At 46.0% G+C, this 230,686-nt stretch carries 190 protein-coding genes, 2 tRNA genes, 1 pseudogene and 1 riboswitch (2 of these 194 cut by a window edge); of the genes and pseudogenes, 113 read left to right on the forward strand and 80 right to left on the reverse strand.

The window, feature by feature from the left end; genetic code table 11:
- On the forward strand, positions 1-985 hold the 3' portion of the coding sequence (gene lpdA, locus KJB05_RS03565) for a dihydrolipoyl dehydrogenase (RefSeq protein WP_005438019.1). Its footprint begins 446 nt before the window's first position; only the last 985 of its 1,431 coding nucleotides appear in the window; its start codon lies off the left edge, out of view; it ends in the stop codon at positions 983-985.
- A gap of 316 nt (positions 986-1,301) precedes the next feature.
- On the opposite strand, the gene opaR is transcribed toward lpdA, so the two are convergent.
- Entirely contained in the window at positions 1,302-1,919 is a 618-nt protein-coding gene (gene opaR / locus KJB05_RS03570) for a transcriptional regulator OpaR (RefSeq protein ID WP_009707563.1), read from the reverse strand.
- 320 nt (positions 1,920-2,239) lie between these two features.
- On the opposite strand from opaR, the gene hpt reads away from it, so the two are divergent.
- Complete coding sequence (gene hpt, locus KJB05_RS03575) at positions 2,240-2,770, forward strand: hypoxanthine phosphoribosyltransferase (RefSeq protein WP_005439354.1); 531 nt, start codon at positions 2,240-2,242, stop codon at positions 2,768-2,770.
- Positions 2,771-2,858: 88 nt separating this feature from the next.
- Here hpt and can read toward each other — a convergent pair whose 3' ends face one another.
- A complete protein-coding gene (gene can / locus KJB05_RS03580) occupies positions 2,859-3,527 on the reverse strand; it encodes a carbonate dehydratase (protein WP_005439355.1) in 669 nt (222 codons plus the stop codon).
- A 283-nt stretch (positions 3,528-3,810) separates the two neighbouring features.
- On the opposite strand from can, the gene KJB05_RS03585 reads away from it, so the two are divergent.
- The 4 genes from KJB05_RS03585 to KJB05_RS03600 all read left to right on the forward strand — a co-directional run bounded on the left by KJB05_RS03585 (position 3,811) and on the right by KJB05_RS03600 (position 8,477).
- A complete protein-coding gene (locus tag KJB05_RS03585; protein ID WP_020196604.1) occupies positions 3,811-5,481 on the forward strand; it encodes a SulP family inorganic anion transporter in 1,671 nt (556 codons plus the stop codon).
- Between the two features lie 236 nt (positions 5,482-5,717).
- Positions 5,718-6,635: an ABC transporter ATP-binding protein gene (locus KJB05_RS03590; protein ID WP_005439357.1), complete on the forward strand. Its 918-nt coding sequence runs from the start codon at positions 5,718-5,720 to the stop codon at positions 6,633-6,635.
- Positions 6,635-7,405 carry an ABC transporter permease gene (locus tag KJB05_RS03595; RefSeq protein WP_005439358.1) on the forward strand — a complete coding sequence of 257 codons (771 nt, stop codon included), beginning with the start codon at positions 6,635-6,637 and terminating at the stop codon, positions 7,403-7,405. Before KJB05_RS03590 ends, KJB05_RS03595 begins: the two co-directional genes overlap by 1 nt.
- Positions 7,406-7,547: 142 nt before the next feature.
- The gene (locus KJB05_RS03600) at positions 7,548-8,477 is read left to right on the forward strand and encodes a Kdo(2)-lipid IV(A) acyltransferase (protein WP_208445182.1); all 930 of its coding nucleotides are present in this window, start codon (positions 7,548-7,550) and stop codon (positions 8,475-8,477) included.
- Between the two features lie 62 nt (positions 8,478-8,539).
- Here KJB05_RS03600 and panC read toward each other — a convergent pair whose 3' ends face one another.
- The 7 genes from panC to sfsA form a co-directional block, all read right to left on the reverse strand.
- On the reverse strand, positions 8,540-9,442 hold the full coding sequence (gene panC / locus KJB05_RS03605) for a pantoate--beta-alanine ligase (RefSeq protein ID WP_009707558.1): 903 nt from the start codon (positions 9,440-9,442) through the stop codon (positions 8,540-8,542).
- A gap of 11 nt (positions 9,443-9,453) precedes the next feature.
- On the reverse strand, positions 9,454-10,248 hold the full coding sequence (gene panB, locus KJB05_RS03610; RefSeq protein WP_208445172.1) for a 3-methyl-2-oxobutanoate hydroxymethyltransferase: 795 nt from the start codon (positions 10,246-10,248) through the stop codon (positions 9,454-9,456).
- 24 nt (positions 10,249-10,272) lie between these two features.
- Positions 10,273-10,758, reverse strand: a complete 486-nt coding sequence (gene folK / locus KJB05_RS03615) for a 2-amino-4-hydroxy-6-hydroxymethyldihydropteridine diphosphokinase (protein WP_009707557.1) — start codon at positions 10,756-10,758, stop codon at positions 10,273-10,275.
- Positions 10,755-12,122: a polynucleotide adenylyltransferase PcnB gene (gene pcnB / locus KJB05_RS03620; protein ID WP_005439387.1), complete on the reverse strand. Its 1,368-nt coding sequence runs from the start codon at positions 12,120-12,122 to the stop codon at positions 10,755-10,757. The genes folK and pcnB overlap by 4 nt, the downstream gene beginning before the upstream one ends.
- Before the next feature lie 101 nt (positions 12,123-12,223).
- Positions 12,224-13,087: a tRNA glutamyl-Q(34) synthetase GluQRS gene (gene gluQRS, locus KJB05_RS03625; protein ID WP_208445173.1), complete on the reverse strand. Its 864-nt coding sequence runs from the start codon at positions 13,085-13,087 to the stop codon at positions 12,224-12,226.
- Between the two features lie 109 nt (positions 13,088-13,196).
- A complete protein-coding gene (gene dksA / locus KJB05_RS03630; RefSeq protein WP_005439389.1) occupies positions 13,197-13,643 on the reverse strand; it encodes an RNA polymerase-binding protein DksA in 447 nt (148 codons plus the stop codon).
- A gap of 136 nt (positions 13,644-13,779) precedes the next feature.
- Positions 13,780-14,496, reverse strand: coding sequence for a DNA/RNA nuclease SfsA (gene sfsA / locus KJB05_RS03635; RefSeq protein WP_020196598.1), 717 nt, complete (start codon positions 14,494-14,496; stop codon positions 13,780-13,782).
- A 66-nt stretch (positions 14,497-14,562) separates the two neighbouring features.
- Between sfsA and hrpB the strand changes: the two genes are divergently transcribed.
- From hrpB to KJB05_RS03685, 10 genes are all read left to right on the forward strand, one after another.
- Entirely contained in the window at positions 14,563-17,031 is a 2,469-nt protein-coding gene (gene hrpB, locus KJB05_RS03640; RefSeq protein ID WP_208445174.1) for an ATP-dependent helicase HrpB, read from the forward strand.
- On the forward strand, positions 17,024-19,414 hold the full coding sequence (gene mrcB, locus KJB05_RS03645) for a penicillin-binding protein 1B (RefSeq protein WP_045418557.1): 2,391 nt from the start codon (positions 17,024-17,026) through the stop codon (positions 19,412-19,414). Before hrpB ends, mrcB begins: the two co-directional genes overlap by 8 nt.
- Before the next feature lie 87 nt (positions 19,415-19,501).
- Complete coding sequence (locus KJB05_RS03650; protein WP_039840269.1) at positions 19,502-21,814, forward strand: patatin-like phospholipase family protein; 2,313 nt, start codon at positions 19,502-19,504, stop codon at positions 21,812-21,814.
- A 269-nt stretch (positions 21,815-22,083) separates the two neighbouring features.
- Positions 22,084-24,672 carry a bifunctional aconitate hydratase 2/2-methylisocitrate dehydratase gene (gene acnB / locus KJB05_RS03655; protein WP_039840268.1) on the forward strand — a complete coding sequence of 863 codons (2,589 nt, stop codon included), beginning with the start codon at positions 22,084-22,086 and terminating at the stop codon, positions 24,670-24,672.
- Between the two features lie 353 nt (positions 24,673-25,025).
- Positions 25,026-25,394, forward strand: coding sequence for a YacL family protein (locus tag KJB05_RS03660; protein WP_005439396.1), 369 nt, complete (start codon positions 25,026-25,028; stop codon positions 25,392-25,394).
- Positions 25,395-25,582: 188 nt separating this feature from the next.
- On the forward strand, positions 25,583-25,921 hold the full coding sequence (locus KJB05_RS03665) for a P-II family nitrogen regulator (protein ID WP_005439398.1): 339 nt from the start codon (positions 25,583-25,585) through the stop codon (positions 25,919-25,921).
- 25 nt (positions 25,922-25,946) lie between these two features.
- The gene (locus KJB05_RS03670) at positions 25,947-27,176 is read left to right on the forward strand and encodes an ammonium transporter (protein ID WP_005439399.1); all 1,230 of its coding nucleotides are present in this window, start codon (positions 25,947-25,949) and stop codon (positions 27,174-27,176) included.
- Between the two features lie 151 nt (positions 27,177-27,327).
- A complete protein-coding gene (locus tag KJB05_RS03675; protein WP_208445175.1) occupies positions 27,328-28,341 on the forward strand; it encodes a Fe(3+) ABC transporter substrate-binding protein in 1,014 nt (337 codons plus the stop codon).
- 99 nt (positions 28,342-28,440) lie between these two features.
- Positions 28,441-30,066: an iron ABC transporter permease gene (locus tag KJB05_RS03680; protein ID WP_208445176.1), complete on the forward strand. Its 1,626-nt coding sequence runs from the start codon at positions 28,441-28,443 to the stop codon at positions 30,064-30,066.
- A complete protein-coding gene (locus tag KJB05_RS03685; protein ID WP_009707545.1) occupies positions 30,066-31,097 on the forward strand; it encodes an ABC transporter ATP-binding protein in 1,032 nt (343 codons plus the stop codon). Before KJB05_RS03680 ends, KJB05_RS03685 begins: the two co-directional genes overlap by 1 nt.
- Before the next feature lie 94 nt (positions 31,098-31,191).
- Here KJB05_RS03685 and KJB05_RS03690 read toward each other — a convergent pair whose 3' ends face one another.
- From KJB05_RS03690 to hemL, 15 genes are all read right to left on the reverse strand, one after another.
- The gene (locus KJB05_RS03690; protein ID WP_208445177.1) at positions 31,192-32,604 is read right to left on the reverse strand and encodes a phosphoglucomutase/phosphomannomutase family protein; all 1,413 of its coding nucleotides are present in this window, start codon (positions 32,602-32,604) and stop codon (positions 31,192-31,194) included.
- A 124-nt stretch (positions 32,605-32,728) separates the two neighbouring features.
- A complete protein-coding gene (locus KJB05_RS03695) occupies positions 32,729-35,137 on the reverse strand; it encodes a N,N'-diacetylchitobiose phosphorylase (RefSeq protein ID WP_208445178.1) in 2,409 nt (802 codons plus the stop codon).
- 86 nt (positions 35,138-35,223) lie between these two features.
- Positions 35,224-37,143: a family 20 glycosylhydrolase gene (locus tag KJB05_RS03700; RefSeq protein WP_020196587.1), complete on the reverse strand. Its 1,920-nt coding sequence runs from the start codon at positions 37,141-37,143 to the stop codon at positions 35,224-35,226.
- Positions 37,144-37,151: 8 nt separating this feature from the next.
- Positions 37,152-38,042, reverse strand: coding sequence for an N-acetylglucosamine kinase (locus KJB05_RS03705; protein WP_208445179.1), 891 nt, complete (start codon positions 38,040-38,042; stop codon positions 37,152-37,154).
- Positions 38,043-38,044: 2 nt separating this feature from the next.
- Positions 38,045-39,784: a glycoside hydrolase family 9 protein gene (locus KJB05_RS03710; RefSeq protein ID WP_208445180.1), complete on the reverse strand. Its 1,740-nt coding sequence runs from the start codon at positions 39,782-39,784 to the stop codon at positions 38,045-38,047.
- A gap of 71 nt (positions 39,785-39,855) precedes the next feature.
- Positions 39,856-40,851, reverse strand: coding sequence for an ABC transporter ATP-binding protein (locus tag KJB05_RS03715; RefSeq protein ID WP_005439409.1), 996 nt, complete (start codon positions 40,849-40,851; stop codon positions 39,856-39,858).
- Between the two features lie 48 nt (positions 40,852-40,899).
- Positions 40,900-41,883, reverse strand: a complete 984-nt coding sequence (locus tag KJB05_RS03720) for an ABC transporter ATP-binding protein (protein ID WP_005439411.1) — start codon at positions 41,881-41,883, stop codon at positions 40,900-40,902.
- Positions 41,884-41,885: 2 nt separating this feature from the next.
- The gene (locus tag KJB05_RS03725; protein ID WP_005439412.1) at positions 41,886-42,911 is read right to left on the reverse strand and encodes an ABC transporter permease; all 1,026 of its coding nucleotides are present in this window, start codon (positions 42,909-42,911) and stop codon (positions 41,886-41,888) included.
- Positions 42,912-42,913: 2 nt separating this feature from the next.
- Entirely contained in the window at positions 42,914-43,900 is a 987-nt protein-coding gene (locus KJB05_RS03730) for an ABC transporter permease (protein WP_208445181.1), read from the reverse strand.
- A 170-nt stretch (positions 43,901-44,070) separates the two neighbouring features.
- Positions 44,071-45,753 (reverse strand): ABC transporter substrate-binding protein, encoded by a 1,683-nt coding sequence (locus tag KJB05_RS03735; RefSeq protein ID WP_020196582.1) that lies wholly within the window; start codon positions 45,751-45,753, stop codon positions 44,071-44,073.
- 1,032 nt (positions 45,754-46,785) lie between these two features.
- Positions 46,786-47,799 (reverse strand): IS110 family transposase, encoded by a 1,014-nt coding sequence (locus KJB05_RS03740; protein ID WP_213053086.1) that lies wholly within the window; start codon positions 47,797-47,799, stop codon positions 46,786-46,788.
- A 108-nt stretch (positions 47,800-47,907) separates the two neighbouring features.
- Positions 47,908-51,294 carry a response regulator gene (locus tag KJB05_RS03745; protein WP_005439415.1) on the reverse strand — a complete coding sequence of 1,129 codons (3,387 nt, stop codon included), beginning with the start codon at positions 51,292-51,294 and terminating at the stop codon, positions 47,908-47,910.
- A gap of 228 nt (positions 51,295-51,522) precedes the next feature.
- On the reverse strand, positions 51,523-52,548 hold the full coding sequence (rsmC, locus tag KJB05_RS03750) for a 16S rRNA (guanine(1207)-N(2))-methyltransferase RsmC (RefSeq protein WP_208445800.1): 1,026 nt from the start codon (positions 52,546-52,548) through the stop codon (positions 51,523-51,525).
- 76 nt (positions 52,549-52,624) lie between these two features.
- Entirely contained in the window at positions 52,625-53,710 is a 1,086-nt protein-coding gene (locus tag KJB05_RS03755) for an AI-2E family transporter (protein WP_009707537.1), read from the reverse strand.
- A 358-nt stretch (positions 53,711-54,068) separates the two neighbouring features.
- Positions 54,069-55,364: a glutamate-1-semialdehyde 2,1-aminomutase gene (gene hemL, locus KJB05_RS03760; RefSeq protein WP_009707535.1), complete on the reverse strand. Its 1,296-nt coding sequence runs from the start codon at positions 55,362-55,364 to the stop codon at positions 54,069-54,071.
- A gap of 246 nt (positions 55,365-55,610) precedes the next feature.
- Between hemL and erpA the strand changes: the two genes are divergently transcribed.
- From erpA to KJB05_RS03775, 3 genes are all read left to right on the forward strand, one after another.
- Positions 55,611-55,952, forward strand: coding sequence for an iron-sulfur cluster insertion protein ErpA (erpA, locus tag KJB05_RS03765; protein ID WP_005439421.1), 342 nt, complete (start codon positions 55,611-55,613; stop codon positions 55,950-55,952).
- 114 nt (positions 55,953-56,066) lie between these two features.
- Positions 56,067-57,182 carry an efflux RND transporter periplasmic adaptor subunit gene (locus KJB05_RS03770; RefSeq protein WP_208445801.1) on the forward strand — a complete coding sequence of 372 codons (1,116 nt, stop codon included), beginning with the start codon at positions 56,067-56,069 and terminating at the stop codon, positions 57,180-57,182.
- Positions 57,183-57,191: 9 nt separating this feature from the next.
- Positions 57,192-60,326 (forward strand): efflux RND transporter permease subunit, encoded by a 3,135-nt coding sequence (locus KJB05_RS03775; protein WP_208445802.1) that lies wholly within the window; start codon positions 57,192-57,194, stop codon positions 60,324-60,326.
- Between the two features lie 37 nt (positions 60,327-60,363).
- Here the strand turns inward: KJB05_RS03775 and KJB05_RS03780 are convergent, their stop codons facing one another.
- The gene (locus KJB05_RS03780) at positions 60,364-61,653 is read right to left on the reverse strand and encodes a peptidoglycan DD-metalloendopeptidase family protein (protein WP_005439427.1); all 1,290 of its coding nucleotides are present in this window, start codon (positions 61,651-61,653) and stop codon (positions 60,364-60,366) included.
- Positions 61,654-61,783: 130 nt separating this feature from the next.
- Between KJB05_RS03780 and tyrS the strand changes: the two genes are divergently transcribed.
- Both tyrS and KJB05_RS03790 read left to right on the forward strand, forming a co-directional pair.
- Positions 61,784-62,971, forward strand: a complete 1,188-nt coding sequence (gene tyrS / locus KJB05_RS03785; RefSeq protein ID WP_005439437.1) for a tyrosine--tRNA ligase — start codon at positions 61,784-61,786, stop codon at positions 62,969-62,971.
- A gap of 423 nt (positions 62,972-63,394) precedes the next feature.
- Positions 63,395-64,240 (forward strand): magnesium transporter, encoded by an 846-nt coding sequence (locus KJB05_RS03790; RefSeq protein ID WP_009707532.1) that lies wholly within the window; start codon positions 63,395-63,397, stop codon positions 64,238-64,240.
- Here KJB05_RS03790 and dacB read toward each other — a convergent pair.
- Together dacB and KJB05_RS03800 are read right to left on the reverse strand one after the other, a co-directional pair.
- A complete protein-coding gene (gene dacB, locus KJB05_RS03795; RefSeq protein WP_208445803.1) occupies positions 64,219-65,643 on the reverse strand; it encodes a serine-type D-Ala-D-Ala carboxypeptidase in 1,425 nt (474 codons plus the stop codon). The genes KJB05_RS03790 and dacB overlap by 22 nt on opposite strands.
- Before the next feature lie 117 nt (positions 65,644-65,760).
- The gene (locus tag KJB05_RS03800; RefSeq protein WP_009707530.1) at positions 65,761-66,765 is read right to left on the reverse strand and encodes a porin; all 1,005 of its coding nucleotides are present in this window, start codon (positions 66,763-66,765) and stop codon (positions 65,761-65,763) included.
- Positions 66,766-67,302: 537 nt separating this feature from the next.
- Between KJB05_RS03800 and greA the strand changes: the two genes are divergently transcribed.
- Positions 67,303-67,776 (forward strand): transcription elongation factor GreA, encoded by a 474-nt coding sequence (greA, locus tag KJB05_RS03805; protein ID WP_005439449.1) that lies wholly within the window; start codon positions 67,303-67,305, stop codon positions 67,774-67,776.
- Between the two features lie 92 nt (positions 67,777-67,868).
- Here greA and yhbY read toward each other — a convergent pair whose 3' ends face one another.
- Complete coding sequence (gene yhbY / locus KJB05_RS03810) at positions 67,869-68,165, reverse strand: ribosome assembly RNA-binding protein YhbY (protein ID WP_005425257.1); 297 nt, start codon at positions 68,163-68,165, stop codon at positions 67,869-67,871.
- A 138-nt stretch (positions 68,166-68,303) separates the two neighbouring features.
- On the opposite strand from yhbY, the gene rlmE reads away from it, so the two are divergent.
- From rlmE to vmrA, 17 genes are all read left to right on the forward strand, one after another.
- A complete protein-coding gene (rlmE, locus tag KJB05_RS03815; protein WP_005439450.1) occupies positions 68,304-68,933 on the forward strand; it encodes a 23S rRNA (uridine(2552)-2'-O)-methyltransferase RlmE in 630 nt (209 codons plus the stop codon).
- A 108-nt stretch (positions 68,934-69,041) separates the two neighbouring features.
- Entirely contained in the window at positions 69,042-71,021 is a 1,980-nt protein-coding gene (ftsH, locus tag KJB05_RS03820; protein ID WP_009707529.1) for an ATP-dependent zinc metalloprotease FtsH, read from the forward strand.
- 69 nt (positions 71,022-71,090) lie between these two features.
- Entirely contained in the window at positions 71,091-71,930 is an 840-nt protein-coding gene (gene folP, locus KJB05_RS03825; protein ID WP_171370519.1) for a dihydropteroate synthase, read from the forward strand.
- A 10-nt stretch (positions 71,931-71,940) separates the two neighbouring features.
- Positions 71,941-73,281: a phosphoglucosamine mutase gene (glmM, locus tag KJB05_RS03830; RefSeq protein WP_009707527.1), complete on the forward strand. Its 1,341-nt coding sequence runs from the start codon at positions 71,941-71,943 to the stop codon at positions 73,279-73,281.
- Positions 73,282-73,506: 225 nt separating this feature from the next.
- Complete coding sequence (gene secG / locus KJB05_RS03835) at positions 73,507-73,845, forward strand: preprotein translocase subunit SecG (protein WP_005439454.1); 339 nt, start codon at positions 73,507-73,509, stop codon at positions 73,843-73,845.
- 18 nt (positions 73,846-73,863) lie between these two features.
- Positions 73,864-73,947 (forward strand) — tRNA-Leu (locus KJB05_RS03840).
- Between the two features lie 56 nt (positions 73,948-74,003).
- Positions 74,004-74,080 (forward strand) — tRNA-Met (locus KJB05_RS03845).
- A gap of 232 nt (positions 74,081-74,312) precedes the next feature.
- Positions 74,313-74,768 carry a ribosome maturation factor RimP gene (gene rimP, locus KJB05_RS03850; RefSeq protein ID WP_005439455.1) on the forward strand — a complete coding sequence of 152 codons (456 nt, stop codon included), beginning with the start codon at positions 74,313-74,315 and terminating at the stop codon, positions 74,766-74,768.
- A gap of 36 nt (positions 74,769-74,804) precedes the next feature.
- A complete protein-coding gene (gene nusA / locus KJB05_RS03855) occupies positions 74,805-76,292 on the forward strand; it encodes a transcription termination factor NusA (RefSeq protein ID WP_005439457.1) in 1,488 nt (495 codons plus the stop codon).
- 21 nt (positions 76,293-76,313) lie between these two features.
- Positions 76,314-78,998 (forward strand): translation initiation factor IF-2, encoded by a 2,685-nt coding sequence (gene infB / locus KJB05_RS03860; protein ID WP_038894270.1) that lies wholly within the window; start codon positions 76,314-76,316, stop codon positions 78,996-78,998.
- Positions 78,999-79,107: 109 nt separating this feature from the next.
- Positions 79,108-79,515 carry a 30S ribosome-binding factor RbfA gene (gene rbfA / locus KJB05_RS03865; RefSeq protein WP_005431935.1) on the forward strand — a complete coding sequence of 136 codons (408 nt, stop codon included), beginning with the start codon at positions 79,108-79,110 and terminating at the stop codon, positions 79,513-79,515.
- Entirely contained in the window at positions 79,515-80,459 is a 945-nt protein-coding gene (gene truB, locus KJB05_RS03870) for a tRNA pseudouridine(55) synthase TruB (protein WP_020193888.1), read from the forward strand. Before rbfA ends, truB begins: the two co-directional genes overlap by 1 nt.
- Positions 80,460-80,609: 150 nt before the next feature.
- Positions 80,610-80,879, forward strand: coding sequence for a 30S ribosomal protein S15 (gene rpsO, locus KJB05_RS03875; RefSeq protein WP_005380094.1), 270 nt, complete (start codon positions 80,610-80,612; stop codon positions 80,877-80,879).
- A 314-nt stretch (positions 80,880-81,193) separates the two neighbouring features.
- Positions 81,194-83,326, forward strand: a complete 2,133-nt coding sequence (gene pnp, locus KJB05_RS03880; protein WP_009707524.1) for a polyribonucleotide nucleotidyltransferase — start codon at positions 81,194-81,196, stop codon at positions 83,324-83,326.
- 183 nt (positions 83,327-83,509) lie between these two features.
- The gene (gene nlpI, locus KJB05_RS03885; protein WP_005439469.1) at positions 83,510-84,433 is read left to right on the forward strand and encodes a lipoprotein NlpI; all 924 of its coding nucleotides are present in this window, start codon (positions 83,510-83,512) and stop codon (positions 84,431-84,433) included.
- 97 nt (positions 84,434-84,530) lie between these two features.
- A complete protein-coding gene (locus KJB05_RS03890; RefSeq protein WP_005439471.1) occupies positions 84,531-84,944 on the forward strand; it encodes a MarR family transcriptional regulator in 414 nt (137 codons plus the stop codon).
- Positions 84,945-85,001: 57 nt separating this feature from the next.
- On the forward strand, positions 85,002-86,348 hold the full coding sequence (vmrA, locus tag KJB05_RS03895) for an MATE family efflux transporter (protein ID WP_208445804.1): 1,347 nt from the start codon (positions 85,002-85,004) through the stop codon (positions 86,346-86,348).
- A gap of 50 nt (positions 86,349-86,398) precedes the next feature.
- On the opposite strand, the gene KJB05_RS03900 is transcribed toward vmrA, so the two are convergent.
- The 4 genes from KJB05_RS03900 to KJB05_RS03915 form a co-directional block, all read right to left on the reverse strand.
- A complete protein-coding gene (locus KJB05_RS03900; protein ID WP_213053102.1) occupies positions 86,399-87,592 on the reverse strand; it encodes an ISL3 family transposase in 1,194 nt (397 codons plus the stop codon).
- A gap of 124 nt (positions 87,593-87,716) precedes the next feature.
- Entirely contained in the window at positions 87,717-88,595 is an 879-nt protein-coding gene (locus KJB05_RS03905) for a U32 family peptidase (RefSeq protein ID WP_009707523.1), read from the reverse strand.
- A 20-nt stretch (positions 88,596-88,615) separates the two neighbouring features.
- Positions 88,616-89,629 (reverse strand): U32 family peptidase, encoded by a 1,014-nt coding sequence (locus KJB05_RS03910; protein ID WP_005431919.1) that lies wholly within the window; start codon positions 89,627-89,629, stop codon positions 88,616-88,618.
- 149 nt (positions 89,630-89,778) lie between these two features.
- Positions 89,779-91,818: an EAL domain-containing protein gene (locus KJB05_RS03915; RefSeq protein WP_208446465.1), complete on the reverse strand. Its 2,040-nt coding sequence runs from the start codon at positions 91,816-91,818 to the stop codon at positions 89,779-89,781.
- Positions 91,819-92,083: 265 nt separating this feature from the next.
- Between KJB05_RS03915 and KJB05_RS03920 the strand changes: the two genes are divergently transcribed.
- The 3 genes from KJB05_RS03920 to KJB05_RS03930 all read left to right on the forward strand — a co-directional run bounded on the left by KJB05_RS03920 (position 92,084) and on the right by KJB05_RS03930 (position 94,557).
- A complete protein-coding gene (locus tag KJB05_RS03920; protein ID WP_005431915.1) occupies positions 92,084-92,611 on the forward strand; it encodes an SCP2 domain-containing protein in 528 nt (175 codons plus the stop codon).
- Positions 92,595-93,098, forward strand: coding sequence for an N-acetyltransferase (locus KJB05_RS03925; RefSeq protein WP_009707522.1), 504 nt, complete (start codon positions 92,595-92,597; stop codon positions 93,096-93,098). Before KJB05_RS03920 ends, KJB05_RS03925 begins: the two co-directional genes overlap by 17 nt.
- 121 nt (positions 93,099-93,219) lie before the next feature.
- Entirely contained in the window at positions 93,220-94,557 is a 1,338-nt protein-coding gene (locus KJB05_RS03930; RefSeq protein WP_213053074.1) for an IS4 family transposase, read from the forward strand.
- A 69-nt stretch (positions 94,558-94,626) separates the two neighbouring features.
- Here KJB05_RS03930 and KJB05_RS03935 read toward each other — a convergent pair whose 3' ends face one another.
- Complete coding sequence (locus tag KJB05_RS03935) at positions 94,627-95,079, reverse strand: hypothetical protein (RefSeq protein ID WP_005439486.1); 453 nt, start codon at positions 95,077-95,079, stop codon at positions 94,627-94,629.
- Positions 95,080-95,142: 63 nt separating this feature from the next.
- Here KJB05_RS03935 and KJB05_RS03940 point away from each other — a divergent pair, with 63 nt between their 5' ends.
- From KJB05_RS03940 to deoD, 11 genes are all read left to right on the forward strand, one after another.
- On the forward strand, positions 95,143-95,541 hold the full coding sequence (locus tag KJB05_RS03940) for a DNA polymerase III subunit psi (protein ID WP_005431900.1): 399 nt from the start codon (positions 95,143-95,145) through the stop codon (positions 95,539-95,541).
- A 12-nt stretch (positions 95,542-95,553) separates the two neighbouring features.
- Complete coding sequence (rimI, locus tag KJB05_RS03945) at positions 95,554-96,012, forward strand: ribosomal protein S18-alanine N-acetyltransferase (protein WP_208444495.1); 459 nt, start codon at positions 95,554-95,556, stop codon at positions 96,010-96,012.
- Between the two features lie 231 nt (positions 96,013-96,243).
- Positions 96,244-97,311: a GGDEF domain-containing protein gene (locus KJB05_RS03950; protein ID WP_132697897.1), complete on the forward strand. Its 1,068-nt coding sequence runs from the start codon at positions 96,244-96,246 to the stop codon at positions 97,309-97,311.
- Between the two features lie 118 nt (positions 97,312-97,429).
- Positions 97,430-99,019: a peptide chain release factor 3 gene (gene prfC, locus KJB05_RS03955; RefSeq protein WP_005439503.1), complete on the forward strand. Its 1,590-nt coding sequence runs from the start codon at positions 97,430-97,432 to the stop codon at positions 99,017-99,019.
- A gap of 123 nt (positions 99,020-99,142) precedes the next feature.
- Entirely contained in the window at positions 99,143-99,310 is a 168-nt protein-coding gene (locus KJB05_RS03960; protein WP_020193895.1) for a DUF5363 family protein, read from the forward strand.
- On the forward strand, positions 99,297-100,070 hold the full coding sequence (locus KJB05_RS03965) for a TatD family hydrolase (RefSeq protein ID WP_208444496.1): 774 nt from the start codon (positions 99,297-99,299) through the stop codon (positions 100,068-100,070). The genes KJB05_RS03960 and KJB05_RS03965 overlap by 14 nt, the downstream gene beginning before the upstream one ends.
- Before the next feature lie 204 nt (positions 100,071-100,274).
- Entirely contained in the window at positions 100,275-101,558 is a 1,284-nt protein-coding gene (locus tag KJB05_RS03970; protein WP_005439507.1) for a NupC/NupG family nucleoside CNT transporter, read from the forward strand.
- A 580-nt stretch (positions 101,559-102,138) separates the two neighbouring features.
- Positions 102,139-102,915 (forward strand): deoxyribose-phosphate aldolase, encoded by a 777-nt coding sequence (gene deoC / locus KJB05_RS03975; RefSeq protein ID WP_038894261.1) that lies wholly within the window; start codon positions 102,139-102,141, stop codon positions 102,913-102,915.
- A 98-nt stretch (positions 102,916-103,013) separates the two neighbouring features.
- Positions 103,014-104,342 carry a thymidine phosphorylase gene (gene deoA, locus KJB05_RS03980; RefSeq protein ID WP_005449121.1) on the forward strand — a complete coding sequence of 443 codons (1,329 nt, stop codon included), beginning with the start codon at positions 103,014-103,016 and terminating at the stop codon, positions 104,340-104,342.
- Positions 104,343-104,410: 68 nt separating this feature from the next.
- Positions 104,411-105,631, forward strand: coding sequence for a phosphopentomutase (locus KJB05_RS03985; RefSeq protein WP_009707516.1), 1,221 nt, complete (start codon positions 104,411-104,413; stop codon positions 105,629-105,631).
- Positions 105,632-105,778: 147 nt separating this feature from the next.
- The gene (gene deoD, locus KJB05_RS03990) at positions 105,779-106,498 is read left to right on the forward strand and encodes a purine-nucleoside phosphorylase (protein ID WP_005439515.1); all 720 of its coding nucleotides are present in this window, start codon (positions 105,779-105,781) and stop codon (positions 106,496-106,498) included.
- A gap of 91 nt (positions 106,499-106,589) precedes the next feature.
- Here the strand turns inward: deoD and KJB05_RS03995 are convergent, their stop codons facing one another.
- On the reverse strand, positions 106,590-107,195 hold the full coding sequence (locus KJB05_RS03995; protein ID WP_027726522.1) for a YtjB family periplasmic protein: 606 nt from the start codon (positions 107,193-107,195) through the stop codon (positions 106,590-106,592).
- A 91-nt stretch (positions 107,196-107,286) separates the two neighbouring features.
- On the opposite strand from KJB05_RS03995, the gene serB reads away from it, so the two are divergent.
- A complete protein-coding gene (gene serB / locus KJB05_RS04000) occupies positions 107,287-108,267 on the forward strand; it encodes a phosphoserine phosphatase (RefSeq protein WP_208444497.1) in 981 nt (326 codons plus the stop codon).
- Positions 108,268-108,322: 55 nt separating this feature from the next.
- Here serB and KJB05_RS04005 read toward each other — a convergent pair whose 3' ends face one another.
- A complete protein-coding gene (locus KJB05_RS04005; RefSeq protein ID WP_061008921.1) occupies positions 108,323-110,671 on the reverse strand; it encodes a PilZ domain-containing protein in 2,349 nt (782 codons plus the stop codon).
- Between the two features lie 150 nt (positions 110,672-110,821).
- On the opposite strand from KJB05_RS04005, the gene radA reads away from it, so the two are divergent.
- Together radA and fusA are read left to right on the forward strand one after the other, a co-directional pair.
- Positions 110,822-112,201: a DNA repair protein RadA gene (gene radA / locus KJB05_RS04010; RefSeq protein ID WP_005439523.1), complete on the forward strand. Its 1,380-nt coding sequence runs from the start codon at positions 110,822-110,824 to the stop codon at positions 112,199-112,201.
- Positions 112,202-112,418: 217 nt separating this feature from the next.
- Positions 112,419-114,509, forward strand: coding sequence for an elongation factor G (fusA, locus tag KJB05_RS04015; RefSeq protein WP_005439525.1), 2,091 nt, complete (start codon positions 112,419-112,421; stop codon positions 114,507-114,509).
- Between the two features lie 105 nt (positions 114,510-114,614).
- Here fusA and KJB05_RS04020 read toward each other — a convergent pair.
- Positions 114,615-115,544, reverse strand: a pseudogene (locus tag KJB05_RS04020) (LysR substrate-binding domain-containing protein).
- 99 nt (positions 115,545-115,643) lie between these two features.
- Here KJB05_RS04020 and KJB05_RS04025 point away from each other — a divergent pair.
- Positions 115,644-115,853 carry a DUF1127 domain-containing protein gene (locus KJB05_RS04025; protein ID WP_005439528.1) on the forward strand — a complete coding sequence of 70 codons (210 nt, stop codon included), beginning with the start codon at positions 115,644-115,646 and terminating at the stop codon, positions 115,851-115,853.
- A gap of 71 nt (positions 115,854-115,924) precedes the next feature.
- Here the strand turns inward: KJB05_RS04025 and KJB05_RS04030 are convergent, their stop codons facing one another.
- Together KJB05_RS04030 and KJB05_RS04035 are read right to left on the reverse strand one after the other, a co-directional pair.
- Positions 115,925-117,616, reverse strand: a complete 1,692-nt coding sequence (locus KJB05_RS04030) for an AMP-binding protein (protein ID WP_009707510.1) — start codon at positions 117,614-117,616, stop codon at positions 115,925-115,927.
- A gap of 153 nt (positions 117,617-117,769) precedes the next feature.
- Positions 117,770-118,495, reverse strand: a complete 726-nt coding sequence (locus KJB05_RS04035) for an AraC family transcriptional regulator (RefSeq protein ID WP_009707509.1) — start codon at positions 118,493-118,495, stop codon at positions 117,770-117,772.
- Between the two features lie 331 nt (positions 118,496-118,826).
- Between KJB05_RS04035 and KJB05_RS04040 the strand changes: the two genes are divergently transcribed.
- From KJB05_RS04040 to KJB05_RS04105, 14 genes are all read left to right on the forward strand, one after another.
- A complete protein-coding gene (locus KJB05_RS04040; protein ID WP_009707508.1) occupies positions 118,827-119,000 on the forward strand; it encodes a hypothetical protein in 174 nt (57 codons plus the stop codon).
- Positions 119,000-119,488: an A24 family peptidase gene (locus tag KJB05_RS04045; protein WP_208444498.1), complete on the forward strand. Its 489-nt coding sequence runs from the start codon at positions 119,000-119,002 to the stop codon at positions 119,486-119,488. The genes KJB05_RS04040 and KJB05_RS04045 overlap by 1 nt, the downstream gene beginning before the upstream one ends.
- A 67-nt stretch (positions 119,489-119,555) precedes the next feature.
- Positions 119,556-120,869 carry an AAA family ATPase gene (locus tag KJB05_RS04050; RefSeq protein ID WP_208444499.1) on the forward strand — a complete coding sequence of 438 codons (1,314 nt, stop codon included), beginning with the start codon at positions 119,556-119,558 and terminating at the stop codon, positions 120,867-120,869.
- A 12-nt stretch (positions 120,870-120,881) separates the two neighbouring features.
- Entirely contained in the window at positions 120,882-121,637 is a 756-nt protein-coding gene (gene cpaB / locus KJB05_RS04055; protein ID WP_039840233.1) for a Flp pilus assembly protein CpaB, read from the forward strand.
- A 7-nt stretch (positions 121,638-121,644) separates the two neighbouring features.
- Positions 121,645-123,105, forward strand: coding sequence for a type II and III secretion system protein family protein (locus tag KJB05_RS04060; protein WP_009707504.1), 1,461 nt, complete (start codon positions 121,645-121,647; stop codon positions 123,103-123,105).
- Between the two features lie 12 nt (positions 123,106-123,117).
- Positions 123,118-123,342 (forward strand): hypothetical protein, encoded by a 225-nt coding sequence (locus KJB05_RS04065; protein WP_009707503.1) that lies wholly within the window; start codon positions 123,118-123,120, stop codon positions 123,340-123,342.
- A 25-nt stretch (positions 123,343-123,367) separates the two neighbouring features.
- Positions 123,368-124,639, forward strand: a complete 1,272-nt coding sequence (locus KJB05_RS04070; RefSeq protein WP_208444500.1) for a pilus assembly protein TadG-related protein — start codon at positions 123,368-123,370, stop codon at positions 124,637-124,639.
- Between the two features lies 1 nt (position 124,640).
- A complete protein-coding gene (locus KJB05_RS04075) occupies positions 124,641-125,090 on the forward strand; it encodes a TadE family protein (RefSeq protein WP_208444501.1) in 450 nt (149 codons plus the stop codon).
- A complete protein-coding gene (locus KJB05_RS04080; protein WP_208444502.1) occupies positions 125,087-125,611 on the forward strand; it encodes a TadE/TadG family type IV pilus assembly protein in 525 nt (174 codons plus the stop codon). The genes KJB05_RS04075 and KJB05_RS04080 overlap by 4 nt, the downstream gene beginning before the upstream one ends.
- Positions 125,612-125,623: 12 nt before the next feature.
- A complete protein-coding gene (locus KJB05_RS04085) occupies positions 125,624-126,832 on the forward strand; it encodes an AAA family ATPase (RefSeq protein WP_208444503.1) in 1,209 nt (402 codons plus the stop codon).
- Positions 126,833-126,844: 12 nt separating this feature from the next.
- Positions 126,845-128,362 carry a CpaF family protein gene (locus KJB05_RS04090; RefSeq protein WP_208444504.1) on the forward strand — a complete coding sequence of 506 codons (1,518 nt, stop codon included), beginning with the start codon at positions 126,845-126,847 and terminating at the stop codon, positions 128,360-128,362.
- Positions 128,304-129,272, forward strand: coding sequence for a type II secretion system F family protein (locus tag KJB05_RS04095; protein WP_009707496.1), 969 nt, complete (start codon positions 128,304-128,306; stop codon positions 129,270-129,272). Before KJB05_RS04090 ends, KJB05_RS04095 begins: the two co-directional genes overlap by 59 nt.
- Positions 129,273-129,274: 2 nt before the next feature.
- A complete protein-coding gene (locus tag KJB05_RS04100) occupies positions 129,275-130,219 on the forward strand; it encodes a type II secretion system F family protein (protein ID WP_039986176.1) in 945 nt (314 codons plus the stop codon).
- Positions 130,220-130,239: 20 nt separating this feature from the next.
- Entirely contained in the window at positions 130,240-131,253 is a 1,014-nt protein-coding gene (locus KJB05_RS04105; RefSeq protein WP_005436549.1) for a tetratricopeptide repeat protein, read from the forward strand.
- 72 nt (positions 131,254-131,325) lie between these two features.
- Here KJB05_RS04105 and KJB05_RS04110 read toward each other — a convergent pair whose 3' ends face one another.
- From KJB05_RS04110 to chrA, 3 genes are all read right to left on the reverse strand, one after another.
- Entirely contained in the window at positions 131,326-132,432 is a 1,107-nt protein-coding gene (locus tag KJB05_RS04110) for a phosphatase PAP2 family protein (protein ID WP_208444505.1), read from the reverse strand.
- A 65-nt stretch (positions 132,433-132,497) separates the two neighbouring features.
- Positions 132,498-133,604: a phosphatase PAP2 family protein gene (locus KJB05_RS04115; protein ID WP_208444506.1), complete on the reverse strand. Its 1,107-nt coding sequence runs from the start codon at positions 133,602-133,604 to the stop codon at positions 132,498-132,500.
- 134 nt (positions 133,605-133,738) lie between these two features.
- A complete protein-coding gene (gene chrA / locus KJB05_RS04120) occupies positions 133,739-134,878 on the reverse strand; it encodes a chromate efflux transporter (RefSeq protein ID WP_208444507.1) in 1,140 nt (379 codons plus the stop codon).
- Positions 134,879-134,968: 90 nt separating this feature from the next.
- On the opposite strand from chrA, the gene KJB05_RS04125 reads away from it, so the two are divergent.
- A complete protein-coding gene (locus KJB05_RS04125) occupies positions 134,969-135,925 on the forward strand; it encodes a LysR family transcriptional regulator (RefSeq protein ID WP_208444508.1) in 957 nt (318 codons plus the stop codon).
- 14 nt (positions 135,926-135,939) lie between these two features.
- Here the strand turns inward: KJB05_RS04125 and ygjK are convergent, their stop codons facing one another.
- From ygjK to mrdA, 7 genes are all read right to left on the reverse strand, one after another.
- Entirely contained in the window at positions 135,940-138,312 is a 2,373-nt protein-coding gene (gene ygjK / locus KJB05_RS04130) for an alpha-glucosidase (protein ID WP_208444509.1), read from the reverse strand.
- A gap of 15 nt (positions 138,313-138,327) precedes the next feature.
- Positions 138,328-139,383, reverse strand: a complete 1,056-nt coding sequence (gene ygjJ / locus KJB05_RS04135; protein ID WP_038894227.1) for a protein YgjJ — start codon at positions 139,381-139,383, stop codon at positions 138,328-138,330.
- Positions 139,384-139,738: 355 nt separating this feature from the next.
- Positions 139,739-141,181, reverse strand: a complete 1,443-nt coding sequence (locus KJB05_RS04140) for an amino acid permease (protein ID WP_208444510.1) — start codon at positions 141,179-141,181, stop codon at positions 139,739-139,741.
- Positions 141,182-141,384: 203 nt separating this feature from the next.
- Positions 141,385-141,834: a beta-galactosidase subunit beta gene (locus KJB05_RS04145; RefSeq protein ID WP_208444511.1), complete on the reverse strand. Its 450-nt coding sequence runs from the start codon at positions 141,832-141,834 to the stop codon at positions 141,385-141,387.
- A 3-nt stretch (positions 141,835-141,837) separates the two neighbouring features.
- Positions 141,838-144,936, reverse strand: a complete 3,099-nt coding sequence (gene ebgA, locus KJB05_RS04150) for a beta-galactosidase subunit alpha (protein WP_208444512.1) — start codon at positions 144,934-144,936, stop codon at positions 141,838-141,840.
- 340 nt (positions 144,937-145,276) lie between these two features.
- Positions 145,277-146,263, reverse strand: coding sequence for a transcriptional regulator EbgR (ebgR, locus tag KJB05_RS04155; protein ID WP_122019982.1), 987 nt, complete (start codon positions 146,261-146,263; stop codon positions 145,277-145,279).
- 241 nt (positions 146,264-146,504) lie between these two features.
- Positions 146,505-148,403, reverse strand: a complete 1,899-nt coding sequence (gene mrdA, locus KJB05_RS04160; RefSeq protein ID WP_051118162.1) for a penicillin-binding protein 2 — start codon at positions 148,401-148,403, stop codon at positions 146,505-146,507.
- 455 nt (positions 148,404-148,858) lie between these two features.
- On the opposite strand from mrdA, the gene galE reads away from it, so the two are divergent.
- From galE to galM, 4 genes are all read left to right on the forward strand, one after another.
- The gene (gene galE, locus KJB05_RS04165) at positions 148,859-149,878 is read left to right on the forward strand and encodes a UDP-glucose 4-epimerase GalE (protein WP_208444513.1); all 1,020 of its coding nucleotides are present in this window, start codon (positions 148,859-148,861) and stop codon (positions 149,876-149,878) included.
- A 150-nt stretch (positions 149,879-150,028) separates the two neighbouring features.
- Positions 150,029-151,081 carry a UDP-glucose--hexose-1-phosphate uridylyltransferase gene (locus KJB05_RS04170; RefSeq protein ID WP_208444514.1) on the forward strand — a complete coding sequence of 351 codons (1,053 nt, stop codon included), beginning with the start codon at positions 150,029-150,031 and terminating at the stop codon, positions 151,079-151,081.
- Between the two features lie 210 nt (positions 151,082-151,291).
- Positions 151,292-152,452: a galactokinase gene (galK, locus tag KJB05_RS04175; protein WP_208444515.1), complete on the forward strand. Its 1,161-nt coding sequence runs from the start codon at positions 151,292-151,294 to the stop codon at positions 152,450-152,452.
- A 52-nt stretch (positions 152,453-152,504) separates the two neighbouring features.
- Positions 152,505-153,563: a galactose-1-epimerase gene (gene galM / locus KJB05_RS04180; RefSeq protein WP_208444516.1), complete on the forward strand. Its 1,059-nt coding sequence runs from the start codon at positions 152,505-152,507 to the stop codon at positions 153,561-153,563.
- A gap of 182 nt (positions 153,564-153,745) precedes the next feature.
- Here galM and KJB05_RS04185 read toward each other — a convergent pair whose 3' ends face one another.
- Positions 153,746-154,744: a substrate-binding domain-containing protein gene (locus KJB05_RS04185; protein WP_005427398.1), complete on the reverse strand. Its 999-nt coding sequence runs from the start codon at positions 154,742-154,744 to the stop codon at positions 153,746-153,748.
- Between the two features lie 179 nt (positions 154,745-154,923).
- Here KJB05_RS04185 and KJB05_RS04190 point away from each other — a divergent pair, with 179 nt between their 5' ends.
- Both KJB05_RS04190 and KJB05_RS04195 read left to right on the forward strand, forming a co-directional pair.
- A complete protein-coding gene (locus KJB05_RS04190) occupies positions 154,924-155,256 on the forward strand; it encodes a tRNA-binding protein (RefSeq protein WP_005436572.1) in 333 nt (110 codons plus the stop codon).
- Between the two features lie 155 nt (positions 155,257-155,411).
- Positions 155,412-155,996: an outer membrane beta-barrel protein gene (locus KJB05_RS04195; RefSeq protein WP_208444517.1), complete on the forward strand. Its 585-nt coding sequence runs from the start codon at positions 155,412-155,414 to the stop codon at positions 155,994-155,996.
- A 38-nt stretch (positions 155,997-156,034) separates the two neighbouring features.
- Here the strand turns inward: KJB05_RS04195 and KJB05_RS04200 are convergent, their stop codons facing one another.
- Complete coding sequence (locus tag KJB05_RS04200) at positions 156,035-156,586, reverse strand: gamma-glutamylcyclotransferase family protein (RefSeq protein WP_009707476.1); 552 nt, start codon at positions 156,584-156,586, stop codon at positions 156,035-156,037.
- A 200-nt stretch (positions 156,587-156,786) separates the two neighbouring features.
- On the opposite strand from KJB05_RS04200, the gene KJB05_RS04205 reads away from it, so the two are divergent.
- Positions 156,787-157,971, forward strand: a complete 1,185-nt coding sequence (locus KJB05_RS04205) for an NnrS family protein (RefSeq protein WP_208444518.1) — start codon at positions 156,787-156,789, stop codon at positions 157,969-157,971.
- 320 nt (positions 157,972-158,291) lie between these two features.
- Here KJB05_RS04205 and mltC read toward each other — a convergent pair whose 3' ends face one another.
- The 5 genes from mltC to KJB05_RS04230 form a co-directional block, all read right to left on the reverse strand.
- The gene (gene mltC, locus KJB05_RS04210; RefSeq protein WP_017189193.1) at positions 158,292-159,404 is read right to left on the reverse strand and encodes a membrane-bound lytic murein transglycosylase MltC; all 1,113 of its coding nucleotides are present in this window, start codon (positions 159,402-159,404) and stop codon (positions 158,292-158,294) included.
- A gap of 175 nt (positions 159,405-159,579) precedes the next feature.
- The gene (glpD, locus tag KJB05_RS04215) at positions 159,580-161,139 is read right to left on the reverse strand and encodes a glycerol-3-phosphate dehydrogenase (protein ID WP_061065350.1); all 1,560 of its coding nucleotides are present in this window, start codon (positions 161,137-161,139) and stop codon (positions 159,580-159,582) included.
- A gap of 179 nt (positions 161,140-161,318) precedes the next feature.
- Positions 161,319-162,110: a DeoR/GlpR family transcriptional regulator gene (locus KJB05_RS04220; RefSeq protein ID WP_005450892.1), complete on the reverse strand. Its 792-nt coding sequence runs from the start codon at positions 162,108-162,110 to the stop codon at positions 161,319-161,321.
- A gap of 190 nt (positions 162,111-162,300) precedes the next feature.
- Entirely contained in the window at positions 162,301-163,818 is a 1,518-nt protein-coding gene (glpK, locus tag KJB05_RS04225; RefSeq protein ID WP_005450894.1) for a glycerol kinase GlpK, read from the reverse strand.
- Positions 163,819-163,876: 58 nt separating this feature from the next.
- Positions 163,877-164,731 (reverse strand): MIP/aquaporin family protein, encoded by an 855-nt coding sequence (locus tag KJB05_RS04230; protein WP_005450895.1) that lies wholly within the window; start codon positions 164,729-164,731, stop codon positions 163,877-163,879.
- 872 nt (positions 164,732-165,603) lie between these two features.
- Here KJB05_RS04230 and glpT point away from each other — a divergent pair.
- From glpT to KJB05_RS04250, 4 genes are all read left to right on the forward strand, one after another.
- The gene (gene glpT / locus KJB05_RS04235; protein WP_009698679.1) at positions 165,604-166,971 is read left to right on the forward strand and encodes a glycerol-3-phosphate transporter; all 1,368 of its coding nucleotides are present in this window, start codon (positions 165,604-165,606) and stop codon (positions 166,969-166,971) included.
- A gap of 53 nt (positions 166,972-167,024) precedes the next feature.
- Complete coding sequence (gene glpQ / locus KJB05_RS04240; RefSeq protein WP_208444519.1) at positions 167,025-168,080, forward strand: glycerophosphodiester phosphodiesterase; 1,056 nt, start codon at positions 167,025-167,027, stop codon at positions 168,078-168,080.
- Positions 168,081-168,564: 484 nt separating this feature from the next.
- Positions 168,565-168,831: a YqaE/Pmp3 family membrane protein gene (locus tag KJB05_RS04245; RefSeq protein ID WP_005436586.1), complete on the forward strand. Its 267-nt coding sequence runs from the start codon at positions 168,565-168,567 to the stop codon at positions 168,829-168,831.
- Positions 168,832-169,479: a hypothetical protein gene (locus KJB05_RS04250; RefSeq protein ID WP_208444520.1), complete on the forward strand. Its 648-nt coding sequence runs from the start codon at positions 168,832-168,834 to the stop codon at positions 169,477-169,479. It begins immediately after the preceding gene.
- A gap of 77 nt (positions 169,480-169,556) precedes the next feature.
- Here the strand turns inward: KJB05_RS04250 and dapD are convergent, their stop codons facing one another.
- From dapD to KJB05_RS04275, 5 genes are all read right to left on the reverse strand, one after another.
- Positions 169,557-170,588 carry a 2,3,4,5-tetrahydropyridine-2,6-dicarboxylate N-succinyltransferase gene (dapD, locus tag KJB05_RS04255; RefSeq protein ID WP_208444521.1) on the reverse strand — a complete coding sequence of 344 codons (1,032 nt, stop codon included), beginning with the start codon at positions 170,586-170,588 and terminating at the stop codon, positions 169,557-169,559.
- 325 nt (positions 170,589-170,913) lie between these two features.
- Positions 170,914-171,897, reverse strand: coding sequence for a GGGtGRT protein (locus KJB05_RS04260; RefSeq protein WP_122067103.1), 984 nt, complete (start codon positions 171,895-171,897; stop codon positions 170,914-170,916).
- A gap of 23 nt (positions 171,898-171,920) precedes the next feature.
- Positions 171,921-172,613, reverse strand: coding sequence for an iron-sulfur cluster assembly scaffold protein (locus tag KJB05_RS04265; protein WP_005386501.1), 693 nt, complete (start codon positions 172,611-172,613; stop codon positions 171,921-171,923).
- 132 nt (positions 172,614-172,745) lie between these two features.
- A riboswitch (Fluoride riboswitch) is annotated at positions 172,746-172,820 on the reverse strand.
- A gap of 156 nt (positions 172,821-172,976) precedes the next feature.
- On the reverse strand, positions 172,977-173,276 hold the full coding sequence (locus tag KJB05_RS04270) for a YebG family protein (RefSeq protein WP_005386503.1): 300 nt from the start codon (positions 173,274-173,276) through the stop codon (positions 172,977-172,979).
- 151 nt (positions 173,277-173,427) lie between these two features.
- On the reverse strand, positions 173,428-174,345 hold the full coding sequence (locus KJB05_RS04275; RefSeq protein ID WP_005427361.1) for a LysR family transcriptional regulator: 918 nt from the start codon (positions 174,343-174,345) through the stop codon (positions 173,428-173,430).
- A gap of 112 nt (positions 174,346-174,457) precedes the next feature.
- Between KJB05_RS04275 and KJB05_RS04280 the strand changes: the two genes are divergently transcribed.
- On the forward strand, positions 174,458-175,432 hold the full coding sequence (locus tag KJB05_RS04280) for a TDT family transporter (protein ID WP_009707465.1): 975 nt from the start codon (positions 174,458-174,460) through the stop codon (positions 175,430-175,432).
- A gap of 255 nt (positions 175,433-175,687) precedes the next feature.
- Here the strand turns inward: KJB05_RS04280 and KJB05_RS04285 are convergent, their stop codons facing one another.
- The gene (locus KJB05_RS04285; RefSeq protein ID WP_208444522.1) at positions 175,688-177,511 is read right to left on the reverse strand and encodes a DUF3413 domain-containing protein; all 1,824 of its coding nucleotides are present in this window, start codon (positions 177,509-177,511) and stop codon (positions 175,688-175,690) included.
- A 366-nt stretch (positions 177,512-177,877) separates the two neighbouring features.
- On the opposite strand from KJB05_RS04285, the gene recC reads away from it, so the two are divergent.
- The 4 genes from recC (at position 177,878) to KJB05_RS04305 (ending at position 187,980) form a co-directional block, all read left to right on the forward strand.
- Complete coding sequence (gene recC / locus KJB05_RS04290; RefSeq protein ID WP_208444527.1) at positions 177,878-181,351, forward strand: exodeoxyribonuclease V subunit gamma; 3,474 nt, start codon at positions 177,878-177,880, stop codon at positions 181,349-181,351.
- Between the two features lie 290 nt (positions 181,352-181,641).
- Positions 181,642-185,280: an exodeoxyribonuclease V subunit beta gene (recB, locus tag KJB05_RS04295; RefSeq protein ID WP_208444523.1), complete on the forward strand. Its 3,639-nt coding sequence runs from the start codon at positions 181,642-181,644 to the stop codon at positions 185,278-185,280.
- A complete protein-coding gene (gene recD / locus KJB05_RS04300; protein WP_208444524.1) occupies positions 185,280-187,439 on the forward strand; it encodes an exodeoxyribonuclease V subunit alpha in 2,160 nt (719 codons plus the stop codon). The genes recB and recD overlap by 1 nt, the downstream gene beginning before the upstream one ends.
- 160 nt (positions 187,440-187,599) lie before the next feature.
- Positions 187,600-187,980, forward strand: a complete 381-nt coding sequence (locus KJB05_RS04305; protein ID WP_180826069.1) for a hypothetical protein — start codon at positions 187,600-187,602, stop codon at positions 187,978-187,980.
- 40 nt (positions 187,981-188,020) lie between these two features.
- Here the strand turns inward: KJB05_RS04305 and KJB05_RS04310 are convergent, their stop codons facing one another.
- Positions 188,021-188,206 carry a hypothetical protein gene (locus KJB05_RS04310; RefSeq protein ID WP_009707458.1) on the reverse strand — a complete coding sequence of 62 codons (186 nt, stop codon included), beginning with the start codon at positions 188,204-188,206 and terminating at the stop codon, positions 188,021-188,023.
- A 253-nt stretch (positions 188,207-188,459) separates the two neighbouring features.
- Entirely contained in the window at positions 188,460-189,797 is a 1,338-nt protein-coding gene (gene argA / locus KJB05_RS04315) for an amino-acid N-acetyltransferase (protein WP_208444525.1), read from the reverse strand.
- Positions 189,798-189,961: 164 nt separating this feature from the next.
- On the opposite strand from argA, the gene KJB05_RS04320 reads away from it, so the two are divergent.
- The 4 genes from KJB05_RS04320 to csdE all read left to right on the forward strand — a co-directional run bounded on the left by KJB05_RS04320 (position 189,962) and on the right by csdE (position 193,175).
- The gene (locus KJB05_RS04320; protein ID WP_005436607.1) at positions 189,962-190,417 is read left to right on the forward strand and encodes a DUF2850 domain-containing protein; all 456 of its coding nucleotides are present in this window, start codon (positions 189,962-189,964) and stop codon (positions 190,415-190,417) included.
- A 281-nt stretch (positions 190,418-190,698) separates the two neighbouring features.
- Entirely contained in the window at positions 190,699-191,811 is a 1,113-nt protein-coding gene (gene mltA / locus KJB05_RS04325; RefSeq protein WP_078608275.1) for a murein transglycosylase A, read from the forward strand.
- 102 nt (positions 191,812-191,913) lie between these two features.
- Complete coding sequence (tcdA, locus tag KJB05_RS04330) at positions 191,914-192,723, forward strand: tRNA cyclic N6-threonylcarbamoyladenosine(37) synthase TcdA (RefSeq protein WP_005427322.1); 810 nt, start codon at positions 191,914-191,916, stop codon at positions 192,721-192,723.
- Positions 192,724-192,743: 20 nt separating this feature from the next.
- A complete protein-coding gene (csdE, locus tag KJB05_RS04335) occupies positions 192,744-193,175 on the forward strand; it encodes a cysteine desulfurase sulfur acceptor subunit CsdE (protein ID WP_208444526.1) in 432 nt (143 codons plus the stop codon).
- Between the two features lie 9 nt (positions 193,176-193,184).
- Here csdE and KJB05_RS04340 read toward each other — a convergent pair whose 3' ends face one another.
- The 5 genes from KJB05_RS04340 to KJB05_RS04360 form a co-directional block, all read right to left on the reverse strand.
- Positions 193,185-194,393: an IS4-like element ISVsa5 family transposase gene (locus tag KJB05_RS04340; protein WP_001352368.1), complete on the reverse strand. Its 1,209-nt coding sequence runs from the start codon at positions 194,391-194,393 to the stop codon at positions 193,185-193,187.
- A 219-nt stretch (positions 194,394-194,612) separates the two neighbouring features.
- The gene (gene csdA, locus KJB05_RS04345) at positions 194,613-195,824 is read right to left on the reverse strand and encodes a cysteine desulfurase CsdA (RefSeq protein WP_208446243.1); all 1,212 of its coding nucleotides are present in this window, start codon (positions 195,822-195,824) and stop codon (positions 194,613-194,615) included.
- A complete protein-coding gene (locus tag KJB05_RS04350) occupies positions 195,824-196,423 on the reverse strand; it encodes a DJ-1 family glyoxalase III (RefSeq protein ID WP_039986235.1) in 600 nt (199 codons plus the stop codon). Before KJB05_RS04350 ends, csdA begins: the two co-directional genes overlap by 1 nt.
- Positions 196,420-197,310 carry a 2-dehydropantoate 2-reductase gene (gene panE / locus KJB05_RS04355; RefSeq protein ID WP_208446242.1) on the reverse strand — a complete coding sequence of 297 codons (891 nt, stop codon included), beginning with the start codon at positions 197,308-197,310 and terminating at the stop codon, positions 196,420-196,422. Before panE ends, KJB05_RS04350 begins: the two co-directional genes overlap by 4 nt.
- Positions 197,311-197,417: 107 nt before the next feature.
- Positions 197,418-198,236, reverse strand: coding sequence for an outer membrane protein OmpK (locus tag KJB05_RS04360; protein WP_005436622.1), 819 nt, complete (start codon positions 198,234-198,236; stop codon positions 197,418-197,420).
- 323 nt (positions 198,237-198,559) lie between these two features.
- On the opposite strand from KJB05_RS04360, the gene KJB05_RS04365 reads away from it, so the two are divergent.
- Genes KJB05_RS04365 through KJB05_RS04380 form a run of 4 tightly spaced genes read left to right on the forward strand, consistent with a single transcriptional unit; the run spans position 198,560 to position 201,801 of the window.
- On the forward strand, positions 198,560-199,156 hold the full coding sequence (locus KJB05_RS04365; protein WP_208446241.1) for an LON peptidase substrate-binding domain-containing protein: 597 nt from the start codon (positions 198,560-198,562) through the stop codon (positions 199,154-199,156).
- Positions 199,153-200,511: a DUF4397 domain-containing protein gene (locus KJB05_RS04370; RefSeq protein ID WP_208446240.1), complete on the forward strand. Its 1,359-nt coding sequence runs from the start codon at positions 199,153-199,155 to the stop codon at positions 200,509-200,511. Before KJB05_RS04365 ends, KJB05_RS04370 begins: the two co-directional genes overlap by 4 nt.
- Before the next feature lie 46 nt (positions 200,512-200,557).
- Positions 200,558-201,142, forward strand: a complete 585-nt coding sequence (locus tag KJB05_RS04375; RefSeq protein ID WP_032803017.1) for an RNA polymerase sigma factor — start codon at positions 200,558-200,560, stop codon at positions 201,140-201,142.
- Complete coding sequence (locus KJB05_RS04380; protein ID WP_009707448.1) at positions 201,139-201,801, forward strand: ChrR family anti-sigma-E factor; 663 nt, start codon at positions 201,139-201,141, stop codon at positions 201,799-201,801. Before KJB05_RS04375 ends, KJB05_RS04380 begins: the two co-directional genes overlap by 4 nt.
- 55 nt (positions 201,802-201,856) lie before the next feature.
- On the opposite strand, the gene KJB05_RS04385 is transcribed toward KJB05_RS04380, so the two are convergent.
- The 4 genes from KJB05_RS04385 to KJB05_RS04400 all read right to left on the reverse strand — a co-directional run bounded on the left by KJB05_RS04385 (position 201,857) and on the right by KJB05_RS04400 (position 205,595).
- A complete protein-coding gene (locus KJB05_RS04385; protein WP_208446239.1) occupies positions 201,857-203,209 on the reverse strand; it encodes an MFS transporter in 1,353 nt (450 codons plus the stop codon).
- 71 nt (positions 203,210-203,280) lie between these two features.
- Positions 203,281-203,826: a peptidylprolyl isomerase gene (locus KJB05_RS04390; protein WP_009707446.1), complete on the reverse strand. Its 546-nt coding sequence runs from the start codon at positions 203,824-203,826 to the stop codon at positions 203,281-203,283.
- Positions 203,826-204,398 (reverse strand): YajG family lipoprotein, encoded by a 573-nt coding sequence (locus tag KJB05_RS04395; protein WP_061008880.1) that lies wholly within the window; start codon positions 204,396-204,398, stop codon positions 203,826-203,828. The genes KJB05_RS04390 and KJB05_RS04395 overlap by 1 nt, the downstream gene beginning before the upstream one ends.
- Positions 204,399-204,437: 39 nt before the next feature.
- Positions 204,438-205,595, reverse strand: coding sequence for a methyltransferase (locus KJB05_RS04400; protein WP_208446238.1), 1,158 nt, complete (start codon positions 205,593-205,595; stop codon positions 204,438-204,440).
- A 206-nt stretch (positions 205,596-205,801) separates the two neighbouring features.
- Between KJB05_RS04400 and bolA the strand changes: the two genes are divergently transcribed.
- From bolA to KJB05_RS04450, 10 genes are all read left to right on the forward strand, one after another.
- Entirely contained in the window at positions 205,802-206,110 is a 309-nt protein-coding gene (gene bolA, locus KJB05_RS04405; protein WP_005436644.1) for a transcriptional regulator BolA, read from the forward strand.
- Between the two features lie 472 nt (positions 206,111-206,582).
- Positions 206,583-207,923, forward strand: coding sequence for a Na(+)-translocating NADH-quinone reductase subunit A (locus KJB05_RS04410; protein WP_032803016.1), 1,341 nt, complete (start codon positions 206,583-206,585; stop codon positions 207,921-207,923).
- Between the two features lie 3 nt (positions 207,924-207,926).
- Complete coding sequence (locus KJB05_RS04415; protein WP_208446237.1) at positions 207,927-209,168, forward strand: NADH:ubiquinone reductase (Na(+)-transporting) subunit B; 1,242 nt, start codon at positions 207,927-207,929, stop codon at positions 209,166-209,168.
- Entirely contained in the window at positions 209,158-209,943 is a 786-nt protein-coding gene (locus KJB05_RS04420) for a Na(+)-translocating NADH-quinone reductase subunit C (RefSeq protein ID WP_009707443.1), read from the forward strand. Before KJB05_RS04415 ends, KJB05_RS04420 begins: the two co-directional genes overlap by 11 nt.
- A complete protein-coding gene (locus tag KJB05_RS04425; RefSeq protein ID WP_005436651.1) occupies positions 209,943-210,575 on the forward strand; it encodes an NADH:ubiquinone reductase (Na(+)-transporting) subunit D in 633 nt (210 codons plus the stop codon). The genes KJB05_RS04420 and KJB05_RS04425 overlap by 1 nt, the downstream gene beginning before the upstream one ends.
- Positions 210,576-210,582: 7 nt before the next feature.
- On the forward strand, positions 210,583-211,179 hold the full coding sequence (nqrE, locus tag KJB05_RS04430) for an NADH:ubiquinone reductase (Na(+)-transporting) subunit E (protein WP_005436652.1): 597 nt from the start codon (positions 210,583-210,585) through the stop codon (positions 211,177-211,179).
- A gap of 33 nt (positions 211,180-211,212) precedes the next feature.
- Positions 211,213-212,436 (forward strand): NADH:ubiquinone reductase (Na(+)-transporting) subunit F, encoded by a 1,224-nt coding sequence (gene nqrF, locus KJB05_RS04435; RefSeq protein WP_005436653.1) that lies wholly within the window; start codon positions 211,213-211,215, stop codon positions 212,434-212,436.
- A 155-nt stretch (positions 212,437-212,591) separates the two neighbouring features.
- Positions 212,592-213,596, forward strand: a complete 1,005-nt coding sequence (locus KJB05_RS04440) for an FAD:protein FMN transferase (protein ID WP_005436654.1) — start codon at positions 212,592-212,594, stop codon at positions 213,594-213,596.
- Between the two features lie 22 nt (positions 213,597-213,618).
- Positions 213,619-213,852, forward strand: coding sequence for a (Na+)-NQR maturation NqrM (gene nqrM, locus KJB05_RS04445; protein ID WP_005436655.1), 234 nt, complete (start codon positions 213,619-213,621; stop codon positions 213,850-213,852).
- A gap of 142 nt (positions 213,853-213,994) precedes the next feature.
- Positions 213,995-215,374 carry an IS4 family transposase gene (locus tag KJB05_RS04450; protein WP_213053075.1) on the forward strand — a complete coding sequence of 460 codons (1,380 nt, stop codon included), beginning with the start codon at positions 213,995-213,997 and terminating at the stop codon, positions 215,372-215,374.
- Positions 215,375-215,438: 64 nt separating this feature from the next.
- Here the strand turns inward: KJB05_RS04450 and KJB05_RS04455 are convergent, their stop codons facing one another.
- Positions 215,439-216,653, reverse strand: coding sequence for a diguanylate cyclase (locus KJB05_RS04455; RefSeq protein ID WP_208446291.1), 1,215 nt, complete (start codon positions 216,651-216,653; stop codon positions 215,439-215,441).
- Positions 216,654-216,825: 172 nt separating this feature from the next.
- Between KJB05_RS04455 and dinB the strand changes: the two genes are divergently transcribed.
- The gene (dinB, locus tag KJB05_RS04460) at positions 216,826-217,890 is read left to right on the forward strand and encodes a DNA polymerase IV (protein WP_005436657.1); all 1,065 of its coding nucleotides are present in this window, start codon (positions 216,826-216,828) and stop codon (positions 217,888-217,890) included.
- Here the strand turns inward: dinB and KJB05_RS04465 are convergent.
- Positions 217,887-219,812 (reverse strand): RecQ family ATP-dependent DNA helicase, encoded by a 1,926-nt coding sequence (locus tag KJB05_RS04465; protein WP_208446290.1) that lies wholly within the window; start codon positions 219,810-219,812, stop codon positions 217,887-217,889. The genes dinB and KJB05_RS04465 overlap by 4 nt on opposite strands.
- A 76-nt stretch (positions 219,813-219,888) precedes the next feature.
- On the opposite strand from KJB05_RS04465, the gene KJB05_RS04470 reads away from it, so the two are divergent.
- Entirely contained in the window at positions 219,889-220,368 is a 480-nt protein-coding gene (locus tag KJB05_RS04470) for a GreA/GreB family elongation factor (protein WP_005436729.1), read from the forward strand.
- A 59-nt stretch (positions 220,369-220,427) separates the two neighbouring features.
- Positions 220,428-221,171 (forward strand): YggN family protein, encoded by a 744-nt coding sequence (locus tag KJB05_RS04475; protein WP_005436731.1) that lies wholly within the window; start codon positions 220,428-220,430, stop codon positions 221,169-221,171.
- Positions 221,172-221,248: 77 nt separating this feature from the next.
- On the opposite strand, the gene KJB05_RS04480 is transcribed toward KJB05_RS04475, so the two are convergent.
- Entirely contained in the window at positions 221,249-223,789 is a 2,541-nt protein-coding gene (locus KJB05_RS04480; protein WP_208446289.1) for an Ig-like domain-containing protein, read from the reverse strand.
- A gap of 370 nt (positions 223,790-224,159) precedes the next feature.
- Between KJB05_RS04480 and KJB05_RS04485 the strand changes: the two genes are divergently transcribed.
- Positions 224,160-225,524 carry a sodium-dependent transporter gene (locus KJB05_RS04485; RefSeq protein ID WP_005436738.1) on the forward strand — a complete coding sequence of 455 codons (1,365 nt, stop codon included), beginning with the start codon at positions 224,160-224,162 and terminating at the stop codon, positions 225,522-225,524.
- Between the two features lie 93 nt (positions 225,525-225,617).
- On the opposite strand, the gene KJB05_RS04490 is transcribed toward KJB05_RS04485, so the two are convergent.
- From KJB05_RS04490 to tsaA, 5 genes are all read right to left on the reverse strand, one after another.
- Entirely contained in the window at positions 225,618-225,809 is a 192-nt protein-coding gene (locus KJB05_RS04490) for a DUF4250 domain-containing protein (protein ID WP_010449802.1), read from the reverse strand.
- Entirely contained in the window at positions 225,809-226,015 is a 207-nt protein-coding gene (locus KJB05_RS04495) for a YaeP family protein (protein WP_005529380.1), read from the reverse strand. Before KJB05_RS04495 ends, KJB05_RS04490 begins: the two co-directional genes overlap by 1 nt.
- Before the next feature lie 113 nt (positions 226,016-226,128).
- A complete protein-coding gene (locus tag KJB05_RS04500; RefSeq protein ID WP_208446288.1) occupies positions 226,129-226,797 on the reverse strand; it encodes a tellurite resistance TerB family protein in 669 nt (222 codons plus the stop codon).
- Positions 226,798-226,970: 173 nt separating this feature from the next.
- Positions 226,971-228,686 (reverse strand): proline--tRNA ligase, encoded by a 1,716-nt coding sequence (locus KJB05_RS04505; protein WP_005436740.1) that lies wholly within the window; start codon positions 228,684-228,686, stop codon positions 226,971-226,973.
- Between the two features lie 111 nt (positions 228,687-228,797).
- Complete coding sequence (gene tsaA / locus KJB05_RS04510; protein WP_208446287.1) at positions 228,798-229,493, reverse strand: tRNA (N6-threonylcarbamoyladenosine(37)-N6)-methyltransferase TrmO; 696 nt, start codon at positions 229,491-229,493, stop codon at positions 228,798-228,800.
- A gap of 125 nt (positions 229,494-229,618) precedes the next feature.
- Between tsaA and KJB05_RS04515 the strand changes: the two genes are divergently transcribed.
- The 3 genes from KJB05_RS04515 to KJB05_RS04525 form a co-directional block, all read left to right on the forward strand.
- Positions 229,619-229,879 carry a type B 50S ribosomal protein L31 gene (locus KJB05_RS04515; protein ID WP_009707432.1) on the forward strand — a complete coding sequence of 87 codons (261 nt, stop codon included), beginning with the start codon at positions 229,619-229,621 and terminating at the stop codon, positions 229,877-229,879.
- Between the two features lie 3 nt (positions 229,880-229,882).
- On the forward strand, positions 229,883-230,008 hold the full coding sequence (gene ykgO / locus KJB05_RS04520; protein ID WP_009847431.1) for a type B 50S ribosomal protein L36: 126 nt from the start codon (positions 229,883-229,885) through the stop codon (positions 230,006-230,008).
- 228 nt (positions 230,009-230,236) lie between these two features.
- Positions 230,237-230,686: the beginning of an AbgT family transporter gene (locus tag KJB05_RS04525; RefSeq protein ID WP_199458822.1), read on the forward strand. It continues 1,137 nt past the right edge of the window; 450 of the gene's 1,587 nt are visible here — the first part of the coding sequence; it begins with the start codon at positions 230,237-230,239; the stop codon falls past the right edge of the window.

Raw genomic sequence — 230,686 nt, forward strand, 5'->3', positions numbered from 1 at the left:
AATCAAACTGCCATTCATCCCGCATGAAGACCCACGCATTTGGGATTCAACGGATGCGCTAGAGCTGAAAGAAGTACCAGAAAAACTGCTTATCATGGGTGGTGGTATCATCGGTCTAGAAATGGGTACGGTTTACCACTCACTAGGTTCTAAAGTAGACGTAGTAGAGATGTTTGACCAAGTTATCCCAGCTGCGGATAAAGACATCGTTAAAGTCTTCACTAAGCGTATTAAAGACAAGTTCAAGCTAATGCTTGAGACTAAAGTAACTGCAGTTGAAGCGAAAGAAGACGGTATCTACGTTTCAATGGAAGGCAAAAAAGCGCCAGCAGAAGCTGAGCGTTACGATGCGGTTCTTGTTGCTATCGGTCGTGTACCAAACGGTGCGCTTATCGATGCTGAAAAAGCTGGTATTGAAGTGGACGAGCGCGGCTTTATCAACGTTGATAAGCAAATGCGTACTAACGTTCCTCACATCCACGCAATCGGCGACGTAGTTGGCCAACCAATGCTTGCTCACAAAGGTGTGCATGAAGGTCACGTTGCTGCAGAAGTTATCTCTGGTAAGAAGCACTACTTCGATCCTAAAGTTATTCCTTCAATCGCTTACACTGAGCCAGAAGTGGCATGGGTTGGTAAGACAGAGAAAGAAGCGAAAGCAGAAGGCATCAACTACGAAGTGGCAACATTCCCATGGGCAGCATCAGGTCGTGCAATCGCGTCTGACTGTGCAGACGGTATGACTAAGCTAATCTTCGATAAAGAAACTCACCGCGTAATCGGTGGTGCTATCGTTGGTACTAACGGTGGTGAACTACTTGGTGAAATCGGCCTAGCTATCGAGATGGGTTGTGATGCTGAAGATATTGCACTAACTATCCACGCTCACCCAACTCTACATGAGTCTGTGGGTCTAGCTGCTGAAGTATTTGAAGGTTCAATCACTGACCTTCCAAACAAAAAAGCAGTTAAAAAGAAAAAGTAATTTTTCTTGAACGTTGAATGATAAAAACCGCTGATTCGTCAGCGGTTTTTTATTGGAAGAAAAGAACGCTGCGCTTCGAGAATCGGGAACGCTTTGCTCTAGGAATCGAGAGGTATTCGTTAGAAGATAATTAGCTCTAAAAGGAGTTGACGGGATTTGTCCCTCGAAAGACAAAATAAGCTCGCTTCTCGCTTCTCGCTTCTCGCTTCTCGCTTCTCGCTTCTCGCTTCTCGCTTCTCGCTTCTCGCTTCTCGCTTCCCAAAAACAAAAAAGGCCGATACCTAAGTATCAGCCTTTGTTTTAAGCCTAATTATTTTTAGTGATGTTCACGGTTGTAGATGCACAGCATATCTAGGTAAGCGCTAACGAGCGTTGATAGCTCAGCTTCGCTCTTAGAGCGGTTCGCTTGTACGAAAATAGAGTAGCAAATACCGTGGAACAGATTCGCCAAGTGTTCCGGTTCATGTTGGTCACAAACTTCACCACGTTCGATCGCTTTTATGAACATGTTTTGCACCAATAGTTGGTTTGTGCGGTTTGTGGTCACGAACAACGGCCATACTTCATCACGTGTCGATGCGCTCCACTCAAACCAAACTTTCAGCCAATGGCAATCTTGGCTTACTAGCTCAATCATTGCATTAGTGATGTTGGCGATGTTCTCGCGTGCATGGATGTCTAAGTCGATGTTATCAGACAAGAAGTTCGAGAATTGACGAACAACGTGGTTCAGAACTTCATCCACTAAGTCTTCACGAGTAGGGAAGTAGTTAAATACTGTCGCAACAGAAACTTGAGCGATCTCTGCAATATCTGCGTGACCACCACGACCAATGCCGCGACGAGCAAATACTTCAAGAGCGATTTCCATCAGTTGCTGTTTACGTTTTAGAGGGGAAAGCCTAGTACGAGGTCTCTTTGCTATTGAGTCCATATCCATTTTCCTTGCCATTTGAGTTGATGTTTTGGGGATGATCCCCTAATTGATTATTTTAATAGTTGCTTAAAGCATTGATGAGTGTAATGGTGCATATGTGCAAGGTCAACATCTGATGCGTAATTTATAGACAGTAATGTCATTATTGATGTTTCATTCAACTAGATAAGTTCTAAAATTAAGACTTTCATCCAAGAATTCAATGGAATGGGAAGCGGCTTTTAACCCATGGTGCGGGGTGTTACACTACACGCCGCAAGATAAGGTGATCGTTTGCGTACGACCAACCTCAACCCACAAAGAAAATTGAGCACAGTATGAAACATACAATAGAAGTGATGATTTCTGAGCAAGAAGTTCAGGAACGTATTCGTGAATTAGGCAAACAAATTACTGAACGTTACCAAGGTAGCGAAGATCTGGTAATGGTTGGTTTGCTGCGTGGTTCATTTGTATTTATGGCAGATTTGGCTCGTGCAATCGAACTGACTCACCAAGTCGACTTTATGACCGCTTCTAGCTACGGCAACACAATGGAAAGCTCTCGTGACGTGCGTATCCTGAAAGACCTAGATGACGACATTAAAGGCAAAGACGTACTGATCGTAGAAGACATCATCGACACAGGTAACACACTGAATAAGATCCGTGAAATCCTATCTCTACGCGAGCCTAAATCTATTGCGATTTGTACACTGCTAGACAAGCCGTCACGTCGCGAAGTTGAAGTGCCAGTTGATTACGTTGGTTTTGCTATTCCTGATGAGTTCGTTGTTGGTGTGGGTATCGACTACGCTCAGAAATACCGTCACCTACCGTTCATCGGCAAAGTGGTACCTCAAGAGTAATCATTACTCTTTTGCAAAGAATACAAAAACGCCCGTTAATCATTTAACGGGCGTTTTCTTTTATTCAGTCTGACTGATACTTTTCAACTCATCGACACAGTAGTTTGTTATCTGTGTTAAGGATCGTCGAGAGTGCTTTTTGGTAAGACGCTTCCACCGTTTCTTTCGAATTTGAGCGAATGCCCAAGTACTCTAAGCGGCCATCTTCAATCCCATATACCACGCCATGAATCTCTACGTCTTGCCCACGTTCCCATGCGTTTTGCATGATGGTCGAGTTACCCAAGTTGTAAACTTGCTCTGCAACGTTGATTTCACCAAGTTTGTCAGCTCGGTCTTCAAGCGGCATTTGGTCTAGGTAAGGGCGGTGTTTAAAGTAAAGATCACGAATGTGAAGTAGCCAGTTGTTGATGAGGCCAAGTTGAGGATTATCGATTGCAGCGTTGACGCCGCCACAGCCATAGTGACCACAGACAATAATGTGCTTCACTTTTAATACGTCGACCGCGTATTGCACCACAGATAGGCAGTTTAGGTCGGTGTGGATGACCTGGTTTGCAACATTTCGGTGAACAAATAACTCGCCCGAGAACAGCCCTGTTAGTCGCTCTGCAGGAACGCGACTGTCTGAACAACCAATCCATAGAAAGTCGGGCTTTTGACCTTCCGCTAGTTTTGCGAAATATTCTGGGCGATCAGATTTGATTTCTTCTGACCACTTAGAGTTATTTTCGAATAATTGTTTAATTTCCGGCATCTGACATCTACTTCCCTAAAAATTAAAATAACCAACCACTCCCCAGTGCTTACAAAGCGATCAGCGCTGTAACTATACACAATGTTACAATTTCGATCCCGTTAAATATTCATTCAAGATGACTCATCTGACTAGTTCTCGCTGTGAAAATCATAAAATATGCAGACATCATTCAGTATGCGAATAAGCCTAGCGAATTCGTGGTTTTATTGTGTTTTTTTCTTTGACGAAATATTTGTTAGATTGATGGCATTTTGTCTTTTTAATGCAGGGAGCAAATTCAATGTTCGGTAGTCGCTTTAAGGATATCAACTTGAAAGGGGATCTGTTTGGTGGCGTCACCACGGCCATTATTTCACTTCCTCTTGCGTTAGCCTTTGGTGTCGCATCTGGTGCTGGCGCAGAAGCAGGCTTATGGGGCGCGATCATGGTGGGGCTTTTCGCTTCGCTGTTTGGTGGCTCAAACACCCTGATATCGGAACCAACCGGTCCTATGACCGTGATCATGACCGCCGTACTGACCAGCATGATGGCCAAGTACCCTGAAACGGGGATGGCAATGACCTTCACCGTTGTGATGATGGCGGGGGCATTCCAGATTGTGCTCGGCACATTAAAGCTAGGTAAGTACGTTACGCTGATGCCTTACAGTGTAATCTCCGGCTTTATGTCGGGTATCGGCGTCATTCTGATTATCTTGCAGCTCTCGCCACTGTTAGGTCATGCCGCGCCCTCTGGTGGGGTTATCGGGACGTTATCAGCATTACCAGACACCATTTCTAACCTGAAGTTTAGCGAGTTGTTTTTGGGCTTGCTGACGCTAGGAATCTTGTTCTTCTTCCCTAAGCAGTACCGTAAATACGTTCCAGCTCAGTTAGTTGCATTGGTTGCAGTCACCTTACTTTCGGTCATCCTATTTGATGCTGAAGATATTCGCCGAATTGGTGAAATCCCAGCAGGCTTGCCGTCTTTGGTTGTGCCGCACATTGATCCTGCGATGTTTACCGAAATGGTCATTGATGCCTTAGTACTGGGTACATTAGGTTGTATTGATACCTTGCTCACGGCTGTTATTGGTGACTCTTTGACGCGTAAAGAGCACGACTCAGACAAGGAACTGCGCGGTCAAGGTTTGGCAAACATGATCTCTGGTCTGTTTGGGGCTCTGCCTGGTGCTGGCGCGACAATGGGAACGGTAACCAACATTCAAGTTGGCGCTCGCTCGCCCTTATCTGGTGTGATTCGTGCTTTGATTCTGGCGCTGGTGGTATTAGTTGCAAGTGGATTAACCGAGCCGATTCCGATGGCGGTACTGGCGGGTATTGCGGTGTATGTTGGCTTCAACATTCTTGACTGGAGCTTTATTCAGCGCGCGCACAAGGTCAGTTTCCCGGGCATGGCTGTGATGTATGGCGTAATGCTATTGACGGTGTTTGTTGATTTGATTGTCGCTGTTGGCCTTGGTGTATTTATCTCTAACATCATCATCATTGAACGTTTGAGCCGTGAACAAGCACGCCAAGTTAAGGCGATCAGTGATGCGGATGAAGACGATGTACCGCTGACAGACAGCGAGCGAGGACTGTTAGACAGAGCCAACGGAAAAGTGTTGTTCTTCTATCTTTCTGGGCCAATGATCTTCAGCGTTTCGAAGGCGATTTCGCGTCAGCACTCCAGTATCTCGGATTACGAAGTGATGATCCTCGATCTAACAGATGTACCTATGATTGATGTGACCGTTGGGTTGGCGCTAGAGAACGCCATCAAAGATGCTTTGGATGCAGAGTGTGAAGTCTATTTACTGTGTCCAAACCAACGTACGCGTGAGCAGTTAGAGAAATTCCACGTGATTGATTTAGTACCTGATGAGAACACCTACAAGTTCCGCTACGAAGCATTGAATGCAGCGGTAAAACATGTAGAAACCGATGAACATCAAATGCTAACCATGTAGTTTAAGTGACTTATTTAAAAGCGCTACCAGAGAGATTTGGTGGCGCTTTTTAGTAAATGGAATCGAGGATTTATAGTTATTTCTAATTTTATAGAAAGGTTTATTTGTATTCATCGTTATTCAACGATAAACTAATTCAACTTCAGTGCAATACCGCTTTCGACTCTTGAGTCGCTATCAATGATCCCCACGGTATTGGCATTCACGATTCATCAACAGATGGCAATTATTACGCAATGTACGCATTAGAAATTGAACAGCTTCGCAAGACCTATGCGGGCGGATTTGAAGCGTTGAAGGGCATCAGCCTACAAGTCGAAAAAGGTGACTTCTACGCGCTTCTAGGGCCGAATGGTGCAGGTAAATCAACCACTATTGGCATTATCTCTTCTTTGGTAAACAAAACCTCCGGTACGACTAAGGTTTTTGGTTACGACATCGATACGCATCTTGAATTAGCGAAGCAGAACCTAGGCTTGGTGCCACAAGAATTCAACTTCAACCAATTTGAAACGGTTGAGCAAATTGTAATGCAGCAAGCGGGCTACTATGGCGTATCCAAAGAGCTTGCTAAAGTTCGTGCGGAAAAATACCTAACTAAGCTCGATTTGTGGGAAAAACGCAAAGAGCGCGCACGTAATTTATCAGGTGGTATGAAGCGTCGCTTGATGATTGCCCGTGCTTTGATGCATGAGCCTCAGCTGTTGATCCTTGATGAACCAACGGCGGGTGTGGATATCGAATTGCGCCGCTCTATGTGGGATTTCTTGAAAGAGATTAACCAAGAGCAGGGCATTACTATCATCCTAACAACCCACTACCTTGAAGAGGCAGAAATGCTGTGTCGCAACATCGGTATCATCAATAAAGGTGAGCTGATCGAGAACACGACGATGAAAGCGCTGCTAGGCAAACTTCGAGTTGAAACTTTTATTCTCGATGTCGAGTTTGAAGGTGAAATGCCGATGTTAGAAGGGGTAAATAGCCAGATGATGGTGAACGGCTCATTAGAAATTGAGTTGGATAAGAGCCAAGGTTTGAACTCGGTATTTAGTCAGCTTTCTGAGCATGATGTGAAAGTGCTTTCAATGCGTAACAAAGCCAACCGTTTGGAAGAGTTGTTTGTCAGCATTGTACGTGGAGGTAACCAATAATGTATAAGTTGTATTGGACAGCTTTCTGTAGCCTGTTGACCAAAGAGATCAACCGCTTTACTCGTATTTGGGTGCAAACCTTAGTTCCGCCAGCGATCACTATGACATTGTACTTCATCATCTTCGGTAGCTTGATTGGCTCTCGTATTGGTGAGATGAACGGCTTTAGCTACATGGAATACATCGTGCCGGGTTTGATCATGATGTCGGTGATCACCAACTCGTATTCTAACGTCGCATCGTCATTCTTTAGCTCCAAGTTCCAACGTAATATCGAAGAGCTGCTTGTTGCACCGGTACCAAACTACATCATCATTCTTGGTTTTGTTATGGGAGGCGTGGTTCGTGGCCTGCTGGTGGGCACCATCGTTACTTTCGTGTCGCTGTTCTTTGTTGATCTGCAAGTTGACCATTGGGGCATCATCATCGCAACGGTGTTTATGACATCTGTTGTGTTCTCACTAGGCGGTTTGATCAATGCGGTTTACGCAAGAACGTTTGATGATATCTCTATCATCCCTACGTTTGTTTTAACGCCGCTGACTTACCTTGGTGGTGTATTCTACTCAATTAGCTTATTGCCTGAATTCTGGCAAGGCGTGTCTAAGTTGAACCCAATCGTCTACATGGTGAATGCGTTCCGTTACGGTTTCTTAGGTGTGTCTGATGTAGGTATCGTCACCTCATTTAGTGTTCTGACCGTATTTGTTATCGCACTTTACGCTGTGGCGCATTACCTCGTGACTAAAGGCATTGGCTTAAGAAGTTAATCCGAACAAAGTTTGAAAGAGCAGCCATAAGAGCTGCTCTTTCTTTATGCACATCGATACATTCCCATACAAATTTTCGACTTCTAACATGCTAGGTTTCATTCAACTTTTGTAAATGCATTTGATGCAAATGAGTGAAGCCATGAATATTGTCCCCTCTCCATCTTTCTCCTTTAAATTGCTTCTTCCTAAATACTGGTCTGTTTGGTTTGCCTTTGGTCTTTTGGCGCTGATCGTCAATCTGCTCCCATACTCAGCCTTGCGTTTTCTGGGGCGAAGTATTGGCTTGCTTGCGATGCCGGCCATGAAACGTCGTAAAGGCATTGCTAAGCAAAACTTGAAACTCTGCTTTCCCGAATACAGCGCTCAAGAATGCGATGAGTTGGTAAAGACAAACTTTAAATACACGGGTATGGCGCTCATCGAGACGGGAATGGCTTGGTTTTGGCCTGATTGGCGCGTGAAGCGTTTAGCCAAGGTGGTCGGAAAAGAGCGTTTACTTGAGCAAGAGAGAAATGGACGAGGAGTGCTGGTGGTGTGTAGTCATCACCTTAACCTTGAAATGACGGCGCGTATTTTTAGCCAGTTTGCGAAAGGTTATGGGGTGTATCGGCCAAACTCGAACCCTGTTTATGAATTCGTCCAGCATCGTGGACGCACTCGCTGCGGGCACCAAATGATTGATCGAAAAGACGTGAAATCGATGCTCAAAGTTCTGAAAAATGGACAGCGACTGTGGTACTTACCGGATCATGATTATGGTGTGAATAACTCTGTTTTTGCGCCGTTTTTTGCGGTTGAACAAGCGGCAAGTACGGTGGGTTCGAGCGTGTTGATTGATGCGACTAAGTGCGCAGTGATGTCCGGAGTGACGGTCATGAGTGGAAACCAATATACGCTTTATATCGGTCATGACCTTAGTCAGCAGTTTGAGCGACGTAATCCTGTCAAAGCGGCCAGTATTTTGAATCAAGAATTAGAAGGAATGATCAGAAGAGATATTCCTGCATGGATGTGGCTACATAAGCGATTCAAAACGCGTCCTGAAGGTCTTGAATGCGTTTACTCATAAATCCATTCATGAGATACAAAAAAGGTCGGCGTAGTGCCGACCTTTTCGTTTATGCATTTCGCTTATTCAGCGCTTGCTGAATTCGCTTCGCTTGATTCTTCTTCTTTGGTTTCTACCACCATATCAACCGTTTGGTTGTCGATTAGGCGTGCTTTACCTAAGAATGCAGACATCAAGATCACCGCTTGAGTGGTCTCTGCAGTAATCGCTTGAAGTGTACGAGCATCACGAATGAAGATTTCATCAGGCTGTAGACCAGCTGCACGCAGTTGGTCGTTCGCATCTTCAATCACAGAAGCATAATCGTCACGGCCGCCGCGCATCGCACTGCTAATCCAACGCATAGTGCGAGCTAAAACTGGAGCACGTTGGCGCTCATCAATCGTCAACAGACCATTGCGAGAGCTCATCGCTAAGCCGTCCATTTCACGTACAGTTGGTACGCCAATGATTTCGATGTCCATTGCTAGGTCATCAACCATCTTACGAATCACAGCAAGCTGTTGGAAGTCTTTCTCACCAAAGCAAGCTACATCAGGCTGAACGATATTGAACAGCTTGTTTACGATGGTGGTAACACCACGGAAGTGACCTGGGCGAGAAGCGCCTTCAAGGATGGTTGATAAGCCCGGTACGTCAACAAACGTTTGTTTGTCTAAGCCTTCTGGGTAGATGATTTCTGGTGTTGGAGTGAACACCATTTCTACACCTTCGCCACCTAGTTTGCTTAAATCTTCTTCTAGAGTGCGAGGGTAGTTGTTTAAATCGTCTGCACGGTCAAACTGCATCGGGTTAACAAAGATGCTTACGACAACGACATCAGCGTATTCACGAGCTTTACGAACAAGCGTCAAGTGACCTTCGTGTAGATTGCCCATGGTTGGGACAAACGCCACTTTGCGACCTTCACGCTTAAAGGTTTTCACCTGTTCACGAATCGCTGAGATTTCCGCAAAAGTTTGCATGCATTTATCCTCTAGGCAATAGTGTGAGCTGCGTCTGGGAATGCACCGCTTTCGACATCAGCCATGTATTGAGCCACGGCTTTGCGCATATCGCCTGTTTCAGCAAGGAAGTTTTTCGAGAATTTTGGCATGTAGTTCGCCGAAATTCCAAACATATCGTGCATTACGAGAATTTGACCATCAGTCACGTTACCAGCACCGATACCAATCACAGGTACATCAAGTACTTGAGTAATGCGATCCGCTAATTCAGCTGGAACACACTCTAGCAAAACAATTTGAGCGCCAGCTTCTTGCAGAGCCAGTGCGTCTTTCACCATGCGATCCGCTTTTTCTTGGTCGCGGCCTTGTACTTTGTAACCACCAAAGATGTTTACAGATTGAGGTGTTAGGCCTAGGTGAGCACAAACAGGAACGGCACGTTCAGTTAGCATCTTAACCGTATCAGCTAACCAATCGCCGCCTTCGATTTTTACCATATTTGCACCAGCACGCATTAACGTTGCTGCGTTCTCACACGCTTGCTCAGGCGTTGCGTAGCTCATGAATGGCATATCAGCCATCAATAGGCAATTCGGGCTACCAGCGCGTACACAGCGCGTGTGATAAGCAATATCTTCAACGGTTACCGGTAATGTATCGTTTTTACCTTGCAGAACCATGCCTAGAGAGTCACCGATCAATAGAACTGGCATTTCTTGGCTTTCAAAAAGTTGGGCAAAGCTTGCATCGTATGCAGTTGAAGTAGCAAATTTACGACCTTCTTGCTTCCACTTAATCAGGTCGTTAATGGTCATTTTTTTCATTGTTTTATCCTCACTAGGAGTTGGCTATGACTGCCAAATATTGAGGCCGTTACGATCTACTTGTGCAAGTAGTGACGACACCTCGGTCCCGTCTGGGAGTTGTAAACTTGGTGCAATTTCCGCAAGAGGGTAGAGTACGAACTCGCGCTCTCTCATTCCATAGTGTGGAACTGTCAGTCTTTCGGAATCGATCACCTCATTGCCATAAAGAATCATGTCGAGATCCAAAGTTCGTGGACCCCAGCGTTCATCTTTACGGACACGCCCTTGTTCTTGCTCAATCGCTTGGGTGCAATCGAGCAGTTCAAGAGGCGTCAAATTGGTTTTTATCGCCACAACCGCGTTGATGTAATCCGGTTGGTTTTGCGGTCCCATCGGTGTACTGCTGTAAAGTGATGAAGCCTGCACAAACTCAGAGTTTGGCAATGTTTTAAGGGCTTCGATCGCTTGCTTGGCTTGGCTGACAGGATCAGCCAAGTTACTGCCTACCGCAATGTACGCTGTGATCATGACTTAGGCTTACTCTTTTTCTTGCGGTAAGTTTTACGGCGGCGTTGACCGGTTTTAGGCGCTTGGCCGTCTAGGTCCGCAGCCATAGCTTGGCGCATTTCTCGGCCAGCATTTTGGAAAGTTTCCCACCACTTGGCAAGCTTCTGAGTATCACCGCCTTCAATTTCACCGCGCATTTCAAGAAAATCAAAGCCAGCTCTAAATTTGTTGAGCTCCATTAGGCGGAATGCACGTTTACCGTTGCGTCGTGGAAGGCGTAATTGCAGCTGCCAAATTTCACGAATCGTCGCTGTGTGACGGCGTGGAATGGCAATGGTACGAACTTGGTCATCAAGAATGATGTTGCTCGCTTCCATGATGGCATCGTAATGGCACAGGTTACGCTGTTCCATTAGTTTATCTGCCATGGCACATAGCGGGTACCACAGCATCGCGGCAAACATGAACGCAGGATTGATGCGCTTGCCTTCTTCGATTCGCATATCGGTCGAATCAAGCACTAAATCTAGCATTTGTTCGGTATGAGATTCGTAATCTTCAGTGAAGTGCTCAGCAATTACAGGGAACAACTGTTGGAACAGGTTGTATTCGCGCAGTAGGTGATAAGTCTCTAGACCGTGACCAGATTGAAGCATCTTCAACGATTCTTCGAAAAGACGTGCTGATGGGATATCACGCAGTAGCGGTGCCATCTCTTCAATTGGTGCTGCGGTGTCTTCTTCGATATCGAAGTCAAGTTTCACTGCGAAGCGAACAGCGCGCAGCATGCGCACAGGGTCTTCACGGTAACGGGTTTCTGGATCACCGATTAGACGAACAAGACGGTCCTCTAGATCTTCAATACCACGAGCGTAGTCGTGAATAGAGTAATCTGCGATGTTGTAGTACATCGAGTTAATCGTGAAGTCACGGCGCTCTGCATCTTCATCAATAGTGCCGTAAACATTGTCACGAAGCAGCATGCCTTCTTTTGACTGCTGGGAAACGTTCTTGTTCTTTTGCTCTTGGTGGTGACCGCGGAAGGTCGCAACTTCGATGATGTCTCGGCCAAACATAATGTGGGCAAGACGGAAGCGACGGCCAATCAAACGGCAGTTTCTAAACAGTTGTTTGATTTGCTCTGGTGTCGCGTTAGTTGCGATATCAAAGTCTTTTGGTTTTTGTCCAAGCAGTAAGTCTCGAACCCCGCCACCCACAAGAAAAGCATCGAAACCGGCACCGTTTAGTCGGTATAGCACCTTCAGTGCATTATCACTGATCTGCTTACGCGAAATGTTGTGCTCTTCACGAGTAAGTACATTGAGAGCGAGTTCTGGGATCATGGCAGATTCGCTTGTTGTATTGTCGTTTGTATTCATGTGCATCTGGCAATAACTGGGTTTAATCCAATCTTGCTTTGGTTAGTTTTTATGCCTCTAGGGCCAATTTTGCGGCTAATGATAGCCTACACAGTGCCGTTTGAGAATCACGGTGTGATCTCGATCTCCGCTGGAAGCTGTTGCAAACGCCAATTTTCGCAGCCCCAACGTAGGATTTCGTCTACGTTAGCGGTTCGAATATCGTCAGGAATATCGAATCCTAAAAATGTCATTGCATGCAGCAGAGCTGGCTTCGGATTAGCGACATCAATGGCTGTCGCATGGTTTTGTTTCGACAGTTTGTTGCCGTTAGTGTCCATCGCCAATGGTAAATGCAAGTAGCTAACTTCTGGTTGTCCAAGAATTTGATACAAGCTGATTTGACGACCTGTGGGCTCAATTAAGTCAGCACCACGGACGACTTCAGTCACCCCTTGGTCGATATCGTCTAATACTACCGCAAGATTATAGGCAAATAATCCATCTCGACGTTTAATAATGAAATCTTCATTTACTAACGCTTCAGGAATGGTCATCAAACCATGCTTCTGATCGAGGAAATTGGCGATGGGCTTAGTCATTCTTAGGCGAATCGCACCTTCTTTCAAGCCTTTGTCGCGGCAAGTGCCGAGATAATAACCACCATGTTCTTTTATTTGCTTGCGTGTACATTGGCAATAATAAGCATCGCCATTCTCCAACCACGCATCAATTTGTGCTTGGTATAAATGGTGTCGTTCACTTTGATACACCACTTCACCATCCCAGTGGAGTTGATAAGCTTGGAGCGCATTAAGAATATCTTCTGCCGCACCAGGCATTTCTCTCGGTGGGTCAAGATCTTCGATACGAACGAGCCAAGTCCCTTGATTGGCTTTTGCTTGAAAGTAGCTGCCAAGAGCGGCAACTAAGGAACCAAAATGTAATGGTCCTGAAGGGGATGGGGCAAATCGACCTACATAGCGTGTCATGCGTGTATCTCGAAAGTATTCGGGTAAAACTAGAAGTTTAGCGTTAAAAAGCTAGTCAAAACAAAAAGGGAGCCTGAGCTCCCTTTCAATAATCATAATGCGTGGTTGATTAACCTTGCATCTGTTTCTCTTTGATTTCTGCAAGTGTTTTACAGTCAATACAAAGGTCAGCAGTTGGACGCGCTTCTAGGCGACGAACGCCAATCTCTACGCCACAAGATTCACAGAAGCCGAAATCGTCTTCAGTAATTTTGTCTAGAGTCTTTTCGATCTTCTTGATCAGGCGACGCTCACGGTCACGGTTACGCAGTTCTAAGCTGAACTCTTCCTCTTGAGAGGCACGGTCAACTGGATCTGGGAAGTTCGCTGCTTCGTCCTGCATGTGGTGTACAGTGCGATCGACTTCTTCCCTGAGCTGATTACGCCAAGCTGTTAAGATCTTTGTAAAGTGTTCAACCTGCTCTGGTGACATGTATTCTTCACCAGGCTTTTCCTGATATGGCTCCACACCGGCAATGGCTAGGATGCCTATCGTTTTCTTCTTTGATTCTGGCATACAGCATCTCCTACTTACACCTAGTCAACTGCATCGCAGTCAATTTAAGGCGGGTATCTATAGCAAAAAGAGGCGGTGCAGGCAATTACTGAATCGCAAACTTATCGTCAATGTGAAGACGACATCATTTTTTCTCTCAATTGATAAATTCAATAGCAGAGATTAGCTTGACTTCAGTGTTGCTCAGTTCAGCTTTGTAGCAGAGAACTTCTACTCCAGCGTCTTGTGCTTGTTTTAGTAACGTTGAATATTTCGCGTCTATATGGTGCGCCGCAGATACTTTTTCAATACCTGAATGTAAAACAGTGAATAAAAGTATGGCTCTACTTCCAGTTTGTGCCATTTCTGTGAGCTCTCGCAGGTGCTTTTGTCCTCGCGTGGTCACGGCATCAGGGAAATAACCTTGTCCCGATGAACTTTCCTCATCAAGTAGGGTGACGCTCTTCACTTCTATATAACACTTTGATTTATCACTTGCGCTGAGCAAGATATCAATTCGGCTATTTTCATTGCCGTATTTCACTTCAGTTTGAAGTTGGTCATATCCAGACAGTTCCGAAATGACATTATTTTCAATTGCTTCTACCGCCAGTTGATTGGCACGAGCGGTATTTATACAAATACGATGCCCTTGTGGCGTTTCGCTCAGTTCCCAACTGTTTGGGTATTTGCGCTTTGGGTTATCAGAAGTGGAGTACCAAACTTTGTTGCCTGGAGTGGCACAGCCTGTCATTGCGCCAGTGTTCGCACAGTGAATTGTTCGAATCTCACCGTTATCCAATTCGATATCGGCAAGGAAGCGTTTGTAGCGTTTAAGTAGAGTCGCGGACTCTAGAGCGGGTTCGAATTGCATTTGCTTATTTAGCCAAGAGTGTTTTTATGTACAATGTGCCCAACATTACAACATAGGGTATTTCCTTTGTCACAATTGCCGATCGAAGCCGTGATGCCACAATTACTTACGGCGGTCAAACATCAACACCAAGTGATCCTCAAGGCAGCTCCTGGTGCCGGTAAATCCACTTACTTCCCACTACAACTTCTTAAAAGCCAAGCCGTGACGGGCAAGATTGTAATGCTAGAGCCTCGTCGTCTTGCTGCGCGCAATATCGCACGTTATTTGGCGCAGCAGTTGGGAGAGCAAGTAGGAGAGCGTGTGGGTTACCGAGTGCGTGGCGAGACAAAGGTGAGTAAGCACACTCAACTTGAAATTGTGACGGAAGGGATCATGACGCGCATGATCCAAAGTGACCCTGAATTAGACGGCATTGATCTACTGATTTTTGATGAATTTCACGAGCGTAGCATTCATGCCGATACCGCATTAGCGTTCAGTTTAGAAGTTCAAGAAGCATTACGGGACGATTTAAAGCTGGTGGTGATGTCGGCAACGCTTGACCAAGATGCCTTGCAATCCTTATTACCAGAGGCGGTTTACATTGAGTCGGAAGGTCGTAGTTTTGAGGTAGAAACGCGCTATTTACCGCTTGGGGCGAATGATCATTTGCCGACCTCCATGGCAAAAACGATCGAGCACTTGATGAGCAAAGAGTCTGGCTCTTTGCTTGCTTTTCTTCCGGGTATCGGTGCCATCAAGCAAGTGCAAGAGCGTTTAGTACACCTACCTGATAACGTAGAAGTGTGTCCTCTTTATGGTCAACTTAGCTTTGCCGAGCAGCAAAAAGCGATCGCTCCCGCTTCTGGAGGTAAACGCAAAGTCGTGCTCGCGACTAACATTGCTGAAACTTCTTTGACCATTGAAGGCATTCGATTGGTCGTCGATTCTGGATTAGAACGTGTGGCGCGTTTTGATTTGAAGAATGGACTTACGCGATTAGAGCAAGTGCGAGTGGCACAATCGTCTGTAATTCAACGTGCTGGCCGTGCAGGGCGTATTGAAGAGGGCATTTGCGTCCGATTGTATTCAGAAAGCCAATTCAAGCAGCAACCGCAAGTTCCCCAACCAGAAATCCTGCACTCAGATTTAGCAAGCTTAGTAATGGAACTGGCATTCTGGGGAGCAGGGGATATCGCTGAGCTTAAATGGTTGAATATTCCTTCTTCAGCATCGCTTGCTCAGGCTAAACAGCTGTTGATTTCTTTAGGGTTACTTACCGAGCAAGGCCAACTTACTTCTGCAGGTAAGACGGCCCACGCTCTTGGTGTAGAGCCGCGCTCTGCAGCAATGCTGATTCAAGCACAGCAGCGCAGTGAAAAAATGCTAAATACTGCTTTGGCTGCGGTCGCCCTAATTGAAGAGCCTGAGCGCAATGTGACTAACATCGCGCATAGCCTACATCGCTGGATAAGTGGTACACATGCAAAGAAAGCGATATTGCACAAGCGATCTCAAGCGCTGGCGCACAAACTGGATACGGTATTCAGCCTACCTAATGTCGATGAGCGAGTGCTGGCGCTAGTATTGAGCTTAGCTTTCCCAGATCGCATTGCGCAGCAGCGTGTTAACCAATATGGTCGTTTTACTTTGTCGAACGGGCATGGTGCTGAGTGTCGGCCAGAAGAGACTCTTGGTGGTTGTGATTACTTAGTTACGATTGATTTGATGCGCTCGCATTCTAACTCAAGCCAAATGAACCTAGCTTGTGACTTAGATATCAACGCATTACAAGAAACGTTCGAGCACCTTTTCACGGTGGCTGAGCTGGTTGATTGGGATGAGAAAAAAGGCCGTTTGATTGCCGAACGCCAAATCAAACTTGGTCAACTGGTGATTAAGCGCGAAGCGTTGCCGAGTCCGGGTAAAGAAAAAATGACACAAGCTTTACTCACTTATGTCCGCCGTCAGGGCTTACAGAGTCTAAACTGGACGTCGGCAGCGGAAAATTTGTTAGAACGTATTCGCTGCGCAGTGGAATGGTTACCTGAGCAAGCTTGGCCAAGTTTTGATGAGACCAGTTTGCTTAATGGCCTAGAAGAGTGGCTAGAGCCGTACATGAGCACGGTATCATCGGTGAAAGATTTGGCGAAAGTGAACCTAGTGGAAGCGTTGAACGCTCGATTAGGTTGGCCGTTGAATCAACAGATTGATGAGTGGTTACCAGAAGATTATCGCTTACCAACAGGTTCGAAAAAGCGCATTCGTTACCAATTTGGTCATGAACCAGTACTGTCAGTGCGTATGCAAGAAGTGTTTGGAGAGAGCACTTCTCCAACCGTGGCACAAGGTCGCAAGCGATTGGTGTTAGAGTTACTTTCTCCAGCACAGCGTCCTCTTCAGGTGACAACGGATTTAGCTGCCTTTTGGGCAGGAAGCTACAAAGAAGTGCAAAAAGAGATGAAAGGCCGATATCCAAAACACGTTTGGCCTGACGATCCTGCCACTCATGTAGCGACAACAAAAACAAAAAGACAATTGAATAATGACTGATACAAAAAAGCCCGGTGCAAAAAGAGCACCAGCCAAGAAAACAACGTCAAGTAAAACGACTGCCGCTAAGAAAAGCGGAGCGAAGCGACCGAGAAAATCGCCATCGAAGAAGCCAAGTAATGGCAAGCGGTCTTGGCTTAAAATCATTTGGTCATTTAGCTGGAAAGCGGGTGTAGCGCTTGCGGCGGTGTTGCTGTTTGTTGGTATCTATCTTGATAGTGTGGTGAAAGACCGCTTTGACGGCCAGCTGTTTGATCTGCCAACTGTCGTTTATGCGCGTATCCTCAATTTGAGTCCGGGTGAGAACATTACCATCAAAGAGATGCGTAATGAGCTTGATGTATTGAACTACCGTAAGGTAAGTCAGCCTCGTTACCCTGGTGAATACTCTTCTTCTTCGACGCGTATTGAGCTTATTCGTCGTCCGTTCGAGTTTGCTGATGGTCCTGAGCCTGATCGTCACGTCATGCTGCATTTTTCAAGCAGTGGTTTACAACGCATTCAATCTTTGGAATCCAAAGGCGATCTTGGTTACTTGCGCATTGAACCTAAGATGCTAGGAATGTTGGAAAAAGATCAGAATGAACAGCGCCTGTTCTTACGTCGAGATCAATTCCCAGAAGTGCTTGTCGATGCACTGTTAGCAACTGAAGACCGTGATTTCTATCAGCATGATGGCGTTTCGCCGCTGGCGATTGGCCGTGCCCTTGTTGCTAACATCAAAGCGGGTCGTACTGTTCAAGGTGGTAGTACCTTGACTCAGCAGTTAGCGAAAAACTTATTCCTGACACGTGATAAAACCTTGTGGCGAAAAGTCCGTGAAGCGTACATTGCTCTGATTCTGGACTACCGCTACAGCAAAGACCGTATTCTTGAAGCTTATTTGAATGAAGTTTACTTAGGTCAGAGTGGCGGAGATGCAATCCATGGTTTTGCTTTGGCATCACGTTACTACTTCGGTCAACCGATTCAAGAGCTTCGTATCGACCAACTCGCGATGTTGGTAGGTATGGTGAAAGGACCGTCTTACTACAACCCAATTCGTTACCCTGAGCGCACCAAAACGCGTCGTGACTTGGTATTGCGTTTGTTGATGCAACAAGACATGTTAACCGCGCAGCAATACGAACAAGCGGTAAATCGTCCGTTAGATACACAAAGTAAACCTCGTATCGCGAGTCGTCAGCCGGCGTACTTCCAACAACTGAACATTGAGCTGAAAGAAAAAGTAGGTGACAACTTCAAAGCTGAAACCGGCTTACGTTTGTTTACTTCTCTCGACCCGGTATCGCAAAGCAAGTTAGAGCAAGCTATCGCGAAAAAAGTCCCTGAGCTTGCTAAACGAGCAGGTAAAGAGTTGGAGGCTGCAGCGGTTGCGGTTGACCGTCATAGTGGCGAGATTCGCGCTATGGTCGGTGGTAAACGTGTTGGCTATGAAGGTTTTAACCGCGCCTTGAATGCAAGTCGTCCGATTGGCTCTTTGGTAAAACCTGCGATCTATTTAACTGCGCTAGAGCAGCCAGAGAAGTACAACCTTGCAACCACGCTTCACGATACTCCGCTTAGCTTGAAAGGCAGTAAAGGCTCGGTTTGGTCGCCACGTAACTTCGACCGTAAGTTCCGTGGTGATGTGCCGCTGTACTTAGCGTTGGCGAAATCACTCAATGTGCCAACCGTGCGTTTGGGGATGGAGCTGGGCATTCCAGAAGTTTCGGCTACGCTAGAGCGTTTGGGCGTGGATAAGAATGAAATTCGTCCAGTCCCTTCTATGTTCCTTGGTTCCTTCTCGTTGACGCCATTTGAAGTCGCGCAGATGTACCAGACAGTCACTAACTCAGGTAAGCGCGCCAAGTTATCGGCATTACGCTCTGTGATCGATATGGATGGCAATGTGCTTTATCAATCACTACCTCGCTCATCTCAAGCGGTGGACCAACAAGCGGCTTGGTTGACGACTTACGCGATGAAGCAAGGGGTCGCTCAAGGGACAGGTCGATTCCTACAAAGTCAGTTCGCGTGGGCTGCTCTGGCAGGCAAAACCGGTACCAGTAACGACAGCCGTGATAGTTGGTTTGTGGGTGTTGACGGCCGTGAAGTGACAACCGTTTGGCTCGGTCGCGATGATAACAAGTCGACCAAGCTTACTGGTTCAAGTGGTGCATTGCGTGTCTATGCGGAATACCTGAAACAACGTATCCCTGAGCGACTAGAGTTACCTTGGCCAAAAGAAGTGACCACATTAGGATTCCAAAAAGCCGCTAATGGTGCGCTGGAAATGAACTGTCGCAGTGAATACAAGCTGCCAGTGTGGGACAAGTCTGGGCAAATCAAACAGCAGTGTGAGAAAAAATCTAATTGGTTGAATAACCTATTTGATTGGTAAGACCACCAAAAACGCCATCACTGACTTGTGAAGTTGTTCAAATCTTAGTAAAAGTAGGTGTTCAATATTCAGTAAAGGAAGAAGTGAATGTTCAAAAAGTCGATCTCAAACCCATGGAAGCGTTGTGTTGCGCTCTGGGTCTGTTCCTTTTTGATTGCAACGCCTTCCTTTGCTAAGCAAGTCAGTGATGATCAATCTCGTCCTAAAATCGCCGTCGTACTGGCTGGTGGTGGGGCAAAAGGAGCCGCTCACATCGGGGTTTTGAAGGCTCTGGAAGAGATGAATATTCCCGTCGATATCATTACCGGCACTAGCATGGGTGCCTATGTCGGTGGTCTATATGCCACGGGGATGAGCGCCGATGAAATCGAAAGTTTTATCTACAGTGTCGATTGGAACAGCGGTTACCGAGACCGTGTCGACCGCAGCCAACGTCGCGTCCGCGATAAAGAATACGAAGATCGTTATCAAATCACCACTGACCTAGGTTTGAGGTTTGGTGAAGTGCGTTCGCCAACAGGCGTGGTGCAAGGTCAAAACATGTTGCGCATTCTACGTGAAACCACAGGCAACCTTGGTCGTTTTAACTCCTTTGATGATCTTGCCATTCCATACCGTTCAGTCGCGACGGATATCGTCGAGTTAGAAGAGGTCGTCTTAGATAACGGCTATTTGGTTGATGCCATGATGGCGAGTATGTCAGTGCCTGGCGCGCTTCCACCTTACGAACTGAATGGTCATATGCTGGTGGACGGCGGGGTAGTCAATAACATGCCTGTTGATGTTGCTCGCGCAATGGGTGCCGACGTGGTGATTGCCGTTGACATTAGTACCGATTACAAAAGTGAAGAGGACTTTACTGGCTTATTTGCCGTAGCAGACCAACTCTCCAACTACCTAGTTCGTCGCAGTACTCAAGAGCAAGCCGAAACGCTAAGCGGTGATGATGTCTACATTCGTCCTGATGTTGGGCAAATGGAAACGGTAGAATTCGAAAAAATGCCAGACGCTTTTAAAGCGGGTTATGAGATCACTCGAGGACTCAAGTCAAAGCTTGAAGGGCTGAGTGTATCGAATGCGGAGTACCAGAAATACATCGAGCATAAACAAGACATGCGCAAGAATCTTGAGTATGGGGATGAGCGTGTTGTCGATCAAATTGTTCTTGTGAACAATACCCACTACAGTGATGTGCTGTTGACTAACCGACTTGAGTTAGACACAGGACGCCCTCTAGAAACGGCTGAGATCGAAAAAGCGGTAGAAAATCTCTATGCACTGGATCGTTTTGAGCTGATCACTTATCACTTTGAAGAAATCGATGGGGTGAACTTACTCGTCTTTGAAGTGAACGAAAAGTCTTGGGGTCCAAACTACCTAAACTTCCGCTTCTTCTTAGAAGATGATTTCAATACCGATAGTCAATATGGCATCGGCATGTCGGCTAATTTCACCAACTTGAACTCTCACGGCGCCGAGCTGACCTTTAATGTGGATATGGGCACGGATAAACTGATTGAGGCGGAGCTTTACTCTCCGGTGCTTTCGAGTCAGCAGTTGTTTGTTTCTAGCAAAGTAAATTACAACACAGAGAATAGAAACCTCTCTGATAACTTTGAAAACCCCGATATTGGATCCGTCTACGATTACCTGCCGGTTTCTTACACTGAGTTTATTACAGAGCTTGCTGCCGGTGTACAACCAACGTTGTGGCAAGAGTTCCGAGTTGGCGGGCGCTATACCAAAGGTGCGATTGAAGCATCCACTTTTCAGTCTTTCGGTGAGCTTGATTATGAGCGTTTGGGTGTGTTTGCCAATTACCGCCTAGATACCTTGGACGATTTTGCTTTCCCAACGCACGGTATGTTGATCGATTTGGATTACCTAGTTTCTCACGATAAGACTCCAGAGGATTTTCGTCAGTTAAACCCAGATGGCAATATTGAAGATACTGTTTACGAGATTACCGCGCGTTTCAAGGGAGCAGTGACTCATAGTCGTCATACTTTAGTCGGACAAGCGGAATACAGCTTTGTTGAGAGCAAAAACTCGTCTGTACCTTTAGACCCGCGTGAGCTTGGTGGTTTCTTGAATCTCTCAGGTATTCCACGTAACAGCCTGATCGGGCAGAACTTATTCTATACCAGCTTGGTGTATCGTTATAAATGGATGGATAACGACTTCGGGCTGTTTGAAGCACCTGTGTATTTAGGTGCATCCCTTGAACACGGTGGCGTTTGGTCAGATAACGATCTGAAGCTCAATGAAGCGCCGCTGTACAATGCCGCATCGATTTTCTTTGGGGTAGATTCTCCAATAGGACCGATCATGTTGGCATACGGTCGTACCGAGCAAGATTTAGATGCCGTGTACTTGATCGTTGGAACATCATTTAAATAACCGGGAATAGGACAGCAAGATCTCCGCATATTTAGCCAAAATTTACCGGACTTTAGTCGTAAGTTGCTATGTTGGTCAAAATGATGAGATTTTAATTTAACGTTAAATTTGCTATTCTTTCGCCCACAGTTTGGCCTCTACGGCGCTGTTTCTCAATCAGAATTGAATGAAAACAAGGGCAATGGAGAGCCAAGTTTCCAAGGATGTTCACTCCTTTACTTTGAAAAATAGTAAGAAAAAAGGAGGAACCGCAATGAGAGGAAAAAGTCGTGCTTGAAGCCTACCGTAAACACGTCGAAGAGCGTGCTGCCGAAGGAGTTGTTCCTAAACCGCTAGACGCTGAACAAGTTGCTGGACTTGTTGAACTTCTGAAAAATCCCCCACAAGGTGAAGAAGCCTTTATTCTTGACCTACTAGAGAACCGTATCCCACCAGGTGTAGATGAAGCTGCTTATGTAAAAGCAGGTTTCTTGACGGCTGTTGCTAAAAGTGAAGTGGCATCACCGCTTGTAAGCCGTGAAAAAGCTGCAGAGCTACTAGGTACGATGCAAGGTGGTTACAACATCGCGCCCCTAGTCGAGTTCCTAGATGACGATGCGCTTGCCCCAATTGCTGTAAAAGCGTTATCTCACACTCTATTGATGTTCGATGCTTTCTACGATGTAGAAGAGAAAGCCAAAGCAGGCAATGCATTCGCGAAGCAAGTTCTACAATCTTGGGCGGATGCTGAATGGTTCACATCAAAAGAAAAAGTAGCGGAAAAGATTACCGTTAAAGTCTTTAAAGTGACCGGTGAAACGAACACCGATGACTTATCTCCAGCACCAGATGCATGGTCTCGTCCTGATATCCCAGTACACGCGAAAGCGATGCTGAAGATGGAACGTGATGGCATCGTTCCAGACCAACCAGGCAGCGTTGGTCCTATTAATCAAATCGAAGAACTGCAAAAAGATGGCATTCCACTAGCGTATGTTGGTGACGTTGTTGGTACGGGTTCTTCGCGTAAATCTGCAACTAACTCTGTTCTTTGGTTCATGGGGGAAGACATCCCATTCGTACCAAACAAGCGCACTGGTGGTATCTGTCTAGGTGGTAAGATTGCTCCTATCTTCTACAACACAATGGAAGACTCTGGCGCACTACCTATCGAGTTAGACGTACAAAATATGAACATGGGTGATGTAATTGACATCTTCCCATACGAAGGCGTTGTACGTAAAAACGGCGAAGACATTTCTAGCTTTACGCTAAGCAAAGTACTACTTGATGAAGTTCGCGCGGGTGGCCGTATTCCACTGATCATCGGTCGTGGTTTAACAAGCCGTGCTCGTACTTCACTTGGTTTAGAAGAAACCGATCTATTTGCTAAGCCAGTTGACCCTTCTGCATCAGACAAAGGCTACACGCTAGCTCAGAAGATGGTGGGTAAAGCATGTGGCGTAGAAGGCGTACGTGCAGGTCAGTACTGCGAGCCTAAGATGACAACTGTAGGTTCTCAGGACACCACTGGCCCAATGACGCGTGATGAGCTAAAAGACCTTGCGTGTCTTGGCTTCTCAGCTGACTTAGTGATGCAGTCATTCTGTCACACATCGGCATATCCAAAACCAGTTGACGTAAACACACACCACACGCTACCTGATTTCATCATGAACCGTGGCGGTGTGTCACTTCGTCCGGGTGATGGTGTGATTCACTCGTGGCTAAACCGTATGCTTCTGCCTGATACGGTAGGTACAGGTGGTGACTCGCATACTCGTTTCCCTCTCGGTATTTCGTTCCCTGCAGGTTCAGGTCTTGTTGCGTTCGCAGCAGCGACCGGTGTTATGCCACTGGATATGCCAGAGTCAATCTTGGTGCGCTTTAAAGGCGAAATGCAGCCGGGTATCACGCTACGTGACCTTGTGCATGCTATTCCTCTATACGGCATCAAGCAAGGCCTTCTAACAGTAGAGAAAGCAGGTAAGATCAACGAATTCTCTGGTCGCGTACTAGAAATTGAAGGCGTTGAGCACCTAACTGTAGAGCAGGCATTTGAGTTGTCTGATGCGTCAGCAGAACGTTCTGCGGCAGGTTGTACCGTTAAGCTATCTCAAGCGTCTATTGAGGAATACCTAAACTCAAACATCACTATGCTGAAATGGATGATCTCGGAAGGTTACGGCGACCGTCGTACTATCGAGCGTCGTATTACTGCGATGGAAGAGTGGTTGGCAAATCCTGAGCTTATGGAAGCAGATTCAGATGCGGAATACGCTCACGTGATTGAGATTGACCTAGCTGAAATCAACGAACCAATTCTTTGTGCGCCAAACGATCCAGATGACGCTCGTCTTCTGTCTGACGTTCAAGGTACACAGATTGATGAAGTGTTCATCGGTTCTTGTATGACGAACATTGGTCACTTCCGTGCAGCGGGTAAGCTACTTGAGAAGTTCAATGGTCAATTAGACACTCGTCTATGGGTAGCGCCGCCAACGAAGATGGACCGTGACCAACTTACAGAAGAAGGTTACTACGGTATTTACGGCCGCGCTGGCGTTCGTATTGAAACTCCTGGTTGTTCGCTATGTATGGGTAACCAAGCACGTGTTGCAGATAAAGCAACAGTAATGTCGACTTCAACGCGTAACTTCCCGAACCGTCTAGGTACAGGTGCAAATGTGTACCTATCTTCAGCGGAACTTGCGGCAGTGGGTGCGATTCTAGGTAAGATTCCAACTAAGGAAGAGTACTTAGCGTACATGGAGCAAATTGATGCGACAGCTGCGGATACTTACCGTTACTTGAACTTCCACAAGATGGAACAGTACACCAAGAAAGCAGATAATGTGATCTTCCAAGAGCCTGCGTAATCTTAGCGAGCTCTGTGAATACTTAGTTAAGCGCCCACCTTTTGGTGGGCGCTTTTTTCTTTGCAGAACGCTGCGAGATATTAGAACTACGTCATTTCCTAGATTGGCAGATGAGGGAGTCGAAATCTCTTTTAGACAAAGTCTTGAGAGATCCCCAACTCGCTCGTGCCTCGCTCTTGAGGATGACGATTAAACAGCTAAGAGTAAAAACGATGTCATTCCCGAAAGCGACGAAGGAGTGGAGTCGGGAATCTCTTTTAAACAAGCCATCGAGAGAGCTCTCGTCTCCCGCTTCTCCCATCTCAAATCTCCCTGTATACTCCGCACCAAATTGATACGAAAAGGCGATCACGATGGAATTTGAATTCATCCGCAACACATTGATGGGCGAATACTATGTTAAATGCAGCATGGGGCATGAGATTGTGGGTCGTTGGTTGCAAGAAGAAATAGGCAAAGACCCAGCAAAAATTGCTCAGGTAGAAGCTTTAATTGATCAGGCATTTTCTTCGCCATCTCAAGAGCATAGGTTAACTGGTGCAGAGATCAGTTTGATGATCCACGGTGATGAGGTGCTAGTGCAAGAAAACGCACTTGGTCATGAGTATGAAGTGGAAATGGAAAGCGAGTTTGATTTCTACGATGCAGAGAGTACAGCCAGCTGTGGTATAGAAGACTTTTGTGCCTTGATAGAGCAATGGAAAGACTTTTTGAACATTTAATGCACAGTTTTGGGTAGTTAGACTTGAATTGCCTTATATTTGTGAAAAGGGCGCACCGATATGGTGCGCCCTTTTTGTTTATAAGTTTGTTAATTTTACTAATTCTATATAAATCAATGAGATAAAAAGTTGGCACGCCGCTTGGATTAATAAAACTGTTTCAGGATGAAAGCTGCGGAGAAGATTCAATGAAAATCATTAATGCCATTATAAAACCTTTTAAGTTAGACGATGTTCGCGAAGCATTGGCTGATGTTGGTATTGAAGGGATGACAGTATCAGAGGTTAAGGGTTTTGGTCGTCAGAAAGGCCACACGGAGCTATACCGTGGCGCTGAGTATCAAGTCGACTTTCTACCAAAAGTAAAACTAGAAATCGCAACCCACGCAGACAATGTGGAACGTGTGGTAGAAGCCATCACAAAAGCGGCGCAGACCGGAAAGATTGGTGACGGCAAAATTTTTGTTTACGACCTGAACCAAGCGGTGCGTATCCGTACTGGTGAAATGGACGCAGAAGCACTTTAAGAATTCAAGGGATTGGAGAATTATCATGGAATTAACAACAACAGTAACTGAATTACGTTACGCACTCGACACCTTTTTCTTCCTCATTTCCGGTGCGTTGGTAATGTGGATGGCAGCAGGCTTTGCCATGCTAGAAGCGGGCTTAGTTCGCTCTAAAAACACAACAGAAATTCTAACTAAAAACATCTGTCTTTACGCGATCGCTTGTACCATGTTCCTATTGGTTGGCTACAACATTATGTATGTCGATAACGGTGAAGGCGGTTGGTTACCATCATTTGGTGCACTAATTGGCACACAAGGTGAAGGTGCAGACCACTCTCTAGAGTCGGACTTCTTCTTCCAAGTAGTATTTGTAGCAACAGCAATGTCAGTGGTTTCTGGCGCGGTTGCAGAGCGTATGAAGCTTTGGTCTTTTCTAATCTTCTCAGCGGTACTGACGGCATTTATCTATCCAATGGAAGGTTACTGGACTTGGGGTGGTGGTTTCCTATCAGAGGCTGGCTTTAGTGACTTTGCGGGCTCAGGTATCGTACACATGGCCGGTGCTTCAGCAGCATTAGCAGGCGTACTATTACTGGGTGCACGTAAAGGTAAATACGGTAAAAACGGCGAAATCTACCCAATCCCTGGTTCAAACATGCCTCTCGCTACATTGGGTACGTTCATCCTTTGGTTCGGTTGGTTCGGTTTCAACGGCGGCTCTCAACTTATGGTTTCGGATTTTGAGAACGCGACTGCAGTTGGTCAAATTTTCCTAAACACAAACGCTGCAGCTGCAGCAGGTGCAATTGCCGCACTATTTGTATGTAAGACAACTTGGGGTAAAGCAGACCTGACTATGATTCTTAACGGTGCGTTAGCTGGTCTTGTTGCTATCACGGCTGACCCTCTATCTCCATCACCGCTTTATGCTGTGGCGATTGGTGCGGTATCAGGTGCGCTAGTAGTATTCAGCATCATTGGTTTAGATAAGATTAAGATTGATGATCCAGTAGGTGCTATCTCAGTTCACGGTGTGTGTGGTTTCTTCGGCCTAATGGTTGTGCCACTGAGCAACGGTGATGCAACGTTTGGTGCACAGCTTCTAGGTGCGGCAGTTATTTTTGCTTGGGTATTTGGTGCAAGCCTAGTGGTATGGGCAATCCTGAAAGCGACAATCGGTATCCGCGTATCGGAAGACGAAGAGCTAGAAGGTATGGATATGCACGACTGTGGTGTTGGTGCTTACCCAGAATTCGTGACTGTGAAATAACACTCACAATGTAATAAATAGTTACAAACTTAACATTAAAAAACCTGCTCCAATGAGCAGGTTTTTTTATTGATTAATTGTTTTCTTATTGAACATGCATATAATAACGCAACTGATAAACGTTATCATTAGCATGGTAAAGGATTAAACAATGAAAAAACTGCTAACTCTTTCAGCGATTACTTGCGCTACTCTGGCTCCAACGGCAATGGCTGCTGAAGAAGTGAACGTCTACTCTTACCGTCAACCTTTTCTAGTTGAGCCTATGTTCAACGAGTTCACTAAAGAAACTGGCATTAAAGTAAACGTTAAGTTTGCGAAAAAAGGTCTAGCAGAGAAGTTGGCTCAAGAAGGCGAATACAGCCCAGCTGACGTAATCCTTACTACAGATATCAGCCGTCTAGCGGAACTGACTAACAAAGGTCTAGTTCAGAAGGTAGACAGCAAAATCATCGAAGAAAACGTACCAGCACAGTACCAAGACAAAGAAAACGAGTGGTTTGCTCTGACTCTACGTACTCGTAACGTTTACTCTTCACGTGACCGTGTTGGCAAACTAGGTAACGACTTCAACTACGCGGACCTTGCAAAGCCTGAGTTCAAAGGCAAAATCTGTACTCGTAGCGGTAAGCACCCGTACAACGTATCTCTAGTATCTTCTATGATCGCTCACCACGGTGAAACTGAGACAAAAGAATGGCTAGAAGGCGTAAAAGCGAATCTAGCTCGTAAGCCTCAAGGTAACGATCGTGCTCAAGTTAAAGCAATCAAAGAAGGTCTATGTGACGTTTCTCTAGGTAACAGCTACTACCTAGGTAAGATGGTTAACGACAAAGAGCAAAAAGCTTGGGCTGATGCGGTATACATCAACTTCCCTAACCAAGAGACAACAGGTACGCACGTAAACATCTCTGGTATGGCGATGGCGAAGTTCTCTCCAAACAAAGACAACGCTGTGAAGCTAATGGAATTCCTAACGGGTGACAAAGCGCAGCAAATGTACGCAGAAGTAAACTACGAGTACCCAGTAAAAGAAGGCGTTAAGCGTTCTGAACTTGTGGAATCTTGGGGTGACTTCAAAGCAGATACGATTTCTCTAGACGACATTGCTTCTCACCACGAAGCGGCAATTAAGCTACTAGATGAAGTGAAATTTGACCTTTAATTCCATGTGGGGGTATAACTATACCCCCATTTGATTAAAGGATATGAGATGTATTTGCAGCCGCATTTGTGTTTCATACAGCCTTGCAGTATTTAGGCAATGAAGAATAAACATTCTCTATGGAAAACCAGTAGTGGGGCGATCACCCTGTTACTGGTTTTGCCGATCTTAGCGATCTTCTATACCGCCATTGGCGAGACGGATGACCTGTTTACACACTTGATGTCGACGGTCATGCCTACCTACATCTATAACACCGTAGTTCTGACTGCTGGTGTGATGCTCCTTTCTTTGATTCTCGGTATTCCAAGTGCTTGGTTTATGGCGATGTGTAAATTGCCAACTGAGAAATGGCTACAGTGGGCATTAGTTCTGCCCCTCGCGATGCCGGGTTATATCATTGGTTACATTTTTACGGATTGGTTTGATTTTGCTGGGCCGATTCAAATCTTCTTGCGTGATATAACCGGATGGGGACCGGGCGAATATTGGTTTCCTGATATCCGTACTTTGAGTGGTGCAACTTTCGTTCTTTCTCTTGTCCTGTACCCATATGTTTACTTGCTTTGTCGAGCGGCATTTATGGAGCAGAACGTTTCTTTGCTACAAAGTGCACGCTTATTGAAGTGTTCTCCTTGGGAAAGCTTTTGGCGTATCTCTTTACCGCTTGTAAGACCCTCTATCGCTGTTGGTTTGTCTCTGGTTGCAATGGAAACGATCGGTGACTTCGGAACCGTCAGCTATTTTGCTGTGAACACGCTTACGACTGCGGTTTACGATACTTGGCTTGGGTATTCGAACCTCAATGCAGCCGCGAAAATATCAGCCATGATGTTGATGATAGTTGTGTTGCTACTGAGTGCAGAGCGCTACAGCCGCCGCAAACAAAAGCTGTTTCAAAGCCAGTTTAATAGCCATGAAGATTTCCGTTATGAGCTACGAGGCTGGCGAAAGTGGGGCGCACTGATTTGGTGTTGGGGTCTCGTTGCAGTAGCCTTTATTTTCCCATTGCTACAGTTAATTGATTACGCCATTACTTACTTTGCACAAAGCTGGACTCCGGAATTTCGTGAATATGCATGGAACAGTTTGGTGGTGTCAGTCGTTGCTGCCATCATAGGTGTTGCGATTGCATTGACTGTGAACTTCAGTCAACGCGTAAACGGCGGCCGCTCTAGCTTAGCGTTTATGCGTCTGTCTTCGATGGGCTATGCGGTTCCAGGCACTGTACTTGCGATTGGTGTAATGGTGGCAGTGTTGTTTATGGATCACCGTGTTAACGATATTGCTAAAGCGATGGAATGGGGAAGGCCTGGGCTTATTTTCTCTGGCTCTATGTTTGCGCTGATTTTCGCGATGGTGGTGCGTTTCTCCGCTGTTGCAATTGGTAGTGTGGAAAGTAACCTAAACAAGATCTCACCATCGTTGGATATGGCTTCCCGAACCATGGGGTGCACGCCAAATACCATGCTGTGGCGAGTGCATTTCCCTTTAGTTAAGCGTGGCGCGCTGATTGCTGGTCTTTTGGTGTTTATTGAGTCGATGAAAGAGCTCAATGCTGCACTACTATTGCGACCATTTAACTTTGAAACCTTGGCGACGTATGTGTACAACTTCGCTTCGGATGAGCATTTAGAGCTTGCCGCACTTCCGGCAGTATTACTGGTTCTCGTTGGGTTGATCCCGCTTGTTGTTGTTAACCGTTCACTGGAGCAAAGTCACTGATGAGCTGCGCATTATCGATTAAAAACCTAACTTGTCAGTATGACGATCAGACTGTTCTTGAATCTCTTTCTCTGGAAGTTGAACAAGGACAGATTGTCTGTCTACTCGGTGCAAGTGGCTGTGGTAAGACGACACTTTTGAAAGCCATTGCTGGGCTGCTTCCTCTGAGTTCCGGTCAAATGAGCTTGAACTGCCTGACTATTGATGACGGTAAAAACTGGTTACCACCAGAGCAGCGCAATATTGGTATGATTTTCCAAGATTACGCTTTGTTCCCACACCTAACAGTCGCTGAGAACATTGCTTTTGGCTTAAAGAACGAATCGGCGCAGCAAAAGCTGATTAAAGTCGAAGAGATGCTCGGCTTGGTTCACCTTAAAGGTTACGGCGACCGTTATCCTCACCAACTCTCTGGTGGTCAACAGCAGCGCGTGGCGATTGCCCGTTCACTGGCTTACAAACCGGATCTTCTGTTGTTGGATGAACCATTTTCCAATATCGACACTCAAGTTCGTCATGAACTGATCCGTGAAATTCGTAAGATCTTTAAAGAGCAAGGCGTAACCGCGATTTTCGTTACTCATAGTCGTGAAGAAGCGTTTGCTTTTGCCGATAAAATGGCAGTCATGAATCATGGTGTAATCGAACAATACGGAACAGCCTCAGAGCTTTATTACCAGCCTTCGAGCAAGTTTGTTGCTGACTTCTTAGGTGGAGGTAGCTACCTTGCGGCGAAGCGAATTTCCGACAATGAATACGAAACCCACCTTGGTGTAGTAGAAGCGAATGCTCAGCAGGAAATTCAACGCGATAGTGAGTGTGCATTACTGCTTCGCCCTCAACATGTACAAATTAAGGTTGATGATGAGAGTGCAGTAAAAGTGCTTGAACAACACTTTATGGGGGATCATTGTCGTTACGTGATTGATGTCAATGGTGACCGACTGTTAGCGACGTCAACTCAAGCATTGAATGTGGGTGATAGTGTGGCTGTAGAAGTTGAAACTCAAGGCGTATTAGCTTTCGCCTAGTTTATGAAGGCCAGATAGAAAAAGGCCCGGCGGTGATGCCGGGCAAGTGTTCTTCACCTATAGGTTATGTGCTCGAAGCGGGCACAAGGTTCAGTTATAAAGACAAGAAGTCCTTAAACTGTTGAAGAACACGTTCCGCAGTGTCCCTATCTTGCATCTCTGCAAAAATTCGTAGCAATGGCTCGGTGCCAGAGAAGCGAGCGATGATCCAACCGCCGTTCTTGAAGTAGACTTTCGCACCATCTTCATAGCTGACTTTTTCGATTTCAAACTCAAACTCAGGCAACTGCTTTTCAACATAAATCTTGTTGAACAGTACGTCTTTTTGCGCCGGTTTGAACTTGCAATCGCCTTCTGCCATGTAGGCATAACCGTACTTACCGTAGATTTCATCCAACAACTCAGACAGCTTCTTGCCGGTTACTGAAATCATTTCTACCAACAGGCTTGATGCGAATACGCCGTCTTTGCCTTTGATATGACCACGAATAGTCAGACCGCCAGAGCTTTCACCGCCAATCAGTGAATCGTCAGCTTCCATTTGAGAACTGATGTGCTTAAAGCCTACAGGAACCTCAAAGCATTTTTCGCCATGATCTTCTGCGACTTTATCCAACAGGTGCGTGGTTGCGATGTTACGTACCACTGAGCCTGTCCAGCCTTTGTATTCAAGTAGGTAGTAGTAAAGCAGTAGTAGTACTTCATTTGGATGAATGAAGTTACCTTTCTCGTCGATAATACCAAGGCGGTCTGCGTCACCATCGGTACCGATACCAATGTCATAGCCTTCTTGTTCCACAAGGTGCATCAAGCGGTAAAGCGTTGCTGCACTTGGTGATGGCATCAAGCCGCCGAAGTCTGGGTTTTTACCATCGTTGATGACGTCGACTTCACAGCGACCGTTGATCAATACGGTCTGTAGCGCGTTTTTCGCAACACCAAACATTGGATCGATCAACACGCGTAGATTCGCCTTCTTGATCGCTTCGATGTCGATAAAGTCGATGATTGAGTCTACGAATTCGTTCATCGGGTTGATTATTTCAATCAGCTTATCTTCAACCGCTTGTTCAAAATCGACGCTTTTAACATCTTTCGCAGTTAGTGTAGCGATTTGCGATTCGATCTTTTCAGTGATGATTTCATCTGCGTCACGACCGCCTTCAATGAAGACTTTAATGCCATTGTAATCGGCAGGGTTGTGCGATGCGGTAATACATGCAGAGTACGCGCAGCCCATTTCCTTCGCTTTAAACATTACGATAGGCGTTGGGACAAATTTGTCGATAAAGCTCACCACAATGCCGTTTGCTGCTAGAACTTCAGCGAACCAACGACCGGCTTTATCGGAAAGAAAACGACGGTCATAGCCAATCACAAAGCCGCGATCAGCAACCGATTCATTATTCGTGATGTTTGCAACTGCTTGAGCGACCAAACGTACATTATCTTTAGTGAACTCCTCACCGATAAATGCACGCCAACCGCCTGTACCAAATTTGATCATGATTCGATCCTCGATAAGAGCGGCATCCCACCGCCTCTTAAATCTTTGCTAGCGAACCGATGCACTCATCAAACTCAGTGCATCGGATAAATCAAAAGGGGAGAAGCTCTCCCCTAAAAGATGATTAACCTAGAGTAACGATAACTTCGTTTACTGAACCTTCCGCTTGAACTGGTACAGATGCACCATTTACAGCTTCACCGTTCACGGTAATCGACTTAACGCCTTTGCTTACTGAGTCTGGGTTAACGACTTTGATGTTGTACGTTGCTCCTAGCCATTGGCGAGTCACTTCGAAACCTGGCCAGTTTGTTGGGATACATGGATCGATAGTCAGACCATCGAAGCCTGTACGCACACCAAGGATAAAGTTGGTAACAGCGAAGTAAGCCCAGCCAGATGTACCTGTTAACCATGGGTGGTTTGCACGACCGTGGTCTTGGTGGTCACGACCCATAATGAACTGAACGTATGAGTATGGTTCTGCAATACGTTTTTCGATAATGTCGTTCTGGTTGTATGGGTTTAGTGCATCGTAGAACTTCATTGCACGATCACCACGACCCAGTTTCGCTTCAGCTACCCAAGCCCATGGGTTTGGATGCGAGAAGATGGCACCGTTCTCTTTTACGCCTTGGTAAACGCGAGTTACGAAGCCGATATCATCATTCGGTGTTGCAAAAGATGGTGAGTTTAGGTGAAGGCCGTATTCGGAGAACAGGTTCTCATCGACTGCGTCCATCGCTTTTTCGCCGCGCTCTTGAGATACAGCACCAGAAAGTACTGCAAGCGTGTTTGACTCTAGGTGCACTCGGCCTTCCGCTTGTTGCGCTGTACCGATCTTGTCGCCATTCTTCGTCAGACCACGGATGTACCAGCCGCCTTCGTCGTCCCAAAGATGTGTTTCACACGCTTCACGAACGTTTGCTGCCATTTCCGTGTATTTCTCTACGTCGGCTTCTTTACCTAGGTATTTCGCTAGGTCGATGAACTCTTGCAGTGCCCAGAAGTGTAGGAACGACACCATTGAAGATTCGCCGCCACCTAGGTTCAGACAGTCGTTCCAGTCTGCACGCAGGCCTTTACAGATACCGGTTTGACCGACGTATTCAGCCGAGAAGTCTAGCGCTACTTTCATGTGGTCATAAACGGTTGCATCGCCACCGTCAGCGTAAGGGATCACTTCATCAAAGAAGCTGTGCTCACCCGTTTCCATCACGTACTTACAGATGGTTGGAACTAGCCATAGGTGATCATCAGAACATGTGTCTTCGATGCCGTGAATCTTATCTTCATCAGAAGGTGTTGGAACTACGGTTGGAGATTTAGATGGTTTAACATCAGCTTTCTCTGGATCGAACCAATCTGGATCGAATAGGTGTAGACCGTAACCCGCTTTCACTTGGCCGCGCAGTAGGTCAACGATACGTTTGCGCGTCATTGCTGGGTTAGCATGAGGAACTGAGATTGCATCTTGCGCTGTATCGCGGTAACCAAGACCAGTACGACCACCCACCTCGATAAATGAAGCAAAACGAGACCACACCACACAAGTTTCTGCTTGGTATAGTGTCCAAGCGTTGATCATGGTATCTAGACCTTCGTTTGGTGATTTCACTTGGAACTTGCCACAGCGCTCATCCCAGTGTGCTTTGATACCCGCAAATGCGTTGTCGACTTCTGCAAGGTCCTGGTATTTAGTACGTAGACGCTCACCGTTGCCTTTACCGATACCTAGAATATAAGCAAAGCGAACTTCTTCACCCGGTTGGATAGTGAATTGCTTGTGCAGAGAGCCACAGTGGTTGTAACACGTTTGTGCTGTGTTGAAACACTTACCTTGTTCTACCGCTAGCGGGTTTGCTTCGTCACGGTATAGGCCAAGGAAACTGTCACGTTGACCGTCGTATGAATCTGGGTCAAATGTTGAAGCTAGGTAGTAGAAACCTTCGAAATCGTTGGTGTTGTAGTACAGGTCGTACTCAATCACACCTTCATTGTAAGCCGTACCTGCTGAGTACAGAGACATCTGATGGTTTTGGTTATCAGATTGAATGTGGCTGAATGAGAATTCAACAAATGAGAATGCGCTGATCGTACGTGGTTTGTCTGAGGTGTTTTTAATCACTACATCCCAGATTTCAGCGTCTTCGCCTTTTGGCACGAACAGAGTTTTCGTTGCGGTAATACCGCTGTATTCACACTTGAACTTTGAGTAAGACAAGCCGTGACGAACTTCGTAGTTTGCTTCGTCTAGGCTTTTCGCAACAGGTTGCCAAGAGATTGACCAGTAGTCACCTGTCTCATCATCACGTAGGTAAACGTAGTGTCCTGGGCGATCGAATGTCGCATTTGGACGGAATTTAGTAACACGGTTGTATTCTGGAGAGTTGTAGAACGAGTAGCCACCCGCGTTGTGCGAGATAACCGTACAGAACTTCTCAGTACCTAGGTAGTTTGTCCATGGTGCTGGTACGTCAGGGCGAGTGATGACGTATTCGCGATTCTCGTTATCGAAATAGCCGTATTTCATTTGTGTATTTCCTTTTTACTAAGCTGCGCCTGCAGCCAAAAATTTAAAAACTGTTTAAGCGTGATGCGTTGGCATCTAGCTTGGTATTACTTCCACGGTTTACGGTAATTCACTCCCTGCAAGTCGAGCAGAGGAAGGTGACCTTTCAAACGTGATAAATAGTCGGTCCAATCGCGGTGTTGTTTTTCAGTCCAACATGCTTCTGCCATGGCAGTCAGGCGAGGGAAAATCATGTAGTCCATGCGCGATGGGTTGTTGATGATTTCGCACCATAGAGCGGTTTGAATGCCCCAAATGCGTTTTCTGATTGGGTCGTCAGCAGGGACTTCTGCTAACGGCTCGTAGTTGTAAGCCTTCTCTAATGGCAGTGGATTTGCCCAGTCCACGCCCGGTTCTTCAGGTGCGTAGTCTTGGGTCATATCTAGGTAAGTGGTTTGTGCAGGTTGCAGCACCACATCAAAGCCTTGGCGAGCACAGTTCAATGCCGCTTCTTCGCTTAGCCATGAGTAGATCACCGTATCTTTGCTGACTTTGTTGCCGTGTTGCGCTTCTTCCCAACCCAGCATACGTTTACCCAGTTTGCGAAGTTTGTCTTCTGCATGGCGAAGGAAATGACCTTGTAGTTCCTTGTAATCTGTGTAACCCAACTTCTCCATAAACGCTTGGCAAGCAGGACTTTTCGACCAGACGCCATTAGGCACTTCGTCAGCACCAATGTGAACATAAGGAGCAGGGAAGAGAGCCGCGATTTCCTCAAGCACTTTGTCGATAAACTCGTAACTACCCGGCAGAGCAGGGTTGATGACGTTGTCGTTGTAGTGCTGAATGCTGCGATATTCCGTCGTATCCTCTGCTTCAACCAATAGGTGTGGCAGAGCCTTAATCGCGGCACGACAATGACCAGGTACATCAATTTCAGGAATGATTGTGATGCCACGTTGCGCTGCAAATTCGATAACGTCTTTGATTTCTTCTTGCGTGTAGAAGCCGCCGTAGCGTTGAGACAAATGGGTGTATTGCGGCTCGATGGTTTCATCAATACCGCGCCACGCACCAATATCGGTAAGCTGAGGAAGAGATTTGATCTCGACACGCCAGCCTTCATCGTCGGTGAGGTGCCAATGGAACGTGTTGAACTTGTAGTGTGCCAATAAGTTGATCAGGCGTTTTACTTGCTCTACCGAATGGAAATGGCGAGCGCAGTCCAGCATCATGCCGCGGTATCGAAAACGAGGGCTGTCTTTGATAGAGCAGCACACCACTTCCATAGTGTTGGTATTCTCGTCTCGTTTTAGTAGTTGCAATAAGGTCGCACAAGCATGGGTAAAGCCAGACGAAGACCCTGCCTCAATCTTGATCGACTCTTCTGACACTTTTAACTTGTAAGCGCCTTCATCTAGCGTTGGGTTACTTTTGAACAGGATTTTTCCGCTGTTGGATGAAGAAAGCTCAAACTGATGAATACGCTGGAGTTCTTCCAGTAACCACGTTTTTGCTGAGTTGGCTAAGTCAGTATAAATTGCCACGCCAGCTTGCTCGTCAAACGTGAACGAGTGGTCGCTGACCTCAATATGATTAGGTTTTGGCAGCAACGGCTGTGCATGGGTTAAGCTTGCAGGAATCTCACTGCGTTCACGGTAAGGTGACGCTAAAACGATAGGAGTCACATCCACTTGTGCGCGCTGTGGGTTTCCATCAACGACAAAGTCGATCATCGCTTCGTTAAAGCCATCCGAGTAATAACGGAATGGGTTTGAACCAATACTGAATTCACAGTAATAGTGATGGTTGGCAGCCAGTACCATACCTTCCGGTTTTAGTGTGCAAAAGCTACCAATTTGAGTCAGTTGACCATTTGAAACGCTGTCTGGAAGAATGTAACGATCGAAAGCGAAAGTTAAGCTCCAGCTGTTTAGGTCTTGGTCGCTCAAATTGTGAAAGGTGAGTCCAAAGCGGCAGTTTTGTTTTTGCTCAGAAAGGACCACTAGATCAACACGATATTCCATGTTCACTCCTACTCAACACTCACGGCGTAAAGGTTATGCTCTGGTTTGCCAGCAAACATAATGGCTCCTTCAATCGCATCAAACTGAGGTTCAACCACCCACTGTTGAACTGGTGGAGACAACCAGTTCAGAATTCGCTCTGCGATACTGCCCATTAGGCAGATACGAGTAGCCCCACGCTTATTCAGCGCGACTAAGAACATTTCTATATCGGCTGCGGTTTGCTTAAGCATTTCAATCGCCAGTACATCCCCTTGTTCCGCATGTTGGAAAATAGCAGGAGAAAATTGACCGTAATCGCGAGGCAAAGCCTGTTTAGACCATGCCACTACGTTGTCGATGTCATTTTCAAAATGATTCATGACGTGCGCGGCAAGAGGTGTTTTTTCACGGATGCCATCTTCTGCTAGCAAGACTTGTTGGATCAGACGCAACCCCATGACTGCGCCGCCACCTTGATCGGAGATTGGGAACTCACGACCACCAACGACATGTTGCTCGAGACCTTTGAGGAAAATGCCGCATGAGCCGGTTCCTGCAATCATGATTGCGCCATCTTCACCGTTATGCGCACCAATACATGCTCCGTAAGCATCGGTATTGAGTGTCATACTGGCAAATGGGTGCTCTAAAGCCATGAATGCTTGCCAAGAGGTTTTATGTTCAGCGCCCGCAAGTGCTAAGCCAACGTGCATAGAAGCAAAGTCTTGTTGAGAGAGACCGCCTTGTTGTGCCGCTGAAGCGATGGATTCAAGAATCGACGCCATCGCGATTTCTGCACCTAACATAATGTTAGCGCTGCCGCTTTTAGCTTCTCCAACGAAGTTGCCTTGCGCGTCTTTGATACGGGCGCGACAGGAAGTGCCACCGCCATCAATACCTACAAAATACATCCCCATGTTTATTGCTCCTTGAAGGCTTGAGAGTTCGCTAAAGTCGAGATGTGCTGAGCCTGACTCATTACTGCGAGTAGGTACCACGCACCATGCGGGATCCATTGTTCTCCCCAGCGCCAGTTTTGAAGCATATCGTCTTTCTGTGCTGGTGGATTAAATGCAATGTCTTCCTCATCTTCGAAACCGCCGGTGATGCCGTTACACACGCCACCTTTTGCATTGAAGAAACCATATTGAGGAAGGTAGTCCGGATTGTTGCGACCATGACCGTCCAACATACACATGTCGTACGGGTTCAGACCCACAATCCAGTTGATAGAATCTTGTGCGAGTTTAGAAAGTTGCTGCTTTAGAATTTCTGACTCGATAAATGGCTGCGCCAAATACGCCATGGTTGCCAGTGAACCTAAGCGAGCATTTTCACCTTGCCACCAGTAACCCGATTCATTGTTGTGTGCCACAAAGAACGCATCACGTTTCGCTTCATCTACACCTTTTACATATTGGCGTGGGTAACCAAATGGATTCTTCACTCTATTGGTGATAGAGACTTCAAACTCACAGGCTTGAGTGATGATTTGTTTTGCTACTGAAGCGCGCTCAGAGTCGTCTTCAATCGCCAAGTATTCGCACAGCGCGATAACAGGAAGTCCAGCTTCTGCCGCATGGAAATAAGGGCGGCTGCCATCTTGATTGGCTGCCCAGAAATGTTGAATGTGCTCATCAGTCATTTGACGAGCAGAAAGGCGGTTTGCCCACACGCGGCTTTCTTCTAGGTAGCGGGTTTCTTTGGTGGTCTTAAATAGCTCAACGGCTGCAAGTAATGCACAGTATTCATCGATGATGTTCTCTTCACCATTGTTTAGGTATTGGGTGTTGTGCTCTTTTAAGTGCCAGTAGCCGTTTTCTGCTGCATTACGGTATTTTTGTTGGTGGAATTCACCATGAACCTCTAGACGTGCTGCTGAAGCTAATGCTGCAATGCTAATGCCAGCTCCTTGTCGGTAACCGGCTTGGTAGTCATCAAACTTATGACCAAGTTGGGTTTCGTAGGCGCAGATTTCACGTTGAGCTGTGTCTTTACTCCACTTGTCGAACACGGTCATGTAGAAGAAGCCTTTTTCGTTTTGCATTCGAACAAGGAAGTCTGCACCGAACAGGGCTTCTTCAATAAGGCGAGTAGCAGTGAATTTAGCCAGTTTGTCGTTGCCGTCTAGCAGGGACAAACCTTTCAACATGTTCCACACCACCATAGGGGTCTGCTGTGGGTTTAGGTAGTTTGCGTACGACAAATGGCTCAGATATTTGCTGACATCGCCTGAAGCGTCATACCAACCGCCATGAACATCGGCGGTTTCGTCGGAATTTAGCAGCGGAGCCTGACGATCTTGTTGATCGAAAATACCTCCGCAACGCTGAGATTTAAAATAATGGATCACATCTGAAAGCGTGCGATCGAAAAGAATGTGTTCGCCGATCTCAAAGTGAGATGAACGTAAATGGTCGAAACGAAGGTAATAGTTACCTGGAGTGTTAAATGAAGAAAAGTCGATAAGGTAGAAATGACCTTGATGCCAGTTCGCTACTTTGCCTTGCTTTTCTACCGTCAAGGTTGCAACGGTTTGATGGCTATCAGCACAAACCAACAAAGCCGTATAAGAAGACAGACGTGGTCGGCTCGTCTGGATGATCGCTTTCTTAGGGCCCAGACGCTCGTAACCAATGTGGTTAGTCAGTAGCAGCATTCAATCTCTCCGGGAAACAATAAAATCTAAAGGGAAAAAGGGGTCAGATTGATACCTGACCCTCGTTATGATTAATCTTCGAATAAGTAACAACGAACAAAGTGGTTATCAGACAGTTGCGTCACACCAGGCAGTCGCTCGCGACATTTTTCTGTGGCATGAACACAGCGTCCTGCAAATGGACAACCGACTGATTCAGGCGTCCAAAGTGGGATCTCACCTTTGTTGCCTTTCAACTTCTCGTGAATTGACTTTGATGGATCTGGCACGGCTGAAACCAGTAGTTGCGTATATGGGTGTTGAGGATCGTGAATGATTTCCTCTGTGTCACCCCACTCAACCATGTGGCCCACGTACATAACCGCAAGATCTTCAGCGATGTAACGCGCTGTCGCGATGTCGTGAGTGATGTAAAGAAGAGACATTTGTTTCTCAAACTTCATCTCTTCCATCAGGTTAAGAACACCAGCACGGATCGATACGTCAAGCATTGATGTTGGTTCGTCAGCCAGTACCACTTCTGCACCAACTGCAATGTTACGAGCCAAGTTCACGCGCTGACGTTGACCACCAGAAAGTTGGTGCGGGAACTTTTGCGCCGTTTCTTTTGGTGGAATCAGGCCAACTTGTTCTAGTAGGTCGTACACGCGCTCTTCCAACTCTTTTTTGTTGCCCGGTGATACCTTCTTGTGGATCAGCAGTGGGCGAGCAATATGGTGGAATATGTTGTGTGTTGGGTTTAGCGAGCCAAACGGGTCTTGCCATACCATTTGCACGCCTTCACGGTAAGTCATCAAATCGTGACGAGAGGTGATGTCTTGAATATCACGACCCTTGTACTCGATGATGCCATCGGTTGGTGCGTACATTTTCGCAATCATTTTTGCGGTAGTAGATTTACCTGAGCCAGACTCACCTACTACGGATAAACCGCGGCTTTTGTACATTTTGAAAGATACGTCGTTGATAGCACGCATCTTAGATTGTTTGATTGAGTTACTGTTTAAAGGGAAGTCCTTAACGACATTTTTACCTTCAACCAGCAATTCGCCGAATTGTTTGCTCATAATTCTCTCCAGTGTAATTTTCTTCTTAGCTAGCGTTATTTTTTGTTGTTAAACCTTAGCTTGAGCAATCGTGTCGCCATACAAGTGGCAGTTTGAGAGACGACCAGGTTCAATTTGACGCAGCTGAGTTGGTACTCGCGTACAAGCTTCATGGACACGGTCACAACGAGCTTGGAATCGACAACCTTGAGGAACTTCTAATAGGTTCAAAGGGTTGCCTGGAATACCAGTCAATTTGGTCTTAGGACCAGTTAGTGGAGGGAAAGAGCTACCCAAACCTTTTGTGTAAGGGTGGTAAGGACTTTCCAGAATTTGTTTAGAAGGGGCTACTTCAATCAGTTCACCCGAGTACATGATGCCGATGCGGTCAGAGAACTCGACCATCAACGACAAGTCATGAGTGATGAACAGAATCGAGAAGCCAAATTCTTCTTTAAGTGCATAGATTTTTTGCAGAATCTCACGTTGAACTACCACGTCTAGTGCCGTTGTAGGTTCATCCATGATGATCATTTTCGGGTTCAGAGCCAAAGCGATAGCAATAACCAGACGCTGACGCATACCGCCAGAGAATTGGTGTGGGTAATCGCTTAGTCGGCTAGGGTGGATATCAACGATTTCCAATAGACCTTCTGCTCGAACTTTGGCTTGAGCGCGAGTCATGTTGGTGTGACGCATGATTACGTCACAGAACTGCTCTTCCATCGTTAGTACTGGGTTCAAAGCGTTCATCGCACTTTGGAATACCATCGACATTTCGCTCCAGCGGAACGACTGCATACGCTCATCGCTGTATTGAAGGATATCTTCGCCATTGAAGATAACCTCACCACCAGTGATAAACGCTGGCGGCTTATGAAGGCGCATTAGCGAGAATGCAACAGTTGATTTACCACAGCCAGATTCACCTGCTAGGCCAAATACTTCGCCTGGCGCAATGTCGAAGCTGACGTTGTTACAGGCGCGGACATCGCCCGCATCTGTAATGTAGTCTACGCATAGGTTACGGATAGAAATTAGTGGTGCAGTCATGATTATTTATCTCCGCTCCATAGTGCATTTTGTGGTGCCAATTCTGGCTCACGCTCTTTCTTGTCTTGTGCTGCCATTTTCTTCCAGCGCTTCATGCCTTTGTGAGAACGAAGCTGCGGGTTAGCAATTTCATCGACTGCGAAGTTCAGTAGAGCAAGGCCTGTCACCAATAGAGTTAGTGCAATACAAGGTGCTAGAACTTCCCACCATGCGCCGATAAGCATCGCGGATGAAGTCTGTACGTTGTACAGCATGATGCCCCAACTGATGGTGTTTGCATCGCCTAGTCCTAGGAACGAAATTACTGCTTCCGTGTTGATTGCTAGCATTACCGAACCGATGAAGCTTGCACCAACGATTGGGATTAGGTTTGGCAAAATCTCAACGAAGATGATGCGAATTGGTGACTCACCCAGTACTTCTGCGGCTTTAACGAATTCTTTTTCTCGTAGTGCCATGGTTTGAGCTCGCACAACACGTGCACCCCAAGCCCAGGAAGTACCGGCGATAATCAAGGCAATGGTGAGCGGCCCTGCCTCCCCGATAAATGCAGCGAGTACGAACAGGAGTGGTAACTGTGGAATAACCAGCATGATGTTCATTGCAGCACTCAGTACGTCATCGACACGGCCGCCGAAGTAACCTGCTGAGATACCAATAACCGTTGCTAGAAAACACACGATAACACCCGCACCAAAACCCACACCTAGAGATACTCGAGCGCCATAAGCAACTTGAGACCAGATGTCACGACCCATACGAGACGTGCCTAGTACGTGGTCCGCTTTTTTCGACATAAGCAGCGTACGACGGTCATCTGCTAGGTTTTTAGCAACCCAGCCATCAGGGTTGTTTTGTGCTTGTTTTACAACAAAGCCAGGGTACTCATGTGGGTTACCAGTGCGCTTATCTGGCGCATGCTGAGTAATCAACGGAGCGGCAACGGCGACAAAGATGAATAATGAGATAATCGCCAAACCAACACGCGCGAACGCGTTACCTAAAATCAGTTTAAATAGTTCTTTCATGATTATTTGCCTCCCTTACGTAGGCGAGGGTCTAGAATCATGTACAGCATGTCAGCCATTAGGTTGAAGCAGAGCATGAACATCGTCATGATGATTAGCTGACCTTGAAGTACTTGGTAGTCACGTGCGTGAATTGCGTTTAGAAGAACCGTACCTAGACCTGGGTAGTTGAAGATCATCTCGATGATTAGCTGACCACCGATTGCCATACCTAGAGACATAGAAAGTGCGGTTACACTTGGTAGTAGTGCGTTACGAGCTGCGTAGTTGAATACAACTCGGTTTTCGCTCAGACCCTTACCTTTTGCCATTGTGATGTAATCTTCAGCAAGAAGGTTGATCATGTTGTTACGCATGTTTACTAGGAAGCCACCAATCTGAACAATCGTCGCACAGAACAATGGAAGAACAGCGTGGTAACCCACGTCTTTTAGGAACTCCCAGCTTGTCCAATCTGGCACAGTACCCGGGGTGTAGGCGTAGCCTGATGGGAACCACTTAAGACCGATGGCAAAGATGAACAGCGCTAGCATCGCGATAACCATTTGTGGAATCGCTTGAATGATCAGTGTGCCCGGTGTTACGAATGCATCGTATCGGCTACCACGTTTCCAAGCTGCGAAGATACCTAGTACAGAAGCAATCGAGAACGATAGTACAACTGCAGTACCTGCTAGGAACAATGACCAACCGAATGCGCCACCTAGTAGAGAGTTAACTGAAAGCGGGTAGAACTGGATAGAAGTACCTAGCTCCCAGCTTAGAATGTTTTTGATGTACGACAGGTACTGAATGTAGATTGGACCATCTACGAAACCCAGCAGTTCTTTCATTGCTGCGATTCGCTCTGGCGTTACCTGTACTGATGCGTTAGCAAACATCATGGTAACTGGGTCACCAGGCATTGCTCGCGGAATAATGAAGTTTAACGTCGCTGCAACCAAGAGCGCGACAAGATAGAACGACAAACGTCTTAAAAAATAACCCATAACTCACACCTTACTCACCCAGATTTTTTCCCTGTTTCTGGTTTCAGGTCGCTCCTAGCGAAATTTAGAGCGAAAAATCCCCTGACGACGAGCGCCATATGTTGGTTTAGTAACAAGGGGATTTTTATAGGCGGCACACGGGATGTGTGCCGCTAGAAATGAACTTCTACTTATTTAACTGGTTTTAGGTCCAGTACGTGAAGTAGACGCTCTGGGATACCAGCCCAAATGTTTGGACGGCCCTTAGGATTTTCTTCGTTCCACCAACCAGTGAAGCGAGTTGTGTTGTATTGGTACATGTAAGCACCAGACATCACAGGGATAGTCACTTGGTCTTGAGCGATGATTTGCTGAATACCGTGAGCGATTTCTAGCTGCTCTTGCTTGTCAGCTGTCTTGTAGAAGCTGTTTAGAAGACCATCTAGCTTGTCGTTCTTGTAGAAGTGCATCGCGAAGCGAGGCATACCGTCACCAGATTGTAGTGCTGAGTTGTAAGCACTGTTCCAGTAAGTGTATGGGTCTGCACCGTGGAAGTAGTTGGTGTACGCAACGTCGTAAGTACCTTCAAGCATTGCTTGGTTGTACACAGAGAAGTCTGGTGTACGAGCACGTGCTTTGATGCCTACTTCTGCAAGTTGCTCAACAGCAAGCTGTACAGTGTTGTTGAAGTCAGTCCAACCGTTTGGCGATTGAATTAGAAGCTCGAAAGACTTACCAGATGGCGTGTCAACGAAACCGTCTTTGTTTACGTCTTTAAAGCCCGCTTTCGCTAGAAGTTTCTTAGCGCCTTCAGCGTTGTAAGAGTTGTAACCCTTGAACTTGTCGTGAGTCTTCTCGTCAGACCAAGCTTCGAATGCGTAGCCAAGACCAGATGCGAAGTCGTTCACTGTACCGCCGCCGTAGAATGCAATATCAATGATAGTTTGACGGTCAAGAGCCATAGAGAATGCGCGACGGAAGTCAACGTTAGTTAGTGCTTCGTTTTTCGCTGCATCTGGGTTCTTGAAGTTTACTACGAACGCTTGAGTACCTGCTGGCGGGTACCAGTAGTGGTGTTTAGGGCTCGCTGCTGCGTAAGTGCGGTCGATGTCTGGAACGAATGAAGAAGTCCAGTCCATTTCGCCGTTAACAATCTTACCTAGGAACTGGTCATTGTTCGCGATTTGAGGAACACGCAGACAGTCAACGTCTAGGTTCGCTGCATCCCAGTAGTTCGGGTTTTCACACTGGATGTACAGTTGAGGAGTGAAAGTGTCGATCACTGTGAATGGGCCAGAACCTACTGGATTTTCGTTAGTGAATGTTGATGGATCTTTCACTTTGCTCCATACGTGCTTAGGTACAACTGGTACTTTAGCAATTTCGTAAGGAACGTTTGAGTTTGCTTCGCTTAGACGGAACTTAACTTGGTAATCGTTAACTTTCTCTACGCCAGTTACCCAAGAGTTGATACCAGATTGGTCTAGCTCTGGCTTCTCTTTAACTAGGTTGAAAGAGTAAACAACGTCATCAGCGGTAAACGCTTCGCCGTCAGACCATTTTACGCCTTTACGAATATCGAAAGTTACGCTCATTAGGTCGTCAGACATTTGGAAGTTTTCTGCTAGACGGAATACTGGCGTGTTGCCGTGCATTTCGTTGAAAACAACTAATGGCTCGTAGATAAAGTCAGTAGTTGTGTGCAGGTTTGTTGCACCCAAGAAAGGGTTAAAGTTACGAACAAAAGTTGTAAACTCTTTAGGGTGGATAGTCAGTTCACTGCGCTCAGCGGCTGTAGCTACTGATGCAAAACCTGTAGTAGCCGTTGCAATAATTGCTGTTGCTAGTGCTGTTTTTTTAATATTGGCAAGCATAGCTGTTCCTTACTATTTGCTTTCATTTCACTAATGGAATTGAATGTCATCAATTGATAAACACTCTCCAAGGCCCACCTCTTCGCTCCACATTAAATTTGTTTCGCTCTAAGAGTGGCCTGTAGGCCTTAGGCAGGAGTAAGAAAACACCTTATCCACAAAATAATCAAACTCGATTCCCGTTAAAAACGTTAAAAACCGTACCAACTCCGTCATAAACGTCATTTTGTTCGTTTTTAAGCCTGGTAAGGCTAAAAATTAAACGTTGATATACGTCGCAGTTTATATCCACTTAAACTTTGTGTGTTAGTGTTTGCTTACTCTTGATCCCTTTTAAATTAATGTCTTTGTGGGCTTGTGATGCTTTGGCGATCTGGCTCACACACGATTTTTTGTTAATTAACTAGGTGAAATTTAATCTGCCGTTCTGTTGTGATTGACTTCGCAATCTCCATCAAATGTTGGCCTAATTTCCCTTGCTGAGTAAAAAATAGAGGTTTTTAACAGCAAAATTTGGCTGCTGATTATGCTTTTTTTATGAGGGAAAGGAAGTGTTTTTAGAGGACTTTAGGGTAATAAATTCCGTTTGTAATTATCCAGAAAGTAGCCGCTCAAATTCGTACGTAGAGGGTGTCTAGAATGGCTTTTTTGATAGCTTGCTTCCAACTCTACATGAACTGAAAAAAGATGAGCTAAGTGGGATATGGAGAGTAACTGAGTAGATATAGATTAGAGCTTGAGTGGTCGTCTTGCTATCTAAGTCATAAAGCGTGAGTTTTGGTAGAACATATAAAAAATGTATGGTCCGCCCCGTTATTGCAACTACAATTTAGTAATAACGGAGTTGGTTTGCGCTAATGTATTCGGAGTCCACGTTGGGAACATTAACTTCCCGCTCCACGATGATATCCGCGCCAGATTATCCTTAAAAGCCCCAAAGCAACTAGGTGCTATTTTTTGTATCAGGTTACTAATCTGGCCGATCGACCGTTTTTGTCATCACGTTCATTGGCGTTGCAAACTTGGTTATGGCTATACAGCCTTAAAAGCTTGGCGGTGGTACAACACCGCCCAAGCTATTCTTGCTAGCTTATTGGCAAGTGCGACTACCACTACATTAAACGGCTTTGTTGCTCGTAAATTGACTAACCAATCTCCAAACACTTTTCCTGTTGTTTCTATCCTAGATAGCACGGACCTCGCTCCATGTATAAATAGAGCGCGAAGGTGTTTGTTCCCTCGTTTACTCATGCCTAATAGCTTTGATTTGCCACCCGTTGAATACTGCCTTGGAACGAGTCCTAGCCATGCAGCCATCTCGCGACCTCCACCAAAGTTTGAAGGAGAACTGATATTAGCCACACACAGCGTTGCTGTTAAATCACCAATACCAGGAATACTCTTCAAAAGCTCGGCATTTTCATTATTTTCAGTAATTGCTTTCAGTTTTCTATCTTGAGTAGATACTTGCTCATTTAGGTATTTATAGTGCTCATGAATCGAGAGCAACTCAGCGACCAGACTCGGTGGTAGTTTTATATCTTGCTCGGCCAACCACTGAAATAGCGCTTTCATCTTGGCATGGCCTTTAGGAAAACTCAGCCCAAACTCAAGTAGTATTGCTCCAATTCGGCTCATACAAGCCGTTCGTTCTTTGATATAACCATCCCTCACTCGATGGATAGCTGCGATTACCTGAGCTTCCTCTGACTTGGCAGAGACAAATCTCATGCTTGGTCGACTCGCTGCTTCTGCTATCGCAGCTGCATCAATAAAGTCGTTCTTGTTACCTTTGACGTAAGGTTTTACATATTGAGGCGGGATAAGTCGAACTCGATGCCCATAGGCTTCACACTTTCTCGCAAGCCAGTGAGCACCACCACAGGCTTCAAAAGCGATGATGGTAGGTTCAAGTACAGATAAGAAACGAAGTAGTTGGATTCGACTAAACTTACGGCGAATAACGTCTTTGCCAGTGTGATTGTTACCAACCGCATGAAAGCAGTGCTTGCCTAAATCGATACCTAAGATGTGAATGGTAGACATATGGTTCACCTCGTTCTGAGAGCCTACTCTAAGCGTAGGGCTTGAGAGTGAGGCGGACCATATAATTAGCCCCGCTAAATGCGGGGCTGTTATTTGTGTGTTGTGCAGCTAGCTTGTTAAAAGTCTCTGCATTTTGTCGCGCTGAGCTTCAATGTATGCACGTTCTGGGCTCTGTTCTTTACAGTGCTCCAAGATAAACTCAATCGAGCTTAATACCGTTCTCCAACGTGGTGTTTTAGGTAATGTCTCGATACGCATGTATTTATCTAGGGTACGGGTCTGCAAGGTACTGCGGTCTAGATAAACACGCCACAAGCCACTTTGCTCAGCAAACGCAAACTTGGTTTCTCCGGTAACAGATTCCCAGTATTCCAATGCATGGGTCATGGTATCGACAAGAACCTCACGAAGAAGCTCTTGTTTGTCTTTCTTGTTACCCAAAGCTTTATCCGCCAAGCGTGTAAACTCTCCGCCAAGCTCTTTTAGCTTCTGAAGTTGGTCTTTGTCGCCATCGAATGCGTAGCATGAAAGCACTTCAACTGCCGTCTCTAGATTGTGGATACGAGCAGCGTTCGCTCCGCCGCCGACATTAAAGATGTACATCACATCCAAACCAGAGCCTTCTGGCAGCTTTAGAATGTCGGCTTCGATGTTTTGGCGAATATCTTCAATGTAGATATCAATCTTGCCACAGTAGTGAGGTTGCTTAACCGTCAAGAACTTAGGCGCGATCAATTCGTCTGCTGAAGAGCGCTTCAACTGTTCTAAGCTGCGTTTAAACAGCTTACAGGCCGCTTCATTAGCAAAGCGAATGCGTTGGTCTTCACGAAGACAAATAATGGCTTCTGGTGCAGACTCTAGCTGCTCTAGTAATCGACCTTGGGTCTCCAACAAGCTCGCTTCGACTTCTGCACGTTGGCGCAGTTCCGACTCTAATAACTTGTTTTCGATGTGTCGCATTTCCGCTTTACTTGCCGTTAGGTGCGCCTGAATACGTGCCGCTAGCTCTTGTTTGTTGAATGGTTTTGTCAGGTAATCATTCGCGCCCGCTTCAAAGCCTCTCACTCGGTCCTCTGTTTGGCTTAATGCGGTCAGCATGATGATTGGTAGCTCTGCATGATCGTAAGTTTCACGAAGCTCGCTACACACTTGATAACCACTCATCCCCGGCATCATGATGTCCAATAAAAGCAGTTCTGGCTTTTCTTGTTCAATCAACGCCAGCGTTTCTGGACCATCAGAAATTGTACGAACGCGATAGCCTTCCAACCTTAGGAAGCTTTCTAGAACGCGCAGGTTAACTGGTTCATCATCGGCAACGTAAAGCAATGGACCGTCTGGGTTCTCTGGCAGAGACAAGTCATCGTTGTTCTCAAAATTTGCCTCAGGGATTTGGAAGTGCCCACGAGCGGCAAGGCTCTGTGTAGCTTGGATCTCTTCTTCACTTGCCAGCGGCAGGGTAAAGCTGAATGTGGTGCCTACCATAGGTTGACTGCTCACATACAATGACCCGCCCATCAACTCAATAAGTTGACGGCTGATTGATAGACCCAGTCCTGCACCTTGACGGTAGCGGCTCGCGTCTTGGCCTGCTTGAATCAGAGGTTCGAAGATATGTTCTAGATGCTCTGCTGGGATGCCTTGACCTGTATCCACGACTTGCACTCGAACTTGATCGTCAACAACCATTGCTGAAATGACGATCTTACCTTCAGAGGTGTACTTGATGGCATTACCGATCAAATTGTACAGCACTTGTTCTAAGCGCTGAGGATCCGCTGAGACAGCTTTCAAATCCGCAGGCACTTGGTTAATGATGCGGATAGTCTTGTTACCCAATAGGTGACCGGAAAGCTCTAATACTAAGCGTGTGGCACTTGCTAAACTCACTGCTGACTTTTGGATATCCATGCTGCCATAGCGCATCTTGTGGTAATCCAATAAGTCATCAACGAGGTTCGCTAGGCGTTGACCACTCTTGATGATGATGTCCAATTGATATTTCTGGCTAGCCGGAATAGCCCCATTTGCGCCAGATACCAAGGTTTCTGCAATACCAACCATGCCGTGTAATGGCGTGCGAAGTTCATGGGAGGTTGTCGCAAGGAACTCATCTTTCAGCTTATCAGCCAGCTGTAATTCTTCGTTTTGCTTTTGGATCAGCTTGATGTTGCTTTCTAACTCTTCATTTTGCTGCTTGATGGTTTGAATCTTTTCACGAATAGAGCGTTGCATACGCTCAAAGCTGATCGCAAGACGCCCAATCTCGTCTTTTCGTTCGGTGTTAAAGGTCGTTTCATCCAAATCGCCTGCAGACACTTTCTCTGCTGCCCAAGTCAGCTTGAGGAGTGGAGAGGTGATGAAGTTCGATAAGTAATGTGAGGCGATAACTACCAATACGATCGCAATTAACATCGCAATCACAAACAGTTTTTCAAGCTGGTGGACACGCGCAAAGGCTTCTTTTTCAGGAAGTTGCACGACTAGCGCCCAAGTTAGGCCACGAGTTTCAATTGGCGCAAACGCCGCAATCATCTCTTCACCTAAGCGGTTACTATAAGTACCTACTTCAGTGTCACCAGCCAACGCTTTATCCACGATTTCTAAGCTGTTTTGGATATCTTCTTGTTTGGTATTGATCGTTCTAGGTTTGTGGTCACTACCAACGAGCAAGGTTTCAATGGATGAATCACGGTTAATTTCCGCAATAAGCTTGGTAATGCCGTTATTTGGCAAACGGAACATTGCGTAACTGTGGAGGTAGCCTTGTTGAACAATAGGCGCACCTAACCAAGCAACTTGCTTTCCGTTTTCGATATCAAAGTCAGACACGACCACTGGGGTGTAATCTTCATTGACTTTTCGGCGTGCACTGACGTCTTCTGATAAACGTTTAAAGGTACGACCTAACGCCGTCTCTTTATAGCGACCGGTTAGTAGGTTTGTGCCGTAGTTGTCATCTTTGTTGATGGAGTACGTGACATTACCGTCAATGTCGACCAACAAAATATCATTGAAATCAGAACGTTTTAGCAGTTCTAGGTACGCCCAATGGTAGCGTTTGTGGAGTAGGCGGTAGCGTTCACTACCAACATAGTTGGACGACTCCGGCAAAATCGACGTTTTGATTTGATCGCCACTGCCTTTGATGTAGCGGTGCTGTGCGTTTTCTCTCGCTTCGTCAATATCGTGCCCTAAACGGCTAAATGCGTTGACCAAGCCGTAGAAGCGTCCGCCACTGGCATAGGCAAGTTCTGAGCGTACGAAGCCCATCACTTCCGTTTCTTGCGCAGCGAAGTAGTCAATGATCTGCTGTTGCTTAGTATCACGAACAGAGAGTAGGTGCGATGTACTCTGCTCTTGGAGATCTTTACTGTGTGATTGCAGGAAGAAAATCGCAGTGATCGTCAGGGGCGTAATACTAAGAACCAAAAAAGCGGTCATTAGCGTGCTTTGCAGGCGCTTAAATTTCTGCTTTTTGTAGAATTTAAACATGGATAAGATTACAACTCGTTAAAGGGCAGCGACCGATTGGTTGGCGCTTGCCAAGGTTCTCGTTAAAAACGGGCAAGAAGTTAAATTCGATAGAATTAACAAAATTAACGAGTTTTTTTTCTTTGACAAGAAAGTTGATTGCAAAGCGTGGGTAGCGACGCAGTTTTTCTTTGAGTTGTGTAAAATTCAGCAATGGATTGCGCAGGAATTCACCTGCGCAAGGGAGTGTTACGATTTTTTAGCGTAGTAGATAGAGAATTTATTGGTCTTATTTAGCGTCTCGCAATTATTGAATGCTTTCTCAATAATTGGCGGATACTGCAAGAAACTGTTCGCCACAATGACCATCTCACCGTTGGCCGTCATATACTTTGGTGCTTGACCTAACAGAGTTTCTGCTGCGTTGTAGTTTGTGTCTAAGCCACTGTGGAATGGTGGGTTACTGACAATAAAACGGTAGTCTTTAGCCGTGTCTGAGTAGATATCTGAGGCAAAAACACGACCTGATAACCCATTCGCTTCGAGTGTTGCTTGGCTAGAGGTAATGGCATAAGCGTTAATATCACACATCTCAATCGCGATCTCTGGGTTTGCTTGAGCCATAAATGCGCCCAGCACTCCAGCACCACAACCAAAGTCGAGTACCTTGCCTGAAAGTTTCGGTAAGGTTTCCAGCAGAAGACGACTGCCTAGATCAAACTCACCATGGCTGAATACGCCAGGTAGACTCTTAACGGTAAGTGATTGTTCACCGAGTGTAATTTCGTAAGATTTAAACCAGTCGACTTGATTGAAAGGCTTTGGCTGGTTAAGGCAAGTTCCCCAGTAAAATGAACAGCGACGAGCGGTGTCGTACTTCTTCACGGGACCGTACTCTTTGAACATCTTCTCGATGCTTTTTACACCTGAACGGTTTTCACCAACCACAACGATTTCTGTATTGATGCCTAACTTAGCCATCAACATCGCTAGCAGATATTCCGCTTCAGCTTTAGCTTTTGGCCAATATAAAAGGAGCATGTCTGCTTGTGTTTCAACGTCAAACTCAGAACCAAAATGACTTTTCACTTTGTCAGAGGTTTGAATTTGGCGATAGTAACTGTAGTTGGAAGTAAACACTTCTACAGATTCGCAATGCTCCACTAACTCTAGCGGGAACAAGTCTTCAACTTCTCCTGCGACTAAAACGTGTTTTCCGTTGAAATACTCAAGTTGGCGCTGAGCAATTTGGCTAGGTGCGATATAAGCAGACATAAATTAGGTTCATCAGAAATAATTAGGGGCAGATTTTCGCACAATCTGCCCCAAGCTTGAAGTGCTTAAGCGATGACTAGCTGTTGTCTTGTTGGTTGAGGAAGTCTTTGAACTCTTCTTCGTAGATATTAAACAGCACCATGGTCACGGCAAAGATCAATGGACCGTAGATAAGGCCAATCAAACCAAACAGATGCAGACCACCCAGTAACGAGAAGAAGATCATTAGGGTGTTCATGCCGGCGCTACCTTGCATTAGCAACGGACGCAACAGGTTATCAATAGAACCAACCACGACCACGCTCCACACCGTTAGGAAAATGGCCCAAGTCGTATCGCCAGTTAAGAATAAGTAAGCGGCTGCTGGAATCCAAATTAACGCGGTACCAACGACCGGAATGAAAGACGCGAAGCCCATCATCGTGCCCCAGAACAGGCCCGGGAAGCCGGCCAACCACATGCCAATACCACCCGCAAAACCTTGAGCTATCGCGGTCAAGAACGACCCCATAACTGCGGATTTCGATACTTGTTCAATCTCGGTCAGAATCTTGTCTTCTTGGCTACGAGAAAGCGGCAAGATGTGGCGCATTGCTGAGATGATCTTATCGTGGTCACGCAACAGGAAGAACAACACAAACAGCATCAGGAAGAAGTCCATCAGGAAGTTCGTCGCATCACCAAGGATTTTTGCACTGATAGCAACAAGGTTTGAACCAAATGATGTGGCGAATTGACCAATCTTCTCTGCGATAGCTTGAGGTTCTATTTTATCGAAAGGTAAGTACTCATTAACCAGCGCTAAACCTTTGACTACCCAAGGGTGTTGGAAGATATCTTGGATACCACCATTGGTCACCCACTTATAGGTGTTTTGAGAAAAGACGGAACCTTGCTGAACGATGGCAGCAAAGACAAACAACAATGGAATCACAATAATAAAGGTTAGAACCACACAAGAGAGTAGTGAGACCAAGTTTTTATGGTTAGGCATTTTGCTCTCAAACCACTCGTGTATTGGGAACATAAGTAGTGAGATAATAAAGGCCATTACGATTGAGTTTACGTAGGGTTCAACCAATAAATAGCAGGCAAAAGCAGCGGCGAGTAGTGCAACAACTAACACTCGGTGACTCGACGTGATTTTTACATTGTTCGGCATGGGATTAATCCAACTTACGGATGATGTTACGGCTAGCGCTTTATACCACAGCGTCAAACCTTTATTACTTTGCACCGACGATTCTTTCAAGCTTATGACATAGCCGAATTGGGAAGGTGCAACGGACCTTGTTATAATGACCACAAATCAGACAGTTATCAATCAAGAGATAGAAAAATGGGTTGTTGTAACGGTGACAAGAAGTGTCAGAGTGAGAAGAAAAACAAACGCATACCGTGGTTTGGTATTGTTATCGGCGTACTCGCTATTCTCGTGATTTTTAATTGGCAAGCATAGCTCAGACAATAAAAAAGGACCCTGAAGGTCCTTTTTTGCTTTTGGTGTGCGAGTAAAAAGCTTACTTAGCTTCTTCTGCTAGAATCGCGAAACAGCGATCTGCAGCTTCTAGTGTTGCGTCGATTTCTTTTGAACCATGAGCAAGAGAAGTAAAGCTTGCTTCGAATGCTGATGGTGCAAGGTATACACCGTGTTTTAGCATTAGGTGGAAGAAACGTTTGAAGCGCTCAACGTCGCACTTAGTCACGTCTTCGTAGCATGTTACGGTTTCTTGGTCTGTGAAGAAGAAGCCAAACATACCGCCCACTTGGTTTACTACCATTGGGATACCGTGTTTCTCAGCAAGTGCTTTGAAGCCTTCAGCAAGCTGTTTTGTTTTCGCCGCAAGACGTTTCTCGTTGCCTTCTTCTTTTAGAAGGTTCAAACATGCAAAGCCCGCAGCCATCGCCACAGGGTTACCTGAAAGCGTACCCGCTTGGTAAACAGGACCTGTCGGCGCTACGTATTGCATCACTTCTTTACGACCACCGAAAGCGCCCACTGGCATGCCGCCACCGATCACTTTACCTAGTGTCGTTAGGTCTGGTTTGATGTTGTAGTGTGCTTGCGCGCCGCCTAGAGCAACACGGAAACCTGTCATTACTTCATCAAAAATCAGTAGCGCGCCTTCTTGGTCACAGATTTCACGAAGACCTTCGTGGAAGCCTTCTACTGGTGGGATACAGTTCATGTTGCCCGCAACTGGCTCAACGATGATACATGCGATTTCGCCTTTGTTTGCTGCGAATAGTTCACGTACTGAATCTAGGTCGTTGAATGTTGCTGTTAGCGTGTGCTTAGCAAAATCTGCAGGAACGCCAGGAGAGCTTGGTTGACCTAAAGTTAGTGCGCCAGAGCCCGCTTTTACTAGCAAGCTGTCAGCATGGCCGTGGTAACAACCTTCAAATTTCATGATCTTGTCACGACCAGTGAAGCCACGAGCTAGACGGATAGCACTCATGGTCGCTTCTGTACCAGAGCTTACCATGCGGATTTGTTCCATTGATGGCACTAACTCAGATACAAGCTCAGCCATCGCAATTTCCATCTCAGTTGGTGCACCGAAACTTAGGCCGCGTTGTGCTGCATCGATAACCGCTTCACGGATTACTGCGTGGTTATGACCTAGAATCATAGGACCCCAAGAGCCAACGTAATCAATGTACGCTTTACCATCGGCATCAAAAATCAGGGCACCGTCTGCTCGTTCGATAAATAGCGGAGAACCGCCAACGCCGTTGAATGCACGAACTGGTGAGTTCACACCGCCAGGAATGGTTTGCTGAGCCTTTTGATATAGCTCTGATGATTTGGTCATGGGGTTATCCTCTTTTGATTGCTCGGACCAAGTGGAGCGCATTGTACCTAGCTAAACTCAAGTTAGAAACGTTTTGGGTAATTTATGTGTAGTCTGACGTTGTAATCTTACATATCAGCATCGGATATAAAGAATCGGCGGTGAATACTTGAACGAGTTGGTCAGGTATTGGATAATCGCTCTAATTAGCACAAATTTGACGTCTTGCTTCAGGCTTGACGCATTACACGAGTGAGAGAGGTCTTCGTGAGCGAAGTAAACGTACCATTATCTTTTTCTGATGCCGCGGCATCTCGCGTTCAAACGTTGATTGCGGAAGAAGAAAACCCAGCGCTGAAATTACGCGTATACATTACTGGTGGCGGCTGTAGTGGTTTCCAATACGGCTTCACATTTGATGAGAACGTAAATGAAGGCGACACAACAATCGTAAACAGTGGTGTAACACTGGTTGTAGACCCAATGAGCCTGCAATACCTAATCGGTGGCGTGGTTGATTACACAGAAGGTTTAGAAGGAGCTCGCTTCTTCGTCAATAACCCAAATGCGACGACAACTTGTGGTTGTGGTGCATCATTCAGTGTTTAATTAACACGACAACAGGCAGCCAATTGGCTGCCTGAGTTTTACGTAGCAGGAAGTCACGTAAACGCACTCCCAGTTCCAAAGAGAGCTGAGAGCTAAAAATAAAAAGGACTTTGTATGTCTGGATCTTCTTTTGGACGTCGTATTGTAGAGCGTCCATGGCTAGTCTCTCTAACGCTTGTGATCGCTTTAGCTGCTTGGCTCGCAATGGGTCAACTTAAAGCACAAGACGAAACGGTTTCTCCTTCAAACACTCAAGCTGAAGATACACCTGTTGCTAAGGTGATGTTCAACTCTTTTACCGCCCAACCAACCAGCAAAACCATTGAACTGTACGGTCGCACCGCGCCAAATCGACAAGCTCGTCTAGGGGCTGAAGTCGCAGGTAAGATCATCAGTTTGAATGTGCAAAAAGGGCAAAGCGTGAAACAAGGGCAGGTGATTGCCAATATTGATGAGCGTGACCTCGATATTCAGCTTAAACGCGCCAAAGCGATGCTGCGTGTTAAAGAAAAAGAGTTTAAAGCCGCAGAGTCTCTGAAAAATCGAGGCTTACAGGGGGAGGTTGCGTTTGCCGCAGCACAAGCAGCCTTGGTTGATGCACGAGCAAATCTAAGTAACGTTGAAACTGCACTCAAAAACACCAAAGTAAGAGCGCCTTTCGATGGCATTCTTGACCATAGGTTCGTTGAAGTTGGTGACTTTGTTGGTGTTGGCGATCCGATTGCCACCGTTATTGACCTTGAGAAATTAGTCATCGAAGCGGACGTTAGCGAGCGTCATATTCAGTATTTAAAAGAAGGCCAAGTCGCTGACGTTCGTACTATTAACAACGTTCACCATCAAGGCACGATTCGTTATATCGGACGTGTGTCTTCGACTTCAACCAATACGTTCCCAATTGAGATCGAAATTGATAACCGTGAGAGTGCAATGCCGGCGGGGATCAGTGCCGAAGTCGTGTTGTCTTTGAGCGAAGTGTTGGCCGTAAAAGTGACCGCAGCCATGCTCGCACTCGATGAAGAAGGCAACCTTGGCATCAAGACACTACGCGATCAGCATGTCCATTTTGTTCCTATTCAACTTGTGAAAGCCGAAAAAGATGGCGTTTGGTTGTCTGGATTAGGCGACCAAGTGGACATCATTGTGCTCGGACAAGGTTTTGCGCGTGATGGTGATTTAGTGATGGCGACCAAGGTGGATGATGCCATCGAAGCCGCGAATCAGCAGTAAGGAGGCAATATGTTTGCTTTGATTGATGCTGCGTTATCGCGTGCACGTACCATGCTCACCTTATTGGTGATGATTTTGATTGCTGGAGTGATCACTTACATCACGATCCCCAAAGAGTCGAGCCCCGATATCACCATCCCAATCATTTATGTTTCCGTTGGGCACCAAGGCATTTCACCAACAGATGCAGAGCGTTTATTAGTGCGCCCAATAGAGCAAGAGTTGCGCTCTATTGAAGGCGTAAAAGAAATGACCGCTGTGGCTTCAGAAGGTCATGCCTCGGTCACGCTTGAATTTAGTGTAGGGGTTGATCTGGCCGAGGCGATGGCGGATGTGCGCGACGCTGTGGATCTTGCCAAACCTAAATTGCCTGAAGACAGTGATGAGCCAACCGTAAATGAAGTGACGTTCGCATCAGAAGAACCAGTTTTGACGGTGGTCTTGTATGGCACAGTGCCCGAGCGCACTACCGTACAAATTGCTCGTGCATTGCGAGATAAGTTAGAAAGCTATCGTCAGGTGTTAGAAGTCGATATTGCTGGTGATCGTGAAGATATCGTAGAGATCGTGGTCGATCCGCTGTTGATGGAAAGCTACGGTTTGGATCAAGCTGACATCTACAACTTGATTGCTCTTAACAACCGAGTCGTAGCTGCGGGTTTCGTCGATACGGGATATGGTCGTTTCTCGGTTAAAGTTCCTTCTGTGTTTGACTCTCTTAAAGACGTACTAGAACTACCTATCAAGGTGAACGGTAAAGAGGTGATTACCTTTGGTGATGTGGCGACGGTGCGCAGGGCATTTCGTGATCCTGAGAGTTTTGCTCGCTTGGATGGTAATCCTGCTGTCGTACTCAACGTCAAAAAACGCGCGGGTGAAAACATCATTGAGACAGTTGAGTTAGTCAAACAAGTGATGCTCGAGGCACAAAAGCGTTCAGAGTGGCCGAATAACCTACAAGTCAAATACACGTGGGATCAGTCTGATGACGTCAAATTGATGCTCAACGATCTGCAAAACAACATTCTCTCTGCCATCATTCTTGTTGTCATTGTTATTATCGCGATACTTGGTGTGCGAACCGCTCTCTTGGTTGGTATCTCGATTCCGGGTTCTTTCCTTACAGGTTTGTTAGTGCTGTCGGTGTTTGGCTTAACGGTCAACATAGTGGTGCTCTTCGCGCTGATTATGGCGGTAGGTATGCTGGTGGATGGCGCTATCGTAGTGACCGAATTTGCTGATCGGCGGATGCAAGAAGGTACGCCACGTAAAGAAGCGTATCGAGATGCGGCAAAACGGATGGCTTGGCCTATTACGGCATCGACTGCGACGACCCTTGCTGCGTTTGCCCCTTTACTGTTTTGGCCAGATATTACTGGCGAATTCATGAAGTACTTGCCATTAACTTTGATCGCAACACTGACTGCCTCACTGATGATGGCGCTGCTTTTTGTTCCGGTGATTGGTGGGATTATTGGTAAGCCTCAAGTTGTGAATCCAAAAAGCCAGCAAGAGATGGTTGATCTGCATAACGGTGAATTTGATAAAGCCACTGGCATCACCAAGCTCTATTACAAGACACTTTCGATTGCAATTCGTCACCCGTTAAAAGTATTGCTCAGTGCGATTTTGCTCGCGGGTGGTGTTGGCTTTACTTATAGCAAAGCGGGCTTAGGCGCTGAATTCTTCCCAGAAGTGGACCCTGCATTCTTTACCGTCAAGGTGCGTTCTTACGGTGATTTATCGATCAACGAAAAAGACGTAGTGATGAAAGAGATCGAAAAAGTCATGCTAGGACACGATGAGTTTGAAAGTGTCTACACGCGTACCGGAACGGATTCAAATGATGGCGATGAGATAGGTCAGATTCAGATCACCCCTGTTGACTGGCAATATCGTCGCAAAGTGAAAGACATCATTGAAGAGCTCAAACAGACCACTAATCAATTTTCAGGTGTGGAGTTGGAGTACAAATTCCCCGATGCTGGTCCGCCAGTAGAGCATGATCTCGTTATTGAAATGTCGGCGCAAAATTCAAGCATTGACCAGTTAGACAGTGGGGCCAAAATGGTTCGTTACTGGGCTGACCGCAATCCCGCTTTAACTAACCTAAGTGATACCACCAATAAAGAAGGGATTGATTGGCAGATTGATATCCGCAGGGACGATGCTTCTCGCTTTGCTGCTGATGCGACTTTGGTTGGTAATACTGTCCAGTTTGTGACTAACGGTTTGAAGATTGGTGATTATTTGCCCGATGATGCCGATGAAGAAGTCGATATTTTAGTGCGTTATCCGCAAGATAAGCGGGATATCGGCCGCTTTGATCAATTACGTGTAAAAACGGCGGCAGGTTTGGTGCCGATCACTAACTTTGCGCAGATTAAGCCGGACCATAAGCAAGATACAATTCGACGTGTTGATGGTCGACGCGTGGTGAACATCAAAGCAGATATGGTTGAAGGTTATAACCTTGCCCTTGAGTTACCAAAGATAACTGCAGAAGTAGAGCAGTTGGGCTTGCCTGCTGGTATTGAGTTTAAAATTCGCGGTCAAAACGAGGAGCAAGAAAACTCTTCTGCGTTTTTACAAAGTGCTTTCATGGTTGCACTCGGTGTGATGGCTTTGATCCTGATTACTCAATTCAACAGCTTCTACCAAGCATTTTTGATTTTAAGTGCTGTGTTGTTCTCTACAGTTGGCGTGTTTGCCGGCTTGCTCATCTTCCAAAAACCATTCGGTATCATTATGTCGGGTATTGGGGTGATTGCGCTGGCTGGTATTGTTGTAAACAACAACATCGTATTGATCGACACTTACAATCAAATGCGTAGACGCGGTTTAGAGAAATCAGATGCGATTCTACGTACTGGGGTGCAACGTCTTCGCCCCGTGTTGTTAACCACGGTCACTACCATTCTTGGCTTACTGCCAATGGTGTTAGAGATGAACATCGACTTAGTGAATCAGAAGATTGAGTTTGGTGCGCCAAGCACACAATGGTGGTCTCAGTTGGCAACAGCGGTCGCGGGCGGTTTGGCTTTTGCCACGGTGTTGACGTTGGTGCTTACGCCTTGTCTTCTCATGCTTGGCCGTGAACACAACCTTGATGAAAAAGAACCGCAAACAAAAGAGGCAGCTTAGGCTGCCTCTTGGGTGCTGTTCTAAACAATCATGCCTTTTACTTCATCGCGAGTAACTTACTGTAGCGATCCAGCTTCGCCATGCTGATTTTGGCATTCGCCATGAAGGTTTGCTTCGCTTTACCCGTCAAGGACTTCGATTGCGGCAGCTTCACGGTTCTTGGGTTCTTATGAACCCCGTTAACCAAGAACTCGTAGTGCAGGTGTGGACCGGTTACACGGCCTGTACCGCCTAGAGTACCGATGGTTTGCCCTTGTTTCACTCGTTGCCCTGTTTTCACTGTACGTTTCGTTAAGTGCAGATACTTAGTGATGTAGGTGTTACTGTGTTTGATAAACACGTAGTTGCCGTTGAATTTGTTATAAGCTGACTTTTGTACCACGCCATTACCAGCTGCCCAAATTGGTGTGCCAACTGGCGCTGCGTAATCGGTGCCTCGATGAGGACGAACTCTGCCCGTTACTGGGTGTAAACGGCGAGGGTTAAAGTTAGAGCTCACACGGCGGAAATCAAGAGGAGCACGCAAGAAGGCTTTCTTCATTGCTCGACCATTTTCATCGAAGTACTTACCGCTCTTCTCATCTAAAATCGCGGTGAAGGTATCACCTTGGTTTTTAAAGACCGCAGCGATGATCTTGCCACGTCCAATGACCTCACCCTCGACGACTTCTTCTTGATAAAGCACGCGGAAGGTGTCGTTTTTACGAATGTCCAAAGCAAAGTCGATGTCCCAGCCAAAGATGCCGGCTAATTCCATGATTTGGTTCGCATTCAAGCCTGATGAGATGCCTGCATTCCAGAAGTTGGATTTGATGGTCGCTTCTGCGTAGTTGAATTGGTAATCGACTTCTTTCTTATCAACTTCAGAAACGTATTTGCTGCCTTGCAGTTTGATACGGAAAGTTTCGAAGGCATTGAGTGTACGTTTAAGTTGAATAAAGTCGTTGTTTTCATCAAAGCCAAATTGGAGTCTATCGCCAGGACGAAGTCGAGTGAGTTGTTGTTTGATTTCTTTATCGGAAGTAATCAGTTCATGCAAAAGACGAGGTGATAGACCCACGCGCTGAAACAGGACTGCAGCACTCTCACCATTTTTGACTTTATACGTTTCCCAGCGCAAAACAGAAGGGAGGTTAGAAGAAGTGCTGCGCTCGGGTGATTCTACGGAAATCGGTACCGAATAATGCTCACCAACTTTGAGTCGGCTTTGCTGCGGATCGAGGTCTTGCGGATCGGGTAAGAAAAACAGCGCGACAATGATAAGCGCACTAAAAAAACCGATCAGTACTTTGTGCAAGAGTGGTAGTCGGACAAAAATCGAATGCATGAGGTACTTGATTACTAAATTAAACGTAAAAATTGACAACTACCTAGTCTAACGTGTTTCAAAATGCATCGCTATTCAAGTAAGATGTTCAGCTATTATATTTTTGCCAAATCTGTGGGAGTGAACAAGAATGGCGAGCATTGAAGCTGCATTAGCCGAGATTAAGCGCGGTGTTGAAGAGCTGATTCCAGAAGAAGAGCTGATCGCAAAACTAAAAGAAGGTCGTCCTCTACGTATTAAATTGGGCGCCGATCCAACAGCACCTGACATTCACCTAGGCCATACGGTTATTTTCAATAAGCTTCGCTTGTTCCAAGAACTAGGTCATGAAGTGACGTTCCTAATCGGTGACTTCACTGCGATGGTTGGTGACCCAACAGGTAAGAACACAACTCGTCCACCACTAAGTCGTGAAGACGTTCTTCGTAACGCTGAAACGTACAAAGAGCAGGTGTTCAAAATCCTAGATCCAGCTAAGACAAAAATTCAGTTCAACTCTGAGTGGCTATCTGAGCTTGGCGCAGAAGGCATGATTCGTCTTGCTGCGAACCAAACTGTTGCTCGTATGCTAGAACGTGACGACTTTAAAAAGCGTTACGCTGGTGGTCAACCAATAGCTATCCACGAGTTCATGTACCCGCTACTTCAAGGTTGGGACTCAGTAGCAATGGAAACGGACGTTGAACTTGGTGGTACTGACCAAAAATTCAACCTGCTAATGGGGCGTGAGCTGCAAAAATCTCACGGTCAAAAACCTCAAGTTGTACTGATGATGCCTCTTCTAGTTGGTCTAGATGGCGAGAAGAAGATGTCTAAATCTTCAGGCAACTACATTGGTATCAGCGAAGCGCCAAGCGAAATGTTTGGTAAGATCATGTCTATTTCTGACGATCTAATGTGGAGCTACTACGAGCTACTTTCTTTCCGTCCATTGGAAGAAATTGCACAGTTCAAAGCTGACGTGGAAGCAGGTAAGAACCCTCGTGATATCAAAGTACTGCTAGCGAAAGAAATCATTGCTCGTTTCCACAGTGAAGCGGATGCAGATGCAGCAGAGCAAGAGTTCGTGAACCGTTTTGCTAAGAATCAAATTCCTGACGAAATGCCAGAGTTTGATTTTGAAGCAGGCACGCCAGTAGCAAACCTACTGAAAGAAGCGGGTCTATGTGCTTCAACTTCTGAAGCAATGCGCATGGTTAAGCAAGGCGCAGCTAAGATCGAAGGCGAGAAAGTTGCTGATGCGAAGTTTGCACCTGAAGCAGGTACTTACGTATTCCAAGTTGGTAAACGTAAATTCGCACGAATTACTATTAAGTAATCAATAACTGTTCAAAATGAAAGCGCCTACTGGGCGCTTTTTTTGTATGAAAATTTGGTGAATCCGCAAGAGATTGACTGTAAAAGTGACTCGTTTTTGCTACTATACGCGCGCTGCTAGATGAGCAGCTTTATCGGAGATTTACATGAACAATACCGACCATCCTCCCAGTTGCTGGGTGAGTAAGATTAAGGGAGCGAAATAACCCGCTTCGGTATTGGCGATCTCCGCCTTACCTGAGTGGTGAGGCATCTTTTCTAATTTTTCCTTCTTGTTATTTCCCTTCATAAATTCTGAATAGACAGTGCTTTTGCATTGATGTTTTCGTACATCCAGTATTTCTAATACACGTAATGGATTGTGCCGAAGGCTATTTGCGCGCGTTGTCGATGGTCGTTACCAATGCCAATCGGGAGATTCGCCATGACGGTAATGAACAACACTTTTATTGAAACAACACCAAATTTCTCAGAAGTAGAAATTGGTGCCGCTCGTAATGCTTTTTTGCGATACGAGCAAGAGCAACAACTGCATTTACTCACGGTTATGCCTATTGATGAGGCGGTGGGTATTTTGCAGCATTGCTCGGTAGGTTATGTGAATAGCCTTATCGCTCAACTTGAACAAGCAGGGCATGACAAACGTGCGCGTCATTATGCTCACCAATTAGGTCTGCATATGTCTGAGGTTGATACGCCGGATGGTTATCTTTCTACGAGCGTGCTAGGGCATGTGAAGCAGCGTATTGGCTGGATCATTGCGCTTGCGCTGCTTGGAATTGTGTCTGGCTTAATCATCGCCCAATATGAAGACACATTGAGCCAACTTGTATTGCTAGCGGTTTACATGCCGGTAATCGCGGCAGCTGGTGGTAATACAGGGACGCAAGCAGCAACTTTGGTGATTCGCGCTCTCGCAACGGGTGAGCTTAAGAAGCGCCAATGGTTGGAAGTGCTATGGAAAGAAAGCCGCGTCGCTTTGTTTATCGCGTTAGCAATTGCTGTCGTTATGGTTGGCCGCATCATGCTATTTAGTGGTGGGCAATCGACAGGTGGCTTTGCGCTTGAGGATATCGCGTTGGCGATTGCCGTTGCGTTGTTTATTCAGGTGACCATATCAACCACGCTAGGCGGATTACTGCCTATTATTGCTCGAGCTTGTAAACTGGACCCAGCCGTATTGGTGAGCCCAGTTTTAGCATCGATTGTCGATATATCAGGGATGTGGATCTACTTTACCGTTGTGAACTACTTCTTAGGCATTGCCTGACTAAAGCTTACAATGTCTTGGTAGAACAATTTCTCAAACTGAGTAATAGGGGCGACAACAGGTTTGTTATCGTCCCTTTTTTCTGGGAAATAGTCTGACACAAACTGAACAAAGACGGTGTTTGGTTTACCATTCTTATCTAATCCATACCCAGCCATGTTGTAGGTTCCGTAAAGTGAACCGCTCTTCGCAATCAACTGTCCTTTAATTGGCGCTTTACGCATACTTTTGCGGTATTGCAAGGTCCCTGATTCACCAGACTTAGGCATGATTGCGATCAGGTTAAGCTCCTTCTCATGCTGCCAAATGTAACGCAAAATAGCCGCCATCGAAGTCGCTGAAATTCGGTTGTTGCGTGATAAGCCAGAGCCGTCTTCTAATCTTGCATTACGAATGTCGACACCAGTATTGGCAAAGATGATCTGTTTGATGGCTTCTGTGCCATTAGTAAAGCTTCCCGGTTGAACAAAAAACTTCGCGCCAAGTGTTTTAGTCAGCGTATCAGCAATCAAGTTGTCTGAGCGTTTGAGCATCTGATCCAATAATTGCGGTAACGGTTTAGATTTGTGCACAGCAAGCAATTTACGCTGCTTTTCCGGAGCTTTACCAATACGGACATTCCCTTTTAATGAAATGCCAACTTGTTTGAGGAGTTTTTGCACTTTTTGGCTGGTGTAGCGCTCAGGATCTTGCACGGCGAATTTAAGAGGAAGGGGCTTGTCGCCACGGTCGACCAGACAGCCGGTTAGTTCATATTTGTTGTCTGGGTTAGCAATAAGGTCTAAATCACAGTGACGGCTCTTCTGAACGCTTCTAGAGACGGTTTTTACACTCGTGCTGACATTAATTGGTTGATGTTCAGGGACATAAACCCGTGTTGAGCCGTTTTTCTTAGTGTAGATGGAAGCTTGAACACAGTTGTCGTTTAGAGTGATTGCGGACGCTGGCGCGCTATAACAAACCCCCAGAATATCCCATGGCCAGCCTACAGCGCGGTTGTACCCAGTAAAGGCGCTATTATCTAACCAAAGATCGCCTTTAATTTGGCTTAGTCCATTTTTCTTTGCTCGCGTCAGCATCGTTTTTAGATCTTGAGTGAGCAGGGTTGGGTCGCCAGAGAAGGTAAGTACAGCATCTGAGCTCGAGCTTTCTAATGTGGTACGAAATGCGAAGCTATTCCCCAGTTCAAGTTTTGCCGCTAAAGCCGTGACCACTTTTAAGGTGCTGGCTGGTGGGAAATACTGATCGGTTGGGTGAATACCAGTTAGCTCGCTTTGGTCGTTGAGTTTTTCAGCAATCAAGCTGACACGAGAACCTTCTGGCAAAACCTCTTGATGAGGATAAGCCATTGATGTGAGTGGGGCGAGACTAGAAAAAAGTAATAAAGACCAAGGTAAGCGCATAGTGACAGTTCGTGAGGTTAGTTATGCAATTGAGTATATACCGAAAAATCGCAGAATTCTGGATATAAAAAATGCCCGCATAGTGCGAGCATTTTATCTTCAAGTCTTAAGACTTAATTAGAAGTCGTAACGTAGACCTAGAGCTAGCTCGTCTTCTGCATCAGCTTTAGTAGCTTTGTAGTTAGAAGCAGTAGTTGAGCCCATTGAATCGCCAGCATCAATTAGGTTGAAGTTGTACGATACGTAGCCACGGAAGTTAGGCTTGAAGTAGTAAGACGCGTCTACAGCGAAGTTGTTTGCTGAAGTTTCGCCGTTTGTCTCTGCGTTGTTGTATGTAGAAGTGAACACAGTTTGACCTAGAGTGTAAGCACCCGCTAGTTCGTAACCTGTGTAGTCTACAGTGTTCTTGAAGTCAGCTTCTTTTTCGCCGTCAGTGAATACACCAGCGAAGTATAGGTCGCTCATAGTGTAAGAAGCAGCAAGCATGTATTCGTTAGCGTCAGCTTGGTCTGCGTAACCAGCACCTAGGTCAAGACCAGTGTCGCCTAGAGTGTAGATTGCAGATAGAGAGTAACCATCTTCGCCGTTGTCTTTGTATTCGCCGTTTACTTCTTCACGGTCAGCAAAACGGTAGCTAGCTTTAACAGCTAGGTTTTCGAATTGGCCTTTGTAAGAGAACATGTTGTCAGAACGGTCAGCTGCAGCTAGTTTGTCAGCAGCAGAGTTACCGTGGTAAGCCATGATATCTGTGAAGTCAGTAATAACGCCTAGCGCACCGTCGTTTTTACCGTAAGTCATTTCACCGAAAGCACCGCCTAGACCAGCGTATGCGTAACGAGTGTCTAGATTGCTGTTGCCGTCTACGCCGCCGTTTTCAGCTGTAGTGAACTCACCTTCCCAGAAACCAACACCGTATAGGTTGTCGTTGATTGCTTGAGTACCAAGGAAGTTTAGACGGATACGAGAGTTGTCCGCTACGTCGCCATCTTTCATAGATAGACGTGCTTCAGCACGGCCGCCCATTTCTAGAGAAGTGCCGTCTTGGTTGTAAAGCTCAGCTGCGTTAACGCCAGTTGCCATAGCTGCTGCAGATACAGAAAGAGCAATTAGAGTCTTTTTCATCTTATTTGTCCTAGTTAGCTGTCCATAATCATTGTTTTATGGGGGAGAGGTTATCTCTCACAAGTTGTTGTTGTGCGTATAGTTTCACTCGTGAGAATCGCCCACATTCGAAAAAGCTATGACGTAACAACTTGCCGGACATGTTTTACTGCTAAAGTTTCCTTATGAGTTAGTAAAATGATATAAATCCAACTGATGAACAGTGTTCAATTGTGTTGTTTGTTACCTCAAGTAATTGTATTTTAATGCTTTATGTTGGTATGACATTGGTCTGACATTGATTTGTTTTTATCTTTCTTGAGGTTTTTTATGTAATGAACAGTGTTGTTTTTCAATAAATTGCGATGATGGTTAAATCTAAAAACAATTGATGGCGTGTTATTAACCACACAACTAAGCAGCAAAATCGAATTAGGGTGATTTCATACCCTAGTTTGTTTAAACTAATCAAAACAGAATCTTTGAACGTACTACCCAGTCACCATGATTGGGTGGGCTTTTTTTGTCCAAAGACACCTTTGGCCTTGAGGTTATATAATGGAAAAAGTTCCAATGACACTGCGTGGCGAACAATTGCTACGTACTGAGCTAGATCGTCTACTAAAGCTTCGCCCACAAATTTCAGAAGCAATCGCAGAAGCGCGTGAACTAGGCGACTTGAAGGAAAACGCAGAATACCACGCAGCTCGTGAAGAGCAGGGTATCTGTGAAGCACAAATCCGTGATATTGAATACAAGCTATCTGTAGCTCAAGTCATTGACGTAACAACGATGGACAACACTGGTAAAGTGATTTTTGGTTCAACGGTTACTCTAATTGACTGTGATACAGAAGAAGAGAAAACGTACCAAATCGTTGGTGACGATGAAGCAGATATCAAAGCCGGCCGCATTTCAATCAGTTCTCCAATCGCACGTGGCTTGATCGGTAAGATGGAAGGTGATGAAGTCGTTATTCAAACCCCAGGCGGTGCGAAAGACTTCGAAATCGATAGCGTTGAATATATCTAATTAAAACCAGTCTGTTTTAATTAGGCTTAAATAGTAGATGCAAAAAAGGTCGCCCATGGCGACCTTTTCTTCTTCCTCTGCGTAAGTAGGGATTACTTACGTGGGATTTCGATTTTACGCTCTTCAGACTGGCGGTATAGCACAAGTACTTTACCAATTGTCTGAACTTTTTCAGCGCCCGTCTCACGTACGATAGCGTCGATGATCAGCTGTTTTGTCTCACGGTCTTCTGATGCAACTTTAATTTTGATCAGTTCGTGGTGGTCAAGAGCGATTTCAATTTCTGCTAGCACGGCTTCTGTAAGTCCATTTGCGCCCATTAGCACAACAGGTTTTAAACTGTGAGCCAGGCCTTTTAGGTGCTGCTTTTGTTTGGTGCTTAGGTTCATTACGCGGCCAATTTTCTTTAAAATAAGGGTTGAAAAAAGCTATTTTAACGCCATCTATTGCTGAAGACTATAATTTATTGAGTAATAGGTTGAGCCTATTAGAACAATAGCTCCTAATTACGCCTTGTTGGGATTAAAATGAGTAAACAAAAACATTCGGCTAGTTCTGGTCGTTGGTTGAAAGAACACTTTGATGATAAATACGCAAACGAAGCTCGTAAAAAAGGCTACCGTTCTCGTGCTTACTTCAAAATCGAAGAGATCCAAACGAAAGATAAATTGTTGAAATCTGGGATGACTGTCGTCGATTTAGGTGCAGCTCCAGGTGGATGGTCTCAATATGCTGCTAAGATAATAGGTGAAGAAGGTCAAATCATTGCATGTGACTTATTGCCTATGGATCCAATCGCTGGTGTAAGCTTCCTGCAAGGTGACTTTCGTGACGAGGCGGTTTTAGATGCTCTATTAGAAAGAATCCAACCTTCGATGGTGGACGTAGTAATGTCTGATATGGCACCTAACATCGCTGGTAATAACTCTGTAGATCAGCCACGAGCTATGTATTTAGTTGAATTGGCTTTAGATATGTGTCGACAAGTTCTAGCACCTAATGGTAGCTTTGTCGTAAAGGTTTTCCAGGGTGAAGGCTTCGATCAATTTGTGAAAGAAGTCCGAGACATGTTTAAAGTCGTAAAAATCAGAAAACCAGACTCATCGCGAGCTCGCTCCCGAGAAGTCTTCGTTGTAGCCACTGGTTACAAAGGTTAACTATTTCGCTCGTTTAGAGCATGGTTAACACTATAGCTACAGGAAATGAACTGTAGTACCCTACCTTTAATTACAATTAGTTATCGAGAGGCTGACACCTTGAGTGACATGGCAAAAAATTTAATTCTGTGGCTTGTTATCGCTGTCGTATTGATGTCGGTATTCCAGAGCTTTGGCCCTGGAGAGAGCAATGGCAGAACCGTGGATTACACCACGTTTGTACAGGAAGTTGGCCAAGGCCAGATTCAAGAAGCAACTTTTAAAGACGGTGAGATTAGCTTTGTTCGTCGCGGCGGCGGTGCCAAAATGGTCACTTACATGCCTGTGTATGACCAAAAGCTTCTAGATGATCTAATTAATCAAAACGTGAAAGTGCAAGGTACGCCTCCTGAAGAGCAAAGCCTGCTAGGCACTATTTTCATTTCTTGGTTCCCAATGATCTTACTGATTGGTGTATGGATTTTCTTCATGCGTCAAATGCAAGGCGGCGGCGGTAAAGGCGCTATGTCTTTCGGTAAGAGCAAAGCTCGTATGATGAGCGAAGAGCAGATCAAGACAACTTTTGCGGACGTTGCAGGCTGTGACGAAGCGAAAGAAGACGTAAAAGAATTGGTGGACTACCTGCGTGATCCAAGCCGTTTCCAAAAACTGGGCGGTAAGATTCCAACAGGTGTTTTAATGGTTGGTCCTCCAGGTACTGGTAAAACGCTACTAGCGAAAGCTATTGCTGGTGAAGCAAAAGTACCATTCTTTACTATCTCAGGTTCTGACTTCGTAGAAATGTTCGTAGGTGTTGGTGCATCTCGTGTACGTGACATGTTCGAACAAGCGAAGAAAGCGGCACCTTGTATCATCTTCATCGATGAGATCGATGCGGTTGGTCGTCAACGTGGTGCAGGTGTTGGTGGCGGTCACGATGAACGTGAACAAACACTAAACCAAATGCTTGTAGAGATGGATGGTTTTGAAGGTAACGAAGGTATCATCGTTATCGCTGCGACTAACCGTCCTGACGTACTTGACCCTGCGCTATTGCGTCCTGGCCGTTTTGACCGCCAAGTCGTTGTTGGCCTTCCAGACGTACGTGGTCGTGAGCAAATTCTTAAAGTACACATGCGTAAAGTGCCTCTAGCGGGTGACGTAGAGCCGTCTCTAATCGCACGTGGTACTCCAGGTTTCTCTGGTGCTGACCTAGCAAACTTAGTTAACGAAGCGGCTCTATTCGCTGCACGCGGCAACAAGCGCAACGTTTCTATGGTTGAGTTTGAACTGGCGAAAGACAAAATCATGATGGGTGCAGAGCGCCGTTCAATGGTGATGTCTGAAGAAGTGAAAGAATCAACTGCATACCACGAAGCGGGTCACGCGATTGTTGGTCGCTTGGTTCCTGAACACGATCCAGTGTACAAAGTATCTATCATTCCACGTGGTCGTGCGTTGGGTGTGACTATGTACCTACCTGAGCAAGACCGTGTGAGTATGTCTCGCCAACACCTAGAATCAATGGTTTCTAGCTTGTACGGTGGCCGTCTAGCGGAAGAGCTGATCTACGGCGCTGACAAAGTATCGACAGGTGCATCGAACGATATCGAACGTGCAACAGACATTGCTCGTAAGATGGTTACGCAGTGGGGCTTCTCTGAGAAACTTGGTCCGCTACTGTATGCGGAAGAAGAAGGTGAAGTGTTCCTAGGACGTAGTGTGACTCAGACTAAACACATGTCTGATGACACAGCGAAGCTAATCGATGATGAAGTTCGTAAGATCATCGACCGTAACTACGACCGTGCGAAACAAATCTTGCAAGACAACATGGATATCATGCATGCGATGAAAGATGCGCTAATGAAGTATGAAACCATTGATGCTGGCCAGATTGATGACCTGATGGAGCGTAAGACGGACATTCGTGAGCCTGCTGGTTGGGGTGACAAACCTGCAAACAAACCAGAAGACAACGATAAGCCTCAAGCGAAACCTGAAGTAAAAGCTGAAGAGAAATCAGAAGAGCCTACAAAACCAGTAGAGCAACCTGCTTCTCAAGAAGCGACTTCAAGCGAAGCGCCAGAAAAGAAAGACTCTGAATAAAGAGTAGCCTTTGATAATAAACCCCGAGTTAAGCTCGGGGTTTTTGTATATGTTGTGATTATTAAAGCTATGATTATTAAAGCAAACAACAAATCTCTCGACCTTTCTCGCCCTCACGTCATGGCGATTCTCAATGTAACCCCTGACTCCTTCTCCGATGGCGGTAAGTTCAACTCTCTCGATCTTGCGCTTGTCCAAGCTGAGAAAATGATTGCTGCTGGCGTCAGTATTATCGATATCGGTGGCGAGTCGACGCGTCCTGGCGCGCCAGATGTTGAACTCGAGGAAGAGCTGCAACGCGTCATTCCAGTTATCAAAGCCATTCGCGAAAAATACGATGTTTGGATTTCTGTCGACACCAGTAAAGCTGAAGTGATGCGTCAAGCTTATGAAGCTGGAGCCGATCTCATCAACGATGTTCGCGCGCTTCAAGAACCGGGGGCTCTGGAAGTGGCGGCACAAGCAAACCTACCAATTTGCTTGATGCACATGAAAGGTCAACCTAGAACGATGCAGGCAAATCCACAGTATGATGATCTGATGGAAGATGTCTCAGAATTTCTCAAAGAACGCATTGCTGCTTGTGAAGCGGTGGGTATTGATAAGTCTCAACTTATCCTAGACCCAGGTTTTGGCTTTGGCAAAACCATAGAACACAATTATCATATGCTCGCTCATCTCGATAAGTTCCATGAATTCGGTTTACCAATACTTGCTGGTATGTCGCGTAAGTCAATGATCTTCAAACTGTTGGATAAACCCGCAGCGGAATGTACTAATGCAAGCGTGGTCTGTGCGACTATCGCTGCAATGAAAGGTGCGCAGATCATTCGAGTTCATGACTTTGAAGAAACCATTGAAGCAATGAAGGTGGTTGAGATGACGAACAAAAATATCAAAAAGAATTAAGGAAAGTTTTATGTCTGATAAAAGACGTTATTTTGGTACTGACGGTGTGCGCGGTAAAGTTGGTCAATACCCAATTACTCCGGATTTCGTACTAAAGCTTGGCTGGGCAGCTGGTCGTGTACTAGCAAAACAAGGCACTAAGAAAGTTATCATCGGTAAAGATACGCGTATCTCTGGCTACATGCTTGAATCTGCTCTTGAAGCCGGTCTTGCAGCCGCTGGCCTGAAAGCAACCTTTACTGGTCCAATGCCAACCCCTGCGGTTGCTTACCTAACGCAAACCTTCCGTGCGGAAGCAGGTATCGTTATTTCAGCGTCTCACAACCCATACTACGACAACGGTATTAAGTTCTTCTCGTCTGAAGGTACTAAGCTTCCTGATGATATCGAGCTTGCTATTGAAGCTGAGCTAGACAAAGACATCGAATGTGTTGAATCTGCTGAACTAGGTAAAGCGACTCGTCTAAATGATGCAGCAGGTCGTTACATCGAATTTTGTAAGAGCACTTTCCCTTCTGAGTTGAGCCTTGCAAACCTAAAAATTGTTGTTGACTGTGCACACGGTGCGACTTACCACATTGCTCCTAACGTATTCAAAGAGTTAGGCGCGGAAGTTGTCGCAATGGGTGTTGAGCCAAACGGCACTAACATCAACGCTGAAGTGGGCGCGACTGACGTTCGTGCGTTACAAAAGCGTGTGGTAGAAGAGCAAGCTCATCTTGGCCTAGCGTTCGATGGTGATGGTGACCGTATCATCATGGTTGACCATTTAGGTAACAAGATCGACGGTGACCAAATCGCTTACATCATCGCACGCGATGCATTGCGTCGTGGTGAACTAAAAGGTGGTGTTGTTGGTACGCTAATGACAAACCTAGGCATGGAAAATGGCTTAAAGCAATTAGGTATTCCATTTGTACGTGCAGCAGTAGGTGACCGCTACGTAATGGAACAGCTACTTGCGAAAGGCTGGAAGATTGGCGCGGAAAACTCAGGCCACGTTATCTTGCTAGACAAAGTCACAACGGGTGATGCAATTGTTGCCGCGTTGCAAGTTCTTGCTTCTGTAGTCGGCAGTGATATGACACTACACGACTTGTCTCAAGGGATGACGCTTTACCCACAAGTGCTAGAAAACGTGCGCTTTGCTGGTGAAAGCAACCCACTTGAAGCTCAAGCTGTACTAGACTCAGTAGCAGCGGTTGAAGCTGAGCTTGGTGATAAAGGTCGCGTGCTGCTTCGCAAATCAGGCACTGAACCTCTGATCCGAGTGATGGTTGAAGGTGAAGATGCCGAGCTTGTTCAAAGCTCTGCGCTTAAAATTGCAGATGCAGTAAAAGCAAGTTGTTAATCATTGCGTTAACCTATTTTGCGAGAGAAAAGGGCATCTTTTGCCCTTTTTTTGAGCGCTTAATGCGTTAGCGCTGACTTTTTGCTAATTTTCCCTTGTCAGCGTTACTGGCTTTCGCTAGTATTGCTCCGCCTCCCGTTAGGAGGTCGCTAGCCTTGTTCATAAATAAACATCATTGTTTTTGAACGGCGCTGGCTCAACAATTTGGAACATAGGTGGAAAAAAATGTTTTCAGTTCTACTTGTGATTTACCTGTTGGCGGCGCTTGGTGTGATTGGCCTTGTGTTGATTCAACAAGGTAAAGGCGCAGATATGGGAGCCTCGTTCGGTGCAGGTGCTTCAAACACAGTGTTTGGTGCAAGCGGCTCAGGTAATTTCTTAACCCGAACAACTGCTATTTTAGCAACCGTATTTTTTATCATTAGCTTGTTACTTGGTCGTATGTCTACGCACAAGACTGAGTCACAGTGGGTAGACCCAACACTAGGTCAGCCAGTTGTAGAACAAGTTAAAGATGCAGCAAGTGAAGTTCCAGCACCAGCAGGTGATGAGATTCCACAATAAGCTGTAAAGGTTTATGTAGCCGAGATGGTGAAATTGGTAGACACGCTAGCATGAGGTGCTAGTGCCTTTGGTGTGAGGGTTCGAGTCCCTCTCTCGGCACCATGAATTTACAAACTTGTAAATCACTTAGTTGAGCGTATAATGCTCAGCAAGTCGGACGCGGGGTGGAGCAGCTTGGTAGCTCGTCGGGCTCATAACCCGAAGGTCGTCGGTTCAAATCCGGCCCCCGCAACCAATCTCTCCTTTCATTGGAAAGGATGATTCGATTGGCAAGTTTGCACAGTGCTAACCACACTGTGAGTTAAGAAAAGCAAATTTTTGGCTATTCTTAACGTATCAGGGTCCAGCAGCATAAAACCCCGACTTTCGGGGTTTTTTGTTATCTGAGTTTTTGTAATTTAACTCGGATCACTGCTTGGTTTTTTGATTGGGCTCTGAGCCCTTTTTTTGTTTCTGGAGTGGTTCAAATGACTGGTTTAGAAAGACAACTTACTGAAATGCTTGAAGCTCCAGTAGAGGCATCAGGCTATGAGTTGGTTGGATTAGAATTTATTCGTGCGGGTGCGCACTCAACGTTACGTATCTACATCGACCACGAAAATGGCATCAATGTAGACGCTTGTGCAGAAGTAAGCCATCAGGTTAGCGCAGTACTAGACGTTGAAGATCCAATTTCTGTTGCTTACAGCCTAGAAGTTTCTTCTCCAGGCTTAGAAAGACCACTTTTCAAAGCAGCACATTACGAGCAATTTATTGGTCACGAGGTCAGCATCGTTTTGAAAATGGCTGTTGCAAACCGTCGTAAGTGGGCAGGTATTATCCACAGCGTAGATGGTGAGACAATTGCAGTTACTGTTGATGGGCAACAAGAAGAGTTTGCTCTAAGTAACATTTCAAAAGCTAACCTGATCCCTAAATTTTAGTTCCCTAAAAAATTTGAAGCTTAGAGGCTAAATACAATGAGTAAAGAAATTTTAGCGGTAGCAGAAGCGGTATCGAACGAAAAAGCGGTACCTCGTGAGCGTATCTTTGAAGCTCTTGAGATTGCTCTAGCAACTTCTACAAAGAAAAAATACGAAATCGAAATCGATGTACGTGTCGCTATCGACCGTAAAACGGGTGAGTTTGAAACTTTCCGCCGTTGGTTGGTTGTAGAAGATGTAGAAAACCCAACAAAAGAAATCTCTCTAGAAGCTGCACAGTATGAAGATGCAGACATTCAACTAGGTGATTTCGTAGAAGACGATATCCCATCGGTTACATTTGACCGTATTACGACTCAAACTGCTAAGCAAGTTATCGTACAAAAAGTACGTGAAGCTGAGCGTGCACAAATCGTAGAACAGTTTATCGACAACGAAGGTGACCTAATCACTGGTGTTGTTAAGAAAGTAAACCGTGAAACAGTTGTAATGGATCTAGGTAACAACGCAGAAGCGGTAATCCTACGTGATGACCAACTTCCTCGTGAAAACTTCCGTCCAGGTGACCGTGTTCGTGGTCTTCTGTACAAAGTTGCTCCAGAAGCGCGTGGTTTCCAACTGTTCATTACACGTTCTAAGCCAGAAATGCTGGCAGAACTATTCCGTGTAGAAGTACCAGAAATCGCTGAAGAAATCATCGAGCTTAAAGGTGCTGCACGTGATCCAGGTTCTCGCGCTAAGATCGCTGTTAAAACAAATGACAAACGTATCGACCCTGTAGGTGCGTGTGTTGGTATGCGTGGTGCACGTGTACAAGCAGTATCTGGTGAGCTTGGTGGTGAGCGTATCGATATCGTTCTTTGGGACGATAACCCAGCTCAATTCGTTATCAACGCAATGGCACCAGCTGACGTTGCTTCTATCATCGTTGATGAAGATGCACACTCTATGGACATCGCAGTTGAAGCTGACAACCTAGCGCAAGCTATCGGTCGTAACGGTCAAAACGTACGTCTAGCATCTCAACTAACTGGTTGGGAACTGAACGTAATGACTGTGGCAGATCTTCAGAAGAAACACGCTGAAGAATCTCAAGCGTCTATCGAAAACTTCATGAAGTACCTAGACATTGAAGAAGACTTCGCTCAACTACTTGTTGAAGAAGGTTTCTCAACGCTAGAAGAAATCGCATACGTTCCAGTTAACGAACTGCTAGACGTAGACGGTCTAAACGAAGAGCTTGTTGAAGAACTTCGTAGCCGTGCGAAAGACGCACTAACGACAATTGCCCTAGCGCAAGAAGAGTCTTTTGAAGGTCTAGAGCCTGCTGAAGATCTACTAGGCCTTGAAGGTCTAGAGCGTGAGATGGCATTCAAGTTGGCAGCAAAAGGTGTAGCAACACTAGAAGATCTAGCCGACCAAGGTATCGACGATTTAGAAGGTATTGAAGGCCTGACAGAAGAACGCGCAGGTGAGCTTATCATGGCTGCACGTAACATCTGTTGGTTCGGCGAAGAAGCATAATATCAGCAAGGAGGAAGCGGCATGACACAATTAACAGTTAAAGCTCTGAGTGAAGAGATTGGTACTCCAGTCGACCGCTTAATGGAACAACTTGCTGACGCTGGCATGAACAAAGCGAGTTCTGACCATGTATCGGATGAAGAGAAGCAAAAGCTTCTCTCTCACCTGAAGAAAGAGCACGGCGATAAGTCGGGCGAATCTGAACCTACTAGACTGACGCTTCAACGTAAGACTCGTAGCACGCTAAGTGTTGCAGCAGGTGGCGGCAAAAGTAAGGATGTTCAAGTAGAAGTGCGTAAGAAGCGCACATATGTGAAGCGCAGCACTATCGAAGACGACGCAAAACGTGAGGCTGAGGAAGCAGCAAAGCGTGAAGCTGAAGAGCTTGCGAAGCGTGAGGCAGAAGAACAAGCCAAACGTGAAGCTGCAGAGAAAGCACAGCGCGAAGCCGATGAGAAAGCGAAACGTGAAGCGGATGCAAAACGTGAAGCTGAAGAAAAGGCAAAACGCGCACAAGCTGAAAAGGCTAAGAAAGACATGAATGCAAAAAATGCGGATGTTAATACGCAAGCGAAGAAAGAAGCTGACGAGCTAAAGCGTCGTCAGGAAGAAGAAGCCCAACGTAAAGCTGAGCAAGAAGCTGCGAAGCTTGTTGAAGAAGCTCGTAAACTTGCAGAAGAGAACGAAGCTCGTTGGTCTGAAGAAGAGTCTAAGAAGAAAGAACTTGAAAACTCTGACTACCACGTAACCACTTCTCGTTACGCTCGTGAAGCTGAAGATGCAGCTGACCGTAAAGAAGAAGGCGGTGCTCGTCGTAAGAAGAAGAAGCCAGCAAAAGAAGAGCAATCACGCGGTGGTCGTAACCAACGTGGTGGCAAAGGCCGTAACAAAGGCAAACTTGCTAAGCCAACTTCAATGCAACACGGTTTCGATAAGTCTGCGACTGTAGCAAAACAAGACGTAGTAATCGGTGAAACAATCGTTCTTTCTGAACTTGCTAACAAGATGTCGGTTAAAGCGACAGAAGTTATCAAAGTAATGATGAAGATGGGCGCTATGGCGACTATCAACCAAGTGATCGACCAAGAAACAGCACAGCTTGTTGCTGAAGAAATGGGTCACAAGGTAGTTCTTCGTAAAGAGAACGAACTGGAAGAAGCAGTGCTATCTGATCGTGATACAAACGCAGAAGCAGTACCACGTGCTCCAGTTGTAACTATCATGGGTCACGTTGACCACGGTAAAACGTCAACACTTGACTACATCCGTCGTACACACGTTGCTTCAGGCGAAGCGGGTGGTATTACACAGCACATCGGTGCTTACCACGTTGAAACTGACAACGGCATGATCACGTTCCTTGATACTCCTGGACACGCAGCGTTTACTGCAATGCGTGCTCGTGGTGCTCAAGCGACAGATATCGTTGTTCTTGTAGTTGCAGCAGACGATGGCGTAATGCCACAAACAGTTGAAGCGATCCAGCACGCGAAAGCGGCAGGCGTTCCTCTAATTGTTGCTGTGAACAAGATCGATAAAGAAGACGCGAACCCAGACAACGTTAAGAATGAGCTAGCTCAATACGACGTAATCCCTGAGGAATGGGGCGGTGAGAACATGTTCGTTCACATCTCTGCTAAACAGGGTACAAACATCGATGGTCTTCTAGAAGCAATCCTTCTTCAATCTGAAGTTCTAGAGCTTACAGCTGTAGCTGAAGGCATGGCATCTGGTGTTGTTGTTGAATCTCGCCTAGATAAAGGTCGCGGTCCAGTTGCAACAGTACTTGTTCAATCAGGTACGCTAAACAAAGGCGACATCGTTCTTTGTGGTCAAGAATACGGTCGTGTTCGTGCAATGCGTGACGAACTAGGTCAAGAAATCACAGAAGCTGGTCCATCTATCCCTGTAGAGATCCTAGGTCTTTCAGGCGTACCATCTTCAGGTGACGAAGCAACAGTAGTGCGTGACGAGCGTAAAGCGCGTGAAGTAGCAAACTACCGTGCTGGTAAGTTCCGTGAAGTGAAACTTGCTCGTCAGCAGAAATCTAAACTAGAGAACATGTTCTCTAACATGACTGCTGGTGAAGTTGCTGAACTAAACGTAGTACTGAAAGCTGACGTACAAGGCTCTGTAGAAGCAATCGCAGACTCTCTACTGAAACTATCTACTGACGAAGTTAAAGTGAACATCGTTGGTTCTGGTGTTGGTGGTATTACTGAGACTGATGCAGTTCTTGCAGAAGCTTCAAACGCAATCATCCTTGGCTTTAACGTACGTGCGGATGCATCTGCTCGCCGTGCAATTGAAGCAGCAAGCGTTGACCTACGTTACTACTCAATCATTTACCAATTGATTGACGAAGTTAAACAAGCAATGGGCGGTATGCTTGCTCCAGAATTCAAGCAAGAAATCATTGGTCTTGCTGAAGTACGTGACGTATTTAAGTCACCGAAACTGGGCGCAATCGCTGGTTGTATGGTTACTGAAGGTCTAATTAAGCGTAACAACCCAATCCGCGTTCTACGCGACAACGTTGTTATCTACGAAGGTGAGCTAGAATCACTTCGTCGCTTTAAAGATGACGTTCAAGAAGTTAAGAATGGCTACGAGTGTGGTATCGGCGTTAAGAACTACAACGACGTTCGCGTTGGCGACCAGATCGAAGTATTCGAAATCGTTGAAATCAAACGTACTCTAGACTAATTGACTAAAATTACTAAACGTCTGAAAGACAAATAGTAATTGGTTGTTGAATACACCATGGGGGGCTGGCTTGACCATCCCCCCATTCTTTCTATTTAAGAGAATGAATATGTCAAAAGAATTTAGCCGCACGCAGCGCGTATCACAGCAGCTGCAAAAAGAACTTGCGATGATCCTTCAACGTGAAGTTCGTGACTCTCGCCTAGGCATGGTTACGATTTCTGATGTAGAAGTATCACGCGATCTTGCTTACGCAAAAGTATTCGTTACTTTCCTATGTGTGGGTGAGCAAACGCCAGAATCATGCCTAGCAGCACTACGTGAGCACGAAGTGCACATCCGTATGATGCTTGGTAAGCGTATTCGCCTACGTCTAACGCCTGAAATCCGTTTCTACTACGACAACACACTAGTAGAAGGTATGCGTATGTCGAACCTAGTTTCTGAAGTTGTGAACGAAGATAAACGTAAACAGCAAGATTCAGGTCGCGAAGAAGATCAGGCAGGGGAAGAGTAATGGCTCGTCGTCGTAAAGGTCGTCCAATTAATGGCGTTATCTTGTTGGACAAACCAACAGGTATTTCTTCAAATGATGCACTGCAAAAAGTAAAACGTATTTTCTTTGCTGAAAAAGCAGGTCATACGGGTGCATTGGACCCACTAGCGACGGGCATGTTGCCAATCTGCTTAGGCGAAGCAACTAAGTTCTCTCAGTTCTTGTTGGATTCAGATAAGCGCTACCGCGTAATCGCAAAGTTGGGTGAGCGTACTGATACGTCTGACTCTGATGGCGAAGTGGTAGAGACGCGTCCAGTTGACGTGAACCTTGAGAAGTTAGAAGCGTGTATCGACACGTTCCGTGGTGAATCAGACCAAGTACCTTCAATGTTCTCAGCATTGAAATACCAAGGTAAGCCATTGTACGAGTACGCTCGCAAAGGCATTGAAGTACCACGTGAATCTCGCAAGATCACCGTATACGAAATCGTGCTTCACCGTTTTGAAGGTGACGAAGTTGAGATGGAAGTGCACTGCTCGAAAGGCACTTACATCCGTACTATCGTTGATGACCTAGGTGAAATGCTTGGCTGTGGTGCACACGTGACCATGCTTCGTCGTACTGGTGTTGCAAAATACCCATACGAAAAAATGGTAACGCTAGAGCAACTTAATGAGTTGCTAGAACAAGCGCATCGTGATGAAGTCGCACCGAAAGAGTTGCTTGATCCACTGCTGTTGCCAATGGATACTGCCGTTGAAGATTTACCTGAGGTAAACCTAAACGCAGAGCTAACCAACTTGGTACAGCATGGTATGCCAGTACAAGTGTTTGGCGCGCCAGAAGGGACGCCAATTCGTATGACTTCTGGTGAAGATAAGCTGTTTATTGGCGTTGCTGAAGTGAACGACGATGGAAAAGTGGCACCAAAACGTTTGGTGGTTTTCCGCGACGAAGAGTAACTTCATCAAGCTCTAGAAAATACCGGCTGTAATGCCGGTATTTTTATATTGCGCGGGTGAGGAAACTTCCCTATAATTCGCGCTTCGCGTAGCGGCTGAATCAGAGATTGGCTGCTACAACTTTAAACTTACTCTTATTAGGAGAGAATTATGTCTCTGAATGCAGAAACTAAAGCAGCAATCGTTGCAGAATACGCACAAGGCGAAGGCGACACAGGTTCACCAGAAGTTCAAGTAGCTCTACTTACAGCTTCTATCAACCACCTACAAGGTCACTTCAAAGCACACAAAGGCGATCACCACAGCCGTCGTGGTCTTCTACGTATGGTTTCTCGTCGTCGTAAGCTTCTAGATTACCTAAAAGGTAAAAATCTAGCTCGCTACCAAGACCTAATCAAGCGTCTAGGCCTACGTCGCTAATCAGCGACTGCATAGCAGTTTGTTTAAAAGGGGCTTTATGCCCCTTTTTTGTTGCCCGTTACTTATTTTCACTGCTATAGCTTAGCCAAATCAAACTTATGCCGTTATACTACACGCGGCTAAATCTCGTTTTGAGATTTTCACAAAGACTCATTGCATTACAGTCAACCACGTCGACCAAAAGGTCGCGACTATTAAAAGCGAATTGCACACCATGTCAGTTTGTTTTCACTAGTCGCGATTCGTAATGTCTTGAGTATCAATCAATACTCTCTGAGCAAGTCCATCGATGCGCTTAGAAACAAGGAATAACAATGTTCGAAAAACCAGTTGTTAAAACGTTCCAGTACGGTAACCACACAGTTACTCTAGAAACTGGCGTTATCGCACGTCAAGCTACGGCAGCCGTTATGGTAACTATGGACGATACAGCAGTATTCGTTTCTGTAGTTGGTAAAAAAGAAGCAGTTGAAGGTCAAGACTTCTTCCCGCTAACAGTTAACTACCAAGAGCGTACTTACGCTGCAGGTAAAATCCCTGGTGGTTTCTTCAAGCGTGAAGGTCGTCCATCTGAAGGTGAAACGCTAACGGCTCGTCTAATCGACCGTCCAATCCGTCCACTTTTCCCAGATGCATTCAAAAACGAAGTACAAGTTATCGCAACGGTAGTATCTGTTAACCCAGATGTTCAACCTGATATCGTAACTATGATCGGTACTTCTGCGGCGCTAGCTATCTCTGGTATTCCGTTCAACGGTCCTATCGGTGCTGCACGTGTTGGTCACATCGACGGTCAACTAGTACTTAACCCAAGCAACACTGAACTAGAAGCTTCTAAGCTAGACCTAGTTGTTGCGGGTACTGAATCTGCAGTACTAATGGTTGAGTCAGAAGCTGACAACCTAACTGAAGAAGAAATGCTATCAGCGGTTGTTTACGGCCACGACCAACAACAAACAGTAATCAACGCAATCAACGAGTTTGCTGCTGAAGTAGCGACTCCTGCTTGGGATTGGGTTGCTCCAGAAGAGAACACAGCACTTGTAAACAAGATCGCTGAACTGGCTGAAGCTAAGCTTGTTGAAGCTTACCAAATCACTGAGAAGATGGCTCGTTACGACCGCATCCACGAGATCGCTGGTGAAGTAAACGAAGTGCTACTTGCTGAAGATCCAGAAGCGAACACAAAAGAAATCCACACTATCTTCCACGATCTAGAGAAGACAGTTGTACGTCGCAGCATCATCGCTGGTAACCCACGTATCGACGGTCGTGAAAAAGACATGGTTCGTGCGCTAGACGTTCGTACTGGTGTTCTTCCTCGTACACACGGTTCATCACTATTTACACGTGGTGAAACTCAGGCTCTAGTAACTGCGACTCTAGGTACGCAGCGTGATGCTCAAATCATCGACGAGCTAACAGGTGAGCGTAAAGATCACTTCCTACTACACTACAACTTCCCTCCATACTGTGTTGGTGAAACTGGTTTTGTAGGCTCTCCTAAGCGTCGTGAAATCGGTCACGGTAAACTGGCTAAACGCGGTATCGCAGCAGTAATGCCTTCTGTTGATGAATTCCCATACACAGTACGTGTTGTATCGGAAATCACTGAATCTAACGGTTCTTCTTCAATGGCTTCTGTATGTGGTACTTCTCTTGCTCTTATGGATGCAGGTGTGCCAATCAAGTCTTCTGTTGCGGGTATCGCAATGGGTCTTGTTAAAGAAGGCGACGACTTCGTTGTTCTTTCTGACATCCTTGGTGACGAAGACCACCTAGGTGACATGGACTTTAAAGTAGCTGGTACTAACACTGGTATCACAGCACTTCAAATGGACATCAAGATCGAAGGTATCACTAAAGAGATCATGCAAATTGCGCTTAACCAAGCTCAAGGTGCACGTAAGCACATCCTATCTGTAATGGATGAAGCTATCTCTGGTGCTCGTGAAGACATCTCTGAATTTGCTCCTCGCATTCACACAATGAAGATCAGCGCAGAGAAGATCAAAGACGTTATCGGTAAAGGTGGTGCAGTTATCCGTGCTCTAACTGAAGAGACTGGTACAACTATCGAAATCGAAGACGACGGTACTATCAAGATTGCAGCAACTGAAGGTGCAGCAGCGAAAGAAGCTATTCGCCGCATCGAAGAAATCACTGCTGAAGTTGAAGTAGGTCGTATCTACACTGGTAAGGTTGCACGTCTAGCTGACTTTGGTGCATTCGTAACGGTTCTTCCAGGTAAAGATGGTCTAGTACACATCTCTCAAATCGCTGAAAAACGCGTTGAGAAAGTGTCTGACTACCTAACTGAAGGTCAAGAAGTTCAAGTTAAAGTTCTTGAAATCGACCGCCAAGGCCGTGTACGTCTAAGTATGAAAGAAGCTGTAGAGAAGCCAGCAGAAGAAGCAAACGACGCTTCTGAAGCAAAAGGCGAATAATCTAAGTTTCGACTTTTGGTCTTTTATTAGCTTAAGAGACTGAAAGCATGCTATAAAAGGGGAGCATTTTCGCTCCCCTTTTTTTTGGCCTGTTTCGACAAGTTTAGCCTCAAGCGAAGTTATATATCCTATAGTGCATAAAGAGAAACAGACCCAGAGCGGTCCAAACAGGAGTACCAATTAGTGAAATGGTTTCAAACCGCAAGTTTATGTGTCGCTATCGCGCTGACCGGTTGTGCTAATACCTCTCAACATTCGGCACAAAAGTGGATCTATCCTCCGATGGCGGTACCGCTACAGCCAAGCGTTCAGCAAGAAGTTCAGATTGCACGTCTTTCCCAGCTTTTACAGCGTCCAGACTTGAGCGATGAAGTTCGCGCTAAGATGCACTACGAGCGTGGTAACTACTACGACAGCGTAGGCCTGCGTGATTTGGCTCGTTTGGACTTTAATCAGTCTCTGCAACTGAACCCTGCTCAACCAGATATCTTCAACCTATTGGGTGTTTACTTTACCCAAGTGGGTGAATTTGATGCCGCTTACGAAGCATTTGATTCAACACTTGAGCTCGCGCCACAGAATTCATACGCAGAGCGTAACCGTGCAATAGCTTTGTATTACGGCGGTCGCATCGACCTTGCTCTGGAAGACATGACTAAGCATTATGAAGAAATGCCGAGTGACCCGTTCCGTGCACTATGGCTTTACATCATTGAAGCTGAACAAAACCCAGAGCAAGCAAAAGCGAACTTAGAGAAACGTTACCAACGTGACCGCAGTGAGGAGTGGGGCTGGGTTTTAGTTGCCATCATGCTGCGTGACGTGTCTGATGATGCTGCGCTTAAAGCCATCATGGATGGTACGCGTGAAAACTACCGTCTTGCTGAGCGTCTAACAGAAACTTACTTCTACCTTGGTAAGCGTTACCAATTAGAAGGTGATATTGCTGATGCGATTTCACTGTACAAGCTAGCAATCTCTTTCAACGTTTATGAATACGTAGAACACCGTTACTCCTTCTTGGAACTGGCGCAAATCTACGATCAGTTGCAGCAAGAACAACTTGCTAAGCTCAAAGCCGAGCAACAGCAACAAGAAGAAAAATAACCATGAGCCGCTCAACTAGAGCGGCTTTTTTGTGCTTGAAGAATTTGGATAGGTTATCTAAAATAGTTAGCCTTGCTAACTAAATGAGCAAAACACAATGGCACTAGAAAAAAGCCTGATTGAGTTAGAACGATTTTGTGCCAAAGCGTGGCGTGTTTATGCCAAGGAAGATCCGCTTTCACATTTGAGCTTTAATGAGTTCGATTACTTACGAGTGATTCAGCTTCATCCAGAAGGTGTGCGTATTACAGACTTGGCTGAAGAGCTACAAGTCACCAAACCTTCAGCTTCAAATATGGTGGTTCGTTTGGAGAAAAAGGGGTTGGTTAGACGCATCGCTTGTAACGAAGATGCGCGTTCAAAGCGCGTTTTGCTAACGGAAGAAGTGATAGCAGAGATGTCCCTTGAGCAGGTGGTATACAAGGATATTTCTGAACAACTCGTGCGTAAACTTGATAAGCAAGAAGCACAGCAACTGAAAGCGCTACTGGATAAGGCGCTCGGAAACTAAACATACATTTTATTCTTTTATCTATTTAGTTAGCTTTGCTAACTATTGGTGGTAGTCATGCAAAACTCTATATACAAACAGTTTTGGAAATACACAATTCCGACCGTCGCAGCCATGTTGGTCAACGGCTTATACCAAGTCGTGGATGGTATCTTTATTGGTCGTTATGTGGGGGCTGATGGATTAGCCGGGATCAACGTCGCGTGGCCGATCATTGGCTCGATACTTGGTATCGGTATGATGGTGGGCGTAGGTACGGGAGCACTCGCCTCTATCAAACAAGGTGAAAAAGACGGTGAAGGTGCTAAACGTATTCTCTCAACCGGTCTATTGCTTTTAGTTGCTTTGATGCCTGTCGTAGCGACAACCTTGTTCTTCTTCGCTGATGACTTTATTCGTTGGCAAGGAGCAGAAGGACGAGTATACGAGCTTGGTTTGCAGTACCTGCATATCTTAAGCGTGGCGTGTGTGTTCTCCCTTGGTTCAATCGCAGTGCCGTTTTTGCTGCGTAACGATGATAGCCCGAACTTAGCGACCATCTTGATGGTGATTGGTGCCGTGATCAATATCGTGCTTGATTACTTGTTTATCGCATGGCTTGGTTGGGAGCTTGAAGGTGCAGCGATTGCGACTGCGTTAGCACAGATGGTGGTCACCATTCTTGGTGTTGGTTACTTCTTTACTTCAAGAGCTAAGATGCGTTTGACTATCAGCGATCTTAAGATGCAGTTTGATGTTATCCCTAAGATTGTCATGATCGGTACATCGAGCTTCTTTATGTACGCATATGGTTCGATGATGGTCGCTCTACACAACGCGCTGTTTGCCCAGTACGGTAGTGCGTTGTTGATTGGTGCTTACGCCATCTTGGGTTATATCGTGACGGTCTACTACTTGATCGCGGAAGGCATCGCTAATGGTATGCAGCCTTTAGTGAGCTATAACCATGGTGCACGCAACCAAGACAATATTCGTAAGCTATTGAAGGTCGCAATGGGCACGTCAGTGCTCGGCGGTGTCGCGTTTGTTATTTTGATGAACATCTTCCCATACGAGTTTGTGTCGGTGTTCAACAATGCCGATCAAAACCTGATTGATGCGACGGTAGTGGGGATTCGCCTCCATATGTTTGCATTGTTCTTGGATGGTTTCTTAGTGGTTGCTGCGGCGTACTACCAATCGGTAAACAAAGGCAGCAAAGCGATGTTTGTGACCATTGGTAATATGGCAATTCAATTGCCGTTCTTGTTCATCATGCCAAAACTTCTAGGCGTAACGGGTATTTGGATTGCATTCCCACTGTCTAACATCGCCTTGAGTTTAGTGGTGATGACAATGTTGTGGCGTGATATTAAGAAGCTAATGAACCAGAGTTCAGCAGAGCCAAGTATTCAAGCGTCTTAACGACGAAAAGATGTAAAAAAAGCGAGGTCAGTACCTCGCTTTTTTATGGTTCATCGCGGCTTTCCGGGGAAAGCCGCTTTTATCTTTAAGAAGAAGTAATCAGTATCTCGATAACCATATCCCATCCGCTTGATTAACTTTATCTTGTTATTTATCCCTTCAAGCGTACAGGTATTCAGCGGGTAGCTTGCCGAAGCAGTAATCCCATGAAGATATGGGCGGAGCTTTCGAGCAAACTCTTTTAGCGGCTTAATTCCACTCTCATTCACTTGCCCCAACCATACCTGCCATAAGTTTTTAGCCTGAAGTTCAGACTCGCAACGCCATAGCTCTTTTAATTGCGCACCCAGTAAGTAGGTCGTCATCAAGTCCTGATTCATATTCAGTATTTCAGTGAGGTAGCTTTCCTGTTGTGTATTTAAATTATCCTTATTTTTCAATAACACCCAGCGCGAGCGCTTGACCCATTGCCTTGCTTTTTTATCTTGTTTTAGCTTATTGGCTTGGTCCACCCTGACTCTATCCATCACTTCACGACCGAACTTAGCAACAACGTGGAACAAGTCGTAAACGATACGGGCATTTGGGCAATGCGCTTGGACTTCAAGGTCAAAAGCCGTATTCATATCCATTGCTACTGCTTCGATATTTTTGCCATGCTCACCTAGCTGTTCAAAGAACGGGCGAATGTCCTTGCGGCTACGACCTAGTCCTATCCAGATAACCTGATGACTTTTCGCATCTGCAATGACCGTCGCATAGCGGTGTCCTTTAAAAATGGCGAACTCGTCCATGACGAGTTGCCTTAATTCACCCCATTCAACTTGCGGTACTACTTGTTGAAGCCGACGCTTATCTATCTCTTTGATTGTGTGCCAATGAACGCCTGTCACTTGGGCTATATGCTTAATAGGTAGCAGAGGTAACAACTGTTCTATATAGCTTCGTAGGCGGTTAGTGATACGAGCATAAGGCTCTAACCAAGATAGTTGTTCTGTTTTAATGCCGCAGTGGCTGCACTTGATGCGTCGGGTTTGAACGGACAGTTCAACGGGAGCTCCTAGCAGTGTGGCTTCCTTCACGTTACGCCACTGATACTCATGTATGGCTTGAGCTTTAAGCCCGCACGGACACCTAGCGATAGAGTTAGGTTTGAGAGTGAGCTTTATTAATGATGGAGTCTGATGAGACTTTACTATATGAAAGCCTTCCCAGAATGAAGATAGGAAAGTATGATTCGACATGAAAACGGTAGTTTGTGTAGGTTTTGTTTGGCGATAAAACTCTATCACTTACTGCCGTTTTTGTTTTCAGTTCCCGCTTATCCGCGATGAACCTTTTTTATTGCTTTGAAACCTTAAGCAGGGATTAGATGTTCTTCACTTCTAGACCTGCAAGTTGGTGCCAGTAACCGTTACATTGGCGGTCTTGGATCTTGCCTGGGTTGGTGCCTTTCTCGTTTGAGCGGAATTGGTCTAGCTCAGAGAAGGTACTCAGACCGAGCGGGCTTAAACGAACCACGTCAACCAGACCTTCCATACTTGGTAGATCGTTGATCAGGTTGTAGCAGTAACCAGACTGAGTTTGGATGCCGTTTAAGTTAAACACTTCTTGGCCTTCTTGGCTGCTTACTTGAATACCCGTTGGGTACTTAATACAGCAGGTTTCGCAGTCGTCTTTGGCTTTGTTTTCTGCACGAGCGGTAAAGCAGCGCGCCGAGTAAGCCAGAGGCAGATAACCATGGCTGAAGACTTCTACTTCAAACTTATTGCGAATGCCAAGTTCATCACATTGAACCAATGTATTGCTGAGCCATTCACGAGACAACTCCACAGGCATACACCAGCGGATCATGCCTTGTTTCAGGAACAAGTTAAGCGTGTGCGCGTTGTAAGTGTTAACTGCAGGGCCAACGACGAATGGCACTTTGTGCTCAGAAGCCAGTTGAACCGCAGACACATCGTTGGCTTCAATCGCGAAGTCACCGTTGTCGATGTACTTCTTCATGATGTTCACTTCACTTGGCGCTTCTAATAGTGCCATCGTGGAAAGCACGACTTGTTTGCCAGATGCAGACAGCTCTTTCGCGATATCGAACCAATGTGCAGGCTTCATTTCACGACGTTTCGAACATACGGTTTCACCTAGGTAGATGATGTCCGCAGAGCTTGATTTCGCTTGTTCGTAAAACGCTTCAACGTCTTGCTTTGGCCAGAAGTACAACAGTGGACCAAGTGCGTATTTCATTGAGTTATCCATCTTAACCTCTACTGCCATTTACGGTGGTAAGCACCAAGTGTGGTTTGCGTACCTTCAGATACGTTTGCCAACGCTGCATCCCAAGCCGCTTCAACTTGGTAAGCCTCTGGGTTTGCTTGGTAACGATCAATCGCTGCACGCCACGTACGCGTTACTTGTTCTACGTAAGCAGGGCTACGTTGGCGACCTTCAATTTTTACGGAAGCCACATTTGCCGCAAACAGCTCAGGCAACATAGAAAGGGTGTTCAAACTGGTTGGTTCTTCCAGTGCATGGTAGCGTTTTTTCTCGCCTTCAATTTCAGCTTCAAAACGACCTTTACACAAAGTTGGGTAGCCAGCGTTTTCACCGGCGCTGTAGCGATCGATCAGAATATCGTTAAGACGAGATTCCAGACCATTTTCTGTTTCTTGCCAGCGAACGTATTTCGCTGGAGAACACGCACCAACTGTGTTTGGTGATTCGCCAGTCATGTACGAAGACAGGTAGCAACGACCCTCTGACATGATGCATAGGCTACCAAAAGCAAAGACTTCTAGCTCGACATCGCTGGTGATGTTGCGAGAAAGCTGTTTTACCTGATGGATAGACAGTACGCGAGGAAGTACAACGCGTTTTACGTTGAAGTTTTGCTTGTAGAAATCTACCGCTGCAACGTTGGTCGCTGATGCTTGCACAGAAAGGTGCAGTTCGAGTTCTGGGTATTTGCGAGCAGCGTACTCAAGTACCGCAATGTCAGCCACGATAAGCGCGTCCACACCCAAGGCTGCGGCATTGTCGACCGCATTTGTCCAACGCTCGAAACCATTTGGGTGGGCAAACGTGTTTAATGCAACGTGGATCTTTTTGTTGCGGTCATGAACGTATTGCACCGCTTTTTCAAGCTTCTTGCCGTTGAAGTTCAGACCAGCAAAGTGACGAGCGTTGGTATCGTCTTTAAAGCCGATGTATACGGCGTCTGCACCGCAATCAATCGCGGTTTTTAGCGCAGGCAGGTTACCCGCAGGACACAAGAGTTCCATATGCTCACAATCATAGAGAATAAAAAGGTGCCCGCATTTTATGAAGAATTATGAATAGCGAAATTGACCTAAGTTAGGTTTAGCTCAATAAAGTTGAGATTTACCCCTTGAGAGTAAGGGGTAACACTCAGATTTTGTTGCTGTTGAGATCAGTTCTTATGACGGCGGTTTTGCGCAAACAACTCTTCAACCTCGTGTTTAGGTTGAGGACGGTAAAAATGGAAGCCCTGAATCGAGTTACATTGCAGGTTCGAGAGCAGTGTCGCTTGTTGGTGGGTTTCCACACCTTCGGCGACCACGGTCAAATCCAACGATTTACCAAGGTTGATGATGTTCTCAATCACTGTTACTTGTTTCGGCAGCGTATCGATGTCGTTGATAAACGCGCGGTCGATTTTTAGTTCATCGATAGGGAAGCGGGCTAAGTAGGAAAGGGAAGAGTAACCCGTACCGAAGTCATCGATAGACAATGCGAAACCAAGCTTCTTGATCGCATTAAGCATTTGCAGAGTGTGTTCGCTGTCGCTCATTACCGCACTTTCTGTTAGCTCGAAGGTAATGCAGCTTGGGTCAAGTTCGGTGGTACGTAGGAGCTTCTCCATGTAGTCGATCAGCTGTGGGTTCCCAAACTGCTCTGGAGAAAGGTTGATCGCCACGCGGCCCGGTAGAATGCCTTGCAGTTTCCAGCGCTTTACCGTGTTAAACACATCGCGCATTACCACGCGACCAAGGTGTTCAATCAAGCCTGCACGCTCAGCTACAGGGATAAATGCGCCCGGGCTGATGTAACCTTCGACCGGATGCTTCCAACGTACTAGCGCTTCGGCTCCGTTAATGCTGAAGTCACGGGCGTTAACTTTTGGTTGGTACCATACTTCCAACCCGTTTTGCTGTAACGCTTTTTGTAGCTCGATCTCCAACCACAAACGCATACGCGCTTCTTTGTTCATCTGATCGTTAAATTTAATCAGGCGGTTACGACCACGGTCTTTTGCTTCGTACATCGCGGTATCAGCGTTTTGCAGCAGAATGCGCGCATCTTGCCCGTCTTCTGGGTAACGCACACTACCAATAGAACATGCAAGGCGTTTACTGAAATGATGCAGATCGAAAGGTTGGTTGATCAGAGAAATAATGCGCTCAGATAAAATCTCCGCCATACGAGTGTTTTCTGGCTCAGGCAGAATGATGCCAAATTCGTCGCCGCCTAAATGGCCAATAATCGCTTGATTTGGCAAAGAACGTTTTAGACGAGCGGAAACTTCTTGAATCACTTTGTCACCGATGTGATGGCCAAGTGAGTCATTGATATTCTTAAAGTTATCGATGTCGAGGTAGAAAACCAGCAACGGTGTCTGGCTCTTGATGAGTTGCTCTAATCGTTTCGTAAAGCCAAAACGATTGTACAGCTTGGTCAGTGAATCAATGTGCGCGTCTTCATTGGAATTGGAAGAAAGCAGCTTGGGCGCATCGTCGGCATCTTGGATCAAAATGATTTGAGATTCACTACCGAGAATAGCTGTGGTATCGGCATGCAATTGAACTTTACGTTCGAAACCACAACGAGCGCTGGTCAGACACACAAAAGGTTTTTCAGAGAGTAATGTGCTGATGCGATGAGTGAAGACTTTTTTGCTGTTTTCATCAATAAACAGACGAGTCAGTTCTTCTCCGAGTAGCTCATGAGGCGAGTTTAACCCGAGTAAACGTGCGGAGGCTGGATTGGCAGAAATGATGATGTCATCTTCGACCAACAACAAACCGTCGGGCAACAGTTGAGTGAGCTTGGCGAACTTACTTTCGGACTCTTCTAACGAGCGAACCAGAATTTGTTTTTCAGACGTGTCGATGGCATGAAAGACCACAAAGCGAATTTCGTTTTCTTCATGAACGGGAGAAAGGCTGAAGTGAAGACTGGTTTCAAGATCGGTTTCGTCGAGCGTAATTTCCGCTTCAACATGCTCACCTTTGAACGCGCGTTGGTAGTAGGGCGCGAGCTTCTTATAGAACTGCTCTCCCAGTACTTGGCTGTCGTTCAGACCAACGATCTCGTCGTGTCCTAAGCCTGCAATGTCACAATAGCGATCACTCACCATTCGATAATTGTGTTTCTTATCAAGAATGGCAAAAAAGAATGGGCTATTTGAGGTAAGCGTTGCAAACCAATGTTGTAATTGCTGGGAAGGCATTAAGGTGTTACCGATCTCCAATGAGCCTGATTATTCGTCCGTGTAATAAAAACGCTATTTTGATAACTATAACTTTGAACATACCGTTATTAAAGCGTTTATCCACGACTTAGCGTCAATAATACACGTAAGGTCAAAAAAACGACGTTTGAGTGAGTAAACCGCCTACTTCTAAAACAAACAGATTTATTGATACATAACAGGTACAGGTATTACTCTATTGCGTAAGATAGACAACCTTATGACAAAGTAACGGATAATTAGCGTGTTAAACAAGATTCGCAGTCAACTAGTAAAGAACGCAGCATCAATTTTGCGATCTCCAGTCCAGTTATTGCCACAAACTGTTCAGAAAAAAGCCTTGCTAGAAGGTTTAAAAATGGTGTTCAAAGAAGCCCTAGAAGATGGTGATTTTGAGTTCCTTGAAGACAAGTGGCTGAAAGTTGCGATTAAAGACTTGAACTTAGCATGGTACATCAGCTACCAAGATGAAAAATTAGTGGTAGCAGAGAAACCGGTTCAGGAAGATGTGAGTTTTAGTGGTAACCTTAACGACCTAGTACTTATTGCTGGTCGTAAAGAAGACCCTGATACACTGTTCTTCCAACGTCGCCTTTCTATCGAGGGCGATACTGAGCTTGGCTTAGAAGTGAAAAACCTGATGGACAGTGTCGACTTAGAGCAGTTACCAAAAGCGATGCAAGTAGCACTGAACCAACTGGCTGACTTTGTTCAGAAAGGGGTTCAAGCGCCTGCACAAGAAACCGGAGTAGCGAATGCTTATTCGAACTGAAGCCCCTGCGGACATTCTCACCATTGACCGCTTATTAAAACACGCTTTCCCAACAGATGCGGAAGCCAACCTAGTGATGCGTTTACGTGAAAACGGCAAGCTCACTTTGTCTTTGGTAGCCTGTACTGATGAAGGTGAAGTGGTTGGTCATGCGCTGTTTAGCCCTGTGACGTTGAATGGTGAAGATCTGTCTTGGCAAGGTCTTGCGCCTTTGGCTGTGCATGAAGATTACCGCCGCCAAGGTATTGCTGCTGAGCTAATCAAAGAAGGTTTTGATTCGCTACGTGACTTTGGTTACCCAGTATGTGTGGTATTAGGTGAGCCAGATTACTACGCGCGCCAAGGCTTTACCGCTGCTGAAGATATGGGCTTCGACTGTGCATGGGAAGTGCCGCAAGGTGCGTTCCGCGTAGCAGAATTGGTCGAAGGTCAGTGTGACGGACGCTCTGGTCGCATCGATTATTCTCCAGAATTCTCTGAGCTATAATCGCCAATATTGAATGACAAAGCCCGCTGTAAAAAGCGCAATGTAGATCAGATAAGGATCGGTTGACCGATCCTTCTGCTGAGAGATAATCGGAAGCCTGTTTCTAGGCTTCCGATTTTTTATGTCTATCCAAAACTGTTTTGCCGATTTCCTCGAAGAAAATCCTGTTGATGTAGCTCAACTCACCACTTTCTCTGAACATATCCCAGATGAATGGGTTGTTAAGGCAGCTAGTCTTTCTGATAAGGCGACTATTCGCCGACGTCGGCTACCAAGTGACATGGTCTTGTGGTTAATTGTCGGCATGGCCTTCTTCCGTAATGAACCTATTGCCGAAGTTGCACGAAGAATGAATGTCTGTGCGGATGGCTTAGCCGATGAAGAGTTATTAGCAAAAAGTGCTTTAACTCAGGCAAGACAACGTTTAGGTAGAGCTGCACCAGAGTGGTTGTTTAAACAATGTGGGCGGACGTGGGGTCTTGAACGATACCGTGATGATACGTGGCAAGGATTACAAGTTTTTGCTGTAGACGGTGCTCTTTTTCGAACCGCAGATACCCCCGAACTTAGAGAGCACTTTGGCTCGGGTAATACCTCCAGCAACAGACAGACACCGCATCCAGTGCTAAGAGTTGTGACTATCATGAATGTCCGCTCTCATGTCATCGTTGACGCCGCTATAAGCCCCTATCGGCGTGGTGAAATCCCGCTTGCTATGCCCTTCATCGACTCCTTGCCAGATAACTCTGTGACGTTACTGGATAAAGGGTTTTACGGTGCAGACTTACTTCTCTCTCTTCAAAATAGCGGTATCAATAGGCATTGGTTGATACCAGCAAGGAAGGGGCTGAAATACACACTTCTAGATGAAGAAGAAAGTAATGACATGCTCATAGAAATGAAAGTCTCTCCGCAAGCTCGCAAAAAGAACCCTAGCTTACCTGAGAAATGGCAAGTCAGAGCGGTGACCTACGAAGTACAAGGTAAGCAGAAAACCGTTTTTACCTCCCTTCCTAGAACAAACTACGACGCGAAGGCAGTAGCCAAACTCTACCACGAGCGTTGGGAAATCGAATTGGGTTATCGTGATATCAAAAGCTCAATGCAACACAATACCTTAGTATTACGCAGCAAAACAGTAGACCTTGTTTATCAAGAACTCTGGGGGCTGTTGCTTGGTTATAACTTAGTAAGACGTGAAGCGAGTCAGGCCGCGGTTGAGCATGGAAGAATGCCGAATGAAATTAGCTTTAAATATGCTTGTCAGTTTATAGCGAGCCAACTGAAGGTGATGAGTAAAGCGATATCGCCAGGCAATACACCTAAGCGTTTAAAGAGTCTCAGGGGAGATTTATCCATCCTCTTTATAGACAAACGCCCTAAGCCTAATCGGCCTAGGGCGGTAAAAATATCAAAGACCCGATATCCTGTTAATCGCAAAGCAACTCCGCTTAAGTGAACTACATTGCGCTGTAAAAAGCGGGCTTTGTTTTTGAGCTCTTAGTGAGTCGTACGGAGCAAAAGTGGTTTAATCCTGTTCTTGGACGCGTTTTTTGCCCCAAACTTCGATTTTTGCCTTTTTACTCATACCAGCTGCATTCAATGTCATGTTGCCCCAGCTTTTGTATTCCATCTCTAGACGTTTGAACTTCGCATCTTCAGAACCTGGTAGTGTCCAAGCGCGTGTTGACATACCATTCGTTAATGTTCCAACCATGGTTTTAAGTTTTTTCTCGCTGCCATCGGTCATGGTCACTTTCATGTTCTTAATGCTCATGGTGCCTTGAGTGCATTTGATTTTGATTTTGCTGAACTTACGGTTTTTGAACAGACCGTTTGGTTCTACCGTGTCGGTCTCAGTTTGGAAGTTTACGGTTTTCTCGGCGATCAGCTCCCAGCCATCGTTGCTATCCTTAGCGAAAGCGGTAAAGCTGGTGGTGGCGATAAGTAACGTAATAGCGAGTGATTGGAAAAGCTTCATAACACCTCTGACTTTAAATGCGAAATTTTGATAGGATTGCCTCGTTCAAATAGGTGACAAAAGATGTCAATTAACGAGAAACAATATTTACATGAAATGGGGATCAGCACTTGGGAGCTGAGTCACCCAGAAAGGCTGGAAGGCTATCAATCGCCATTATTGGATTTGCAAAGTTCTTGTAAACTCCTATTGGTATCGCCAATGTGTCCAGAAAACGAGACAGCTTTGATGTTTGAGCGCGTATTAAAAAGCATTAAGCTCACGCTCGACGACGCACTGCACCTAGAGCCTGAGCGTTTATCCATGTTGGGTGAACATCAACTAGAGTGGGTGTGGTTCGCAGGTTGTGAGGCAGACGCTAGCATCAATGCCAAGCAACTGACTTCACCGCTATTACAAGATATTGATGGCAATAACGAACAACGCCGCGCATTGTGGCAACAAATCTGTTCGTACTCTTAACGGAGCGACCGCGTGACAATTGAAATTACGCCGATGCGTGCTGAGCACCTCGACCAAGTTTGGCAAATCGAACAACAAGCGCATTCTCATCCCTGGGCAGAATCTTTAGTTCGTGACTTATCCAGTCGCGGCGCTTGTCATCATGTGATGCTTGAAGGCGCTCAAGTGGTTGGTTACTTCTATGGACAGAATATTGTCGGAGAAGTGACGCTATTGAATATTGCCATATCGCCTTCTCAACAGGGCAAAGGGTTAGGGCAAAAATTACTGGATGTATTCATCGAGCATTGTGAACAAGCCAAAGCTGAGAGTGCTTGGTTGGAAGTGCGTGAAAGTAACCATCCCGCTATCCATATTTATGAACAAGCGGGTTTCAATGAAGTGGATCGTCGTTACAACTATTACCCAGCGAAAACCGGTAATGGTAAGGAAGACGCCATTATTATGAGCTATCTGTTCTTTAACGAATAAAGTGCTCTGTAGCCAACAAAGTGCATCGCTCTCAAGACACTAAGCCAAATCAACAAGCCTCGGAATTTCCGAGGCTTTTTACTTTCTCCCATCTGAAAACATGGCTTTCTCTCTTCCGAATTCATTCTTTTGACATATTTGTTGAGCTTATTTTTGTTCGCTTTATTACCATACAAGTTATAAGTTTATAAATTATATGAAACAAGATCTGAACAGGAGGAAGGATTTACGATGCCGTATCCGCAAAAATTCGACACTCCTGTCGCTCAATTGTTCGATGAGCAAAGCAGGGGAACCGTTCTTAAAGTTTTAATGTTGGTCACCTTGGCAACGTTTGTGCCACTTGGTATCAAGAATCTAATTATCGGGGAGACTTTCCTTGGTGTTGTTCTGCTTACCTTCCAACTCAGCTTTATTATTGAACTGGCGGCGCTCTTTATTCTGGGAGAAAGCAAGATAGGCTATCGCATTCCATTGTTTTTGCTCTGGTTGTCGGTGGTTCTGAGTGTGCACATCTTTGGCATCATTGCGACGTATTGGGTGTTCCCTGTGATTGTGGCGCTGGTATTTATTATTCCGACTAAAGATGCCTTGGTCACTAATGGTTGGATCATTGTTGGTTGTACGATTTCTGCTTGGCACCAACTTGAATGGAACGTGACTTTGCGTTTTGTTCTTGCTGTGATTTGCTGCGCGATCGTCGCGCATGTCGCCGTGCATAAAATCCTAGAGCTGCAAGATAAATTGACGTTCCTGTCTACACGGGACTCCATGACCGGAGCGCTGAATCGTGGGCAACTAGAAGCGTTTTTACATCGAGCATTGGATGACAAACGACTAGGGAAAGCGTCGACGATCGCCGTGATCGACATCGATCACTTTAAGCAGGTCAATGATTTGTACGGGCATGATGTTGGCGACGAGGTGATCAACCAAACCGTAACCATTCTTAATGACTATTCGCGCGAGTACGATTTAGTATTTCGCTTAGGCGGGGATGAATTTCTACTCCTGTTTGAAGGACTTTCTGAGCAAACGGCGCACTTTATGATGAGCAGCATCAGCGATAAGGTTCGTTCAAAGCACTTTGCACGCCATGCACATGTCTCGTTAAGCGTAGGTGTGGCGGAGTGTTTATTGGAAGGCGACACGCCCGATCTGTGGTTGAAACGTGCGGATATTGCTTTGTACGATGCAAAGCAAAATGGACGTGACCAAGTTGTGGTGGCTTCAACGACCACTGTTGAGCCAGAAGTGTTGGATTGGCAAGATGAAGTTCAGCAAGGTCACTTCCTTTAAACATGCTAGGAAAGTTGCCCCTAAAGCAATAATAAGCGAGAATACCGCGCAATATTGAATCGAATAAAGCTTGTTTGAATTTCGAACAAGACATCAGACATCAAAGAAGACCAGTTTCATGTCAAATACACCTTTTCTAGGCGAAGTTTCTAAGCGCAGAACGTTCGCTATTATTTCTCACCCGGATGCGGGTAAAACCACCATTACTGAAAAAGTACTGTTATTCGGAAACGCGATCCAAAAAGCAGGTACGGTTAAAGGTCGTGGTAACGCACAGCACGCAAAATCAGACTGGATGGAAATGGAAAAGGAACGTGGTATCTCGGTTACTACTTCTGTAATGCAGTTCCCTTACAACAATTGTCTGGTAAACCTACTTGATACTCCTGGACACGAAGACTTCTCGGAAGATACTTACCGTACTTTAACGGCAGTTGACTCATGTCTGATGGTTATCGATGCGGCGAAAGGTGTCGAGGATCGTACTCGTAAGCTGATGGAAGTAACGCGTCTGCGTGACACGCCAATCGTAACCTTCATGAACAAACTTGACCGTGACGTTCGTGACCCAATGGAAGTGTTGGACGAAGTAGAAAACGAGTTGGGCATGATGTGTGCGCCAATCACATGGCCGATCGGTTGTGGTAAAGAGTTTAAAGGTGTTTACCACATCCACCGCGACGAAACGATTCTATACGAATCAGGCCACGGTCATGAGATCCAAGAAGTACGCATCATCAAAGGTCTAGACAACCCAGAACTTGATGAGAAAGTAGGTGAGAGCCTAGCAGCAAGCGTTCGTGAAGAGCTTGAACTTGTGATGGGTGCTTGCCCTGAATTTGATCATGACGCTTTCCTTACTGGTGAACTAACCCCAGTTTACTTCGGTACTGCATTGGGTAACTTTGGTGTTGACCACATGCTAGACGGTCTGACTGAGTGGGCGCCAGCGCCGAAAACTCGTCAAGCGGTTGAGCGTGATGTTGAAGCGACAGAAGACAAGTTCTCAGGCTTCGTATTTAAGATCCAAGCAAACATGGATCCAAAACACCGTGACCGTATCGCATTCATGCGTATCGTATCGGGTACTTACACACAAGGCATGAAGATGAACCACGTTCGTCTTGGCAAGCAAGTAAGTATCTCAGATGCGGTTACCTTTATGGCGGGTGACCGTTCTCGTGCAGAACACGCTTACGCGGGTGACATCATTGGTCTACACAACCACGGTACTATCCAAATTGGTGATACCTTCACTCAAGGTGAAGCGCTGAAGTTCTCGGGTATTCCAAACTTCGCTCCGGAACTGTTCCGTCGTATTCGTCTAAAAGATCCATTGAAGCAGAAACAGCTACTGAAAGGTCTGGTTCAGCTTTCTGAAGAAGGTGCGGTACAGGTATTCCGTCCACTGCAAAACAACGATCTGATCGTTGGTGCGGTTGGTGTGCTTCAGTTTGATGTGGTTGTGGCTCGCTTGAAGTCAGAATACAACGTTGAAGCGATCTACGAAGGCGTTAACGTAGCAACAGCGCGTTGGGTTGAGTGTGGCGATGCGAAGAAACTGGATGAGTTCCAACGTAAGAACCAAACTAACCTAGCACTGGATGGTGGTGATAACCTAACGTACATCGCGCCAACTATGGTTAACCTAAACCTAGCGCAAGAGCGTTTCCCAGATATCGATTTCCGTGCGACTCGTGAGCACTAATCGAATCTAACTCGCTTTATATCGCGCACTAGATCATAAGCCGCCGTTAGCTATACACTTAGCTAACGGCGGTTTTTTATTTGGTGAAACTCGGTTTTTGTTTGTTAAACAGAAGAGGTTGCAATGAACTGGTTTAAGAAAGGACTCAAGCGTTACGACGATTGGTGTAAAGAGATGGGGCTGACGCCTGATCAAAAGCGCAGTTGTGTGCCGTATAAACAAGACCCAGTTCATGAAGACGAGCCTGCTAAAAAAGCAGAGCAAGAGAAACCAAACAATGAAGCTGTTTGATACCCACTGCCATTTTGACTTCGATGTCTTCCAGGATGACTTTGCACATCAAGTTGAGCTTGCGCGTGACCAAGGAGTAGAGCGTATCTTGATTCCTTCTGTCGGGCCGAGTAACTGGGCTCGTATTCAAGCGCTGGCCAATCAATACTCTCACCTTTATTACGCGCTGGGCTTTCATCCCTATTTTCTGCAACCAGAGTTTGAGCAGTTTTCTCCCGAGCTGGAATCATTACTTTCCTCGTCCAAGCGACAATGCGTTGCGATAGGAGAGTGCGGTTTGGACTTCGCAATAGATGTGCCTGTCGAACTTCAAGAGCAGGCACTTGAGTTGCAATTCGAACTGGCAAGACGGTTCGATCTGCCTGTTATTTTACACAGCCGAAAAGCACACAATCGTCTCATCCAACTAGTCAAAGCTGCCAAGCTTCCTAAAGGTGGCGTATTGCACGCATTCTCTGGCAGTTATCAGCAAGCAATGGAATGGATTCGATTAGGTTTTCTTATCGGAGTTGGGGGCACAATTACCTACCCACGTGCGAATAAAACTCGCGACGCGATTCAAAGAATATCACTTGAGAATATCGTTTTAGAAACGGACGCTCCGGATATGCCTATAATTGGCTATCAGGGCGAGCCTAATCACCCTTCAAAACTGATTCATGTATTGAATGAGCTGGCTGTGTTGCGCACAGAAAGTAAGCAATCGATTGCCTCTCAGCTATGGGAAAATAGCAATTCGGCCTTCTTTATATGTGAATAAAATCTAAAGATGGTGTTTAAAAGCGAAAACGTTTTCCTGCTTATTGTGAGATAACTCACAAACGGGAGTGAATCAATGATGAATCTTATAAGAAAGTGTGAGGGTGGCATTACTTTAATTGATTCTGCATGAGTATAATTGCCCCCGCTTTATAGCTCCATTTTGTAACACGCCAATAAATAACTTATAAGGAAGTCATAAACTATGAGCCTGTTTATGAGCCTAGTCGGTATGGTAGTGCTTCTTGCTATTGCATTTGCATTCTCATCTAACCGCAAAGCTATCAACTTTAGAACTGTGGGTGGCGCATTTGCTATCCAATTCATCCTTGGTGCATTTGTTCTTTACGTACCTTGGGGCCGTGATCTACTAAACGGTTTCTCTACTGGTGTTTCTAACGTTATCAACTACGGTAACGATGGTTCATCTTTCCTATTCGGTGGTCTTGTTTCTGACAAGATGTTCGAAGTATTCGGCGGCGGCGGCTTCATCTTCGCATTCCGCGTTCTTCCTACACTGATCTTCTTCTCTGCACTGATTTCAGTTCTTTACTACATTGGCGTAATGCAGTGGGTTATCAAGATTCTTGGTGGTGCACTACAAAAAGCGCTTGGCACTTCTCGTGCGGAATCAATGTCTGCAGCTGCTAACATTTTCGTAGGTCAAACTGAAGCTCCTCTAGTTGTTCGTCCATTCGTACCAAAAATGACTCAATCTGAGCTATTCGCGGTAATGTGTGGTGGTCTAGCATCTGTAGCTGGTGGTGTACTAGCAGGTTACGCTTCAATGGGCGTTCCTCTAGAGTACCTAGTAGCAGCATCATTCATGGCAGCACCAGGTGGTCTACTATTCGCTAAGATTCTTCACCCAGAGACTGACCAGCCTCACGAAGACATCGAAGAAGCAATGGACGGTGGCGACGACAAACCAGCTAACGTAATCGACGCAGCAGCGGGCGGTGCGGCTTCTGGTCTACAACTTGCACTAAACGTTGGTGCAATGCTAATCGCGTTCGTAGGTCTTATTGCTCTTGTTAACGGTATGCTAGGTGGCATCGGTGGTTGGTTCGGTATGCCTGAACTAACACTAGAACTAATCCTAGGTTACGCGTTCTCTCCACTAGCATTCCTAATCGGTGTTCCATGGGACGAAGCAGTTGTTGCTGGTTCATTCATCGGTCAGAAACTAGTAATCAACGAATTCGTTGCATACTTGAACTTCACACCTTACCTAGGTGAAGGCGCTCAAGTTGTTGCGGCAACTGGTGAAGTAATGTCTGAGAAGACTACAGCTATCATCTCATTCGCACTATGTGGTTTCGCGAACCTTTCTTCTATCGCGATTCTACTTGGTGGTCTAGGTAGCCTTGCACCAAACCGTCGTTCAGATATCGCTCGCATGGGTATTAAAGCAGTTCTTGCTGGTACGTTGTCTAACCTAATGGCAGCGACTATTGCAGGCTTCTGCCTTAGCCTTGCAGCACTTTAATTAGAATCGGTTCTTAATATATAGACGCCGTTTTAAATCATGCCCTGTAGCAAGAGATTGCTGCGGGGCATTTTTCGTTTTTCGGGCCTAAAAAATTAACCGCACGTAGGTCTACGTGAGTAGCTTACGCAGTCGGTGGAATAGGGGCTGGGAAATTTTGAGATACAAACCGTTTGCGCTCTATTTGGTGCTACAGTTTTGCGGTGAAACTCTATAATGTAGTAATCACGAATTCGTGGTTATGATGACCACTTAATCACAGAGTGAATACTACATACTCGATGGGCAAATGAATTGCCCTGCAATATCAAATCTCACAAGCGTTTTATTGTTTGATGTGATATTAAAGACACCGCAATCATAGATTGTTGTGCCATAGGCCAAACTGGTACTGTGCGGTGACAAGGATAGCAATTGGTATATGATTTTTCGCAGTATATGCCGAGTCTTCAGGGAACCAAGTCCGTTCATTAATAGACTGCTTAGCTAAAATCTCACGCTGTCTCTACTTGTTGATTATAGTTAGAGAAGCGATGTGAAGCTGAGTAGTGAATTTTTTGAATATTGATCGGAGATAGAAATGAGCGATTTAAAAGCAGCAGCGCTACGTGCACTGAAACTTATGGACCTTACTACGCTAAATGATGATGACACTGATGCAAAAGTGATCTCACTGTGTCATGACGCGAAATCAGCAGTAGGCAACACAGCTGCAATCTGTATTTACCCTCGCTTTATTCCTATTGCTAAGAAGACACTTCGTGAGCAAGGTACGCCAGAAGTTCGTATCGCAACGGTAACGAACTTCCCACACGGTAACGACGATATTGAAATCGCAGTTGCTGAAACAAAAGCGGCGGTTGCTTACGGTGCAGACGAAGTAGACGTAGTTTTCCCATACCGCGCTCTAATGGCGGGTGATGAGAAAGTTGGCTTCGAACTAGTTAAGCAATGTAAAGAAGCTTGTGGTGACATTCTTCTTAAAGTAATCATCGAAACAGGTGAACTTAAAGAAGAAGCACTAATCAAGAAAGCATCTCAAATCTGTATCGAAGCAGGTGCTGACTTCATTAAAACTTCAACTGGTAAAGTACCAGTAAACGCAACACCAGAATACGCTCGCATGATGCTTGAAGTTATTCGTGACATGGGTGTTGCAGAATCTGTTGGTTTCAAACCAGCAGGTGGTGTGCGTACTGCTGAAGATGCAGCGGCATACCTAGCAATGGCTGACGAAATCCTAGGTGACAACTGGGTTGATGCTCGTCACTACCGTTTCGGTGCGTCTAGCCTGCTAACAAGCCTACTAAATACATTAGAAGTATCGGACGAAGTCGCTGATCCAACAGCGTACTAATTCCAACAATACGTCTGAACGGTAGCACCAGCTTTGGTGCTACCAAACCTCTTCTATCCTACTTATACCATGGCTCAAAATGAGCTTGGGAGGCACTAATGTATTTACCACAAGAAATTATCCGTAAAAAACGTGACGGCGAAGTTCTAACAGCCGACGAAATCAACTTCTTTATTCAAGGCGTAGCAAACAACAGTGTGTCTGAAGGTCAGATTGCTGCATTTGCTATGACAATCTTCTTCAATGAAATGACGATGCCAGAACGTATCGCACTAACCTGTGCAATGCGTGATTCAGGTATGGTTATCGATTGGAGCCACATGAACTTTGGTGGTCCAATTGTCGATAAACACTCTACAGGTGGTGTAGGTGACGTGACTTCTCTAATGCTTGGCCCAATGGTGGCAGCATGTGGTGGTTTCGTACCTATGATCTCTGGTCGTGGTCTTGGCCACACTGGCGGTACGCTGGATAAGCTTGAGTCTATTCCGGGCTACAACATCACTCCGACAAACGACGTATTTGGTCAAGTAACCAAAGACGCAGGAGTGGCGATCATCGGTCAAACTGGTGACCTAGCGCCAGCGGATAAGCGCGTTTACGCGACTCGCGATATCACAGCGACAGTAGATAACATTTCACTGATCACGGCGTCGATTTTATCGAAGAAGCTTGCTGCAGGTCTTGAATCTCTAGTAATGGACGTAAAAGTAGGTTCTGGCGCATTCATGCCAACTTACGAAGCGTCTGAAGAACTAGCAAAATCAATCGTTGCGGTAGCAAACGGTGCAGGCACTAAGACAACCGCTATCCTAACGGATATGAACCAAGTATTGGCATCTTCTGCGGGTAACGCAGTGGAAGTACGCGAAGCGGTTCGTTTCCTAACAGGTGAATACCGTAACCCTCGTCTACTTGAAGTAACCATGGCTTCATGTGCTGAAATGTTAGTACTTGGCAAACTGGCTGAGAACACAGAAGACGCGCGAGCGAAACTGATGGAAGCGCTAGATAACGGTAAAGCGGCTGAGTGCTTCGGTAAGATGGTTGCTGGTCTAGGTGGTCCTGCGGACTTCGTAGAAAACTACGATAATTACCTAGAGAAAGCGGAAATCATCAAACCAGTATACGCTACAGAAACGGGCGTTGTATCTGCGATGGATACTCGCGCTATCGGTATGGCTGTGGTTTCAATGGGCGGCGGTCGTCGCGTTGCGACAGATGAAATCGACTACGCGGTTGGTTTCGATAACTTCATCCGTCTTGGTGAAGTAGCTGATAGCGACAAACCTCTTGCGGTTATCCACGCTCGTACTGAAGAGCAGTGGGAAGAAGCAGCAAAAGCACTTCGCAGTGCAATCACTGTAGGTGGTGAGTACACACCAACTCCAGAGGTTTACCGTCAAATCCGTGCAGAAGATCTTTAATCGAATAAGTAATTACACAAGGCCTACTCAACCATAATAAGAAGCCGAGTGGGCCTAAGGAACGAGCAATGAAAAGAGCATTTATTTTAGTACTAGACTCATTCGGCATCGGCGCAGCTGCAGATGCAGAGCAATTTGGTGATGTAGGTTCAGACACATTAGGTCATATCGCTGACCAGTGTGAGCAAGGCTTAGCGGATAACGATCAGCGTAAAGGCGCACTTCGTCTTCCAAACCTATCTAAGCTTGGTCTGGCAATGGCACATAAAGAGTCAACAGGTCGCTTCGCACCTGGCCTAGACGCAGACGCTGAAATCATCGGTGCATACGGTCATGCTGCAGAGCTTTCTTCAGGTAAAGACACACCGTCTGGTCACTGGGAAATCGCAGGTGTGCCTGTTCTGTTTGATTGGGGTTACTTCACTGACAAAGCAAACAGCTTCCCGAAAGAACTGACTGACCGCATTCTTGAGCGTGCAGGTCTTGACGGTTTCCTAGGTAACTGCCACGCATCTGGTACTCAAGTTCTTGACGATCTTGGTGAAGAGCACATGAAGACTGGCAAACCAATCTTCTACACGTCTGCTGACTCTGTATTCCAAATCGCATGTCACGAAGAGACTTTCGGTCTAGATCGTCTACTAGAGCTTTGCCAAATCGCACGTGAAGAGCTAGAAGATTACAACATTGGTCGTGTTATCGCGCGTCCATTCGTCGGTGCTGGTAAAGGTCAATTTGAGCGTACGGGTAACCGTCGTGACCTTTCTGTTGAGCCACCATCAGCAACGGTTCTACAGAAACTTGTTGAAGAGAAGCAAGGCAACGTGGTTTCTATCGGTAAGATTGCTGATATCTACGCAAACTGCGGTATCACTAAGAAAGTGAAAGCGACAGGTATCCCTGCATTGTTCGAAGCAACGCTAGAGCAAATCAAAGAAGCGGGCGACAACACCATCGTATTCACTAACTTTGTAGATTTCGACTCAGCTTACGGTCACCGTCGTGACGTAGCGGGCTACGCAGCGGCACTTGAGTACTTCGATGGTCGCATCAACGAAGTGCTGGATATTATGGAAGAAGACGATGTGCTTATCCTAACGGCAGACCACGGCTGTGACCCAACATGGCCAGGTACAGACCACACTCGTGAGCACATCCCAGTGATTGTTTACGGTAAGAAAGTACCAGCAGGTTCACTAGGCCGTCGCGATAGCTTTGCAGACATCGGTCAAACATTGGCGACTTACTTCGGTACTTCTCCAATGGATTACGGTAAGAACTTCCTATAATTAGATAGGTTTTTGAAAACTAGGAGCTTGATTGCTCCTAGTTTTATGTTCGCAGCATGAAAATGTTGCTTGTCGGAAATGAGAATATTCTAGCTTAAGCCGCCGATAGCAGTGCGGATCGCTAGAGACAGGTTAAGGAAAAGAAACATGGCAACTCCACATATCAACGCAGAAATGGGTGCTTTCGCAGACGTCGTTCTAATGCCGGGTGACCCGCTACGTGCAAAATACATCGCAGAGACTTTCCTTGAAGATGTAGTTCAAGTGTGTGACGTTCGTAATATGTTTGGTTACACAGGCACTTACAAAGGTCGTAAGATTTCAGTAATGGGCCACGGTATGGGTATCCCATCTTGTTCAATCTACGTGACTGAACTGATCAAAGACTTCGGCGTGAAGAAAGTGATCCGTGTAGGTAGCTGTGGTGCTGTGAACGAGGACATCAAAGTACGTGATGTTGTTATCGGTATGGGCGCATGTACAGACTCTAAAGTGAACCGCATTCGCTTCAAAGGTCATGACTTTGCCGCTATCGCTGACTACAAAATGGTTCGCGCAGCAGAAGAAGCAGCAAAAGCTCGCGGCGTAGACGTGAAAGTAGGTAACCTATTCTCTGCTGAGTTGTTCTACACACCAGATCCAGAAATGTTCGACGTAATGGACAAGTACGGTATTGTGGGTGTTGAAATGGAAGCAGCTGGTATCTACGGCGTTGCAGCAGAGTACGGCGCGAAAGCTCTGACTATCTGTACTGTTTCTGACCACATCAAAACTGGCGAGCAAACGACATCTGAAGAACGTCAAACTACGTTCAACGACATGATGTTAATCGCACTAGATTCAGTATTGCTAGGTGACGAAGAATAAGGACGAACAGTCTTCTATTCTTTTGCCTATCAGCATAAAAAAACAGCCCGCATGTCGCGGGCTGTTTTGTTTTTGGAATTTGCTTTTTGCGTTACTTGGTTAGCAACAAGTTTTCGCCTTTCTTACGACGGATCGGTTGTCTGCGTAAAATCATGATGAACAACATGCCACACGCGAAGCTCATTAGCACCATCATGTACATGTAGCGATCACTCTTGCGGTAGTGGTGATCAGAAATAGCGGTGACTCGACCAGTTTCAAAGGTCACTCGCACAAAGCCAATCACTGCGCCATCCGACAACACTGGCTCAACGAGCTGTTGGCGTCCAATCGATGCGGTCGCGAGTGGGGTATCTAATCCCAACACCTCACGTACTGACAATGCTTCTTCACTCGATGCCAAACGCACACCTTGTGCATCATAAATGGTTGCATCAAATACCAAGCGGTCTTGAGCAAGCTGGTTAGTGAGCTTGAGTAGACGTTCTTGGTCTTTATTGATGATCATCTCGCCGGCTGATAAGGAGGCCTGCGAGATCAAAACTTTGGTCAGGGTTTCAAGCTGTTGTGCTTGTATTTTCTCATTACCCTTACTGATCACGACACTGTTTTTGATGGTGACAAAAAGCATCACACATAACAGGATCAGAGCCAGAATTCGTAGGGCATTCCTTACTGAGAACAAGGATTCACTCATGCTCTTTACTCGTCCATTCAAATCAAAACAAAGACTTGCCTTTTTAGCTTGTTAAGGTAACGTTTTAGCAAAGTCACAAGGGATTATATACATGGACGCGCCAAAAAGCTTGCCTATCAGAAGGCATACGACTCTTTTAAAACGACTACCCGAAACTCGCTTCGCGACACAGCTCGATAAAGCCAAGGCGAATTGGATTGTGTTTAGTGAACATCTTGAGCCCCGCAATTTTGAAGACATCGATTTCTTTACTGGCTTCTACAACCCGATTTTAGACACTTGGAAAGTTGGTCAATATGAAGTGGCTCTCATGGCGGGCAACCTTACACCAGAGCATGAAACCATTCTGAAAGGCCTAAATCTGGATTACGCCTCTCTGCAGGAAGTACCGGATCTTTCTGCGCCGGGTTTGGTCGTGTTCGATATGGATTCAACCGCGATTCAAATCGAGTGTATTGATGAAATCGCCAAACTGGCCGGTGTCGGCGAAGAAGTTGCAGAAGTCACTGAGCGCGCCATGCAAGGTGAGTTGGATTTCGAACAAAGCTTACGTCAACGTGTGGGTAAACTGAAAGGTGCCGATGAAGCCATTCTTGAACAGGTACGTGGCCAACTCCCATTTATGCCAGATTTCGAAGCGCTGATTGCAACGTTTAAAGCGCTTGGCTGGAAGACCGCCATTGCTTCGGGTGGTTTTACTTATTTCTCTGATTTCATCAAAGATAAAGTGGGATTGGACTTCGCGCAGTCTAACCAACTGGAAATCGTGGATGGCAAGCTGACCGGTGAAGTACTGGGTGAGGTTGTATCAGCTCAGACAAAAGCGGATATCTTGGTTGAGCTTGCGGAAGAATATGAAATTGAACAACACAATACCGTTGCCGTGGGTGATGGTGCGAACGATTTGGTGATGATGGCTGCGGCAGGGCTAGGTGTGGCTTATCACGCTAAACCTAAAGTTGAAGAGCAAGCGCAAACCGCTGTTCGATTTGCAGGTCTAGGTGGTGTGCTATGTATCCTTTCTGGCGCTTTGGTTAAGCAGCAGAAAATCAGCTGGAAAGCGAAACCTTAGCTGGAGCTTCTTCCAAATTAACATAGAAAAACACCGCCATCTCGGCGGTGTTTTGTTATTCCGTTAGCTCTAAGCGAACAATCACTTCTTCAGTAATGTCTTCAAATTCGCTGTAACCAACTAGGGCGGTCAGCTCTTTTTCTAACTTACTCGCCTGATGAACACCAAATTGGGTTAAGTCGCTCAAGTCTTGGCGTAGTAATGATGTCATCGGATCGAAGATCGGCGCCGTTGAAATGCGTGTCGCGTAAAATTCGCCCATCATGCGCGCTTTCTTAATGAACTGAATACGCTCTTTGACGCTGGTGAAGTCTTGCTGCATTTTCGATTCAATAGCGGTGATCTTATTGCCTACTTTACTTACGCTAATATAAATGTCTTGGTGTCGAGCCTGTGCTCCATCAATACGCTTTATTGGGTCGGCAATTAACGTGTTTGAGCGTCCTTTAAAAAGGGGCTCTAAAGAATACTGCTGATTATGACCAAGGCGAGCATACAACTCGATATGTTTTGCCAACGGTAAGTTTACCCCAATTACGGGTGTCTTCACTGAAGAGGCGGCACTTTTGCTGATAAAGATTGGCGTGCTCAGCGTTCGTGATAACAATACACTGTGCAGTCTCTCTAGTAGCGCATTGCTTGGCAGCATCTCTTTCTGCGGGATTAGCTTGTCTTGGTTGTGCTCAATAATGCTGTTGAAGAAAGCGATCACTTTCATGGTCTTGCTTTGTTCATCAATCACCAGTTGGACACTTCGACCATCAGGGCTGACGCGAATGACACGGTAAGGCACATCTGAAAGTGGCAACTTCTTATCGTAAAGCTGTAACTCGCGAAAGTTAATTCGAACTTCTTGTCCTGAGCGCAGCGCGGTAGGTTCATCCAATCTAAGGCCTAAACCTCGCTTAGAAATATCCGCGGTAAAGCCAGCAGCTTTAGCGTTGCCAGTATCTAGAACCAAAGGGGTTTTAAAACGGTAGCGTGGTTCTTTACGGCGAGACTGGGCATCGAAGTAAATCCCTTTTGGATTACCAAGGATTTTTCTTGGTTGCCTAAACTCATTCAAGGTGTTTGCAGGAACACGAGGCTTTTCGGTCAGCAAGTAATCTTGGCCTGACTTCTCATCGGCAATTTCTTGCAAGATGCCCACATGTGTCAGCTTTTGCGAGCTTTCGGCCAACTCAGAAGAAAACGCAGCAAGGTCTTCTTTCTCCTGTTGCGACAGCTCGAAAATAGAGATGCGGAAAGCACGCCAACTTGCTCGTTTTGCTCCTAGATGCCAGAACAATTGACGCTGTTCTCTGGTTGCCTCTGGGCGCAGCATTGAATAGAAGTAGGTTTTGCTCTCATGTTCATGAGTGAATGAATACAACACGTTGGTTGCGCCTTTCACACCGGGAGCAATTAGGGAAGCCATTCTCTTTGGATTGAATAGCGAACCAAACACTTGTTGGTTGCGTTCATCATGCCAGTATTGCCAAAGCTTTTGGTTGTTTGGCGTTAGCATTGCCAGTTTGAGTTCACTGCCTTCGAAAAACAGCGGCAGGTTACTGGTGTGCTTGAGTGCAATGTGCTCATAACCACGCGTGCGGGCACGGATGATTTTATCTTGATTGTCATGGCGAGCGCGTTTTGCCGCGCTGTTGAGTGCTTCATCAATTACACGTGCAACGACATTGGTTTCCGTTAAACGAATGGTTCTTAGGTAACGAACGGCATCATTTTCATAGCAATCGTCCACGGCTAAGACGCGATAAGTGATTGGCTTTTCTACGCCTGCAACCTGAGATTTGCTAGCAAACTCAGTAAAAGTGACTTGGATGACTTCGCCTAAGCTGTATTTGAAAGCGCTTGGAACCTTGAATTTCGCGCCTGAACTGGAAAGATCGATACTCAAACCGTGGATCACTTGTCCTTTCGGGCGAATGATTTCGACTTGAGATTGTACTTTTAAGCGTTTTTCTTGGCGTTTTAGGTCATAACCAAGGTGGACAGGTTCTGCTAGAAATGGGCTTTTCGGATCGGTCAGTGATTGTTCTTCACTTTTACCATTGTTTTTACTCATCACGCGGAAGTTATTGCGCGTGTTGACCAAGGCTTCCCACATACCTTCGGTATAAGCGCCAAACTTCTTTAGGTTCTTGTGGTAAGCATTAAAAGCAACGTCATCCAACCAATGCGGGATGCCATCTAATAGGTATTCACGACATTCACCTTTCACTCGACCTCGTAAATCAATGCTCTTTTTACAAGGTGCCATGACACGGTTGAGTTCCATCTTAACTAGGATTTTGGCTGACGGCGGTTCTCCCTCGGTCAATTGACCAAGGACAAAGTCAAAGTCATCAGTGCCATAAACAGGGATGAGTCGTTCTGCGAGCGAGAGAATTTCAGATTGCTGCATTATTTCTGTTAAAGTATGTCGTTATTCGAATTATATCGGCTAAGCAAAGCAAAACTTAAGTATATCAATAGTTCATGTCCGATAAGGTCAGACATGGCTGTGTTTGGTCACATTTGTTGAAAAAACCGAGTGTAGAAAAATCGAGGCATCATGGCGAAAGCAAAACGAGCGTATGTTTGTAATGATTGTGGCGCGGATTTCCCACGTTGGCAGGGGCAGTGTAATGCGTGTGGTGCATGGAATACGATTACCGAAGTTCGCATAGCGGCATCGCCAACTGTCGCGCGCAACGAGCGCTTATCTGGTTATGCAGGATCTGCAACGGAATCAAAAGTTCAAACTCTGTCTGAGATTGATCTGCAAGAAGTTCCACGATTCACCAGTGGCTTTAAAGAACTAGACCGTGTGCTTGGTGGGGGCGTGGTGCCTGGTGCTGCCATTCTGATCGGTGGTAACCCAGGTGCTGGTAAGTCGACCTTGCTATTGCAGACCATGTGTTTACTCTCAGCGCAAATGCCAACGCTTTATGTAACGGGTGAAGAATCCCTTCAGCAGGTAGCGATGCGTGCTTCTCGTCTTGGTTTACCAAAAGAGCATCTAAAGATGTTGTCGGAGACCAATGTCGATAAAATCTGCCAAATCGCAGAGAAAGAGCAACCTCGAATTATGGTTATCGACTCGATTCAGGTAATGCACGTCTCGGATGTTCAGTCTTCTCCGGGCAGTGTGGCGCAGGTGCGTGAATCAGCGACCGCTTTGACGCGCTACGCAAAGCAAAACAATGTTGCCGTCTTTATTGTTGGTCACGTGACAAAAGATGGTACCCTTGCAGGCCCGAAAGTGCTTGAGCATATTATTGACTGTTCTGTGCTGCTCGATGGTGGCACCGATAGTCGCTTCCGTACACTTCGCAGTCATAAAAACCGTTTCGGTGCAGTGAATGAGTTAGGTGTATTTGCCATGACGGGGCAGGGACTGAAAGAGGTCAATAATCCATCGGCGATCTTCCTTTCCCGCGGTGAAGAGGAAACTTCGGGTTCTTCTGTTATGGTGGTATGGGAAGGCACGCGTCCTCTATTAGTAGAGATTCAAGCGCTGGTGGATTATTCGCAACTTGCCAACCCTCGTCGTGTTGCCGTTGGTTTGGAACAAAACCGCCTCTCTTTATTACTCGCTGTCCTGCATAAGCACGGTGGCCTTCAAATGGCTGACCAAGACGTATTTGTGAATGTCGTCGGTGGCGTTAAAGTGACAGAAACCAGTGCTGACCTTGCGTTAGTTATGGCGCTTTTGTCGAGCTTCCGCGATCGCCCATTACCGAAAGATGTGGTCGTATTTGGTGAGGTTGGCTTGGCGGGTGAGATTCGCCCTGTACCAAGTGGACAAGAACGCTTAAATGAAGCATTCAAGCATGGCTTTAAGAAAGCAATCGTCCCTGCGGCAAATATGCCTAAAGGTGGCATTCCTGGTATGCAAATCCACGGCGTGAAAAAATTATCAGAAGCGATTGAAGCATTTGATGAGTTGTAAACGCCATTTTGTGCCCCAATTTAAGGGGTAACAATAATGTTGAATCTGTCCTCATTATTATCGAATAGAGCACACAAATTGCTAAGTTTGACTATTATTTGAGGACGGAAAATTTACGTTAAAATTTTTTTTCTTCCATCCGCACGCAAGGGTATCAGTATTGACAGAATGTGATATACTCTGCGCGCACTTTATACCTTATTAACAGAGTAAGACAATGACTGATTTATCAAAATACAGAAACATTGGTATTTTTGCTCACGTAGACGCGGGTAAAACTACCTCTACAGAGCGTATCCTAAAGCTAACTGGTAAGATCCATAAGATCGGTGACACTCACGACGGTTCAACTACTACTGACTTCATGGAGCAGGAAGCTGAGCGTGGTATCACAATCCAGTCTGCAGCAACAACTTGTTTCTGGAACGATCACCGTCTAAACATCATCGATACTCCTGGACACGTTGACTTCACTATCGAAGTTTACCGTTCTCTAAAAGTACTTGACGGTGGTATCGGTGTATTCTGTGGTTCTGGTGGTGTTGAGCCTCAGTCAGAAACTAACTGGCGTTACGCTGACGAATCACACGTATCTCGTCTGATCTTCGTTAACAAACTGGACCGTATGGGCGCTGACTTCTACAAAGTTGTTGACCAAGTACAAAACGTTCTAGGTGCTACTCCACTAGTAATGACTCTACCTATCGGTATCGAAGAAGATTTCGTAGGTGTTGTTGACGTACTAAGCCAACAAGCTTACGTATGGGACGAGTCTGGCCAGCCAGAGAACTACGAAGTTCAAGACATCCCAGCTGATCTAGTTGAGAAAGCGGCTGAATACCGTGAAATGCTAATCGAAACTGCTCTAGAGCAAGACGAAGATCTAATGATGGCTTACCTAGAAGAAGGCGAAGAGCCATCTCTAGAAGACATCAAACGTTGTATCCGTAAAGGTACACGTGACCTAGCATTCTTCCCAACTTACTGTGGTTCAGCGTACAAGAACAAAGGTATCCAACTTATTCTTGACGCGGTAGTAGATTACCTACCATCACCAACAGAAGTTGATCCTCAGCCTCTAACTAACCCAGAGACTGGCGAACCAACTGGCGAAGTTGCACTTGTATCTGAAAACGAGCCGCTAAAAGCGCTTGCATTTAAGATCATGGACGACCGCTTCGGTGCTCTAACGTTTATCCGCGTTTACTCAGGCCGCATGAAGAAGGGTGACACAATCCTTAACTCTGCAACTGGTAAAACTGAGCGTATCGGCCGTATGGTTGAGATGCACGCAGACGAGCGTAACGAAATCGATTCAGCACAAGCTGGTGACATCATCGCTGTAGTTGGTATGAAGAACGTTCAAACTGGTCACACTCTATGTGATCCTAAGCACGAATGTACTCTAGAACCAATGATCTTCCCAGATCCAGTAATCTCTATCGCAGTTAAGCCTAAAGATAAAGGCGGTTCTGAGAAGATGGGTATCGCGATCGGTAAGATGGTTGCAGAAGATCCATCATTCCAAGTAGAGACTGATGAAGAATCTGGCGAAACTATCCTACGTGGTATGGGTGAACTTCACCTAGATATCAAAGTAGATATCCTAAAACGTACTTACGGCGTTGAGCTAGAAGTAGGTGCTCCTCAAGTTGCTTACCGTGAAACAATCACTCAAGCAATCGAAGACAGCTACACGCACAAGAAGCAGTCTGGTGGTTCTGGTCAGTTCGGTAAGATCGACTACCGTATCAAACCAGGCGAAACTGGTTCAGGCTTCACGTTCAAATCAACAGTTGTTGGTGGTAACGTACCTAAAGAATTCTGGCCTGCAGTTGAGAAAGGTTTCGCATCTATGATGGAAACTGGTGTTCTAGCTGGCTTCCCAACTCTAGACGTAGAAGTTGAACTATTCGACGGTGGTTTCCACGCAGTTGACTCTTCAGCTATCGCTTACGAAATCGCTGCTAAAGGCGCATTCCGTCAGTCTATGCCTAAAGCTGGCGCGCAACTTCTTGAGCCAATCATGAAAGTTGACGTGTTCACTCCGGAAGATCACGTTGGTGACGTAATCGGTGACCTTAACCGTCGTCGTGGTATGATCAAAGACCAACAAGCTGGTACTACTGGCGTACGTATCAAGGGTGATGTACCTCTATCAGAAATGTTCGGTTACATCGGTACTCTACGTACTATGACTTCTGGCCGTGGTCAGTTCTCTATGGAGTTCTCACACTACTCGCCATGTCCAAACAACGTTGCTGAGCAAGTAATTGCTGACGTTAAAGAGCGTAACGCTAAGAAGTAATTCTTAAGTTAACTCTGTAAGACATCAAAGCCCCGCCTAGTGCGGGGCTTTTTACTTTCTGTCGGTAAACCCATCTATGGGGCCTTGCTATACCGATTACTGACTTTATTCTTCTTTTAACTGAATCGTTTCAAAATCTCGGACAGTGTTGCGTTCGAAATCAGCAATCTCTTCTTTTATCCACTGGCTAAACAGCTGTGCTTTTTGGCGCTTTAAGTAACCAGTCGGTGCACAAAGGTAATACGCGTATTTCGGTTGAATGCCTATGTTTCCAATTCTTACCAGTTTTCCTTCTTGGATATATCGATAAGCCAAGCTGTGCTTAACCAAAGCTACGCCTTGCAACGACAAAGCGCCTTCTAGGACCAAATGTGAACCGCTGTATTTGAGGGTAGGCTTCGCCGCCTTATGGCCTAGTGTATTGAGCCACAAGTTCTAGTCTAAGTCCGGCCACAAATCTTCGATCAGTTCTGCTTTACCTAAATCTTCAACGCGGTAGATGCCGTGCTCTTTTTGGTAAATGGGATGGCAAGCAGGGTAGAAAACTTCATCCATCAACCACTGTGATTCAAGGTTCGGATAGTCGCCATGCCCATAGCGAACGCAAAGGTCTATCTGACTGTCTTGAAATGACACCAACTCGTTGGTTGGCTCCATTAGTAAAGAGATATTCGGATGACGCTGCCGAAAAGCGGTGATTCTTGGTACTAACCAATGGTGTGCAAAAGAAGGCAGCGTAGAGATGGAGAGGTGATTCGGGTTGGGATCTTGGTTAATCAATCGCACACCTTGCTGAAGGTGGTTGAATCCTCGCTCAGTTTGGGCAAACAGTAAATCGCCTTCTGCGGTAAGGAGTATCTTTCTATGTTGGCGGACAAATAAGTCGGTACCAAGAAACTCTTCCAACTGACGTATCTGCTGACTAATCGCGGCTGGTGTGACAAATAAGTATTTGGCAGCGGCTTTAAAACTGCCTTCCTTTGCCGCGATGTAGAAGTAGTACAGTCCTTGTAACGGAGGCATACGTTCTTTCACGTTAGTTTTCCTTAACTCAGTGTCAGATTCTATCGTTTGAGAATAGCAGGGTAGTCACTGATTATTAAGTGGTCAATGTGAATGAATCGAGGAGGATATATGAACAATGCAACGCAAACCTGTGGCCAGTTAGCGTCGAAGCCACGCAAGAGTTTAGTTCAGTATATCTTTTCCAAGTTAGCCGTATGGAGAAAGAACTACCGTACACGACGTCATTTATCTGAGTTACCTCGCCACCTCTTGGATGATATCGGTTACAACGAAACTGAAGTCCAAAAGGAAATTCAGAAACCGTTTTGGCGAGATTAATTAACGTGGGAATGAAAAACGCTCCCTTGATGGGGAGCGTTTGATTTATTGGTTATCTAGGTGGGTAAGAATTACAAATCCTCTTCCCACACAACTAATTCACCTTTTGGCCAGTTGTGCCCGATTTCATGATATTTCTGTTCAAGAACGTGGCGTTTAATTTTCAAGGTTGGCGTCAGAATGCCGTTTTCGATACTCCAAGGGTCTTGGATCATCAACACCCCTTTAATCTGCTCGTGCGATTCAAGTTCTTCGTTCATGCGAGCAACAACCTTACGTGTTGTGCGGGCGTAACGTTCTTTATCAAAGTTCGGGAAGTCGTGTGGCACAACCAATAATATTGGTCCAGGTAAGCCTAAGCCGATCAAACACATCATTTCGACGCGACTGTACTCAAACAGCTTCTTCTCGATAGGCACAGGAGCAACAAACTTACCTTTGGCAGTCTTGAAGGTGTCTTTTTTACGACCTTGAATAGTGAGGTAACCATCCGCATCAATTGAGCCAATGTCACCGGTGTGCAGCCATCCCTCTGAGTCAAACGACTCTTGTGTCGCGATGTCGTTTTTGTAGTAACCAGAGAACAAGCCTTTGCCGCGTACCATGATTTCATCATCGTCGGCGATCTTAAGTTCAATGCCTGGCCCGGCGTTACCAACAGAACCAATTTTATCGGCTCGGAATGGGTAGTTTAGTGTGCTGTAGGCGAAAGATTCTGTCATCCCCCAAGCTTCAGTGATGTTCAGGCCAACACTGCGGTACCACTCAAGTAGTGCTGGTGACACTGGGGCAGAACCACAACCGAGCACGCGAGCTTGATCTAAGCCAAGACCATCCGCCAATTTCTTCTTAATCAATGAATTAACAAATGGGATCTTCAACAGAATGTTGAGCTTTTTCTGTGGAAGCTTGTCTTGAATACGTTGTTGGAACAATGTCCATAGTCGAGGTACAGAGATGAAGAGTGTCGGGCGGTGCATTTTGACATCTTCAATGAAGGTATCGAGTGACTCTGGGAAAGCCGTGGTTACACCACCCATAATCGATGAACCAAAGATGTAAACGCGCTCTGTGATATGAGCGAGTGGTAAATAAGAGAACAATCGGTCGTTTTCTTGGATACCAATATGGTTGATGAGTTGTTGAACGGACCAGCTGAACGCACCGTACGTCAGCATTGCCCCTTTCGGCAGACCTGACGTACCTGAGGTGTAAACGAGAGACATTAGCTTGTCATCATGGTGTTGTGGACGCTCTGCGCTTGGCTCAACGTCTGCAATAATCTCGTTAAACTGATATTGGCATTTCGGCGCCGTATCGTAAGGAAGTGCAATGCTAATTAAATCTGGCATTGAATCGATCACTTGTTGCGTTGCCGCTGGATCATCTAACTTACCGCCAATCAGTGCTTTACTTTCACTGTGAGTCACACAGTACTCAATGGTGTCTGCACCGGCTGTTGGGAAAATTGGCACACTCACGTAATCGCCAAGCATCATGGCCAAGTCGCATATGAACCACTCTGCACAGTTTTTCGATACTAATGCGACTTTTTCACCGGGCTGTACACCCAAGTTACGTAGGGCTGTAACCAGTTTAAGCGCCTTATCGGCAACGTCGGCGTAAGTAAATTCAACAAACTGTCGATTAATGATTTGTTTTAAGTAAACCTCATTTGGGCGTTCCTCTGCCCATTTAAGGATCATTTCATTCGGCGGCGGGAGAGCGCAACCAGCGGTATGTTCTAGGTTAGGCTGATTCATTGTAGATGACTCCATGTCTTCTCTCGTTTGTATTTATAGTTGTTAAAACATTGTTAACTTTAGCATGTTAAATCATTATACGGGAATGCATTTTGATGAATTCTGTGGGAAAGGTAGCGTTAGAGAGTATAAAGTCGCCGTAGTTATCACTACTTAAAATTGTTGCCGATAGGTCGCAGGGGAGAGTCCAGTTTTCTTTTTGAAGATACGAGAAAAATATGAAACGTCTCGGTAGCCACACTGATAAGCGATGTAGGCGATCTTCATCGAGTCCTCTTCGAGCAGCATCTTCTTCGCTAGAGAAATGCGCTTTTCTGTGACGTAATCACGAAAACACATGCCAACTTTTCTACGAAAAAGCTTCGAAAAATAGTTTGGAGAGTAGTGGCAAAGTGCCGCAGCTTCCTCTTCTCTTAAGTCTTTATGTACATTATTTGCAATGTAATGGACCACATCGACAAAGTTTGATTTGCCACTTTTGAATAGCATGGTGTCGGATGACAAGTATTGCTCATCGAGTGCCGTAGGTGAGAAGTACTTGAGTTTTACTTGCGATATCCACTCGTTTGGTGAACATGCGTTTGCTTGGCAATATTCGGCGACAATATGCTTGGGGGGGAGACGGCTATGGTCTTCTCCGTCATGAATCACAATGAGTTTTTTATCTAGGTTCTCACAAAGGGTCAACAAACTCTTTTGTAAACATCGATGCTCCGATGTTGGACAGTAAAAGAAGTGGGTGAACTCTTTATCGCTTAGCACGGAGACATCTCCTTCGCTCTTAATGAGAGTAAAGGACTTTTCCAATTCTGAACGAAAATCGTGATTAAGAGCTTGTGGGCTTTGTCCGATCCAGTAGGCTTTGATAAGTTCTGTCATATTATTTCCATTTATAGTGAACTTTGCCGAAGGGTGTTCGTAAAAGGCTTCAACTGTCCCGCATCCTTGCGAGCAAAAACTAAACCTTTCGTTTATTAAGCTTAGGCTTATATAGAAAGTCTGCAAGTGTGAAATGCGTCACATATCACCCGAAGGGGTGTCTCAAAAATGCTACATTCGTGCTTTGCCAGCAGATCTAGCAAGAAAGTGCTAGTGTTTGGCAAAAAAGTCCTAACCCCCAACATTCTCGATGACTAAGGTTTAGTCATGATTCAGACACACCCACGCGTCGAATCATCAACAAGCGAGACTGTTAAAGAGGGGAAATCTTATGGAAAACTTTCGCAAACTAATCAATGACTTCATGGAAGACGAAGAGGGTCTAACGCTTCTAGAATACATCTTAGGTGCGGCACTTATCGTTACTGCATTCTTGACCTCAGGCTTCTGGGATACTTTATCTAGCAAATTCTCATCTGTTGCATCACGTATCAGTAGTTCGTAATGACATTAGAGATCGTCATCTGGTCATTGCTGTTCGCTATAGGAGTATCTGATGCACAAAAGCATAAGATCCCGAATAAAGCTGTATTGCTTTTATTAGTCGTAGTCGCTGCAAGCGTAGTACTCGTTCCTAATTCGAATGGTTTAGATCATTTGTATGGTGGACTGGTCGCGTTTGCAGTCTGCTTTGTTCTGTACCTGTGCAAAGTGATGGCTGGAGGAGATGTTAAGTTACTCGCCGTATTAGGGGCTTGGATAGGGCTGAGTAACTTAGGAGCAGCGTCAATAGGTATTGTGATGGCTGGCGGAGTAGTGAGCCTGTTTTACCTCGCTCTCCACATTGCATCTTCTACTATTAACCTATCCGACCAAGTAAAAGGTTATTGCTTGGAAAAAGTAACGCCTGGGTTAAAGGCATCAAAACCGTTAGTCATTCCTTTTGCTCCCGTGATCGTTATCGGATTAGCTTACTTTTCTTACTTAAACTAAATCTAATAAAAACAAGTAACTTGGCGTTAGACATCAGTTGACTAGGCAACGACAGAGGGGAATTGTCATGGGGTCTGTGTATTGGGATAAGCTCGTGCCACAAATAACGCCGCCTAAAGTACCAGCAAATATAGAAGGGCTTGGCATACCGGCTTCGGTTGTCGAAAATTTGGTACTAAAACATCTTTCTGCTTTTCCTAAAATTGATTTAGTCGAGTTGACTCAGCGATTGGGAGTCGTCTCAACGATTGTCGATTTAGCGTTAGCGCAGCTGAGAAAACGCAGTTGGGTTGAAGTGTATCAGCCGACAGCAGATAAATTGTCTAGCTCTTACACTAACGTTCGATACAGCCTGACCGAGCTTGGTTTAGCGGAAGCTGATATTGCATTTCGTAAAGATGCCTACGTTGGCCCTATTCCTGTTTCTTTGGAAGAGTACTGGGAAGTGGTGGAAGGGCAAGATCTCCGCAAGCATCCTATTACTCGTGTGGATGTTGAACGCGCTCTTAGTGATGTCTTTGGCTCTGAGCGGTTGATTCCTATTTTAGGACCTGCCATTAACTCTGGCCGAGCAATGTTACTCTACGGCCATGCCGGCACGGGTAAAAGTTACGTTGCGGCAAGAGTACTCAACGCAATGAGCACGTCTGTGTTCATTCCTTATGCGGTTTATGCGGATGGGAACATCATCAAGGTGTTTTCTGAGCAGCACCATCGTCGATTAGACAACTCCCATTCTAAAGTGTTTGTTAAGCTTGAAACCCACTATGACAAACGCTGGGTTTTGTGTGAGCGCCCAAATATTCAGGTTGGTGGCGAGCTGACCATGGATATGTTGGAAGTCAACCACAGTGAGCACAACCGAGTCTGGAATGCACCGCTGCAAATGATGGCAAACAACGGCATTTTGGTCATTGACGACTTGGGGCGTCAGGCAATGCCAGTCGATGCATTGCTAAACCGCTGGATAGTGCCGATGGAATACTTGTTCGATCATTTGGCACTACCCAATGGGCAGCAAATCACGGTTCCATTTATGCTGACATTAGCGTTCTCATCCAACTTTGCTCCGAGCCAGTTAGCCGATCCCGCCTTTTTACGCCGTCTAGGATACAAAATCGAGTTTAGCCCTTTGAGCCCTGAGGACTACAAGGCGCTATGGTTGAGTTTGTCTGGCGACTTGAAAATGGCGCTCGCCCCAGATTTTTTCGACCAGTTGCATCAGTTGCACCGCGACAACAACGTCCCTTTCTTTCCATGTTTGCCAAAAGATTTGCTAGGGATAAGCCGCGATATTTTAGTGTTTGAAGACAAAAAGAAGCTTGTCTCTGCAGACACACTAACCCGTGCTTGGGCGCTGTATTTTACAGTGGATGAATAGGGAGATTTCGTTATGAGTAAGACGCAAGTTGTCATGCTATTACTGCTCTCCATTGTGTTTGGTCTTGCGGCTGTTTTGATTGCAAAGCAGTGGATTGATGGACAAAACCAACCGACAGTAGAGCTTGAAGAGATAGAAAGGCACCCAGTATTAGTGGCTGCGATGGAGCTGGAGCCAGGAACGGTTTTAGAAGAAAAACACCTCACGACCAAGTTGATGGAGGTGGACTGGATTGAAGAAGATACCTTAAAAGTCTCTGAGCAAGCGTTGGGGCGTATTGTTGCCAACACCATCTATTCCGGTGAAATGGTGAACCCAAACCGACTTGCATTACCTGGTGAAGGGGCGACATTAGCAGCCCTGATCCCTGAAAACAAACGTGCGATTACCATTCGTGTTAACGACGTTATTGGTGTGGCTGGTTTCCTACTTCCGGGTAACAAGGTCGATATCCTCAATACCATCAGCTCGGGTAAGGGGAAAAGTGCTTCGACTAAAACCGTGCTCAAAAATATTAAAGTACTAGCCGTCGACCAAACCGCAAAAACCAACGATAACAAGCCAGTTATTGTTCGAGCAGTGACGTTAGAAGTCACACCAAAAGAAGCGGAAAAACTCTTATCGGAGAACAGTAAAGGCAAGATTCAACTTGCATTACGTAACCCTCATGAAGTCGATAAACCACCTGTTGCACGCAAATATACACCTCGACCTAGTGTGACCATTATTAAGGGATCTCAGGCATCGAATGTCCGAGTCAGTAATTAGGTGACTTATGAAAAGAATAATATTACTCATTAGCCAGTTACTTTTTGTCAGCTTGTCTGTAAATGCAGCGCCTGCGCAATCAGGGAAGTTAGTTAGCGTTGCACACCACCAATCAACACAATTGATTATTTCGGGTAAAGCGAAAAAAGTGACGTTAGGGGATCCGGAAGTTCTGGATATTATTGTGCTGCGTTCCAATGAGTTGTTCTTGGTGGGCAAAAAGCTTGGAACAACCAATGTGTCTGTTTGGGACAGTCGAGGCCGCTTAATTGAGCAGTTTAACGTTGAAGTCACTCACGACTTAAACACCCTAAAATCCAAACTTTATCAATTCTTACCAGATGAAAGTATTGAGGTGCACAGCGCCCAAGAAAAAGTCGTGTTAAGAGGTTTGGTCAGTACTCAGCAAAACATGGATACCGCCGTTAAGATTGCTGAAACCTTTGCCGCAGGCGATGCTGCGGATGAAGGGGAAGACGATTCAAGAGACGACAGCATGGTCATTAACCTCTTGAACATTGGTGGCGCGCAACAGGTTACTCTAGAAGTCACGGTTGCCGAAGTGCAGCGCACGTTAGTACGTCGCTTTGATTCGAACTTCCACTTCTTCCAGAAAAGCGGAGACTTCACTTGGGGGGCAACTACCGCTGGTGGTGGCATCGACAATATTGGGCCGATTCTAAATGTGCCTGCAGTGGATGACTTTGGTTTCCTCGGTTCCTTTATCGACAGTAATACACTGTTTACCTTCGCGTTAGACGTTGCGCGTCAAAACGGTGTAGCAAAAGTCCTTGCCGAGCCAAGCTTAACGGCTCTGAGCGGAACCCAAGCTGAGTTTGTTGCTGGTGGTGAGTTCCCAATCCCTGTGCCAAACGAAGATGGTATTACCATTGACTACAAAGAGTACGGTGTACAACTGGACTTTGTTCCGTACATCTTGAGTGATAAGCGCATCAATCTAAAGATGAACGTCAACGTCAGTGAAATCTCCAACTCTGGTGTATTGACCTTCAATCCTAATGAAGTGAATGCGACCTTTTTCATCCCACCGATTACAAAACGAAGTGCAGGAACCACCATCGAGCTTGCTGACGGGCAGACGATCGGTATTGCGGGCTTATTGAGTGAGAACGCACGTAATGTTGCCGATGGTATTCCGGGAGCGAGTGATTTACCGGTACTTGGCCGACTATTTAAGAGTGAAGAGTTCACTTCTGGTGAAACCGAACTCGTTATCCTAGTTACTCCAAGACTTGCAACACCTATTGACCGTCGTCGTATTACCTTGCCGACCGATGGTTTTGTAAGCCCTAACGATGTTGAGTTTTATTTGTTAGGTAAAGGTGCTGAGTTGGATTTCGACCGATACCAACTCAACGACATAAGAGAAGAAGAAACGTTTGAAAGTTTCGATCAGTTTGGTTCGTCAGATGGTGGCTCTGAGGGCAAATTTGGGCACAGCTTATAAGTGGAGAATAAGATGAAAAACATAATGATAATGACCATTTGTTTCACTTCATTCGGCTTGTTTGGCTGTGCGAATGACCCTGAGCTTGGTATCTCTGTCAGTCAATTGCGTGCAGAGCAAACTCTTAATCCAGAAGCTTGGTATGAGAATTTGGGATATTTACCAGAAGGTAGCGGACAACGTACGCAAACGAGTTTAGAGGTATACGACAATAATGGGGTAGCCAAAGATGATTAAGTGATTTATTCACTTAGGAGGGGCTATGCGACGGAAAATGAAAAGGGCAACAAGACGAACCCAAAAAGGGATTACCTTGGTGCTGATCAGCATGGTATTGCTGATCCTATTGGGCGTGGCGGCGTTTGGTATTGACCTTAACCACCAAGTCTTAAATAAAACGCGTCTTCAAAATGCCGTTGATGCAGCGGCATTGGCTGGCGCGGTTGCCGCAGATGAAAATGGCGACGTGGTAGCGGCAGAAGCCGTTGCAACAGCCACATTGAACGGTATTAGTGCTTCGTCCGGTAACTCAGAACTGGTGTTTGATGGCAGTAATACATCCATAACTTTCTCACTTGATAGAGCGACGTTTGTTGACGCTGCGAGTTTTACTGCTCCTGCTGGCGCTTATGATATCTACGTTCGTGTTGCTGTTACCGAGATTGGATTGACACAGTTTTTGAGTGGTGTGTTTGGGATTAACAAAAACATTTCGGCAAGTGCAATGGCTGGGCGAAGTGCAGGGTTTACCCAGTCATGCAACCTAACGCCGATCGCCATGTGCGGCGAGCCGACAGGCAGTGCAGAAGATGCATGGGGATATAAACCTGCTAACTATGATCCTAATGTGGACACGGATCCATCGTTGGTACATGAACTAAAAGTCGGAGACCAGAACAATACAGATATGGGGCCCGGTAACTTCCAACTTTTGGATTTTGGTCAGGGAACAGGTAACAGCGGTGCCGCATTAGTGAGAGATGCTTTGTCCGGTGCATATAACGGTTGCGCTGCAATAGGCGATACGGTGACAACCAAACCTGGTAATAGTGCTGGTCCTGTCGCTCAAGGTTTAAATGTTCGGCTGAACGACTTTTCTGGGCCGATCAAAAATGATGGTACCGTTTTGCCGGATAAGTATGTACGAGAGCCCGACGTATTAGCGGCAACGGATGAGACTTATGCCGGTAATTTGTATTACGCAAATTACTTACAAGAGCTTAGTGCATGTAGTGGTGGTTCGTCTCCGTGTGATACTTCGAGCTACATGGGGGACGGCGGATTAAATGGACGTCGTATTTTGCGCATTCCTATTGTCAACTGCACCGAGTCGACAGGTAAAACTGACTTTGATGTTTTGGGATTTGGCTGTTTCTTCTTATTACAGAAAGTGAGTAACTCAGGACAATCCTCAGTATTTGGGCAGTTCTTATATGATTGCTTAATCAATAACGGCTCTACTGGTGTTGATCCGACAGACAAAGGCTTCTATCGCATCCAGCTCTACAAAGATCCGTTTAGCGGGGCATCTTGATATGTTGAATAAAACTATTAAGCAAAAAAAACAAGCGGGCCTCGCGATTGTTGAGTTTATTGTGGCGCTGCCAATATTGCTGATGCTTACTGTGTTGGTGATTGATGTATGTCGAGCTTTTATTCAATACACTGAGGTTAATAAAGCCCTGCAAAACGGTGCCCGTTATGCGGTTGTCGATACGTATGGCACCTTAACTTTTGACGCCATAGCCGATGAAACGAGCATTAAAAATGTCGTGGTTTACGGCAGCCCAATAGCGAGTACGACGCCGATCATCGATCATATATCCGTCGGTGACATCACGATTACGCAGCCTACATTGGCCAACAAGGTCGTGACACTTTCTGCGACTTACAATTATGTCCCTATCTTTTCTACCTTACCGTTCTCCGGTCAATCATTGCAGTTCAGTATCGGTGCAACAACGACGATGAGGACAGGGCCATGATCATTAATCGCTTTAAGCAAAAGGGTGTTACCCAAGTAGAGTTCTCTCTTATCGCATTGGCCGTCATATTAGTGCTCTTTCTGATCATGGAGTTTGCGGTGTACTTCTTTTCTGTTCAGATGGTCAATGAAGTGACGCGTCGAGCGGCCAGATTAGCGACGGTATGTTACATCGCAGATCGGGATGATATTCCCAACTTACCCGCAGTATCAGATCTGTACCCCTCTGGATTTAGTGCGAATAATTTAGAAATCACTTACCTCGATGCCACAGGGGCGAATGTCGATGTGTCTGGCTTTTTATCTACCCCACCCGCTGATGACTCTGTACTAGGCGCTCAATTCTCACAAATAAAATACGTTCGCGCTCGAGCCGTAAATTACACTTTCCAGTTTTTTGTTTTGGCTGCTTTAATTAATGCAGTAGGGACAACACCTGCGTTTGAAACCATATTACCAGCCGAAAGTTTAGGGGTGTTAAGACCGGAAGGTGCAGGAACGGACGATATAGAAAATTGCTGATGGAGTAGCAGTATGCTGAAACCAGTGAAAATGAATAATGAAAACTATAAAAACCTTAAAACAAACTTGATTGTTTGGGTCGTATATTCTACGTCAAATTTTAAGCTGCATTTAACCAATGAGCTGTCTCAATGTGTCAATGTCAATGTTGAATGGATAGAACTTGATTTATTTAATGTCGATTTGGTGAGAAATAAACAAATTCCAGATCTTATTTATATTGAAACGGGGGATAACTGGGCGCAAAAAGTCGCACATGTGTACTCCAGTGACAGCAATTTGCAGCACAATCATACCGCATTAATTGTCTTTGGCGATGAAACTGATACTGCATCTCTCAAGATGGCATTACGTCTCGGAGCAACGGACCACTTTTCACGTTCGGCGGACTTAGGCGAGCTGTATCCGCTACTCAAATCAACGGCAGAAGAAAAAGTCTATAACAAGAAAATGGGTGACCTGACCTTGTTTATCAACACAAAAGGCGGCTCAGGCGCAACGACACTGGCGCTTAATACTGCGATTGAGTTGTCCAGTTATGCCAAGAGTAATGTGTTGCTCATCGATTTGGACATGCAATTTAGTGATGCGGCAGATTACTTGAACTGTAAGCCAAAATACAACATCAATGATGTTGTCGACTCGGTTAATGACCTCGATGAATTATCGTTAGAAGGTCTTGTTTACAAGCATCCATCTGGGCTCAATTATTTATGCTTTGATCAAGGTAACCTACAAGGTAATTACAACTATGCGAATGAAGTCAGCAAGTTATTACCTATTCTTCGACAATTTTATTCTCATATTATTGTCGATATGTCTCATGGGATTGAGCATGTATTCCAAAAAATCGTTTCGCCAGCTACCCATATATTTTTGGTCATGCAACAGAACGTTACGTCAGTAAAACACGCAGTAAATTACGTGAGAACCTTAGAACTGGACTATGGTTTAAGTAATCATCAGGTCGAACTTATCGTAAACCGCTTTGAGAAAAAATCGACCATCTCATTAAAAGATATTGAAAGCGCTGTTGGTGGGCACTCTATTCATTTAGTTCCAAATAACTTTGCTATTGCAATCGAGAGTGCAAATTTAGGTAACCCAATTGTTCAATCTAAGAAAAATAGTGCGATAAAAGCTTCTTTGGCTGAAATCTCACATTTATTGGAAAGCCCAACCAAGGAAAATCAAAGTTGGATTAAGAAATTTTTTTCTTAATAAGGGGGAGTCATGTTTTTCAAAAGAAAAAGCGTCGGAAGTGCGTTTCACAATACCGATGAGGCAAAAGACCAAGAATCAAAAGTGGATGAGTTAAGTCGTACGGAACACGTTGATACTCACTCTGAAAAAGCGACCTTATCTCCGGTTGAAGCTAAACTGAAAGCGATTGAAGAACAGAAAAAACAGCTGGAACAAGATCTCTCAATCAAGCATTACTACCACAAAAAATTGCTTGATACGCTCGATCTCGGGCTGTTGTCCCACTTACAAGAAGACAGAGCAAAAGAAGAGTTACGAGAGGCAGTAGTTCAACTGATTGCCGAAGATCAGACACACCCTTTGAGCTCAGAAGCGCGTAATCGCGTCATTCATCAGATTGAAGATGAAGTGTTTGGCCTTGGTCCTTTAGAACCTCTTCTGGATGATCCTACCATCTCCGATATTCTCGTGAACGGACCTAAGAACATCTACGTAGAGCGTTTTGGTAAATTGGAAAAAACGCCACACACCTTTTTAGATGAGCGCCATCTGCGCAACATCATTGACCGCATTGTTAGCCAAGTTGGGCGTCGTATCGATGAAGCATCACCTATGGTAGATGCGCGTTTGAAAGACGGCTCGCGCTTTAATGCAATTATTCCGCCTCTAGCGATTGATGGGCCATCGGTGTCGATTCGTCGTTTTGCTGTCGAACGACTCAATATGGACAACCTACTCGAGCTTAACTCCCTGTCACCAGAAATGGGTAAGTTTCTGAATGCTGCGGTTGTCGGGGAAATGAACATCCTTATCTCTGGTGGTACGGGTTCAGGTAAAACCACCACACTCAATATTCTTTCTGGTTTTATTCCTAGTGACCAACGTATCGTCACCATTGAGGACTCTGCGGAGCTTCAATTACAACAACCACACATCATTCGATTAGAAACACGACCATCGAACATCGAAGGCAAGGGGGAGATCTCTCAGCGAGATCTGGTGAAGAACTCATTACGTATGCGTCCCGACCGAATTGTGATTGGTGAGGTGCGTGGATCTGAGGCCGTGGACATGCTGTCTGCAATGAACACAGGTCATGATGGTTCTCTTGCCACGATTCACGCGAATACACCGCGAGATGCGTTGAGCAGAATTGAAAACATGTTCTCCATGGCAGGTTGGAACGTGTCGACAAAAAATTTAAGAGCGCAGATTGCTTCCGCGATAAACATCGTTGTTCAAATGGAACGTCAGGAAGACGGTAAGCGCCGTATGGTCAGTTTGCAGGAAATTAATGGTATGGAAGGGGAAGTGATCACCATGTCTGAGATCTTCACCTTCCGCCGACGAGGGGTAGACAAAGAGGGTAATGTTATTGGTGACTATGAAGCCACAGGCATTGTGCCTAGTTGTCATGACCATCTTGTTAAACGAGGCTTAGACGTACCATTGAAATCTTTAACGAAAAAGCCCGTTAGGAGAGTGTGCTATGGAAAGCCAATTCCCACTTTTCCTTGTGCTGTTGTTTTTGTCGGTATTCTTTATTAGCCAAGCGTTAATCCTTCCTTCTGCTGGTAAAAAAGTAAAACACAAGCAACTGATACAGAGGATTCAAGATAGCCACAAACACATAGACCAAGAGAGTATTTCTCTTCTTAGAGAGAATTCACTCAAGCACCTTTCTCCCCTAGAGCGATGGTTGGTGAATTTCAGCCTCTTTGATGGATTGAAGAAAAAGCTTGAGCTGGCTGGTATCTCAATGGGGTTTACCCGATTTCTGTTCTTATCTTTTCTTGCCGGGGTTGCGGTTGGGTTAGTGATCTTTATCTTTGGTCAAGAATGGTACATGTGCGTTGGGGTGACGGTTGCCTGCTGGGTCGCTATCTATTTCTATTTACAAAAAATGATTGCCGATCGCTTGATGAAGTTTGAGGAGCAATTACCTGAAGCGCTCGACATCATCAAGCGTGTTCTCCAAGCTGGTCAGCCCATCACCCAAGCATTTGGTGAGGTCGGGAACGAAATGAGTGCACCATTAGGGCCAGAGTTTCTCAACACCTTCAACATGCTTAACTATGGCTATGATTTAAGACTCGCCATCATGCAAATGTCAGAGCGTACACCTACGGTGTCTATGCTCGCGTTCTCAAGTGCCGTTCTGTTGCAAAAAGAAACGGGTGGTAACTTAGTTGAGAACATTGAAAAGCTTTCCCAAATCTTACGAGCTCGCTTCAAATTAGCACGAAAAATCAAAACGATTTCTGCTGAGTCTCGTATGTCTGCGTGGGTGCTTGTGCTCGCGCCGTTTGGACTCTACGTCATCATTTCATTGGTTCGTCCCGAATACATTGAACTGCTCCACACCACACCAATGGGCGTCAAGATGATTGTGGGAGGGATGGTGTCCTTGTTTGTTGGCACTATTTGGATTCGCAAGATCGTCAACATTGAGGTGTAACTATGAATACAGAAAGCATTCAAGCATGGTTGGCCGGTCTTGCAATTAATCAAGAGACGTTGTTGTTTGCTCTGATCCTCATTACGACGATTCTTGTGGTAATGACCATCGGCTCTATTGCTTTAGGGGTTAATTCACCAGTTAAACGCAAGCTCGCGGAGTTGTCTGGTGATAAAAGGGAAAAGGTCTCTGCCAATAGTAAAGTCGCAGACACACTAGAGTCACTTGCTCCACTCACTTCGCCAACCAGCGAAAAAGAGCGCCAAACAACACGCAATAAATTAATGCATGCGGGTTTTCATCAAAGTAACTCGTTATCAATGTTTTATGCCATTAAGTCCGTGACAACCATCATCGGTGTTATGGTTGCAACCTTGGTTTATTTGACGATTCCTGAATCGAAATACCTCTATACTTTTATGGCGTTAGCTGTGTTTGTTGGCCTAGTGCTCCCTGACTTCATTCTTCGCCGCATGATTGATAAGCGTCAAAGCGCGATTCGTGCCGGGGTTCCAGATATGCTGGATTTGCTGGTGGTTTGTACGGAGTCTGGTCTTGGTTTTAATGCGGCATTGCGTCGTGTTGCCGATGAGCTTGTGATATCTCATCCTGAATTGGCTGACGAAGTGGATACGGTGTGTAACAAAATTCAGGCAGGTAAGCCCATGCCAGAAGCGCTTCGAGAACTGGTTTATCGCACAGGTTTAGACGAATTGATGGGGCTCGTGAGTATGCTCAGCCATGCATCAAGAATTGGGGGGAGCTTAGTCAACTCCCTACGCGAATACACGGAAGATTACAGGGATAAGCGCCAACAAGCAGCGGAAGAGATGGCTGCAAAAATCCCAGTGAAAATGATGTTTCCAATGGTGCTGTTTATTTGGCCATGTTTTTTTATTGTGGCAATTGGTCCAGCGCTGATTTCACTGGCTGAAGCATTTAAATAAAAGCAGAAAAGGGATTTGTTATGTGGATTAAGAGATTTGCCATAATTTCGTTGTTGTTGCTTACCGCATGTTCAACAACAGATACGTCGTCGGACTTCAATTCGGAACTTTACTCGGGTAAACCCGTAGAGTCCCTTACCAATGATGAACCACCAAAAACAGAGGAAGAAGCGATTTCTCGAGGCGATATCGCTTTGAGTAATAAGAATGCCGACTTGGCGTTATATGAATACATCCGCTCCCTTTCTTTTCCAAACGCGAAGCACAAAGATAAAACACTCTATACCGTAGGCCGAATCCACCTTGCTCGCGACAACCAAGAGTTGGCAGATAAATCGTTTAGAGCATCATTGGCAGAGAATCCAGATAACATCGGTTCACTAGAAGAGCTAGGCACGCTCTACACCAAACGTGGGGACAGAGAGGCTGGGCGCAGTTACTACTTACGTGCACTGAATGCCGATCAAACTCGCCTCGGAGGGGATCCCAACATCACGAAAGATAATGTCTCTAAAGAAAACATTGCGACTTATCGCTACGATGAGAACTCACCTGTCGCTGCGTATTCCGGTTTAGGCGTGCTGTACGATATTCGAGGTGATCACGAACTTGCACAAACACTTTTCAGAAAAGCGCTAGATATAGAGTCGAGAAACGTGAATGCACTAGTGAGTCTGGGTTATTCCTACTACATGGAAAAACAATACTCGAAGGCAACGCACTTCACTCAAGCCGCATTGGGTTTGCAGCCTAGCAATGAAAGAGCGATTAACAACTTAGGTTTGATTGCGCTTGCAAAAGATCAACCTCGCCAAGCTCTCAATATTTTTACTCGTCATATGACGGAACCAGAAGCATTAAACAACGTGGGTTACTTCCTGATCTTGCAAGGAAAACCAGATGAGGCGATTCCTTACTTGCAACAGGCTATCGATAAAAATCCGGCTTACTATGAACTTGCTAATAAGAACCTAGAGCGTGCACTGTCTATGGTAAGAGAGCAGAAAGACACTTCAACTGCTTTTCTTCAATAAACATCTCTCTACTACGGTCATAATAATGAAAGCCACTCTTGTTGATAAGAGTGGCTTTTTTACATCGCTATCTTAATTGAACCACTGAGGAAAACGGGCAATAAACCTACCCATGAGTTTCCACAATAAGATGGTCAATATAATCGAAACATAACCATCCACAGCGTAATGCCATGCAAGATGTACTGAGCCGATTTGAATGAGCGCGGCAAATGCGTATGCAAGATAGCCGGCGGTTTTATTTAACCGGTAAAGGCTTAAAGCAACCAAAATCGCGATAGAGACATGCATACTTGGTAGCGCTGAAATCCCAGCACCTAGACCATTCTGTTGATTCTCATAGGCTTGCCACAAGTAGTTTTGCGTATTCAATGCCCATAATGATAGCCCTCCGTAGCCTTCTAAATACTGGCTTTGTGCGTTGAGCGTATCCATAAGAGGGGCAAATTGCTGATCTCCGGTTAACAACTCTAGGTAGCACGGCCCTACCGAAGAAAAGAGGGTCGCGGTGACACTTCCTAACAGCATCCACGTCAGTAAAAACGTAATCAAAAACTGGAATCTTAAGACTGGTTGGCGCTTGTATATGAGAAAGAAAAACAACACGCCCCACATGATAAAGAACCACAAGTTGTAGGCGGTGTTGAGCAGCAGTGAAGCCCAAGGTGATGAAAAGACATAGTGAGTAATTAACCATGGGTCCGAGCCTAGGTGCAGCACTCTATCCAGTTCTGCTAGCGTATGGTCGAACTCATAGGGGTTGATGACTGGAATGATGAACTTAAGGAAGGTGTAGTTTGCGAACACCACGCCAAGCGTGAGGAACAATAGGATGACAGCAACAGTTTGGTGGAGAGGAAGAAGTATCGACTTCAACTTCAATAGAAAGCGCTTCGTTGGGCGCTTTTCTTTCTTATAAAGTAAATACAGGTAGTAATAAGTACACCAAATAAGAAAAGCAGAATACGTCGCAAGGTATAGAGTGTGGAAATAGGTGTTAACGGAATACTGAAACGGAAACGAATAGTACAGCGTTAGGGCATAAATAGCCGAGGTTGTGAGTAAGCAATACAGATAGAGAAATCGGTCTTTTATGATCTCAATTTTGAGTAATACACACCACTGATAGACTTTATCGAGGGCTTCTCTTTGAGGTTTGTAGTTACTTTCTTGTGTCATAGACCGCACCTCGGGTGAGTGGCTTTATTTGTATTTAATTTCTCGATTTCTTACTTGGTGGTCTCTCAAGGAAACGCTGAAGGGTAGCGGTGAATAAGGTAACCGACGGCTTTCCAGATCAGTATGGTTAAGACGGTCGCGAAATACCCATCAATTGCGTAATGCCATGCTAAATGAACCGAACCGATTTGAATGATTAGCGCAAAAAAGTATGCAACGTAACCGGCGATTTTGTTCAGGCGGTAAATGCTCAGTGCGATTAGTACAGCGATGGACACATGCATACTTGGCATCGCAGAAATCCCGGAACCAATACTATTGGCTTGCTCAATATAGTCATGCCACAGGTGTTCTTGTGTCGCGAGCGCCCACAGTTGCCCAATTTCTATGTCTAGCAAGTATTGGTTTTGTGCTCTTAATGTCTCCATGAGAGGAGAGAAGTAATTGTTCTCTGATAAAGGCTCGACATAACAAGGTCCAACCGAAGAAAGTAAGGTGGCAAAAAAGAATCCAATCACCATCCAAGATAGGACGAAGGTAAGCAGAAACTGCTGCCTAAGTTGGGGGCGTTTTTTGTATATCAGAAAGAAAATCAGCATCCCCCACATCAGGAAAAACCAAGCGTTGTAAGCCATGTTTAACACATATGAGGACCAAGCTCCGGGAAACAGAGAGTGGGTGATAACCCAAGGGTCGACGCCAAAATGCAATACGCGGTCGAGATTGATAAAGGCTTCATCGAAACTAAATGGGTGCAGAATAGGGATCAGCGATTTCAAAAAGGTGTGGTTTGAAAACACCAAGGTCAACATCAAGACCAACGTGGCGACTGCAATCGTGCGATTTAGCGGAAAAAAAATCTGTGCCAGCTTTCGAAGAAACTGTTTAGTGGGGGACTTCTCTTTTTGAACAATAAGGTAGAAGTAGTAATAGGTACACCACATTAAAAAGGTGATGTAGCACGCGGTGCCAATCGTTTCTAAATAGGTCGTCAGTGAATAGCGAATGGGGGATTGAAAGTAGAGGGAAAGCGAATAGATAACAACAGTCGTGACTGCACAGTATAAATAAAGAACCTTGTCTTTGAGTAGGTGTACCTTTAACTCACCAAACCAAAGCGACACTTTTTGCTGCCAGTTAAGTGGCAATTCGTAATTATTATCTTGCGCCATCGATGATCCATCACCCTGATTTTCCCCACCTTATATAAGCGTAGTTGAGAAAACGGGCACTCGTGTTGAAGTGCCCGTAGTTTCTGGTTGGATGACTTGTTTGCTGTTGGATAACGAGGCGTAAGCGAAATAACTTACATCATGCCTGTCACAATGCCTGCCGCGACAAAGAACACAATCATCCAAAGTACCGACAAGTTAAGTTTCTTATGTAAGTAGAAGCCAGCTATCACAAGAGCGATGTCAATTGGGGCAACCACAGCGCTGCTGAATACCGGTTGGTAAAGTGCTGCCAATAGCAAACCAACGACCGATGCGTTTACGCCGTTGATGGCACCTGACACTGCAGGTTTACCAGCCAGTGCTTGCCAGTTCTTTAGCACGCCAAGCAGCAATAAGAAGCCCGGTAAGAACACACCCAATGTTGCGACTAGCGCGCCTAGGATAGGGGCATCAGACAGCTCGTAACCAATGTAAGTCGCGAAGGTAAACATTGGCCCCGGTACTGCCTGCGCTGCGGCGTAGCCTGTTAGGAACGCATCTTGGCTGAGTTGATCGCCAACGATGTTTTGCAATAGCGGAAGTACCACGTGGCCGCCACCGAACACTAAGCTACCCGCTTGGAAGAAGTCGCTAAACAATCCAAGCATTGGCAGGGTGTGAGCCACAAACGGCAAACCAATCAGAAGTACCGCGAACAGTGCCAATGGTGCAATGGTTGGTTTAAAAGGTTCGGCAGGCGCTGCGGATTCTTTCTTAAGATATTGAGTGCCAATCAAGCCCGCTACTACGAGTACCAGCATTTGAGTTGCGATACTCGGTGCAACCAATAACGCAATGGCGGTTGCCACACACAAGCCGGCAGTTAGTTTGCTTTGACAGAAGTTTTTGTACATTCCCCAAGTCGCATCCGCCACCACAACGACCGCCAGCAACTTCAAGCCGTGAACGATGTTTTGGAACAATGCCGTATCAGTGATCTGGCTGCTTACAATCGCAAGCGCCAACATGATGATCACGGAAGGCAGCGTGAAGCCAAGAAAAGCCATGCATGCGCCGCCTAAGCCTCCGCGTTTATAACCCAGAGCAAAGCCAACTTGGCTAGAACCAGGGCCCGGTAAGAATTGGCTCAAAGCCACGATCTGTGCGTATTCGCTGTCATCAATCCATTTGAGCTTTTCAACGAACGTTTGGCGGAAGTAACCGATGTGCGCCGCAGGGCCACCGAAACTGATCCAACCAAGCCAAAAAAAGGTTTTAAAAATGGTAAACATGTTGAGCCTGTTAAATCTCCAATAAAACTGCATCTACTGTAAGAAATGTACTAAGATGACTCAAATTAATAGTTTTAATTTCATCTATGAATGAAATGGGATGAGGTTTGTTCTGTGAAAGATGACATCCAGTGGCGCAATATCGACTTAAACCTGTTGGTGACCTTTTCTTATCTGTATCGCTATCGCAGTGTGAGTTTGGCGGCCGAGAAAAGCTTTGTCAGTCAGTCTGCTATGAGCCATAGTTTGTCGCGCTTGCGCGTGTTGTTTGATGACCCATTGTTTGAGCGTAAAGGCCATAAGATGGATCCAACCGAGCACGCGCATCATATTGCGCCCACGGTGCATCATTTATTGGATTCGATTGCCAAAGACTTACTGACGAAGTCCGCTTTCCTGCCAGAAAACTATTCTGGCGTGTGCCGCATTGGTTTAACCGACTACGCCGAATTCATCTTCGCACCACTGCTTTATGATGAAATCCGTAAGCGTGCGCCAGAAGCCCAAATCAGTTTTATTAACGTCAACCGCAGCAATTACGTGGCGATCACGGAGCACGATAAGCTAGATGTCATCATCGGCAGCATGCCGGTACTCGACGATAACTTTGAGAGCCAGTACCTCTACACAGAAAAGCACGTCTGTCTGTGTGATAAGCGAGTGTTGAAAGGTGAAACACAATTGTTGATTCACGCTTTTGCCAATATTGAACAAGCCCTCGTAAGCCCTGATGGCAGCCAGAGCACACAAGTAGATAAAAAGCTTGCTGAACATGGTTTGAGCCGAAAAGTCACTGTTGCCTCACGCAACTTCCTGACGATTCGAAACTTGCTTAAACAGCGAGAGTTGGTTGCGATTGTGCCGGAGAAAATGGCGCAAGCGGAAGGGTTCTCGGACGATTTGGTGAGCGTCCAGCCGCCGATTGCGGTAGCGGATTTTGATATCGCGATGTTGTGGCATACCAGCCGTAACAACGAGGATAAAGGAATTTGGCTGCGTCAGCTGGTGGCAGAATTGATTACAGGGAGCAACGAAGGCTCCCTGTAATTGACGACTGATTTCTACTCAGTGAAGAAGTCGTTGTACAGCATGTAAAGGTGCGCTGCGCTCCATGAGAAGTTCGGTGCGCCTTGTTGATCGCCCGTCAGTGGGTTGTAGTTCTCACGAATCGGGCCATCTTGCACTAGGCCGTCTGCATGCTGGAAGAAGGCCGTTGCCATCTCAATGGCGTCGTCACGATAGCCGTATCTGTCCATGCCTTTCAAGCCGAAGTAGAACTGATCGACCCACACGCGCCCACGCCAGTAAATATCAGGGCCAAAGGCTGGGTTCGATAGCGCAGCCGTACCCAGTGGCACATACGTGTTGAACTCATTGCTGTCTTTCATCACTTTTACGACGGAATCAGAATGAGCTTGAGTCGCCGCACCATTAAACAGTGGCGACCAACCCTCCGGTCCCATACCGCGCTCGACAATCGGTTTGCCTGCACAGCCATTTGCCAGTGGTTTATCTTCGATGCGAATGTCGTAGAAGAAGCCTGTCGACTCATCGAACATACAAGTGTTGATGTAGTTCGCCAGATGTTTTGCCTTCGCTCGGAAGTCTTTGGCTTCGTCTTCTTTGTCTAACATGTCCGCCATTTCGGCCAGATATTGGTTATCGCTGTACATGTAGCTCGCTTGGTCGACGGATTCTTGTAGCAGTGAGTAACCCAGTAAGGTGCCGTCTTCAGCGCGGTTCTGAGCAAATTCTACATCCCAATCGCTGCGCTTACCGCCTTTGGCAACGTAAGCATCAAGCTGTTCTTTATCGATGAAGCCAAATACCGCTGCGTCATCGCGGCCAGACTCCCAAGACGCGGCAGTTTGTGCTGGGCTCTCGATGTAATCGTAATTACCCTCTGACATCACTTTTGCCAGCGCTTTCTTGCCCACGATCGTTTCATGCTCTTCGCCGCGAACCACCGTAAAGTACATTTCACCTTCTGGCGTGTTGTGTGCTTTGTCTACCGCAGCGCCGTATTCAGGAACGCCGTTGCCGTTGTTATCGCGGTTACGCAGCCACCAGTTGTGGTACGCCACAAGCTTCGGATACATCTCTTCGATCCATGCCTTATCGCCGGTGGTTTTGTGCACTTCCATTACCGCCCATGCAGCAAGGCTTGGTTTGGTGTTACGTTCGTTCCAGTTGCCACCGTCGCCGCCACGTTCTGGGCTTAAGTTGTAAGCCAATAGATCCGGCACATAACCCTCATCCCAAGGGCGAACAGGATCGTTTGCTTGAATTTGATAAGCGAACATCGCACGAATGTTGTCTTTCGCGACATCTGGATTGAAGTGCGCCATCGCATAAGCTTGCTTCCATGTGTCCCAAGGCCAAGTTTGGTTACCTGAGAACCAACGTGCTGTCACGGATGGGGTTACAGAATCAAACTTCATCGCACCTGCGACACCGCGCCAGTTACCGTTCAAGGTTTCCATCGATTTCACCGCCACGCGTTCTTGCTCTGGTGTGGCGTGTGGGTTGGTTAGACCTTTAGTTAGATAGTCTTCCCAACGCTGCTCAGAAGCTGAAAGGTAAGCTTCTGGATTTGCCAAAATGTCTTGAATCTTCGCTTGTTCAGCTTGGTTTTCTTTTGCGGTTAGGACATGAGAGTAGGTGGTGTAAATCGTGGTTGAACCGTCGATTTCCGCCGTAGAAGTAAACTGATGACCATCTACTTGAGTGTCCATATCGATGGACTTATGGATTTGGTATTCAGACTCGCCAGAGGTCAGCAGATCCCACGTTGAACGTACTTTGCCAAACGTTACCTTTAAGCCGTCATCTGTCGTGACGATAGTGCGGTTGTAATTTGGGTACTGCTCATCAATGGTTTTATCTGATTGGGATTTGCCTTCCTTCGCGTGGTACTTCTCAAGCAGTTGCCCGTCCCATACGAGTTCAACAGGGGCGTCTGTGGTGATGCTGGTTTCCAACAGAGAAGTGCGGTCAGAAGCAAAGCGCAGTGTCATCTCTACAGTGACATCATCAGAGGTTAGCTTTTGCACCAATGCGCCCGGCAAGCTGTACGCTTCCATTTCGAAGGCGACTTTTTTGCCATCTTTGTACACGCTTAAGCGATCAAAATTATTGGCCATAAAGTTGATGTATTCTTCGGTCAGGAGCGCAGTACCAGGAAAGCCACCCATACCTTCTGCATTGTCAGGCAATAGGTGTCCGTGCCATGCGCCCATATCGAAAAATGGATTAAAACGCTGGTGGTCATCAAAGTCGTAATCGCGCATGTATTCTGGAGAGCCAGTACGGTCAATTACATTCTTAAACTCGCTCGCTTGTAACGGTGCTTCGGAAGTTGTGACGGTATTACAGCCAGAGAGTGTCACCGCTGAACCAACGGCTAAAGCAATTAGGGTTTTACGTAGAGTCATGTTTGGTTTCTCGGTTTACCAGTAGAAATATTGCATTGCGAAAACTTGAGCATCGCCCGTCACGTTGTCATCCCCGACAGCGAAGCGACTATCAAATGCGGTTGCCCATGTGCCGTTGGCATATTCCCACCACACGCCGGCGTTGATGTAAGAAGTGATTTCGTCTTCAGCGGTATCTGATTCAAAGTTGGCGTAGTTGTAGGCCGCTGATAGATAGATACCCGGAGCGGCTTCATACCATGCACTGGTCATAAAGCCTGATTCGCTGCCGTCTGAAACTTGGTTGCCCTTATCGGTGTCGTGCCATACACGCGCGGCAACGTTTTTGTATTCCGCGCCAATGAGGAACAGTTCACCACCGTCGTTGTTACGGACTTCTGCGCCGCCCATAAGCGTTAAGTGTTCAGCAATGTCGTATTGGATGTAACCGTTGACCATGGCGTTCTTATCGATCCATTGATCTGCGAAGCGGTCGTATTTACCAAAGTTGACCCAAGAATCATCTTCAGAGAAGTCCGACTCAGGAGCCGCTGAAATGCTGTAGCGGAATTTACCTTCAAGGTTTTGGATCTTAGCGCCCAAGAACACGTCTCGTGTATTGGAGATCACGTAGCCATATTCGACCGTCGCATCGCCCCACCATTGAACGTCATCCAGAGAAGAGTCCATACGGCCAATCATAAACTCGGTGTTGCCATCGGTGCGGTAGCCGGCATAGAAACGGTTGAAGCCACCCTCGAAGCCTCCCCAACCATGGCCTGTCGCCCAAGCATTGCCATCGTCGTCGGCTTGAACTGTCCAACCTTCCATATACGCAAGGCCGAACCAGTTACCGTATTGGACTGCGAGGCCACCCTCGATGTAAGTACCGTCTGCGTAGCGGCCTTTATTTTCGCCTTCTAACGCGACATGGCCACCAACGCCTAATTCGCCGTAAAAGTCGAAGCTGACTTCTGCGTCGGATTTTGGAGGTTGAGTAGGGCTATGGTCAGCTTGGCTTTCAGATGCATGGACATTGACAGCGGTAAGAATCAATCCGGACAAAACAGTTTTAGTAAAACAAGTCTTCATTTTAGTCGCTTCTTAATTGAGTAGGATTTATGGTTTGCTGACGTGGCTGAATTTATATTGGGGTGCTCTAAAGGCTTTAGGATCAGCTCGTGTGCAAACTTGGGATCAATTTTATCGATCAAATGGTATTTGATTAAATGCTCTATAGTTAAATTGCGATCGATATTTAGTAAAGTTTTACTTATTATTTTTATGGATTGAGAGCACTTATATAGGAAGAGGGAATGATGGTTTTTGCTATGTAATTGCGCCCTAGAATACAGCTGAAGAGCGGTGGTTTTGCAGGGGAAGCAGGACAAAAGCAAAAAGAGCATCACGAAGATGCTCTTTGAATAATTGGGGGATTAGCGCCTATTTATGATTGCGTTACTGGCTCTTGTGCCTTTTCTTGCATTGCTTGTTGTTTGATAGCTTGCTTCTTTTCAAAGCGAGAAATCCACCACCAAGCCAGAGCAGAGAAGACGGCAGTCATAAACACGTTGATGAAGAACGCACGTACCAAATCAACACCTGTTGGGAATGCCGATGCGGTCATGCTCACCACGAAGATGACAATCAGTACCGACACCACACTCATGCCCACTTTGCGTGAACCCATACGGAAGTCGCGCGGTGTATCGTCGTGTTTTAGACGGAACACAAAGTACGCAATCATGATGAAGATTGGCGGTAGCATCGCCGTACCTGCGGTTAGGTTGATCGCTTGGTTCATCATGTCTTGCACGGATTCTGAACCAAAGCCGTTAACGATCAGCATCACCACAACGAATGCGAATTGCCACCATGCTGCACGCACTGGTACACCGTGTTCGTTTAGCTCTGTGGTTTTCTCGCCGTATACACCTTTTGGAATTTCAGAGAAGTGAATTTTTACTGGTGCTGCAGTCCACATCATCATTGAGCCAAACATCGCGATGAACAAGATGATGCCAACGAAGCGTCCAACCAATACTGTTGAAATGTCGAAATATTGCGCCATGCCAGTAAAGATTTCTACCATGCCGCCTGCGTATGTTAGGTCTTCACGCGGAACGAACACGTTCACCAAAAGTGAGCCAATAGCGTACATCGCACCAATCAAGATGCCCGCCATGATGATCACTTTGATGAAGGCTTTTTGGCCGCCTTTTACGTCTTTCAGGTAAGCCGCTGCGGTTTCTGCACCACCTGCTGCTTGGAAGATCCAACACATAATACCTAGCGTCGCCCAGTTAATAGTTGGGCTCATTGCTTCTAGCGTGATTGGTTCTGCTGGCGTGTAGGAGTCACCGCCTAATGCCATGAGCGCGCCGAGAACGTAAATGCCGAATAGGGCAAACACACCGTAAGCAACCAGCTCAGAAATTTTGCCCAACCAAGATGCGCCTTTGGTTGAAATGTGGGTCGCCGCTGCGAACAGAACAATCGAGATCACCGACGTCACCATTGGTGAGAAGGTGTATTCGTAACCAAGCATTGCGTAAGACGCATAAGCAATCACGTTTGGAAGCAGAGACACAAACCAGAATAGGTTCACGAACCAGTAGAGGAACGAACCTAGGTAAGCAGCTTTAGAGCCAAGTGGTTGTTTAAGCCAGTCGTACATGCCTGACTCAGAGTTTTTGTTCGCCGAAACGAACTCCGCAATGATGAATACAAATGGAATGAAGTAAACGATCGTCGCGAAAAGGAAGATAGGGGCAGAGCTAAGGCCAAGCTCAATGTTGTTGTTCACGATGTTACGGACGTTAAATACCGCCGCAAATGTCATCGACAGCAAGGCGAATTTGCCAATGGTGCCGCGCATAGATTCAGACATAGAGTCCTCCGATGAATCACGTCAATTCCCTTCGTAACTCAGTGATAGTGCTATTGACCGTTTTATCATCCTTGGGCGAATATTATTCGTAATCGCGTGGGATTGCTGAGGTCTACAACTGATCTGTGATCTGAATTACTTTGGGTTTATTTAATTATTTTGTTGTTAGGCCAGACGCGTTGTCTGGCCTTGCCTGTAAGCCGTTATTTATTTAGGAAATAGCCATCTTCGATGGTCACTTTGAGCACCACTTTTCTTACTCGGTTGTCACCGTGGAAGCGGTACGCTTTATCGTTATCAAAAATTGCAACTTGGCCTTCGCAAAGCTCGCGAGTATCACCTTGACCAGAGAGAAATTCGCGGTCAGTTTCATCACGGTATGCTTGCTCTAGGCGTAAATCTGATTTGTCGGCGAACTCCACAGTTTCGCGGCCTTCTAGGTAGTAATGCACGTCGAAGTAGCGGCGGTTCCCTTCAAACAGGTCGGTTTGTTTTGTCCCGTCTTCAATCATGTAAACTAGAGAGTCACCAATCGAATACATCACGCCGTCTTTGATGTTGGCGATGTTCTCAATCGCTTCCACGCAGCGGTTCCATTTACGACCGTCGCGGTACACGACTTTGAATTGTTCTAAGTTGTCTAAAACGATCATGGATTACGCCTCGTTTGCTGTTTGAGTATTGGATTGAGTGAAGAACGCATTGTCGAAATCATGGTTTGCCATGGCCTGTGCACTGCAATCGCCCGCTTGAAGTGGCATCAGTGTTAGGCCATAGCGGAACTCGTCCATGTACACGCGGTATGAATCAAGCACTTCGCTGCCCCATGAGTTTGAGCCCAGTCCCATCACTTGATGGTCAAGGTTGAGCGTGATGTAGCCGCTCTTTTCTAGCTCAATGGTGTGTTGTGCTTCGTGCAGGTTTTGGTTGGTGTAGAACCAAGCGCTGAAGTTGATTTCTTGCTGTGGTTTCACCAACAACCCCGTGCCGTGGCGATTCGTCAGTGATGCCCAACGAACGTGTTGGCGGTTGCCGTTGTTTTGTGGGTACGGGTAGTTCTCAAACATGTCGGCTACCGTGCTGTGGTAAACATCAATCAAGTTCGCTTGGCGGCTGTCTTGGTAGTTTTCTTCAGGGCCACGACCGTAGTAACTCACTTGGTCAAAGTTGCCATTGATGCCCAAATCCAAGCCAATTACAGGGATAACGTGCGGGTAATCGCCATAGCGCTCGCCGCTTAATTCCACATTCAAATGACCTTGTGCGTTGATTTGGTAGCGGTAGGTACAGCGCATGCCAAAGTCGAATACCGGTGGCGCAATGATGCTGGTGGTCGTAATCGAAACCGATTCATCCGTTGCTTCGACTTGCAGCGTGCGGAAGTGCTCTTGCATGATTTGTAAGTGCGCTGGGTGCCACAAACCTTCGTATTCTTGTTTGTGGTTATCAATCATTGGCTTGAAGAAGTTCAGTCTAGGTTCTGACTGAATCAGCTCTTCACCATTGAAGCGCCAAGAGGTCAGCTTGCCGTTGACTTTAGAGAAGGTCAGCGCGAAGTTGTGACCTTCAATCACGTGCTCTAAGCGGCTTTCTGTGGTGACTAACGCTTGTGCATTGTGGCTAACAAATTCGGCTTCGCTTGTTGTGTTCTCTTTCAGTTGGAATTGGTACACCGCGATATCGTGGTTTGCTTCGCTGTACAAAGTGCGGCTGTCTTTACGCACGGTGAAGTTAATAAAGGCTTCGCGTTCGTCCAGCTCTGGCAGGTTAATTGTGATTTCACGAGCGCTGTTTTCTGCAAGTTCTTCGACCTTAAACTGCACGCTGCGCAACGTTTCACCTTCCGCTCGGATATCCGCTGTGATGGTGTAATCATCAAGGTTGGTAAACCACAATTTGTTCTCTACGGTGAAGGTGTTTGTCGTACCTTCTACTGCTTGAATTTTCACTGGAGCGATGACTTGTTTGTACTCTTTCAAGCCCGGTCCAGGTGTTTGATCTGGGTAAATCAAACCATCCATACAGAAGTTGTAGTTATTCGGGTAATCGCCGTAATCACCGCCGTATTTGTAAAACTCTTGGCCGTTTTCATCACGTGCTAATACGCCGTGATCACACCATTCCCATACGTAGTGACCTTGAATGTGGTCGTGCGCATAGAACACGTTTTGGTATTCTGTTAGACCGCCAGGGCCATTACCCATCGCGTGTGCGTATTCACAAATGATGCGTGGTTTCTCGTGTGGGTGCTCACCAAAGTGATTCATGAGCTGCGCACGTGAGTACATGGTAGAAATCACGTCGACGACTTCTGCATCGCGGTCTTCTTCGTAATGCACCAAACGGGTGTCATCAATCGCTTTGGTTGCATCGTACATCGCGCGGATGTTGCAGCCGTAGCCGGACTCATTACCCAGTGACCACATGATGATAGACGGGTGGTTCTTTTGGGCGTGAACGTGGCGTTCTGCGCGGTCTACAAACACACTTTCCCATGCGGCATCGTTGGTGATGCGGCTTAGATCGCCAACGTTCGCGAAGCCGTGGGTTTCCACGTCGGTTTCTGCCATTACGAACAAGCCGTAAATGTCACACAGTTCGTAGAAGCGCGGGTCATTAGGGTAGTGCGCGGTGCGAACTGAGTTGATGTTGTGTTGCTTCATCAAAATCAGATCTTTCTCGATGCGCTTCATGCCAACTGCACGACCTTTTAGGTGGTCGTTATCGTGGCGGTTCACACCGTGCAGCATCACGTATTGGTTGTTGATGTAGAAAAGACCATCACGCACTTTGATGTCGCGGAAGCCAACGCGCTGTGGGATCACCTCAATCACATTGCCTTGTGCATCTTTCAGTGTGATGAACAGTTGGTATAGGTATGGATTTTCCGCGGTCCAGTGGGTTGGGTTCACTACATCGATGGCAAAGTTTGTTTGGCTGTTTTCTTGGATAGTCAGTGCATCACATTGGCCACTAGCAATCACTTTACCTTTGTCTTGTAGTGCGTATTCCAGTGTGTAACCAGATACAGCCGTAGTAGACAGGTTTTCTAGCTCAACTTGGCAGCTTAAAGTGGCACTTTGGTAATCGTCGGCGAAATCAGTACGAACAGTCAGGTCTTGGACGTGAACGTGCTCTTTTCCGACAAGGTAAACATCACGGAAGATACCCGCCGTCCACCACATATCTTGGTCTTCAATGTAAGTCGAATCTGCCCATTGCATGACGCGTACAGACAATAAGTTCTCACCTTGTTGAACGTAAGATGAAATGTCGAACTCAGCAGTTAAGCGGCTGCCTTTGCTAAAGCCAACGTAATGACCGTTTACGTAAACTTCGAAGTAAGTTTCAACGCCATCAAATTTGATGATGGTTTGTTTGTTGTCCCATTGCTGGCCAAGCGTGAAAGTGCGTTGGTATGCGCCAGTTGGGTTGTCGGTTGGGACAAACGGTACGTCGATAGGGAATGGGAAACCTTCGTCAGTGTATTGAAGGTCACCGTGGCCTTCCATTTGCCACATGTTTGGAACGGTAATTCGTCCCCAGTCTTCCATTTTTTGAGAGTAAAACGCTTCAGGTACCAAAAGCGGGTTAGTGAAGTAGTTGAATGTCCATTGACCACTCAGCAGTTTAAAGCGGCTGCTCAGCTCGCGTTGGAACGTTTGTGCGTTTTTAACTGAATCGTATGAGAAGAAGTAAGCACGTGGTGCCATACGGTTCTCATGTAGGTGAAGGAAGTTTTCCCAGTTGTTCACGTTTGTTCTCCCCTCGGCTTAGTTTGGTCATTTCGGCGCGGTATCGTCAGCGTCGAATCTGCCCAAAAGAAATGCAGCCGATGTATTGTGAAAAGGCTTATGAGTTATCTGGGAAAGATATTAGTAAAAGTTTTACTAAATAAATTGATGAAAACGTTTAACTTTAACTCGATCACGTTTTAATACGTGATTGGTAAGCAAGATGTGATCAGCGTAAAGGAATAGCATCCCAAGCTTATTTGCTGGGTAAAATGAGTAAAAAATGACGGGGATTTAGATAAGGGAAATAAAAAAGCACTGAGGATTCAGTGCTTTATAAAATAAGAATGAAGTGAGATAACTACTTAGTCGTACCGCGCAGTTTGAGTTTGCTTGGTACGTGAACTTGCAATGGCAGCGCACGACCATCGCGGTATTTTTCTACCAATAAGTTTACCCCTTGTATGCCCATCATCTCTGAGTGAATTCGCACAGTAGAGAGCGGTGGGAAGGTAAAGCGAGCGGTTGGAATGTCATTCACACTGATCAGAGCAATGTCTTGTGGAATGTTCAAACCGAACTCATGGATGGCACGTAAAACTCCAATCGCAATCGAGTCTGATGCGATAAAGAGTGCTGTCGGAAAGTTGCCTTTTGCCAACATCGCTTTGGCTAAGTCGTAACCCGATAGGCTAGAAAAATCGCCGCGGTAAATGTCGTTCTCTGATACGACACCTTTTAGGTTGCCGTATTCCACAAACGCATTCTCACGAATGTCCGCCGTGTTGGGTTCGTCTTGTCCGCCAATGAAACCAATGCGCTGATAACCTTGTTCGACAAAGAAGTCGACGACTTGCTTACTGATGCGAGCAAGATCGATATCAACACTGTCGTACACGCTGTCGCTGTCTGAGAAGTCGATATAACAAATGCTGTCTGCGAGGCGTTTAGGTAGTTTATTGATGATCGCTTTATCGGTCTTACCAACCAAAAGGATACCGGTGATCTTTTGCGTTTCGACATCAATGACGCTGTCGTAGCAGTTGGTTAATGTAATGCCCAACCTGTCGCACTGGGTTTCAATCCCGTGACGAATCGACAGGTAGTAGGGGTCATTCACCTCAGCTTCTTGCTTGTAGTTGTACAAGGCTAAAAAGTGGTGTTTTTGTTTCGCCTCTTTAGTGGCTTTTTTCGAACTGCTGGTGCGGTATTCCAGCTTTTCAGCAATCTCTAAGATGCGGTGTTTGGTTTCTTCTTTTACGCTCAGAGTCGGATCGTCATTCAACACGCGTGAGACGGTTGCTAGTGAGACGCCCGCTTCTGTAGCGATATCTTTTAGTGTTGCCATGTTCACTTCCCGTTGGCAAAGCTCACTGTCCCAGTGAGATAAGCAATAATCCCACCATTGTAAACAGCTACTTATGGATGCACAAATTTTTAGTAAAACTGTGCGAGGAATGAAATGAAGCGATCACCGCGATAAGAGGGTTTTTTAGGCAAACAAAAGCCCGAACGGCTAGGACAATCCGTTCGGGCTTTGTTATTTATCATGACCACTTAACACGAATGCTAAGGCGATAAAGTTAAACCTAAGACTTTTTACCTTTGGTTTTATCTGGTTCTACAAGCAAGTGGTCAAACACATGGCGAATGAATGGTGCCCCGACTTTTGAACCACCGTTACCGTGCTCAATCACAACGGTCGCTACGTATTTTGGATGGTCGTACGGTGCGAACGCAGTGAACAACGCATGGTCAAGCAGGTGGTTTGCGAGCTTTTTCGAGTTGTAGACTTCGTCTTTACGCAAGCCAAATACCTGCGCCGTCCCCGATTTACCACCGCTGCTGTACTCTGCGCCCTTAAATGCACGGCGGCCAGAACCATGTGCGCCATTGTTTACCAAGCGCATCGCGTTGATTGGAATGTCCCAGTATTTATCAGGCACACCTTCAATTGGCGGCAGATCTTTCGGTGCAACGTCGACTTGGTTTTCAAACTCTTCACCATGTTCAATTACAGCTTTAAGTAGGTGAGGTGCTTTCATTTCACCATGGTTAATAAGGAACGAAGTCGCTTTGGCGATTTGCATTGGCGTCGCTGTCCAATAACCTTGGCCAATACCGATTGGCACAGTATCGCCCTGATACCAAGGCGTACGGTGGCGTGCGACTTTCCACTCACGGGTCGGCATGTTCGCACTGCTCTCTTCATAAATATCGATGCCGGTTGGCAAGCCAAAGCCGAACTTGTTCATCCATTTCGAGATGCGGTCGATGCCAAGGTCAAAGGCGGTTTGGTAAAAGAAGGAATCCACGGATTCTTCAATCGCTTTGGTGACATCAACATTACCATGCCCCCAACGTTTCCAATCTCGCCATGCTTTTGAATTTGGTTTCGAGCCAGGAATACGCCAAGAACCGTGATCGTTACGCACCGTCGTTGGCGTGATCACATGTTCCTCAAGCCCTGCAACAGCCATAAATGGTTTCACGGTGGATGCCGGAGGGTAAACACCAAGCGTAGTGCGGTTTACCAAGGGGTGAGCAGGATCGTTCAATAGTGATCGGTACGCTTTGCTGGAAATGCCGTTCACAAATGGGTTGGGGTCATAACTTGGGCTAGATGCCATTGCGAGTACGCTGTTGTCTCGTGGGTCGAGCACCACAGCACTACCTTGACGATGGTCGAGCTCTTTGTAGACGTATTCTTGTAACTCGATATCAAGGTTTAGCACGATGTCTTTACCCGGAATCGGCGGTACGTATTTGATGGTGCGAATGACACGGCCGCGGCTGTTTACTTCGACTTCTTCGTAGCCCTTGGTGCCATGGAGAAGGTCTTCGTAGTAGCGCTCAACGCCCAACTTGCCGATGTTTTGTGTTGCTTGATAGTTCTGCGCTTTGCCTTCTTCATCAAGGCGACGCAAATCTCGGTCGTTGATGTGCGAAACGTAGCCTAGTACATGCGTCAGCTTTTCACCGTAAGGATAAAAACGCTTGAGGTCGGCAGTCACAAACACGCCATTAAACTCATGCTGATGAACAGAAAAGCGTGCGACTTGTTCGTCATTCAGCTCATTCATGATGGTGACAGAACGAAAACGGCGAGTGTGCTTATAACGTTTTTTAAAAGCGTCGACTTGTTCAGGAGAGATGTCGACGTAATGACGCAACTTTTCAATTAGTGCATCTGGATCGCCTGCTTGCTCTGGGATCATGTCAAGGTTGTAAACCGGGCGGTTCTCCGCCAGCAATACGCCATTTCGGTCGTAGATCAAGCCACGTGTTGGCGCGATAGGCAGGATTTTGATTCGGTTGTCGTTAGAGCGAGTCTGATAATCTTTAAAGTGGTTAACCTGCAAGTTGTACAGGTTCGCGACCAATCCACCCAGCAAAATAACCATGCCGAGGAAGGCAACGATGGCACGATTCTTAAACAACCGCACTTCTTGGTTGTGGTCTCGAAATTCATTTCGCTTGCGTAGCATGAGGGCCCTTCAGATCTGTTTTTTATTCTTTGCATGCCCCGATAAAAGGAAAAGACGCGATTCGAGTCTTGTTACAAAAGGTTACATTTGGGGCGGGGCTACTGTAGCGGGCTTTATCTCTCGTTTTGTAAGAGCAATGTCAGGTATCGATTGCGGAAAATCATCTTTCTGGTTTGCGTGAATCACCGTGTTTTTCTTACATTGTGTAAACGTTTATACATGTAAGTGTCATAAATCTTTCTCATTTTTCTAGTTCAACACAACTTTCTTTATTTTTATTGATTTTGAATCGTGATGTAATTTTGTGGAAACGTTTACACTATTTTGAGTTTGATCACGGATCTGGATCGGTTTTGATTGGTAGACTTTTAGCCAGTTAAGAGATGAGCGAATTTGCTTGGTAAGCAGGCTCAACCAATTTCCAAGCATCGAGCAGCAAAAGTGGAGAAGCAAAAGTGAAAGTTCTTGTCACAGGCGGTATGGGGTACATCGGCAGTCACACATGTGTCCAGATGATTGAAGCAGGTATGGAGCCAATCATTGTCGACAATTTGTGTAATGCCAAAGTGGAAGTGTTAAGCCGCATTAAAGCGCTAACCGGTAAGCAGCCGGCTTTCTACCAAGGCGACATTCGTGATGAAGCCTTTTTGGACTCAGTATTTGCCAAGCATGACATTCAAGCTGTGATTCACTTTGCTGGCCTGAAAGCGGTGGGCGAATCTGTCGCGAAACCATTGGAATACTACGACAACAATGTGAATGGCTCATTGGTGTTGGCGCGCAGCATGCGTAAGGCGGGCGTGAAAAGCATTGTATTTAGCTCATCGGCAACGGTTTACGGCGATCCTGACATTGTGCCGATTACGGAAGACTCTCCAACGGGGGCGACCACTAACCCATACGGTCGCAGCAAGTACATGGTGGAAGAGTGCTTGAGCGATTTGTTCAATGCAGAAAACGATTGGAGCGTGACTTTGCTGCGCTACTTCAACCCAGTTGGTGCGCATCCATCGGGCACTATGGGTGAAGACCCTCAGGGCATCCCAAACAACTTGATGCCGTTTATCGCGCAAGTGGCAGTAGGCCGCCGCGAAAAACTGTCGGTATTTGGCAATGACTACCCGACGCCGGATGGCACTGGCGTGCGTGATTACATCCACGTGATGGACTTGGCTGATGGCCATATCGCAGCGCTGAAATCGGTAGGTGAAAAAGCCGGCTTACACATTTACAACCTAGGCACGGGCAAAGGCTCTAGCGTGCTTGAGATGGTAGAAGCGTTCGCAGCGGCTTGCGGTAACCCAGTGCCTTACGAACTTTGTCCTCGTCGTCCTGGAGACATTGCAGAATGCTGGGCAAGTACAGATAAAGCGGAGCGAGACCTTGGCTGGAAAGCGACCCGCAGTGTTGCGGAAATGACAGCTGATACGTGGAAATGGCAGTCAAATAACCCGCAAGGCTATTCCCCTGCGTAATTGAAGCTGCAGCGTTGTTGCCTGCACTTTCCAATTCCAATCACATAGAAAACCTATGCTCATGGATATTGGAAAGCTTGCCGCCTAGCTGCAACTCCAATTTCATTGGGGAATGCAGATGAAAGAAATTTTAAAAGTTGAGTAAGTAAGATGTCGAATGTTGAATTTAACCCAGTGGATCACCCACACCGTCGTTACAACCCACTAACGGGTCAGTGGATTTTGGTGTCACCGCATCGTGCAAAACGCCCTTGGAGTGGCGCTGATGAGAAACCTGCAATTGATGAGCTACCAAGCTACGATGAGAAGTGTTTCCTTTGTCCAACGAATGAACGCATTTCTGGTGATGTAAACCCAGATTACCAAGGCACGTACGTGTTCAAAAATGACTTCGCAGCGCTGATGGCGGATTCACCTGACGTTCCAAAATCGGATAACCCTCTTTTCCAATCGAAAGGCGCAAGAGGCTTGAGTCGAGTGATCTGTTTCTCGCCTGACCACAGCAAAACCTTGCCTGAACTGCCTGTCGACAAAATCCGTGGCGTGATTGACACGTGGAATGATCAAATCGAAGAGCTAGGTAAAGACTACGTTTGGGTTCAAGCATTCGAGAATAAGGGCGAGACCATGGGCTGTTCTCAGCCTCACCCACATGGCCAAATTTGGGCTAACAGCTTTTTACCGAATGAAATTGAGCGAAAAGATCACTACCAAAGAGCGTACTACCAAGAGCATGGCAGCAACCTGCTGGTGGATTACGTGCAAGCTGAACTAGAAGATGGCTCGCGAATTGTGGTGGAAACTGAACATTGGGTTGCGGTCGTCCCTTACTGGGCAGCTTGGCCATTCGAAACTATGCTACTTCCTAAAACGCACATTCGTCGAATGAGTGAGCTAACTGATGAACAACGTGACGATCTTGCAGTTGCAATCAAAAAACTAACCAGCCGTTACGACAACCTATTCCAATGCTCTTTCCCATACTGCATGGGGTGGCACTATGCGCCTTTCTTTGCTGAGGAAGAAAGCATTGAGCATTGGCAACTTCACGCCGTGTTTTACCCACCGCTGTTACGCAGTGCAACGGTTCGTAAGTTCATGGTGGGTTACGAGATGCTGGCTGAGACACAACGAGATCTTACTGCAGAGCAAGCAGCGCAGCGTCTGCGTGACCTAAGCGATGTGCATTACAAAGAGCAATAACTAACGATAAATACGAAATATGTTATTCCGTACAGCGAGGTACGAGCGTGATACGGAATCTACCATCAGAGTGCGCTGAACGTAGATTCCGGATGCTCGCTAGGGCTCGTCCGGAATGACTAATGTTAGACAATTAAATATGTCGTTTCTGATTGCGAGATATGAAAGCAGTCGAGAATTTACACAAAAATTATATGCTGAGATTTTACTATGTCTGATCTAATCCAAAACGTGAAAACTTCTTTTGAACAAGTGCTGGGTTACGCGCCAAGCCACATTATTCAAGCGCCTGGTCGTGTAAACCTGATTGGTGAGCACACCGATTACAACGACGGTTTCGTACTGCCATGTGCGATCAACTATCAAACGGTTGTGGCGGCAGCGAAGCGTGAAGACAACCTAGTGCGCGTGGTTTCTGTGGATTACGGCAACGCAGTTGATGAGTTCGATATCACGCAAGAAATCACATTCCAACAAGACAAAATGTGGGCGAACTACATTCGCGGTGTGGTGAAGTGCCTTCTTGCTCGTGGCTACCAATTCTCTGGTGCGGATATTTCTGTTAGCGGTAACGTGCCTCAAGGTGCGGGTTTAAGCTCGTCGGCAGCGTTGGAAGTGGTGATTGGCCAAACGTTCAAAGTGCTGTTCAATCTAGAAATCAGCCAAGCGGAAATTGCGCTGAACGGTCAGCAAGCAGAGAACGAATTTGTTGGCTGTAACTGCGGCATCATGGACCAAATGATTTCGGCAGAAGGTCGTGAAAACCACGCCATGCTGTTGGACTGTCGTAGCCTAGAAACCGAAGCGGTATCGATGCCTGAAGACATGGCGGTGGTGATCATCAACTCGAACAAAAAACGTGGCTTGGTAGACAGCGAATACAACACGCGCCGTGAGCAGTGTGAAGAAGCGGCGCGCATCTTCGGTGTGAAAGCACTGCGTGATGTGACCATTAAACAGTTCAACGAGAAAGTCTCTGATCTAGACGAAATGGTCGCAAAGCGTGCTCGTCACGTAATCACAGAAAACGACCGCACGGTAGAAGCGGCGCAAGCACTTCGCGCGCACGACATGAAGCGTATGGGTGAACTGATGGCCGAGTCTCATGCTTCAATGCGTGATGATTTCGAAATCACAGTCAAAGAAATTGATACGTTAGTTGAGATGGTGAAAGAAGTGATTGGCGAGCAAGGCGGCGTGCGCATGACAGGCGGTGGTTTTGGTGGTTGTATCGTTGCAATTGTACCGCCAGCATTAGTTGACGAAGTGAAAGCAACCGTTGAAGCGAAATACCAAGCGGCAACGGGTCTAAAAGAATCCATCTACGTGTGCCAAGCGAAAAACGGCGCTGGTTTAGTCGAAGTACTTTAAGTGCAAAGTTGCTTTAAGTTCAAAGTGCTTAAAGACGCAGTAGGAGCGAGAGATGACTGAGCCATTAGCTATCACGATGACACAGCAGGTCGCCTTTGATGGCGCGCCTGCCAACGTGGTCGAACTGAAAAATAACACAGGCATGAGCGTTACCTTTATGGATATTGGCGCGACATGGCTGAGTTGTCGTTTACCTTTGGCGAATGGGGAGTTGCGTGAAGTGCTTCTCGGAGTGGGGACGATGGGGAGTTTCATGCAGCAACAGGGTTACATGGGTGTCACTGTTGGTCGCTACGCAAACCGCATCGCCAATGGTCTTTTTGAAGTGAATGGCGAAGTATTTCAAGTGTCTACTAACCAAGCGGGTAATTCTCTGCATGGTGGTGAAGAAGGTTTTGATAAACGTCGTTGGAAGATTGAGTCTCAGTCCGAACAGCAAGTGACGTTTTCTTTGTTGTCTGAAGATGGCGACCAAGGTTTTCCGGGCAATCTAGAAGTGCAAGTGACGTATACGCTGACTGATGATAACCAAGTGAGCATTGCGTACTTCGCTAAGACCGACAAAGCGACACCAGTAAATTTGACCAACCATGCCTACTTTAATTTATTGGGTTCAGAGGCGGATTTGGATTGCCGTTCTCACCGTTTAACCATCTCAGCAGAGCAATATCTACCAACCAATGAGGCCGGTATTCCTTTGGGGACATTGCAAGATGTGAAAGGAACGGGCTTTGATTTTAGAAATGAAAAGTCAGTATCGGAGCATTTCTTACAAGATGAGCAGCAGATTGCCGCCAAAGGGTATGACCATAGCTACCTATTTGATGCTCATCGTGATGTTGCAAAACCGGTTGCGCTGGTGGTTTCTCCAGATGGAAAAGTGCATATGTCTGTCGTGACCAATAAGCCTGCGATGCAATTGTATACGGGTAACTGGTTAGCGGGTGCACCAAACCGTCGCGGTGGGGAATACCAAGACTACGCGGGCTTGGCGTTAGAAACCCAGTTTTTACCAGATTCACCAAACCATGCTGAGTGGGCGCAACCAAGCTGTATTCTTGAGCCTGAACAAGAGTACCGCTTCTGCACCACTTATCAGTTTGCTTTCTAGGTAGACTAAGCATTTTCGACCTTTTGGGTTACAGCAGGCTTTTTGCTCACAGCAGGTCAAAAGCTCATCGAAAGTTGGCAAAATAACGCTCTCTACAAACACCCAAAAAGAAAAAGCTCTGTCACTTCGGTGGCAGAGCTTTTTACTTTGTAACCTATCTTGGTAATTATTAGCGCTATATCTTAAAGACGATCCACCGAGTTACGGCGCACTAAAGTTGGGCTAAAGATGATGGTGTCATCTTCTACTTGTTCATCACGCGATAACGCTAACGCCAAACGCGCGGCACGCTCTGCCATCATTTCGATTGGGTAACGAATCGTGGTCAAACTTGGATTGACGAAGCGAGCAATTAAGCCATCGTCGAAGCCAACCATGGACACTTTTTCTGGTACGTCGATACCATTTTGGTCTAACGCCGCCAGCGCACCTGCTGCCATGTAGTCGTTGTACGCCACGACGCCAGTGATTGCGAGTGATTTGGTCAGCAGATTGGTCATGGCTGTTTCGCCACCGTCACTGTTTGGCTCACCATATTCGACATAGCTTTTTGATAGCTCGATATCGTGATCTTTCAGTGCTGCTTGGTAACCTTGTAAACGCTCGTCGGTATCTTCGATGTCATGGGATGAGGCGATACACGCGATCTTAGTGTGCCCATGACGAATCAAATATTCCGTCGCTAAGTACGCGCCCTTGCGGTTATCAAGAGAGATACAACGCTCTGCCAACTCTGGGATATGGCGGTTGATCAACACCATGCCTTTGACTTCTTTGGCGTAACCAATCAGTTCTTCGTCTGATAAACCTTTAGAGTGAATCACAATGGCTTCACAACGGCTGTTGATCAGAAGTTCTAGCGCTTGGCGTTCGTCTTCTGGGTTGTGGTAGCCATTACCAATCAGAATGTGTTTGCCGTTTTCACGCGCCACGTTATCTACCGATTTCACCAGTGTGCCGAAGAACGGGTCTGAGACATCACCCACAAGCACGCCCATGGTGTTAGTACTTTGGCTGACGAGTGCGCGCGCTGCTGCGTTTGGACGGTAGCCCAGTTTGCTCATTGCTTGCGTCACAGCGTCGATAGAAGATTGGCTCGCTTTCGGTGATTTATTGATCACGCGAGAGACGGTCGCGACCGATACACCGGCTTCTTTCGCGACATCCTTGATTGTTGCCATGAGGGACCTTTCGAGGGCTAAAAAACGTTAATTGGAGTATTAAACACCCATTGTGTAATAAGTGCAATTTTAACCGATGTTTGCTTTCAAAAATGCGACCTTTACCACTTGAAATTATTAAGCTTATTGGTAGTGTAAACGTTATCTTTTTAGTAAAATTTTACTTGAGGTTTTAATCAATGGAAACGATCGCTTACTCAGACTTCGCAAAACTAGAAATTCGCACCGGAAAAATCATCGAAGTGGCTCGTCACGAAAACGCAGATAAGCTTTACATCGTGCAGATCGACATCGGTGAGAAAACACTGCAAACCGTCACCAGCTTGGTGCCTTACTACACAGAAGAAGAGTTGATGGGGAAACAAGTGGTGGTGCTGTGTAATCTCGCGAAAGCTAAGATGCGTGGTGAAACCTCTGAGTGCATGTTGCTGTGTGCTGAAACCGATGATGAATCAGAAAGTGTTCTGCTAACGCCTGAACGCGCGATGCCTGCTGGTGTGAGAATCGTTTAGTATCTAATCATATATTGTTTATATAACAGTTATTTATGTTTTAGATCTCATTTTATAAATGAATCAATAGAATCATATTCACCTTTATTTATAATCTCCGCGCTTTAAAAGCTGTCTAACAGCATGAAAAATTAGGAAATTATAATGAAAAAGTATTGCCATTATTGGCTTTAGGTGCAGTGGTTGCTTCGGCGTCGGTTCAGGCGGAAGGTAATTGGTACATTGGTGCGGATATTTTAAATTCAGACCTTAAAGTTGAAGGCGACTCGTCAAGCTCTTCAGCAACGGGTCTTGGTATTGCGGTAGGTAAAGAGCTGCAATACTCAGAAAACTTCAAACTGGCACTAGAGGGCGAATACGTCTACTACGGTAGCTTTGAAGAAAAAGCATCAGGTTCAGGTAACTGGGCAAAAGTGACTGTTGATGGTTACGGCTTCAACCTAAATGCAAAACCGAAATACCAATTCTCTGGTACTGGTTTTTATGTTGGTGCAGTTGCAGGTCTTGGTGTGATGGGTGTGGATTTTGAGTCTAAATCAAACCTTGCAAACCTTAATGTGAAAACTGACGGTAGTGATGTTGGTTTCAACTACGGTGCAGAAGTGGGTTACGAGTTCGCTTCAGGTCTAATTATCTCTGGTGGTTACCGTGTTTCTACAGTAACGATCGATGTTGAAGGCGGTGGCGATATCGACTTTGATTTCGACAGCCTATACGCTGGTGTTGATTACAAGTTCTAATCTCACACAAACAGAACATGAATAGCAAAAGGGAGCCACTAGGCTCCCTTTTTAATTAGATTATCAATCAACTCATAATGATGATCTTGTACGCCTGCTAAGTTGCCGTATTTGGGCTGGTGGCGGTCGTTTTCTTTGGCATGATGCCAACCAACAGTATGGCGAACGAAGTGCTCAGCAAAGGCATGGGAGACTTCCAAGCATCCAGCGAGGACCGTATCAACATAGCTTTGCATGATGGGACTGAGCGAGCAGGGTGGTAACGGATCGTTTTTCACATAAACCCAAATGCTGTGCTCAGAGTTAAAAGTGGCCTCTGTTTCAATCTGATCAGGACGGATTTGAATGCGATGGTAGCCACGTTCGCGTCGGTCAAACTCCGCTAGCGCTTGATCGTCGACTTCAAGCAGTACGCCATTGACTTGCCCTTCGCCTTCATTCACAACCAAGGGTGACAAGATATAGCTGTCGTCAACTTTGCCCCAATAGCGCACCAGACCATGAGCGATGACTGGGATGGCTTCTCCCGTTTGACCCGTTAACTTGCGCGAGGCGGCATTGATTAAACTGCCGTAGCCAAATATATACATCTCGATTGCTTCCCTTACTTCGACGAAATCACTGTTATCCGTTATACCTAAACACTACCAACCAAGCAACGCATGAAGCACAGGTTTTACCTCGAAAGGATAGTTTGATTTTATAACATGTATTTTTTATGCATGTTTGTGTTAATATCGAACGCGTAGAATTTTTGAACGGTATCAAATGGGTACTTAAGGGCATCACAATGCTGAATATCACCGATAAAAAAGTGGAAGAGAAAATCCCTGCATGGCTGCGATTAGGGTTTAGACCGTTTTTCCTGTTTGGCTCTATTTATGCTGTTGTCGCAATTGCGGTATGGGTATGGATGTTCCAAACCGGACAGCCAAGTACATTGAGTGTTCCAGCGTTGTGGTGGCACGTTCATGAAATGTTATTTGGTTTTTCGATGGCAATAGTAGTGGGCTTTGTGCTGACTGCAGTGCAAAACTGGACAGGCATTAACGGCACGAAACACTACACCTTGTTAGCGATATTTACACTGTGGCTTGCACCGAGAATTCTGCTTTGGACACCAGCACCACTTTGGTTAACCAGCAGCATTGAAGCGCTGTTTTTGCTGTTTGTGGCGTACGAAGTGGGCATTCGTGTTTACCGCGCGAAAGGCTGGCGTAATCTATTCTTTGTGCCGTTATTCTTGCTCGCCATCTTTGCTAACTTTGCCAGTTACGCAACGGTGAAAGGCATGCCGCCATTTACCTCGTCTGCGGTATGGCAAGCGATGCTTTGGTGGTTCACTCTGCTGCTTTCTGTCATGGGCGGACGAGTGATTCCATTTTTCACAGCCCGTCGCTTTAACTTCGAAAAGGCTCAGCCGCTACTGTGGTTAGATTGGCTAGCAAACCTACCTTTGGTTATGTTGTTTGTGTTGAGCTTCTTCCCTGTGACATTTGCAGAACTTGGTCAGCCACTTATGTTGTTTGCCGGAGTGGCGCAGTTGGTTCGATTCCTGCGTTGGAAGCCTTGGCTGACGCTTAGCGAGCCGTTGGTGTGGTCGTTACATGCGGCTTATTTGTGTCTGCCTTTGAGTCTGATTTTACGTGGCAGTTGGAATAATGCGTTTGCGAGCCACAACTTAATTCACCTGTTTGCTATCGGCGCATTGGGTGGATTAATCCTAGCGATGATTGCTCGAGTGACCATGGGGCACACAGGTCGCATGATTTACAAAGGCCCGAACATGAGCATCGCTTTTGCTGCCGTGATAGGTGCGGCGTTAGCAAGAAGCTTAGGCGTGATTTTTGACCCTTCACACATGCTACTTTGGATTGATGTCAGTGCCGCCTTGTGGATTCTGGCTTTCGGTATGTTCGTATGGCGATTCGGAATGATGCTGATGAAACCAAGAGTGGATGGCCATCCCGGATAATCACAGTTCAGAATTGATAAAAAAAGGGCTCACCAACGGTGTGAGCCCTTTTTATTTGAGCTTGCTTCCGCAAATGACCCACAATTAGTAAGGTAATTGTTAAGAATGTGAAAAACGTTGAATTCTAGAGTGGGATTTGAGCGTGCTAGAAGGTGCGGACTCCGCTACTCTGTAGGTGTTATTGCTCGTATGCACATGAGTGATTAACTAGCCAATTGACGTTTTAGACCCATACGTGTCTTTTCGTGTAATTACATGGCCGCTTAGTTCTATACCTCCGTGGAACTAAGCGGCGTTTTTCGTTTTGTGGCTAGGTAAAATTAGATATTCCCTTGGCTGAAGTCTTTCTGGAAATAAAGAACTTTCTGTAGATAGCGTCTCGCTTCCCCTTTTGGGTGTTGAGTGGTTAATGCATCATAAACTTGAGTTGGGTTGAGGCTGTTAAGTTCATTCATTGCACGCTTACGGTCGCTATCAAACGTCGAAAGCACACCACCAGTGCCGCCGTTGTAGGCGGAAATCATACTAAAGTGCTTCGAGGTTGGATGTTTCACGTCTCGTAGATAGCGGTTTTTCAATATATAGAAATACGCTGCACCAGTATCAATGTTATTGGCAGGATCGAATAAGTATTCTTTGGTAGGAATACCTGGTTTGTTTTTTACTAAATTAAACACATCCGCCCCCGCTGTTTTTGGGATCACTTGCATCAAGCCGTAAGCGCCAGCATGAGAAACCGCATAAGGGTTAAAACTACTTTCGGTTTTGATCACGGCGAAAATCAGATCTTCTGATAAACCATATCGTTTTGCAGCGTCACGTATCAAGCCAGCGTACTGGTATTCGCGTTGTTCTAGATGATCTTTCACCATGTTGATTTCGACATAGTAAGCACTGCCGTGTTTGATGGCTTTCTTTTGCAGTTTGTTGTCGAGTAGGTAGTCTGCGTAACGATTGGCGCGCCATTCCCATTCAATCGGTTTTCCATCGTGATCGAGAACTTGCCCCAATAAAAAAGGCTTACCACGTAATACCGCTTCCTTGTCACTAAACAACTCCGCATGTGCTGGATCGGCAGGCATGAGTAGTGTCTGTACAATCGCTTTTTGTAGCTTTTCCGTTGGCTGGTATTGGGAAATTGTCGAAACGTAGATTTTTCCCGCTTCGAAGTCGATATGAGCGCGGGTGTTATAACCATCAAGGTATTTCACGTAGCGGTGTTTTCCCGCTTCGACGAACTCATCTTCACCCCAGCGATCTTTGGCTTTTTGCGCAATGTAAGCCAGTAACTGTTGGATATTCTCTTGGTTAGATGCACTTGGCGGCTTTACATAGGGAGGTACGTAGTCATCACATGCGCAAGGTGGTGTTTCTTCAGGAGCAACAGAGCAACCACTGAGGAGAAGTAAGCTCAGGAATAGCGATTTCTTCATCGGATACCGATTTAATTAGAGGTGAGGGCAATTGCCGACTGAAGAAAATAATAAGTAAGAGTGTTAATTGTCTGAAATTAAAACTTTTTGTGCTTTCGATAGAAGGTGTTGATATTAGAATTTAGCTCCAAAAAAAAGCCTGCGGGGTGCAGGCTTTGTATTAGGAGAGTCCAATTTAACTTACTTGTGAGAGGCTAACGACCTTTTGTTGCAGCTTCTCTTTTAGATATTCTGCCAGTGCGATTTTCTCCTCTTCGTTCATGTATAAGCCAAGTTTTGTACGACGCCATAAGATGTCTTCATCGGTTAGCGCCATTTCGTGATTCATCAAGTAATCAATTTCACGTTGATATACGCCATTTGCTTGCTCTGAGAAGCAGTGACCAAGATCTTCTACGCTGTTAGTGCCTTCCATCAGATCCCAAGTTTGTGTACCAAACTGAGTCACGTAGCGCAGCAACATTGCTTCTGATGCCCACGAGTATTTCGCATGAATCATCTTCGCAAGTTGCTCACGGCTGCAACTGAAGTTACCACCAGGAAGGGTTTGGTTTGCCGTCCAGTCTTTACCCATTTCAGGTAGGTAAGGTGCAAGTTTCTTCATTGCCGCTTCGCCAAGCTTACGGTATGTCGTGAGCTTGCCGCCGAACACTGAAAGTAAAGGTGCGTGGTCGTATTCAGCATCCAACTCTAGTGTGTAGTCACGTGTGATCGCTTGCGGTGAGTCAGACTCATCATCACACAGTGGGCGTACACCACTGTAAGTCCATACCACATCTTCGCGGCTTAGCTGGTGGACAAAGTGTTGGTTAACAATATCGATCAAGTAATCGACTTCATCTTCGGAGATCGCGACTTCACGCGGATCGCCTTTGTATTCCACATCTGTGGTACCAATGATCGAGAACTTATCTAAGTAAGGGATCATAAAAACGATGCGGTTATCTTTGTTTTGTAGGATGTAGGCTTGCGGCTCGTTGTGGATACGAGGAACAACGATGTGCGAGCCTTTGATCAAACGAATGTTGCGAGGGGAGGTTTGCTCTAATCCTTCATCAAAGAACTGTTTCACCCATGGACCAGCAGCGTTAACCAGAGCTTTCGCTTTACGTTCGAAACGTTGGTCTGTGGTGACGTCATGAATAGTGACATGCCAAATGCCGCCTTCACGGTGTGCTTTTTCTACGCGGCAGTAGTTGCGAACTTCTGCGTTATTCTCTTTTGCAGCCAGAACGTTAAGTAAGACTAAGCGCGCATCGTCTACCCAACAATCTGAGTATTCGAAACCGGTTTTCATTTCAGGTTTCAAAAGACCTGATTTTGCTAGGTTGACAGTTTTGCTGCCTGGCAGTGTGGTTCGTTTACCCAAGTTATCGTAAAGGAACAAACCACAGCGGATCATCCAAGCTGGGCGTAAAAATGGGCGATGAGGTAAACGGAAGCGCATTGGTAGAGCCACATGTGGTGCTTTACGTAAGATCACTTCACGTTCAGCGAGCGCTTCCGAAACTAAACGAAACTCATAGTGTTCAAGGTAACGTAATCCGCCGTGGATCAGTTTTGAACTTGCAGAAGAGGTTGCCGATGCGAAGTCATTAGCTTCGTACAAACCGACGCTTAAACCACGACCAGCAGCATCTGCAGCAATACCAGCCCCGTTAATGCCGCCACCGATCACGATCAGGTCTAAAGTAGGGGATGCGTTAGTCGTGGAAGCATTTTGTTGGATACTCATAAATTTGACCTCTTGGTGAGCGAACGAGCATTTTAGAACATGAGTTTATCCTAGCTTAGGTTTCGTTTGTGGTCATTATTTATTTTCGTTTATGAGCGTTTTGTGTGATTTGGGCACAAAAAAACCTCTGCCTAATTAAGACAGAGGTCATTTATTCGTATAGAAAGAGAGGTAATTTGCTATTCGTTCTCAGATCTTTCTATTTGTGTATCAACCACTTCAAGGGGAACCGAGGCATCTTTTAGAATCGCAAGAATCTCTTCTGGTGGTTGTTTGTTGGTGAATACCATGTTCAATTGCGCGATATTGCCCAGTTTCACCATAGCATTGCGACCAAATTTCGAATGGTCAACCGCAAGGAACACACTGCGGCTGTTATCAATAATTGCCTGTTTAACGCGAACTTCATGATAATCAAAGTCCAGTAGTGAGCCATCAAAATCGATACCACTGATGCCTAAAATGCCGAAATCGAGGCGGAATTGTTTGACGAAATCGAGCGTCGCTTCACCGACAATACCGCCGTCACGGTTGCGAACTTCACCGCCCGCCAAAATAACTTTGATTTCTGGGTTTGGTAAAAGAATGGTGGCAACATTAATGTTATTGGTCACCACGCGAAGTTGTTTGTGGTTTTTATTGAGCGCTCGAGCGACGGCTTCTGGCGTGGTACCGATATCAATAAACAAGGTTGCGCCATCTGGAATGTGCTTTACTAGTTCTTCCGCAATGACATCTTTTTCATTGAAGTTAAGCGCTTTACGCGTGTTATATGACGTGTTCTCTGAACTGAGAGGAATGGTAGCACCACCGTGGTAGCGTCGAATCTTGTTTTCATCAGCAAGGTCGTTTAAGTCGCGACGGATAGTTTGAGGACTGACATTAAATTTTTCTACCAGCTCATCCGTGCTGACGTAGCCTTGTTTTTTCACCAACTCAACAATCTGTTGGTGTCTTGGTATTTGCTTCACTTAGCACTCCCTTGTGCACTGGTAATCGCCAATGCTTCAAATTCGAATATAGAAACTCGCTCTATTGTGCTCGAATTAGCGCATTGTGAGAAGTCGTGGGAATAGGGAATCCGCGATCGAACGCAAAAAAAGAGCGCCAAGTCGGCGCTCTTTACGATTAATCAGGGGGAAACTAATCGTTTATCAGAAATTAATCGTCTTCGTCGTGAAGCTCAGACCAAGTTTGAGCACACTTGACTGCGCGCTTCCAACCTTTGTAACGACGGTTACGTTTTTCTTCATCATCGTGTGGTTCGAATGTGCGATCGAGCACTGCTTTGTCTTGCAGCTCATCAATGCTATTCCAGAACCCAACCGCTAGACCAGCTAGGTATGCTGCACCCAAAGCGGTTACTTCAGTTACTTGAGGGCGGTGAACTTCGGTATTAAGAACATCAGACTGGAACTGCATTAAGAAGTTGTTCGCCACTGCGCCGCCATCTACACGAAGGTTCGCGAGCTTGATGCCCGAGTCTGCTTGCATTGCATCCAGCACATCACGAGTTTGGTAAGCGATACCTTCCAAAGTTGCACGGATAATGTGGTTAGAGTTTACACCACGAGTTAGACCGACAATCGTACCGCGAGCGTAAGCATCCCAATATGGTGCGCCCAGACCAGTAAACGCAGGAACCACGTAAACACCATTTGAAGTATCAACTTTGGTCGCAAAGTATTCTGAATCTTCGGCACCAGCCAGAATCTTCATTTCATCACGTAGCCATTGAATTGAAGCGCCACCCATGAATACCGCACCCTCAAGGGCGTAAGCTGGCTCACCTTTTGGACCGCATGCTAGCGTGGTCAACAGACCATTTTTCGATGTTACCTTCTCTTGACCCGTATTCATCAACAAGAAACAACCTGTGCCGTAGGTGTTCTTCGCTTGACCAGCTTCAACACACATCTGACCGTAAAGAGCGGCTTGTTGGTCACCTGCAATGCCTGCAATTGGGATACGAGTACCACCTTTACCACCAATGTTGGTTTGACCGTAGATTTCTGATGAGCGTTTTACTTCAGGCATCATGGATGCAGGGATGCCCATCTCATCCAGCATTTTTTGATCCCAGCATAGGTCATTAATGTTGAACAGCATGGTACGAGAAGCATTGGTGTAGTCGGTTACGTGGACGCGACCTTGTGTCATCTTCCAAACCAACCAGGTATCAACAGTACCGAATAGCAGCTTGCCTGCTTCAGCATCTTCACGTGCGCCTTCAACGTTATCTAGAATCCACTTCACTTTTGTACCCGAGAAGTAAGGGTCTAGAACCAGACCTGTATTGTCGCGAACGTAATCTTCTAGTCCGCGCGCTTTTAATTCTTCACAAATATCGGCAGTGCGGCGGCATTGCCATACGATCGCGTTGTAAACCGGTTTGCCTGTTTCTTTGTTCCATACAATCGTCGTTTCACGTTGGTTGGTAATACCGATACCTGCAAGTTGGTCGCTACGGATGCCGGTTTTCGCAAGTGCTTCAACCAAGGTAGAGCTTTGAGTTGCCCAGATTTCCATTGGGTCATGTTCAACCCAACCAGCCTCTGGATAAATCTGAGTAAATTCTCGCTGAGCGACGCTTACGATATTCGCGTCATGATCCAGAATGACAGCACGAGAGCTTGTCGTGCCTTGGTCTAGGGCAACAATGTATTTTTGCTCAGTCATGGTAAGAATCCTTTTGTTTCGTTATTTATATTTTAGTAAATGTTCGAATTGGTAGGGGTTAAGCTTGCGCTTGTTCTGCTTCTTCTTCGGTTTCGCACTGGTTAGGGATAGTACAGCCGTGACCTTGCTTTGGCAGATATGCAGCAATCGCTTTCGGGTACAACCAACCACCGAAGCAAGCACCTGCGATAGGAGCAAGAATTGGAACAATAAAGTATGGAATTTCACGCGCGCCAGTCAGGGCATAATCCCAACCTGCGAAGTAGGCAAACAGCTTAGGACCAAAGTCACGTGCAGGGTTCATCGCAAAGCCTGTTAGTGGACCTAGAGAACCGCCGATTACCGCAATTAGGATACCGATCAGTAGAGGGTTCATCGCGCCGCGAGGTGCGCCATTGTTCTCATCACCAAGAGCAAGAATGGCAAACATCAGCACTGCAGTAATCACGAATTCCACAGCAAAAGCGCCAAAGAAAGAGAGAGAAGCATGTGGGTAAGTCGAGAAAATGCCCGCTGTGGCTAATGCGTCTTGGCTGCTACGAACGAAGTTGTGTGCGATTTCGTAATCCGTAAAGAGGTTGCTGTACAAGCTGTAGACCAAAGCAGCAGAGCAAAATGCACCTAGCATTTGCGCAATGATATAAGGCACAACTTTCGCTTTATCAAATCCATGGAACATCGCCAGTGCGATAGTTACGGCAGGGTTGATGTGTGCACCGGATACGCCCGCAGTACAGTAAATAGCGATGGCGACGCCAAAGCCCCATACAATACTGATTTCCCATTGACCAAATTGAGCCCCGGTCAAAACGAGTGCAGCAACACAGCCTACGCCAAAAAAGATAAGTAATCCTGTACCGATAAACTCGGCCAAACATTCTCCGAGCAGTGAGGGGTGTTTGTTCGTTGTCATGTTAAGAGTCCTTTAATATTTATGCTTATCTAGCACGGTTCTATTGTGCATATATAAACGTTTGCGAAAACAAACGAGCGCTAAAAATGAGCGTTTGAGCATAAATTTGTTAATCAAACTCTTCGTTTTTGTTAATTGACGCATCTTTTGCTCAAAAAGGAAACTCGATAAAACGAATTATGGTCTTCAATTTTGCTTTGATAGACTAAAACTACCGATGTGAAAATCAATGCACAAACTGGTAAGAGGAGTTTTGTGAACCTGCTTCGCGAATGGTGGGAAAATACTCAGATTATTGGTCGAAAACTAACCCTAAAGAGCTAGCTAACACTAATGATGATAAGGGATTGCTGATATTCATTCGCTCGTTGCTAAGAGCTACGCCATCTCAAAGAAAGAAGACCGTTTCCCGTAGCACATATGCCATCTTTTGCTTGGAGACGACCTCTAAATGTACGTTGGAAGCGGTGGGCTTATGTTGACCCTAATTGTTAACGCGATGACATTGTTGCAACACGCCACAATTGAGGCGTTTGATGGCTTAAATCACGTGCTTCGTCTCTTCAACTTCCACCTTTTATCCATTTTTGTGGTCATTTGAGCACTTGATTCACTTAATATTGTGCTGATTTTGTTCGTTTGCGCACTTCGTGTTCTATGTGGACAGTAACGAAATCTGCAGAAAGTGGAAGCGCAGTCTAATTAAAAGCCTCTAATTTTCTGTATTTACTGAAATTTAATTCTTATGCAACATTTGTCACAGAAATAAAAATCGAATTTCATAAAATGCATTCACTTTCGAACGAAACTCCTTTTTGCTCGTTCTCGATTTTATACTCCCTACCATCGCTCACATTATTAATGAGGTTCCTATGTTTGGAATATTCAAACCTAAGGCGCACATCGATCGTTTATCGTCCGATAAGATCGATGGCACTTATTCCCGCTTACGTTGGCAACTCTTTATCGGCATCTTTGTTGGTTACGCTGGCTACTACCTGGTTCGTAAAAACTTTAGCTTGGCGATGCCTTATCTTATTGAACAAGGTTTTAGTCGTGGTGACTTAGGTGTTGCCTTAGCTGCGGTATCTATTGCTTACGGTTTATCAAAATTCTTAATGGGCAGTGTTTCTGACCGCTCAAACCCTCGTTACTTTTTAAGTGGCGGTCTATTAATGTCAGCGCTTGTGATGTTCTGCTTCGGCTTTATGCCTTGGGCTACTGGCAGCATTACAGCGATGTTTATTCTATTGTTCCTAAACGGTTGGTTCCAAGGTATGGGATGGCCTGCCTGTGGTCGAACCATGGTTCACTGGTGGTCGCGCAAAGAGCGTGGCGAGATAGTGTCGGTTTGGAACGTGGCACATAACGTGGGTGGTGGTTTAATTGGTCCGCTGTTCATCCTTGGTCTTTGGGCATTCAACGACGATTGGCGCACCGCTTTCTATGTACCTGCATTTTTTGCCACGCTCGTAGCTGCCTTTATTTGGTTCACCGTAAGAGATACACCGCAGTCTTGTGGTCTTCCGCCAATTGAAGAGTATAAAGACGATTACCCTGACGATTACGACAAATCACACGAAAAAGAAATGACGGCGAAGGAAATTTTCTTCAAGTATGTCTTTTCTAATAAGTTGTTGTGGTCAATCGCGATTGCGAACGCGTTTGTTTATTTGATCCGATACGGTGTGCTGGACTGGGCGCCGGTATACCTTAAAGAAGCGAAGGACTTCTCGGTTGATAAATCTTCTTGGGCTTACTTCCTATACGAGTGGGCTGGTATCCCGGGTACGCTATTGTGTGGTTGGATTTCAGACAAGCTGTTTAAAGGTCGTCGTGCTCCTGCCGGTATTCTATTTATGGCGTTAGTCACCGTCGCTGTGTTGGTTTACTGGTTCAACCCAGCAGGTAACCCAGCAGTCGATATGATGGCACTGGTTGCAATCGGCTTCTTGATTTACGGTCCGGTAATGTTGATTGGTTTGTATGCGCTAGAGCTTGCTCCTAAGAAAGCGGCGGGTACGGCTGCAGGTTTAACTGGCTTATTTGGTTACTTGGGCGGTGCGGTAGCGGCAAACGCGATTCTTGGCTACACCGTAGACCACTTTGGCTGGGATGGCGGCTTTATCATCCTTATCGGTTCATGTATCACGTCCATCGTTTGCTTGACTTACGCATTTCTTGGCGAGCGTGCTCACCATGAACAAAAAGCGCGTGAGAAAGAAGTATTGGCGTCATAAAACATTAAAGGGGCGGTGGAATACTGCCCCTTCAATAAGCTAAGGAAAGAACAATGAAAACAACGTCAGTTTGCATGACGGTTCTCGCTCTGAGCATCTCAGCTGGAGCTATTGCACAACCGCTTGTTATCGCGCACCGTGGCGCATCGGGTTATCTACCAGAACATACTTTAGAAGCAAAAGCGTTGGCGTACGCGATGAAACCAGACTACATCGAACAAGATGTGGTGATGACCAAAGACGATCAACTCGTTGTATTGCATGATCATTACCTCGATCGCGTGACCGATGTAGCTGAGCGATTCCCGGATCGTGCTCGTAAAGATGGTCGTTACTATGCGATTGATTTCACGTTGGCAGAAATCAAATCATTGCGAGTCACTGAAGGCTTTAACATTGATGATAAAGGTAACAAGGTTGCTGGCTATCCAACACGATTCCCAATGTGGAAATCAGACTTCACCGTACCTACTTTTGCTGAAGAGATTGAGCTGATCCAAGGCTTAAACAAAACGCTGGGTTATGACATCGGTATTTACCCGGAAATCAAAGCGCCGTGGTTCCATCGTCATGAAGGTAAAGACATCTCAAAAGCGGTGCTTAAAGTTTTAAAACAGTACGGTTACGATTCGCAAGACGACAAAGTATACCTTCAGTGTTTTGATGCGAATGAGCTTCAGCGCATCAACAGTGAACTCATGCCCGCATTGGACATGGATTTAAAGCTCGTTCAGCTCATGGCTTACACCGGTTGGAACGAGACCATGGAGTACAAAGGCGAAAAAGCAACACCATACAGTTATGACTGGATGTTTGAAGCCAATGGTATGAAGAAGGTCGCTGAATACGCGGAAGGGATCGGTCCTTGGAAGCCAATGTTGGTGGATGACAAATCAACCAAGGATAACATCATCATCAAACCTTTAATGAAAGCAGCAAAAGACGCGGGCTTGCAAGTGCACCCTTATACTTTCCGATCGGACCCTGGGCGTATTCCTGCTTACACCGACAGCTTCGATGGCATGATGGACATCTTCTACAATCAGGTGAAAGTGGATGGTTTGTTTACTGACTTCCCTGATAAAGCGGTGAACTTTCTTAACAAGTAAAGTTCTAAAAACTGAGTGTTTGAAACGCTCAGTATTACGTCACACGCCATCTCGTAACAATAGGCTCTCATTGAGCAATCATTATCCCTCAACAGTGACTCTCCTGTTGGGGGATTTTTTATATGTATAGAACGCGAGAAACACCGTTTTACTTCTCTTTCATTGTTCCCGCTGTGTATGCATCCCCGCTGTTCTTGATTTATAGATGCTAAATATTCATCCCTCTGACATGGTTACTATATAGCGGTATTGTAAATTGGTGCCCTTTGCTAATGCCATTGTGGAGAAGATTGTGTTCCAGTGGCTTAGTTTACCCTTTCAGCTTGCCGCTTAAGTCTTGCTTCACATGTCGGTTCGTAGCTCCAAATTCTTAGGCGGCTTTTTCTTTTGAACAAAACGATCTCGACGGCAATCCGTTTGTTGATAAGCCGAGCATCAGTGCGCAATACGATCATGAATAATAAAAGACTTAATAGGACATGACATGAGACTAGTACTTGCCATTCTAATTCCTTGGCTTCAATTTTTTACTATTGGCCGTTATTGGGCGGGTGTGATCTGTTTGCTATTGCAGATTACTTTAATCGGTTGGTTGCCTGCGGCCATTTGGTCTGTCTATGCATTGGTTAATTACGAAACGGATAAGAAAATCGAGAAATTGGCTGCAGAGAAAGATGGCCCTGAGACGTTCTCAAACTATGCTCGAAAAGCACCAGCATCGTCTGATCAAGATGGTGGTGGAGACGAGTAAATGTTGTCGTCGAATACAAGTAAGCCTTACTTCTCTTGGTGCTTGCTTTTGAGTTGTTTTGGGTTTGCTTCTGGTGCACAGGCAGAGCTCACAATTCAAGAAGCGGTCGATTTATGGATATTAGATGGGGCAGAGTTTCGTCAGATGGTGAAATGCTCCCCGCAAGCGCAGTTGAATAATGGTGTGCAGCAAATCTATTACGATTCGTCATCTTGTGTATTGAGTGAGCTGGCGACTTACGCTTTGGCTAAAGAATGTTTTGGTGATGCGAAGGCTCAGCGCGTCAATATTCTGGATGTCGCGGATAAATCGAAAGTGATGTCTTTTGATATCAACGCTGCCAGCTGTTCGTTATTAGAGAAAAAAGCGGGCCAGAAGAAATCAAAACCGGCGCCTCCGCCAAAGCCATCTCAGCCATCGACCTCAAATTCTAAAGCTTACGTCGTTCAGCTCTACTCTGGTGTTAAGCCACCGAACAAGGTATTTGCTCAGTGTGCGACAGCACCTTTATATGAGCATCACATTCATGGCTCGTACTATTTGTTCAGTGATGTTTATTTCCATTACTCAGAAGCCAAACAATTGATGGATCACTTGCAATACGAATGCCCTGATCTATCGATGTGGATTCGCCCGATAAAGCGCTAGTTAAGACTGCTAGCTAGAAAAAATCCCCCAACAGTTTCCTGCTGGGGGATTTTTCGTAGGGCTAATTCACAAATGAATTAGTTGTTTTTATGCAGTTCGCTGTTCAGTTCAACCGCGCTCTTGTTAGCAAGACACTCGATTTGACCTGTTACAGAGTTACGACGGAACAGTAGGTCAGAAACACCAGCAAGATCGCGTGCTTTCACTACTTCTACTTCTTGGCCAGCAGAATCTAGCATACGTACTTTAGAACCAGCAGTTACGTACAGACCTGATTCGATAGTACAACGGTCACCCATTGGGAAACCAAGACCTGCGTTCGCGCCTAGTAGAGAGTTTTCACCGATAGAAACCACAACTTTACCGCCGCCAGATAGCGTACCCATGATAGATGCGCCACCGCCGATGTCAGAGCCGTTACCAACCACTACGCCAGCAGAGATACGACCTTCAACCATGCTCACGCCAGTTGTACCCGCGTTGAAGTTGATGAAGCCTTCGTGCATTACCGTTGTGCCTTCGCCAACGTGTGCGCCAAGACGTACGCGAGAAGTGTCAGCGATACGAACGCCAGTTGGTACCACGTAGTCCACCATTTTAGGGAACTTGTCTACACAATCTACGCTTAGTGCACGACCCGCTAGGCGAGCTTCGATTTGACGCTCTGCTAGTTCAGGTAGATCGATTGGACCTTCGTTAGTCCATGCGATGTTGTGTAGTAGACCGAAGATCCCGTCTAGTACCGTGCCGTGTGGTTGAACTAGGCGGTTAGAGATAAGTTGAAGCTTTAGGAAGCCTTCAGCAACGCTTTGTGGCTGTTCGTCAGTTGCAAGGATAACCAGTACAAGTGGTTGTCCTGATTCTGCTGCTTTTGCTGCGAAAGATGCGTTTGTCGCATCGCCGTTTGCTTCAAATGCTGCTGCCAGTTCTGCGCTTTGTGCTGCAGAGATCTCGATAGCTTGGTTGCCTTGCTCATAACCTGCTACTGCTGCTAGTGCGTTAACAAGCGCTTCGCTTGGGTTAAGAACTGGGTTTGGGAAAAACGCTTCGATGATTTTGCCGTCGCGGTTTTTAGTTGCCGTACCAAAGGCTAGAGAGAAGAAAGCCATAGTTGATCTCCATGTGTTGAGTCTTGTGTCTCGTCTGTTCACTGACAAGAAATAATTAAGTTGTCAGTCATCATAAAGAGAGTATTGGGGAGTTTAAAGAGGGGAAATGGAGAAAGTCCGTAGATGGATACCTTTTGTCTTTTTAGAGATATGTTTGTCTGATGAGAAATGTGTCGCAAAAGCCTTATCAGGCCGATTTGGGGCAGAGACACAGTGAAGTGGGAGAAGGGAGCATCGCAAAAAAATAAGGGGAGGACCGAAGTCACTCCCCCTACACTGGGTTTGTTGGATTTACTGGCTTTGGGTAGTAAAGCGATAAATCGACTTAGAGGCTTAGCTCACCGACCTCTACTGCAAGTGCAACCGTTGCACCTACCATTGGATTGTTGCCCATACCGATGAAGCCCATCATTGCTACGTGTGCAGGTACTGAAGAGCTACCCGCGAATTGCGCATCGGCGTGCATGCGACCCATGGTATCGGTCATACCGTAGGATGCAGGACCTGCCGCCACGTTATCTGGGTGTAGAGTACGACCAGTACCACCACCTGATGCCACAGAGAAGTAAGGCATGTCTTCACGGTTACGTTCTGCTTTGTAGATGCCTGCTACAGGGTGTTGGAAACGAGTCGGGTTGGTTGAGTTACCTGTGATGCTCACGTCTACTTGCTCTTTATGCATGATAGCTACGCCTTCACGTACATCATCAGCACCGTAACAAAGGATCTCACCACGTGGACCTTGGGAGAAACGGCGACGTTCTACTTCCACTAACTCACCAGTTTGGTAGTTGTATTGAGTGCGTACGTAAGTGAAACCATTGATGCGTGAGATTAGGTAAGCGGCGTCTTTACCCAAACCATTTAGGATAACTTTCAACGGATTTTTACGTGATTTGTTCACGTTCAATGCGATTTTGATTGCGCCTTCTGCCGCTGCGAATGACTCATGACCCGCAAGGAAAGCGAAACAGCCACTTTCTTCATTCAATAGACGAGCCGCCAATGCACCGTGACCGATACCCACTTGGCGTTGCTCTGCCACGCTGCCGGGTTTAGTGCACGCCTGAAGACCTTCACCGATGATGTTTGCTGCTTCTTCTGCTGTTTTTGCTCCGCGGAAAATCGCCAAAGCGGTGCCCAGTGTGTAGGCATCTGCCGCGCTTTCAAACGCGATAGGTTGAGTGTCCATCACTAGTGCTTTAGGGTCGATACCACGATCCATACAGTATTGGTAAGCCTCTTCCAGAGAAGAAAGTTGCATTTCGTCTAATGTGCGACGTACAGATTCAGTAATTGGAGTGTTCATAATCTCTTTCCTCTTGGTGGCAATTATTGTTGGCGCGGGTTGATGGTAGTTACGGCTTCGTCAAAACGACCGTAAGTCCCCGTTGCTTTGTCTGCGGCTTCTGCTGCAGATACGCCTTCGTTGATGGCTTTCATCATCTTGCCTAGGTTGAGATATTGGTAACCAATCACTTCTTTGTTTTCGTCTAGCGCGAGTTTTGTTACGTAGCCTTCAGCTAACTCCATGTAACGCACGCCTTTTGCTTTAGTTGAGTAGCTAGTACCCACTTGGCTGCGTTGAGTTTGACCAAGGTCTTCCAGTGCCGCACCAATTTCCAAGCCGCCTTCAGAGAAAGCAGATTGAGTACGACCGTAAACAAATTGAAGGAAGATTTCGCGCATCGCGACGTTAATAGCATCACATACCAAGTCGGTATTCAGTGCTTCAAGAATGGTTTTGCCTGTTAGGATTTCTGCGGCCATCGCTGCTGATTGAGTCATGCCTGAACAGCCGATCGTTTCGATCAAAGCTTCTTCGATGATGCCGTTTTTGACGTTAAGAGTCAGTTTTGCTGCGCCTTGTTGAGGAGCACAAGCGCCAACGCCGTGGCTAAGACCAGAAATCGCGATAACGTCTTTTGGATTGATCATTGCGCCTTCAACAGGGATCGGTGCAGATGCATGAAGATCGCCGCGTTGAATCGGGCACATTGATTGGATTTCGTGTGAATATTGCATAATGTTTTCCCAGTGTATTTTTATTTTTTGAGAAAACAGGAGCGGGGTTGGAGAAGAGTTGAATTGCTCACTACAGAACTCTTGCTTTCACAACACAGGCGAAAGCATTTCCAACAGGGCTGACCTGTTTTCGTTTCTGTAGGAGTCATTAGCTTTAAAGCGGTTCGAATCTTTCGATTCCGGTGGCACCCCATCACCGTGCCCATTTAGATTAGATCTAAGTCACACTAATCTGCAACATGAAATTTAGAGCAATTTGGGATATTAAATCGGTTCTTTATATTCTCAGAGGTATATGGCGATAAATGCAACGCATAAAAAAACGCCGCATAATGCGACGTTTTTTCTAAACAAATGAGAGGCTTATGCAGCGTCTTCTTGCTCGCTATCTTCTTCAACAGCTTCAAGCTTCTTTGCTTTTTTTGGTGCAGGTTTACGTTTTGCACCTAGAGCGTAAAGCACTTCTTCTTTGTTTTGCGCAAGGTACATTGCAAGATCTTCTTGCTTACCTTCGTCTTCTAGAAGTTCACTCTTACCTAGCAGTGAGAATAACTCGTCCGCCATATCCAGCATTTTGTCGTATGCGTCAGCTTCCGCTTTAGAGGTAAAAGTCATTTTCTCTTCTCCATTGCGTTCTACCACGTACTTGACGATTACAGCCATGGTTGGTCCTCTAAGTTAATTTGTTAAATTTTATACTGGCTTTTTATACAGTTTTTGACCAATTAAGTCTAGCGACAAGCCTCAGAATGAGAGCCGTGTACAACTAAGTGACCAGCATTTGAACTATCTGCCTTGAACGACCCATCTCGAACTAGCCATCTTTAAGATGTGGGTTCTCTGGTCGCTCCCAATCTTGGCAGAATTCAATGAATGTACGCAGGAGCGGGTTTTGATACTTCTCTTTGTGGATCAAAAGCCAGAAGCGACGCTTCATGTCCAGTGGCATGTTGAGCATTTTCACTCGACCATCACGAATTGCAGGTTCTGCAGATAGGCGTGATAAACAACCTAGGCCAAGTCCGGCAGATACCGAATTGATCAGCGCTTCGGTGGTGTTGAGCTGAAAAGCCTCATGCCAGTGTTCTAGACGCGGAGCGATGGCGCGCATAAAGAACTCTCGAGAGCCAGACCCCGCCTCACGCAGAATCCACTCTGTGTCTTCGAGTTCGTTTAGGCTGATTGGCCCTTCATCGAAGTTAGGGTAATCCGGCGGACAAATTACACACATTTCATCTTCACTGAATTGCGTTGATTCCAACTCTGGGTGTATGGTCTTGCCCTCGATGAGCGCGATGTCGAGTTCGTACGCGATCAACATGTCACAAATCTGGGCAGAGTTGGAGATGAACAAACTCTGCGATTGGTGATTTGTTTCATCACGAAAATCACTTAACAGGTAGGGTGCAACTTGGTTGCCGATGGTGTCACTGGCACCGATGCGAAGCAGCCCTGATAAGGTTTGGTCGCCATCGAACACACTCTCAATATCCCGAGCTCGGTTGAGGAGTTCATCCGCGAGGGGCAAAAGTTTTTGTCCTTCTTGGTTGAGAATTAAGCGGTTGTTCACCCGGTCAAATAGGTGGTGACCAATTTGTTTCTCTAACTCAGACAGCGCCATACTCACGGCCGCCTTAGAAAGAAACAGGCTTTCAGATGCCGCAGTTAGCGTTTTGTGCTGAGTGATCGTAGTAAAAACTTTCAGTTGTTTAAGAGAGATATGACTAGGCATGATATTCCGTTAAGTTTATCTGAACGTTAGTTTTAAATAATTAGATATATTGGAACGAAGTGCAAGAGTAATATACACCCCATAGAAAGTTAGCCTAGATTTTGAGGTCGTAATGATTCAAAGAACAAAAGCAAAAGTAATGGGAGCACCAACCCCAATGGCGGGTCTGGCTCTTGGTATTGCGAGCTTAGGTTGGAGTTGGGAAAACTTCGCCGAATTACATGGCTATGGACAGTGGATTAGCGCAGGTATTGCAAGCGTACTGCTAGCAATCTTGGCGACTAAATTTCTTTTTCACAATCATTTGTTGAGACAAGATCTTGCGCACCCTGTGGTGGGTAGTGTCGTTCCAACTTTCGCGATGGGAACCATGGTGGTTTCAAATTCTCTAGGGCACTTTTTCCCTGTTGCAGGTGACGTGCTTTGGTTAGTGGCGGTAGCTCTACATATCGTGTTCCTAGTGAGCTTCTTGTACCACCGCGCGAAAGACTTCGAACTACACCACATGGTGCCAAGCTGGTTCGTACCACCAGTGGGTATTATCGTTGCAGACGTGTCTTTCTCAGGTAACCCAGTGCTTGCACCTATTGCACACGGTGCGTTGATCTTCGGTATGGTGGCTTACGCGGTGATGTTGCCAATGATGATCTACCGTTTCATGTTTACTCATGAAATCCCAGACGCAGCAAAACCAACCATGGCAATCATGGCGGCACCAGCAAGCCTATCGTTGGCAGGTTACCTAACCGTAACGGCAACACCTTCACCAGTGATTATTGCTCTGTTGTTTGGTATCGCGGTATTGATGACAGCCATCATCTACTTAGCCTTCTTTAAATTGCTAAGACTGCCATTTAGCCCAGGTTACGCAGCGTTTACCTTCCCAATGGTGATTGGTGCAACGGCTCTATTCAAAACAGCAAACTGGATGGAAGCAAATGGTCTAGCAGCGCACTATGTACAACAAGTTCGCGGTCTAGCAGGCATCGAATTGATTGTGGCAACGATTGTGGTGACTTACGTAGGTTTGCAATACATTAATAACTTACTGATTCAACCACGCTTGATGACGACACATCACGCATAAGTCTTACTCGTAAAGCAAAGTCTCTTGGTCTCTCTCGCCAAGAGGCTTTTTTTGTATCGGTAGGATCGGGACTAAAGCTAATCTGAAGATAAAAAAATGCCACCCAAAAAGGGTGGCAGGAAAAATAGATACAATTTTAATACATCAAACTTTAGTAACCGCGGCCATTGTAGCGAGAGTTCTCATGCAGAAGATGGCAATTCGAAACTTACCTCTCTTCACTATGCCTACCTGTCTGATGGGCGTGCGTTCTTTTTATCCTTTCTTATAGAAACGTGACATTTCATCGAGAGAATCTTGAATCACGTTCACTGGCACTTGGTGTTCCGTATCCACTTTAAGTTGATTATTGAGTTGTTGAGAGTGCCCACCTGGGTTTACCACTAACATGGTTTCTTTCCCTACCAGCGCATAGTTGTAGTAACTGCCCGCAATGAACCAATCACGTGGAACACAATTATCAAACAGGTCTCGTCCGACGCTATACGATTGTGTGTTGCCTTTAACGTCGAATAGCTCGTTCATTAGAGTTGGCACAATGTCATAGTGTGTGGTGCGGTAGTTGATCTGCTCTGGCTGATGATCCGGAAGATAAACGTATAACGGCACATGCACTTGAGTATCACTGTAGTTACCCGTATGGCCCCAGTAATTCATCTTATGGTCGTTAAATTCCTCTCCGTGGTCGGAAGTAATCACCACAATGGTGTTCTCTAAGTCGACATTTTTCAGTACTTTCGCAATCAAACTGTCGATGAAATACAACGAGTTCTTATAGCGATTATGATAGAGCGAGGCGTCAAAATCGTTGTTCAGAAGAATATGATCGACACGTTCCCAATAAGGCTTGAATTTAGCAAACTCAGGCTCTGGAAAACTGGTGCCATGAGCTGAATCGTAAAACAAGAAGCTGAAATACGGTTTGTCGCTATCTTGCTTTTGAAACTGAATAAACTCATCGGTGATCTGCTGGTCACGTTTGATTTGTGTTTCGCCAGTTTGCTTAAGGGTGAGATCTTTCACCTTCTTAAAGACGGTGCGCGACAAAGGTGGGCTGGTTAATGGTGCTGAACCAAAAATACCCATTCGATAGCCTTGGTTTTGCAGGATATCCATGAAGACCGGGGATTTTTGACTCGCATAAAAGCTGTCCCAGTAAGTTGCTGGCAAGCTGTAGAACAGACTAAAAATGCCCGCTTGAGTAGAGTTACCACCGCTCATGTGTTGAGAGAAATTGACCGTTTTTTCAGTGAACTTGCTGACATTTGGCATGATCTCTGGTGTTGCATCACTGTAGCGCCAAGCATCAACCAGAATGAACAACACATTCGGCTGTTTAGCTTTAGGGTCTACATTTACAGGGGCGAGTGGGTAGTTCAGTGAACTGCTTTCAATGTTTTTCAGCTCCACTCGGTTTTGTGAAGCCATATTTTCATCCACCAAATGATGACGATAGATAAACTTACGCGCCGTTAATGGGTAGTAAAGGGGCCAGTTGTTCGAGAACTGGCTGACTTCGTCGTCATAGAGTGCGTTCTTATAGGCGTGGATAACCTGAGTGCTCAGTAACAAGCTAAACCAAAGCGCAACAATCACAAACTTTGCTCGGCTCTGAGTCAGTTTATTGGCTAACCAAACGGTGCATGCCAAGCCAATGGCGAGCAGTGCAATGTCGCTAATAAAGATCAGCCAACTCATCCAAGAGATTTCAAATACGTCACGACCGCCTTCGAAGAACATGCGGATCAGTAGACCATTGATGTGCAGTTTGTATTGCTGGAAAACGAGGATATCGACTTTCAACATGATCAAGAGCGTGATGGCAATGGTGATCACAACGACTTTGAACATGCGAGTCGGCAAAAAGGACAACAATAAACAACCCAGCATCAGCGGAAGAGCAATTAAACCCAACCAGCCAAATTGTGTAGCAAGTAAATAATATTCTTGCAGAAAGGTGAGCGGTTCTGCTTGGTTGTTTGACAGCAAAAATGGGTAACAAGCGATCGACAGATAAAGCGCAAAGCAAGCAAAAAATGCAATCAGCCAAGCGCTATTTGAAGAAAATTTGCGCAACATAGTTTTGGTATTCCAGTGCTTTTTCATCCCTATCAAATCAAGAACAAAGTGCGGCTCCGCGTAAAATCAAAACGATTTGAACCCCGTGATTCTTCGCCTTTCACTCAATATTCAATTTGATGGGTATTGTTATAAAAATTTGCGTGAATTATAAAACAGTGTTTTTTATCATGAAATAGTTGTGACTGATGTCACGCTTTGTATTTGCGTGTAAGACGTGACTTACAAATGTCAGTTGCTGGTTATTTGTGCAGAGTTTGAGTGTTCTCTAACCTTTTGTTATTTAAGCTATCGAGATCGCTCTAGGAATAAATGTGGCTGTGCTAAGCTTGCTAGCAGTTTCCATTGGCATTCGGTGCTCCTACTTTGTTTACTGTCTATCACTCCAATCAGGTCGATGTTCTCAAATCACTTCTTGTTGAACTGATTCGCATCAATCCATTAGAAAACCCATTCGAAAAAGAGCAAATTCTGGTTCAAAGCCCGGGCATGTCTCAGTGGTTAAAAATGGAATTGGCTAAAGAGTTTGGTGTTGCGGCAAACCTAGAATTTCCGCTGCCAGCGACTTTTATTTGGGACATGTTCACCCAAGTATTGGCTGATGTGCCTAAGCGCAGTGCATTTAACAAAGAAGCCATGACGTGGAAGCTGATGCACTTGCTTCCGGGTTTACTAAACGAAGCGTCATTCGAACCTTTGGCTCGTTATCTTCAAGACGACACTGACAACTCCAAGCTGTATCAATTGGCAGAGAAAATTGCTGATATCTTCGATGGTTATTTGGTGTATCGCCCAGAATGGATTGCGAGTTGGGAAGCTGGACAAACGGTACCTGAACTTGAAGATGAACACCCATGGCAGCCGATTTTGTGGCAGGCACTGTACGACCACACGGTTACCCTTGGGCAATCGCCTTATCATCGTGCCAATTTGTACGAACACTTCATTGATACGCTCGAAAACTTCAACGGCAATTTTGACCATCTGCCGAAGCGTCTGTTTGTGTTTGGTATCTCTTCACTGCCGCCACGTTACATGGATGCGCTCAAAGCTATTGGTGAACACATTGATGTCCATCTGATGTTTACTAACCCTTGTCGCTATTACTGGGGTGAGGTACGCGACCGTAAATTCCTAGCTCGCCTAGCAGCAAAACATCGTCAGCACGTGGTCTGGCAAGAAGACCATTCTGAAGTACAAGGTAAGAGTGAGCAGTTAAAAGGTTCACTAGAAGAAAACGTGGTGGATGAGCTGCATACCGATGTGGTGGGTAACAGCTTGTTGGCGTCGATGGGTAAACTTGGACGCGATAACATGTATCTGTTGTCGCAGCTTGAATCCCATGAGATAGAAGCTTTTGTTGATGTCGAGCGCGACTGTCTGCTCCATCAACTTCAAGCAGACATTCTTAATTTAGAAGAGCACCAAGACGACGAGCAAATCGACAGCAGTCAGCACAAACAAGTGGTGAGTTTAGGTGATAAATCTCTGAGCTTGCACTCTTGCCACAGCCCAATGCGAGAAGTGGAAGTGCTACATGACCAGCTTCTGGCGATGTTCGATGCCGATCCGACACTGAAACCGCGCGATATTATTGTCATGGTGGCAGACATCAATGCCTACAGCCCTGCGATTCAGGCGGTGTTCGGCAATGCGCCGGGTGAGCGATTTATCCCTTACTCGATTTCAGACCGAACGGCCGATCAAGAAAGCCCAATTTTGGCGGCTTTCATGCAACTTGTTAATTTACCGAATACACGTTGCTTGGCTTCTGAATTACTTGAGTTGTTAGAAACGCCGGCGATTTTGAAGCGATTCGACTTAAGCGAAGATGACTTCCTTCAAGCCAAACAATGGGTGGAAGAATCTGGTATTCGCTGGGGGCTAGATAGCCATACCGGCAGCGAATTTGAACTGCCAGAAACACGCCAAAACACATGGCAATTTGGTATTCAGCGTATGTTATTAGGTTACGCGATGCCAGAATCTGCCGGTTTGTTTGAAGCGCAAGAAGGTAGCCTCTCACCATACAATGAAGTGCAAGGTATGGGCGCAGAACTTGCCGGTAAGTTAGCCCATTTTATTCAACAAATTAGCCAATATCGCCGCAAACTTTCCCATGTTCAGTCGATTGATGCATGGCGTGAAACCTTGGTGGCGATGTTGGATGACTTCTTCTCTGTTGAGCTAGAAGGGGAAATGGCGCTTAAGTCGATTCGAGATACCTTAAGCCAACTGAAAGAACAGCTAACCGATGCGGCATTTGATGATGCCTTGTCGCCTTCTATTGTTAGCCAGTATCTGCAAAACAAACTGTCAGGAACACGGGTCAGCCAGCGCTTCCTTGCCGGGCAAGTGAACTTCTGTACTCTGATGCCGATGCGCTCGATCCCATTTAGAACCGTGTGTCTACTTGGTATGAACGATGGGGTCTACCCGCGTTCAATGCCACCGGAAGGTTTTGACTTAATGACGGGGCGCACTAAACCGGGTGACCGTTCGCGCCGAGACGATGACCGTTACCTATTCTTAGAAGCCATGTTGTCTGCGCAGCAGAGTTTGTACATCAGTTACGTTGGGCGTTCTATCCAAGATAACACCGAGCGCGTGCCGTCTGTTCTGGTGTCAGAGTTGATGGAATATTGCCATCAGAACTACTGCCTAGGTGGCGATCAAGACCAGCCTGTCGATGACTCCGGAGATAAACTACTCAACGAGTTAGTGAACGTGCATGCCATGGTGCCATTCAGCCCAAGCGCATTCCAAGGTTCTCATTCAAGCTATGCCAAAGAGTGGATTCCAGCGGCGTTGACCCAAAGCAATCAATCGCAAGGTCATGCGCGTGGCGAGTTTAACCGCGCATTGGATGATTACTTGCTTGGCGCAACCTTCCCAATCGAATTGGACTTGGTGGAATTACAACGCTTCTGGCGTTTACCAGTACAGTATTTCTTTAACCGCCGTTTGAAAGTGATGTTCGAGCCGCCATTGCCAGTGATGGAAAACGATGAACCATTCGTGTTAGGCGGCTTAGAAAGCTATCAAATGCGCGATGAGCTATTGGAAACCTTGCTCGAAACTGCCATTACTCAACCGTCCGAAAAAGCAGATGTGCTCAAGCATTTTATGAGTGAGCAACGCGCGCAGGGCAAATTACCGGTTGGCGCATTTGGTGATATCGAGTTTGAAACCAACCGCGTGCAAGCGGAAGAGCTGGTGGATAAGTTGGCGTTTTTATCCGGTGCTCCACAAGACGATTTAGAAATCGACCTTACTTTCGATGTGCTTGGTGAAGGAAAAAACATCCGTCTAACCGGTTGGCTAACTCAATGCTATCAATCTGGTTTGATTCGCTACCGCAGCGGTAAAATTCGTGCGCAGGATTACCTTGCTGCATGGATCGATCATCTTGCTATGTCTGCCTCTGGTCAGGCTAGAAAGACCCACGTTATCGGTTATGACCGCAAGGAAGGCGCGGTGCATTTGGTTTACCCAGCAATGGCAGACGCTGCGCAAGCGAAACAACTGCTTGCTGAATTAGTACGTCTGTTTTTTGAAGGCATGACCAAGCCATTGCCATATTTCCCGAAAACAGCACTGGCATGTGTCGAGGCGGGCTTTAGCCGCGGCCACTGGGCTGATGACGAAGAGAAATCGCTGAAGAAAATGGCGGATGCATTCAATGATGGTTACATGAGCCCAGGCGAAGGAAACAATGCGTATATTTCGCGTATTTGGTCTGCTTGGAATGATGAGCTTGCAGCAGAAGTTCGCACGCTGACCGCATTGGTTCTTCAAGGCGCAAGATTGACGGCGATGGATGCCGATGATGAAAAGTAAGTTGGATTATTTAGACAAAGAAGAGAGTAGGGTGGCCGCCAGAAAATCATTATTTTTTGTAGGGCGTTCGCTGTACGGCCACAAGGTCAGAGGGACCATGATTCTTTTGAGTGTAGCCGCCTGAAAGGCTTGGCTTATCTCGTGAGGCGCATACTAACGGTACTCCGTAATGATAACCGTGAGTGAGATCCCACAAAGGTCTAAATATTCCAACCTATTAGACATATTAATAGAATTTTTAACGATAGATCACAGTTCGATCAGTCGATAATCCGGAGAGATTCAGCGTTATGGCGCAAATGTCAGTTCCAACTCCACTGCAAACCATGACTTTTCCGCTGCATGGTGCAAGGCTAATTGAAGCATCGGCGGGTACGGGTAAAACCTTTACCATCGCAGGTTTGTATCTGCGACTCTTACTAGGGCATGGCACTGCCGATACGAAACATCGCGTGCCGTTGACTGTGGATCAAATTCTGGTAGTGACTTTTACCGAAGCCGCAACTGCAGAGTTACGTGATCGTATTCGTGCGCGTATTCACGACGCGAGGATCGCATTCGCTCGCGGACAAAGCTCAGATCCTGTGATTCAACCTTTGCTGGAAGAAGTTGAGGATCATAAGCAAGCCGCTGAGATCCTATTGCAAGCAGAGCGCCAGATGGATGAAGCCGCGGTGTACACCATTCACGGTTTCTGCCAACGCATGCTGACGCAAAACGCATTTGAATCTGGTAGTCGTTTCAATAATGAGTTTGTGACAGACGAAAGCCATCTTAAAGCGCAAGTGGTTGCCGATTACTGGCGTCGTAACTTCTATCCTCTGCCATTCGCTTTGGCAGGAGAAGTACGCCAACTATGGGGCTCGCCATCGGATCTGCTGTATGACATCAGCAACTACCTCACGGGTGCGCCGTTAAGTCTCTCTGTTCCTGCAATGCAGGGGAGTCTTGCCGATTTGCATGAGCAAAACTTAAAGCAAATTGATGCTTTGAAAGCCCAATGGCGTGATAACCAAGAGGACTTCCTCGCACTGATTTCTGATTCCGATGTCAACAAACGCAGTTACACCAAAAAGTCTTTACCGACATGGTTAGAAGCGGTCAACGCATGGGCTGCGACAGAAACCACAGGCTATGACTATCCAGATAAACTGGAGAAGTTCGCGCAAAATGTATTGCTTGAGAAAACCCCGAAAGGCACTGCGCCACAGCACCTTGTGTTTGAGGCGATAGAAGCCTTCCTTGCAAACCCAATCAGTTTAAAAGCGCCGCTATTGGCTCATGCGATTGAGCATTGTCGAGTGATGCTGGCAAAAGCAAAAAATCAGAAGCAATGGTTGTCATTTGATGACTTACTGACTCAGCTTTCTGCCTCGATTGATACCGATGAAACCGCCTTACTGACAGAGCGCATTCGCACGCTTTATCCGGTTGCGATGATCGATGAATTCCAAGATACCGACCCACTGCAATACAGCATTTTCAGCCGCATTTATTTGGATAACCCTGAGTGCGGTTTGTTTATGATCGGTGATCCGAAACAGGCGATTTACGGTTTCCGTGGGGCGGACATCTTCACCTACATCAAGGCTCGTAACCAAGTTAGTGCTCACTACACGCTTGGCACCAACTGGCGCTCAAGTGCCGATATGGTATTGGCAGTGAACCAGATTTTTGCTCTGCCAGATAGCCCGTTTATTTATGACTCCGACATTCCATTCCATTCTGTGGATTACAGCCCAAGCGCTGACAAACGCGTTTGGACCATGGGTGGTCAAAAGCAACCTGCACTGACTTATTGGCTGCAAGAAGCGGAAGATAAACCGTTGCCCAAAGGCGAATACCTCACCGCTATGGCTGAGGCGACAGCAAGCCAAATTCAAACCATTTTGACCGCGGCACAACAAGGTCAAGCGTGCCTAGTCAATGGCGAAAAGCAAAAGCCAGTCAAAGCGGGCGACATTGCAGTATTGGTGCGAACGGGTAGCGAAGGTCGCATGGTCAAACAGGCGTTAGCAGACCAAGGCATTGCCAGCGTGTATCTTTCTAACCGCGATAGCGTGTTTACCAGTTCCGTCGCACAAGACCTACAGCGTTTGCTGCAAGCGGTGTTAACGCCAGAAAATGACAGAGCATTGCGTGCCAGCCTAGCATCAGAATTATTTGCTCTAGATGCAGCCAGCTTAGATGCCCTCAATAACGACGAAACCGTGTGGGAAAACGCGGTTAATGAGTTCAAAGAATACCGCAAACTTTGGGTGCAGCGTGGTGTGCTACCTATGCTGCGAGCAGTGATCAGTAAGCGCCATATTGCTGAGCGTCTGCTAGAAGAAGGGGCGAGCTCACAAAGCGAAAACGGTGAGCGAGTACTTACCGATCTGATGCACATTGGTGAGTTATTGCAGCAAGCAAGCAACGAATTAGACAGCGACCACGGCTTGCTGCGTTGGTTAGCCCAATCCATCAGTGATGCAGAACATGGGCTAGGTGGCAGCGATGATCAAATTCAGCGTTTGGAGTCAGAGCGTAACTTGGTGCAAATCGTCACCATTCACAAGTCAAAAGGTCTGGAATATGACTTGGTCTTCTTGCCATTTGTGTTTGGTTACCGAGAAGCAAGTGAAGCCAAATACTACGACGCTGAGAACGATCGCACCGTACTTGATATTACGGGCAATGATGCGTCGTTAAAACAGGCAGATAAAGAACGCCTTGCTGAAGATTTACGCCTCATCTATGTAGCGCTAACGCGTGCCGTGTATGCCTGCTTTATTGGTGCTTCACCACTGCGCAATGGTCGCTCAACCAAAGAGCCAACCGGTGTGCATCACAGTGCGATTGGTTATTTGGTGCAAAATGGTCAAGAAGGCGGCATTAACGATTTGTTGGTTGGGTTGAAAAAGCAGCAAGAGAATCTCGATAGCGTCGTGATTTGTGAGCCTCCAAAGCAGCACGATGAGATGTATGTTGCGGAGCAAACTGAGTTAGAAGCGTTGACTGCCAAAGAGCTGCAAAATCCAATTGATAGAAACTGGCGCATCACCAGTTACTCGGGCTTGGTTAAGCAAGGTTCTCATCATGCTGAACATGACGCGACGATTGAAATCACCGGCTTTGATATCGATTCTTCAGAAGAGCAAGATGAAGCGGAATTGGTTGAGTCAGAACGCTCTATCTTCAACTTCCCGCGTGGCGCACGTCCGGGTACCTTCCTGCACAGTTTATTTGAGGAAATTGAGTTTACTCAACCTGCGACGACGGAAGAAAACACCCAAATCATCCTCGGTTTAATGGAAAGTGAGCAGCTTGATGAAGAGTGGCTGCCAATCCTGCAACAGTTGATTGATACCGTGCTGGCAACGCCTTTGGATAGCAAAGCACTGCTACTCAATCAGAAAGGTCCGGCACAACGTTTGGTTGAGATGGAATTCTTATTACCGATTGAAGTGCTATCTGCACCAGCATTGAACCGCGTGATTCAACGTCATGATCCGCTGTCTGCCAAAGCGGGCGATCTAGGTTTCCAAACCGTGCAAGGTATGCTGAAAGGCTTTATTGACTTGGTGTTTGAGCACCAAGGCAGATACTACGTCCTCGACTGGAAATCGAACCACTTAGGTGATGAAGTGTTCCACTATCATGGCGATGCGTTGAAGTCGGCGATGGCGGATCACCGTTACGATCTGCAATACCAAATCTACGCTTTGGCACTGCATCGTTTCTTGCGTAGCAGATTGCCAAATTATGATTATGAACAGCACTTTGGCGGTGTTTATTACCTGTTCTTACGTGGTATGGATGGGCAAAGCGATCATGGTATTTTTTCTGCCAAGCCCACCTTCGAATTTTTACAAGAAATGGATCATTTGATTGATGGTCAAGCGCCTGACACGCGATCCAGCGAATCGGGTCAGATGGAGTTAATTTGATGAAAACCAATGATCTTCTTTCTGAGCAAAGAAGCCCTGTGGCAGCTCCAGATCTAGTGGCAACGTTAGAATCGTTAGCAAACAAAGGTGCGATTCGCCAATTGGATTTCCAGTTCGCGCGCTTTATCTATTCGCAAGTTGAGCAACAAGCGAACAGCCAAGAACTGGCATTTATTGCTGGCGTGGTCAGCAGTGAGTTAGGGAAAGGGCACATCTGCTTGCCTCTGTTTGACAGCCAAGGGCAGCCAACAGACCTTGCAAGTAAGCTCGGTCTGTTTGGGGAGTCTGCGTTAGCGCTTAATACTCAGCTGCAAGGCGTTAATTGGGTTGAGCTTCTACAAGCGTCGCCTTTGGTTGGTGCTCAAGGTGAAGCCTTGCCAATGATGTTTGATGGCGAGCGTCTCTACCTGCATCGTTACTGGCACTATGAAGTGATGTTGGCGGACAAGCTCAATCAACTCAGTGCAGCTGTAAACCTTCAGCCTCACGAGTTCACACGTTTGTCTGAGTTGCTGCATCATTTATTCGCTCGTCAGTACCACTTTCTGTTCAATGCATTAGCCAAAGCGACAGAGTCGGGAACCAGTAACCAAGTGCTACGCCAACAGCTAGTTTGTGACCATTTGGATGTGGTCACTGTAGACAGTCTCGATTGGTCATCCATTGATTCGGTAGTCAACCAAGCGAAACAAGTGCACGATCTGCAAGTGCTGGACAAGCTTGTGCCACTATCGGCTTGTGTTAACTGGCAGAAGGTCGCTGCTGCGGTGGCACTGACGCGTCGTTTCGCTGTGATCTCCGGTGGGCCGGGTACGGGTAAAACCACCACGGTAACCAAACTGCTTGCCGCACTGATTGAGCAAGCAGGACAAGAGAAAAACCTCACCATCAAGCTGGTGGCGCCAACAGGTAAAGCGGCAGCGCGTTTGACGGAGTCTATCGGTAAAGCGATTCAAGAGTTGCCAGTGGAGCCTGAGCTTAAAGCGAAAATTCCAACCGAATCGAGCACTTTACATCGGCTGTTGGGCGCGATCCCAAACAGTGCAGAGTTTCGTCACAACAAACAAAATCCGCTGCACCTCGATATTTTAGTGGTGGATGAAGCCTCCATGGTCGATCTGCCCATGATGTACAAAGTTGTCGATGCGCTACCAAAGCATGCGCGTTTGATTCTTCTGGGAGATAAAGACCAATTGGCATCGGTAGAAGCTGGCGCGGTGCTAGGTGATATCTGTTCGTTCCACGTATTTGGCTTCGGCAAAGAGCAGGCGTCTGCGGTCGCGAAGTTAACAGGCTTTGACACCTTGGCGTACAGCACCAACAGTAATGCTTCGATTGCCGATAGTTTGTGCATGCTGCAAAAGAGTTACCGATTCGATGCCCGTTCTGGTATCGGTCAGCTAGCAAAAGCGGTTAATGCTGGCTCAGCCGCAAAAGTAGATGACGTTTGGAATCGTGATTTTGCTGATATCGAGCATTTTGCTCTGAGCAGCCAAAACTACAATCAGATGATGCAGACTTTGGTCTCTGAATATGGTCGTTACCTGAAACGCATCGGACAGCAAGAGATTGACCAAAAGACTGGGGAACCAGAAACACTGACCCACAAAGCCAAAGCCGTGTTGGATACTTTTAATCAATGCCGATTATTGTGTGCCATCCGTGAAGGTGATTTTGGTGTGACCGGTTTAAACCAACGCATTGAAAAAGCACTAGCTGCACGTAAGTTGATTCAAACCCAAGACGAGCTTTGGTATCACGGCAGACCTGTAATGGTCACGCGTAATGATCATGGCTTGGGATTGTATAACGGTGATATCGGCATTTGTATGCGAGACGACAGCGAAGGTGAGCCGCGCCTTAAAGTGTTCTTCGAACTGCCAGACGGCAGCGTGAAGTCGGTGCTGCCAAGCCGAGTCCCTGAGCATGAAACCGCATATGCGATGACCATTCATAAATCACAGGGCAGTGAGTTTGAATACACGCTAATGATTTTGCCGCCAGATTTCAGCCCAATCCTCACTCGCGAGCTGATCTACACAGGTATTACTCGTGCAAAGAAACGCCTTGCGATGTTCGCTGAGATGAATGTTCTCAAGCGCGGAATTAAAGTAAAAACCACCCGAGCGAGTGGGTTGGTTGAGCGACTTAGAAATTGAGTTTACTCATTCAAAAGTGAGAAGTTTTCATGAACTGAATATGTTTTTATGTGGCGGGTCGTAATCCCGCCATTTTTATGTCTGAGTCATTCGACCTGCATTGAACCCCATGCTTTTTCGACGATATTGTTTGAGCTTTGATGTCGAGTGAGGTGTGACCGTGGATTTTTCCTGGCTTCTACATATCGCATTTATCGCTTTTTTTGTATCAGGTGCTGCGTTGTTTATTTGGTTTGTAGTGCTAGGCGCTTTTCTCGTCTTCTTTACACCCAAAAATGTAAAGCAGTACGCTTTCAACGAGCGACATTTTTCTGAAGTTGAGCTAGCCATCAGCTCCGGTTTTCATTTTGGCTCTCTTATCTATGGCACCGGCCTGCTTGCGACCATCGCGTTTCCTCGACTTGGGAAAAAGCGGGGACTGAGCGATGTACGCAGCATAAGTCCTCAATGGCTTATTAAGGTTAGCGTGGTTTATTGGTTGATACTTCTAATCATTCTATTCGTTATATTTTCGACGTTATTAATTATGACCTTTCACTGAGCATACGTACAAAAAGACCGAGCGCGATGCTCGGTCTTTTTTAATTTTGTGTAAACGCATTGGTAAATGACACGCTGCGAATTTTGTACTGCTGTTGGTAAGCCAAGATAAAATCTTTAATGGCGTCATTGACGGGGAATACGCAATGGACGTCGAGCCCTTCCAGAAAGTGGTTATCCGCCATATCCCAAAAGCTTTGAAGTGAATTGCAAATAATGGTTCTCATAACAGTGCTCATCTTATTCATTTTAAGAGTAACAACTGTCCTTGATGCGTCATGCAGCGCGATGGAGCTCGCTCTGCACTTTAGGGTGAACAATATTCACCTAGATCCATTTGTGAGTTGATTAAAAACCAACCGTTTGTCGCGCAGAGTATAACCAACCATGTGTATATTGAAAAGGTTAAATTGCGACCAATGTCAATGTAAAGCTTTGCATAATGATATAGACACTGAATAAATAACGTTTTGTTATTCTTCAGAGATCTAATGCCAGAATCTTCGATTTACGTTGGAAGTTATACAGCCCTTGTTTTGCCCCCGGAAGGTAATCGACATTCACTTCATAGAAGCCTTGTTCTCTAAACCAATGCAGGCTGTGTGTGGTCAGCACAAAGATCTGATTGATGTTATCTGATTTTGAACGATGCTTCATATAGTTCAGTAGCAACAACCCACGGTTTCCATCACGATAGTCTGGGTGGATCGCCACACAAGCCATCTCCGCTTTTTGCTCTTCGATATATGGGTACAAAGCGGCGCAACCGATGATCAAGCCGTCTTTTTCAATGATGGTGAACTTATTAATTTCTTGCTCAAGCTGTTCGCGAGAGCGCCTTACTAGCACACCTTGTTCTTCTAGTGGGCGAATAAGATCTAAAATACCGCCAATATCATCGATGTCCGCTTCACGTACTTGCTCGGCACTGGCCATCACAACCTGCGTACCGATACCATCGAAAGAGAACAATTCTTGAATGAGTGCGCCATCAACTTTGTAACTGATTAGGTGGCTTCTTGGCACACCTGCACGGCAAGCCGAAATCGAACCTTTGAGAAAACGTAATGTTCCAGAGTTATAGTCGGAATCTGGTGAGGTGTCTGCCATGAGTTTCGTGATGACATGCTCGGCTTCAATAGGGAACAATTCCGCGACAGCGTTACTGTTGTCATCAATAACCCCTTGCTCTGAGCAGAAGCCAATCAATTTGTCCGCACCAAGCTTAATCGCTAGTTGAGTCGCGACTTCTTCTGAGGGAAGGTTGAAGCATTCCCCTGTCACTGAGCTGGCAATTGGACCGAGTAACACAATTGAGCCTTGATCGAGTGTGCGGTGGATTGCATCGGTATCGATTCGACGAATGCGTCCGCTGTGGCAATAGTCGACGCCGTCATCCACACCGAGTGGCTGAGCAATGACAAAGTTGCCGCTCACAACGTTAAGCTGGGTACCTGCCATTGGCGTGTTGTTAAGGCTCATGGATAAGCGCGCGGTAATTGCCAGTTGAAGCTGTCCTGCGGCTTGCATAACTACCGAAAGCGCGGCTTCATCTGTGATTCGAACGTTTTTGTGGTATGGCGTAGTAAGATCTTGTTTCTCTAGTAGTTGGTTGATCTGTGGTCTGGCACCATAAACAACAACGACTTTAATTCCAAGGCTATGCATTAAAGCAATATCATTGATAATGTTACCAAAGTTTTTATCGGCAACCGCTTCACCTCCTAGCATTAGTACCATGGTTTTTCCACGGTGAGCATTCACATAAGGTGTGGATTGACGGAATCCTTTAACCAGAGCAGTACTACGAATTTTCACGACAGCCATTCCTTGTGTTTATTTATGCTTTAATATTGTCTTTTTATTCAAAAGTTAGCAAGGTAATTTTTTGGAATAAAGCACAAACATCGTGAGCGTGATGCTTGGTTGTGTTTGGCTGATGAGGGTACAATGTTCCCGTCTAGTTCAAACACGTGAGCCTCATGTCTTCAGTTGTAAATAAGAATGCTGCGATCGCTGCTCAATCAGAGCAAAATATCTCTACAAAATCGCCACTTCGTAAATGGATCGAACGTTCGCTTATGCTAACAGCGATCGTAGGAACGATAGTCGTATTTATGATGTATGGTGATTTGATCACGCGCTATATCAATCCACCGGTTTCTAAGTCTGTGATTTATGGTAAGTGGGTAGAGCAAGATGTGGCGCCATATGCTCGTGAAGAGTTTATTCTTAGTGAGCGTGGTGTAACGGTGAGAGGATCGACCGTGGCGACGGACTTTGAATTTGATGGTGATACGCTTTCTTATAAGGTCGGGTCTACAGTGCGTCGATTTGACTTCCTCGATCAGCATCATTCTGAAATGAAGTTGGATTCAAATGCCCACTATCTGCCCGTTTTTCACCTAGAAGGTCATTCGAACCTAGCTATTCGCTAGCGCGTCATATTCGTAAAATTCTATCTATAACTGCTCGCTGGGTCTCAGTGTGAGAGGGCTGGCGTTTTCGGGTATCTTAAAATTCCTGCCACTTCCATCAGACATTTTTCGGACAATCGTTTGATTCCATTGCTGTTATTATCCTCAACCCAGTTTAAATGGATAAATTGGCAGCAAACCAAGTCTTTGCCTTATCGCTGATACACTTTGTCGCAGCTTTTCAATTGCGTCGTTTGCATTTGTTTGCCATCCTTTTGCTATCTTCTTTTATGGAAAAACACGTGTTTAAAAAACTCCTTCCTATTGTCTCTTTAAGCCTGCTATTTGGTTGTGCGGCTGAGCCAGAACAAAACCTACTTGCTAAGCAAGATTACGATGGCGAGTTTTCGCATATCTTGAACAAAGCTGATGTCGTTGAATCCAACAAGCCACAAGATTTCACCGAGTTCAACAAACAAGCAGAACAGGTTGTGACTAAGTCGCCTTCAATGGCAAAAATGTATCAGCCACTTTACGAGAAGTTGAGTGAATGGGCATTGCAGAGTGGTGACACGACTGCGCTCAGTGCATACGGCATTCAAGCCGCGCAGCTTGGTGGTGGTGATAAGAAGGGCAACGTGTTGTTCACAGGCTATTTCTCTCCTGTGATGGAATTGCGTCATCAACCGAATGAAACATATAAGTACCCGGTTTACGGCAAGCCAAAATGTAGCTCTGATTGCCCAACTCGTGCGGAAATTTATGACGGTGCGCTTGAGGGGCAAGGTCTGGTATTGGGTTACGCACCAAACCGTATTGATCCATTCATGATGGAAGTGCAAGGCAGTGGCTTTGTTCATTTTGAAGATGACGATACGCTGGAATACTTTGCTTACGCAGGTAAGAACAATAAAGCGTACGTGAGTATTGGCCGAATTCTAATTGAGCGTGGTGAAGTGCCACGTGAAGAGATGTCACTCAAAGCCATCAAAGACTGGGTGATGAAGAATGATGAAGCAACGGTTCGTGAGTTGCTAGAGCAAAACCCTTCTTATGTGTTCTTTGCTCCACAAGCGGATGCGCCAGTAACGGGCTCTGCAGGTATTCCACTATTACCAATGGCATCGGTAGCAGGCGACCGCTCGATTCTACCTATGGGTACGCCAATTTTGGCGGAAGTGCCATTGCTTAATAAAGACGGTACATGGAGTGGGGCGCACCAGCTTCGTCTTCTTATTGTGTTAGACACTGGCGGTGCGGTGAAGCAGAACCATCTTGACCTATACCACGGTATGGGACCACGTGCCGGTACAGAAGCGGGTCACTACAAGCACTTTGGTCGAGTGTGGAAGTTGGGCTTGGAAAACACGCCAACGCAAGCGCCTTGGGCTTTGCCGCCAGAGAAGTTACAATAAGCGCCTAGCGAGAGGAATCACCTCTCATCATCTAGACATTTCCTCAAAGAGTGCGTATAAATCGCACTCTTTGTTTTTCTATCGATCATCTGGAACTTCAATATGCGTGAACTCGATACTCCGGCATCTGACAGCTATAACCAACGTTTTGGTGGCACTCGTCGTCTCTACGGTAACAGCGAAGTAGAAATCCTTCGTGCTGCACACGTGTGTGTGATTGGTATTGGTGGTGTTGGTTCATGGGCGGTAGAAGCGCTCGCACGTACAGGTATTGGTGAGCTGACGCTGATTGATATGGATGACGTGTGTGTGACTAACATTAACCGTCAAATCCACGCGATGACTGGCACGGTTGGTCAAAGCAAAATTGAAGTGATGGCAGAGCGCGTTAAGCTGATTAACCCAGAGTGTAAGGTGAATCTGATTGACGATTTCATCACGCCAGATAACCAGCACGAGTACTTGAGCAAAGAGTTCGATTACGTGTTGGATGCGATCGATAGCGTAAAAGCAAAAGCGTCTCTACTGGCTTACTGCCGTAGCAACAAGATTAAAGTGATTACAACTGGCGGTGCTGGTGGTCAAATCGATCCAACCCAAATCATGGTGGCGGATCTGACCAAGACAATCCAAGATCCACTGGCGAAGAAGATCAAAGATACATTGCGTCGTCATCATAACTTCCCGAAGAATCCAGCGCGTAAGTTTGGTATCGATTGTGTGTTCTCTACGGAGCAATTGAAGTACCCACAAGCCGATGGTTCAGTATGTGGCGTGAAATCGACAGCAGAAGGTCCAAAACGTATGGACTGTGCGAGTGGTTTTGGCGCAGCGACGGTTGTAACCGCAACGTTCGGTTTTGTTGCGGTATCACGCATCGTTGAAAAGCTGATCCAAAAGCATAAGAAGTAATTCAGAGAAGAGAGCGCATCATGACTGATTTTCCTGCTTCGCCGTTTGGCACTGACATCACTAGTGAAGACATCGCCGCAACCATGCAGCAATTTAAAGGTTGGGAAGACCGTTACCGTCAGGTGATTCAATGGGGTAAAAAGCTGCCTCAAATGCCTGAAGAGCTTAAATCAGAGCAAGTTACGGTATCTGGTTGTGAGAGCCTAGTGTGGTTGGTGAGCAAAGAGCAAGAAGGCGTATGGCACTTCTGCGCTGATTCTGATGCGCGTATTGTTCGTGGTCTAATTGCCTTGGTGATGGCGGCTTACGATGGCAAAACGGCAGAGCAAATCCAAGCGTTTGATATTGATGCTTACTTTGAAAAGTTGGGTTTAATTGCTCACCTAAGCCCATCGCGTGGCAATGGTTTGAAAGCGATTGTTGAGCAGATCAAAATGCAGGCTCAGTACTGAGAGATCCCCTCATAATTTCCCCAAAACGTAACCATGTGTGAATAGATTTTGAGTAAGCAGGGTTGCAGCCACGAGTGAGTCTTCCCTTGTTATTGTGTAGCCAGAATGCCGCAAAACTTCCATGCCTAAGCGAACTGTTGAGAGTACGTTTCGATTTCTGACTGTGTTAGCCTGGAAGTGCTTGTCCCAACCTTGTTTCTGAGCATGAACGCCCGCAAGCCAACATGTTAGTTGAAGCATCAGGGCGATTAGCAGCATGATATCAAAACGCTCTGAGCTGCTCGTTCGGCTATGGCGTAGGCCTAGTCCGTAGGCAGGACTTTTCAAGTCTCGGAAGGTTTCTTCAATCTGCATTCGCTTCGAATAGATATTAACAAGTTGTTTGGGTGTTCGAATTTCAACAGGTAAGTTAGTTGCTAGAATCCATGGCTCCTTTGCCGACGCTGAGTAGATTTTAGGTGACGGGTGGTGACAATGAGTCCGTGTCGAGCGCTGATTTTTTCGGCCTTTAGAGCGAGATTTATACAATAGAATTTGGCATGAGATTGGATTGCTTTTAGTCAGCCTCTTATAGCCTAAAGTCTTTGAGTGACTAGATGACATATCATGTAAGTTGCTGATAGGTTTCCAGTTTTCCGCTCCTAGGTCTGCATATTGTACTTTTCCTCTTACTCGACTTAACCAGTACCAACCCAGCTTCTCAACGGATTTATACCATGGCACTTTAAAGCCAGCATCACTGACAATGAGCGGTGTGGTGTTACTCGGTAGAATGCTCGCAAGGTCGGCTAGAAATTGGTCATGAGCTTTCTTTGAACATTGCTCTGAAAGCGGGAACGCTTTCTCATAAAGAGTAACAGAACGACCGTGTAGTGCGACTGAAGCTCGCAATACCATAAGCCGTTTTTGCTCACGGATATCAGACCAGTCAACAAGTACAATGGGCATCGTATTGCCCGAACAGATAAAGCTAGCATGCCAACGGTATACAGCGAGTCGCTCTTTGTGGAGGTGACGATTACCTAACAATCGGTCGATTCGTTTGATGTTATGTTTTGTTCTCGCTTTGGTTGGCAGGTTACGGCCAAGTTCGGTAAGAGTGAGAGTTTTACAGTCAAGTAAGGCGTGGCAAGCCAACGTTAAGCTGTTGAGTCGTTTTAAGTGTAATTCGGGGCAGAATTGGTAAAGAGAGTCGTGTAAAATATCGAGTTCGCACATTTTGTTGTCTGATTATTGATTTTTGGCGAAACCATTTGATCATATGACAAGATGTGTATCTACCTTAACTTAATGATTTTGATAAAAATCATTAGGGGATTCATCAGGGCTCAGTAGTTGGCGTTAGTGAAAATCGCACAATGAACAGAATAAAGAAAAAGGGTTGAAGCCCAACGGTTTCAACCCTTTTTCTATAAATCTACAGTGGTATTTTTATTGTTAAAGCATATCGACCGCTTTCTCGACTGCTGCAATCAGCTTCTCAACATCTTCTAACGTATTGTAGATGCCAAAAGAAACGCGCACCGTGCCTTTGACGTTAAGCGCATCCATCAGAGGATGAGCACAGTGATGCCCTGCACGAACAGCGATGCCTTGTTGATCAAGCAGCGTTGCAATGTCTTGGTGGTGAACGCCATCCATTACAAAAGTAAGCACTGAAGCATTCGGCTGATAACCGAGGATTTGAATGTCGTCCAGCTGAGTCAGTGCTTGGTAAGCTTTGTCCTGCAGAGAATGCAGATGTGCCTCTACTGCGGCGTGATCGAAGCCTTGGTACCAATCGATAGCTTTCGCTAGAGCAATCGCTCCGGCGACGTTCGGTGTACCCGCTTCAAACTTACCCGGCAAGGCAGAGAAGGTGGTCTTCTCGAACGAGACTCTTTCAACCATTTTGCCGCCGCCGTGCCATGGTGGCATCGCTTCTAAAAGTTCAAGCTTGCCATACAGAACGCCAATCCCTGCGGGTGCATACAACTTGTGGCCAGAGAAGACATAAAAGTCGACATCGAGCTCTGCCAAGTTCAACTGTTCATGAACAATGCCTTGTGCACCATCGACAACGACAACTGCGCCAACCGCATGTGCCATGGCGATGATTTTCTCGATAGGTTGACGAGAGCCCGTCACATTGGTGATTTGTGCGCACGCTACGATTTTACAGCGCTCCGACAACACTGCTTCAAACGCATTGATGTCGAATTGGCAGTCAGAGGTCATCGGAACTTTAACGATTTTCGCGCCCGTTTGCTCCGCGACAATTTGCCAAGGCACGATGTTCGCGTGATGTTCCATTTCACTGATTAAGATTTCATCACCCGCTTGGAGTGTGCTCCGAGCATAAGTTTGCGCGATGAGATTTAGTGCTTCGGTTGCGCCTCGAGTCCAAATGATTTCTTTTGAACGGCTCGCCCCAATGAACTTCGCAACGGTTTCACGAGCGGCTTCAAATTGACTGGTCGCGTTGGCTGTTAAGCTGTGACTGCCACGGTGCACGTTAGCATTTTGTGCACTGTAGTAATGGCTAATCACATCGATCACGCACTGCGGTTTTTGCGTTGTTGCTGCGCTATCAAGGTAAACCAAAGGCGATTGGTTTACGTCTTGATTTAGGGCTGGGAACTGTTCGCGTACAGCGTTTACGTCAAACATTATTCGTCACCGAACTCGTGATAATGCAGTGTTGGGATTGTGACTAACGGCTCTGCGACCATCCATCCATGCTCTTTACCAGAAAGTTTGATAATGATTTCCATCGCGAACTCAAGTGCGGTTCCTGGTCCCTGACTTGTCAGTAGGTTGTGATTCACATCCATGGTGACACGTTTAGCTCGCCATTTGTCTTCAGGAATATGAGATTGGAAGCTTGGATGGCATGTCATCAAGGCTTCAGGGTAAAGGTTGTGGTGTTGCAAAACCAAGGCAGGAGCTGCACAAATTGCCGCAACCAGCTTACCTTCGTACATGTGCTGTTTCAGGATCTCAATCATGATGGTGCTATCACGGAAGGTTTCTGCACCACCTACGCCACCAGACAGAACAATCGCATCAAACTCGTCATCGGCAATATCAACTAGCTTGCAATCCGCGGTTAGTGTCACGCCTCGAGACGCTTTCATAGTCAGTGAACCATCGAAATCTGCGCTTGCGACTGTTACGTCATAGCCTGCTCGAACCATTAAGTCGATAACGGTTACCGCTTCCATTTCTTCTGTGCCCGGCGCGATAGGTACTAAGATCTTTTTATTCATTGTTCTGTCCAGCTGTGTTCAATCTGTTTGATGCGTTGATAGAGTTTGGCGTTCTCTGGCGTTCTAATGTGATGCTTTTCAGCAGCTTTCAGCAAATAGCCGGTAATAAAATCAATTTCGGTGCGACGTTGGTGAAAAACATCTTGTCTCATTGAAGAGTAGTTGGCTGCTGTTGCGTTCACCACTTGCATAATGGTGGTGTGAAGAGAATCAAAATCGACCTTTATCCCTTCTTTATTCATTGTCTCTACCAACTCGCGAGTGATGTTCGCCAACTCGGTGGCAAATTCCGGAGCGGCAAGCTCACCATTTTTACACTGATGAATGGCCGTCAGGGGGTTGATAGCACAGTTGATCGCAAGCTTGGTCCACAGGGCAGCGTTGATATTTGGGTTCCAATTGACCTCTGGCAAAGCGTGATTCATCACCTCCGCTAAGAAGTCACATTGAGCACCTTTAGCATTAAAACCACCCAGTTGAGTATTTCCTTGGCCAGTATGCAGAACCTGCTCTTTACTTGGTTTGTAAGCACCGTGTGTTGTTGTGGCAACGATTAACGGGTTATCAGCAAGTTTGGCTTCGATTAGTTGTGCGGTTCCCATTCCGTTGTGCATCAACATTATGATGGTGTCAGTGTTGATATAAGGAAGAAGAGGCTCAATCGCGGTTTCCACTTGCCATGCTTTTACTGTCACAACAATCAGATCTGCACTTTGAACAGAAGGGACGTGCTGATTAGAAAAATTGATTGCAGGATTGTCATCAAGTTGGAGCAACTGCTCGCTGTTTGAGTTTCTTCCCCACAAGGAAACATTGTGTCCAGCAAGTTTGAATTTAGTCGCCCAAAGTGAGCCAACGGCTCCTGGACCTAAGATGAGAATATTCACCAAACGCTCTCATTAAAAAGGTTTGCTGCAAGGATAATGAGGGAAAAAAGGAAAGCAAATAAAAATGGCGCCAAGAGGCGCCATTTTTGGGGAACCTATCGGTTCAATTAGAACTTGTAAGTTACAGCTACGTAGTGACCAGCACCAGATGATTCTGGTTTGTGACCCCATGGTAGTGGCTCACCGTCTTTGAAGCCGTATACGTCATGGTATAGTTTCAGGCCGTAACCCACTGCGAAGCGGTCAGAGTGCCAGTAGATACCGTTAAACATTGCACCGCCGTTAGACGCTGTAGTGTTGAACTTGTTACCTTCAGCATCATCCATACCGAATTGGTAATCGATGTAACCTTGGTAAGAAATGAATGAACCGTTCTCGAAGAAGTAGAATGGCTTGAACCAGTTAGTAGAAACTTGGAAACCGTTCCAGTCTTTTTTGTTGCCATCGTAAGTACCGTATAGGTTTAGGCCGATTTTGCCTAACCAAGGAACCATTACGTCAGAACCTAGACCGATTTTCTGAGAGTTAACGTCTGAGTTACCACCCCATTCCATAAGAGTCGCAACGTAAAGCTCTTGAACTGGACCGAAAGATAGGTCTTTACCAGTTACAGCATCTAGAGACATACGAGGAGCAAACTTCATAAAGATCTTCTCGCCGCCATCTTTGTCGCTGCCTGGATCTGAAGCCAAGTTAAAGACATCTACGTAACCGTATAGGTCGAAGATGCCAGAGCGGCCGCCAAATTCCATTTCTAGGTAATCGTGAGAAGACTCAGAGTAGCCTTTCTCGTTGAATGCACCCATTAGGTTGAATTGCATCCACTTGTAATCGTTCTTGTGGATATCGCCATCTGAGTAGTCAGCAGCCATAACTGGAGCTGAAGTAGCCGCTAGAAGGCTAAGAGCTAAAAGTGATTTACGCATAAGGGGACTCTCTATGTTTGTAATGATTCAGAACACGCAATCTGTGCTGCGCTTTCCAATTGGCGGGAATAATAGCGATAAAAATCTCAAATGAAAGTGATAAAGGATGCAAAAATGAAGGTTTTTAGTGAGGCTCGTCACGAAATAAGTTTATTTCACGGAACTTTTTATTTGTTGCATTGGTTTGCAATAAATATGTGACTCACGTCGTTTGCGTAATCGTTTTTATGACTTTTTAAGCCAGTCGATTAACCAACATAAATCGTTAGTGATCTCTCTAATACATCGCTCGTATGAGTTTTTGAATCAAAGAGGACGATTTAATGAACGAAGTCATGTTATTCCCTTTAACCTCAGTTGTATTGCCAGAAGGAAAGATGAATCTGCGTATTTTTGAGCCACGTTATCAACGCATGGTGAAGGAATGCAGTATTAGAAACGTCGGGTTTGGCGTTTGTCTTGTCGGCAGTGGGGAAGATCCAAAAGCAGTAGGGAATGTGTCGTCTATCGGTACTTTGGTCACCATCGTTGATTTTGAAACACTGAGTGATGGACTTCTTGGAATCACCGTTGTCGGTGAAAAGCGCTTTACTGTCAAGCGTGTTAGAGCAGACTCTGATGGTCTGCGTCATGCTGAGATTGATTGGATAGAAAACTGGAGTGAACCAAAGCCTACTCCAGACTTTCTGTATCTAAGCGAGCAACTCGCTCATGTATACGAGCAATTTCCTCAGTTGGGAAAACTCTATCAGCATCGTTTCTATGACGATGCCTCGTGGGTTACCCAGCGGTGGCTAGAGCTCTTGCCTCTCGACAGTATCTTATTTGAGAAGCTGGTTGGTGCAACAGATTGCCTACCTGCGTTGCATTTTCTCAATCAAGCGATAGAAGTCCCACCAAAAAGAGAGACTAGGATATGAAAGGACTAACCAAAACTGCAGTAACCTTGGTTGCTGTACTAGGGATTGCTGCGTGTGGCTCAGACAGTGATTCGATCGAATATTCGAACTTGCAAGCGGTGCACGCGTCAGCAGACGCGCCGTTAGCGAACGTATGGATTAATGACGAAGCAGCGTTAACTGGCGTAGATTACGGTGTCGGGTCGGGGTACGTTCGCGTTCCAGAGGGCGCCAACTCTGTACAAGTTGACGTTCAACTACCTGGTGGCGAAGTCGCTACTGTTGTAGACAGAACAACACTCGATCTGGATTCAGACCTAAACTACACCGCCTTTGTTGTGGGCGACGCTTCTGGTGCGTCAAACCCTGTTGAACCTCTTATCGTAACTCGAAGCGCAACTTCTATGGCAGACGCTAACAGCCTAGACGTGCAGGTGGTGCATGCTGCTTCTGGCGTGCCAGCCGTAGGTCTTTACGTCACTGAACCCGGTGCCGCGTTGGCAGGCTCATCACCGATTACTAATCTAGCCTATAAAGCATCAACGGATGTGCTAAATATTCCTGCAGGTGATTATCAAGTGAGACTCGCTGTGGGTGATACAGTAGCGTTTGATTCGGGAACCATTCCGCTCCCAGCTAATGCTAACTTAACTATTGCAGCTATCAGTACAGGTGATTCAAACAGCACTTCTCCGGTGAAGTTAATGGTATTAGATGGTTCTGGCTCTTCTATAATTGAAGATACCGGCAGCCAAGCAGAAGTGCGCGTTGGTCATTTAGTCGATGGTGCACCTGTTGTTGATGTGCATGTTGACGGTGCTGCGTTTGCTCCGCTTGCGGATTTGGAGTTTAAACAAATTCGTGGGTACTTGGACCTTGCGCCAAAAGCGTACGATATTGATGTGTATGTTGATGGTACAACGACAGATCCAATTATCGACGTTGACGGTTTAGAAGTGAAAGGCGGTATGGATTACAGCATCTATGCAGTTGGTGTTGTAGCCCCTGCAATCGCAATTGAACCGCTTGTAGTCGAAGACATGCGTCGTGCAGTCGCAACCAGCGCAACTTTAAATGTTACACACGCAGCAGCGAATCCAGTGGCTGAAATGGTAGACATCTATCTCACAACCAGCGCAGGAATCGATGGAAGTGATCCAGCAATAGCAAACTTCGCGTATAAAGATAGTGTGCAAGGCGTTTACGTTGCCGAAGGTTCTTATTTTGTCACTGTGACAGTGGCGGGAGACCCAAATACAGTGGCAATTGATTCTGCACCTGTAACGGTAATGAACGGCGTCGTATATCAAGTAGTCGCCATTGATGATGGCAATAACGGTGGCTTCAATCTTATTGTTGATGACATCACCGACTAGGACGAAAGGGGGAGGGGGCAACTCCTCCCAATGATTAAGGCTGATTATGATGAGTGAAAGCCCACAAAAGCTCGGGCGAAGCGAATGGAATGACTATATGGATAAAGTGAAAGCGCGAGACAAAGACGCTTTCGCCTTCGTATTTCGTTTTTATGCACCAAAGCTTAAGCAGTTCGCCTACAAACATGTTGGTAATGAGCAAGTTGCAATGGAAATGGTGCAAGAAACCATGGCGACTGTTTGGCAAAAAGCTCATTTATATGACGGCACAAAAAGTGCGTTGTCGACATGGATCTATACCATTATCCGTAACCTTTGTTTCGACCTTTTAAGGAAACAGAAAGGCAAAGATTTACACATTCATTCTGATGACATTTGGCCATCAGATTACTACCCCGCTGATTTGGTTGACCATTATTCACCTGAGCAAGACATGCTCAAAGAACAGGTAGTCAAATTTTTAGACATACTGCCGAAAAACCAAAGAGAAGTACTCCAAGCGGTGTACCTTCAAGAATTACCACACCAACAGGTCGCAGAGCTGTTCGACATACCTTTGGGTACCGTGAAGTCTCGCTTGAGGCTAGCGGTAGAAAAGCTAAGGCATTCGATGCATACGGAGCAATTATGAATAAACATCCAGACAAAATATTGTTAGAGGCATATGCTTCGGGAAGTATTGATGCGGTTTCTGGTTTGGTGGTTGCCACACACTTAGAGACTTGTTCGAAATGCCGAGCATATGTAAATGAAATCGAAGCCGAACAAGCATCGGTTGCTGTAAGCGATATCGCTTCAGAATACGACGCGGACTTTGACATCATGTTCAATGACATTATTACGGCAGAGCCAACACCAGAATCGGTCGTTATAAAAGACATTGCGAAAGTTGAAGTTGCGGGTAAAGACTTTAAGCTGCCCAAAACGTTGAGTCGTTTTTCTGATCTGGTCGGTGAGTGGAAGAGTTACGGCGGTAAAGTATATAGTGCGCAACTCGACTTAGGGGAAGATGCCCGCGTTAACTTAATGTACATAAGTGAGGATGTTCGTATTCCTCAGCACACGCACAAAGGGCAAGAATCGACGCTTGTACTGCACGGTGGTTTCAGTGATGAAGATGGCCATTATGAAGCGGGAGATATGATGGTCAGAGACGGTTCCGTAAAACACAGTCCGTTCACCAAGCCCGGAGAAGATTGCTTGTGCCTAACTGTGCTGACAGAGCCAATGATCTTCACCCAAGGGGTTGCCAGAATATTCAATATGTTCGGCAAGGGCATGTACCCGTAAATATTCAACGGTAAAAAAAAACCACCGAAGTCGGTGGTTTTTTTACTATTTTTCTTTAGTCTCTTTGCCTTGCTTTTTCGAGCAGTTCGGTAAAGTAGTGGCGTAAAGAATAGAGCATGATCAAACTTGGAATAACCATGACTGCAGTAATTGCAAAGAAGGTGGTCCAGTCATTCAGATAGTCGACCAACTCGCCACTGAATGACGCCAACGTTGTTCGTCCAAAGTTGCCCAGTGAAGCTAGCAGCGCGTATTGAGTAGCTGAGAAAGCTTGCCCAGTCAAAATCGTTAAGAAGGAAACAAAAGCGACGGTCGAGAAAGCGGTCGTAAAGTTATCGACAATGATTGTTGCTAGGAACAAGTGCTCGTTTGGGCCCACCTTCGCAATCCAAGCAAACATCAAGTTACTTGCCGCCATGGCGATACCGCCAATCATCAGGCCACGTACAATACCAAACTTAACGTTGAACATGCTGCCAACAAAGGTGAACAGCATGGTCGCACCCCAGCCAATCAGTTTCGAGTAGTAACCAATCTGTTCGTTGCTAAAACCAATCTCTTTGTAGAAGGCGATCGACATACGTCCTAAGAAGGCTTCACCAATCTTGAATAGGAAAACAAACAAAAGCAGGGTGATGGCAACACGAACGCCATTTCGGTTAAAGAAGTCTAAGAAGGGTTCTACAACCGTTACAGTAAACCAAGCCACTACTTTAGAACCAACTACCTCTTTATGGCGTTGCTCCGCTTCAGATTGAAGTTGCTCTCGTTGAGTTTTCGGTTCACCGACCAATAGAGTAAAAATCATCAGTAAAACGACAATAAACGCCATCCCGTAGTAGACACCGTTCCAACCGATACTGTCAGCGTTGATGAAAGCTAAGTAGCCCGGTAAGGAGTAACCTGTCCACCAACCAATCACCGCCATAGCTGAAGCTTGCGGAAGTTTAGATTGCTCCGTTTTAGGGAAAGTATCGATACGAAATGCATCAATGGCTATATCTTGTGTTGCGGAAGCCGTAGCAATACACAGAGCAAGAAGTGATGTGAACATCAGGTTTTCTGCTGGGTTTACGCCGGCAATAAACAGCGTCGCAACTAAGACGATACTTTGGCATAAAAATATCCAACTGCGTCGCTGTCCCAACAAACGATGCAAAACAGGCAATTTGACGCGATCGACCAATGGCGCCCATAGAAAGTTGATCGCGTAGACCGCGAACACACTACCAAAGTAGCCGATTGCAGAAAGTGTTAAACCAGCATCTTTCAGCCAGCCTGACATATTTGAACCGATAAGCACCCATGGAAAGCCGCTGGAGCAACCGAGCATGAAAACCCAAAGTAGGCGTTTATCGAGGTAACTTTTTACCGTTTCCAACCAAGTGATGGAAGGTAATGAAGACATAAATCAATCCGTTAAAATAGAGCCACTAAAAGAGAAAGCCCTTCGAATATTCAAAGGGCTTATGGTTTTGGCTATTTGAGTAGTGTTGCTTTGGTGATGACGATTTGCGTCTCTGGGACATCGCGCATGCGACCGATAGATTTGGTTGGCTGAGCGGCCATTTTTTGAATGACATCGAAGCCTTCAGTGACTTCGCCAAATACTGCATAACCAGGTGGACGAGCGCCATAGTTTAAGAAGTCATTGTCCACGAGGTTAATAAAGAACTGGCGCGTTGCAGAATCAGGAGCGTTTGTACGTGCCATCGCGATGGTTGCACGGTCATTGTTCAAACCGTTGTTACCTTCGTTTTTGATTGGCGCATAAGTTTTCTGCATCTGCATATCTTGATTAAAGCCGCCACCTTGCGCCATAAAACCAGGAATCACACGATGGAAAATTGTACCTTCGTAGCTGCCGTCTTCCACGTATTTGAGGAAGTTAGCGACAGTAATCGGTGCTTTTTCTTCATTGAGCTCAACAGTGAAGTTACCTAGCGTGGTTTCAAACGCCACTTTAGGACCAGCGAAAACGCTGCAGCTTAATAGCGCGAGAGAAAGAATGGCTTTGCGTAGCATTAGAATCGCTCCTGCATGTATTGACGAAGCTCAGGGTCATTCGCGATTTCTTTCAAAGTAAGAGCAACAACATCATTAAGAGTTTGCTCAATATCAGAGTCTGAAGCGCTTAGTGTGCCTGAACGTTTAGCAGTACCAGTATAGGTCTTAACTAGCTTGCCTTGCGGAGTTTCTGCTGTGATTTCTAGAACCACTTTTGCATCCATCTCGTTTTCCATTACAGAGTGCTTCACGTTTACTAACGCTTCTTGCACTTCAAGTTCGATTGAGTTGTCGCTGTTCAGATCAGAGTGGAAACCTTGAGAAGAGAATTGCTTCTCCAATGCTTCTTCAAGAGAAATACGTAGGTTCTGCTTCGCGTGAAGTGGCAAAATGTTTGAGCGACCGTTGTCGACTAGCGCAACGTATTGTGCGGCGCGTACATCTTTACTGGTTAGGCTGTAGCTTTTGCCTTGCACGATAGGGTTAGTGCTTAGCGTTGTTTCAGGCATCAGGCTCAGTTGAGGTTGCTGTTGTGGCGCTGAACATGCAGCAAGCAAGGCAACCGAAGCCGCTAGTACCAGTTTTTTCATCTTATTATTCCTTTTAAACATTTTGCTAAAGTCAGGACTTTATTGCTTAGCGCCTAATTTAGCAGGATTTTTCGTTGCCTGTAAAATCACGAACTTATTGTTAGAAGCGACTAATTTCACATTTTTGTCGCCGAATAGACGTTTCAGCTTTGCATCGTAACCAAGGTGACGGTTACCTATGACCAATAACTTCCCACCTTGGTTCAGAATTTGTTTTGAGTCACAGAACATTTGCCAAGCGATATGGTCGGTAATGGCCTGTTGCTGATGGAAAGGTGGGTTACACATCACCATACATGTGCTTTCAGGTTTGAAGTCGTCTAAACAGTTGTTCGCGATACATTCAATATCTCGGCCTTCACCTAAGTTAGCGATAAGGTTTTGCCTTGCAGACTCCACCGCCATAAAGCTCTCATCAACACAAGTTAGGTGAGCTTTTGGGTTTAACTGCCCCATTTTGATGGACAACACACCATTACCACAGCCCAAGTCGATAATGTTTTTCAACTCAGGGTCTTGAGGCAGGTGCTGCAACATAAAGCGTGCACCTAAATCCAAGCTTTCACCTGAGTAAACATTTGGCAGGTTTTTCAGTTGAATGTTCTCTCCGTCTACGCCCCAAACTGTCATCGGATCTACGGCATGGATTGGCTGCGCGGTTGCGTGAGAAAACACCAAACGATGCTTTTTCCATGCAAGGGAGGTGGTGGTTTCACCCAAGTATTTTTCGAAGAGCTTCAGAGTAGAAGTGTGGATTTCTTTGGCTTTGTTCACCGCAATAATAGGGCAAGAGGCCGGAAGCGATTTACGTAATTGACTTAACAACCAAACCAAATGGCGGTTGCTTTTCGGCAATTGCATCAAAACCAAATCTGTATTCTCAGGGATCTCATCCATCGTACTGAGAAAGGCAACTTGCTTACATTGGTTATCTTCGAGGTTTTGTTTGGCACCTTTATGAGAAATAAAAGAGTCACTCATCAATGTGACATTATGTTTCTCTGAAAACCAGCATGCCAACGCGCCGAAATTATCATTGATAACCACGATGTTTTGATTCTCTGGCAGCGCTAATTCTTCTACGTGATTGATAAGGTACTCATCACCCGCATCCCATGCTTGAAGAGTCTCATTGGAGCGCTTTGGGAAACGATGTAGCGTGAGGCTACGATCGTGAAGGTCTAATTCGGTTTTCATAACTAAACGTAAGTGGATTTGGAAATTAGTGATTATTGTCGCAAATGATGAAGATTCAAGATACAAAAAGCTGTCAAATTTACTGATTTTCACAGGCTTTTAGTGAACTGTGTGGATTATGAGAAGGTAGAGCAAGGAGGTTTCGTTGATTTCATTTGTCAAAGTAGAGTATATACTTACCGGACTAGTATCGATGAGGACTGAATATGATCCAAGAAATCATAGAAAAGAAGCTGCATAGTGAGCTGCAACCTAATTATTTGAAAGTGATCAATGAGAGCTACATGCATAATGTTCCGCCGGGTTCTGAGAGTCACTTCAAAGTGATTGTTGTCAGTGATGCGTTCGCGGGTCAGCGCCTTATTGGTCGACATCGTCAGGTACACACCGTGCTTGCTGATGAACTCGATAATCACATCCATGCGTTGGCGATTCATACTTACACCAATGAAGAGTGGAAATTAGAGCAAGATGGCGCGCCAGATAGTCCTATGTGTATGGGTGGCGGTCGTTAAACCGGCTTTAACTCGCTGATTTGAAAAAGATGGTTTCGGCCATCTTTTTTTGTTTTACATCTTTTCGGGATTAAAATGTGGCACAAATGAAGGTTAAAAAATGTGTTAACAGTGTTTCAACAAATGAATGAAAATTAATGCATGTTTCAAAGCGTGAATGTTTTATTTCCATGACAGATGCAAGGGATTTGGCATTTGTGCGATGGGTCAAAGTTATGACTATTCTTTAACCTTTTACACTCGATTCTACCGAAATAAACCCACCTTTCCTAAGATTGGTCATGGCATCAAGTTCCCAAAAAATGCTAGACTACCGCACCTGATAAATCTCGCCTAATATTTGTGACGAGATAATTAATAGGATGTTGCGATTTTGATGTTTTAAACAGCATCGAAACCGGACACTGATGTCGTGTCTAAAAGTTACGCAATCAAAAGAATCTTTTTCCCGATAAAAGTAGTGCAAGTGCGTATGATTACAATAAAGAAGGGCTTGGATCTTCCTATCGCAGGAACTCCATCCCAGGTGATTAATGATGGTAAGACCATCAAAAAAGTCGCCTTGCTTGGCGAAGAGTACGTTGGCATGCGTCCTACCATGCATGTCCGCGTTGGTGATGAAGTGAAAAAAGCGCAAGTTCTTTTTGAAGACAAAAAGAACCCTGGCGTTAAGTTCACAGCTCCAGCAGCCGGTAAAGTGATCGAAGTTAACCGTGGCGCTAAGCGTGTTCTTCAATCTGTAGTGATTGAAGTGGCAGGCGAAGAGCAGGTGACATTTGATAAGTTCGAAGCAGCTCAACTAGCAGGTCTAGATCGCGAAGTGATCAAGACTCAATTGGTTGAATCTGGCCTTTGGACCGCTTTACGTACTCGTCCGTTCAGCAAGGTTCCAGCAATCGAATCAAATTCTAAGGCTATCTTTGTAACTGCGATGGATACTAATCCACTAGCAGCTCAGCCTGAGTTGATCATTAATGAACAACAAGAAGCATTCGTTGCCGGTCTAGACATTCTTTCAGCCCTGACAGAAGGCAAGGTTTACGTATGTAAATCTGGTACTAGTTTGCCACGCTCTTCTCAGTCTAACGTAGAAGAACACGTCTTCGATGGCCCTCACCCAGCAGGTCTTGCTGGCACCCACATGCATTTCCTATACCCAGTAAATGCACAAAACGTGGCTTGGAGCATCAACTACCAAGACGTTATCGCGTTCGGTAAGTTATTCCTTACTGGTGAGCTATACACAGATCGTGTTGTATCTCTTGCTGGTCCAGTAGTGAATAACCCACGTCTTCTTCGTACTGTTGTAGGTGCTTCTCTTGAAGACCTAACTGACAGCGAATTGATGCCAGGTGAAGTTCGTGTGATTTCAGGCTCTGTACTTTCTGGTACTCAAGCGTCTGGTCCACATGCTTACCTTGGTCGTTACCATCAGCAGGTTTCTGTCCTGCGTGAAGGTCGTGAGAAAGAACTGTTTGGCTGGGCTGTTCCTGGCAAAAACAAATTCTCAATCACTAAATCTTTCCTGAGTCACATCTTTAAAGGTCAGTTGTTTAACATGACAACGACAACTAACGGTAGTGATCGTGCAATGGTTCCAATTGGCAACTACGAGCGTGTAATGCCTCTTGATATGGAACCTACTTTGCTACTTCGTGATCTATGTGCAGGCGATACAGACAGTGCTCAAGCACTGGGTGCGCTTGAACTGGATGAAGAAGATCTAGCATTGTGCACCTTTGTATGTCCTGGTAAATACGAGTACGGTCTGCTACTTCGTGAATGCCTAGATACCATTGTGAAGGAAGGGTAATCCATGCTTAAGAAATTCATAGAGGATATCGAGCATCATTTTGAACCAGGCGGCAAACACGAAAAATGGTTTGCACTGTACGAAGCAGCGGCAACGCTTTTCTACACGCCAGGTCTAGTAACAAAACGTAGCTCGCACGTCCGTGATAGCGTTGACTTAAAACGTATCATGATCATGGTTTGGTTCGCGGTATTCCCAGCAATGTTCTGGGGTATGTACAACGCGGGTGGCCAAGCTATCGCAGCACTTAACCACATGTACGCTGGTGAGCAACTAGCGACAGTTATCTCTGGTAACTGGCACTACTGGCTAACAGAAATGCTTGGCGGCACCATCGGTGCGGAAGCTGGTGTTGGCAGTAAAATGCTACTAGGTGCGACTTACTTCCTACCAATCTACGCAACAGTATTTATTGTTGGTGGTTTCTGGGAAGTGCTTTTCTGTATGGTGCGTAAGCACGAAGTGAACGAAGGTTTCTTTGTAACTTCTATTCTATTCGCACTTATCGTTCCACCAACGCTACCTCTATGGCAAGCGGCACTAGGTATCACATTTGGTGTTGTTGTTGCTAAAGAGATCTTCGGTGGTACAGGTCGTAACTTCCTTAACCCTGCACTTGCAGGTCGTGCTTTCCTATTCTTCGCTTACCCAGCTCAAATCTCGGGTGACGTAGTATGGACAGCAGCTGACGGCTTCTCTGGTGCAACTGCTCTTAGCCAATGGGCTCACGGCGGTAGCGGCGCGTTGATCAACAACATCACTGGCGCTCCTATCACTTGGATGGATGCTTTCATCGGTAACATCCCAGGTTCAATTGGTGAAGTATCGACACTAGCTCTAATGATCGGTGCAGCGATGATCGTATACATGCGAATCGCTTCATGGCGCATCATTGCGGGTGTAATGATCGGTATGATTGCAGTATCGACACTGTTCAACGTGATCGGCTCTGACACCAACCCAATGTTCAACATGCCATGGCACTGGCACCTAGTTCTAGGTGGTTTTGCATTCGGTATGTTCTTCATGGCAACGGACCCAGTATCAGCTTCATTTACCAACGGTGGTAAGTGGTGGTACGGCATCCTAATCGGTGCAATGTGTGTGATGATCCGTGTAGTTAACCCAGCTTACCCAGAGGGTATGATGCTGGCGATTCTATTCGCGAACCTATTCGCACCTCTGTTCGACCATGTAGTTATCGAGAAGAACATCAAGCGGAGACTAGCACGCTATGGCAAGTAATAACGACAGCATTAAAAAGACGCTGGGTGTTGTTATCGGGTTGAGCCTTGTTTGTTCAATCATCGTATCAACAGCGGCAGTAGGCCTGCGTGATAAGCAAAAAGCTAACGCTGTCCTAGATAAGCAATCAAAGATTGTAGAAGTTGCTGGCATTGAAGCTGACGGTAAAAAAGTACCTGAGCTATTTGCTGAGTACATTGAACCTCGTCTAGTTGACTTCAAAACAGGTGATTTTGTTGAGACTGCGGGTGACGGTTCTACAGCAGCTAACTACGACCAACGTAAAGCAGCGAAAGATCCATCTGAGTCTATCAAGCTAACGGCTGAAGAAGACAAAGCTAAGATCCTACGTCGTGCTAATACTGGTATCGTTTACCTAGTGAAAAGCGGTGATGAAGTATCTAAAGTTATCATCCCTGTTCACGGTACTGGTCTTTGGTCAATGATGTACGCATTCGTTGCGGTTGAAACTGACGGTGACACTGTGTCTGGTATCACTTACTACGAGCAAGGTGAAACTCCTGGACTTGGTGGTGAAGTAGAGAACCCAGCATGGCGTGCTCAATTCGTTGGCAAGAAACTATTCGACGAGAACCACAAACCAGCAATCAAGATTGTTAAAGGTGGTGCTCCAGAAGGTTCTGAACACGGCGTTGACGGCCTATCTGGTGCGACACTAACTGGTAACGGTGTTCAAGGTACATTCGACTTCTGGTTAGGTGACATGGGCTTTGGTCCTTTCCTAGCAAAAGTTCGTGACGGAGGTCTGAACTAATGTCTAGCGCACAAAACATTAAAAAGAGCATTATGGCGCCTGTGTTGGATAACAACCCGATCGCGCTGCAGGTTCTTGGTGTATGTTCTGCTCTTGCAGTAACAACTAAACTAGAAACAGCATTTGTAATGACACTAGCAGTAACATTTGTAACTGCACTGTCGAACTTCTCTGTTTCTCTAATCCGTAACCACATTCCTAACAGTGTGCGGATCATCGTTCAAATGGCGATCATCGCATCTCTAGTAATCGTGGTAGACCAAGTGCTTAAAGCATACCTATACGATATCTCTAAACAGCTATCGGTATTCGTAGGTCTGATCATTACGAACTGTATCGTAATGGGTCGTGCTGAAGCGTTCGCGATGAAGTCTGCGCCAATCCCATCTCTAATCGATGGTATCGGTAACGGTCTTGGTTACGGTTTCGTTCTTATCACTGTTGGTTTCTTCCGCGAGCTATTTGGCTCAGGCAAACTATTTGGCCTAGAAGTACTACCTCTAGTGAGCAACGGTGGTTGGTACCAGCCAAACGGCCTGATGCTACTTGCACCATCAGCATTCTTCTTAATCGGTTTCATGATCTGGGCTATCCGCATTATCAGACCTGAACAAATCGAAGCGAAGGAGTAAGGACGTCATGGAACATTACATCAGTCTGCTAGTTAAATCGATTTTCATCGAAAACATGGCACTGTCTTTCTTCCTAGGTATGTGTACTTTCCTTGCCGTATCTAAGAAAGTTAAGACCTCTTTCGGTCTAGGTGTTGCCGTTGTGGTAGTACTAACTATCGCGGTTCCTGTGAACAACCTAGTTTACAACCTAGTTTTGAAAGAGAACGCGTTAGTTGAGGGCGTAGACCTTAGCTTCCTAAACTTCATCACCTTCATCGGTGTAATTGCGGCACTTGTACAGATTCTGGAGATGGTTCTTGACCGTTTCTTCCCACCTTTGTACAACGCGCTAGGCATCTTCCTACCGCTGATCACAGTAAACTGTGCGATCTTCGGTGGTGTATCTTTCATGGTACAACGTGACTACAACTTTGCTGAATCTGTTGTTTACGGCTTCGGTTCTGGTGTGGGCTGGATGCTAGCAATCGTTGCTCTTGCAGGTATCCGTGAGAAGATGAAGTATTCAGACGTACCTCCTGGTCTACGTGGTCTAGGCATCACGTTCATCACTGTAGGTCTAATGGCGTTAGGCTTCATGTCTTTCTCTGGTGTTCAACTGTAAGTCGGGTAAACCGCAACAATTAAGGAATAGTCAATGGACATTATTCTTGGTGTAGTGATGTTTACTCTGATCGTACTTGCGCTAGTACTAGTGATTCTTTTCGCTAAGTCTAAGCTTGTACCAACAGGTGACATTACAATTTCTGTGAACGATGACCCTTCACTGGCGATCGTTACACAACCAGGTGGTAAGCTACTATCTGCGTTAGCTGGTGCTGGCGTATTCGTATCTTCTGCTTGTGGTGGCGGTGGCTCTTGTGGTCAGTGTCGCGTAAAAGTTAAATCAGGTGGTGGTGACATCCTACCTACCGAGCTTGACCACATTACTAAAGGTGAAGCACGTGAAGGTGAGCGTCTAGCATGTCAGGTTGCAATGAAAACTGACATGGACATCGAACTTCCTGAAGAAATCTTCGGCGTTAAGAAGTGGGAATGTACTGTTATCTCTAACGATAACAAAGCAACATTCATCAAAGAGCTTAAGCTACAAATCCCAGATGGCGAATCAGTACCTTTCCGTGCTGGTGGTTACATCCAGATTGAAGCGCCAGCTCACCACGTTAAATACGCTGATTTCGATGTACCTGAAGAATACCGTGAAGATTGGGACAAGTTTAACCTGTTCCGCTACGAGTCTAAGGTAAACGAAGAAACGATCCGCGCATACTCTATGGCTAACTACCCAGAAGAGCACGGTATCATCATGCTTAACGTGCGTATCGCTACGCCGCCGCCTAACAACCCAGACGTACCACCTGGCATCATGTCATCGTTCATCTGGTCTCTGAAAGAAGGCGACAAGTGTACGATTTCTGGTCCATTTGGTGAGTTCTTCGCGAAAGACACTGACGCTGAAATGGTATTCGTTGGTGGTGGTGCAGGTATGGCTCCAATGCGTTCTCATATCTTCGACCAGCTAAAACGTCTGCACTCTAAGCGTAAGATGTCATTCTGGTACGGCGCACGTTCTAAGCGTGAAATGTTCTACGTAGAAGACTTTGATGGCCTAGCGGCTGACAACGATAACTTCGTATGGCACTGTGCACTGTCTGACCCTATGCCAGAAGATAACTGGGATGGTTACACTGGCTTCATTCACAACGTTCTTTACGAGAACTACCTACGTGATCACGAAGCGCCAGAAGACTGTGAATACTACATGTGTGGTCCACCTATGATGAACGCTGCTGTAATCGGCATGCTAAAAGATCTAGGTGTAGAGGATGAAAACATCCTACTAGATGACTTCGGTGGTTAATCCCTCCAAGTGATTGAATCTATGGCTAGCTCTCTAAGAGCTAGCCATTATTTTTTGTAGAAAACACGACGATATTCAACAGTTGATATAGGAAATCGGTTTGTCTCAAGAGAACCCATTTTCCATATCAATTTAACGACAATAGGAGTAAACAAGTGAAAAAGTGGCTTGTTGCATTCGCTTCTCTATTGGTTTTGGCTGGCTGTGAAAAGTCTGCGGATCAAATTCATCTAAGTGGCCCAACAATGGGCACAACTTACAACATCAAATACATTCAGCAAGATGGCCTACCATCGCCTGAAGCGCTTCAGACAGAAATCGATCGTCTACTTGAAGAAGTGAACGATCAAATGTCGACGTACCGTGAAGATTCAGAGCTTAGCCGTTTTAATCAACACACAACGAGTGAGCCATTCGAGGTATCACCACAAACTGCAACAGTAGTGAAAGAAGCGATTCGTCTAAACGGTCTTACTTTAGGTGCACTAGACGTCACTGTTGGTCCTTTAGTTAACCTCTGGGGCTTTGGACCTGAAGCACGTCCAGATGTGGTTCCGACAGACGAAGAGCTAGCGGCTCGCAAAGCGAATACAGGTATCCATCATCTGTCTATTGAAGGCAATAAAATGTCTAAAGACATTCCAAACCTTTACGTTGATCTATCAACTATCGCAAAAGGGTGGGGTGTTGATGTGGTTGCGGATTACCTACAATCTGAAGGTATTCACAACTACATGGTAGAAGTTGGTGGTGAAATGCGTTTGAAAGGCATTAACCGTGAAGGTGTGCCGTGGCGTATTGCAATTGAAAAGCCAACCGTTGATGAGCGCTCAATTCAAGAAATTATTGAGCCGGGTGATATGGCAATTGCAACAAGCGGTGACTATCGTAATTACTTTGAGAGCAATGGTGTGCGATACTCTCACATCATTAACCCGCAAACAGGCAAACCAATCCATCATAAAGTGGTGTCTGTAACGGTACTGGATAAATCGTCGATGACGGCTGATGGTCTTGCAACTGGTCTAATGGTGCTAGGTGAAGACAAAGGCATGGAAATCGCGAACGAGAATAACATTCCTGTTTTCATGGTTGTGAAAACGGATGATGGTTTTAAAGAGCTGGCTTCGGAAGCATACAAGCCGTTCATGAAGAAATAACAACAGAAGTGAGCATGTCCTTATGAGTACATTTCTAATTACTTTTGCTGTCTTTGTTGCGGTGATTGCAGCGATGGCAGTAGGTTACATCTTCCAAAAGAAGGTTGTAAAAGGTAGCTGTGGTGGTCTTGGTGCAGTAGGCATCGAGAAAGTATGTAACTGCCCAGAACCATGTGATGCACGTAAAAAGCGTGAAGCCCGTGAAGCTGCGCGTGCTGAGAAGCTTGCAGCATGGGAAAAAGATCGCATTGCTTAATCGGCGATAACCAAAATAGAAAACCCAGCCTTGTCGCCTGTCTCTTATACACAAATCCCTAAGCTTGTAGCTTAGGGATTTTTTTGAACTCTTTCAAGTGTGTGCGATCTGATCACTTAAGAATCCTTACTGAAACACTAAGATGACACACTCAGACGCTAAACTTTGGGCGCAAGAACAATTTGGACAAGCACAACTTAAAGATCCTCGAAGAACACAACGCCTCATCAGTTTAGCGACTTCCATTGCTAATCAACCAGGAGTCTCCGTGGCTAAACTTCCTTTTTCTCCCGCCGATATGGAAGGCGCATATCGCTTTATCCGTAATGAAAACATCGATGCAAAAGACATCGCTGAAGCTGGCTTTCAATCAACCGTATCCCGAGCTAAAGAGCATGAAGAATTACTTGCGCTTGAAGATACAACAACGCTCAGTTTTCCTCATCGAAGTATAAAAGAAGAGCTCGGGCACACGAATCAAGGCAATAGAACCCGAGCTCTCCATGTACATTCGACGTTACTTTTTGCACCACAAAGTCAGACCATTGTTGGTCTTATCGAGCAACAACGATGGAGCCGAGATATTACTAAGCGTGGGCAAAAGCACCAACACGCGACTCGTCCTTACGAGGAGAAAGAGAGTTACAAATGGGAGCAAGCTTCTCGCCGTGTCGTTGAGCGCCTAGGGGATAAGATGTTAGATGTTATCTCGGTCTGTGACCGAGAAGCAGACCTATTCGAATACTTAACTTATAAACGTCAACATCAGCAGCGCTTTGTCGTTCGCTCAATGCAAAGTCGTTGTCTAGAAGAACACGCTCAAAAGCTTTACGACTATGCGCAAGCGTTACCAAGTGTCGAGACAAAGGAGCTTACCATCCCCCAAAAAGGAGGGAGAAAAGCGAGAGATGTAAAGCTTGACGTTAAATATGGTCAGGTGACATTAAAGGCTCCGGCAAACAAAAAAGAGCACGCAGGCATACCTGTTTATTATGTTGGTTGCCTTGAGCAAGGGGCATCAAAAGACAAGTTAGCATGGCACCTCTTGACGTCGGAGCCAATAAACAACGTTGAAGACGCCATGAGAATTATCGGTTATTACGAGCGTCGATGGCTGATTGAAGACTTCCATAAAGTCTGGAAAAGTGAAGGTACGGATGTGGAGTCACTAAGACTCCAAAGTAAAGGTAACTTAGAGAGGTTAAGTGTCATCTATGCCTTTGTTGCGACTCGTTTATTGGCGTTACGTTTCATTAAAGAAGTTGATGAGCTATCAACAGAAAGTTGTGAAAAGGCCTTGGGCACAAAAGCTTGGAAGCTGCTGTGGTTGAAACTAGAAAGCAAGACATTACCTAAAGAAGTACCCGATATGAGCTGGGCGTACAGAAATCTTGCTAAATTAGGCGGTTGGAAAGATACCAAGAGGACGGGCAGAGCTTCAATAAAGGCACTATGGGAAGGATGGTTTAAACTGCAAACCATCCTTGAAGGCTACGAGCTCGCAATGTCTCTTGATCACTAGACTTGTGATCAAGAGACAGGCCTTGTCGCTGGGTTTTGTTTTTTTGTAATCGAGAAACAGGGCGCTATTGATAGACAGTCTGGTTTCGACCACTTTCTTTCGCTTGATATAAACGGTCATCGGCCACTTTTATCTGTTGGTCTAGATTACCCTGTATATTTGACACGCCAACACTGATGGTCACTTGAATGTCTTCTTTCTGATGCGGAATAGGGGTTTTCTCTACCCTTTGGCGCATTTGCTCTAAACGAGTGACGAAATCATCATAGCTTCCACAAGCTTGAATACAGAATTCTTCCCCACCAAAGCGAGCGATGACGTCTTCAGGGAAGTAAATCTTTAGGATATTCGCTACCATCACCAGTGCGGCATCACCGCCATCATGCCCGTAGTTATCGTTGACCTTCTTGAAAAAGTCGATGTCCAGCATAGCGATATTGCGCTTCTCACAACCACCACAAGCTTGTCCAAACAAAAAGCGTCGGTTCCATAAACCAGTTAGAGCATCTTGGTTTGCCATTCTAAATAGCTCAGTGGTTGCTTCTTTCATGTCTAAGATTTGATGAACGCGGCAAAAGAATTCTTCTTGATTGAAAGGCTTATATAGAAAGTCATTCGCTCCAGCCTTAAGAAAACGTGCGGTCATGGTGTGATCGTCGCTTCCTGAGATGCCCAGTATGGCCAGTTGGTTCTTATCCAATTTCTGACGCAACTCGCGGATCATGGTAATACCATCTTTTACTGGCATATCGTGGTCAGTCAGTACCAAGGTGATATCTGGGTTTTGCTCGATCAACTCGATGGCTTGTTGGCCATTTTCAGCTTGCAACGCTTGGATGTACTGGTGCTCTAGCAATTGAACAACGTGGCGGCGAACCGTCATTGAATCGTCAACGACTAAACACTTGTGTCGCTGATTATTGGTCAATCGTTTGATCAGTGGAAGGAGGTACGAGACGGAAGCCATACTGTCTTTCAGAATGTAGTCCAACACGCCTTTCGCCAGCATTTTTTCACGAACATCATCTTGAAACATTGCTGTAAGCACGATGACTTTTTGTTGATGAGCTAAAGAAAGGTCGATGATTTCGCCTTCTTGGGCGTCAGGTAAGCAGTAATCTAATACCGCACACAACAGCTCTGGTTTAGCCGCTAAAATGGATTGAGCGTCCGCATAGCTCTCTGCAGCAAGTACCTCATAACCAGCCTGAGTTAAGATCTGTACGAGATAGTTTCTAAAGGCGCGACTGTCTTCGACGACCAGTATTTTATTACTCAAAGAAGTGTCCCTACTTTTTTAGTGTTATTTGAATCAATAATAACGAAATATGAATACATCGCTATTAAAAACTCCGACAAAAATTTCCAATATTGACTCCAGATAACAGTATTTCCAATACGTATATTTGCAGCTATACTGTTTTTTTGAACAGTGTGTTTGTGTGTAGAGCGTGATTGAGCGAGTAAGAAAAATTATTCACGTGGATATGGATTGTTTCTATGCGGCGGTAGAAATGCGAGACAATCCAAATTACCGTGGGATTGCGCTTGCAGTAGGTGGCCATGAGAAGCAAAGAGGTGTCATCAGTACGTGTAATTATGAAGCACGTAAGTTTGGTGTACGCAGTGCAATGCCAACCGCAAGAGCATTACAACTATGTCCGAACCTCCTCGTCGTTCCGGGACGCATGCACGTGTATAAACAAGTTTCTCAGCAGATTCGCGCCATCTTTGAACGATATACATCGCTGATTGAACCGCTTTCTCTTGATGAGGCTTATCTCGATGTGACCGACTCTACGGTATGTCGTGGTTCCGCGACCTTGATTGCGGAATCTATTCGTAATGATATCCGAAATGAGCTGGGAATTACTGCATCTGCAGGCATTGCTCCGATTAAGTTTCTTGCCAAAGTCGCCTCCGACATGAACAAACCCAATGGCCAGTTTGTGATTCCACCCGATAAAGTCCAAGAGGTGGTCGATAAATTGCCTTTGGAAAAGATTCCAGGTGTTGGCAAAGTTAGTTTAGAGAAACTCCATCAGGCTGGCTTCTATCTATGTGAAGACATAAAAAACAGTGATTACCGTGAACTATTGCGTCAGTTCGGCCGTCAAGGTGCTTCGCTTTGGAAACGCAGCCATGGTATTGATGATCGTGAAGTGGTAGTGGAGCGAGAACGCAAATCGGTTGGAGTAGAGCGAACCTTTAGCGAAAACATCTCGACTTACGACGAATGTTGGAAGGTGATTGAAGATAAGCTGTACCCTGAACTGGAGAGACGCTTAGAGAAAGCCAGCCCAGATAAATCGATCATCAAGCAGGGAATTAAGCTCAAGTTCGCCGACTTTCAGCTCACAACGATTGAGCACATCCACCCCCAATTGGAACTGGATGACTTCAAAGTTCTGTTAAGAGACATTCTTAAGCGTCAAAACGGCCGAGAGATACGCTTGTTAGGCTTGAGTGTGATGCTCAAGCCTGAAGAACAAGCACGGCAACTGAGTTTTTTCTAAGCTCGCGCTAATTCAACTTGCTTGAGTACGTGTTCAAAAGAGACATTCGCCATTGAACCATAGCCCCGAAGTTTACTGGCTTTGAGTTGAGTGATGATTGGCGTGCTAATACCACATAGGAATCGAGCTACGGCGGCATTACTAATCGCCGTTGGTGAAAGCTGAACAAACTCATCAACCCAAGCGGATAAATGTGCCAGTTCAGGTTGCTCTTGTTGTGGTTGAGGGAATGATGCGACTTGTCCACGACATACTGAGCAGTGACCACATTGCGTCGGTGCATTGTGATCAGCAAAGTAATGCGCTAATTGATAGCTCAAGCAGTCCGATGATTGGAACAGATTCAACATCGTATGAATTCGTTCAATGTCTTTTTGCTCTTTGGATTGGAACAGTTCAACCAAATGTTGAGAGGTCGCTTCTTGGTTTTGAGTTGCAGGGAGAACCGAATACACATCCGTGAGCTGTTTACTTTCTAATTCAATCCAACCGTTTTGGTGGAAGTAATCAAGCGCCGCAACCACACGGCTGCGCTCAGATTGATAGTTCATCCACAACGCTTCTAAATCCACTTGGCACCATACTTTCGCTTTGGTCGAGCAAGCAAAAATAGCTTCAATAAACTGGCGTCGTTCGCCTTGGAACTGATTGAGGATGAAAGACCGGTCTTGCAAAAACTTGAAGCGATATTCGGCGAAATAGCTGTATTTGGCTTCAATCACTTTTTCCAGCTCTAGGTAAACCAACAAGGTCTTCAGCGGCAGTTGGCGAATGTTACTGTCGCGAGATAAACGCAGTGCCATCACTTCCCACTGAGGCGTGTTCTCGCGAATTTGTTCCAGTACATAATTGATTGAGCTTGGCTCAGGCGTGTCGCCGTAAACAAAGTTCTCTAATACCGTTAGACCAGAGGTATTACCAAGAAGAATACATTCCGAACGTTGCCCATCACGTCCCGCTCGGCCAATTTCTTGTGCGTAGTTTTCGATAGATTTCGGTAAATCGAAGTGAATCACACGGCGAATATCGGATTTATCTACACCCATACCAAAGGCGATTGTGGCGACAATGCAGTCAATTTGCGAGTCCATGAATTGCTGTTGGATTTTCTCGCGAATGTCACTCTTCATTCCCGCGTGATAAGCGTGAGCATTGATACCTAAACGAATCAGTGAGTTAGCAACTTGCTCTGCGGTTTGCTGTTGAGTCACGTACACGATGCTTGGCAGTTTCGGTGCAGCAGCAATGATGTCGCTCAATTGAGTTAGCTTGTTTTCTTCTTCGCATGGAAGTACCGAAATATCAAGATTAGAGCGATAGAAACCGGTAACGGTAATGTTCTCGCCAGCGATATCAAACTTACTTTGCATGTCCTCGATAACTGCTGGCGTAGCGGTTGCAGTCAGCAAGAGGGTTTGAGGGATATTCAGTTCACGCTGGTATTGCGGCAGTTTAAGGTAGTCTGGACGGAAGTTATGACCCCACTCCGAGATACAGTGTGCTTCATCAACCACCATGAGAGAAAGTGGGATTTGACGAATGAACTCGCGAAAACGTTCGTTCTTGAGTCGCTCTACCGAGATCATCAAAATCTTGATATGCCCATTCTTCACGCCAGCCATCACCTGCTGGGTTTCTTCACGGCTTTGGCTACTGTCGATAGATGCCGCAGCAATGCCTCTGCTTTGTAAGAAACTAAGTTGGTCCTTCATCAGAGCGAGAAGTGGTGAAATCACCAACGTCAGATGTGGTAACTGAGTTGCGGGAAGCTGGTAACAAAGCGATTTCCCTGAGCCTGTTGGGAAGATGGCTGCGGCTGAGTGTCCGTTCATTACAGCTTCAATCACCGGTTGTTGGCCGGGTCTTAATGAGTCAAACCCGAATACGGATTGAAGCGTTTGCTGAAGCGAGTCACTTTGCATAATAGGGAAACCTTGGTTTGATGATAAACTGGGTTACATTAACACACCCTGAGTGCCAAACGCGCGCCCTAAAAGTATGAACAAAGTCGATTTAGTCCAAATAATCATTCAACAACTCGAAGATAAACTGCAAGTTGCTCATGCCTCGACTCAGAGAGCGATTGACGCCGCAACGGATGAAGAAACCGTGCCCGAGCATAAGTACGATACGCTAGCTTTAGAGGCTTCTTACCTCGCACATGGGCAAGCGATGCGCGTGCAAGAGAGTGAAGAAGAGCTTCGCCAGTACCGCACTCTTGTGTTGCGTGATTTTGTCGATGCTCGTATCGCGGTTGGTGCTTATGTGGAATTAGTGGACGAGAACGATGTTGAAAAAGCCTTCTTTATCGGCCCTTGCTCAGGCGGACTAACTGTCGAATGGCAAGGCAAAGAGGTGTTTGTTCTTACGCCGAAATCCCCCCTTGGTCGTGCTTTGATGGGGAAAGAAGAAGGGGAGGAAGTGGAGATGAAAATTGGCGATAAAACAACTTGTTATGAAGTCGTGACGATTTGCTGACATCCCACCCATAGGTGGCTGTTATAGTTAAACAGAATAACCATGAAAAAGAGAAAGTAATGAAGAAACTGCTCACGCTCTCCTTGTTGACTATCAGTGCCAGTGGCTACGCAGCTCAGTGTCGCGTTGATATTAACAACGAAGTTCGTATGGATGGTCAGAACTTAGAAATCGTACATGCTAATGGTGAAAAAGCGGTCGTCGATGAAGACAATAACCTGTTCATCAAAGGTGAAATGATCGAGCTAGACGATGATCAAAAAGCGGCAATTGAAAGTTACCGCGAGAAGATGAATGCTTATATTCCGCAAGCGAAACAGCTCGCGAGTGATGGCTTAGCGCTAGCAAATGACATCATCGATGATATCGCAGTAAGTCTTGATGCGCCTGACTCGTTTAATAACGTTAAGGTTGCGGTAAAGGATTTCTTTGCCGATGTAGAAGCCCGTTACTACAAAGACGGTGATTTTATTCTACCTGCTGACAGTTTTGACTCGATGACAGAGTCATGGTCACAAGACTTCGAAAAGGCACAAGAAATCTTTAACAAAGAATTCCTAACCAGCGCATTTGACGCTTTGTCTGCCAAGATGAAAGAAGACGGTGGTTTGAACTTAACTGCGCTGTCTGAAAGCATGACGGAACTGCAAGCCAAGGTACAAGAACGCTTAGCTGAGCATTCGAAAGACGTCGAAAAACAAGCGGAAGATTTGTGTGAATCACTGGATGATATGGCAGGTGAAGAACAAGATCTGCTGAAGAAGATCCCAGCATTAAAAGATTACCAAGTCTTTACGATTTAATTCGCGAAACACAAATAACAAAGAGCGCCTGTTATCGGCGCTCTTTTTACATGGGTACTATTTAGTCTCTATTCGAGTTATTCCGCATTCATCTGAGTTAGTTTATCGCCTACAGGTTTCGAGAAGTTGAAGCCATCGTGCTCATCCCAATTGATTGACCATGTCATCACGCCAGCGTAGTTCGGGTAGTTAAACGCTGGTTTCACTGTGCCACATGAAGTGCCTTTAGTCAGACAGTCTAGTGCGTCTAGAATGTTCTGTGTTGGCGCCTGACCTGAGTTAGCTGAGCTTGGACCTGATGGCAAGCCAATCGCCACTTGGTCATCACGCAGTGGCTCAAACATGGTGCCGTCTGCCAATTCAAAACCTTCAATCAGCATCTTAGATTGTGCCACCATCATATCCACTGATCCCTCTGGAGCCGAGCCAGACATGTATGGGTTTGGCAGGCCGCCGTTGTTGTATAACTGAACGTGTAGCAGGTCGAGTGTGCTGCGTGTTTCGTTAATAACAGGAATGTACGCGCCCCAAATGCCGCTATAAGCAATGTAGCCACCTTGTACGTAAGGGTGCTCAGGTGCCATGGTTAGGTACATATCGCCGCCCATGTTCTGCTCGATTTGCAACAAAGCACCACCTAAACGAGCTTGGATTTGCGAACCATGCAGCAGGTTAGAGCCACTTTCTAGGTCCACATCCAAACCATCGAAGCCCCATTCGGCAATCAATGCGGTCAGGCTCGATACGAAGTTTGCTTCATCTTGGTCTGTGTTTAGCGTGATTGTGCCTTCTGCGCCACCAAGAGACAGAACGAATTTCTTACCTTTAGCTTGCAGTGCTGCCATGTCTTGCTTGAATTGAGCTGGGTCTAGCGCAGGACAATCACTGTAGATGTCACCAGAATACAGGTTGAAGTGCACCGTACCATCGCTGTTACGGTCGTTTTCTGCAAACGCAATATCAATCACATCCCATGCATCAGACATGTCCGCGAGGCGGATAGGACAGCCTGCACCGTTCACGAAGTTGTGCCAGTAGCCAATCAACTTATGACGTTTCTCCGTTTGTTCAACAACGGTAATCGATGCCGCATCAGAAAGCGCGGTTGTACCTGCAAGGTCGGTGGCTTGAGCGCTTACCGTAAAGCTACCAATCGCGGCAGGTGTCCAGTTCGCGGAGTAAGGTGCCGTCGTGTCGGTTGCGACAATCGCACCGTTCACCATAAAGTCGACGTGTTTCACGCCAGAGGTTAGTGAGGTTGCATCTGCGCTTAGAACGAGATTTTTACCTAAACCGACGGTTTGACCTGCACTCGGTGACGTCAATGAAATCACCAAATCTTGGTCACTCACAGTCACGTTGACGACAGACTCGGACGTATTGTTATCGTTGTCTGTGGCAATGGCTTTTAGTTGATTCGCGCCAACTAGCGTTGCATTCCATAGAACGGAATATGGTGCTTGAGCAACCACACCTAAACTGGTGCCATTGGCGAAGAACTCCACTTGAGTCACATTACCGTCTGCATCGTTGGCATCCGCCGAGACTTCAACACTGTCACCTGCGAGCAAGACTTGTCCTTCGCTTGGTGCGGTGATAGCGACTTGAGGCGGTGTCGAACAGGCACCTAGCCCAGTCCACGCGTCCTGCCAGTACAAACCTTCACCCGGCTCATAAGCCCAGGCTGCATCAGAAGAACACCAGCCTGCAACATCACAGCGATATTTCTGGTTGAGATTAGAAACGAGTGCGCCTGCTTCATAGCGGTTACCAGCTACATAAGGCACAGCATCTGCACAGCCACCGGAGCTGGAATCGCTGACGACGAGCGAGACTTCTTGGCTCATAGTTGTCAGGTTTGAATCATCGGTTGCTTGCGCTTTGAAGGTATGAGTACCGACTGCCGCCGTCCAGACGTATTCATATGGAGCCGCAGTATCGACGGCAACGGATTGGTTGTTTATGAAGAACTCAACTTGAGTGACTAAACCATCGCTGTCTGCTGCATCGGCCGTTACCGAAATAGTGTCACCTACACTTGGTGTTTCTGTGCCTGTTGGGCTCGTTAGAGAAACGGTTGGAGGTGGTAGTTCGGTTTGCGGTTGAACGAAAATAGAAACGTTGGTTGTGGTTACCGCACCTTCGTTGTCGGTGGCGATTGCCGTTAACTGAGAGACGCCCTCAACTGCTGTCCAGTCAGCTTGGAAAGGGGATTGGGTAACAACAGCAACGGTCTGGTTACCAGCAAGAAATTCGACTTGAGCCACTTGGCCGTCTTCGTCAGCAGCGTTCGCTAACAAAGTGATTACGCTGCCTTCTGGGATCTGAGCGTTATCTGCAGGAGAGGAGAAAGATACCGTTGGAGGGAGGTTTGTACCGCCCCCATCACATTGACCAAGGCCTTTCCACGCTTCCCATGGGCCAGAGTTGTTTACCGGATCATTACCTTGTGTCCAATACGCAGCCTCATACGCAACGCCTTTGGTTTGCACTTGATCGCCAGAGTTATAGACGGTTGTGCTATCCCACGTTGATAAGTTTTGGCAGTTGTAGGCTTGAGCTTGATAGCTGACACTAAGAGCGGCTATCACTGCACCATGCAGTAGAGTGAACTTCATTTTTCTCTCCTTGAGTTACTCGATGTTCGTAAGAACATGAACAGATATAGTTAGATAACTAGTTGATAAATAGACCTCAGGAGAGAAATTCGAAGCGTTATGTTTCACTTTTCAACACGAAATCACGTTGAACTATTCGTACTTTACAACTCGGCTCATTATTTTTCGGCTCACTTCACGCTGATTTATAAATTCATCAAAAAGACAAAAAACGATACTTGGCGAATATGAGATGTACGTGGAAATTTACAAACTGAATGTCTGCTAATTGATCTGATTGTCGAGTAATTAACCTAATGACTCTTGTTGAGTAGAAGATATTGCTATAGTGTACTAGTCAGCTAGTTCATTGATATTTTGTGTGAGTGGTATGACACAACAAACTTCTTCTCAGCCTCGTGAGCATTTTGGCTCACGCCTTGGATTCATCTTAGCGGCAGCAGGTGCTGCAGTGGGTCTAGGTAACATTTGGGGCTTTCCTACCCAAGCAGCAAGCAACGGCGGCGGCGCCTTCTTGTTGGTGTACTTGGTGATGATTCTTATCGTTGCATTCCCAATGCTGGTGGTAGAAATGGCGATCGGTCGTCATGGTCAAGCAAACCCAGTTGACAGCATGCGTTCTCTAACAGACAACCCAGTGGGCAAGAAGCTTGGCGGCCTAGTTGGTTGGATTGGCCTGAGTGTGCCAAGTGCGGTTTTGGCGTTTTACTCGATTGTAGGCGGCTGGTTGATCTGCTTTATGTTGGGCGCAGTGACCGACATCATGGGCATGGAAGCGGCGACACAATGGTTGAAAGGCTTCAGCGTTGAACGCAACTTGTTTGGTACGATTACATTTTATGTATTAACCATTTTGATCGTACAAGGCGGCGTGAAGCAGGGCATTGAGAAATGGTCTACACGTCTAATGCCAGCACTGTTTGTACTGTTTGGTTTGCTGTTCATTTACATCATGACGCAAAACGGTGCGATGGAAGGTTTGAAGCACTACCTAGTGCCTGATTTCGAGAAAGTATGGGATCGCAAACTTATCCTTGCCGCAATGGGCCAAGGCTTCTTCTCTCTGACCATCGGTGGCTGTTCGATGCTTATCTATGGCTCTTACCTAAGTAAGAAAGAGAACTTGCCGAAGATGGCGATGAACGTGACTATGGTCGATACCGCAGTTGCCTTTATTGCTGGTCTAGTGGTGATGCCAGCAATGTTCGTTGCGATGCAAAAAGGCGTTCAAATCTATGCAGAAGATGGTTCGCTATTAAGTTCAGATACATTGGTATTTACTGTTCTACCGCTGATGTTTGATAGCTTAGGTTTGCTTGGCCAACTATTCTCAATTGTTTTCTTCTTACTACTGACGATTGCAGCACTGACGTCATCTATCTCGATGCTTGAATGTCCGGTTGCTTTGGTGGGTGAGCGATTCAACACGAAACGCAGCACGACAAGCTGGGTATTAGGTGGCCTGATTGCGCTGTTCAGTGTGGTTATCGTATTTAACTTCGGCGCACTGTTTGGCATGGTTGCGACCATCGCAACGCAATATCTACAACCTATGGCGGCGCTATTGTTCTGTCTATTTGGTGGTTGGGTATGGAATCGTCACTCAAAAATCAAAGAGCTAGAGCAAGGTTGTCCTGAGTTCACTCAAGGTTGGTTCGGTAAGTTGTGGCCAGCATACGTGAAGTTTGTTTGTCCGATTCTGGTAGCGACCGTTATTTGGGCTTCGTTCGGCTAATCGACTTACGCAAAACACACAAGAAAAGGGCTTGATGAATGCATCAAGCCCTTTTTTCTATTCGTTGTTTACGTTGTCCGTCGCGATGGGCTGTTAACGGAACTGACCTGCGTCAGGCAAAAAGTCAAAACCTGCAGTTGCCAGTTTTGCTTCAAGTGCTGCGCGGTCGATATCAAAGAATGCAACCAGCTTATCCAGATCACCACCGAAGTCGTCACGTAGCTTCATGTTGACGATGCTCATCAGCATGATTGGATCCATGGATTCGAAGTTCGCTAAATTCATTACTTATCCTCGAAATCAGAGATCAGTAGGTTTGCCGCAGCAAACGCCGCTTTTTCACGCACGTCTTTTGGTAGAGACTCGTCTGCCGCAACGTCATTCAGTGCTCTTACGGCACACGAGATTGCTTGAGGCACGTATGCTTGATCGCCACTACCGATTTGAGCGTAAAGCTCACGAACTAATTCACAACAGCCGTATACTTGCATGGCTAAATCCTTAATAAATGATAACTGCTCTCAAATATACACATAGCCGTTTTGAAACTCAAAGCAGAGAATTGTTTTGGCTCAAGTTAACAAGCAACTTGAGCAAACATTCATCACTGCAACTGTGCTTCCAACTGATGCGTCACTTCTGGCGCAAGGTTGAGTTGCTTCGCAAGTTCCTGCAAATACGCTTTTTCCATAAAGTTTTGCTCATCGGCCACAATCAGTGATGCTAGATATATTTCTGAAGCCTGTTGTGGAGAGGTCGCCAAGCGCGCAATTTCTGCTGGATCGAGCGGCTTGTGTAGCTCTTGATGAACCAACTGTCTTACATGCTCATCTGCGCCCATTTCTGTCAGTGCTTGTTCGATGCGAGCCATTTCTTGTTCATCGACATGGCCATCGGCTTTCGCTGCACCAATCATGGCTTTAAGGATCAGCTTTGCATGTTTGTTGTCATCAGGATCGAAGGTTTCGTTGACACCTTGTGTATCCTGTTTTGCTTGCCAATCGTTATAGACTTTGTAAGCCAAAGCACCTAATGCCGCTGCGCCACCGACTTTGAGTGTGCCAGTGCCCACTTTCTTGGCCATCTTTTTGCTCTTTTTAGAGCCCATTAACATGCCGATAAGGCCGCCACCAATCGCGCCTGCACCAAGGGTTTTTAGCTGGCTAGAACTTGATGATGATTTGATATTGCTCGTTTGTTTACTGAGCGCATCGCTACCTTGTTTAAGTAGGTCTGATTTGAGTGCTTGGTTAAGAAGACTTTTTAGATCCATGAGTAACCTCCTTACTAGATTAAATCCAGTGTAAGGTGATAAATCTGAACCAAAGATTAACAACGTAAATATTAGAGACGGTCTACACACTTAAAAAATCAGATGTAAAAAAGGGCTGACCGAAGCCAACCCTTTTCATCGCTATATATTCAGCACAGTGTGCTTAGTGCAGCTTATTGTAGTTGAGCTTTAACGTGCTCAACGATGTCTGCCATTGCAACGGCTGTCTTCTCACCAGAGCGGCGGTTCTTGTACTCGAAGTTACCTTCTTTCATTGAACGATCACCGATCACGATAGTGTGAGGAATACCGATCAGTTCCATATCAGAGAACATTACGCCTGGGCGTTCTTTACGGTCATCGAATAGTACTTCGATACCCATAGCCGTCAGTTCAGCGTACAGCTTCTCAGCTGCTTCTTTCACTTCTTCAGACTTGTGCATGTTCATAGGAACGATAGCCACTTGGAAAGGCGCTAGAGCGTCTGGCCAAATGATGCCGTATTTGTCGTGGTTTTGCTCGATTGCAGAAGCAACAACACGTGAAACACCGATACCGTAACAACCCATTTCTAGGATTACGTTCTTACCGTCAGGACCAAGAACACCACAGTTCATCGCTTCTGAGTAAACGTTACCTAGTTGGAAGATGTGACCAACTTCGATACCACGTTTAAGCATTAGCGTACCTTGACCACATGGGCTTGGATCGCCTTCTACTACGTTACGTAGATCTTCAACTTGGCCTAGTTCAACGTCACGACCCCAGTTGATACCGAAGTAGTGTTTACCGTCGATGTTTGCGCCCGCACCGAAGTCGCTCATTACAGCAACAGAACGGTCAACGATGAATGGAAGTTCAAGGCCAACAGGGCCTAGAGAACCAGCGCCAGCGCCGATAAGTGCACGCATTTCCTCTTCTGTTGCCATCTCTAGTGGAGAAGCAACTTGAGGTAGGTTTTCTGCTTTCACTTCGTTTAGCTCGTGGTCACCACGAACGATAAGAGCGATGATGTCAGCATCTACTTCATCAGACGCTTTAACGAATAGAGTTTTTACTGTCTTCTCGATTGCTAGACCGTGTTGCTCTACAAGCTCCGCGATTGTTTTCGCGTTTGGCGTATCAACCAGCGTCATCTCTTGAGTTGGTTCAGCGCGCTCACCTGCAGGTGCTGCCGCCTCTGCTTTTTCGATGTTCGCTGCGTAATCAGACTCAGTAGAGAATGCGATTAGGTCTTCGCCGCTTTCAGCAAGTACGTGGAACTCTTGAGAACCACTACCACCGATAGCGCCAGAGTCAGCAAGTACTGGACGGTACTCAAGGCCCATACGGTCGAATGCTTTACAGTAAGCATCGTGCATCGCTTGGTAAGATTTCTCTAGACCTTCTTTGTCGATGTCGAAGCTGTATGCATCCATCATACAGAACTCACGTGCACGCATTACGCCGAAACGTGGGCGACGCTCATCACGGAATTTAGTCTGGATTTGGTACAGGTTTAGCGGAAGCTGTTTGTAAGAGCTCACTTCGTTACGCACAAGGCTAGTGATCACTTCTTCAGCTGTAGGGCTAAGAACAAACGGACGAGTATGACGGTCAGTAAAGCGAAGTAGCTCAGGACCCATCTTCTCAGAACGACCTGTCTCTTCCCATAGTTCAAACGGCTGAACAACGGGCATCAAAGTTTCGACTGCACCTGCATTGTCGATTTCTTGACGAACGATGTTTTCGACTTTACGCAGCACACGTAGACCAGTAGGCAGCCAGGTGTAAAGACCTGAAGCCAGCTTACGGATCATACCTGCGCGTAGCATGAGCTGGTGGCTCACTACTTCTGCGTCGTTTGGAGTCTCCTTCAGAGTAGAAAGAAGATAATTACTGGTACGCATTAAATTTATCCGTTTATTAAAGTTAGATACTCAAGCCAGAATGGACAGGAGTATGAAGGTCCCACAAGGGGAAAATTGTTAGCCGCTTATAATATCAGCCAAATGCCTTTGTCAAAAGCTTTCAATCGCAGTAACTGTTATTAAGTTATCGCTAACCATGAACTTAACGTTCAGATCGAACAAATTTACCGCATATTCCTTGTTGTCAGGCTTGTTTTTCTTGTAAGCCGGACGAGGATCTTGTGCTAGAACCTGCTCGATCACCGTTTTGACATACTCAGTATCGTCACGTTTTTCGAGTGCTGCCAGTGCCGCTGAAGAGAAGTCGACCTGTGATTTTTCAGGTTCGTCTTCTGCGTAGCCACCTTGTGCCTCTGCAATAGAATCCGAGTAGGGGATGTATGGTTTGATATCAACAATTGGCGTTCCATCGACCAAGTCTACGTTACCAAGATCCAAATAGATCTGATCGCCTTCCTTGCTGATACCTTTAACTTCTACCGCTGACATACCAATGCCATTCGGGCGAAAAGTCGAACGTGAAGCAAACACACCAATACGCTCATTGCCGCCCAAACGAGGCGGGCGCACAGTTGGTTTCCATCCGGCTTCTAAATTCTGATCAAACAAAAACAACAACCAAACATGAGAAAACTGCTCCAATCCGCGCACGGCTTCTGGACTATTTGCTGCGCCTTGAAGTTTGACGCGTGAGCGCGCGGCTGGCACCAATCGAGGTTGGCGAGGGACAGCAAATTTCTCTTTGTATGGGCTTTGAATAACACCAATAGGCTCAATGGAATACATGGATACGTTGTCTTATGCATGGGAGATGGAAGCTAAAGTACCACAAAATTCCGCTTGCTTTTTTATTGATAATGATTCTTAATTGCATTGTTATAACATAACAATTAATCGAAAGGACAATTAATATGAAACCAGGTATCCACCCAGAATACCGCCCCGTGGTATTTCACGACACAAGCGTAGATGAGTACTTTGTTGTGGGGTCGACACTACACACTGATCGCACTATCGAATGGAAAGATGGCAAAACTTATCCATATTTCACTCTCGATGTATCATCCGCTTCTCATCCGTTTTACACCGGTAAGCAACGTGTGGTTCAAGCGGAAGGCCGTATTGCGAACTTTAATCGTCGCTTTGGTCAATTTAATAAAGATAAGGACTAAGAGATGAAAGTTGTTAAATCATTAAAGAGTGCAAAAAGCCGACACCCTGATTGCCAAATCGTGAAAAGAAGAGGGCGTTTATACGTCATTTGTAAGTCGAACCCGCGCTTCAAGGCGGTGCAGAAATAACCATAAGTATCGTAATAATTTATGGGATGCAGTTACTTATAATGCTAATTTATGATCTATATGTGGGTGATATAACTATATTTTTATCTATAATAGGTCATAAATCCGCCTTTAAGTTACATTCTGTAACGTTTTGAACTTTCACTTAACCCTTGTGTCGAGTACCCTGCGCAAGCTTTATGACATTTTTGTCACAAATGCGCAGGAATAAATACAAGGAGGGAACAGATGAGTTCATCTGCTTCAATGAAACAAAACTCGCCAAAGAAGCCACTATTCACGCGCTTCTTAGATACAGTTGAATATTTGGGGAACCTTTTACCCCACCCAATCACACTTTTCGCCATTTTCTGTCTTGCAATCCTAGTGATGTCCGGTATCGCGGGCTACTTTGAAGTCGCAGTCATGGATCCTCGCCCAGAAGGCGCACCGGGGCGTGCAGCGGACGGCATGATTCAAGTAGTCAGTCTGCTCAACGCTGACGGCTTAGAACTGATTGTTACTAACCTAGTGAAAAACTTTGTTGGCTTCGCACCGTTAGGTACGGTTTTGGTTGCGATGCTTGGTGTTGCCATTGCAGAACATTCTGGACTACTTTCTGCTGCAATGCGTGGCCTAGTAATGGGCGCTTCTCAGCGCATGGTTACCGTGACTGTTGTTTTCGCAGGTATCATTTCA

Source organism: Vibrio sp. B1ASS3 (genome assembly GCF_905175355.1).
GTDB lineage: Bacteria > Pseudomonadota > Gammaproteobacteria > Enterobacterales > Vibrionaceae > Vibrio > Vibrio owensii.

Bases quoted from the DNA above. Each gene is read 5' to 3' on its own strand.
- opaR (WP_009707563.1), bottom strand. From the start codon at position 1,919: ATGGACTCAATAGCAAAGAGACCTCGTACTAGGCTTTCCCCTCTAAAA.
- hpt (WP_005439354.1), top strand. From the start codon at position 2,240: ATGAAACATACAATAGAAGTGATGATTTCTGAGCAAGAAGTTCAGGAA.
- can (WP_005439355.1), bottom strand. From the start codon at position 3,527: ATGCCGGAAATTAAACAATTATTCGAAAATAACTCTAAGTGGTCAGAA.
- KJB05_RS03585 (WP_020196604.1), top strand. From the start codon at position 3,811: ATGTTCGGTAGTCGCTTTAAGGATATCAACTTGAAAGGGGATCTGTTT.
- KJB05_RS03590 (WP_005439357.1), top strand. From the start codon at position 5,718: ATGTACGCATTAGAAATTGAACAGCTTCGCAAGACCTATGCGGGCGGA.
- KJB05_RS03595 (WP_005439358.1), top strand. From the start codon at position 6,635: ATGTATAAGTTGTATTGGACAGCTTTCTGTAGCCTGTTGACCAAAGAG.
- KJB05_RS03600 (WP_208445182.1), top strand. From the start codon at position 7,548: ATGAATATTGTCCCCTCTCCATCTTTCTCCTTTAAATTGCTTCTTCCT.
- panC (WP_009707558.1), bottom strand. From the start codon at position 9,442: ATGCAAACTTTTGCGGAAATCTCAGCGATTCGTGAACAGGTGAAAACC.
- panB (WP_208445172.1), bottom strand. From the start codon at position 10,248: ATGAAAAAAATGACCATTAACGACCTGATTAAGTGGAAGCAAGAAGGT.
- folK (WP_009707557.1), bottom strand. From the start codon at position 10,758: ATGATCACAGCGTACATTGCGGTAGGCAGTAACTTGGCTGATCCTGTC.
- pcnB (WP_005439387.1), bottom strand. From the start codon at position 12,122: ATGCACATGAATACAAACGACAATACAACAAGCGAATCTGCCATGATC.
- gluQRS (WP_208445173.1), bottom strand. From the start codon at position 13,087: ATGACACGCTATGTAGGTCGATTTGCCCCATCCCCTTCAGGACCATTA.
- dksA (WP_005439389.1), bottom strand. From the start codon at position 13,643: ATGCCAGAATCAAAGAAGAAAACGATAGGCATCCTAGCCATTGCCGGT.
- sfsA (WP_020196598.1), bottom strand. From the start codon at position 14,496: ATGCAATTCGAACCCGCTCTAGAGTCCGCGACTCTACTTAAACGCTAC.
- mrcB (WP_045418557.1), top strand. From the start codon at position 17,024: ATGACTGATACAAAAAAGCCCGGTGCAAAAAGAGCACCAGCCAAGAAA.
- KJB05_RS03650 (WP_039840269.1), top strand. From the start codon at position 19,502: ATGTTCAAAAAGTCGATCTCAAACCCATGGAAGCGTTGTGTTGCGCTC.
- KJB05_RS03660 (WP_005439396.1), top strand. From the start codon at position 25,026: ATGGAATTTGAATTCATCCGCAACACATTGATGGGCGAATACTATGTT.
- KJB05_RS03665 (WP_005439398.1), top strand. From the start codon at position 25,583: ATGAAAATCATTAATGCCATTATAAAACCTTTTAAGTTAGACGATGTT.
- KJB05_RS03670 (WP_005439399.1), top strand. From the start codon at position 25,947: ATGGAATTAACAACAACAGTAACTGAATTACGTTACGCACTCGACACC.
- KJB05_RS03675 (WP_208445175.1), top strand. From the start codon at position 27,328: ATGAAAAAACTGCTAACTCTTTCAGCGATTACTTGCGCTACTCTGGCT.
- KJB05_RS03680 (WP_208445176.1), top strand. From the start codon at position 28,441: ATGAAGAATAAACATTCTCTATGGAAAACCAGTAGTGGGGCGATCACC.
- KJB05_RS03685 (WP_009707545.1), top strand. From the start codon at position 30,066: ATGAGCTGCGCATTATCGATTAAAAACCTAACTTGTCAGTATGACGAT.
- KJB05_RS03690 (WP_208445177.1), bottom strand. From the start codon at position 32,604: ATGATCAAATTTGGTACAGGCGGTTGGCGTGCATTTATCGGTGAGGAG.
- KJB05_RS03695 (WP_208445178.1), bottom strand. From the start codon at position 35,137: ATGAAATACGGCTATTTCGATAACGAGAATCGCGAATACGTCATCACT.
- KJB05_RS03700 (WP_020196587.1), bottom strand. From the start codon at position 37,143: ATGGAATATCGTGTTGATCTAGTGGTCCTTTCTGAGCAAAAACAAAAC.
- KJB05_RS03705 (WP_208445179.1), bottom strand. From the start codon at position 38,042: ATGGGGATGTATTTTGTAGGTATTGATGGCGGTGGCACTTCCTGTCGC.
- KJB05_RS03710 (WP_208445180.1), bottom strand. From the start codon at position 39,784: ATGCTGCTACTGACTAACCACATTGGTTACGAGCGTCTGGGCCCTAAG.
- KJB05_RS03715 (WP_005439409.1), bottom strand. From the start codon at position 40,851: ATGAGCAAACAATTCGGCGAATTGCTGGTTGAAGGTAAAAATGTCGTT.
- KJB05_RS03720 (WP_005439411.1), bottom strand. From the start codon at position 41,883: ATGACTGCACCACTAATTTCTATCCGTAACCTATGCGTAGACTACATT.
- KJB05_RS03725 (WP_005439412.1), bottom strand. From the start codon at position 42,911: ATGAAAGAACTATTTAAACTGATTTTAGGTAACGCGTTCGCGCGTGTT.
- KJB05_RS03730 (WP_208445181.1), bottom strand. From the start codon at position 43,900: ATGGGTTATTTTTTAAGACGTTTGTCGTTCTATCTTGTCGCGCTCTTG.
- KJB05_RS03735 (WP_020196582.1), bottom strand. From the start codon at position 45,753: ATGCTTGCCAATATTAAAAAAACAGCACTAGCAACAGCAATTATTGCA.
- KJB05_RS03740 (WP_213053086.1), bottom strand. From the start codon at position 47,799: ATGTCTACCATTCACATCTTAGGTATCGATTTAGGCAAGCACTGCTTT.
- KJB05_RS03745 (WP_005439415.1), bottom strand. From the start codon at position 51,294: ATGTTTAAATTCTACAAAAAGCAGAAATTTAAGCGCCTGCAAAGCACG.
- rsmC (WP_208445800.1), bottom strand. From the start codon at position 52,548: ATGTCTGCTTATATCGCACCTAGCCAAATTGCTCAGCGCCAACTTGAG.
- KJB05_RS03755 (WP_009707537.1), bottom strand. From the start codon at position 53,710: ATGCCGAACAATGTAAAAATCACGTCGAGTCACCGAGTGTTAGTTGTT.
- hemL (WP_009707535.1), bottom strand. From the start codon at position 55,364: ATGACCAAATCATCAGAGCTATATCAAAAGGCTCAGCAAACCATTCCT.
- KJB05_RS03770 (WP_208445801.1), top strand. From the start codon at position 56,067: ATGTCTGGATCTTCTTTTGGACGTCGTATTGTAGAGCGTCCATGGCTA.
- KJB05_RS03775 (WP_208445802.1), top strand. From the start codon at position 57,192: ATGTTTGCTTTGATTGATGCTGCGTTATCGCGTGCACGTACCATGCTC.
- KJB05_RS03780 (WP_005439427.1), bottom strand. From the start codon at position 61,653: ATGCATTCGATTTTTGTCCGACTACCACTCTTGCACAAAGTACTGATC.
- tyrS (WP_005439437.1), top strand. From the start codon at position 61,784: ATGGCGAGCATTGAAGCTGCATTAGCCGAGATTAAGCGCGGTGTTGAA.
- KJB05_RS03790 (WP_009707532.1), top strand. From the start codon at position 63,395: ATGACGGTAATGAACAACACTTTTATTGAAACAACACCAAATTTCTCA.
- dacB (WP_208445803.1), bottom strand. From the start codon at position 65,643: ATGCGCTTACCTTGGTCTTTATTACTTTTTTCTAGTCTCGCCCCACTC.
- KJB05_RS03800 (WP_009707530.1), bottom strand. From the start codon at position 66,765: ATGAAAAAGACTCTAATTGCTCTTTCTGTATCTGCAGCAGCTATGGCA.
- greA (WP_005439449.1), top strand. From the start codon at position 67,303: ATGGAAAAAGTTCCAATGACACTGCGTGGCGAACAATTGCTACGTACT.
- yhbY (WP_005425257.1), bottom strand. From the start codon at position 68,165: ATGAACCTAAGCACCAAACAAAAGCAGCACCTAAAAGGCCTGGCTCAC.
- rlmE (WP_005439450.1), top strand. From the start codon at position 68,304: ATGAGTAAACAAAAACATTCGGCTAGTTCTGGTCGTTGGTTGAAAGAA.
- ftsH (WP_009707529.1), top strand. From the start codon at position 69,042: ATGGCAAAAAATTTAATTCTGTGGCTTGTTATCGCTGTCGTATTGATG.
- folP (WP_171370519.1), top strand. From the start codon at position 71,091: ATGATTATTAAAGCAAACAACAAATCTCTCGACCTTTCTCGCCCTCAC.
- glmM (WP_009707527.1), top strand. From the start codon at position 71,941: ATGTCTGATAAAAGACGTTATTTTGGTACTGACGGTGTGCGCGGTAAA.
- secG (WP_005439454.1), top strand. From the start codon at position 73,507: ATGTTTTCAGTTCTACTTGTGATTTACCTGTTGGCGGCGCTTGGTGTG.
- rimP (WP_005439455.1), top strand. From the start codon at position 74,313: ATGACTGGTTTAGAAAGACAACTTACTGAAATGCTTGAAGCTCCAGTA.
- nusA (WP_005439457.1), top strand. From the start codon at position 74,805: ATGAGTAAAGAAATTTTAGCGGTAGCAGAAGCGGTATCGAACGAAAAA.
- infB (WP_038894270.1), top strand. From the start codon at position 76,314: ATGACACAATTAACAGTTAAAGCTCTGAGTGAAGAGATTGGTACTCCA.
- rbfA (WP_005431935.1), top strand. From the start codon at position 79,108: ATGTCAAAAGAATTTAGCCGCACGCAGCGCGTATCACAGCAGCTGCAA.
- truB (WP_020193888.1), top strand. From the start codon at position 79,515: ATGGCTCGTCGTCGTAAAGGTCGTCCAATTAATGGCGTTATCTTGTTG.
- rpsO (WP_005380094.1), top strand. From the start codon at position 80,610: ATGTCTCTGAATGCAGAAACTAAAGCAGCAATCGTTGCAGAATACGCA.
- pnp (WP_009707524.1), top strand. From the start codon at position 81,194: ATGTTCGAAAAACCAGTTGTTAAAACGTTCCAGTACGGTAACCACACA.
- KJB05_RS03890 (WP_005439471.1), top strand. From the start codon at position 84,531: ATGGCACTAGAAAAAAGCCTGATTGAGTTAGAACGATTTTGTGCCAAA.
- vmrA (WP_208445804.1), top strand. From the start codon at position 85,002: ATGCAAAACTCTATATACAAACAGTTTTGGAAATACACAATTCCGACC.
- KJB05_RS03900 (WP_213053102.1), bottom strand. From the start codon at position 87,592: ATGTCGAATCATACTTTCCTATCTTCATTCTGGGAAGGCTTTCATATA.
- KJB05_RS03905 (WP_009707523.1), bottom strand. From the start codon at position 88,595: ATGAAATACGCACTTGGTCCACTGTTGTACTTCTGGCCAAAGCAAGAC.
- KJB05_RS03910 (WP_005431919.1), bottom strand. From the start codon at position 89,629: ATGGAACTCTTGTGTCCTGCGGGTAACCTGCCTGCGCTAAAAACCGCG.
- KJB05_RS03915 (WP_208446465.1), bottom strand. From the start codon at position 91,818: ATGCCTTCCCAGCAATTACAACATTGGTTTGCAACGCTTACCTCAAAT.
- KJB05_RS03925 (WP_009707522.1), top strand. From the start codon at position 92,595: ATGCTTATTCGAACTGAAGCCCCTGCGGACATTCTCACCATTGACCGC.
- KJB05_RS03930 (WP_213053074.1), top strand. From the start codon at position 93,220: ATGTCTATCCAAAACTGTTTTGCCGATTTCCTCGAAGAAAATCCTGTT.
- KJB05_RS03935 (WP_005439486.1), bottom strand. From the start codon at position 95,079: ATGAAGCTTTTCCAATCACTCGCTATTACGTTACTTATCGCCACCACC.
- KJB05_RS03940 (WP_005431900.1), top strand. From the start codon at position 95,143: ATGTCAATTAACGAGAAACAATATTTACATGAAATGGGGATCAGCACT.
- KJB05_RS03950 (WP_132697897.1), top strand. From the start codon at position 96,244: ATGCCGTATCCGCAAAAATTCGACACTCCTGTCGCTCAATTGTTCGAT.
- prfC (WP_005439503.1), top strand. From the start codon at position 97,430: ATGTCAAATACACCTTTTCTAGGCGAAGTTTCTAAGCGCAGAACGTTC.
- KJB05_RS03960 (WP_020193895.1), top strand. From the start codon at position 99,143: ATGAACTGGTTTAAGAAAGGACTCAAGCGTTACGACGATTGGTGTAAA.
- KJB05_RS03965 (WP_208444496.1), top strand. From the start codon at position 99,297: ATGAAGCTGTTTGATACCCACTGCCATTTTGACTTCGATGTCTTCCAG.
- KJB05_RS03970 (WP_005439507.1), top strand. From the start codon at position 100,275: ATGAGCCTGTTTATGAGCCTAGTCGGTATGGTAGTGCTTCTTGCTATT.
- deoC (WP_038894261.1), top strand. From the start codon at position 102,139: ATGAGCGATTTAAAAGCAGCAGCGCTACGTGCACTGAAACTTATGGAC.
- deoA (WP_005449121.1), top strand. From the start codon at position 103,014: ATGTATTTACCACAAGAAATTATCCGTAAAAAACGTGACGGCGAAGTT.
- KJB05_RS03985 (WP_009707516.1), top strand. From the start codon at position 104,411: ATGAAAAGAGCATTTATTTTAGTACTAGACTCATTCGGCATCGGCGCA.
- deoD (WP_005439515.1), top strand. From the start codon at position 105,779: ATGGCAACTCCACATATCAACGCAGAAATGGGTGCTTTCGCAGACGTC.
- KJB05_RS03995 (WP_027726522.1), bottom strand. From the start codon at position 107,195: ATGAGTGAATCCTTGTTCTCAGTAAGGAATGCCCTACGAATTCTGGCT.
- serB (WP_208444497.1), top strand. From the start codon at position 107,287: ATGGACGCGCCAAAAAGCTTGCCTATCAGAAGGCATACGACTCTTTTA.
- KJB05_RS04005 (WP_061008921.1), bottom strand. From the start codon at position 110,671: ATGCAGCAATCTGAAATTCTCTCGCTCGCAGAACGACTCATCCCTGTT.
- radA (WP_005439523.1), top strand. From the start codon at position 110,822: ATGGCGAAAGCAAAACGAGCGTATGTTTGTAATGATTGTGGCGCGGAT.
- fusA (WP_005439525.1), top strand. From the start codon at position 112,419: ATGACTGATTTATCAAAATACAGAAACATTGGTATTTTTGCTCACGTA.
- KJB05_RS04025 (WP_005439528.1), top strand. From the start codon at position 115,644: ATGAACAATGCAACGCAAACCTGTGGCCAGTTAGCGTCGAAGCCACGC.
- KJB05_RS04030 (WP_009707510.1), bottom strand. From the start codon at position 117,616: ATGAATCAGCCTAACCTAGAACATACCGCTGGTTGCGCTCTCCCGCCG.
- KJB05_RS04035 (WP_009707509.1), bottom strand. From the start codon at position 118,495: ATGACAGAACTTATCAAAGCCTACTGGATCGGACAAAGCCCACAAGCT.
- KJB05_RS04040 (WP_009707508.1), top strand. From the start codon at position 118,827: ATGGAAAACTTTCGCAAACTAATCAATGACTTCATGGAAGACGAAGAG.
- KJB05_RS04045 (WP_208444498.1), top strand. From the start codon at position 119,000: ATGACATTAGAGATCGTCATCTGGTCATTGCTGTTCGCTATAGGAGTA.
- KJB05_RS04050 (WP_208444499.1), top strand. From the start codon at position 119,556: ATGGGGTCTGTGTATTGGGATAAGCTCGTGCCACAAATAACGCCGCCT.
- cpaB (WP_039840233.1), top strand. From the start codon at position 120,882: ATGAGTAAGACGCAAGTTGTCATGCTATTACTGCTCTCCATTGTGTTT.
- KJB05_RS04060 (WP_009707504.1), top strand. From the start codon at position 121,645: ATGAAAAGAATAATATTACTCATTAGCCAGTTACTTTTTGTCAGCTTG.
- KJB05_RS04065 (WP_009707503.1), top strand. From the start codon at position 123,118: ATGAAAAACATAATGATAATGACCATTTGTTTCACTTCATTCGGCTTG.
- KJB05_RS04070 (WP_208444500.1), top strand. From the start codon at position 123,368: ATGCGACGGAAAATGAAAAGGGCAACAAGACGAACCCAAAAAGGGATT.
- KJB05_RS04075 (WP_208444501.1), top strand. From the start codon at position 124,641: ATGTTGAATAAAACTATTAAGCAAAAAAAACAAGCGGGCCTCGCGATT.
- KJB05_RS04080 (WP_208444502.1), top strand. From the start codon at position 125,087: ATGATCATTAATCGCTTTAAGCAAAAGGGTGTTACCCAAGTAGAGTTC.
- KJB05_RS04085 (WP_208444503.1), top strand. From the start codon at position 125,624: ATGCTGAAACCAGTGAAAATGAATAATGAAAACTATAAAAACCTTAAA.
- KJB05_RS04090 (WP_208444504.1), top strand. From the start codon at position 126,845: ATGTTTTTCAAAAGAAAAAGCGTCGGAAGTGCGTTTCACAATACCGAT.
- KJB05_RS04095 (WP_009707496.1), top strand. From the start codon at position 128,304: ATGGAAAGCCAATTCCCACTTTTCCTTGTGCTGTTGTTTTTGTCGGTA.
- KJB05_RS04100 (WP_039986176.1), top strand. From the start codon at position 129,275: ATGAATACAGAAAGCATTCAAGCATGGTTGGCCGGTCTTGCAATTAAT.
- KJB05_RS04105 (WP_005436549.1), top strand. From the start codon at position 130,240: ATGTGGATTAAGAGATTTGCCATAATTTCGTTGTTGTTGCTTACCGCA.
- KJB05_RS04110 (WP_208444505.1), bottom strand. From the start codon at position 132,432: ATGACACAAGAAAGTAACTACAAACCTCAAAGAGAAGCCCTCGATAAA.
- KJB05_RS04115 (WP_208444506.1), bottom strand. From the start codon at position 133,604: ATGGCGCAAGATAATAATTACGAATTGCCACTTAACTGGCAGCAAAAA.
- chrA (WP_208444507.1), bottom strand. From the start codon at position 134,878: ATGTTTACCATTTTTAAAACCTTTTTTTGGCTTGGTTGGATCAGTTTC.
- KJB05_RS04125 (WP_208444508.1), top strand. From the start codon at position 134,969: ATGAAATGGGATGAGGTTTGTTCTGTGAAAGATGACATCCAGTGGCGC.
- ygjK (WP_208444509.1), bottom strand. From the start codon at position 138,312: ATGACTCTACGTAAAACCCTAATTGCTTTAGCCGTTGGTTCAGCGGTG.
- ygjJ (WP_038894227.1), bottom strand. From the start codon at position 139,383: ATGAAGACTTGTTTTACTAAAACTGTTTTGTCCGGATTGATTCTTACC.
- KJB05_RS04140 (WP_208444510.1), bottom strand. From the start codon at position 141,181: ATGTCTGAATCTATGCGCGGCACCATTGGCAAATTCGCCTTGCTGTCG.
- KJB05_RS04145 (WP_208444511.1), bottom strand. From the start codon at position 141,834: ATGATCGTTTTAGACAACTTAGAACAATTCAAAGTCGTGTACCGCGAC.
- ebgR (WP_122019982.1), bottom strand. From the start codon at position 146,263: ATGGCAACACTAAAAGATATCGCTACAGAAGCGGGCGTCTCACTAGCA.
- mrdA (WP_051118162.1), bottom strand. From the start codon at position 148,403: ATGCTACGCAAGCGAAATGAATTTCGAGACCACAACCAAGAAGTGCGG.
- KJB05_RS04170 (WP_208444514.1), top strand. From the start codon at position 150,029: ATGTCGAATGTTGAATTTAACCCAGTGGATCACCCACACCGTCGTTAC.
- galK (WP_208444515.1), top strand. From the start codon at position 151,292: ATGTCTGATCTAATCCAAAACGTGAAAACTTCTTTTGAACAAGTGCTG.
- galM (WP_208444516.1), top strand. From the start codon at position 152,505: ATGACTGAGCCATTAGCTATCACGATGACACAGCAGGTCGCCTTTGAT.
- KJB05_RS04185 (WP_005427398.1), bottom strand. From the start codon at position 154,744: ATGGCAACAATCAAGGATGTCGCGAAAGAAGCCGGTGTATCGGTCGCG.
- KJB05_RS04190 (WP_005436572.1), top strand. From the start codon at position 154,924: ATGGAAACGATCGCTTACTCAGACTTCGCAAAACTAGAAATTCGCACC.
- KJB05_RS04200 (WP_009707476.1), bottom strand. From the start codon at position 156,586: ATGTATATATTTGGCTACGGCAGTTTAATCAATGCCGCCTCGCGCAAG.
- KJB05_RS04205 (WP_208444518.1), top strand. From the start codon at position 156,787: ATGCTGAATATCACCGATAAAAAAGTGGAAGAGAAAATCCCTGCATGG.
- mltC (WP_017189193.1), bottom strand. From the start codon at position 159,404: ATGAAGAAATCGCTATTCCTGAGCTTACTTCTCCTCAGTGGTTGCTCT.
- glpD (WP_061065350.1), bottom strand. From the start codon at position 161,139: ATGAGTATCCAACAAAATGCTTCCACGACTAACGCATCCCCTACTTTA.
- glpK (WP_005450894.1), bottom strand. From the start codon at position 163,818: ATGACTGAGCAAAAATACATTGTTGCCCTAGACCAAGGCACGACAAGC.
- KJB05_RS04230 (WP_005450895.1), bottom strand. From the start codon at position 164,731: ATGACAACGAACAAACACCCCTCACTGCTCGGAGAATGTTTGGCCGAG.
- glpT (WP_009698679.1), top strand. From the start codon at position 165,604: ATGTTTGGAATATTCAAACCTAAGGCGCACATCGATCGTTTATCGTCC.
- glpQ (WP_208444519.1), top strand. From the start codon at position 167,025: ATGAAAACAACGTCAGTTTGCATGACGGTTCTCGCTCTGAGCATCTCA.
- KJB05_RS04245 (WP_005436586.1), top strand. From the start codon at position 168,565: ATGAGACTAGTACTTGCCATTCTAATTCCTTGGCTTCAATTTTTTACT.
- KJB05_RS04250 (WP_208444520.1), top strand. From the start codon at position 168,832: ATGTTGTCGTCGAATACAAGTAAGCCTTACTTCTCTTGGTGCTTGCTT.
- dapD (WP_208444521.1), bottom strand. From the start codon at position 170,588: ATGGCTTTCTTCTCTCTAGCCTTTGGTACGGCAACTAAAAACCGCGAC.
- KJB05_RS04260 (WP_122067103.1), bottom strand. From the start codon at position 171,897: ATGAACACTCCAATTACTGAATCTGTACGTCGCACATTAGACGAAATG.
- KJB05_RS04265 (WP_005386501.1), bottom strand. From the start codon at position 172,613: ATGCAATATTCACACGAAATCCAATCAATGTGCCCGATTCAACGCGGC.
- KJB05_RS04270 (WP_005386503.1), bottom strand. From the start codon at position 173,276: ATGGCTGTAATCGTCAAGTACGTGGTAGAACGCAATGGAGAAGAGAAA.
- KJB05_RS04275 (WP_005427361.1), bottom strand. From the start codon at position 174,345: ATGCCTAGTCATATCTCTCTTAAACAACTGAAAGTTTTTACTACGATC.
- KJB05_RS04280 (WP_009707465.1), top strand. From the start codon at position 174,458: ATGATTCAAAGAACAAAAGCAAAAGTAATGGGAGCACCAACCCCAATG.
- KJB05_RS04285 (WP_208444522.1), bottom strand. From the start codon at position 177,511: ATGTTGCGCAAATTTTCTTCAAATAGCGCTTGGCTGATTGCATTTTTT.
- recB (WP_208444523.1), top strand. From the start codon at position 181,642: ATGGCGCAAATGTCAGTTCCAACTCCACTGCAAACCATGACTTTTCCG.
- recD (WP_208444524.1), top strand. From the start codon at position 185,280: ATGAAAACCAATGATCTTCTTTCTGAGCAAAGAAGCCCTGTGGCAGCT.
- KJB05_RS04310 (WP_009707458.1), bottom strand. From the start codon at position 188,206: ATGAGAACCATTATTTGCAATTCACTTCAAAGCTTTTGGGATATGGCG.
- KJB05_RS04320 (WP_005436607.1), top strand. From the start codon at position 189,962: ATGTCTTCAGTTGTAAATAAGAATGCTGCGATCGCTGCTCAATCAGAG.
- tcdA (WP_005427322.1), top strand. From the start codon at position 191,914: ATGCGTGAACTCGATACTCCGGCATCTGACAGCTATAACCAACGTTTT.
- csdE (WP_208444526.1), top strand. From the start codon at position 192,744: ATGACTGATTTTCCTGCTTCGCCGTTTGGCACTGACATCACTAGTGAA.
- KJB05_RS04340 (WP_001352368.1), bottom strand. From the start codon at position 194,393: ATGTGCGAACTCGATATTTTACACGACTCTCTTTACCAATTCTGCCCC.
- csdA (WP_208446243.1), bottom strand. From the start codon at position 195,824: ATGTTTGACGTAAACGCTGTACGCGAACAGTTCCCAGCCCTAAATCAA.
- KJB05_RS04350 (WP_039986235.1), bottom strand. From the start codon at position 196,423: ATGAATAAAAAGATCTTAGTACCTATCGCGCCGGGCACAGAAGAAATG.
- KJB05_RS04360 (WP_005436622.1), bottom strand. From the start codon at position 198,236: ATGCGTAAATCACTTTTAGCTCTTAGCCTTCTAGCGGCTACTTCAGCT.
- KJB05_RS04365 (WP_208446241.1), top strand. From the start codon at position 198,560: ATGAACGAAGTCATGTTATTCCCTTTAACCTCAGTTGTATTGCCAGAA.
- KJB05_RS04370 (WP_208446240.1), top strand. From the start codon at position 199,153: ATGAAAGGACTAACCAAAACTGCAGTAACCTTGGTTGCTGTACTAGGG.
- KJB05_RS04375 (WP_032803017.1), top strand. From the start codon at position 200,558: ATGATGAGTGAAAGCCCACAAAAGCTCGGGCGAAGCGAATGGAATGAC.
- KJB05_RS04380 (WP_009707448.1), top strand. From the start codon at position 201,139: ATGAATAAACATCCAGACAAAATATTGTTAGAGGCATATGCTTCGGGA.
- KJB05_RS04385 (WP_208446239.1), bottom strand. From the start codon at position 203,209: ATGTCTTCATTACCTTCCATCACTTGGTTGGAAACGGTAAAAAGTTAC.
- KJB05_RS04390 (WP_009707446.1), bottom strand. From the start codon at position 203,826: ATGCTACGCAAAGCCATTCTTTCTCTCGCGCTATTAAGCTGCAGCGTT.
- KJB05_RS04395 (WP_061008880.1), bottom strand. From the start codon at position 204,398: ATGAAAAAACTGGTACTAGCGGCTTCGGTTGCCTTGCTTGCTGCATGT.
- KJB05_RS04400 (WP_208446238.1), bottom strand. From the start codon at position 205,595: ATGAAAACCGAATTAGACCTTCACGATCGTAGCCTCACGCTACATCGT.
- bolA (WP_005436644.1), top strand. From the start codon at position 205,802: ATGATCCAAGAAATCATAGAAAAGAAGCTGCATAGTGAGCTGCAACCT.
- KJB05_RS04410 (WP_032803016.1), top strand. From the start codon at position 206,583: ATGATTACAATAAAGAAGGGCTTGGATCTTCCTATCGCAGGAACTCCA.
- KJB05_RS04415 (WP_208446237.1), top strand. From the start codon at position 207,927: ATGCTTAAGAAATTCATAGAGGATATCGAGCATCATTTTGAACCAGGC.
- KJB05_RS04420 (WP_009707443.1), top strand. From the start codon at position 209,158: ATGGCAAGTAATAACGACAGCATTAAAAAGACGCTGGGTGTTGTTATC.
- KJB05_RS04425 (WP_005436651.1), top strand. From the start codon at position 209,943: ATGTCTAGCGCACAAAACATTAAAAAGAGCATTATGGCGCCTGTGTTG.
- nqrE (WP_005436652.1), top strand. From the start codon at position 210,583: ATGGAACATTACATCAGTCTGCTAGTTAAATCGATTTTCATCGAAAAC.
- nqrF (WP_005436653.1), top strand. From the start codon at position 211,213: ATGGACATTATTCTTGGTGTAGTGATGTTTACTCTGATCGTACTTGCG.
- nqrM (WP_005436655.1), top strand. From the start codon at position 213,619: ATGAGTACATTTCTAATTACTTTTGCTGTCTTTGTTGCGGTGATTGCA.
- KJB05_RS04450 (WP_213053075.1), top strand. From the start codon at position 213,995: ATGACACACTCAGACGCTAAACTTTGGGCGCAAGAACAATTTGGACAA.
- KJB05_RS04465 (WP_208446290.1), bottom strand. From the start codon at position 219,812: ATGCAAAGTGACTCGCTTCAGCAAACGCTTCAATCCGTATTCGGGTTT.
- KJB05_RS04470 (WP_005436729.1), top strand. From the start codon at position 219,889: ATGAACAAAGTCGATTTAGTCCAAATAATCATTCAACAACTCGAAGAT.
- KJB05_RS04475 (WP_005436731.1), top strand. From the start codon at position 220,428: ATGAAGAAACTGCTCACGCTCTCCTTGTTGACTATCAGTGCCAGTGGC.
- KJB05_RS04480 (WP_208446289.1), bottom strand. From the start codon at position 223,789: ATGAAGTTCACTCTACTGCATGGTGCAGTGATAGCCGCTCTTAGTGTC.
- KJB05_RS04485 (WP_005436738.1), top strand. From the start codon at position 224,160: ATGACACAACAAACTTCTTCTCAGCCTCGTGAGCATTTTGGCTCACGC.
- KJB05_RS04490 (WP_010449802.1), bottom strand. From the start codon at position 225,809: ATGAATTTAGCGAACTTCGAATCCATGGATCCAATCATGCTGATGAGC.
- KJB05_RS04495 (WP_005529380.1), bottom strand. From the start codon at position 226,015: ATGCAAGTATACGGCTGTTGTGAATTAGTTCGTGAGCTTTACGCTCAA.
- KJB05_RS04500 (WP_208446288.1), bottom strand. From the start codon at position 226,797: ATGGATCTAAAAAGTCTTCTTAACCAAGCACTCAAATCAGACCTACTT.
- KJB05_RS04505 (WP_005436740.1), bottom strand. From the start codon at position 228,686: ATGCGTACCAGTAATTATCTTCTTTCTACTCTGAAGGAGACTCCAAAC.
- tsaA (WP_208446287.1), bottom strand. From the start codon at position 229,493: ATGTATTCCATTGAGCCTATTGGTGTTATTCAAAGCCCATACAAAGAG.
- KJB05_RS04515 (WP_009707432.1), top strand. From the start codon at position 229,619: ATGAAACCAGGTATCCACCCAGAATACCGCCCCGTGGTATTTCACGAC.
- ykgO (WP_009847431.1), top strand. From the start codon at position 229,883: ATGAAAGTTGTTAAATCATTAAAGAGTGCAAAAAGCCGACACCCTGAT.